The organism is Nocardia niigatensis NBRC 100131 (genome assembly GCF_000308655.1).
Lineage (GTDB): Bacteria > Actinomycetota > Actinomycetes > Mycobacteriales > Mycobacteriaceae > Nocardia > Nocardia niigatensis.
The window spans coordinates 225220-450886 of the sequence record NZ_BAGC01000040.1; the positions used below are offsets into that span (position 1 = coordinate 225220).

The following is a 225667-nucleotide window of genomic DNA, read 5'->3' on the forward strand; positions in this document are numbered from 1 at the left end:
ACGTGCAGGAATCGGATAATGGTCCAGATGTCGATCACTGGTGCTCCGTGACGGTGATGATGCCGTGTGCGCCGTTCTCGGCGTGACGCATGTCGTGGTCGACGAACGCGTAATGGCCGGCTTCGGGGAAGGTGAGCTCGACGAATCCTCCTTGGGCGGGAGCGAGGTCGAGTACTTGCGCGCCACCGGCAGCATCGCCAGGACGCAGCAGCCAGTTGCCTTCTCGGTAGACGGTGTCGAACTGGCCGCCGACGATGTGGAAGGCGGTGGCATCGCCGGGACCTGCGTTGACGACCCAGATGCGGACCCGTTCACCGGTACGTGCGGGCAGCGGGGCGTGGTCGTACTGGGCGGCCATGCCATTGAACATCCAGCCATCGGGTTGTCCGGCACGGATTTCGGCCGTCGGGGGGTCGCTGCCGGGGTCGCCGAGGTAGAGCTGGGAGCTGACCAGCAGGTACTCGCGGTCCACGGCGGGAAGACCGGGCGGGTCGATGATCACCGCGCCGTACATGCCGGCGGCGATGTGCTGAGACATCGGCATGGTGCTGCAGTGGTAGAGCCACGCTCCGGCGCGTTGTGCGGTGAACCGGTAGACCAGCCGTTCGCCGGGACCGATGCTGCGCATCGGCCCATCCGGAGCCACCGCGCCGGCGTGGAAGTCGATGCCGTGGCTCATTGCGGTGTCGTTGATCAGAGTGATCTCGAACTGGTCGCCGACCTTCCCGCGCAGCGCAGGGCCGGGTGTCGTGCCGCCGAAGGTCCAGCGATGTTCCCGCCGTCCCGGTGCGACCTCCACGTCTTGTTCGCTGACGCGCAGGTCGATCCGATGCACGAGGCCGGTGGCGGGTGCGAGCGTGGCGTCGCGGGGTGCCCATCCCGGTGAAGGGCCTGCGGCCAGGTCGAGTCCGGGACCGGCGGTCGTGCCGCTTCCGCTGCCCGACCCTGCCGGGGTGTGCGGGTGGTCGCTGTGGACGTGAATGCTCATGGTCATTCCGGCGGCGCGGTGCCCGGCCACGTCGCACCAGGCTCGCCGGTCACCGCGCACCTGCCCGACCTCGAGTAGCGCGGTCTGGCCGTGAGCGAGTCGAGGTGTGCGCTCACCGGTGTCCAGACGCAGGTCGTGCACCATCGGATCCTGGTTGGTGATACGCAGCACCAGGCGGGTGCCGGCCGGGACGTCCACGCTGGCTGGGCGAATGCGCATTCCGCTCAGCGTCACCTCGACGGTGTGCGCGTCGCCGGAGACCGTGGCTGTGCCGGTGTGGTGGCCTCCGCTGGTGGCCAGTGCCGCGGCGAGCACAACGGTGATCAGCCCGGCCAGGACACCGGTGGTGGTGCCAGGCTGCCGGCGGCTGGGTTCGGCGTCGAGGGTGCCTCGCCGTGCGACCGGGACCGCCACCCGCAATGCCAGCACCACGAAGGTGGCGGCGCTCAGCGCCGCGACCGCCCACCCGATCTGGGGAAGGGGGCTCGGCCAGGCGACGGCGACCAGGACAACGGCGAGATTCGTTGTGGCGACCCGCAGTTGCCAACCGCGCGCGAGGATCTCGGCGACGGCTTTGTGTTCGGCCGGGCCGCGACCGAGCACGACCGGCAACAACTGGGTCAGCGCGCCGATGAGCACCTGGGCGGCGAACCCGACTGCGAGCACCGGCATGACGGTGGCGATGATCGTGGGCAGCGCATCGACCGATCCGGCCAGCAGCAGCCGGGTGGCGTCGAGTGCCACCGCAATAGCGAGCCAGACAGCGGCGGCAACGAGCATCCACGCCGCAGGACTCCGCGGACGGCGCACGGGACGCAACGGGCTGGCCACGAGGGCGATTCCCGTGGCGTAGCAAGCCAATCCCGCCACTGTCACCCACACATTGGCCGCGAGCATGCCGCCGACGGCAACAACCAGTCCCGCGATCAGCGTGGGCAGGGCACGCCGCGCAGCGGTCAGGCTGACAGCGGTGATCCGGGTGCCGGTGGTGGTCGGCCACAGGGTGAACAGCGTGCCCAGCACCGACAACCCGACCCAGCCCAGCAGCGCGAGGTGGACGTGCGCCGCCCACAGCCGCGGATACCACTCTCCGACACCGATCGCCATCGCGGCGCCAGCGGCTGCAGCGGCGATCAGCGCGGTGCTCGCGGCGGTGTAGAAGCCGATCAGATAGGTGAAGCGTCCAGCCATCGCCGTCTTGTTCGTCCGCAGCAGATGCACGGTGTGCACGGTCGCGATCGCTGCGACACCGGTCCCGCCGACCCGGGCGAGCACCGCGAGATCGACCGTTACGCCGACGAGTGCGCCAACGATGCACAGGTTCAGAAGGCTCAGCCCGAGCGCCAATCGCCGCGGCGACGGGCCAGGCACCCGGCACAGCGTCTCGACGAAATGCTGCGACCAGATCACGATCGCGTTGGTCACCGCCCCGAGCAACAAGGCGTGCAGCGCTGCCCACGCAGGCACACTGCTGAAAACCTCATGGGTAGCCAGCAAAACGACCGCTACAGCGAGCCAGCCGAGCACCACGACATTGCCCCACACGAACACCGGGCCCCGCGGACCGTGCCGGCGACCACGCGCCGCCGGCGGGGTGAGATCAACGAACTGCATCACCGACACCCCGAAGTCCCGAGACCCGTGAGTGGTAGCGCGTGATCACAGTGTCGCCTGCCCGGGACCTGTATCGATTTTCCTCCACAGGCTCCAACACAACTCAATGATCATTTCGCCGGGTAGGGACATTCGTCCCTACCCGAAAAGGCCGTCGCCACCAAATACGCGCGAGAGCTGAGCGATGCTGTACGGCTCATGCGGACACCAACCGGCCGGTCGGATCCTCGGCCGGAGTCACCGAGTTCGAGATCGCAGGGCAGCCGCAGGTGCCGTGTGCGCAACCACCGGTCAGTGCGGGAGATTCGCGCTCTCCCATACCTGTTCATCCTGCCCTGTTCATCCTGCGAGCGGGGGCGACCAGGGCCTGACTTTCTCCACCACACGCCCCGGTCCGTTCCACAGATGCCGGTGGTCGGATGCCTGCACCGCTTTGGGCAGCGCCCGGCGGGCGTCCTCGGCATAGGCTGTGGAGCCATCCCGCACGACGATCTCGACACCGGGATGCTCGCACAGCCCGGCTCTCAACGAGTCGGACTTGTGATCGGGCAGTATGTCGATGCGTTCATGGGTAGCGGCGTCGATCAACACGCTGGCGTAGCTCTTCCCGCGGCGCAGCGTGAGGTCGTCCACACACAGTCCCAATCTCGGGTGATTCAGTTCTTCGGGGTCAGTGGCTGAGGTAGGCGCACGTCAGTAGCGCTCGTCACTTTCGTTATTTCGGGTGGCTGTTGCTGCTGTGGCGAGGGCGCGCTGTAGGAGGTCGTGGAGCATGGTGGGGGTGAGGGTTCCGGTGGATATGTTGCGTTGGCTGGGGTGGTAACAGCCGTATAGGTGCAGTGGGCGTGACGGGTGGTCGAGACGGACGTGGCGGCCGTGGCCGAAGGTCGGGTGGGGCGTGGGCAGGGTCCAGCCGGTATCGGTGAGGACCGGAAGTAGTGCGCGCCAGGCGAATCCGCCGAGGGCGACCACGACGGACAGGGTGGGTTGCAGAAGGTGGAGTTCGCGAGTCAGCCAGGGGCGGCAGGTGTTGCGTTCGATGGTGGTGGGCTGGTTGTCGGGTGGGGCGCAGTGCACGGGGACGGTGATACGCACGTCGTGCAAGGTCAGGCCATCGTCTCGGTGGGTGGAGCTGGGCTGGGAGGCGGCGCCGAGTGTGTGCAGGGTGGCATAGAGCAGGTCACCGGAGGGGTCGCCGGTGAAGATGCGGCCGGTGCGGTTCCCGCCGTGTGCCGCTGGAGCGAGGCCGATGAGGGCGACCGCGGCGTTGACCGGGCCGAATCCGGGGACGGGTTTGGCCCAGTAGTCCCAGTCGCTGTAGGTGCTGCGCTTGATAGTGCCTATGTGTTCGCGCCAGGCGACCAGCCGCGGGCAAGCCCGGCATCGGATCAGGGCGTTTTCCAACTCGCCGGGCGTCTCGGCAGCGGGCGCCTGTATCGCCGGATAATCGGCGGATGCTGGTTCGGGGCCGGGTGCCGGTCGAGCATCCAGACCATGGTGGTGTGGCATTCCCGCTCCCGATGGTGTCGCGTGGTCCCGCTTGGTCGCTGCTGTAGCGGCATGAAGTGATCCGAACCCTCATGGGTCGGGTCGCGTTCAGTGCGGCCGGTGCCGGTCCGGGGTTTCGGTGTCGGTGAGCCAGTGCGCGAGGACCGCTGCTTGGCTGTGGTCTACGTCGCGGGTCGCGGTCAGCAGTGTCACGTCGGTGTCGGTGGCGAGTTGGCGTAGGTGATCGGCCGCGGCGCGGTGTGGTGGTGTGGCCAGTTCGGCGAGGTAGCGGCGCCGGAATTCGGTGAATCGTTCGGGCTGGTGGTTGTACCACTGCCGCAACTCGGTGGAGGGTGCGATATCGCGGAGCCATTCGGTGAGGACGAGGCTGTCCTTGCGCAGCCCGCGGGGCCAGATCCGGTCGACCAGAATCCGTGCCCCGTCGGCGGCGGAGACCGGGTCGTAGACTCTGCGAAAGGTGACATGACCGGTCATAGTGTCTCCTTTTGTCTGTTATGGCAGCGGTCGGTCGTGTTGGGTGGCGAATTTTCGTTGTCGACGACTCCAGGGTGAGGCTCAATCGGTGAGCAGTTGACGCAGCACGTAGTGCAGGATCCCGCCGTGCCGGTAGTAGGCGGCCTCGGCCGGGGTGTCGATCCGCACGGTGGCGGCGAATTCCCTTGTGTTCCCGGCGTTGTCGACTGCGCGGACGGTCACCTGCCGCGGGAAGGTATCCGCGGTGTTGGCGTGGGTGAGCCCGGTGATCGAATACGTTTCCTCGCCCGTCAGTCCGAGTGTTTGCACCGATTGGCCGTCAGCGAACTGCAGCGGTAGCACTCCCATGCCTATCAGGTTCGATCGGTGAATCCGCTCGAAGGAGCAGGCCAGCACCGCCCGCACGCCGAGTAGCAGTGTGCCTTTGGCTGCCCAGTCTCGTGAGGACCCGGAGCCGTATTCGCTTCCGGCGAGGATCAGCAGCGGCACCTGTTCGGCGGCGTAGGCACAGGCGGCGTCGAAGATGCTCATCTGCGCTCCGTCGGGCAGGTGCCGGGTGAAGCCGCCTTCGGTGCCGGGTGCGAGCTGGTTGCGCAACCGGATGTTCGCGAAGGTGCCGCGGATCATCACCTCGTGGTTGCCGCGACGTGACCCGTAGGAGTTGAAGTCCTGCGGGGTGACGTCGTGCTGCTGCAGGTAGGTTCCGGCGGGGCCGTCGCGTTTGATCGCCCCGGCCGGGGAAATATGGTCGGTGGTCACCGAGTCGCCCAGCACCGCCAGTACCCGGGCACCGGTGATGTCTTCGACCGGTTGCGGGTCGGGGGTCATGTGCTCGAAATAGGGCGGGCGGCGGACGTAGGTCGATTCGTCGTTCCAGCCGAAGACCTGCCCTGCCGCGACGTCGAGACCGCGCCAGCGTTCGTCGCCGGTGTACACATCGGCGTAGCCGTGGGTGAACATCTGCGAGCGCAGGCTGGTGGCGATGACCTCTTCGATTTCGGCGGTGCTGGGCCAGATGTCGCGCAGGTATACCGGGGTTCCGTCGGGGGCGGTCGCCAGCGGGTCGCGCAGCAGGTTGATGCGCATGGTGCCGGCCAGCGCATAGGCGATGACCAGCGGTGGAGACGCGAGGAAGTTCATCTGGGTCTCCGGGTGGATGCGGCCCTCGAAATTGCGGTTGCCCGACAACACCGAGCACACCATGAGATCACCGGCGGCGATGGCGGCGCTGACTTGCGGGATCAGCGGCCCGGAGTTGCCGATGCAGGTAGTGCATCCGTAGCCGACCAGCGAGAACCCCAGTTCGTCGAGGTAGGGGGTGAGTCCCGCACGCGCGTAGTAATCGGTGACCACCCGCGAGCCCGGCGCGAGAGAGGTCTTGACCCACGGTTTGCGGGTCAGGCCCCTCTCGACGGCCTTCTTCGCCAGCAGTGCCGCGCCGATCATCACCGACGGATTCGAGGTGTTGGTGCACGAGGTGATCGCGGCGATCACCACGTGCCCATGATCGACCGTTGTGGCGGCCTGGTCGGCGAAGGCCACCTGCTGCGGCGCCGAGGGCCACCGGTGCGCCTGCTCGCAGTCGCACGGCGCATTCGGTCCGTCGGCGGCGCGGTCGTGGTCGATGGCGATCGGGTCGCTGGCCGGGAACGATTCGCCCGAGGCCTCGTCCAGTCCGGCCGATGCCGCCACGGATGGTTCGCCGACCAGCAGGGACGCGACCGCGTGCGGGGCCCGCGTCAGTGGGATGCGGTCCTGGGGGCGCTTGGGCCCGGCGATGGACGGTTCCACGGTCGACAGGTCCAGTTCGATGCGTTGGCTGTAGTCGGGTTCGTGGTCGGGGTCGTGCCACAGCCCCTGCTCCTTGGCGTAGGCCTCGACCAGGCGTGTCTGCCGTTCGGGGCGACCGGTGAGCCGCAGGTAGTCCAGGGTGACCGCGTCGATCGGGAAGATCGCGCAGGTGGAGCCGTATTCGGGGCTCATGTTGCCGATGGTGGCGCGGTTGGCCAGGGGCACGTTCGCCACGCCGGGGCCGTAGAACTCGACGAACTTGCCGACCACACCGGTGTGGCGCAGCAACTCGGCAACGGTGAGCACCAGGTCGGTGGCGGTGGTGCCCTCCGGCAGTTCGCCGGTCAGTTTGATCCCGAGAACCTGCGGAATCAGCATGCTCATCGGCTGGCCGAGCATCGCAGCCTCGGCCTCGATACCGCCGACGCCCCAACCGAGCACGCCGAGCCCGTTGACCATCGGCGTATGCGAGTCGGTGCCCACCAGGGTGTCCGGGTAGGCCAGCGGCGGCCCGCCGTCCGGGTCGTCGCGGGTGAACACCACTCGTGCCAGGTATTCGAGGTTGACCTGGTGGCAGATGCCGGTGTCCGGGGGGACGACGGCGAAGTTCTCGAAGGCCTGCTGCGCCCACCGCAGCAGCTGGTAGCGCTCGACGTTGCGGGTGAACTCCAGTTCCGCGTTGACCGCGAAGGCATCCGGGCGGGCGAAGACGTCGGCGATCACCGAATGGTCGATGACCAACTCGGTCGGGATCAGCGGGTTGATCCGGCCAGGATCCCCACCCAGGGCGGTCATCGCATCGCGCATCGCGACCAAGTCCACGACACACGGCACTCCGGTGAAGTCCTGCATCAACACTCGTGCCGGGGTGAACGCGATTTCCGTGGCGGCGACCTCGTCGGGGTTCCACGCGGCGAGTGCGCGTATCTGCTCGGCGTTGATCCGGTGCCCGTCCTCGCATCGGATCAGGTTCTCCAGCAGCACTTTGAGGCTGTAGGGCAGCCGGTGCGCGGTCGCAATGCGGTCCAGTCGGTAGATGGTGAACTCGCGGTCCTCGACCGTCCAGACATCGCGAGCCCCGAAACTGTTGCCGCTCATGATCGTCGCCCGTCCGCTACGGCGTGGGGTTGTGCGGTGTTGTTCGGGTACGGCGATTCGGGCATGTGACGCGCCTCCTGATCAGGGGCTGCCGGGCATCACCATCGCTGCGCCGGCAGCGTCTGGCCTACTGATTCACTGTATGCCCCACGGTGCTGGATGAGACCACTCCCCCGCGGCGACCGCACAGTTATCGCCGAGCATGAACGGCCGTGGGTGTCAGTATCGGCTGCCGATGCTTCGCCAGCGTCGTCCTGATGTGCCGGGTTCGTGTGGCGCGATGGCGAACACCCGGTCCGGGTCGTTGTCGTCGTATCCGGCGACGTGGACGACAGCGGCGACCGGGGACAGCGGCGGAATGTACCGAACCATGGGCTCGGCATGTACGGCGTAGCCGGTGATCGACTCGGGCGCGCCACCGCCACCGCATCGTCGCCGCTGAGCGGGCGACAAGCGTGGGCGGGCCGGAGACGCCAGGACGGCCGCCTGAGACCGCCCTGCGGGTAATGGTCTTCGACTACGACGAGCCGCCCTCTGGTGTCGTGGGCGGCTCGGCCGAGCGTGTCTACATCGACTGCGGGTAGCCCTTCGACAGCGGCGGCCGCTCGTGGGGCGATGCGGTTCGTTGCCGACCACGCTCACCGCACCATCGAAACCCTTGTCGCGCAAAGCTTGCGCAGTTGATCGTGCTACCCAGCGCCGGACTGATCTATCGTCGCGGGCCGCGATCATTGTCGAGCAGCAGGTGGAAGTTGATCGATGATGCGGCAGCGGGGATGGTGGGGTGATGGAGAAGTTCTCGTTGGATGCGCTGGCCCGTGAGCAGTTGGCGCGGGCGATCTCGGTCCCGGCGGGGCGCAGCGCGAGCACGGTATACGGCGGGCACGAGCATCGGCTGCGGCAGACCGTGGTCGCGCTGGCGGCGGGCACATCGATGGCCGAACACGATAATTCGGGCGAGGCCACGGTGTTCGTATTGCGTGGCCGGGTACGGTTGCACGGCCCGCAGGCCGTGTGGGAGGGCCGCGCCGGTGATCTGCTCGTGGTCCCGCAGGCGCGCCACGGTCTCGAAGCCCTCGAGGACAGCGCGGTGCTGCTGACGGTCGCGAAGTAGCCGCCCGCGTCGACTCGCCGGCCGGTCACCACGGCCCGTCCGGGTCGGGTACCGGCGACTGCTGGTGCGGTCGCACCCGCAGATGCCGCAGCCCGTCCGGACCTGCGGTGTAGGAGCGCGGCGCAGCCCGCGGCTACCGGACCGGGGCGCCGGGGTCCAGGTCGAGCTCACCCAACTCTGTGGTCAGAGTGCCGGTCCCGGCCAGGACATGCACAGGGGTGTCCACCGCCAGGCCCGGACCGGGGGTCGAACTCGCCATGGGCGCCAAGTGACGATGGTGGCATCGAGGTCGTGGCGACGCTGGATCGGCAACGACCACGCCGCCGGTGCCTGGTCGGCATCCGGGTCGAGATCGCCGGGGCGGGTGTGTCCGACCAGGCGCGGCAGCGGTGCAGTGGCGATTTTGCCGATGCGTACCCGCGACGATCGGGGCCGCGTTTTCCGAATACGCCAGGCTCGCAGCGCAACTAGGGCAGATCCGCCACGCCGGCCCGCCGATCGCGGCTGCAGGTGCTGGCCGCGTTCGGGCAGGCCAAGGGATGAGGGGTCACACGTCCAGTAGGTGCGGCAGGCCCGAGCGGTAGCGGTCGGCGTCGAGGGTTTTGAGGGGGTCGAAGAGCGGGGGCGCGAAGAGGGGGAAGATTTCGGCGCGGGAGCCGGGGGCGCCGGCGGCGTCGAGGATGGCGTTGGCGGCGGCGCGGCCGGATTCGTTGGCGCCCTCCATGGTCGCCAGGTCGATGTGGGTGCGGACGTGGTCGCCGGCGAAGAAGAGGTTGGGGATGGCGCAGGCGGCGTCGGGCCGGCGGTCCCAGGAGCCGACGGTGTTGACCAGCAGGGGCGTGTCGTTGGCGGCGGCGCCGTCGTCCCAGTGCACGCCGGTGTCGAGGAACCAGGAGTGGATGTCCTCGTCCCGCAGCCAGCCCGTCGAGTTGTTCAGCCAGGCCGACAGTTGCGCCCATACCTCCTGCGCCACTTCGTCTTTGGTGCACTCCTTGGCTGGCTTGCCGAAGACGATGCCCGGGGTGTCCCAGTCGGAGACGTCCACCGACAGGCATTCGACGACACTGCCGTCGCCGTACCGGGAGGCGAAGTCCCCCACCCACATCGGCGCCTGCCGCAGAGCGGTGAGCGCCCACGGGGTGCCCAGCGCCGCGATGTGCCCCTCGGGGAGTTCGGTCGGCCGGGTCAGGTAGTACTGAATGCCCACCATCCAGTCGACCTCCAGCTCACGCATGCCCGCCAGCCGCGGGTCGGCGTCGAGGATGTCGTCGCTGAGCAGCGGCACCGCGCGATCCACCGGCATGGCGCAGACGTACCAGTCGGCGTCCACGCGGCCGCCCGCGCCGCCACTCACCCTCGCGCCGGTGATGCGGCCGTTGCCGAGCTCCAGCCCGATCGCCTTGGTGCCCATCTCGAACCGCACGCCGCGCCCGCGCAGGTACGTGGCCCAGGGGTCGATCCAGGCCTCGTTGGTGGGCCGGTTGAGGATGCGGTCGACGCCGCCCCGGTACTGCGGCACCAGTCCGGTCCCGGCCAGCACGAGTGCCTCACCGATGGTGCCGATGGTGCGGGCCGAACTGCGATAGGGCTTGGCGGCCACGGTGATCCGGGTCAGCGCGTTCACCACGTACTCGCGGTAGGCGTCGGATTTGCCCTCCGCCTCCATCACCTGCGCCCACGACTGGTACTCCCATTCACCGAAGCGGCGCTCGGTGCTGCTGGTGAACCAGCGCAGCATCTTCCGGGTGAACAGGGCCAGTTCCTGGGGCGGCAGTTCCGGGATGAAGCCCACGGCGGCGGCCAGGGTGGTGCGCACGGTCTCGGGGGTGATCTCGGCGAGCCCGCCGATCTCGACCGGTGTCACGGCCGGCGGCAGGTTCCGGAATCCGACGGTGGCGGCCTGCACCCGCACCAGGTTGTCCGCCACGCCATTGGCATTGCCCGGGAAGGGAATTCGGCTCATGGTGTCCGGAATGTGCTGATAGCAGCCCGGAAAGAATCGGAAGCCGTGTTCACCGGGTAGATCCAGCCGACCGCCCGCGCCGGTCCCCGGCACGCTCATGCTGCGCGCTTTGCCGCCCAGCGCGACCGGTTCGTACACGGTGACCTCGAAGCCGCGCTCGATCAGTTCGTGCGCGGCGGTCAGTCCGGAGACGCCGCCGCCGAAAACGGCCACACTGCGCCCGCTGCCGGACGCGGCGGCCCGCACCGGCTGCGACAACGCGGGCAGACCGGCCGCCGCGGCGGCGATCAGACTGCCGCGCAGGATGGTTCGACGAGGGACGGAGTGGGATGACGGTTCGGGATACGGGCGGTTCACGGGATTCTCCTCGGGCAGACATCACACGGCGTCGGATTGGTTCGAGGGATGAGAAGTCGACGGTTGGCTCGCGAGACGGAAGTCGAGGGTGGCAGCGGAGAACATGGACCCGGTCGGCGACCGGCGGCGACGGTAAGCCCTATTCGGACGCGCCGGTGTTCGTGGGCGGCGCGGGAGCCAGGGGCGGCAGGCCATGGCGGCGCGCCGTCCAGCGCTCGTAGCGCTCGCTCGCGGTGTCGCGGACTTCCCGGATCAGGTTGTCCGCCACCGTCATCGGCGTCCCGCGCCCGTGCCAGACGGCTCGCGCGGCCAGCGACGCCGACAGGCCGGTCGGCAGCATCCGATCGGGGCGCCGCACCCGCGTCATCACCTCGAGGACCCGGGCGGCCAGGTCGGGGTCGTGCGCGGCCGCCTTGTACAGCTCGGCTTCCAGCGGTGTCATCGATTCGCCGCGCGCGAGCCGGTTGGTCCACTGGTACATGGGCAGGCAGTCGTGTTCGCGGCCGCGTTCCCATTGCCGCAGCGTGCGATCCAGCCGTTCGGGGTTGTCGAGGACCGGGGCGGCGGCCGCGGCGAGCAGACGGCCGTACCGCAGCGCGTCGCGAATCCCCTGGGCGGTGACGGGATCCTTGAAGTGGCCCGCGTCGCCGGGCAGCGCCCAGCCGGGTCCCGCGGATCGACGGAAGTAGGAGGTCAGACCGACGGCGCTGCGCACCCGCCCGACGGGCGTGCAATCGCGCAGGCGCGCAGCCAGTTCCGGCATCTCGGCGATGAACTCGCGATAGAGCCGCCCGGCCGCGCGGGGACTGCGATCGGCCCGTTCCACCGGGGGCTGGATCAGGCACAGCACCAGGCCGTCGTCGCAGGGGAAGGCGGTGCCGAGCAGTTCGCCGGTGCGCCACTGCGCGGCCGTCGTCCGCGAGGACGGGTCCGCGTCGGCCCAGTATCCGAAGTAGCAGGCCCGGCCGCTGTCGGTGCTGCGGTACGGGATGTCGGCGCCCACGAGCCGGGCGACCGTGCTGTGGCGGCCGTCGGCCCCGATCACCAACGGGGCCAGCACTTCCGCCGTCTCCCCCTTGCGATCGCGGTAGCGGACGCCGGCGACCCGGCCCGACTCGTACACCAACTCGGTCACCAGCATGCCCTCGCGGACGTCGGCGCCGCGGTCGCGCGCGGTGCCGACCAGCGCGGCGTCCAAGCCGATCCGGCGTACGCACAGCGCGTAGTCGATGTCGTACACGGCCGCGAACGGGGTGCGCACGGTGTGGCCGGATCCACCGGCCAGTGCCGTACGCAACGGCGGTGCGCCGATTTCCAGCACCCGCGGCAAGGCCCCCAGAGCGCGCAGTTCGGCGACGCCGGTCGGCCACAGCAGATGGGTGGACAGGGTGTCGGAGGGAAAGCGGGCGCTGTCGAGGGCGATCACGCGACGGCCGCGACGGGCGAACTCGATCGCGGCGGCCGTACCGGCGCACCGGCTTCCGACTATGACGACATCGGCGGATTCGCTGCGCATCGGTACTCCCACTTTGCGGGACACACTGTTCGGACACTGTGTCTCACGTAAGAGAGTGAGATGGAAAACGTTTCTTGTCAACGGATTCCGCGTGTCCCGTGCGATGCCGCCGATTGCGGCAGAATGGCCGCATGCACCGGGAGCCCTCGTGCCATCGCTGACCCGCACCGCGAAGAGCGGCCGGGGCCAGCGCGACGAACGCCGCGAGGCCGTGGAGCGCCGGGTCCTGGCCGCGGTCGATCAATTGCTCGCCGGTGGCTCGACCTTCACCGAACTCGCGGTCGCCCGCATCGCCACCGAGGCCGAGATCGCCCGCTCGACCTTCTACCGCTACTTCCCCGACAAGAGCCAGCTGCTGATCCGCATGGCCGAGCTGGCCACCGACGACCAGTTCCGCGCGGCCGAACACTGGTGGACGAGCAGTCACGCCGACGGCGAGGCGGGCGTGGTCCAGGCCATGCGCGAGATGATCACCGGATCCCGCGCCCACGCACAACTGCTGCGCGCGCTCTCGGAGGTCGCGGCCTACGACCCCGACGTGGGCTGCTACTGGCGCGGGCGCATCGAAGGCTTCGTGGCCCTGGTGTGCGCCCGCCTGCAGGCCGACCGGGCGGCCGCCCACATCCCGGCCCGCGTCGACATCCCTTCCACCGCAATCGTTCTCACCTGCATGGTGGAACGCTCCATCGACTTCCTGCTCGGCCCCGCGCCGGTCGACGACGAGCAGATGGCGCGATCACTGGGCCGTGCCATCTGGCTCACGGTGTACGGCGACGCCCCGCACCCCGGCTGATCGAGTCGCTGAAGTCAGCGTGGCGGCTGCCTCGCGCCGGGGATCCTGTCGTCGAAGTACCCGGCGGATTCGGGATCCATGACGATGCGTGCCCTGGTCCGCGGAAACCCTTGCGGTCGAACCGAACTGCAGTGAACCTCCCCAGCGGTTCCGGGCAACGATCACCACCCGGCCGCTGGAGGGCGATCCGTGACCGCGCCCACGATTGCGAGGATTTTGCGCATTGCGGGGATGTCCGCGGCGAAGTTCGGCCGCAGGGTGGTTACTCTGCGAGTGCCACGCCGCTTGGAGATTCTTCCGGGGTCCGATTCTCGGCCCGGTGTGCCACCCGCTCGACATCGATGGCTCGGATGCGAAGGGTGGCGGCATTGCCGATTGGCCGGATGTCATCGGACCGGGTGCGGACGAGCGGGTTTTGTTGATTTCCCATCGAATCGGCGGAGGAGTGCGGGTGACGGAGTCCGGGGTCGAGCGGTTCGATCCGATCGAGCATGCGCGCTCGATGGTGGGCCGGCGGTTCCAGGTCGACGGATATTACGAGGTCGGGCGCGAGAAGGTGCGGGAGTACGCGGCGGCGGTCCAGGATGACGGCCCCGCGCACTGGGACGAGGAGGGCGCGGCCGAGTTCGGGTACGCGGGGTTGGTGACTTCACCCACCTTCATCGCGTTGCTGGCCCCGGCGGTGCAGCACGCGCTGGCCGGGATGCTGACCGGGTACGACCTGCGGGCCTCGGTGCAGACGGACCAGGTGCTGACGCTGCATCGTCCGGTGGTGGTCGGGGACCGGCTGACCATCAATGTGGCTCTGCGATCGTTCCGGCAGGCGTGCGGCGGGGACATGTTCGTCCTCGACAATGTGGTCACCGATCAGGCCGGGGAGGCCGTGATCACGGGGACCACCAGTCTGATCGGCCACCCGGAGCTGTCGGCCGATCACCTGGCGGCGGCCCGCCTGATCGGGGAGCTCGTACACCGCGGGATGGATACCTTGGTGGCGCGGGGTCCGAAACGGACCGAGCTCCGCGACTGGCATCCCACCGTGGCCACGTACCGCAGTTCCACTTCGCGCCCGGCGTCAGGAGTCGCCACCGGCGACGCACTACCCTGTCGCACAGTGACTCTCACGATCGGCGATCTGGTCCGCTATGCCGGGGTGGCGAGCGACCCGAACCCGATTCACTGGCACGCCGGGGCCGCCCGCGCGGTGGGGCTGAAACGCGGCGTCGTCGCGCACGGCATGCTCACCATGGGCTACGCGGGCGCTTTCGTCACCTCCTGGCTGGGCGATCCGGGTGCACTGCGACAGCTGAGCGTGCGCATGAGCAATCCCGTCTATGTCGGCACCGAGGGCCCGACGGCGATCGAGTTCACCGGCAAGGTCAAGGAGCTGGACCCGCAGACCGGCACCGCCACCGTCGCGATCAGCGCAACGCACGAGGGCCGCAAGGTTTTCGGCCGCGCCACCGCCGTGGTTCAGCTCAGCTGATCTTCCCGGGCCGCGCTGCCCGCCGGCCGTACCGGCCGGCAGTCTCGCGAACCCACGCCCCCGACATCGGGCAGCGCTGCATCGACCAGTGTCGAGACACTCCCCGCCAATCTGGTAGCTGAAAATGCGCTATCCATGGTGGACTTCCCTGTACCTTTCACCCGGTACGGGTGAAGACCCTCAGTTCACCGCCCGGTGCTCCCCCACCCGCGCGGTGCTGTTCGCCTCGACACCCCCGGCGGCCGCAATGGCCGTGATAGCCACCGGTGCGCTGATGATCGGCCACCACGCGATCACCCGACGTCGGCTGATCACCTGATCCCGGGATGATCGCCGGGCCCGGCCGCCGGATCACGCGAGACACGAAGGGCACGAAGGCAATGCAGCAGACCGACCGCCGGCTCCGAGACATGGTGCGCGTCGAGGCCGGGGCTTTCGACATGGGCTCGGAGGATTTCTTTCCCGAGGAGGGCCCGGTGCATCGGGTGCAGGTGGACGCGTTCTGGATCGACCGCCACCCGGTGACCAATGCCCAGTTCCGGCGCTTCGTGAAGGACACCGGGTATGTGACTGTGGCCGAACGCGTTCCGGATGCCGCTGACTATCCGGATGCCGATCCCGACGCCCTTGTCGCCGGTGCGCTGGTGTTCCAGCAGACCCCGGGACCGGTCGATCTGAACGATTGGCGGCGCTGGTGGGCCTACGTGCCCGGCGCGGACTGGCGGCATCCGCGCGGTCCCGGCAGCACGCTCGACGGACGCGACAAGCACCCGGTCACCCAGGTCAGCTACGAGGATGCCCTGGCCTACGCGCATTGGGCCGGCAAGGATCTGCCGACCGAGGCCGAATGGGAATTCGCGGCGCGCGGCGGTCTCGAGGGTCGCGTCTACAGCTGGGGTGACGAATTCGCCCCGAAGGGCCGTCGCATGGCCAACACCTGGGAGGGCCAGTTCCCCTGGCAGTTCCATCGCGGCCGCGGCCAATCCGATACTCCCGGTACGACTCCCGTGGGCACCTATCCGCCCAATGGCTACGGCCTCGTCGACACCGCCGGAAATGTGTGGGAGTGGACGAAGTCCGAGTTCACCGACCGCCACGGCCCGGCCGCCGGCTGCTGCGCCCCGCGCAATGAATCCTCCGCGCCCACCGAGCGCTTCCCCCGGCGGGTCACCAAGGGCGGCTCCTACCTCTGCGCCCCCAACTACTGCCTGCGCTATCGCCCGGCCGCGCGGCAGAGCCAGACCGAGGACACCGCCACCTGCCATCTGGGCTTCCGCTGCGTCCTCCGGCCGTCCTGATCCGCGTCGATCGCGCTTTCACCCGAAACGGGCGAGGCGAGCACGCAGCCGGCCACCCTCCAGCGCCGAGCTAGAGCCGCAGCGGCCCCAGCGGAATCCGGCCGACGGCCCGGCCACGTTCGTCGAGCAGCCGGCTCACCCGCTTGGGGGTGCGCAGAACGACCGCGCGGTCCTTGATCTCGAGAGCCGGGAACCCGTCGGCGAGCATCTTCTCGAACGGGCCGATACCGCTGAGTCCGTGCAGCAGCACGTGGGTCATCAAGATCGAGCGGGGGTCAGTGTGAGCCGGTGCCCGTTCTCCGAGATCTCCGGGCCGATCGCGTACCCACGGCCGTCCACGTCGAGTTCCAGCGCCAGTCCGGCCAGTTGTCGGCCGGTGCTGTCCTGGACCGTCACCATCCGGTGATCGGCGGACAGCAGCGAATGTCACTGCTTTTCGAATCGTCCCGTCCGGCGCTCCAACCGGATCCGGTAAATCGCTGCCTGCCCGCTACCGGCGGGCGCCGCATCATGTGTCGGTCGGCTCGTACTGCTGGAGAGCAGGGGCAGGAGACGGTCGACGAGTAGCCGCATGCCCTCCTCCGCCTGCTGCCCGTGGAGTTCCTCGAACGTGCCCCACGCGATCACGCTCTGCCAGTTCGCGAGATTGTCCACATGCTCGATTTCGAAGCAGACCTGCGGATGGGCACGCATCGCGCGCAACTTGTCTCCGTCGCCCGAATGCCCATAGACGCACTCACCGTCGTAGACGTAGGTGATGGGGACGACGTACACGCGGCCGTCGCTGATGCATCCGATTCGGCCGACCACCTCACTGCGCAGTACGTGCTCGATCTGAGGATCGTTCAATTCGCCCAGCATCGCCGACACTCCTTGCTTCGCTGTGCCGACAATCGAGTCGGCGAGTCGATTTCGAACCGGTGACCGCTGTACAACTGCCTCAATTCGACCCCTCGTGAATCTCCGCGTTCAAGAGTGCCTGCTCGGAATCGGGCGGCGTCAGGGCCGAAGGGCCCTTCTCCGCCGGACCCATGCTTCAGCATCGCGTATCGGCTCGTGGTCGGAGGAGGTCGGGTCGTTCACATCGTTCGTCGACCACGCGGACGGGTGCGGGGCTGTCGGCTTCGGAGACGGCTGACCGGGCAGTGGCAGGTCGAAGCCAAAACCTTTGCCGCCCAAGATCTTCGCGCGTGGACTATGTCCACTGGCAGCGGTCTTTCGATCTCCGCGGCCCAGGCGAACTCCACTATCTCGGATAATTCGATGCAAAACCGATGCACTCGTGTCAGAATGGTGCAAGAGTCAGGTGGTGCTCGTCGAGATTGTCGCGCTGGGTCGCTGACGGAGCGCAATGAGGGAGGTGCAGCACCGGACCTTCGGAAATGGTTGACGGCTCTGGGCGTAGGCGATGCCGGCCCACACAACAACAGACGCCCTAAAGGATCCAATCGACGAAAGCGATGGAACAATGCGGAAAGCCCAACGTTCGGTAGTGACCGGTCTGGCCTTGGCGGTTGCCTTGCTCGGCGCCTCGGCCTGCTCAGACAACAACTCTGGTTCCTCGTCCACCACATCGAAAGCGATGCCCACCTCGGCCGCGTCCACGTCGCCGGCCTCGCGCGGTGCGGCGGCGGATTTGGTCGGGCCTGGTTGCGCTGACTATGCGAAACAGGTGCCGACCGGACCGGGATCGGTCGACAGCATGGCGCAAGAGCCGGTTGCTGTCGCGGCATCGAACAACCCTTTGCTGAAGACGCTGGCCGCGGCGGTATCCGGTCAGCTCAATCCGCAGGTCAACCTCGTGGACACGCTCAACGGCGGTCAGTTCACCGTCTTCGCGCCCGTGGATGACGCGTTCGCGAAAATCGACGCGGGGACGATCGATTCGCTCAAAACCGATTCGGCGAAGTTGACGAGCATCCTGACTTATCACGTGGTGCCGGGAAGGCTGGCGCCGAGCCAGATCGCGGGCGAGCACAAGACCGTCGAAGGTGCCACCGTGCGCGTGACTCGGTCGGGCGACGAGATCAAGGTCGCCGACGCCTCGGTGATCTGTGGCGGCGTGCAGACGGCGAACGCCACCGTCTACCTGATCGACTCGGTCTTGATGCCACCCGCGTGAACGCCGAATCTTCCAGCGCGGTGGGAATTCATGCATCGTTTGCGCATTGAAACAGGAAGTAAGCCCGAGCCGTAGGGTGGCGCGCAGTCGCCAACGGCAGCGTGTGGTGGTCGAACACGCAACCTTGAAGCGGTGAATACCGGGGCCGGCGCGAACCAGGCCACGGTATCCACCGATCCCCGACCCGGAAGAAAGATGATCTTGAATCCGCGCGGGGAATTATGCTGGAGCCCATGAGGATTCGGCGGTGGCGGCGGGTTTATCTGGCGGCCGAGTACGCTGCGTTGTTCTTCGGCGGGACGACTCTCTACAACGCGGTACTGCGGGGGAAGCCGCCGATTCCGGCGCTGCTCGTGCTGGGGACCGGGGTGACGGTGTACTTGCGGCGGTCGAAGGAATTCGATCGCGGGTCGCTGTGGCGGGCGGAGGCGTTCCCGGAGCAGGCGCGGTCCATGGCCGTGACCGCGGGGGCGAACGCGCTGGCGCTGACCGCGGTGACCGCGACACTGCGCCGGGAGGATCTGTTCGATCTACCGCGGCGCAATCCGCTCATCTGGCTGGCGGTGATGGTGTTGTATCCCGCGCTGAGCGTGTATCCGCAGGAGTTGATCTTCCGGTCCTTCCTGTTCCACCGCTACCAGCCCGTCTTCGGTGACGGGACGGCGATGGTGGCGGCCAGTGCCGCGGCATTCGGCTACGTGCACATCGTGTTCGGCAGCTGGTTCTCGGTGGCGGCGAGCAGTGTCGGCGGGTGGTTGTTCGCCGCGCGGTACATGCGGACGCAGTCACTGTTCACCGCCTCGGTCGAGCACGCGCTGTACGGGATGCTGGTGTTCTCGGTGGGGCTCGGGCGGTACTTCTATCACGGCGCCGCTCCGGCCGCGCGAATTCAGTTGGGCGCCGCCAGAACCGCCTGACCCGACGGCTCGACGGCCGGCCGGGCGAAGACCGCGACGGTGATGATGAGCGCGAAGGCCAGCAGCGCCGTGGCGGTGCGGGCGATGTGGAACAGCTCCCAGCGGTGCAGCAGCTGGGCGTAGTCGGCGGGGAGCGGGCCGACGGCCCACTGCTTGATCTTGCCGTTGATGGGCACATTGCCGAATCGCGTGATGAGGAAGGTCGCCACCTCGAGGCCGAAAGATGTTGCGGCCAAGCGGCGTACGAGTCCGCCGCCGCATACGGCCAGCAGCAGCGAGGTGAGCGCGGCCAGCGCCATGGCCGACTGCATGACGGGGCCGTTGACCTTCATGAGGGCGGTGTGGAAGGTGAAGCGGACGTCCAGGGGGACGGTCTTGAAGGCCTGGGCGACATTGATCAGGCCGTAACCGAATGCGCCGCACAGGTATCCGGTGGTGAGCAGGGCGGCCGCGGTCAGCAGGCGGATGCGCATGGGCGAACCTCCGAGATAGTTCATATTTCCGAATAGTTCAAATTCTTGAACCTGTATGCTGACACTGTCAAGACAGCGGTTCGACATCGAACGGAGAGTGCGTGCCTCGGCCACAGCGAGCAGCGGACACCACGGGCACACCGGTGAGCGCCGCGGACCAGCGCCGACTCGAGGCGCTGGCGCCGCTCATCGCCACGCATTTCCGCCGCGCCCACAGCGATATGCCCGCCACCCTGCGCGCGTCCTTCGAGGCGGACGGACTGGGCAATCGCCATGGCGCGGTCCTGGCCCAGGTGCTGGCCGCGGGCCGCCTCAGCGTGAGTGATCTGGCCCGCCGGCTCGGCATCAGCCTCACCAACGCGAGTCAGCTTGCGGGCGAACTGAATCGGGCCGGCTGGCTGCAGCGCGAGAACGATCCCGACGACAACCGCCGCACCCTGCTGTCACTGCCCGACGATCGCCGCAACGATGTAGCGACCTTCATCGACCGCCGCTCCGACGCCCTGCTGCGGGCCATGTCCCGGCTCAGCGCCGGGGAACGCCGGGGCTTCCTGGCCGGCCTGCAGGCCTGGGCCGACGAAATCGACGGCTGACGCCCCCTCGCCGTCGACCGCCTCGCATTCCGCTGGTAGCTGGCCCTGGCTACCGACCGGAACGGGCTGGTCGGGCAGACTGGCCGGGTGGGAAACCTACCTGTGGCAGCGGTGGTCTGCGCGTTCATCGGGGCGATCTTGTTCGCGGTGTCGGCGGTGGCGCAGCAGCGGGCCGCCGCGGATGTGCCCGAAGGGGACGCGCTGGTCGCCAAATTGATCCGGAACCCACGCTGGCTGGCGGGATTGATCGGGGACACGGGCGGATTCGCGTTCCAGGTGGCGGCGCTGGCGCTGGGCTCGGTGCTGGTCGTGCAGCCGATCCTGGTGACGGCGCTGGTGTTCGCGCTGCCACTGGCCGCGCACTACAGCGGCCGCCGGGTTACCGCCACGATGTGGATACAGGCGGCGGCGCTGTCGATCGCGCTGGCCTGCTTCCTGGTGGTCGGCGACCCGACCCAAGGGGTGACCGACGCGGCCTGGCACCGATGGATGCTGCCGCTCGGATTGATGCTGGGTGCGATCGTCGCGGGCATCGCCGTGGCCACCACCGTGCGCGTGCCAACCCTGCAGGCCCTGCTGCTGGGCACGGCCGCGGGTCTGCTGTTCGGCATCTCCGCCGCCCTCACCGAGAATGTCACCCAGCAGTTCCGGATCAGCATCGGCACCGCGCTGACCGATTGGGAGCTGTACGTGCTGGCCGCCTGCGGCATGCTCGGCCTGTACGTGCAACAGCGTGGCTATCAGGTCGGCCCGCTGTCGGCCTCGCTGCCGGCCTTCACCGTCGCCGAACCGCTCGGCGCGGCCTTCCTGGGCATGACGGTCCTCGACGAGCGTCTCCGCTCCGGCCCCGTCGGCACCGCCTTCGTGGCCGCCTCGGTCGTCGTCATGTGCGTTGCGGCGGTGCGCCTTTCCCGCGCCCAGGCCGTACCCGCCCCCGAACCCCGGCCTCTCGCCGAATAACCAACCCTGCCACGCCCGAAATCCCCCGTTTTCCTGGCGATTTGCATTACCCACCCACCCATAGGCTAATGTTCTGTCCCGCAAGCCGATCGGCCCACAAGGCCCGGTGAGCACGCGGATGTAGCGCAGCTGGTAGCGCATCACCTTGCCAAGGTGAGGGTCGCGGGTTCGAATCCCGTCATCCGCTCCACGGGGGATTTTCCGGCGCGATTAGCTCAGCGGGAGAGCGCTTCCCTGACACGGAAGAGGTCACTGGTTCAATCCCAGTATCGCGCACCAGAGAATGCACAGAACGGGCCCGGTCACTACCGGGCCCGTTCTGCTGTGCGGGCACATCGGAACTCACCCCTCACGACAACGTCGCCGTGCGGCGAGAATACTCCCTCGGGCCCGCGCCACGCGGTCGGCGATCGGCCCCGAAGTCCGCCCGATCACGAGCGATACGGCATACTCGGAGAACGGATTTCGCCTTCGGCACGCATTCGTAATGCCGGGTACCGCTTGCCCCCCGACACCGGAAACGAGGTTCTTCCCACAGTGTGTGGACTGCTCGGATTTCTAGCAGCTGACGAAGCGACAGAAAATGTCGTGGCCCGGGTCTACGACGCGCTCCAGTGCTCGCGTCACCGCGGCCCGGACGAGCGCGGCACCTGGCACGACGAACACATCGTCTACGGCTTCAATCGGTTGTCGGTCGTCGATATCGACCACTCGCACCAGCCGCTGTTCTGGGGGCCGGCGGAGAACCGCGAGCGGTATGTGCTGCTGTTCAACGGCGAGGTCTACAACTATTTGGAGCTGCGTGAGCAGCTGCAGGCCGACCACGGTGACGAATTCGGCGACCAGCCCATGTTCTTCACCGAAGGCGAGGGCGAGGCGATCCTGGCCTCGTATCACTATTCGGGGCTGTCGGCGATTTCGACCTTCCGCGGCATGTTCGCCATCGCGATCTGGGATACCGAGAAACGGGAACTCCTGCTGGCGCGAGATCCGTTCGGCATCAAGCCGATGTTCATCGCGAGCGGCCCGAACGGAACGGCCTTCGCGAACGAGAAGAAGAACATCATCGAGCTTCTTCCGACACTGGGGCTCTCCGATGAACTCGACCTGCGCGCGATGCAGCACTACGCCGTGCTGCAATACGTTCCCGAGCCGGAATCGTTGCACAAGAACATCACTCGCCTCGAATCCGGTTCGTACACCACGCTGCGGCCGGGTGCGCGCCCACAGCCCGTCCGGTACTTCGAGCCGAAGTTCCGGGTCCGCAAGTTCGCCGCGGGTTCGGAAGACGCACGCTACCGCGAGATCGCGGCGGTGCTGGAGGATTCGGTCGCCAAGCACATGCGCGCGGACGTCACCGTCGGCGCGTTCCTCTCCGGCGGCATCGACTCCACCGCCACCGCGGCGCTCGCCATCCGGCACAACCCGAACCTGCTCACCTTCACCTCGGCTTTCGAGCGCGAGGGCTACTCGGAGGCCGATGTGGCCGCCGAGACCGCCGCGGCCATCGGCGCCGAACACCACATCCGCGTGGTCTCCCCCGAGGAGTACGCGGCCGCGATTCCCGAGATCGTCTGGTACCTGGACGATCCGGTCGCCGACCCGGCTCTGGTGCCGCTCTATTTCGTCGCGCAGGAGGCGCGCAAGCACGTGAAGGTGGTGCTGTCGGGCGAAGGGGCCGACGAGTTGTTCGGCGGCTACGCCGTCTACCGTGAACCGCTGTCGCTGGCGCCGTTCGAATATCTGCCCGGTCCGGTGCGCCGGCTCGCGGGAGCTCTCGCTGATCGGATCCCGGACGGTCGGCGTGGCAAGAGTCTGCTGCACCGCGGTTCCCTGCCGCTCGAGCAGCGCTACTACGGCAACGCCCGCAGTTTCAGCGATGCTCAACTGCGTTCTGTGCTGAGGGAATTCCGCCCGGAATGGGGCGCAACGGATGTCACCGCCACGATCTACACTCGCTCACGCGGCTGGGATCCGGTGGCCCGGATGCAACACCTGGACCTGTTCACCTGGTTGCGCGGCGATATCCTCGTCAAGGCCGACAAGATGACCATGGCCAATTCTCTCGAATTGCGCGTGCCGTTCCTGGATCCCGAGGTGCTGGCGATCGCCGAGCAGATTCCGCTGGACCAGAAGATCACGAAGAACACGACCAAGTACGCGCTGCGCCGCGCCCTCGAGACCATCGTCCCCGCACATGTGCTGCACCGGCCCAAGCTCGGATTCCCGGTGCCGCTGCGGCATTGGCTGCGTGGCCCGGAGCTCTACGACTGGGCGGCCGCGCAGATCGCCGAATCACAGACCGATCACCTGCTCGACAAGCCTGCGATCAAGGCCATGCTGGAGAGTCACCGCCGTGGCGAGGCCGACCACAGCCGTCGACTGTGGACACTGCTGGTCTTCATGATCTGGCACGGAATCTTCGTCGAGGACCGCATCAAGCCCGATATCCAGCAGCCCACCTACCCGGTGCGTCTGTAGCCGCGCATACATAATCCCGGATCTGGCCTCAGATCCGGGATTCTCGTTTCGCGGTATCACCGCATCCGGCCGGATATCGCCGGGCTGCCCCCAAGGATAGATCTTGACCTTCTTGCGGGGCAGTTCGCCCTGTGCGTCGATGGTTTCGAGGATCTCGGTCGAGGAGGACACCGTCGCGCAGTAGCCGGCGAGCCACTCCAGCGAGCGGTCGCGCTCCGCCGGATCACCGGGGCGGTCGGTATCGCTCTGGTCGGCAGCGTGTTCTACTCCCGGCTGGACGGCGCCCAGAGCCCGCAGTCGTTCGCTCATGCGTTCTCGGCGAGCCTCTCGCTGCCCATCGGATTTTCGGTGGCGGCCATCGCGATCAGTCAGGCACTTCCGCGACACGGCAGATCCGAGGCGAAGGTTTCGGAGTAACCAGGCATCGCGAGCGAGACCGACTGCGGCACAGCGCATCCAGGATCGCCAACCCGTCCATTGCCACGGTCGGCCGATCCCGATACACTCAGAAATCGAGACAGATCGGTCTCGATTTGGGTGACGGAAGCGAGCACGATATGCGGGGACAGGCCGTGGAGACGGCGGAGGCCATCGAGATCGTCGGGCGATTGGCGGAGGCGAAGAGCCGGCAGGACGTCGCGACCGCGATGACGATCTATCACCCGGAGGGGGTGCTCGAGTCGCCCTCGCTGGGCACTCGGTATGCCGGAGCGGAGATCGAACGCGCGATCGCGGGATGGTTCGCATTCGCTCCCGATTACACCGTGCGGCTGGACGGTCACGGGCTCGATGGCGAGACGATGTGCTGCTGGGGCGAGATCGGGTTCACGCCGGCCTTCACCTTCGGCGGAGCGGTACCCAATGGCGATCGGGTGTCGGTGCCGGTCTTCATCCTGTTCGGTTTCCAGGATGGCCGGGTGAGCTGGGAGAGCTTCAATTTCGATGTCGCCGGTGTCGCGCGGCAATGCGGCGTGGACGCTTCGGACCTGATACGGGCGTCATGATCGTCGGAGCCAGGCAGCCGAGCACCGCCACGATGCGCGCCGCACTGCACGAAAGCTGGGGGTCCGCACTGGAGATCGGTGAGGTTCCGCGTCCGGAGCCCGCGGCCGGGGAGGTGCGCATCGCGGTGCGGGCGACCAGTGTGAATCCGATCGATATGCACCTCGGGCGCGGCGCGGGCTACGAGCAGTCGATGCGTCTCCCCTGCATCCCCGGATGGGATGTCGCGGGGGTCGTGGATGCCGTCGGCTATGGGGTAAGCCGGTATGCCTTCGGCGACAGGCTGTTCGGCTTGGCCTGGTTTCCCTATCCGGCCGGCACATACGCGGAGTACATGACAGTCCCCGCGTATCAACTGGTTCCGATGCCGGACTCGGCGTCCTTCGCCGAGGCGGCGTGCTTGCCGATGGCCACGCTGACGGCGTGGCAGATGCTGGACGCCGCCGGAGTCCGAGCCGGGCGGCATGTCCTCATCAGCGGCGCCACGGGCGGCGTAGGACATCTGGCCGTGCAGTTGGCGGTCGCGCGCGGCGCCACGGTGACAGCGCTGGCACGACCCGACAGCCACGCGATCCTGCACGAATTCGGCGCGCAGTCCTGCGTGGACTACACCGATCCCGTGGCGGTCACCGGAATCGGCAAGGTGGACGCGGCAATCGATCTCGTCGGAGGCGATTTCGGCAGGTCGCTGTTCGACCGGGTCGCACCGGGCGGCGCAATCGCGCTGGCGACCGCGTGGTCGATCACGGGCTATCGGACCGTGGCCGCGGAACGCGGTATCAAGGCGGTCTCGTGCCTGGTCGAGCCGGATCCCGAAGCGCTGCGGGCGATCGCGTCGCTGGTCGACGCGGGTAGGGTCCGGGTGTCGGTCGGCGCCGAGTTCGACCTCAGCCGTGCCGCGGATGCTCAGCAATGGGTCACCGGCCGACGCGGCTTCGGCAAGGCCGCCATCACCGTGAGTACGCAGGAGACCTGATGAGCGAGAGTCCCAAGCAGTTGCGCGGCGCCGCGGTGCGCGAGAAGCTCGTCGACATCGCGGTGGAACTCTTCTACGACAACGGAGTTCGCGCCGTCGGCGTCGACGAGGTCGTGCGCCGGGCGGGTATGGCGAAGGCGAGCCTGTATCGCTGGTTCCCCAGTAAGGACGACCTCGTTCTCGCGGTACTGCAGCGACGGGACGATAGCTTCTGGGCCAAGTGGGACACGACCGCGGCAGAGCATTCCGAGCCGGCGGACGAACTTCACGCCCAGCTCACGTGGATCCAGAATCTCGCGACGCGCGACGGCTATCGAGGCTGCGCCTTCGTCAATACCGCCGCCGAATTCGACAGCGCCACAACGGGAGCGATCAGGCAGCGCTGCCTCGAACACGAGGAGGAGCTGCGGCGACGGTTGCACGCGCTCACCGCGCGGCTCGGCCGCACCGACAGTGATCAGCTCGCCGACCAACTCCACATCGCCATCGTGGGGACGTTCGCGGTCGGCGGGCTCTACTCGACCGGCGGGCCCGCGAACCAGCTCCGCGCCCTCGCCGACCGCCTGCTCGCATCGAGCACTCCGAGCACGGCCGGCGAGCGGTAGCTCGACCACTCCCCCACGCGTAATGCCTGCTCAGCACTCGGATCAGTCCTATCGTCCACTATCGCGCGAAGTAGACATGGGGTGAGTCAGAACGCCGGCATCGGCCGGGCAGGGATCGTCGAGGGCGGGATCGCGGCGCCGGACGCGATCGTCGACCGGCTGTTGCGCGCGGCCGGCACTCGGCTGCTCGGCTCCTGGAGACCGGTTCACACCCCGGCTCGGCGCATGTAGCAGTCGGTCTCGATCACCGAACCCGACTCCAGGCGCTCGGTCCAGCCGCCGGGTCCCACCACACGCACGGTATCCGCCCACGGCGCATACGGCCTGCCCTGCGCGTCGACGCCCGGGTACGGCACATAACCCCAGTAACAGGCGAGCCCGGATGCCGGGGGCGAGAACACCCACAGGTCCGGCCCGATATCGACACCCACCAAAACCTGCCGAATCTGTTGCTGCGCAAGCAGATTCGGGTCGCCATTGCTCACGTCGCCGGGCGCCGCGCCCGCGACGCCCATGGCCATCGCGAATGCCGCCGCACCGGCGGACCCCACCCCGAGCACACGCTTCATCCCCGACCGATCCCTCTACTCGACAAGCCCGCCACCACAGAGGCGGCGGCGAACCGTAACAGGCACCGCCTTTTCCGCAGTAGGGCATTCGAATCGGTCACCGAATCCGTTGCGCGAGAGGGCGCGGCTATCGAGCCGTTCGTGATCCTCCGGTGCGGGCCGGTGTGGTGAGCAGGTCGATGATCGCCTGCGTCTCCGCCGCGGTGGGGGTCGGCAGACTGTCACGACCGTGAATCAGACCGATGCCGAGATAGACCATCGCGCCGGCGCGCAGACGCGCCTGGGCGTCATCGAAGCCGAGTTCGAGCATGGTGTGCTGCACGACCTCGAAAACCTTGCGTTCGAGGGCCTGGACCGCACCCGCTACCTTCTCGTCGTTGCGCGCCCATTCACGCACCGCGGCTTCGACGATCCAGGTGCTCTGGTCGATGAGCAGCGAGGCCATCTTCTCGATGCGCTGCTCGACGGGGATGGAATCGATGGTGCCCAGTGCGCGAATGGCATCGCTCTGCACCGCGCACCAGCGGTCGGCCATGGCTTCCATGAGTTGTTCGACATCATCGAAGTGCCAGTAGAAGCTGCCCTTGGTGACGCCCAGTTCGGCGCAGAGCCGCGGAATCTTGATCGCGGTCACGCCTTCTCGGGCCAGCAGTGCCAGCGCGCCGTCGATCCAGTCCTCATACGACAGACGCGCGGAACCGCTGCGGCCACGCTGCTGCGCCTCGGCCTTCTTGGACCGGCGGGGGCGAGCACCGGAGTCCGGCCGCGAACCCGGCGGATCCCCGGCGTTCGATTCCACCTGAGCGTCTGGAAGTGCCACGCATTCGATGCTAGGCGACGGTTCGCCCGGGATTTTCCTTGCCACACGGCCATTGCTCGGTACCATACTCAAAAGTACCGTGAGCTATACCGAAAGGTACGTTGAGTGCATGAGGGTGTGCGATGAGGCCTCCTGTCGACCGGCGAGGCGCATCGTTCGATCGCCGGCGTCTGCTGCGTGGCGTCGGTGTCGCGATGACCGCGGCCGCGATGTACGGCCGGTCCGGGAGGCGGGCGTCCGCGGCCCCGCCGACGCCCCGGGCGGACAGTCCGCTGCTGTTCCACTCGCCGTCCATGCGGCCGTTCGCCGACGACCTGCCGCTGCTGCCGGTCCTTCGCGGTGATGACCTGGACCTGGCCGCCGCGTCGACGACACATCGATTCCATCGGGATATGGGCGAGGTTCCGGCGCTGGGATACGGCGGCGCCGACTATCTGGGCCCGACCATCGAGCATCGCGTCGACGAGCCGCTGACCGTCCGGTTCGTCAACCGGATCGGCGTCCATCCGTTCGCGGCCGATCTCGACACCAGCCTGCACGGTGTCGCGGACGGATACCGGACCTCACCGCCGTGCTCGCTGCATCTGCACGGCGGGGTGACGCCGCCGGACAGCGACGGGCATCCCGAGCGCTTGGTGTTCCCCGGTCAGACTGCCGTGCACCGTTTTCCGCTGCGGCAGTCGGCGGCCGCGCTCTGGTACCACGACCACGCCATGGGCATGACGCGCGCCAATGTGTACACCGGGCTGGCGGGAATGGTGTTGCTGCGGGACGAATTCGACACCGGCGAGCCCGGCAACCCGCTCGGATTGCCGGCCGGCGAGTTCGAGGTGCCGTTGGTGCTGCAGGAGAAGCTGTTCACCCCCGAGGGGCAGCAGAACATGCGTTCCACGATCATCGTCCCGCAGGGCTCGTGGGAAGGCGGCGCGGTCGGCGATGTCGGACTCGTCAACGGCACGGTATGGCCCCAGCTCGAGGTCGCGCGCGGGCTCTACCGGTTCCGCGTTCTCAACGCGGCCTCGTTCAGTCTGTGGAATCTGTTCTTCGGCAACCACATGCGATTCTGGGTCATCGGCAACGACCACGGATTGCTCGACGGTCCGGTCGAGGTCCGGAACCTGCTGCTGGAACCGGGTGAACGTGTCGATCTGCTGGTCGACTTCTCCGGAATGGCACCCGGCGACACCGTCGAATTGCGCAACGACGAACCGCCGCCGTTCCAGGCAGCGGTACTGGGCGAGGTCGCCATGCCGCTGTTCTGCCGATTCCGGGTGGGAGACCGCCGCGGCTTCACCGGCCCTGTGCCGCAACAGCTTCGGGGCGGACCCGGTCTTCCCCCGGTGATGCCACCGCTGGAGACCCCCGAGGTCGTCCGGAATCTGACCATCAGTCAGCCGTACGAGCTGCGGGACCCGCCGTCGATCATGACGCTGAACAACATCACCTTCGACAATCCCGATATCGAGATGCCCCGCCAGGGCACGGTCGAGCAGTGGAACCTGATCAACATCACCCCGGACCCGCATCCGATTCACCTGCACCTGGTCAACTTCCGGATCCTGGGCCGTACGCCCTTGCGGACCGTCGACTTTCAGGTCGCCGATCCGCAGCCACCCGTCGGCGTGCGTTGGGCGCCGTCGGCCGAGAACTTTCTCGCCGGTCCGCAACAGCCACCGGCGGACTGGGAGTCGGGTTGGAAGGACATCGTCCGCGTCGACGGCGGCACGGTCACCCGGATCATCGTCCGCTTTCCCACCGCAGACGAGCTCGGTTTCGACCCGGACGCACCGTTCTCCCGTGCGCCGTCGGCCGCTGACGGCGACGGCGGCACCGATATGCCCGGACACGGCGGCCACGGGATGCCCGCGGACCAGGCAGGCGACGGACAGCTCCAGGGCTATGTCTGGCACTGCCATCTCCTCGACCACGAGGACCACGACATGATGCTGAGGTATCGGACGGTGCGTGAATGAGACTGCGCGCCAAGTTCTTTCCTCGTCATAGACACGAACCCGGAGTACACGAAGGAGACCCCGCCATGACGGTGGAAGCACAGCCGCAGCGCATCCCCGAACCCGAGCGCGGTCCGACCGCGTTCCGGTACTGGCAGGCGCGGCAGACCCCGGGGGTGCAGCGCCTCGAGCGAATCGTCCGGGCGCTCACCGGCAGTACCGTGTTCCCGACCGATGCCCAGGCGAGTGCGCTGTGCGAAGACCTGTTCACCGGCGATCCGGTCGCCGAGCGATTCGTCGCCGAGGTGATGCACGGCGACATCGGGCGGCAGCGCGGCCGGGCGATGCTCGAGCAGGCGCTGACCTCCGGGATCGACTCGGTACCCGACGCGCCACCGGCCATGCGGGCCTTGTTCGCCGAGTTCGAGGCGGTGCCCGACTGGGTGGATCCGGCGCTGGTCGAGCAGGGCGCGGCCATCTGGCGCCGCTGGGGCACCATGCTCTTCAGCTTCGCCGGAGCCGAGACCCTCGAGATGTACACCGAATCCGCTGTCGCGAAACCGTTGTCGCTGGCCGGTGGCTACGCCGGTGACAGCGCGCTGCGCAGATTCCTGGAAACCTGCCGGTTCTGGATGGACGTGTCCCAGCCCGGCGCGCTGCTCACCCCGGGCGCGGCCGGGCGGGCCACGGCCCTGAAGGTCCGCATCATGCACGTGTCGGTCCGCGCGCGGGTCGCCGAGCATCCGGAGTGGGATACCGACCGGTGGGGCCTGCCGATCAGCCAGACCTACCAGTTGCTGACCCTGCTCGCGGGCAGCCTCACCCCCGGGCTCGGGCTGTGGGCGCTGGGGTATCAGACCACGCCCTCGGAAATCCGTGCGCTGCTGCACTTTCAGAGGTATATGGGTCATCTGCTCGGGGTCCGGGTCCAGTGGTATCCGGAGACGATCATCGATGCGCTGCGCGTGCTGGCGATGACCATCGCCTCGCGCTCGTATGACGCGGGAACGGATGGCGCCGAACTGATCGAGTCCTATCCGGCCGCGTTCGCTCCGCGAGCCGGCCAGCGCGGTCTGACCCGGCTACGCGCGGCGTACAACTTCCGGATCAACTCCGTGTACTCGGCGATGTACATGGCGCCGTTCACTCGCCGCCGCTACCGGATGCCGCCCGCGTTTCCGTGGATCCTCATCCCGATCGCACGATTCCCGCTCATCACCGTCATGGAACTGGTCCGCCGGAGCTGCCCGCCGTTCGCGCGCGTGCACGAGAAGGTCATGCTCCGGCACCGGGAGAACTGGTACCGAGCCCAGATGCAAGGCCGCGAGGCGCAATTCGATGCCAGTGGCGCGCTGCGGCGCTGATCGATCCACGCGAGGAAACCCATGAATACCGACATTGTCGAGACGTGGAACGGCCCGGGCCGTCAGGATGCGACATTGACCGATGTCCAGCCCCACCACAACGCACTCCATCCCGCTACCGGCCGACTGGCGTTCGAGCACTGGTACTTCGACGCCCGCCTCGACTCCGGGCATGTCGTGGTCGGATTCCTGACCAAACGGCGGCCGGAGGATCTGCCGAATGCCCGGCCCTGGGTCGAATTGATCGTGTACTTCCCCGACGGCTCGCGCCGGCAGGCCGTCCGGAGGTACCGGCGCGAGGCCGCCTCCTTCGCCGGCGACAGGTTCGATGTCCGCATCGGAGACAACCACGCGCACACCGAATTCCGCGACGACGGCCTGCCGGTGCACCACGTCCATCTCGAGGCCGACGGGGTGGTGTTCGACCTGCGTTTCCACAATGAGATGCCCAGCTGGATGCCGGGAGGCGGCGAGACCCGGTTCGACGCGCGAAATTCCTTCGGATGGGTGGTCGGGGCGCCCCGGGCCCGGGTCACCGGCACCGTGCGGATCGACGGGACCGTGCTGCCCGCGAACGGACGTGGATACGCGGACCACAATTGGGGCGCCGGCGATATGAAGAAGATCATCGAACGCTGGCACTGGGGTCGTCTGTACGACGACGAGTACTCGCTGCTGTTCGCCGATGTGCGCACCCAGAAGCGTTGCGGCGGGCGCGAAATCGCGCCCCTGATGCTCGGTCGCGGCGACGACATCGTGCTGTCGTCGGGTGAAACGGTGCTCACCGAAGGTCCCCACCGTTTTCACCCGGTGGCCGGGCGGACGTACCCGGAATGGCTGGAGCTGAGCATCCCCGGGCGGCTGGAACTGCGCCTGACGGTCGAGTCGGTCATTCATGCCCACGACATGCTCGACGATGTCCCGGTCGTGCGGTCGCGGGCGGTGAAACCGCTCGTACAGCGCATGATCGGGCATCCCGCCTATTTCCGCTTCGAATCCGGGTTCGAGCTGACGGTTCACACCGGCCACGGGACCGAGAAGCGCACCGGTACCACCCTGCACGAACTCGTGGCCCTGAAATAGCCGTGGCTCCCGGGGGTTCGGACGTCCCCCACCCGCAACGAGACCAACATGGTGGTCTATGAGCTGAGGGAAGCGGTCGGTGAGTTCCTCGGGACCCGTCCACAGTCGTTCGCCGTGGCCCATTTCGACCGGGGCGACGGCGAAATGCAGGGTGTCGATGAGATCGGCGTCGAGGAAGGCCCGGACCGTGGCGACGCCGCCGCCGATGCGGACGTCCTTGCCACCGGCGGCCTCCAATGCCTGCGCCAGGGCTTCCTGATGGCTCAGCTCGGCGCCTGGGGGGCGCGGTGGCTCGATACGACTCCGGAGCTGACGGTACTCGCCGAGGGCGGGCCCGCGCTGTGGGAACGCTTCATGGACGAGCTCCGGGCTGTTCACCTACGGGGCGCACCCCGGCCAACCGATGGCGGCCTCTCGGAACCGACTGCCGCCTATGACGCAGCGGTCCTGCGAGAGCAGCAATCCACGGGGTGACTCGCCTGTGCGCGGTGGTGGGATCAGTTCGCGGGCATGGTCAATTGCACGAGCAGTGCGCCGATCAGCATGATCGCCGCTCCGGCGATCTGGAGCAGGCCGAGCGTCTGGCCTAGCATCAGCCAGGCCAGCACGGCGGCGATCAGGGGTTCCGCTACGGCCAGCACACTGGCCGATGCGGGCGGCAGGTCGCGGAGAGCTCGCAGACCGGCCAGGTACGGCACCACGGTTCCGAACACGGCCAGCGCCGGCAGCACCAGCCACGCCGGCACTTGCAGACCCCCCAGTGTCGCCGGGGCTGTGAGCAGTTGGGAGGGCAGAATCCACGGCGGGGTGAAAATCGCCATCACAAGCGCGCCGATAGTCAATCCGACCGCGGTGAGCCCGGCCGGATCGTGCCTGTTCGTGCCGTGCCGGCCGAGCAGGAAGTACCCGGCCGAGCAGATGGCCGAGGCCACACCGGCGGCAATACCGAGCAGATCCAGCCCGGTGCTCTGCCAGACCTGCGCGACAACGACCAATCCGGCCACCGCCAACCCGATGCCCAGCCAAACCGGGCCGGGCAGCCGAGTGCGCCGCACGATCTGCACCCACAGCGCGACCAGAGCGGGCGCGAGATTGACCAGCACCATCGCCACCGCGACCGGAACCCGTTCCACCGCAACGAAAAACAATAGCTGAACGCCGGCAACGCCGAGCGCTCCATATCCGAGCAGCAACCACAGATCCGCTCGACGGAACCTCAGCGCCCGCGGCCGCACGAGTGCGACGACCGGCACCAGCAGTGCCGCGGCCAACGTGATCCGCACCGAAGTCACCGCCGCTGGTGACCAACCCGCCGCCATCACCGCTGTGGCCAATGGCCCTGAACTCGCGAAGAATGCCCATGAGGCCAAACCCCACCCGATAGCTCGGCCCCGAATCGATATCCGCGCGGCCCTCTCCATCGTCGCCATAGCGGCAGTGTGGCCAGCGATCACGAACCCGACCACAGAATTTCCGACGAGCGCTCCCCCAGCGGCCACCGCAGTATGGACGAGAGTGCGACAATCCCGAACTGCCGCATACCGCGCTGATCGAACCGTAGCGAGGCGTCGGCTGCAGATCGTCGCTTCACTTCAGCTCGGGACCCCGAGACTCTCCGCTTCCGCTCGTCACGGCAGCGGCCCTGCGGCCGGCGACGGTCACTCCGCAAGCGAATCCCCTTGCACGGCAGCGCATGTGCTGTGCAAGCCCCACGCAAGGTCGGCCGACCACAGTGCTGGCATGACATCTTTCGCCTTCGAAGCCGAAGATCGAGCCCAGATGAGCGATCTGCTCAGCCGCTACTACAGCGCTGTCGACGAGAAGCGGGTCGACCGGTCTGGGACTGTGGACCTTCCAAGCCAACCTCCTGGCACGCCGATTCTATGAGCGTCACGGCCCTGTCGAGGTGGACCGGACCGACGGGATGCGAAACGCGGAGCGCGAGCCCGATATTCGCTATATCTGGAGTCCCATTATCGAGGGAAGGACTCCGCATTCATCGTGAAAGCCCACTATCACCGCTGGTCTCGCCGGGCGCACTGGCCGCGGACAATCGATGCATCAGATGGTGAGCACTCGACCGGACGTGTTGCGGGCGGCTTGGATCAGCATGGCCCCGATCAGCGTCGCAGTCATCGCGTTCGGCGCGAGCACGCTCCTGACTGATTGCCGTCAGCGGCGTCCACCAGCACCTGCCGGCCGCCCTCGGGGGCGGGGCCCACTGTGGCGATGTCACCATCCAGGCTCACCAGCACACCGCGGCCGAACCGCAGTCGGCTCGCTGGTCCACGGCCCCGGCGCATAGCCGACCGGCACGCTCACTCCGGCCGTGAAGCTCAGCCGTGACGCAGACTGGGGCCCCTGTCGAGTATTCGGTCTGTGGGGCAGCGTGTGCCGCGGCCCCGCCTGGGCGGGAGATGTTGTGCGCGAAGCACTCTGAGCAATACGTATTCATCCACCTGCCGCGAATGTGGCGCGCGGCAGTTCTCCCACCTGTCGCATTATTCCGATATCCGCTCCCTGCGTGCTCTAACTGCCGAATGGCCAGCGCTGCCTGTAGGTTCGCGCGGAGTTCGATCAGCTTCTGCGGGAGAGGCGAAGGATCGAGGCGACTCGGTGGTCCGCGACAGCGCCGAGGTCGACCCCATGCCCGGTCTTCATTGGCTGATGGACGCACCTGTGTACCGCGCGAAGTCGCTGAGGTTGGACGTCGGCTGAGCACGCAGCCAGGGCGGCGATAGCTGTTGCCGAACCCTCGCTGGGAGATTCGTTTGCGGTGATCGCCCAGGCTGCTGGGCGATTGCGGGCCGAGCTATTGCCACAGCCATCGTGCGGGAGCAGGCTGGGGGGCGTCGGTGGCGTCACCGAGGCGCTGCCCCCGCTCAGAGGAGGTGGATCGAACGTGTTCGCACGCTCTAGCACGATTCAGGCGCAGCTGTCCTCTATGGATGCCGGGATTGCTTACATGCGCGATGACGTGATGTCCGAGTTGTCTGATATACCCGGCTGGGTCGGGATGTCGTTGCTGGTGGACCGGAGCTCCGGGCGGTGCATCGTCACTACCGCGTGGGAGACGGAACAGGCGCTGCACGACAGTTCGAGCCGGGTTCGCTCGATTCGTGATCGGGCCGCTCAGATGTTCGGCAGCGACGGCAGCACGCTGGTCGAGGAATGGGAGATCGCCGCTCTGCATCGCAATCACCATGCCAGCGAGGGCTCGTGCGTGCGCGCGGCCTGGGTCAGGAACGCGCCGGAACGGCTCGACGCCGCGATCGAGTTGTACAAATCCGCCGCACTCCCGGGGATGGAGGAGCTCGACGGGTTCTGCAGCGCCAGCCTCATGGTCGACCGGTCATCCGGGCGCGGCGTCTCCTGTGTCACGTTCGACAACGCCGAGGCCATGGCGCGCAACGCCGACCGGTCCGCCGACATGCGAGCGTCCATCGCCGGCCGCACCGGCAGTGAGGTGACCGAGGTCCGCGAGTTCGAGTTGGCGCTCGCGCACCTGCGCGTTCCCGAATTGGTGTAGCTCGCACCGGGCGGCGCCGCCACGACTGCGCCGCCCGTCCGGGACTCACGAGAACCGGTGCAATCTCGCACTTTCCGCCCTCGAGGGGCAGATCAGGGCCCTTGACTCGGGCCCGCCCGGTGCCTTGGAGGCACAACGAGAATTCACCGGTGCGATCGCCCCTTGAAGGGCCGTCGCACCGGCGCAGGCGCGTTGCTCAGCAATCCGGCGCATATCCGTAGCCCAGCGAGAGGTGTGGCCATCGGCGGCACTGGGCTGACAGGGACGCGTCCGCACAGGTGTGCTCGCAGTTCGTTCAGCTGGTTTTCCTCGGGCGTCGACGGGCCGCCCGGCCGATCCGCGCCGCCGGCACCTGCATGAGGCGTACACGATGGGCGTGCTGATGTGCGTGTCCGAGAAGACCGTCAAGGTTCATCAGCGAATTGGCGGCCATGTCGAAGTACTCGAGCAGCTGCCGCCGGTGCGCGTCGTCGAGCACCTCGGGCTCGATCTCCGCCACCGCGATGTGCATGGCGCGCAGGCGCGCGTCCCGCTCGATCGGCCCGACCTTGAACGGCACGTGCCCCATCCGCAGGCGCGGATGCCCGCGCTCGTCGGAGTAGGTGGGCATTCGCGGACCTGCGCGCCCTCGGCCTGATCGAGCGCACGAAGCAGGGCAACCGGCACGCCGGCCGACGCCCGCACGCTGAGCGAATGCCGCGCGCCTCGCTGTCCTTCGCCCCTGGTCGCTGGTCTTCCCACCCTCGTGCCCGGCATGAATATGTCTGTTGCGTGGCAGATCCGCGTGTGCGGCGAGCACGATGGGAGCGGCCCTTGCGGGGGATCTGGTGCTCGGACGGTTCTGGTCAGTCGTTGAGGAGGACGTTGATGGTGCCGGTGGTCTATTCGATGACGGTATCGCTGGATGGGTTCATCGCGGGGCCCGGGGACGACATCGGGTGGACTGCGCCTGATCCGGAGCTGATGCGGTTTCACAACGAGCAGACTCGGGACCTTGGGGCGCATGTGTGCGGTCGGCGGTTGTATCAGACGATGCTGGTGTGGGAGACGGCCGAGCAGACCATGTCCGACGAGACGGACTTGGAGTTCGCGCGGATCTGGCGGCCGATTCCGAAGGTGGTGTTCTCGCGGACACTGAATTCGGTGGAGGGCAACGCGAGCCTGGCCACCGGGGATATCGCCACCGAGATAGGACGGTTGCGGGACCGGCCGGGTGGTGGCGCGGTGGCCATCGGCGGGGCGGGGATCGCTGCGGCGGCTATCGCTGAGGATCTGGTCGATGAATACCGGCAGTTCGTTCGCCCGATCGTTCTCGGCGACGGCACCCCGTACTTTCCGCGGCTCGATAGAGCCCTCGATCTGCGGCTGGTCGAGTCGCGGATATTCGGTTCTCAGGTCGTCTACCTTCGCTACCAGCGGGTGCGCTGAAGATCTCGGGGTGCGAGCCGGCAGCCCGAGGTCGCACGGCGAAATCGATTCGCCGATGCGGATTTCGAGGACCGGCAGCGTCTGCTGTCAGCGCAGGTTGCGGTCGAACAGGGACAGCAGTTCGCGGTAGTGGCGTTCGGCGGAGTCGGCATCGTAGGCGGCGGTATCGGCCTGGGTGTAGCCGTGCTGGGCGCCCGGGTAGACCTCGGTGCGGTAGCGGACGCCGGCGGCTTCGAGGGCCTTGTCGAACTGGGCGATGTGTTCCGGGGTCATGTGCTGGTCCTCGCCGGCGTGGGCGAAATACAGCTCCCCCGTGATGTTTCCGACGGTCAGGTGCGGGCTGTCCGGGGAGTCGGTGACGAGCGGACCGCCGTGGAAGCCGGCCACCGCGCCGACACGATCGGGGTACATGGCGGCGACCATCACCGCGAGCCGGGCGCCCATGCAGTAGCCGGTGAGACCTACCTTTCCCGCTGTCACCAGCGGCGACGCTGCCAGCCATTCGAGGTAGGCGCCCGCGTCGGCGCGAATTCGATCCGGTGTCAGGTCGCGGATCATCGGGAAGACCTGCTGGAAGATCTCCGGCCGCTCCGACGGGTCGATGTAATCCGGCAATTCGATCACCGGTGCACGCCCGTGCCGGTAGAAGGCATTCGGCAGCAGAACGGTGTAGCCATGGGCCGCAATACGATCGGCCAGCGCGCGCAGGCTCGGCCGCAGTCCGAAGCCGTCCTGGATCACCAGCACTCCCGGATGGGCGGCGCCATCGTCGGGGTGGACGACATACGCGTCGGCGACACCATCCGGCGTCCGGACATCGACCGACATACCTTGCACAGCAGTCATCGTTGAATCCTCCTGTCGCGTCCCCTCTTTCGAACCTACCCCATCCAAGATCGGCCGATTCGGCTGCGGGCGGGGTCACCGTCGCTCGGCGAGGGCCAGCACCCGCCAGTTTCGTGAGCCGATCCACGATGCCTTCACGCGAGTGGCTCCGTGACATCCGGTCCCGGGGGCACCGCGAAAACCCTTTGACGGCCACGGCGACCGCTGCTAGTTTTCCGGAGGCCGTGCCAGAGAACGAGGAGGTGGTACCCGTGAACGCAGTATCGACATGGGTGCTCCCCTCCGGGGTCACGGTCGGGCGATAGGTCGTCCGGGAGCGCCGTTCAAAGAGCACTCCCGAAAGGCACAACCGTGCAATTCATTTCCGAACAGCGCCTCGACGACGGCATCCTCGAGCGCGAATTCACCCTCGGCGAGATCCCCGGCATCCTGTGGACACCCGGATCCGCATCCGCACCGGCCCCGCTGATCCTGCTCGGCCACCCGGGCGGACTGAAGAAGATGTACCCCCGACTGGCGGCCCGGGCCAAGCACGCCGCGGCGTCGGGATACGCCGCGGCCACCATCGAGCTCCCGTGGAGCGGTGACCGGCCCCCTTCCGCCGCTGCCGAGCAGGCCCGCGCCGACCTGCGCCGGGCGATACAGGCGGGCGAGCCGGTCAGCGACGAGATCGTCGAACGGCTCACCCTCCCGCTGGTCGACAAGGCGGTCCCGGAATGGCGGGCCACCTTGGACGCCCTCCTGGCGCTGCCCGAGATCGGCGGGCCGGTCGGGTTCTCGGGAGGGGTGATCGCCATCGGCGTCCGGCTGGCGGTGGTCGAGCCGCGTATCTCGGCCGCCGTGCTTTTCGCCGGCAGTTTCGTGCCCCGCGTCATGTTCGAGGAGGCCCGGCAGGTCACCATTCCGCTGCTGGTCCTGCTGCAGTGGGACGACGAGGGAAACGACCGGCAGCTGGCTCTGGACCTGTTCGATGCCTTCGGCTCCAAGGAGAAGACGCTGCACGCCAATATGGGCGGGCACACCGGCGTCCCACAGCACGCGGGGGATGAGGGGAACCGGTTCTTCGCTCGGCATGTGAAGTGAGGCCAACCCGGGCCGACAGCAGACGATAGGAGCCGTCGGCCAGGATGCCGCTCATCAAGGACAGGTCCCGGACCTCCTCGATAGCGGTGGCCAGCAGATGCACAACCGCCCCGATCGCATCGATACCGGCCGGTCGGGGCGGCGCGTCTCCGGATTGACGTCGGCGCACGGCAACCAGCCGCGGACAGGACTCCGGTACTGCGGCTGGGGAACTGCTAGTTCGTGCGGCGCACGTACAGCTGCTGGGTCGCGCGAGCGACGAGAACGCCGCTATGGGAGACGATTTCAGTCGTATGCGTGGTGATCGACTTGCTGCCGTCGTCCGTTGTGGCGCGAATGGCCGCTACTTCCTCGAACGGGAGTGACATGGTGGCGGTCATCAGTTCACGGCCGGGCGCGATGAATTCGATACTCGCCGAACTGGTCCAGACGCGGTAGCCGGAACCGAGTTGACCACGGGCCATGATCCCGAAGAACGGATCGGTCATCGCGTACAGAGTGCCGCCGAAGGCCGATCGGTTCGGGTTGCGGTTCCATGGGCGAACCCGGTGCGTGGCTTCTACGCAGGTCCAGTCGTCTGCGATGCGGGTGACGCGGACACCGGCGCACAAGAGCGGCGGGTAGAGACTCATGGCCAGACGGACCAGACGTGGATCGGGCAGCGCTCGTGTGCCCGGCCGCCCAGCGGTGGGATCGGGTGTGTGGGTCGCTGCCGGGGTCGACGACATCAGTCCATCCTGTCTGCCACTTCGTCTTGAAGTCGTTGCGGGCCCATCATTTCCGACGCAACGTGACGCGGGCAATTTCTGCTCCCGGCTCGATCCGCTGTCGGATGTTCGCACCGGACTGCCAGCGCCATCGGTGATCGTTGCGCGAGGTTCGAAGCCGTTTGCCGAATGAAAGGATTGCCATGACCGAGTCACTGCCGCCGACCGCTGCCGTCCGCGTCGGACGCGCCAGTTTCGACCCGAGCAACTTCGCCGAGTTCGAGGCGCTCATCAGGAAGCGGGCGGAGTACCTGGTCCTGGGTCCTGGCTCGCCACCAGACCTGATCGGCCCAGCTCGGTAGCATGCGACGCATGGCCATCAAACTCGAGAACGTCGGCATCGCCGTTCGTGACCTCGAAGCAGCGATCGCGTTTTTCACCGATCTTGGTCTCACCGTCGTCGGCCGTGACACAGTCAGCGGCGAGTGGACCGATACTGCCGTCGGCCTTGATGGCAACCACGCACACATTGCGATGCTCCAGACGCCGGACGGTCATGGTCGCATCGAGCTCTTCGAGTACATCCATCCCGAAGCGATCGAGTCGAAGCCCACTCGTCCCAATGAGATTGGCATGCACCGCGTCGCGTTCTCAGTCGATGACATCGACAAGGCCCTCGAGATAGCCGCGAAGCACGGCTGCCATCCGCTTCGTGGGGTGGCGACCTATGAGGACATCTACAAGCTCACCTATGTCCGCGGTCCCAGCGACATCATCGTGATGCTCGCTGAGGAGCTGAAGAAGAGCTGACCGCCGCCAGACCCGAAATTTGGCCTCGTAGATGTCGGTTCGTCGTGCGGGGTATGACCGTAGTGCCCTCGGGGGTGGCACGTACAGCAGCATCCGACGGTACGGGTTCGCGCGCGGGTGGAAGCAACGTCCTGTCCTGACGCACACTCACGCCGAGTTCGGAACAAACGGTGTAGTCACGCACTACGGACTGCAAATCTCCCGAAATTCGCCAATTCCTCAGTGGTTGTGCGAGTTTGGATCGTATCGACTGTAGCCGTGCACTGATCCGCCGCTGATCGTGCCGACCGAACCGACCGGCTCGACCGCTCGCGTGATCAACAGGCAGACCGCCGACCATCAGCGGTATGTAGCCGATGGGCGCGCTCGGTAACACAGCACATTGCCGAGCGCGACGTCACGGAGTCGTCCGTCTATTTGAGGCGGATGTCTGTAGTGGCCAGGCCGAAGATCTTGCGGCCGCCGGATTTCGCGGTGAGGACGACTGTGGCGGTTCTGGTTTCCGGGTCGATCGATTTGATCCGGCCGGTGAACTCCACCTCCCCGGCCGAGGCTGCTTCGACGACCGTGTAGTTCGACAGCCGGGCTCCGTACCGGATGATGGCGCCGGGGTCGCCGAGCCAGTCGGTGACGAATCCGGCTCCGAGGCCCATGGTGAGCATGCCGTGCGCGATCACATCGGGAAGGCCGGCCAGTGAAGCGACTCCCTCGTTCCAGTGGATCGGATTCACATCACCGGCGACGCCCGCGTAGTTCACCAGGTCGCCCCGGGTCAGTCGGACGGTCCGGGCCGGTAGCTCGTCGCCGACGGCGATGTCGTCGAAGCCGATTGCCGTGTGCGGCAAACGTGTTCGCGACACGTCCGAATGTTGAGGGGCGGCCTGCGCGGGCTGATCGGTCGTTGTCTGCCCGGCGGCGTGCGGAGCCGAAGCCGCGGGCGTCGGCGCGACTTCCAATCCGCTCATGACCACGCCCGCGAGGGCATCGCTGATCTCGGCATCGATGTCAGCGCTGGTGATGCCCACGACCGTCGTGTGCATGATTTGCACGATCTGGCCGGACTGGTCGGTGAATGTGTTGGTGATCGTGATCAGGTCCTTGCCTGCGACACGGCGAACCGAGGCCAGTTCGACATCACTGGTCAATCGGTCACCGGCCAGGAGAGGTCTGTACATCTCGAAGACCTGATCGGTGTGCACGAACATGTCGTAGCCGGTCATGACGTTCTCGAGCAGAGCACGATTGGCCCGCATGGCGACGATCGAGGCGAACGTGCTCGGCGCGACCAGGCCGGCGTACCCGAGTTCGTTCGCGGCGGGCTCGCTCCAGTGTGCTGGATGGGAGTCCTGGACAGCTCGCGCGTATTCGCGGATCTTCTCCCGACCAACTTCGTAGTAGTCATCGACGCGATAGCGATAGCCGACCAGCCCGGCAACATCGAACGCTGTCTCCATCAAGCCTCCCCTTCATCGTTTTGATCGACCCAGATCCGGATCCGCAGGTCCGAGTTCGTGAGCAGGGACCACTCTTCCACAGGACAGCACGCTTGCTGAGGCGAACAATCGGGCCTGCCGTCGAGACTGCCAGGTCACGGCAACAGAACCAACTTACGAAGGAACACAGAACGATCTGAACGATGGCCTGGGCCCATCCTCAGCTCGAGGTCGAATATCCCGCATTGCCGCGACCCCCGTGTTTCGAGGCGACCAACGCATGTGCCTGCCGGAGGATCGACTGGTCGAATTAGCCGGTTTCGTGAACGGGGCGGGTTCGGAGCTGTGCTTCCGCTGCGGTGTGCAACGAGAACTGACCACCGAATGCCGGCCGTACGACGACCATCTCGGGCCGGGCGGGCTGGTGGCCGGCCGGCCACGGTTCGGCCGCCGTGACCGTCGAGGGCGACGGTGTTCGGCGGCCGGCCCTCGGCGGCCACCGCGGGGCAAGGAATTCGATAGAGATCTTTAAGCCCGCGCCCGTAGATTTCTAGGTGCTTCCCCACTCCGAGAGGGTGAAAGGCTATGGCGCTCCGTATATCCGGTCGCGCGATTACCAGCGACATGACTCCCGAGACCGCGCATCTGGTGTTCGGTCCCGGTGGTGGCACGTGGGTTCTGAGCTGGCTGCCGGGGTGGGATCTGACCCGGGAGCAGGCTATCGACGGGATGGCGCTGGACGAGATGTTGAGCGACCCCTCCCCTGCCGATGGGGAGTTCGCGTTGGAAATGGCTGAGCTGCGGGCCGAATCGCTCGGGTTGCGGCTCGAGGATGCCGTGGTCCGGTTGTTCGCGCGGATCGCCGAACGGGATCGGCAGCGGCAGTCGGGAACGGACGGGGCGGACCGTCCTCCGGGTGCGTCCGGGGGACGGTGCCGCCGCCAGTTGAATTCGATTGGCTCGCATTGAGGTTCCGCGTTACGTTGAGTCTTCGCCCAGCGGGGGAGGCTGAACGCTGGGGATCATGGATTCACGGCGGGGAGCCGGGTACGCCAGGGCCGCGGCAGCGATCCTGCTGGCCTGCTTGTGCGTGACGGCCGCGTGTACATCTCCCACCCGCGGTGAGCGGGCGCTGGACGCGGACCTGGTGCGCACCATCGACGAGATCCTGGCCACGCCTATGGCCGCGGGACTGATTCCCGGCGCCGAGGTCGCCATCGTCGATCCGGAGCAGGGCACCTACAACGTGGGCCGCCAGTGACGCGACCGAGCCAACCCGCTATCGGATCCACGACGTGCCTCTGCTGCGTCACGGCCTGCTGATGGCGACCGGCACCGTGCGTTTCGGGTCCCACACCCTGCCGATCGCGATCCCGTTCAACGCCGTAGACGGTGCATGGCAGATCCTTCCGAACTGGATCTGTCAGTGTTCGACCGGCCCGGACCGACCCACCGCCCGCGTTGCGCTCGCGTAGGCCGCGCGCGATCCACCGGCCCGGGTAGCCGGAAACCATTGGGGGATTTCTCCCTAATCAGTCCGCTCGGGGTACCGCTGGGCCGATGTCGGTGATCGTTTTCGGCTGAACATCAGGCAAACTCGGATGCGCAAACCGCACACGAGCTCTTGGGAGTGAATGAATGCGCAAGATCCTGCCCTCCACCCTGCTGGCCGCCAGCGCCGTGGGCGCCCTGCTGGTGCTGCCCGCCGGCGCCGCCAACGCCCTCACCCCGGCCTGCCAGGCCGCCAACGACATCCTTGCCAGCTACGGTTCGCTCGGCCCGAGCCCGCAGCAGAAGCAGGACGCTGCCGACCGCCTGCACGGCATCGATGCCAGCGGCCAGGAGAAGTGGGCGATCGACAACTACGCCGACGCGCTCGCCAAGGGCGACGTCGCGCTGGTCGGCAACAACGCCGCCATCCTGAACGGCGTCTGCAACACCGGCGGCCAGTAGTTCTTCTCGCTCCGCAGCACACTTCGGGCCGGGACACGACGGTGTCCCGGCCCGAAGTGTGCGGGCCGACGCCGCGGCTCACGACTGCGCTCGCGGCTACCAATCCCTGTACGGCCCAGCCGATTCGCCCCAATGCCCGCCTGTTCGTCATGCACCCTTCCGGTTCGATCACCTCGCATCCACGCGAAGGCGACGAACGCTAACTGCCAAACTGTGAATCGATTGAATTTCAGATAATCCGGTCGGCCATTGGCGGGCACAGATTGTGCGACCGGATGACCTTTCCGGACTGAACCGGAAGGTGTCGGCACGGGTGGCCCCGCTCCGGTTCCGATGGCAGACAAAGCATTCCGCTGAGTGTTTGCTACAGTCGCCGGGAAGCGCCGCGCCCCACCCTGGGACGAGACCCCGAAACCAGATGACACAGTCACGATTTCACAATTCACGCCGAGGGTTCAGGACCGTGTGCTGATGGCTTGCTGCTAGTCTTCGATGCGCGGCGCCCCGGCTATGTTCGCCAGCGCCGGAGCGTGCCCGTGTCGAGATGGTGGAGGTTGGGATGGCCGTCGTTTTCGACACGCGGCCGCTGCCGCGGCACGAACGGGCCGCGGCGATGGCGGCGACCATCGAGGAGGGGGTTGCGGCGGCGGATGTGCGATTCGCGGATCCGCGTGCGGTGCACGGCCGTATCGAGATGTGGTCCTTCGGCGCCGTTCAGGTGTTCCGGTCCGAGTCCGCCGGTGTGGAGGTGCTCAGGACCGCCCGGCATGTGCGGGCCGGCCCGGCCGGGATCGTGGGCGTCGCGCGTCAACTCGACGGCACCCGGGTACACGAGCACCACGGCGTTCAGGAGGTGCTGACGCCCGGAACGTTCGGTGTCGTGGACGTCGATGCTCCGTTCTCGTTGCGGGTACCGAGCCCGTCGATCAGTGTGAGCCTGCGGGTTTCGCTCGACGACCTGGATCTGCCGGGCGATACGCTGCGGGCCGCGGCGCTCGGGGTGCGCGCCAGTCCGCTGTATCCGATGGTGTCCGGGTTCATCGCCGATCTCGCCTGCCGGGCCGAGGACCTCGAATCCGATCCGGGCGCAGTCGAACTCGGGCGATCGTCCGTGGATCTGATTCGGGCGCTGGTGGTGTCGGCCGCCGGTGGCCGCGCGGCCGACGGGTCGGGCGCGGCGCTGCCCTCCGCACTACTGATGCAGCAGATCGAGACCTATCTGCGGGCGCATCTGCGACGCCATGACGTGACCGCGGCCGAAGTCGCGGCCGCGCACAATATTTCGGTGCGGCAGCTGTACCGGCTGTGGGCCGATGCCGGGCGGTCGATGCGGCAGTGGATGATCGAGGAGCGACTGGCGCTGGCGCGCCGGATGCTGATCGATCCACGGCATGCCGACCGGACCATCGGCTGGATCGCCCGTGCCACCGGGTTCCGGGATGCCAGTCACTTCACCCGCCGGTTTCGTGCCGCCTATGATGTGGGGCCGCGTGATTGGCGAGCCACGGGTGAAGCTTCGGCCGACGGTCAGGCGATGGCTCCGGCGTATCGCCAGTCCCGCGGTGTCATGCCGTAGGCGGCACGGAATCGCCGGGTGAAGTGGGTCGCGTCGCGGAATCCCACGGTGTGGGCAATGGCGCTGATGGTGCGGCCGCCGTGCGCGGGATCCACCAGCAGGGCGCGCGCGGCGGCGAGTCGCTCGGCAATGATCCACTGCTCCAGCCGGATTCCGGCGCCGGCGCACAGCCGGTACAGGTAGCGCGGTGACATGTTGTGGGCCGCGGCGATCTGCTCGACTCGCAGGTCCGGGTCGTTGAGGTGCGCCCGCACGTAGCTCTGGACCGTGCGGACCACGGTCGACTGTGCGGGCGCGGCCTTGTCGCCGGCCGCGGGCCCGGAGGCCGACAGCAGCAGGGCCCGGACCATCTCGACACAGCACTGGCCGACCATGACGGCGGCGGGATCGCGTTCGAGCGCCTCCGCGCCTTCGATGAGTTCGGTGATCTGACCGGCGATCATGTCGTGCAGCGGGCTGTCCCGCAGCCGGCCGGTGGCGGCCGCCACGGTTTCGGCCGACAGTCCGAGCCGGTCCCGGGGGATGGCGACGCACCATGATTCGCCGACGCCGTCCCATCCGGCCTCGAAGGGGGCCGCGAAGTCCCAGACGGCGCACTCCCCCGGTTCGGTGACGGTGTGCCGACCGTGCTGGTACTGATGCCGCACGGCTTGGCGCTGCAGCATGATGGCGACCGCGGAGGAGGGGGTCCGGTGAATGTGGGCGGGGGTGCGGCGCACCCGGACTCCGGAAAGGCGGATGCGGTGCAGGGTGGCCACGCCGAGCCGCCATTTCTCGTGCTGGGCGACGATGCGTTCCGGCGGGTCCAGCATCTCCGCATCCACTTGCAGAGCAACCGATTCGGCCAGTTCGGTGACCATTCCGAATCTCTTCTCGACCGGGTACGACTGCGCGTCCATCAGGACAGCCATTTCAACTCCCCTCGGAGCCCGCCCGACCACAGGCTCCACATCGGTGCCGAACATAACGACTGGCTTGATCTTAAAAAGCGGCGTGTGAAGTTCATGCATTGGCGGAAGGCGCATTACGAGGAACGCAGTGCTGAAAACTCGCGCGCCCGAATCGGTCCGGTGGGAGCGACCTGCGATTCCGCACCACACGACCGGCCCTGAGCGCCGGGGTCGGTGGCAGTCACAAGCGATAAACGTGCGCCCACAGCAAAATTGCGGATCCTCGTTCGCCGTGTCCTGACGCGGGAATGGTCCGCCCGAGAGGGCTCCGACGCCCGCGGCGCGAGATGTGTTCCGCGGCAGATTCGTTCCGCGGCCGGCCGTCGCACTCCCCTGCAGGTGGTTCGCCGACGGCCGGCCGCAGCTGTGGAGCTGGGCGGCGAGGCGGCTCACTGCGTCGCCGGCCCGCAACGACTCTAGGAATCCGGCCCGGGCCTGGCTATGACCCTGTGTGCACAGCTGTCGGCCCAGAGTGACCGTGGCCCACAGGGTTATCCACCGGCCGCGGCGGCGAAACATGGGGACGCTGTCAGTCGAACAGCTGGCACGCACAGCACCGATCGCGAGGTTGTGCGGGCTTAGCGTGGAAAGTGGGCGGCATCACAGCGTCGCCATCGTGAAGAGACAGGGGTCCGGGTGTATCCGAAGGTGGATATCGATTATATGGCGGACCTCGAGCCGCCGAGTTTCGGAGAATCGCTGCGGCGGCTCCGCGACGAACGCCGGGTCTCGCGTGAGCGTCTGGCGATGACGGCGGGTGTCAGCGCCAGCTACATCACCCATCTGGAACTCGGGCGGCGGGGACGGCCGACCCAGTCCGTGGTCGAAGCGCTGCTCCGATACCTCGATCGGGTGCACCCGGTCTCGCATCGATCGCGTCGATACCTGTTCGACCTGGCCGGGCTACGAGACCCCGCCGCCCCCGATCCCGCGGAGTTGCGCGCGGCCATCACGCCCGGAATGCGCGCCCGCCTCGACCGGCTGGGACCGGATCCCGCCGGATACTTCGATTCCCGCTGGAATGTGCTGGCCTTGAATCAGGCGGCGCGCCAGGCGTTTCCCGGGCTGACCGAGGAAAGCTGCTGGCTGACCTGGCTGTTCGAGGATCCGCGGGCGCGCGAGGCGATCGCCGACGTGGACGCCGTCGCCGCGGCGTCCGTGGAGGTGCTGCGGGCGCGCATCGCCACCCTGGACTCCCCGGAATGGTCGCGGCCGTATCTGAAGGAACTCGGATGGCATCCGGAGTTCCGGCGCCTGTGGGGGCAACAGCGCGGCCATGAGGGCGGGAATCGGTCGGTGCAGGTCCGCGATATTCGCGCCCGGACGCAATTCGACCTGGATGTGCAGTTGTACGACGTGGAAAGCGCCCGCTATCCGGGATGGATTCGCATGCTGTGGTGCACCGTGCAGGACACCGACGAATCTCGCTGATCCTCGCGTCTTGCCTTGACGTCCAGGTCAACGTTTACGGTCGGTCCATGCGGATCGGTGAGCTGGCCAAACAGGCGGGAACGACAACCCGGGCACTGCGGTTCTACGAGTCGCAAGGCTTGCTCGAGGCACGCCGGGAGACCAACGGCTATCGCGAGTACAGCGAAGCCGACGCGCGGCTGGTCGAGGAAATTCTGACGCTGCAAGCCGTGGGGTTGAGCCTGGAGGACACGCGACCGTTCGTGGAATGCCTTCGGGCAGGCCATGATGCCGGAGACGCGTGCTCGGATTCGATCGACGTCTACCGCCGCCGACTCGGCGAAGTCGACGCCCTGATGGATCAGCTCGGCGCCCTGCGCACCGCCCTCGCCGGCAAACTCGCAGCGGCGCAGGCCCGGCAGGCCGATTCATGCTGCGGCAGTGCGCTGCCGACATCCGGCTCGTCCGAAGCGAAGGAATTCTGATGTCGTCGAACCATGTCGCTGACCTGAAAGCCGTGACCGACGAGACCTTCGAGCGCGAGGTCCTCCAGCACCCCGCCCCGTGCTGGTCGAGTTCGGGGCGACGTGGTGTCCCCCGTGCCGCATGATCGCGCCCGTCCTGGCAGCGATCGCCGAGGAACACGCTGACACGCTCAGCATCCGCAACGTCGATATCGACGAAAACCCCTCCCTCGCAGCCGCTTACCGAATCATGTCGGCGCCGACCCTCATTCTCTTCCGGGCCGGCCGGCCGATCCTGACTGTGGTCGGCACCCGCTCGAAGGCCAAGCTTCTCGCTGAACTCGACTCCGCACTCAGTGCGTGACCGGCTCGTTGAACACGGCTGCGGGGACGACGAGTTGCTTCGAGAACCTTCCGGAATCCGATGGTGAAGGCAGCAGGACGCCCGAGTTCTACCTCTTCGCCGAGGACGGGCGGCCGGTACAGCCGGTGCGCCGGCCGAGTGTGATCACCACGATCCAGTTCAGGGCAACACCGCGTTGACCAGAGATTCCGTTCTCTCTGTTGACGCCAACGGATGGATCGTGCCGCAGCCGTAGCGATATCGTGCTTCGCCACGGGCGAGGTGGGTCAGGCGAAGCGGCGGGACTTGGTGGCGAGGGCGGCTCGGCCGCGGGGGGTGAGGCGGTAGCGGCCGCGAGGGTGGGTGGGGGTGATGAGGCCGCGGGATTTCAGGTGGGAGAGAGCGTTTCGAGTGCGCCAGGTGGTCAGGGCCGCGGAGTACTGGATTTGAGGGGCGGTGAGGGTGTGGTTGGGGTGGAGGGCGGCGAGGACCGCAATTTCGGCGGGGGTCATGGGGTTACCTCGGGGTGTGGGGGCGGTGGCGGCCGGTGGGATGGTTTGACCGGCAGGGGATGTCGAGGTGGCCGCCGGTGGACAGGGGGAGGCGGAGGGTGGTGGGGCGGGACTCGCGGGCGAGACGGTACGAATCCCAGGCGGTGCGGGCGGTGATGGCGGTGCAGACCACGATGATGGACAGCAGCGCCCATGCGTCCCAGGGCATTTCGACCTCCTCGTAGCGAATTCTCGGTTGACTTCACTGTGATTGCACAGCGAACCTTATGGAAGAGCTTCAACGAATTACGTTGGCGTTCCACGACGGACCACCCCACGAAAGGCACTCCCCAGATAGCGAGGCTAACGAAATGGTCGGATCCACCATTCCAAAAAGGGCATTCGGTCGATTTCTTCGCGGGCTCCGCGAGCATGTCGGAGCGTCGCTGCTGACAGCCAGCTTGCAAATAGACACTTCCAAGCAAACGATGGTTCGTTTGGAGGACGGACTACCGACGAAAGTCACTACACCACAGCTGAAGTCACTGCTGGATCTCTACGAGGTCAGCCCAGCCATCCGGCGAGAGGCGTTGGAGATGTGGCATGAGGTCCGGCAACAAGACAAGGCCGCAAAGCTCCAGGGCACGTACAAGGGATGGTGGCAGGCCTACGCTGATCAGTACGCTCCGCATTTCGATCATTACCTGCGACTCGAGGCGACGAGTAACCATTGGGTCAGTCATCAACTCGTCCATGTGCCGGGCCTGTTGCAGACTTCCGACTATCGCCGAGCGATTATTCGAGCGACCCACCCGGACCTCTCCGAAATCGATGTCGATCGCCGGTTGGAGCTCGCCGCACGGCGGCAGGAACGTATAGCGGAACCGGCCTACCGCATGCATGCGCTGCTGTCGGAGGCCGTCTTGCGCCATCGTCCCGGGGGCCCTGCAGTCATGGCCGCCCAACTGCGCTATCTCTGCGAAGCCGGCACCAGGGACAACGTTTCGATCCGAGTCGTGCCGTTCAGCGTGAACATGCACGAAGGCCTCGTCATCATGTCATTCACGATGCTTGAATTCCCGCCCCTCTCATACCATTTGGTGGAGCCACCATGCGTCTACATCGATGGCGCAGAGGGGGCGCTCTACCTCGAGAGCGACCGGGTGATCGAGCGGTTCAGAAGAGCGATCTTAAGCATTCGGCGAGTAGCGTTGAGCGAGAATGACACCAGAGATCTGATGTCGGACATCGCGAAGGAGTACACGGCGTGATTACCGATAATTCGAACGCCAGGTGGTTCAAGTCGTCGAGATCAGCAGACGCCAACGAGTGTGTCGAGATCGCGTTCATCGGGCGGGGCGCGAGCATCGTCGGGGTGCGTGACTCGAAGGATCCGGCGGGGCCGGCGCTCGTCTTCACCGGGCAGCAGTGGGATCGGTTTCTCGGGAGCGGGATCTGGCGGTGAGAGGGGCCCGTGGTCTCGGCGGATGGAGGCCGAGATCGCCGGCGGGGAATTTGCCCTGGTCGCTGGGCATTTGCCATCGTGTAGGCAGTCCCCGGTTGGGGGCCCGGACGAGGGAGCCGTACCCGGTGTGCGACAAGACGGCCTTCGGAGGTTGTCATGTCGTGGATTGTGTTGGTCGTGTCCGGGGTTTTCGAGGCCGTGTGGGCCACCGCGCTCGGGAAGTCGGAGGGGTTCAGCCGGTTCGGGCCGACGGTGTTGTTCGGCGTGGCGCTCGTGGCGAGTATGGCGGGGCTGGCGTACGCCATGCGCGGGCTGCCCGTCGGAACGGCGTACGCGGTGTGGGTGGGGATCGGGGCGGTATTGACCGTCGTCTACTCCATGGCCACCGGCGGGGCCTCCGTCAATGCGGTCAAGCTGGTGCTACTGGGTGGGATCGTGGCGTGCGTGATCGGGTTGAAGCTGGTCGGGTAGGCGCTATTTCGGGGGCTCCAGCTTGACCGCGTCCGCGGGGACGCTGGGAACCGATTGCACGGTCGCGGTTTTGGCGGCGGGGTCCGCGAGGAGCAGCCGCCAATCCTCGGACACCCACAGCACGGTCTCGGCGGTCGCGGTGATACTGGCGTCGGAGTAGGTGGCGTAGACGGTGAGATCCGCGCGGTCGGGGGCGTACGCCGTGAGCTTGTAGGCGGTGATGCGCGGGGCCACCGTCGGATTCGCGGGAGCGGTGATCGAGACCTGCGCGCGAGCCAGCACCCAGGAATCCTTGGCCGGACCGGGAATCAGCGAAATGGCCGCCACCTGCGGCCATGCGCCATCGGGGGCCAGTGACAGCCGAGTGCTGTGATTGATGGCGGCCAAGGCCGCACCCTGCGGAGTGTGCGAGAAGCCGGCGGCGGTGGCGCCGAGTTTGCTGGGACCGTCGTGGCTGCCGATGGGGAGCTGCACGCCCTGGTAGTTCTCCCAGTGCACGTCGGCGGGACCGCGGGCCGGATCGACCGCTGTGGTGGTGGTTTTCGCGGCGCTCTGATCACTGATCCCGCAGGCAGACAGGGCGAGGACGGCCGCGGAGACGAGCAGCGTCACGGCCGTGGCAGTGAAAGTTTGCGCGTGGTGTGCCGATTTGGCGCGCATGAGGATTCCTCCGGGTGGACCTGGTGGCGGTCGAGAAGTGTTGCGGTGACGCCGGTTCGGGTGACGCGGGGGCGGGCGACGCCGCTGATCCTACGAGGGCCCGCCGACTGTCTACGAGTGTTGCCCGGCACGGTTTAACAATTGGTCACTCCTGTCACGGAACCGGTTGCGGGGGCCCGCGATCCGGGTAACATCAGGGCCGCAACATGATCATCGCAGGTGGTGGGGTTGATGATGGATCATCGGGACCTGGTTCCGGTGGGCCACCTGTGCAATCGGCCAGTGGTAGGGAATGCCCGAGCGGTATGGAATGCCCTGGCATCCGGGGGATTCGGGCCGCACACCCGACATTTGTCCGTTCGGGGAAGGGGAATTGGGGACATGAAGACCAAACGAACTTCGATCCTGTTGTCGATGCTGCCCATCGCACTGGTGGCCGGCCAAGGCGTGGCCGCCGCGGCCCCGGGCCAGCCGGGCCTCGCCGTACCCGGCGACGGGCAACCCGGCCTGAGCACCCAGCCGCAACAGCCGCCCGCCAACTCCTCCCCCAGCCCGGCGGACTACATCCCGGATCCGCCGATCGCTCCCCCGAACCGTCCCCGGCCGAAGCAGCAGACAACGCCGCAGCAGGACACCATCATTCAGCCGCAGACCCAGCCACAGGTCCAGCCGACTGAACCGCAGGATTCGCAGCCTGAACAGCCAGCGGCGAATGCGCCGGAAGTAATGCCCTCTGATCCGCATCAGCTTCGGCTGGGAAACAACACAGTTCAGCTGCCGGACTGGGTCGACACAAAGACTCGCAACAAGGCCCAGGCCTACGCTGACATGGCCGAATGGCAGATTGCCGCCGCATTCGACCGTCTCGGTTACTCCGAGGATGAATCCGATCGACTGGCCGCCTCCAGCGTTGTCGGTGCTGGCCTCGGGTTAGCCGCCGGTGGCGCGGCAACCGTCGCGCTGGTTCCGGCAGGTTGTGCGGTCGGCGCTGTAGTCGGCGCAGTCGCGGGCGGTGTTATCGGCGGCGTCCCAACTGCGGGCGTTGGCGCTCCGGCTGGCGCGTTGGTCGGTGGCGTGACTGGTTGCCTTACTGGAGCTGCCGTAGTCGGTATTCCAGCAGTGGGCGTCATCGGGACGTTGGGCGCAATCGTCGCTGGTGCGCTCGGCGGAGGGAACGCAAAGCAGCCCGAACCCGCCGCCCCGCCACCCCTGATCGATACCGCTGCGCAGGTGCCGGTTTCGGATCCGGTGACGGGTTTGCCCGGGGTGCAGCCGGTTTCGGCGATCGCGGGATTGCCCGCGCCGATCGCGCAGGTGGCCGCGCCCGTGATGCAGCAGGTCGCCACCACCGTCGAGCAGCAGATCGTGCCCGCGGCGCAACAGGTTGCTCAGCAGGTCGCGCCGATCGCTCAACAGATCGAACAGCAGGTCGCGCCGGTCGCTCAGCAGGTTCAGCAGCAGGTCGCGCCGGTGGTGGAGGCCGCGGCTCCGGTGGTGGAGCAGGCGGCTACCGGCTTCGGGCAGCAGGTGGCCGCGGTGGCGCCGCAGGCCGCGCCCGTCGTCGAGCAGGTGGTGGATGGCGTGAACGCGCAGGTGGATTCGTTCCGCTCCGCCGTGGCGCAGATGCCCCCGCTCACCCCCGAAGCCTTCATGGCCGCACTGCAACCCGCCGCGCCGGGTGCGTGACCGGAACGGCACGGGCAACGCCGTGACTCCAGACAACACCTCCGACGCCACCCCAGGCCATCCACCCCCGGACAACACCGCCGAACCCCTTCCCGCCGAGAGCATCCCCAAGACTCGGAACTCCGACAGCACCTCCACGCCCCGACACTCCGAGGGCAGGCACCCTGAAGGCATGTCCATGCCTCGGCACCCTGAAGGCACCACCACGTCCCAGCAGCCCGAAGGCACCCTCGAGTCTCGACAACCTGACTACGCGGCAACGCCTCAGTACTACGACAGCTGTTCCACGGCTGAGCATTCCGGTGCCACCTCCGAGCCTCGGCACGCTGACAGCACTTCGAGGCCTCAGCTCCCTGATGACACGTTGACGCCTCAGCTCCCTGACGACGCCTCGACGGCTGGGGACTCTTGTGGCACCGGCATACCGCAGCGCTCCGATCACGTCTCCAAACCGCGGCATCGGGCTGTGGGTGGGCCGGGCGGATTTGCGGTGGAGCGGGGCCGGTTCGAGTGGAATGAGGGCGGGGCCGTAGAGAGTTCGGGGGCTGGGGCGAGGCGGGGTGGCGGGCGGCCTGTGATGCCGGTGCTGGCTCCGGACGCTGCGGAGGCGGTGGGGGCCGCCGTGGAAGAGGAGGCTCCGGGGTGGGCCTCGTGGTTGACCGAGGGGGCGGTGCCGGCGGGCGGTGAGGCCGGGCGCGCGTCGGTGCGGGCGGACGACCTGATGGCCGAGGATCCGATGGCGGCGCTGGTGTCCGAGGCGCGGCGGCGGGCGGCGCAGACACAGCGGCGGATGCGAATCCGCAATCGAGCGCTGGCGATTGCCGGAATTTCGCTGGCGCTGGTGCTGGTGGCCGTGGTGGGCTGGCTGGTACTCGCACCGAGCGACTCGACGGCGCCGCAGGCGGTTCCGGAGACAAGCGCGGCGGCCACGCCCACGGCGGCGGGGAATCAGCCGGGGCTGGTGGCCTGGTGTCAGGAACTCAGTACGCCGCAGCGGGTGAGCGGCGATACCGCGGGCGACCTCACCAGCGGGCCCGGCGTCATCATGCACCTCGAATACGCCTGGTACGTGCTGCGGGACGCGGGCGCGGTGCGCGCGCTGCTCACCCCGGACGCGCGCGTCGCTCCGGAACAGGCCACCCGCGACGCGATTTCGGCCACCCCGGCCGGGACCAAGCATTGCGTCAGCATCACCGGCGCGGACGCCGACCGCTGGAACGTCACCGTCGACGAGAAACACCCCGACGGCAGCCAGACCTCCTGGCAGCAGGTCATCACCACGACCGCCGCCCGCGACGGCCAGATCCGCATCACCTCCATCGTCGCCGGAAGCCGGTGAGCCATGGTCGACATCGACGACCGGCTCCGCCCTACGCCCCCTGAGGACCCGGAAGCCTCTGAGCCCCAACACAAGTGGACAAACCTGACCTCCCTTGCGCGCCCAGCAGATCCCCCGGAACCGACCACCCCAGCACGCCAGGCCAATCCGCCGCACCCGGCCGAGTCGCTACGCGCGGCCATTTCGGCGATACCAGCCGACTCAGCACACCCAGCCAATTCGAGAACACCAGCCCAGTCGGCACGCTCCGCCTATCCCTCCACCCCGACCGAGTCAGCACACCCAGCGAATACGGCGACGCTGGTCGAGTCAGCACGACCGACCGATCCCGGCACCCCAGCTGAGTCAGCGCGCCCGGCCAATTCGGCCACCCCGGCCGAATCAGCACGACCGGCCAATCCCGCCACCCCAACCGAGCCAGCACGACCGGCCAATCCCGCCACCCCAACCGAGCCAGCACGACCGGCCAATCCCGCCACCCCAACCGAATCAGCACGCCCAGCCAATTCGGCCACCCCGACCGAATCAGCACGCCCAGCCAATTCGGTGACGCTGGCCGAGCCAGCACGCCCAGCCAATCCGGCGATACCGCCAGAGTCGGTGCACGCGGTTGGTTCTGCGGGGCGCGCCGGGGCGGTGGGACGGGCGGAGGTGGCGGCGCGGTTGGTGGAGGCGGTGCGGGCGAGTGAGTTCGGGGGCGAGGGGGATTCGGAGTTCAGTGAGCTGATGCAGCCGGGGCCTGCCGGGTCGCCCACCGATGGGGTGCCGTTGCGGGGTGGGCAGGGGCGGCTGGTGCGGGCTGTGGTGCCACCGGTGCTGGTACTCGGCGGGTCGGGGGCTTCGGGGGCCAGTACTACGGCGCTGGGGATGGCCGCGGCGGCTGCGGTGGACAGTGACGGCGAGGTGTGGCCGGTGGTGGTCGATGCCACACTCGGGGGTGGGGACGTGGCGCTGCGCGGGTGTGACGCGGCGGCACCGGTGGGGAGCTTGCAGAAGTGGCTCGGGACAACGTATCCGGGGCTGGCGTCGAGTGTGGGGGCGTGCTCGGGACAGACCTCGACCGGGGTGCGGGTGCTGGGGCGGACGCCGGATCCGTTGCCGCGCAGGGAATCTCTGGTGTCGGTCGCGCGGCATCTCGACAATGCGGGGCTGCTGGGGGTTTTCGACGCGGGCGCGCCGGTCACCAGCCGGCTGGCGGCACCGCTGCTGGCCGATCCCAGGGTCGGGCTGGTGATCACCGTGGCCGCGCGGCCGGACGCCATCAACCGCCTGCAGCCCGCACTCACCTGGCTGGACGAGAACTTCAGCGAGTTCGTCGTCGGCGACGCCGTCATCGTCGTCACCGAACAGGTACCCGGTTCTGCCACAACGGTTCTCGATCACGTGCGCACCCACCTCGGCTCCTGGGTCCGCGCTGTCGTCCCGATCCCCTTCGACCTCCACCTCGCCACCGGCGGACCCATCACCTGGCACCACCTCGCCGCCCCCACCCGCGACGCCTACCTCACCCTGCTCGGAGCGTTGCGATGACCACGCTGCACGACCCCCGCCGCGCCACACCGCCGACCGCGGACCACGCCAAAGATGGCAGCGAGACAACAGCCGGGCCGACATCGAGGCCGAGCGCCGCCTGGCGACCACTGGGTGGCGGTGAATGGCGCAGCGGCGCGGAACATTCCGGCCCGCCCGCAGCGGACCAACCCGGCGCGCCCGCGCCGGGATACTTCGAGGCGGATCCGCCGAATCAGCCCGCGCCCGCGGCGCCGCCGGTGCCGATGTGGCATCGGTCGGTGCCGAATCGCCCGCCGCGGCCGCCGCTGGTGTGGCTGGTGGGTGTGCACGGGGGCGCCGGAGTCAGCAGTCTCGCGGCCAGTCTCAGCTGGGCCGGGGACGCGGGGCAGCGGTGGCCCGCGCGGATCGGGCTCGCGGGGGATCTGGATTCGCCGCTGGTGGTGCTGGTCGGGCGGAGTCATCTGCGCGGGGTGAATGCCCTGCATCGGGCGCTGCTGGCGCATCAGGCCCGCGCCACGCCCGCCGGCAGTCAGGTGGTCGGTGTGGTGACGGTGTCGGATTCGGCTCGGCCACTGCCGATCCCGGTCGCGCAGCGGCGCGAGGAAATGGAGGGCCTGGCCGTCGCGCTCGGGGCGCGCACCTGGCGGCTGGGCTGGCTCGAACAGTGGCGCGCCCTCGAACCCTACGAGATGGCGGAATGGGATCCGGCCGCCGGTGTGTCACCGGTGGACGAGGGCGATCCCACTCGCACTCCCCCACAACCGGTTCGGCTTCTGGCCGAGCAGATCCTCACCGCGGCGCGCATTGCCGGGGCGCGGATCACCGAACGCGGCCAGCACGGCGCGGAACCAGCCAGTCCATGACCTGAACGAGGTGCGACGTGCATCGGAAACTGCTGCCCACCCTGGGGTTTCGGAGTTCTGTCCTCTTGACCGCGGCCGTGTGCGTGGTCGCCACGGCGGCCGTCGGTCTGGCCCGCGGCGGGCCGCCGGACACCACGGTCCCCATCGACAAATGCCCGGCGCTGTTCGCACTCGGCGTCCAGGGCACCGGCGAATCCTCCCCCGACGCCGCCGTCACCACCGACACCGGCATGCTGTCGGAAGTCTTCCGGCCCATGATGGCCGCAGCCAGCGACGCCGGACTCGTGGACCGCGCCTACGTGCCCTACGAGGCCTCCTTCGGCGGCGCGGTGTCGATCTCCACCACCACCTACACCCAATCCGTCAGCGGCGGCCTGGACCGGCTGCGGTCCATGGCCAAACAGGTCACCGACCGCTGCCCCAACACCAAACTCGCCATCGCCGGCTACTCGCAGGGCGCGCACGTGGCCTCACAGTTCGCGCAGGAGGTCGGTGCGGGCAAGGGCACCGTCCCGGCCGAGCGGATCGCGGCCGTCGCGCTCTTCGGCGACCCCAACCGCAATGCCAACGCACCGCTGTTCCCGGGCAAGCCCGATCAGAAGCTGCCCACCGCCGCACCCGGCACGGACGGCAAATCGGTGGCGGCACTGGGTGATCCGCCCGCCACCAAAACCGCCTCCGGGGCGGGCATCGCTCCCGACAGCGCCACCCTGGAGAACTTCGGAAGCCTTGTCGGGCGGGTCGCCGAGTTCTGCACCGAGGGTGACCTCGCCTGCGACACCCCGGTGGGTGCGCCGCTCGTGCGGACCGTCGCCAATATCGCTGGGCAGACCGAGATTTCGGCCGGAGACCCGATCGGGTCGCTGAAGTCCATCGCGGAAGCGCTGGCCTTCACCTCGATCAAGACCGCCACCACGGTGGTGAACAACGACGTATCCGGCAACTCGCTGACCGACCTGTCCTACCAGCCGCAGAAGTCGATCTCGCAGCGCATCGCCGACGCCTCCAACCCCAGCACCCAGGTCGACATCCCGGGCGCGTTCCAGGCGCTGCTCAAGGTCGGCACCATCGCCATCAATTCCATTGTGGCCGTAGCGAAGAACATCCTGACCGCGGCCAATATCACCGAGATCGCCACCGCCGGACTGGCCAACCCCCTCGCCGGGCTGGCGGTGTTCGGGGCCAAGCTGGTCGGCGCGGTCACCACCCTGGTGCCGCCCACCACCATCAGCCGGCTCACCACGCAGGCGTTCACCGCCGTCACCCAGAACGTCACCGACAACAAGGACCTGCTCGACATCACCACCTGGGTGCGGTACTGGGACACCGCGCAGAAGCACGACTACACCCACGCGCAGGGCGCGGGCTTCGGGGAGAGCCCCACCGACTGGGTCGGACAGTGGTTCGCGGCCGTCGCCCACGACCTGTCCGGGTCCGCCACGCCCGGGGCCATTCCGAGTGGCGGCAGCGACAAGCCCACGCTGGGAATGGATTTCGCGGGCACCTCGACGACGCCCACCAGCGTCGCGCCCAACGGGCAGTTCCCGCTCGGCGGCGGCACCGGCACGCCCGGTAGCGGCGTCCCGGTGCTCACCTTCTCCTCCGGCCCGAGCACCACGCCTACCACCAGCGGGGCACCGCTCATCCCCGACCTCAGTCCGCGAGCGACGCCATGAGCACCACCGAATCGGGGCCGCGGACAACGGAATCGGAGCCGCCCACCCCGCCGCACGAGGGGGCGGAGACGTACACGGGCAGCTGGTCGGACTGGATCACCGGCGCGGCCGGGCCGCGACATGCCGGATACGGCGAGCAGTCCGACGACCGCCGGGGAAGCTCCGGCGGCCGCGAGAGCTACGCGAACAACGCGACCGGGCCCGAGGGGTCCGGCGACCAGGAATACGCCTCCGGCCGGAAGGCGGAATACCGTGGGCGTGCGGGCTACCGCGAGGAGTACGACGAGTACGAGGCCGACGAATTCGACGATGAGTACGACGAATTCGATGACGAGGACGAGTATTACGAGCCGCAGGTAGCGAACGGCTCCTCGCAAGCGCGGCATGCCGCCGGTTGGGGCGACGGCACTTCGGGGTACACGAGCGCCGGCTCGTCTCACGCCGGGTCCGTGGACAATTCATCGGCCGTCCGGCAAACCGACGCATCCCACGCCCGGCTGGGCCGCACCCGGAAGGCGGGCGATCCACCGAGGGCTCTCGCGGCCTACGACCTCGCCCGGCAGGCCGCGGGCATCGACGACCCTCCGCCGGGATACCCGACCGCTCGCAGACCCCTGAAACGGGCCGCGCGGCCGTCCCGGCAGGGGCCGCGATTCACGCTTCCCACGTTGAACGGCGGCCAGTGGGCCGTCCCTCTGCTGGGACTGCTCGCTGTCCTCGCGGTGACCGCCGCCATCGCCGTCCAGATCGCCAAGGCCACCGGCGGCGACGCACCCGCGAAACCGCATGTCGCCACCCCGCAGGCCGCGCCCGTCGCATCCGCGCCCGCCGCGCCCTCGCCGACCGACCAGCCGGCATCGGGGCTGCCCGCCGGCCTCTGCCCCAATGAGGTGAAGGGCGGCAATGTCCGCGGCAACGGGCCCGGCAGCACCAAGTCCGGGCCGGACGCGATTCTCGCGCTGCAGAACCGCTACTACGTCGACCGCTCCGGCAAGGCGGTCCGCGAGATGTTCGCCCCCGACGCGTCCACGCCGACCATCGAGCAGATCCAGGCCGGTATCGACAGCATCCCGGCGGGCACCACCTACTGCGTGCAGATCATGCCCGGCCCCTTCGACGGCCAGCACATCATGGTCGTCACCGAACAGCATCCCGACGCCACCAAGCGCACCTGGTCCCCCCAGCTGGTCATCACGACCAGGATCGGAGACTCGACTCTCATCTCGGCCATCGTCCCGATGACCGAGGACACTCCCAAATAGCCGCCGCGCCAAGATCGGAACGCCGCTCACCAGCCCCTCGCCGCATCCCGGGAACTCGGGGTTTGCCAGGCGTTTTGGAAATGCCGCGCGGGTGGACTAGTGTTCTCTCTCGCAGCCGGACGGGCCGAAACGGTCCAGAGGGCGGCGATGCGGATGTAGCGCAGCTGGTAGCGCATCACCTTGCCAAGGTGAGGGTCGCGGGTTCGAATCCCGTCATCCGCTCAACACAAGCCACAACACGCAGCGCACACGCCGCGAAAGTTGTTCTCACGCAGTAGATCCCGAGCACATTCGCAGCCATATCGGCCCGATTTCGCGGTAACCTTGTCAGAGTGACCATGTTGCTCAGCGCCTTCCACGACACTGTGCTTTCCCAACACGCCGTGCTCGCCCAGCTCGGCAATCCGACACCGGAGACACCGCCGGTCGCGGACAAGCTGATGAAGCTCGTCCGATACTTCACCTGGTTCGTGTTGCTGTCGGGTGTCCTGGGCATCACCTACGCCGGCGGCCGCTTCGCCTGGGAGAAGTGGTCGGGCGGCGGGCTCGCCTCCCCGAAGATGGTGGCCGGAGCGATGATCGGCGGGATCGTCGCCACCAGCGCGGGCACCATCATGAATGCCGTCATCGGATCCTGACCGTTCCGCGCGTGGTGCGCCGTGTGTCGGTGGGCACCGTTAGGCTCGTCGAACAGACTGGCGAAGACGGGTAGGGGCCTTGACGACGAGCGATGCACGCACCGCGCGCACCACACCGCGCGATGATCCGGCCGAGGGAGTCGACTTCGGGCTGGAGCACGTCAATGAGGTGCTGGCCGCCATGGCCGGCGACGTCGTGGCCGATCGGCCGCGAGACGCGGAACTGATCACCTGCAGACTGGGGCTCGACGGGGAAGGCCCGGAGACGCTGACGCTGCTGGGGGCGCGATTCGGGGTGTCGCGCGATCGAGCGCGGCAGCTGTACACGCGGGCCGTGGGCGCCATGCTGCGGCAGACTCTGGCCACCGGGGAGCACGATCTGGATGTGTTCGCGACACGCTACCCGGTGGGATGGGGCGATGAGCGACTGGTGCGGACCCTGCTCGCGGAAACCTATGCCACCGACGGCGATATCGCCGCACAGGACTGGGCGTATCTGAAGCTGCGCCTCGCCGGGCACGATCTGCAGGACTCGAAACGACTGGCGGGCTTCGTCTTTCAACGCATCGCCGGCTGGCAACAGAAAGGGCGCTGGCACCTGCTGCCCGCCACCCGAGCCGACGACGCGCCCGACGACATGTGGAACGCGTGGCTGCCGCGCGTCGAATGGGGCGACGGCGGCCCCGAGGACCTCCCCGTCCTCCCGGCCGGGCGCCTCGACTACGACGATGACGGCCGCGGGCGCATGTACTCCGAAAAGCTCGGCCGCGAAGTCACTTTCGACACCGCGCTGCAAGCCCGCCTGCTCCGCCTGCTCGACGCCAGCCCCCGCGTGGAATCCTTCCGCGAACTCCCCGCCGCCGTCACCTACGAACTCGACGGCGCCGAGCGCGTCCACTACCCCACCGCCGCAGCCCGATTCACCGACGGCCGCACCGTCCTCATCGACGTCCTCCCGCTGGCGCACACCGCCCTCCACCCCCAGCGCGCCCGCGCCGCCGCCACCCGCGCCCACGCCTTCACCCGCGGCTGGGGCTGGCTCACCTGGACCGGCAGCCACCACGGCATCCCAGACCTGCTGTCCCGCACCGTGAACGCACACCACGAGTCCACCCTGATGAGCCGCCTCACCGCCGCCCCGATGTCCTGGCCCGCCCTCGACGCCTACCGCCGCGAAACCGGCATCGACCTCCTGGACCTGGCCGCCTTGGTCCTCCGCCACGACTGGCAGTGGCACCGCGCCCCGTTCCGCCTCACCCGCTGACCGGTTCGAGATCGGAGAGCCGTCACCGAGAATCTCACCCACGCCGAGTGCTCCCTGACTCGAAGACCTTTGCGAGACCAGGTGCCGCCCGGGATGCGACCGTCGGCCGACAGGCGGGATCAGCGCCGCGCGGGCCGAATCAGCCTGTGGCGGTGCCGAACCAGCGGGGCAGGACGGTGAGGAGGTCGTGCTGGTCGGAACCGGCCCAGGCGATGTGGCCGTCGGGACGCAGCAGGAGGGCGGGGGCGGGGAGTTCCTCGCTGAGGTCGACGACATGGTCGACACGGTCGGACCAGCCCGCTGCCGAGAGCTGGCCGGTCTGATCCAGGAGCAGGCCGCGGCCTTCGTGCATGAGCTCGTAGAGGCGGCCGTGTTTCAGGGTGACGTCGCGCTGGCGGTGGCCCAGGAGGTCGTCGCCGGGGCCGAAGTCGTAGTGGACGCCGAGGGCGGTGACGCGCTCGATCAGGAAGCGGTGGACCTCTTCGAAATCCATCAGCTGGGTGATCAGGCGGCGGAGGGCCTGGGGGCCGGGTTCGAGGGAGGTGAGTTCGCTCATTGCGCGGGCGGTATCGAGGACGCCGGCCGCGACAGGGCGGCGTTCGGATTCGTAAGTGTCGAGGAGATCGGCTGGGGCCCAGCCGTTTACGGCCGCGGCCAGCTTCCAGCCCAGGTTGAAGGCGTCCTGGACGCCGAGGTTGAGGCCCTGGCCGCCGTTGGGCGGGTGGATGTGCGCGGCGTCGCCGGCCAGGAAGACACGGCCGGACCGGTAGGAGTCGGCCAGGCGGGTGGCGTCGCCGAAGCGGGACAGCCAGCGGGGTGAGTGGGCGCCGAAATCGGTGCCCGCGATGGCCTGGACCTGCCGCTTGAGTTCGTCGAGGGTGGGCGGGGCGTCACGGTCCTCGGCGACGCCGTCGGCGGGGGCGCCCAGGCGGAACACACCATTGCCCAGCGGCATCGCGCCGAAGCGGCGATGCGTCTTGTGCAGTTCCATCACCAGCGGCATCACCTCCTCCTGCGGTGTGGTCAGTTCCACTTCGCCCATCAGCGTCTCGTGCTTGGCGGGCTCGCCCGGGAAGCCGATACCGAGCAGTCTGCGGACCGTGGACCGGCCGCCGTCACAGCCCGCCAGATAGCGCGAGCGCAGCCGGGAACCGTCGGCCAGCTCGACCGTCACCCCGTCCGCGTCCTGGCTCAGCCCGGTCACCGCACAGCCGCGCCGGATCTCCGCGCCCAGCTCGACCGCCCACTCGGCCAGCAGGCGATCCGTGACCGGCTGCATCAGACCCAGCACGAACGGAAACGTGGTGTCCAAGCGCAGCGGCCGCGCGGGCGCGATCCCGGCGAAGAAGGCACTCGGATCGTGCTGCTTGCCCAGCGCCAGGAAACGATCCGCCACACCGCGCTGATCCAGCACCTCGACACTGCGCGCGTGCATCCCCATCGCCCGCACCACCTTGGTCGGCTCGGGGTCCCGATCCAGCACGAGCACCTCGACCCCGTGCAACCGCAACTCCGCGGCGAGCATCAGTCCCGTGGGCCCGGCACCGGCAATGATCACATCGGCCATGAATCGCCATCCTCTGATTTCCGCAGGTAATCGCCTTCCGGCCGACGATTGTGCGGCACATCCGGGGCCTTGCCGCAAGCCCCCCACTGCGATATACGTTGAAAGGGGAGGGAAATTCAGGCGGCGATTCGCGCCGACCCCGGCGCTACTTCAGCACCAGCCCCGCCGCGATGAACGTGATGATCACCATCACCGCGAACCAGGTGATCAGCTGCCAGTGCAGGATCGCGGACTTCTGACCGGCCACCGTCAGCCGCAGCGTGGCATCCACCCGATTGTGGTCGGCGATCTTGCGGCGGGTCTGGGCCAGATCATCGGCCTGCTGCTGAGCGGCGATCTCCGCCCGCTCCAGCCGGTGCGTCATGCGCAGCAGCTGTTTGGTCTTGTCGCGGGTCGCCTTGCGGGCCAGAGCCAGTGCGGTGCGCTGATTCTGAAGCTCCTGACGCTGCCGTGCGATGACGGCCGCCTGCGTCCGAGTGTGTCGTTCCCAGTCGGTCACTGTCGCCCATCCTCCCGTGTGCTCGTCGCGGCACCCGAACGCTATCTCCCCGGCGACCCAGCCTGTTACGAATTCCCGCAGTTCACAGGCGGATTGGCGAGCCGAGACCACACCGCCGGGGCCGGACACCAGCAAACCACCGAGCACCCGGTACTCGCAGCCTTCGGCGGCGAAGTCGTCGAGGCCGAGCGCGGGCAACTGCGCGGTCCAGAAACCCGGCGGGCAGATCCACAGCACCTCGCTGCAGCCTTCGTTGCGGAGTTCGGCGGTGATCGCGTGGGCGCGCGCCAACTCGGGTGGCGCGCTGGACACCTCGATGGCGACGCTGCGATCATCCTTGCGCCACAGCACGTCCGAGATCCGGGCGCCGACGGCGACATCGATCTGAACATCCTCGGCGCCGGCCGCCAGCAGCCGGCCGCGCAGCCAGAACTTGAGCCGCTGCACATCCCAGCGGCAGTCCGCGCAGTCGGTTTCCCGGCACCGCTCCCCCGCCGCGTGGCCGCGCCCGTCGGCGCCGCGCACGGCCGAATCTCCCACGGCCGTCGCAGGATTCGAGCGCGGATGCGGATCGGCAAGGGCCACCGACCGCTCGCGCGGAACTTCCACTCGCCTCGTGCTCACAAGATCACCCCAGCCACCACACTCACCGCACGGACCGCTTCCGTCGTATCGGAAACCACCAGCCCGAACCGTCACTTCCAGAGTGCCGCAGGGCATGCGCCCGCAAACAGAAAAGCGACCAGATTCGTTACCCAACCGCGAGCCGCGTGTGATCAAGCGCGACGCGGATCGTAACCCGTGCCCGGGATGCCGGAGCGGCCGACCGCCGCTACTCTTTCGAAATGCTCCCGCGTCAGTCCCCGAAGCAGCAGCTCAGCGCTCTCACCCCGACACTGCGGGCAGCGCGCTCTGCGAACTCGGTGGCCTTCGCGCTGCAGGGGTTCTTCCTGGCCGTGATCCTCACCGAACTCCCGCAGATGAAGGACAAGTTCGCGCTGTCCGACGGGCTGATCGTGGCGATCGTCGCGCTCATCTCACTGCTCGCGGGCGCGGGCAGCATCACCGCCGAGCGGATCGCGCTGCACTGGTCCAGCCGCACGGCACTGCGCGCCGGGCTGGCGCTCATCGCCGTCTCCGGCGTCGGGATCGCGCTGGCGCCGAACATCGTCGTGGCCTTCGTGGCGCTGGGGCTCTACGGCGTGGCGGTCGGCATGGTGGACGCCGGAACCAATATGCAGGCCGTCTTCATTCAACACGGCTATGGCAGATTCATCCTGGTGTCGTTCTACGCGGCCTGGAGCGCGGGATCGATCACGGGCGCGCTGTTCGTCGCCGCGTTCGAAGCTCTGAAAGTGCCGCTGTCGGCATCGATCCTGGTCGCCGCGGCCGTGGTGGCCATCGGCTGTCTGGCGGCGGGACCGCGGCTGCTGGGCACCGACGAGGCCGAAGCCGGTCCGGCCGAACACGAACCGACCAGCCCGGTGCCGATGCGGATCTTCTGGATCTTCGGCGCGGTGATCGCCCTCGCCTTCGCCATCGACCTCGCGGTCGGCAACTGGTCGGCGCTGTACCTGAAGGACGAGCTGCTGTCCTCGTCCGCGACCGCCGCGCTGGCGCTGGCCGCCTATCAGGGCGCGTCGCTGCTCGGCCGTCTCACCGGCGACCTGTGGGTGCGCCGGTTGGGGCCGCGCATGGTGGTACGGGTGGCCGCGGCGGTGGGGTCGGTCGGACTGGTGGTCGTGGTCGCCGCTCCGGGACCGGTGGCGGCGATCCTCGGATTCCTGGTCGCCGGATTCGGATTGCCGGTGATCGCGCCACTGTGCTTCAGCGAGGCCGGGCAACTCACCAGCGGCCGCGACCTGGACGCGCTCATCGCGCGGCTCAACCTGTTCAACTACGCGGGCACGCTGGTCGGCGGCGCGGTGGTCGGGGCGGTCGCCGACGCCGCCAATCTGCGTGCCGGATTCGCGATTCCGCTCGCCTTCGCGGTGGTGCTGATCGGGTTCGCGCGGGTCTTCCACACCCGCACCGAAGCCGCCCCCGCGGCCACCCAGCCCGCCGCGGAGCCTGCTTGACTGGGGCGGTGAGCGACACCGTAGCCATCCAGCCCGCGACCCCGGACGACGCCGACACCCTCGCCGCCGTCGCCGCGGCGACGTTTCCCCTGGCCTGCCCGCCCGGAACCACATCCGAGGACGTGGCCGCCTTCATCGCGGACGTGCTGTCCGCGGGCCGGTTCCGCGAGTACGTCGCCGATCCGGACCGGGTGGTGCTGAAGGCGGTGCTGGACACCGAGGTCGTCGGCTACGCGCTGCTCAACGCCATGGCGCCCGCCGATCCGAACGTCGCCGAGGTCATCACGCTGCACCCGGTGACCGAGCTCAGCAAGATGTACGTGCTGCCCGGCCAGCACGGCAACGGCGTCTCCGCGGCTCTCATGGGCACCGCCCTCGAGCAGGCCCGGGCCGACGCCAGCCGGGCCGTATGGCTGGGCGTGAACCAGCAGAACGTTCGCGCTCAGCGCTTCTACGGCAAGCACGGCTTCCGCGTCGCCGGCACCAAGACCTTCACCGTCGGCACTCAGCTGCACCACGACTACGTCATGCTGCACGAATTCTGAAGTGCCAGAAGGCGACCGGTGAAACGCCGGCGCATCCGGAGATCGGGGTCACCAGCACCACCGCGCCCGGGTTGGGTCGGTTGGGAGACGGTCGCGCGTTGGAGAATGAGCACAGGGATCTCCCGTTCTCGGCTCGGCGCGAGCCGGATGGGTGGAGCCCAAGCGAAAATCGAACGCCGACAGGCGGACAGGCGTGGGTGGGGACTCGACGCGGAGCAAAGCTCAACGCGGCGAAGCGATCCCAAGAACAGGAAACCGAAACCCATGAGGCCCGGTACGTTATCGGTGCGACGCGAGACCATCAACCACTTTGCCGTGGCTCACATCGGCCGGGCGTTGCCCGGCCGATCACGTTCGCCGTGACATCGTGAACGACCTTGTCAGGCCAACAGTTTCACCTTCAGCGCGGCCACGTCCGCGTCCGAGAGCCGCAGGCCCTCGCGCACATAGTCGTCGAAGCTGCCGTAGCTCTTGTTCACCTGATCGAAGGCCGAATCCAGGGCGGAGGCGGTGACGCCGTTCATCATGTCGCCGTCCTTGGCGCCCCGGTAGTAGTTCGACAGCAGGTAGTCGTAGTAGACGGTGTCCTTGTCCACGCCCAGGATGGTCAGCAGCAGGGCCGAGGTCCAGCCGGTCCGGTCCTTGCCCGCGGTGCAGTGGAACAGCACGCCGCCCGGGTGGTAGGCGATGTCGCGCAGCACGTTCGCGAAGCCCTCGTTCGCGCCGGGCGCGGTGATGAAGGCGCGGTACAGGTCGGTGCCCGCGGACAGGGTCGAGGCCATCACCTGCGGCGGAGCCTGGCCGATGATGTCGTCGTGATGCTCGGCGGCACCGGCCGGGACCTTGTCCACGCCCATGAACCGCTGCTCGTAGCCAGTGCGCAGATCGTGGATCGAGGCCACGTTCAGCGATGCCAGCTGGGCCAGGTCGGCGTCGGTGGCCTTGCTGAGGTCGCCGGTGCGGAAGACCAGGCCGCTACGCACGGCATGGCCGTCGGCGGTCCGGTAGCCACCTGCGTCCCGGGCGTTGAGCACGCCGGTCAGGCCGAGGGCACGGCTGTCGGTGTTCGCGAGCACGCTGCTGGTGGCGACGGGCGGGTCGGCGGCGAAGGCGGTCGCCACCGATCCGAGGGTCGCGGACAGGGCGAGGGTGACCACCGCGGCGGCTTGGGCAGCACGGGTACGCAAGGCGTTTCTCCTTCCGGGGCCGAAAACCGAATTCGGCACGGCTTTCGCTGACCCCCGGAATTTATTACCTAAGGAAACTATGAGAGCGGCCGGGGTGCCCTCACCGCCGGGAGATCAGGCGTGGGCCGGAACCTCGAACCGCGACAGCGCCAGCAGACGCGAGATCGCGCGAAGGTACTTCTTGCGGTAGCCGCCGTCGAGCATCTCCTGGGTGAAGATCTGGTCCAGCTTCGCGCCGGAGACGGTCACCGGGATGCCCGCATCGTACAGGCGGTCGGCGAGCACCACGACGCGCAGCGCGACAGCCTGATCGGTCACCGAGTGCACATCCGAGATGTACACGGCCGAGACCTCGTGGATCAGCGCACCGTAACGGGACGGGTGCAGCGTGCTCAGGTGCTTGATCAGCGCGTCGAAATCGTCGAGCGTGGAACCCGGGGTGTCGGCGGCCTTCTCGGCCAGCAGCTCGAAGGCCGTGGGCTCCGGGGCGGGCGGCAGATCGCGGTGCCGGTAGTCGGGGCCGTCCACCCGGACCGCCTCGAACAGCGCGCCCAGCTTCTTGATCTCGCGCAGGAAGTCCTGGGCGGCGAACCGGCCCTCACCCAGCTGACCCGGCAGGGTGTTGGAGGTGGCCACAATCGAGACACCACGGTCGGTCAGCTCGGTGAGCAGACGCGAGACCAGCATGGTGTCGCCCGGATCGTCGAGCTCGAACTCGTCGATGCACAGCACACTGTTGCCCGAGAGCCGCTCGACCGCATTGTTGAAGCCCAGCGCGCCGACCAGATTGGTGACCTCGCCGAAGGTGCCGAAGGACTTGGGGCCCGGCACGCTGTGGAAGATCGAGGCCAGCAGGTGGGTCTTACCCACACCGAAGCCGCCGTCCAGGTACAGGCCGATGCCGTGCACCGGCTTCTTCTTGCCGAACAGGCTCTTCTTGTCCGCGGCCTTGCGGAGCTTGGCCACCTGATCCGCGAAAAGCTCGGCCTTCAGCACGGCCGCGGCCTGAGACGGTTCCTTCGGATCCGGGATGTAGGAACCGAAGCTCACCTCGTCGAAGGTGGGCGGGGGAACCATCTGGGCCACGAGCTGGTCTGCCGGAACCTCCGGGTGGCGATCGACGAGGCGTTGTTGCACTGCGTCAGCGTAGATGCGTGGTGTGATGGGGCCTTATGCAGCGTATGCCGAATGCGATTCAGCTCACAGATCTCACCCGCGACGACCTGGTCGAGTTGTACGCGTATCCGATCGAGCCATCCGCGCCGTACGTGCGTGTCAACTTCGTCACCAGCATCGACGGGGCTGTCAGTGTGGACGGGCGATCCGGTGCGCTGGGCACGCCCGCCGACAAGCGGATCTTCGGGCTGCTGCGGGATCTGGCCGACGTGGTGCTGGTCGGCGCGGGGACCGTGCGCGCGGAGAATTACGGTGCGGCGCACACCGATTCGGAGCTGCGCAAGCGGCTGCACCGCGAGGGCCTCGGCGGCGACCCGGACGGGACACCGCCGCGCATCGCGGTCGTCACCAGCACCGCGGCCCTCGATCCGGCGAGCAAGCTGTTCACCGACACCGGGGCGCGGCCGATCATCCTCACCACCACCGCCGCGCCCGACGACCGCAAGAAGCTGCTCATCGACGCGGGCGCCGAAGTGATCGAAGCCGAGCCCGGCGAAGCCACCGTCACCGCCGTCCGCGCCGCGCTCGAAGGACGCGGACTGCGGCGGGTGCTGTGCGAAGGCGGCCCCTCGCTGTTCGGCCAATTCCTCACCGCCGGGGCCGTCGACGAGCTGTGCCTGACCGTATCCCCGCAGCTGGTAGGCGGGACCGCGAGCCGAATCGCGGTGTCCCCCAAGGCCCTGCCCACCCCGATGAACCCCTGCCACCTGCTGATCGACACCGACGGCACGATCCTCACCCGATGGGAACGCGCGCACACCCGAGGCTGAAACCGCGTGCCGGACCTGGCAGGCTGTACCGCATGCGCTGGACTCGGGCCGCTCTGCTGGCGTCGACACTGTCGATATTGGTGACCACCGCGTGCGGGGCCGGGCCGTCCAACCGGCCCGCCGTCGCCGTGGAACAGCCGCACCAGGCCGGAGCCGCCGCCACCTCCACCGCGCCCGCCGACGCCACCCCGCCCGCCCCCGAGGTGCCCAAGGCCGAGCTGGCCTGGAAGGACTGCACCGCACCGACATTGAGCCTGCTGTCGCTCGGCGCGCCGCCGCAGGGACTGATGCTCGAATGCGCCGAATACACCTCGCAGGTGGACGTCGCCGGAAACGTGGCCGGCAACTTCCGCAATGCGGCGATCCGGGCCCGCTACGACCGCACCCCCAAGGACGCCGCACCGCTCATCCTGACCTCAGGATCGGATCGGTCCTCGACAGCCACCCTGGCCGGGCTCGCGGCCGGGCCCGCCAGCGCGCTGCTGGCCGCGCGGCCGATCATCGCGGTCGACCGGCGCGGCATCGGCAGCTCCCAGCCCGTGGCCTGCATGACCGACCCGCAGCGCAAGGCCATCGCCGATCAGAGCCAATTCACCCGCGGCGCAACCGATGCCGTCGACGCCATGAGCACCGCCGGGCGCGACGCCACCGTGGCCTGCCTGGACTTCCTGGCCCCCGCCCAGGCCACCTTCGACGCCCCGCACGCCGCCGACGACCTCGAGCAGCTGCGCAAGCAGTTGCAGGTGGACCACATCGCGCTGCTGGGCACCGGAACCGGCGCGAACGTGGCATTGAACTACGCGCGCAAGTACGGAGAGCACCTCGGCCGGCTGGTCCTCGACTCGCCGCAGGCGGTCGGCACGGACGCGAACGGGCGCGCCGAACAGCGGGTCAAGGGGCAGGAGGCCGCGCTCACCGCGTTCGGGCAGCGGTGCGCGTCGCTGAACTGCTCGCTCGGCGGCGACCCGCGGACCGCCGTCATCGATCTGGTGAACAGGGCCGCGGCCGGACAGCTCGGGGACCTGTCCGCCTCCGTCCTGGTCACCACCCTGAGCGGATTCCTCGGCGACTCCCGGGCCACCGGCAATCCGCAGATCACCGAATTCGCCGACGCGCTCAGCGCCCTCGGCAAGGGCGACCACGGGCCGATCACCCCGTTCGTGCTGCGCGCCGCCGCGGGCGTCGCCAGCGACGGTCAATTCGTCAACCGCTGCAGCGACAATCACGAGCCCTCCACCCCAGACAAGGCCAAGTCACTCGAAACCACCTGGGGCACACAGTATCCCGTGTTCGGCAAGGTCGCGGCCATCGACCTGATGGCCTGCTCGGCCTGGCCCGCAGCCACCCCCATGACGCTGCCCGACAAGCTCCACCTGCCCGTCCTCGTACTCGGCGGCAGCGCCGACCCCGTCACCGGCCAGGACGGCCGCCCCACCGTCACCGGCGCGCTCGGCGCGGCCGGGGCGCGCACCTCCACCGTCGTCTGGCAGGGCTGGGGACACCCGACCTTCACCCACTCCGGCTGTGCCCAGCAGTCCCTCGCCGACTACCTGAAAGACGCCACCCTCCCCGCCGACGGCACCGCCTGCCCGGCCTGACCGGACCCGCCGAGTGACGCCGGTCACCCCGCCCCGGCCGGAGGAGTGTGCTTGACTGGCTGGACCATTCGGGGTCGGCCGGGGATTCCTCCGACCGGTGGGTGCGGTGTGTGCCACGCAACCCTAAGGCGGGTCGGCGCATGTGTGACGGCGGGTTTCGGTGTACCGTGCCCGAGTGTTCCTTCGCCAGCTCGAGCCCCGCACTGCTCGCACCACCGCCGAAGTATTCAGCTTCGCCCTGTGGCCCATCGCGATACTCACCGTGCTCAACCGGGTGTTCATCAAGGCTGTCAACGGGTACATCACCGACGACTTCCGTCCGGTGTACAACGCCTCGCTGGCGTTCCTGAACCATCACGCCATCTACGGCGAGAACTACGACACCACCGACCCGCACTACCTGTACCCGCCCGGCGGGACGCTGCTGATCTCGCCGCTGGCGATCATCGACCCCGAGAAGTCGCGCTGGTGCTTCATCCTGGTCAACGCGCTCGCCATCCTGCTGGCCTGGTACCTGCTGCTGAAGCTGTTCGACTTCACGCTGAACTCGGTGGCCGCGCCGGCCCTGCTGCTGGCCATGTTCAGCTCGGAGACGGTGACCAACACGCTGGTGTTCACCAACATCAACGGGTGCCTGTTCCTGGCCATGGTCGGGTTCCTGCACCTGGTGCTGAAGCGCAAGGACCTGTGGGCGGGTGTGGCGCTGGGATTGACCATCACGGTGAAGGGACCGCTGCTAGCGCCGCTGCTACTGATTCCGCTCGTACGCGGACAGTGGAAGGTGTTCATCACCGCGCTCGGCATCCCGGTGGCGCTCAACCTGCTCGCCTGGCCGTTGATCGTGGATTACAAGCAGTTCTGGACCGAGACGCTGCCCTACCTGTCCGCCTCGCGTGACTACTTCAACAGCGCGATCGTCGGCAACGGCGCCTACTACGGTGTCGCCGACTGGCTGGTCTGGACCATCCGGATCGCCATGGCCACGATCGTCGCCCTCACCCTGTGGCTGCTCTACCGGTATTACCGCGACGACGAGGTTTTCTTCGTCTGCACCTCCGCCGGCATCATGATCACCACGGTGCTGCTGCTCGGGCCGCTGGGCCAGATGTACTACTCGATGTTCCTGTTCCCGCTGCTGATGACCGTGGTGTTGCGCAACTCGGTGATGCGCAACTGGCCCGCCTGGGTCGCGGTGTTCGGGTTCATGTCCTACGACAAGTGGCTCTCCGACCGCTGGCAGCACGTCGGGCGGGTGCTCGAGTACCTGCGCACCACCTTCGGCTGGACGCTGCTGCTCATCGTCGCGTTCTGCGTCCTCGGCGACCGCTACCTGGCCGCCAAGCGCGAGGGCCGGCTGCAGGTCGGCAAGTCCCTCGACCCCGCCTGGATGCACCCGGAATGGGCCACCGAGGACACCGAGGACACCGAGGTCGCCGCTCCGGCGCGGACGAAGGCCGGCGCCGCGTACTAGCGTGGAACCATGAGTTCCGAAGGCGACACCTCGACGACCGAGACTGCGGGACTGCCCGCCCCGCGCATCCAGCTGACCCCGCAGGAATGGCGGACCAAGCTGACCCCGGACGAATACCGGGTACTGCGCGAAGCGGGCACCGAGCGGGCGTTCACAGGCGAGTACACCGACACCGAGACCGACGGCGTCTACTCCTGCCGGGCCTGCGGAGCCGAACTGTTCCGCAGCGCCGAGAAATTCCACTCGCACTGCGGCTGGCCGTCGTTTTTCGACCCGGCGCAGTCGGACGCGGTCGTGCTGGTGGAGGACAACTCGCTGGGCATGCGACGTGTCGAAGTGCTGTGCGCCAACTGCCACAGCCACCTGGGGCACGTGTTCGAGGGCGAGGGTTACCCCACGCCCACGGACAAGCGCTACTGCATCAACTCGATCTCGCTGCGGCTGCACCCCGCGGCGGACTCCACCAGCTGAGCTCACCGGACGGTCGCGAGACCCTTCTCGGCCTTGGCCGCTTCGCGCGCCAGGATGCGGGCCCGTTGTTCCTCGAATCGGATGACGTCCTTCTCGAGCTTCTCGAGGTACATGGCGAGTCCTTCGCGGACCTTCTCGCCGCGAGCGGTGAAGTCGTTGCGCTCGAACACCTTCCAGGTCCGCAGCACCGGCCAGAGGACCTCGTCGAGATGCTGGCGTAAGTCGTAGATGCCGTGCTTGACCATCAACACGCCATTGCGACGCCAGTTCGGCATGCCGTGGCCCGGCATCGTGAAGCTCAGCGCCACCGAGGTGATGGCTTCGATGGCCTGATCCGGTGCGACGTCCAGCGCGGCGCCGGTCACATTGCGGTAGAAGATCATGTGCAGGTTCTCGTCCGCGGCGATGCGAGCCAGCAGGCGATCGGCGACCGGATCGTTGCACACCCGGCCGGTACTGCGGTGGCTGACGCGAGTGGCGAGTTCCTGGAACGTGACATAGGCGACCTGATCGAGTACCCCGCCGAACCCCTGGGGTGCGTGCACGCCCCTGGTCATGTGGACCATCCGGTCGTGCTCGAGCGCAACAGGATCGACGCTGCGGGTGACGACCAGATAGTCGCGCATGGCGATGGCGTGGCGGTTCTCCTCCGCGGTCCATCGCCCCACCCAGGTGCCCCACGCGCCGTCCATCGAGAAGTTCTCCGCGATGATGCGGTGGTAGGAGGGCAGATTGTCCTCGGTGAGCAGGTTCGTGATCATCGCGACCTTCGCCACTTCCGACAGCCTGGATTGCTCGGGGGCCCAGTCGGTTCCGCCCATCGCGGCGAAGTTGTAGCCGTCGTCCCATGGCACGTAGTCGTGCGGATTCCAATCCTTCGCCATGGACAGGTGCCGGTCGATATTGCTGCCGACGACCGGTTCCAGCTCGGTCAGCAGCTCGAGTTGCGTCAAATCTTTCGCCATGCAAAGCCCTCCGATGTCGGTGGAACAAACATGCAGACCAATAGACCACTCAACAGATGAGACCTCGCCGCACCACAACAGCAACCGGCCAGGCCATCGTGCACACGATAGTCTGCCGCTCTCACCGGCGGCGAAATATGCGCGTGTTCGAGGGCGCGGGATATCCCGCGCCCACGGACAGCGCTCCTGCACAACTCGATTTCGCCCCGGCTGCACCCCTCGGACAGCGCAGCTGATCGATGCGCAGAAAGACTATGGGGGAGACAGGAATACACGCATGCCCCGAATTCTCCGGGCAGGCAATCGGACAACTTCGAGCGAACACGGATCGGGCCCGGCCGCACGATGCGGCCGGGCCCGAAGAGTTCCGAGATCCGATGCCCTACGGCAGGGCGGCGATGAGCTGTTCGACCTCGACGCGCGGACCGGTGAAGAACGGAACCTCCTCGCGCACATGGCGGCGCGCCTCGGTGGCACGCAGATCGCGCATCAGGTCCACGATGCGGTGCAGCTCGGGGGCCTCGAATGCGAGGATCCACTCGTAGTCGCCCAGGGCGAACGAGGCCACGGTGTTGGCGCGCACGTCCGGGTAGTCGCGGGCCTCCTTGCCGTGGTCGGCCAGCATTTTGCGGCGCTCCTCGTCGGGCAGCAGGTACCAGTCGTAGGAGCGCACGAACGGGTACACGCAGATGTAGTTGCCCGGCTCCTCACCCGCGAGGAAGGCGGGGATGTGGGACTTGTTGAACTCGGCCGGGCGGTGCAGGGCGGCATTGCTCCAGACCGGGTTCGAGATCTGGCCCAGCTCGGTGGTGCGACGGAAGTCGGCGTAGGCGGCCTGCAGATCCTCGATCCTCTCGGCGTGCCACCAGATCATGAAGTCGGCGTCGGCGCGCAGGCCGGCCACGTCGTAGATACCGCGCACCACCACGCCGCGCTCCTCGAGCGAGTCGAAGAAGGCGCGCGCCTCCTTGATCACCGCCTGGCGGTCGTCGCCGAGCACGCCGGGCTCCACCTGGAACACCGAGAACATGAGGTAGCGGATGGTGTCGTTGAGGGCCTTGTAGTCGAGTCGCGCCATGGCCTCCATCGTGCCACTGCGCCCGCACCGGCCAGAAGTGGGGCAGGGCGTGATTCAGCTCGCCACGGCGGCCCAGGAGCCGATGAGCCGGCCCGAGCCGTCATGGCGGGCGTCGCGGATCTCGATGATCGCCGGCCCCGACCGGGCGATGGCCCCGGGGGTCGCCGCTTCGAGTTCCTGGGCATATGTCCAGCGCAAGTTACAGTGGAGCAAGGGGGTCCATCGGCTCGAGCGCGTTTCCTGAGCCGTGCCGTGCACCCACTCGGTGGGACGAGAATCCGCGACGCAAACGAAAGAGCACCAGTGCATCCGACTTATGCCGACGTGATAACCGCCGCCGACCGCATCTCCGGCCACACCCGGCCGGTCGTCCTCGCCCGCGCGGACGCCGACACCGTGCCGGTCGCCGGCGAGGTCTGGCTCGCACTCGAGCACATGCAGCACACCGGCAGCTTCAAGGCGCGCGGGGCCGCGAATTTCGTACTGGCACAGCGGGAGCAGGGGCTGCTGCCCAAGGTGGGAATCACCATCGCGTCCGGCGGGAACGCCGGGGTGGCGTGCGCGTGGGCGGCCCGGCTGGTCGACTCCGCCGCCACCGTCTTCCTGCCCGGCTCCGCACCCGCGGTGAAGGTGGCGCGCCTACACGCGCTGGGGGCACAGGTGCTGTGCGGCGGCGACGCCTACGCCGACGCGGCCGCCGAATGCGAGCGATACGCCACCGTCAGCGGGGCATTACGCTCACACGCCTATGACGACCCCTACATCGCGGCGGGCGCGGGCACACTGCTCGACGAAATCGTCACGCAGGTACCAGAACTCGACACCGTGGTCGTGGCCGTCGGCGGCGGCGGGCTGCTGACGGGGATCACGGTGTCGGCCAACCATCACGGCGTGCGCGTCGTCGCCGTCGAGCCCGAACGCTGTCGCGCCTTCAACGCCGCTCTCGAGACCGGTGAGCCCGTGGACGTCGAGATCGACTCCATCGCAGCCGATTCCCTCGGCGCGCGCCGCGTCACTGCGATGGCCTTGTCCGCCGCCGCCGAAGGCGACGTCCGCTCGGTCCTCGTCACCGACAAGCAGATCGCCGCCGCCCGCCAAACCCTGTGGGACTGCCGCCGAGTCGCCGCCGAACACGGCGCCTGCACCGCTCTCGCCGCTCTCCTCTCGGGCGCCTACGTCCCCGCCCCCGGTGAACGGGTGGCGGTCATCGTTTGCGGTGCGAACACCGACCCGACGGACCTGGTGCCGCGCTGAGTCTCCGCGCCAGGACCTCGATGCTGGAGACGGCCCTCCTCGGCAGGCGAGTGGATTCCAGGGGTCAGGCCAGGTGGTCGATGATGCGGGCGGCGGCCTTGGTGCCGGTCGCGGCGCAGGCGGGGACGCCGACGCCGTCGAGGTAGGCGCCGGCCAGCGCCAGGCCGGGGAGATCGGCTGTGGCGGAACGCAGGTCGGCGATGCGGGTGGTGTGACCCGGGGCGTATTGGGGGAGGCCCCCAGGCCAGCGCTGGACCACCGCGCGGAGGGGTCGGATGTCGGCCGACGTGACGGTGGTCAGGTCTTCGACCGCGGCGGTGATGAGGTCGTCATCGGACCAGGACAGTGGGGTCGGGTCGCCGAAGCGGCCGAAGGAGGCTCGGACCAAGGCCACGTCACGGGCCGCGAGGTGGGGCCATTTGCGGCTGGAGAGGGTGAATGCCTTGGCTCGCAAGGGTTCACCGGTGGCCACCAGGATGCCGGAATTGTCGGGGAGGGCGGTCTCGGGCGGGAGAGCCAGGGCCACCACGGCCGAGGAGGCCAGTTCGATGCCGGCGGCCAGTTCGGCGGCTTGCGGTGCCACTTCGCGCAGGAGTTCCGCGGTGACCGCGGCGGGGGTGGCGAGAATCACGGCGTCCACGTCGCCGACCGGGTCGAGCCGCCAGCCCTGCGCGGTGCGGGTGAGAGTCGTTACCGCGGTGCCGATTTCGGCCTTCACGTCGGCGGCGGTGCGCAGCGCGTCCAGCAGGACGCGGTAGCCGTCACGGATACCGCCGAAGACCGGCGCGGTGCTGGGCGGCGGCAGGGCGTCCGACACGGCCCGGGTCAGGCTGGTCGCGCCGCGATCCAGGGCGGCGGCCAGCGTCGGTAGCGCGGCACGCACGCCGATCGAATCCGCAAGGCCCGCATACACACCCCCGAGCAGCGGGTCCACGCTGCGCCGGACCACCTGCTCCCCGAAGCGATCCCGCACCAGCTCCCCCACCGAGACGTCGCTTCCCCGCTCCCACCGCAGCGGCCGCGACGGCTCCTGCTCGATCGCGGCCAGGGTCTGCGCATCCACCAGGCCCGCAACCGATTCCGGCCCGGCGGGGATACCCATCAGCGTCCGCTCCGGCAGCCGATGCCCGGCTCCGTTCGACCACACCAGCGGCCGCTTCCCGGCCGGATGCACGAGCTGGTCCTCGATCCCCAACTCCCCCATCAGCTCCGGAATCTCGGGCCGCCGCCCCACGAAGGCCTCGGCTCCGAGATCGACCGGATCCCCCTCGATCTCCACGGTGCGCAGAATCCCCCCGACCCGATCCCGCCGCTCCACCAGAATCAGTTCCGCCGCGTCCCCGAGCGCCTTCCGCATCCGATACGCAGCCACCAGTCCACTGATGCCGCCCCCGACAACCGCGACCCGCATCGACCACTCCTCGCCACTCGTTCAACGCCGCGCCCGCGCGACCCGCGGCCCGCACCTCGACAACGAGCCGCTCCCGGACCAACCTACTCCGACAGCCTGTCGTAGTTCGCCCGGGTGCCGAGCACCACAATCCCGGCCCGATCGGGAAGGATTGTGACGGGCCGCGCTCACCAGCACATTCGCCCAATCCGGCCCACACCGGGACGTGATCGATGCCGCACCACGAGTACCGCATCGGTCGACGTCGGGCAATGATGGGATTTCGACCCGGACGGTCTGCCCGCCACTGATCCCCGGTTCATGCGGCGCCCGGACGTCGGCGGCCAGCGACGCCGATCCGGCCTGGGCCGAGCAGCCGTTCGCGACGTTCGCCAATGATCAGCCGTTCGTCACGGCGCGGAACGACGGTGAGATCGCATACAACCATGAGCCCGCACCGATGCGTCCGCGCGACGCCTGGACGGACAGCGCGAAACCGGCCAGACTCGCGGATCGCAGTTCCGCCGCATCGCGGCGGCGCGGACGCCTGGGTCAGAGCGGTGCCGGGAGACTGTGGATGAGGGCGACCGTCTCGGTGATGACGCCCGGGTCGGTATTGGGGAGAACGCCGTGCCCGAGGTTGAAGATGTGCCCCTTGGCTCCCAAGGTTATTGCCTCATCGGCCTCACGGGCGATGCGGCGGACCTCGGCGTCGATGGCGGCGGGGCCGGCGAAGAGGACGGCGGGATCGAGGTTGCCCTGCAAGGCTTTTCCAGGGCCGACGCGGCGAACGGCCTCGTTCAACGGGATCCGCCAGTCGACGCCGACCACGTCCGCGCCCGCTTCGCCCATGGCGCCCAGCAGTTCTCCGGTGCCGACACCGAAGTGGATGCGCGGGACACCGGACGACGCGATCTCGGTGAAGACCCGTTCCGAGTGCGGCAGAACGTATTCCCGGTACTGGGCCAGGCTCAGCGCGCCCGCCCAGGAGTCGAACAGCTGCACGGCGTCGACGCCCGCGTCGATCTGGGCGCGCAGGAATTCGATGGTGATGTCGGTGAGCACGCCCAGCAGCTGGTGCCAGGTCTCGGGATCGGCGAGCATCATCGCCTTGGTGCGCTCGTGGTTCTTGCTGGGCCCGCCCTCGACCAGGTAGGACGCCAAAGTGAAGGGGGCACCGGCGAATCCGATGAGCGGAGTGTCACCGAGTGCGTCGAGCAGCAGCTTCACACCGGCGGTGACCGCGCCCACCTCCTCGGCGCGCAGGCGCGGCAGCGCGCGCACGTCGGCGACGGTGCGGACCGGGTTCGCCACCACGGGGCCGACTCCGGCCACGATGTCGAGGTCGATGCCGGCGGCCTTGAGCGGAACCACGATGTCGGAGAACAGGATTGCCGCGTCCATCTGGTGGCGGCGGATCGGCTGCATGGTGATCTCGCACACCAGCTCCGGGTCGAAACACGATTCCAGCATGCCGATTCCGGCACGCACCTCCCGATACTCCGGAAGGGACCGGCCGGCTTGTCTCATGAACCACACCGGACGCCGATGCGGCACGCCACCGGTGGCGGCGGCGAGGAACGGGGCATCGGTCAGCTGGCGGCGGGTCTGAGTACTCATCACTGCCCATCGTAAAGGGGCCCGGCGGCGCGCCTCGCACTACTCCGCACCGGAGAGGTCTACGGTGCCATTCGTGACACCGCTCGACTTCCGCGACGGCGCTGCCCCGACCCCGGAGCCCGAAGAACCAGCCCGGTTCCGCGCCGCGGTCGAGGCCATGGGAACCGCATCTGTGCATCCTCGAATCGAGCTGGCACCGATCCGCCCGCCGCAGCGCCTCGCCCCGTACTCGTACGCCCTCGGCGCGGAAGTCACGCGACCCGACACGAACGTGGTGCCCGTCGACTCCGAAGGCGACGCGTTCGGCCGGCTGATCCTGCTGCACGACCCGGCCGGGCAGGAAGCCTGGCACGGCGTCTTCCGTCTGGTCGCCTACATCCAGGCCGACATCGACTCCGCGCTCGCCGCCGACCCGCTGCTGCCGGAGGTGGCGTGGAGCTGGCTGGTCGACGCGCTCGACTCGCGCACCTCGTTCACCGCCCTCGGCGGCACGGTCACCTCCACCAGCTCGGTGCGCTACGGCGACATCGCCGGGCCGCCGCGCGCGCACCAGCTCGAGCTGCGCGCCTCCTGGACCGTGTCCGACACCGTCATGCGGCCGCACGTGGAAGCCTTCTGCGAGGTGCTCGCCTACGCGGCCGGGCTGCCGCCCGCGGGGGTAACCCGGCTGGACGTGCGCCGGGGCGAGGGCACCGAGTAATTGGGGGCGAGAACAGGCCGGCCGCACCGCGAATCTCCGTGCCGGTCGCCGGAAAATGCCCTCTCGCCTGCGAGAACATCTGTACTGCAACGAAATCGACGGGCGCCACGTACGATTCCCCATGGCCCGACGCAGTGTCACGGCCGGTCGTTTCACCGACGTGACGCGGCCCGCCAATGCCCAACCCGTAGAGTTCAAGACCATGTCCGTACCAGATGAACACGAAGCCACTGCCGCGGTACCGTTGCTCGCGCCAGTGGATGGTGTACCGCCGGTACTGGACTCTGCCGCCGGAGTGGCCGCGGCCGCCCGCCGGCTCGCGGCCGGCAGCGGCCCGCTCGCGGTCGACGCCGAGCGCGCCTCCGGCTTCCGCTACTCCAATCGCGCCTACCTGATCCAGCTGCGGCGCGAGGGCGCGGGCAGCTTCCTGATCGACCCGATCCCCGTGGACGGGGACCTCACGCCCCTCGCCGAGGTGATCAACCCGCTGGAGTGGGTGCTGCACTCCGCGGATCAGGATCTGCCCGGGCTGGCCGAACTCGGTCTGCACCCGGCCCGGCTCTTCGACACCGAACTCGGCGGCCGCCTCGCGGGTTACGAGCGCGTGGGCCTGGCCGCCATGGTGGAGAAGCTGCTCGGCCGCGAATTGCGCAAGGGCCACGGCGCGGCCGACTGGTCCACCCGGCCGCTGCCCGACGACTGGCTGAACTACGCGGCCCTCGATGTCGAGCTCCTCATCGAACTGCGTAACGCCGTCGCCACCGACCTGGCCGATCAGGGCAAATCCGAATGGGCCGCAGAGGAATTCGAGCACGTCCGCACCGCGGAGCCCGCCGGCCCCAAGGCCGACCGCTGGCGGCGCACCTCCGGCATCCACACCCTGCGCCGTACCCGCCAGCTCGCCATCGTCCGCGAACTGTGGACGACCCGCGACCGCCTGGCCCGGCTGCGCGATGTGGCCCCCGCCCGCATCCTCCCGGACTCGGCGATCGTGGCCGCCGCCACCAACGAACCCAAGTCCATCGCCCAGCTGCGCACCCTGCCGATCTTCGGCGGACCCCGTCAGCGCCGCTACTCGCGCGAATGGCTCGGCGCGGTGGAACGCGCCCGCGCCCTCCCCGACAGCGAGCTCCCGCCGCTCACCCAGCACTTCGACGGCCCACCCCCGGTCAACCGCTGGGAGCGCCGCGACCCGGCCGCCGCCGCCCGCCTGCAGTGCGCCCGCGCGGCCATGACCGACCTCTCCACCGAGGTGTCGGTCCCGGTCGAGAACCTGCTCACCCCGGACCTGCTGCGCCGCATGTGCTGGGACGGCCTGCCCAAATCGGTCGCCAACGGCGAAGCCCCGAGCCTCATCGAGGGCTACCTCACCGCGGGTGGCGCCCGTCCCTGGCAGCGCACTTTGACCGTCCCGCGTCTGAGCGAAGCCCTCTACCCGAAAAGCTGATCCGGAAGTATCGCCCAAGAAAGCTGGGGCACAAGGGATTTCCGAAGTGGACCCCCCGGAACGCACAAGATCACCTTCACCCAGGCATCCAAGTCCGCTTCCGTCACCTTGAGCGTCGTCGCCGCGCCACCGGGGTCCACCGCGCAGCAACCGCCGCAGCAGGCCGGCTGTGGTGGCGGCAGCATCGGATCCGGCAGCTCGAACCTGCTCGGATCCGGCGGCCCGCACTGAGGTTCCGGCGGTCGTCGCTCAGTCCTGGAATTCGGGTGGGCGGCGGTCGCGGCGGGCTCGGATGGCCTCATCGAAGTTGTCGGTGGTGAGGCGGACGTAGAGCTGGGCCAGGCCCTCGTTCTGCATGTGGGATTCGAAACTGCCGGCCTCCAGTCCGCTCCAGAGCAGGCGCTTGGTGAGTTCGCCGCCGACGCGGCTCCAGCGGATGATCTGGTCGGCGGTGTCGTAGGCGGTCTCGAGGAGTTTGTCGCCGGGGACGACTCGGGAGACGATGCCGATGCGCTCGGCTTCCGTCGCGTCGACGTCGCGACCGGTGAGCATGATCTCGAAGGCGCGGGTGGAGCCGATGGCCCGCGGCAGCGTGTAACTGATGCCGAGTTCGGCGGAGGTGAGACCGTTGTTGATGCCGGCCGCGCGGAAATAGGCGTCCTCCGCGGCGATTCGGATGTCGGTGCCCATGGCCAGGCAGAACCCGCCGCCGATGGCCGCGCCGTTGATGGCGCTGATCACCGGCTGATGCATCCGCTTGATCGTGAGCATCACATTGTTCAGCAGCTCCATGGAGCGGCGCGCGATGCTGGTGCGCGTCAAGCCCTCTACCCCGGGCACCTTCCCGGCGTGCTGAAGGTCCGCGCCCGAGCAGAATCCGTGCCCGGCCCCGGTGAGCACCACCACCCGCACCTCATTGTCGGCCGCCACGCCCTCGAGGGTCTCCCGCAGCGGCACCATCACGTCGAACGCCATGGCGTTCATCCGGTCCGGCCGGTTCAACGTGACCAGCGCGATCCCCGGCCGCGGCTTCTCGACAAGCACAAACGACATCCGAACTCCCGTCCCGAAACTGTAACCTGTTTCAGAATCTACGCGAGAACCGCAGCTCCGCATAGAAAACGGGCCCACGATCGAAGGATCGCGGGCCTGTTCCGGACTTGACGGGCGCTACTCTGCCGCGGGGAGCAGGGCCTGCTCGATCTCGCTGCCGGAGGCTTCGGCGGCACCGAGCCAGACGTGCACGCGCTGCGCCACCTCACCCGGGGTGAGGCCGAGCTCCTGATGGATCCTGGAACGCGAGGCGTGATCGAGGAATTGCTGCGGGACGCCGAGGTCACGGGTGGGGACGTCGACACCCGAGCTGCGGAGCCGGGCGGAAACGGTCGAACCGACACCGCCGTGCACGCCGTTGTCCTCGAGGGTGACCACCAGGCGGTGGTTCTCGGCCAGCTTCACCACGGTGTCGGACACCGGGAGCACCCAGCGCGGGTCGACCACGGTCACCGAGACGCCCTCGGCCTCCAGCAGATCCGCGACCTTGAGCGCGAGTTCGGCGAAGGCGCCGACCGCGACCAGCAGCACATCGGCGTGCACCGAATACGCCGCTGCGTCTTCCACATCCGGCAGACGCAGCACGTCCACGCCCTCGAAACGTTCCACCGCCGGAATCTCCTCGATGGCAGCGCCCTTCGGGAAGCGGATGGCGGTGGGCCCGTCACTGACGTGCAGGGCCTCCCCCAATTCCTCGCGCAGCCGGACGGCATCGCGCGGGGCGGCGACCCGGATACCGGGGACGATGCCCAGCACCGACAGGTCCCACATGCCGTTGTGCGAGGCGCCGTCGTCGCCGGTGATGCCCGCGCGATCGAGCACCAGCGTCACCGGCAACTTGAGCAGCGCCACATCCATGAGCAGCTGATCGAAGGCGCGGTTCAGGAAGGTGGAGTAGATCGCCACCACCGGATGCAGACCGCCCAGGGCCATGCCGGCCGCGGAGGTCACGGCATGCTGTTCGGCGATGCCGACGTCGAACATGCGGTCCGGGAAGCGATTTCCGAACGGGGTCAGGCCGGTCGGTCCCGGCATGGCGGCGGTGATCGCCACGATGTCGTCGCGCTGCTCGGCCTGCGCGATGAGCTCCTTGGAGAACACCGAGGTCCAGCTCGGCGCGGACGGGCCGCCCAGCGGCTCACCGGTCTCCGGGTCGATCTGGTTGATGGCGTGCATCTGATCGGCCTCATGGTCCTCGGCCGGCTTGTAGCCGCGGCCCTTCTGCGTCACCGCGTGCACGATGACCGGACCACCGAAGTCCTTGGCCCGCCGCAGCGCCGCCTCCAGCTGCACCGGATCGTGCCCGTCGACCGGGCCCACATACTTCAGCCCGATATCGCTGAACAGCTCCTGCGGCGCGACCGCGTCCTTGATGCCGGTCTTGATGGCGTGCAGCATCGAGTAGGCCGAATCCCCCACCCGCGGAATGCTCTGGACGATCCGCTTGGTGGCGTCGAGCGCGTGCTCGTAGGCGGGCTGGGTGCGCAGGCCCGCGAGCCGCTCGGCGAGCCCGCCGATGGTCGGCGCGTAGGAGCGGCCATTGTCGTTGACCACCACGATGACCGAGCGATCCTGCCCCGCGGCGATATTGTTCAGCGCCTCCCAGCACATGCCGCCGGTGAGCGCGCCGTCACCGACGACCGCGATCACGTGGCGCTTCTGCCGGGTCAGCGCGAACGCCTTGGCGATGCCGTCCGCGTAGGACAGCGAGGCCGAGGCGTGCGAGGACTCCACCCAGTCGTGGGCGCTCTCGGCCCGGCACGGGTACCCCGACAGGCCGCCCTCTTTGCGCAGCGTGTCGAACCCGTCCTTGCGGCCGGTGAGGATCTTGTGCACGTACGCCTGGTGCCCGGTATCGAAGATGATCGGGTCGGCCGGGGAATCGAAAACCCGGTGCAACGCGATGGTCAGCTCCACGACGCCGAGGTTCGGACCCAGGTGCCCGCCGGTGACAGCGACCTTCCGCACCAGGAACTCGCGAATCTCCTCGGCCAGCTCGTGCAGCTCCGGTACCGACAGCCGGCGCAGGTCCTCGGGCATGTCGACCCGGGAAAGCACTCCCACGGCTATTGCTCCCTCCGGATGTCTCCTGTGTTTGCAACAGTCTACGGAGCCGTTTCCGGCCCCCGATGCCAGGAACGAAACGCCACCTGCGACATCCGTGACAGATGTGAGGCTCCACACAGATTACGCCGGTCAACGTGGCCCAGTGGCCCCCTCCGGAGGCGGCGTGGCCCGCATCATCGACGAAGTGTACGAGCTGCGCCGGGCCGACACGTCGGGAACGCCGGCGGACTACATTCCGGAACCGGCGGCGGTGCAACCCGATTCGTTCGGCATCTGCCCGGCTACCGCGGACGGGCGCGTCCGCGGTAGCGGAGATCTGGGCGCCGTCTTCACGATTCGGTCGATCGCCAAGTCGTTCACCTACGCGCTCGCCCTGGCCGATCGGCGACCCTGGCAAAGGAATTCGAGACCCGCCCATCGTCCACGACGAATCGACTGTCGCGCGCGACAGTCTCGGCTGCGGACTGTTCCCGGTCCTGGACGGCCGGGTGCGGTTCATGTTCCCGATCGCGACAATCGCCGCACCAGTTGATCACCCGCACCCCGGGCATGTCCGTCGGTGCGACGTCCATGCCGGCGGGCGTCCCGTACGCCAATGATGTCCACGCCGAGACCACCGTCCGGGTCGCCGTGCTGCCGCCCGCCAGTATCGATCAGCTCACCAGTCAGGCCGCGGAGGCAGGCCGATGCCGCCGTGCGCGCGGTCGCGGCACACGGCGGCATCTGATCCGCCTCGGGCGAAGCCTCGTCCGACACCCCTCGTCCGGTCGCACGATCCCGCCCGCGGTCTGTTTCCGCTGTCAGCGGTAGCCGTACTCCTGCCAGCGGTCCAGGACGCGCTGCTGGATCTCGGCGGGCCAGCCGTTCTCGAAGCTCCCCTTGACCGGGCGGCGCCCCTGCGGGAAGTGATCGGCCAGCAAGCAGTTGTAGATCACCTTGCCCGCCATGAAGGAATGCGCCTCCTCCGGCGACAGGTACACCGCGAGCTGGTCGGAAACCGCTGCCGGGTAATGGAATTCGCCGCGTTCGACATCCGGATGCGAGCGGGTGGCGAAGGCCCACACCACCTCGTCGAGATTCGTGATGTCCACATCGTCCTCGACCACGAGGATCTTGGGCGCGTTGACCGACGGCTTGCCGGTGAAGATGATCTCGGCGATCTGGTCCACCAGCTCATGCGAGCCCAGCCCGGTGGTCTCGTGCCAGTCCTGCTTCACCGCGAGGGTCAGCCAGTGCACCGCGGCCTCGAAGTTGTACCAGGCCGACGAGATCGGCAGGCCGGCCTGCCGCAGCAGATAGAGGATCTCCGCGGCGCTGGTGGTGCCGATGATGGTGTGGTCCTCCTCCACCGGCGGGCCCGCGGCCACGGTCGGCTGGATCGCGCCGTCGCGGTAGGTGATCGCGGAGACGTGAAATACGGCCTTCGGACCGGCCTCGGTGGCGTTGTAGCCCGGGAACTCGTTGAACGGGCCCTCCATGACCGTTTCGTCGAGCGCGATGTGGCCCTCGATCACGATCTCGGCGGTGGCGGGCACCAGCAGGTCGACGGTCTCGGCCGGGACCAGTTCCAGGCCCTCACCGAACAGTGCGCCCAGGTAGTGGGTTTCGTCCTCGCCCTCGGGAATCGGCATGCCGCCCACCCACGGCAGGCCCGGCTCCACGCCGATGGCCAGCGCGATCGGCATGGGCTCGCCGATCTCGGTCCACTTCGAGCGGATGATGCCCAGGTGCTGGGGTCCCGGGATCAGGCAGGCCAGGGTGTTCCGGTCGTGGATCATCATGCGGTTGATCGACCAGTTGGTCCATGAGCCGTCGGGGGTCTTGACGATGTTCATGCCGTAGGTCTGGATGTAGCGGCCACCGTCGTTGCCGTGCAGCTTCGGAGTCGGGAAGACGAACAGGTCGATGTCCTCGCCGAGCATGACGTTCTCTTTGCAGGGCGCGGCCGCACGATCCACCACCACGGGCGGGATGCCCGGCTTGGTGCGGGCATCGGCGAGCGCCTCCACGATCTGCTGACCGGTGGCGTCGGCGGGCAGGCCCAGCGCGAGTGCGATGCGCGCCAAACGGTGTCGCGGGCCCGACAGCGCGCCGGGCGCACCGAGCACGCGGAATCCGCTGTCCCGGTACCCGGTGATGGTGTTGAACAGCGGCGCGGGGGCGCGCAGATCGTAGGAGCGGCGAATGATCGCGCCGATCTCCAGATTCCAGTCGACCTCGCTGTCGATGTGCTGGATTTCGCCGATGGCGTCGAGCGCCTCGATGAACTCGCGCAGGCTCTTCAAGTGCGGCACAGGGGTTTTCCTCGGTTTCGATTGCACGCGGTGGTCGGTCACTCGCCCCAGCGGGGCAGGTCGGGCACGTCGATGCCGAGCAGATCCAGGGCGCGCCCGGCGGTGTGGTCGACGATGTCGGCCACCGATTCCGGATTCAGATAGAAGGCGGGCACCGGCGGCATGACGATGCCGCCCATCTCGGTGACCGCGGTCATGGCGCGCAGATGCGCCATGGTGAGCGGGGTTTCCCGCACCATGAGCACCAGGCGGCGGCGCTCCTTGAGCGTGACGTCGGCGGCGCGGGTGAGCAGATAGTCGTTGTTGGCGTAGGCGACCGCGGACAGGGTGCGAATCGAGCAGGGGGCCACGATCATTCCCGCGGTCCGGAACGAACCCGACGCGATGGCCGCGCCGATGTCGGCGGGCCGGTACACCACATCGGCCATGGCCGACAGATCGGCCGCCGTCAGATCCGTCTCGTAGGCGCGGGTCTGCTGCCCGGCCGGCGTCACCACCAGATGCGTCTCCACGCCGGCCTTGCGGGCCAGCTCCAGCACCCGCACGCCGTAGGCGATGCCGGTGGCCCCGCTGATGCCCACCACAAGTCGGCGCGATTCACTCACCGCCCCAGCATCCGTCACGTGTCGGATAGCCATCAACGCCGAAATCCGCGAAGATCGATAAGAAATGCTGATCGAAGACTCGCCTCGAGAAACCCGTGTAGACCCGGCCGAACTGGAAGCGTTCGTGGTCCTCGCCGAAGAATTGCACTTCGGCCGCACCGCCGACCGCCTCGGACTGTCCCAGCCCCGGGTGAGCCAGCTGATCCGCAGCCTGGAACGCCGCGTCGGCCGGCGCCTGGTGGAACGCACCAGCCGCCGGGTCACCCTCAATCCACTCGGCGAGCATCTGCTGTCCCGCGCGCGACCCGCGTTCCAGGAGTTGCAGCGGGCCATCGCCGAAACCCGCACCGCGGCACGGGGTCTGCGCATCGGATTCCTCGGGCCCTACGCGTCCACGCTGGACAGAGGGCTGGCCGGATTCCGGGCCCGGCATCCGGAATGCCAGATCGCGCTGACGCAGCTGTCGTGGACCGACATCTTCGGGCCGCTGCGGCGCGGCGAGGTGGACATCCAGATCTGCCTGGCCCCGGTCGAACAGCTCGGCTTGACCGTCGGACCGGAAGTGGGCATGTTCCCGCGGGTGCTGGCCATCGCCCGCAGCCATCCGTGGGCCACCCGAAACAGCCTCGACGTCGAGGACCTGGCCGAGTTGCGGGTGATCGGGCCGCACCCCGATGTCGCGCCGGAATTCGCGCGCGCCTTCTGGCCGCCCGCGATCACGCCGCGCGGCCGGCCCATTGCGCGGGTCGCGCCCGCGCGCACCGAACCCGAGATGCTCACCGCCGTCGCCCACAACAACGCGGTCTTCGCCACCACCACCGCCATGCCCACCTACTTCACCCATCCGGAGGTGGCGTTCGTCCCGCTCACCGGCCTGGCCGAGGCGCGGGTGCGGCTGGTGTGGCGCACCGACACCGACCATCCCAAGATCGCCGAATTCGCCGGACTGGCCGCCGGAACGGACGCGGCGGGCATACGTCGGCAGGCGTAGCCGGGATTACGCGTACGCGTGCAGGCGCGCCGCCGCGAACACGCCTACGCTGGCGGACAACGAGATTGCTTCCCTCCCCCGAGGTGGATTGTCATGACCGATTTCGATCCCGCGGTCTACGGACCGTCCACCGTCCGTGTCGGCACCGCCGAACGTGAACAGGCCGCCGCGGCGCTGGGCGAGCATTTCGCGGCCGGCCGGCTCGACGTCGCCGAATACGACGAGCGGGTCGGCCGGGCGTACGCGGCAAAGACCGTGGGCGAACTGGCGGTGCTGTTCGCAGACCTGCCCCGGCCGCAAACGCCCGCACCGCAGATCCTCACCCCGCCGGGCGCCCCCCGCCGGGCGCTGCCCTTGGCCCCGATCGGCGCGGGCGTGCTCGTGATGTTCCTGATCGGATTCGCGGTGGTCACCCACTTCTTCCCCTTCTTTCTGTTCCCGGTGCTGTTCTTCATCTTCGCGCGCGGGCGGCGCGGCTACGGGTATCGCGGTCCGCGCTACGGCCGGATGTGAGAGTTAGGGTGGATTCGTGGGCGTCATAGGCGAGCTTTTCCCCGGCAAGAAGCTGGAAGACGACGGCAGTGAGGACGGCAGCGGCGAGAGCCACCGGCCGCGCGTCAGCCTCGATCTGGACGCCGGTGTGATCCGAGTGTCTCCGGCCCGGCCGAAATCCGGCCCGGACGCGCCGGAATCGCAGGGCTAGTACCCACCCGATAGGGTGAGGCCCCCGCCCGAGCCGAGGCGGCTCGGTGCGGCCGGAGGGTGAAATCGCGTGACGGACAACAATGATCACTGGGCGAACCCACCCGGCTGGAGCTATCCCGATGCGGGACAACAGGACTGGGGACACGCCGCCGAAGAAGCACAGCGGTCGGCCGAGTATCCGGGCTTCGCCACCGAGCTGCCCCCGGGATACCAGCCGCAGTACGACACCGGCCGGCTTCCTCGGTACAGCACCGGCCAGGTTCCCCAGTACGCGACTGGACAGCACCCCCATTACGTAACCGGGCAGCAGCCGCAGTACACCACCGGACAGCACTCCCCGTACGTAACCGGGCAGCAGCCGCAGTACACCACCGGGCAGCGCTCCCCCTATTCCACCGGGCAGCACTCCGCGTACGCCACTGGACAACATCCTGTGCCGAATTATGCTGGGCAGCAACCGATTCCGGGCAACGAGCAGCTGCCCGCAGCTGCCGGCCGTCGCACGCCGTACATCCTCGGCGCACTGGCAGCCGTGATCGTGCTGGCCGGCTGTTTCGCGGCCTACACGCTGAGCCAGGACTCCTCCGGCAGCAGCACCGCCTCCGCGACCGACTCTCCGGGCGGCCCGTCCGCGACCGGGCCCGCGAAGCCGGGCGCGCCGAAGCCCGGCAGCACCACCGTGGTCGCCCCCACGCTGGGCATCAGCTATGACGTGCCTGCCGGATGGACGATCGCCGACCCGGCCGAGATCACCGCGCAGACCGGTACCGACGGTTCCGTCATCGGGCACGGCAAGGCCACCGAGGGCAACGACTATTGCGCGGGCTCGGCGTATCGGACCCTCGTCTTCCTGACCCGCACCGATGGCAGCGATCTGGCCGCCGCGGCCACCCGGGTGGCGAAAATCTCGGCGGAGGGCGGCTATTCGGACGCGACCGGCGGCAATCCGGGCGCACCGGCCGCGGTCACCACCGCCAGCGGTCTCACAGGCCAGCGGGTCGAGGCGACCGGCAGCTGGCAGCCGCCCGCGCCCGGCTGCACGACGACCAGCTACTCGGTCTACACGTTCGCCTTCACCGGGCCGCGCAACGCGCTGCTGGTGCTGGCCATCCTGGCCGACCGCGGCACCGAGGGCGAGCTGCGCGCCGATCGGGCCGGGCAGATCATCGCGAGCGTCCGCGCCTCCTGATCCCGCCCACCAGACCGGCCCGGTGGCCACCATGGACGACGACGAGATCTCAGCCGCGTTCATCGGCGAACGAGTCCTGGCCTGCCGCGATCGGCTCCGCGGCCACCCCGACGAACGCGCCCGCTACGAGCTGACCAAACACGAACTGGCGCAACGACAGTGGAAGTACGTCCAGCACTGCGCCAACGCCAGGAGCACGGTCATCGAGGAGACCATCGCCCGCGCACTCACCACCGGCCGACGCGCGCCCACCAGCCGGTTCTTGCCGTGGCCAATACACTGGCCGGATGCCGCTCGTCGAGGTGACCCATAAAGCGGACCTGCCCGAGACCGTGTTGCGGGAACTGGGCGAATGGCTGCCGCATCTGGTGTCCAACGCCGTGGACTGCCCCGAGGAGCCGTACGACGGTGACCTCCGGCCGGGGGATGTGGAGATCCGATTCCGGCCGCTGGGAAAGTTCGACCGGTCGGGCTTGGATGTGGTCATCGAGGTCCGGTCGAAGTACTTCGCGAGCCGGGCCGAGAACCGGCAGCAGCGTTGCGACCAGCTGCTCGCCGATCTCGAGAAATTCGTCGACGGGAATATCGGCGTCTACCTGACCCTGCCGGTCGCCGCGTGGTCCCAGAGCGAGTAACCGGTCGGCCTCGCCCGGCGCGACCGTGCCGCCCGGAACCGGCGATACCCGAAATCCCCGCTTCCCGCACCGGGCAATCCCAGTTTTCAATCAATGATTGAAATAGTGTTTGAAGCGTGTTTGACTTCTTCCCATGGTCGAGAAGGTATCCGCGTCAACCCGGGAACGGCTGCTCGCGGCGGCCGAGCAACTGCTGCTGACCGAGCCCTATGACGAGGTGTCCGTGCGGGCGGTGTGCGCGGCGGCGGGCGCCAACCCCGCGGCGGTGCACTACCACTTCGGATCCAAGGAGGCGCTGGTCGGCGCGCTCATCGAGGCCCGGCTCGGGCCGCTGTGGGCGGAGGGGCTGGCGCGGGCCACGGGCGGGCGGGATTCGGTGCCCGCGGTGGTGGACACCATCCTCGCGCCGTTCCAGGAGCTGGCCTCGGATCCGCTGGGGCGCCTGCATCTTCGGCTGCTGGCCCGGTTCGTGCTGGGCCGCCACCTCACCTCGTGGCAGGGACCGTGGTTCCGGATGGATTCCTGGACCGCGCTGCTGCCCGAGCTGCGGGCCAGCGAGGCGCAGCGGCGCTGGATGCTGGCCTTCGACCTGATCATCATGCGGTTCGGCACCCCCGAGATCGAGGATCGCGGGATGTCCGAACCAGCGTTGACGGCCCTGCGGAACTTCGTGGTGGCCGGACTCACCGCACCGGGAGAACAACCATGAACGAGATCTTCGCACCGGCGAAACTCGGCCCGATCACCTTGCGCAACCGGGTGATCAAGGCCGCCACCTTCGAGGGACGAACCCCCGACGCGCTGGTCACGCCCGAGCTCATCGACTTCCACCGCGAGGTCGCCGCGGGCGGGGTGGGCATGACCACCGTCGCCTACTGCGCGGTCGCGCCGGGCGGCCGCACCGACCGCCACCAGATCTGGATGCGGCCGGAAGCCGTTGCGGGACTGCGTGACCTGACCGACGCCGTGCACGCCGAGGGCGCGGCCGTCAGCGCTCAGATCGGGCATGCCGGGCCCGTCGCCAACGCCGCCTCCAACCGGGCGCCCGCACTGTGCCCGAGCCGTATGTTCAGCCCGCTGAGCATGCAGGCCATGCACGTGCCCGGCGAATCCGAGATCCGGGAACTCATCGCGGCGCACGCGAATGCGGCGCTGCTGGCCGAGCAGGCCGGATTCGACGCGGTCGAAATCCATTTCGGCCACAACTACCTGGTGAGCTCGTTCCTCAGCCCGCTGCTCAACCGCCGCCACGACAAGTGGGGCGGCACCCTCGCCAACCGGGCCCGGCTCGCACGCGAAATCGCCCGCGCCGTGAGGGATGCCGTGGGCGACCGGATGGCGGTGACCGCCAAGCTGAACATGGAGGACGGCCGCCGCGGCGGGCTCACGGTCCCCGAGAGCATCCAGGTGGCCGCCTGGCTGGAGGCCGACGGCGTCCTCGACGCGCTCGAATTGACCGCGGGCAGTTCACTTCTCAACCCCATGCTGCTCTTTCACGGCGACGCGCCGCGCAAGGAGTTCGCCGAGGTGCTGCCCGGTCCGGCGCGCATGGGCTTCAAACTGGTCGGACGCGCCTTCCTCAAGGAGTACCCGTACCACGAGGCGTACCTGCTCGAGCGGGCCCGCCAGTTCCGCCGCGAGCTGTCCATGCCGCTGATCCTGCTGGGCGGCATCACCAATCTCGACACCATGCACCTGGCCATGACCGAGGGCTTCGAGTTCGTCGCCATGGGTCGCGCGCTGCTGCGTGAGCCGAATCTGCTGCAGCGCATCCAGGCCGACGCGGCCACCCAGTCGGCCTGCGTGCACTGCAACAAGTGCATGCCCACCATCTACACCACCACCCGCTGCGTGTTCCGGCCGGAGCGGACCATCATCGATCTCGACGGAAGGCAACGGGCATGAGCGGACGACTCGACGGACGCGTGGCGCTGATCAGCGGCGCGGCATCGGGGATGGGCGCCGCGCACGCGCGGGCGTTCGTGGCCGAGGGCGCCTCGGTGCTCATCGGCGACATCTCCGACGAGGCGGGCGCGAAACTGTCCGCCGAACTCGGCGACGCCGCGGCGTACGTCCACCTCGATGTCACCGAGGCCGAGGACTGGCGTATGGCCGTGGACACGGCGGTCGAGCGCTTCGGCAAGCTCGACGTGCTGGTCAACAATGCCGGCATCCTCGACTTCGGGCCGCTCGGCGCCTACACCGAGGAGCAGTGGCAGCGGGCCCTGGCCATCAACCTCACCGGCCCCTTCCTGGGCCTGACCGCCGCCCGCGACGCCCTGGTGGCGGCCCGGCCGGCGGCCGTGGTGAACATCTCCTCCGCCGCAGGTATCCAGGGCGTGCCGGGCGCGCACGCCTACACCGCCTCGAAGTTCGGGGTGCGCGGGCTCACCAAGTCCGCGGCGCTCGAGCTCGCCCCGCACGGCGTGCGCGTGAATTCCGTGCACCCGGGCGGGATCATGACCCCGATGATCGGGGTGCCCGAGGGCACCACCACCGATCGCGACGCGAACCCCCTGGCCCGCCTCGGCGTGCCCGAGGAGGTCACGGCGCTGGTCGTGTTCCTCGCCAGCCAGGAATCCAGCTACTGCAACGGCGCCGAGTTCGTGGTCGACGGCGGGATGACGGCCGGCCGCCCGGTCTGAGGCCTACTGCTTGTAGGTCGCCAGGAAACGTCCGATGCGCTCGATGATCGCCTCGAGCTCATCGGCGTGCGGCAGCGTCACGATCCGGAAGTGGTCGGGGCGCGGCCAATTGAAGCCGGTGCCCTGCACGATGTGGATCTTCTCGCGCAGCAGCAGATCCAGCACGAACTGCTCGTCATCGTGGATCCGGTACATGTCGAGGTCGATGCGCGGGAAGGCGTACAGCGCGCCCCGGGGCTTCACACACGAGATGCCCGGAATCGCGTTGAGCGCCTCCCACGCCCGGTCGCGCTGCTCGCGCAGGCGGCCGCCGGGCAGGGTGAGGTCGTAGATGCTCTGATGTCCGCCGAGGGCGGCCTGAATCGCCTGCTGCGCGGGCACATTCGCGCACAGGCGCAGACCCGACAGCATGGTCAGGCCTTCCAGGTAGCTGTCCGCGTGCTCGATCGGACCGGTCACGGCCAGCCAGCCGCCGCGGAATCCGGCGGCGCGGTAGGACTTCGAGAGCCCGGAGAAGGTCAGGCACAGCAGATCCGGGGCCAGCGCGGCGGTCGCGGTATGGGTCAGGCCGTCGTAGAGGATCTTGTCGTAGATCTCGTCGGAGAACACCACCAGGTTGTGGCGGCGCGCGATCTCCAGCATCTGGCGGACCACCTCGGGCGAATACACCGCGCCCGTGGGGTTGTTCGGGTTGATGATGACCAGCGCGCGGGTGCGGTCGGTGATCTTGGACTCGATATCCGCCAGGTCCGGCATCCAGTCCGAGCCCTCGTCGCAGATGTAGTGCACCGGACGGCCGCCGTTGAGCGCGGTGGCGGCGGTCCAGAGCGGGAAATCCGGTGCGGGAACCAGGACTTCGTCGCCGTTCTCCAGCAGCGCGGTCATGGCCATCATGATGAGCTCGGAGACGCCGTTGCCGAGGAAGACCTGTTCGACGTCGAGGTCGGACAGCCCGAGGGTCTGGTAGTACTGCACCACCGCGCGCCGCGCCGAGAGCAGGCCCTTGGAGGTCGAGTAGCCGCTGGACTGCGGCAGATTGCGGACCATGTCCTGAAGCAGTTCGGCGGGCGCCTCGAAGCCGAAGGTCAGCGGGTTGCCGGTATTGAGCTTCACGACGTGATGCCCCTCCGCCTCCAGCCGTGCGGCGTGCTCGGCGATCGGTCCGCGGATCTCGTAGGACACGCCCGCCAGCTTGCTCGACTGCTTCACCTGCATGAAACGACCCCTTCTCGGTGTGGTTGCCGCACACTCTACTTGGAATTTCCAAGTTTGCACTTGGTATTTCCAAGTTGTTGGCTACAGTGGAATCGTGCCACGCCGAAGCTACGACCACTACTGCACCGTCAGCCGCGCCCTCGACATCGTCGGCGACCGGTGGAACCTGCTGGTGGTCCGCGAATTGTGTTCGGGCCCGCGCCGATACAGCGACCTGTTCGCCGACCTGCCCGGCATCAGCACCGACGTGCTCGCCGCCCGGCTCAAGGACCTCGAGCGTGACGGGATTCTCACCAAACGCCGCGTCGGGCCGCGCACCGGGACCGCGGTCTACGAACTCACCGACGCGGGTGCGGCACTGCGCCCGGTGCTGGACTCGCTCTCGGCGTGGGGCGCGGCGCACCTCGGCGAGCAGCGCGCGACCGACGCGGTCCGAGCGCACTGGTTCGCGCTCCCGCTGGGACAGGCCGTCGCCGAACTCGTGCCCGCCGGCACAGTAACGGTCCGGATCGGCGAAACCGCGTTCCACTACGTGATCACCGAATCCGGACTCACCCATCACGACGGCCCGGCCGCCGCGGCCGATCTCGACATCCGGCTGGACCTCGCCGCGGCGAGCGAGATCGCCACCGGCGCACGCTCACTCGCCGAAACCCTCGAACAGGCAACCGGAACACCGGTCGCCTGAACCTCTTCACCCTCCGTCCGCGCGGTGGCGTCCGCGGCCATGTGCGGCAGCGGCGGGCGGGCGGCAGGCGTCGGTAGCATCGGCTGGGTTGTGCCCGCATCGATCGAGGAGGAATCCGTGAGCAGCGAGAACGCCATCGGCACCATCACGATCATCGGCTCCGGGAGTGCCGTCGCGACACCGGACATCATGCGGGTGCCGATCTCGGTGGAGACGCGGGCCGACACGGTGGCCGCCGCCTACGCGCGAGCCGGGGAACGCGCCGACGCCGTGATCGCGGCGCTGCGCGCGGACGGTGTCGAGGTGCGCGACATCAATACCAGCGGGCTGACGGTGCGCGCGGAAACCGTGTGGACCGAGGGGAATCGGGAGAAGCTGGTCGGGTACATCGCCGGGACCTCGCTGACCGTCACGCTGCGCGAGATCGCCGGACCCGGCGGGGAGGCGCGACCCACTGAAAGCGGCGGGCCCGCCGCGATCATCGCGCACGCGGTCGACGCCGGCGGTGATGATGTGCGGCTCGGCGGGCTGACGCTGACCGTCGCCGACGAGGAGAGCCTCCTGGTTCGCGCCCGCGACGCCGCCTGGGACCATGCGCTGGGCAAGGCCGAACAGTACGTGTTCCGGGCGGGCCGCACCCTGGGACCGGTGCTCGAGATCACCGAGGATGTCTCCGGTCCGGCGCCCGCGCCGCGGATCGCGTTCGCCGCCAACAAGTTGGCGGCCCCGGGTGCGGCGGTGCCGGTGGAGCTCGGCGAGAGCGAACTGTCCGCCAGCGTCCGCGTCACCTGGCAGCTGGCCTGAGTCAGCCACCTCCCACCGCGCCTGGTACGCGACAAGATCAAGGAGCTCTCACCGGGATTCGGACAGAACTCCTCGGTGAGCGCTCCCTGATCGTCAAGAAGCGGTCAGCGCTCCAGCACCGCGATGCACTCGACGTGGTGAGTGCCCGGGAAGGCATCGAAGACGCGCAGAGCCGCGGGCTCATAGCCGACGGCGCGGTAGAGGCCGACATCGCGGGCGAAAGCGGCAGGGTCGCAACCGATGTGGATGATGCGGCGCGGGGAACGCTCGCTCAGGGCGTTGATCACGTCCTTGCCGGCGCCGGCGCGGGGCGGATCGAGGACGACGACATCCGGTGCGGCGCTCGGCTGTTCGTGGATCCAGCGCTCGACGCGGTCGGCGGTGAGGTCCACCCACGGCAGATCCCGAAGTGCGGCACGGCCTTCCGCGACGGCGGTGCGCGCCGACTCGACGCCGTGCACCACCCCGGTGTCCCCGACCCGCTCGGCCAGCCGGGCCGCGAAGACGCCGACGCCGCAGTACAGGTCCCACACCAGGGCGCCCGGCGCGGCGTCGGCCCACTCCCCCACCACATCCGAATAGCACTGCGCCGCACCGTAATGCGGCTGCCAGAACCCGGTCGCCGACAGCTCCCACCGGCGCTCGCCGACATATTGAACGGTTCGCCCGGTGCCGTCCACCACGCGCTCGGTCCGCGCACTGTGCGCCGCCGCACGCCGGGCGGCGGCACTGCGCCGATCACCGCCGCCGCGCCGACCGGAACCTCCTGGCCCGCTGCCCCTTTCACGAGGCGCACGCCGGCCGCTCTCCGCAGCGCCGGCGGGCGCCAGCTCGACGAGATGCCGCATGCCGTCGCCATCCACGGCCACCACGAGATCCGCCCCGGGCGTCCACACCTGCTCGGCGATCCCCGCCACGGCCCCGGCCATCGGCTGCGGGCATCGCAGATCCGCGATCACCTCGGTACTCCGGTACCGGTGCACCCCGGCCCGCCCCTCGGCATCCACGACCAGCCGTACCCGGCTGCGCCAGCCACTGGAGTACGTCGCGGCCGAACTCGCCGGTCCCCGCTCACCACCCGGACCCCGGTCGGCACGGGCATCCGAATCCGCGCGGGGCACAGTCGCGTCGGGCAGGCCGGAGCCGCTCCCGCCGATGAGAGCACTCGCCAAGTGCGTTGCCACGCCGCCGATGCGGCCGGGCGCCGGCCCGACACCCGGAACCGTGCCGTCATCCCGCGACCCTGCACGCGCCTCGGCTTCCGCGTCGCGGACCGGCTTCGGGCGTTGTGCAGCTGCGGAAGTCCCGGCGGCACCACCCAGCAGAGTCGAACTGATTCCGGTCGTCACGCCGCCGAGCCGACCGGGTCCTTCCGGTCGCGCGATCGGGCCGGACGCTGGAAGCTGTTGTGCCACTACACCGCTCGGCAGGCCGGACGGCGCGGGGATCGCCTCGACAATGAAGTCGGGTTCCCAGTCCGCGAGGCGGCGGAGCTGCTCGGCGACGACCTGGCGTTTGAGTTCGCGCTGGGCCTCGGGGGTGGCGAAGGTGAAGTCGCAGCAGCCCGCGCCGCCGGGACCGGAGACCGGGCAGGTGGCGGGGATGCGGTCGGGTGAGGCGTCGAGGATCTCGATGGCGTCCGCGCGGCAGAAGGAGCCGCCGCGGTCCTCGGTGACGAGGGCGCGGACCAGTTCACCGGGCAGGCCGTGACGCACGAACAGGACGCGACCCTCGTGCCGGGCCACGCAGAAGCCGCCGTGGCCGGGCGGGCCCAGCCGGACCTCGAAGACCTCTCCGTACCAGTCGGATCCAGCGCTCACGGCTGGTCCCCGAATCCGCGGCGCACCGAACCGGGAGCATTGACCAACCGGCCGGGGCGGGCTCGCCCGGCCGAGGAGGACAGCTGCCAGGGCACGCTGGTCACCATGACGCCGGGCTCGAACAGCAGCCGGCCCTTCAACCGCAGCGCACTCTGGTTGTGCAGCAGCTGTTCCCACCAGTGGCCGACCACGTATTCGGGGATGAACACGGTCACCACGTCGCGCGGGGAGTCCTTGCGCACGCGCTTCACGTAATCCACCACGGGCTTGGTGATCTCGCGGTACGGGGACTCGATCACCTTGAGCGGCACCGCGATATCGCTGCGCTCCCACTCCCGCACCAACGCCCGGGTGTCGGGCTCGTCGACGTTCACGGTGATGGCCTCGAGCGTGTCGGGCCGGGTGGCGCGCGCGTAGGACAACGCGCGCTTGGTGGGCAGGTGCAGCTTGGACACCAAGACGATGGAGTGGGTACGGCTGGGCAGCACGCTGTCCCATTCGCTCTCGTCCAGCTCCCGCGACACCGTGTCGTAGTGGCGGCGAATGAGTTTCATGAGCCCGAAGATGGCCGCCATCGTCACGATCGCGATCCACGCGCCCGCCACGAACTTGGTGACCAGCACGATGAGCAGCACTGTCGCGGTCATGGTGAGACCGATGGCGTTGATCACCCGCGACCGCTTCATGCGCGCCCGCATCGCCGGATCGGTCTCGGTGCGCAGCAGTCGCGTCCAGTGCCGCAGCATGCCGGTCTGGCTCAGCACGAACGACACGAACACGCCCACGATGTACAGCTGGATCAGGCGCGTCACCTCGGCGCCGAACAGCACCACGAACGCGATGGCCGCGCCCGCCAGGAACAGGATGCCGTTGCTGAACGCCAGCCGGTCACCGCGCGTGTGCAGCTGGCGCGGCAGAAAACGGTCCTGCGCCAGAATCGAACCCAGCACCGGGAAGCCGTTGAAGGCGGTGTTGGCCGCCAGCACCAGGATCAGCGCGGTGACGATGGTGATGAAGTAGAAGCCGGCCGGGAAGCCGGAGAACACCGCGCCCGCCAGCTGCGCGACGAGGGTCTTCTGCTCGTAGCCCGCGGGCGCGCCGATCAGGTCGTCGGTGTTGTGGGCGTAGACGATTCCCACCTTTTGAGTGAGCACGATCATGCCCATGAACAGCGTCACCGCGATGCAGCCGAGCAGCAGCAGGGTGGTCGCCGCATTGCGGGACTTGGGTTTGCGGAAGGCGGGCACGCCGTTGCTGATCGCCTCGACACCGGTCAGCGCCGCACAACCGGAGGAGAACGCGCGCGCGATGAGGAACACGAACGCCAGCCCGAACAGATGCTCGTCCTCGGCCTTCAACCCGAAGCCGTACGACTCGGCGTGCACGGTCTGTCCCAGGCCGATGCGGGCGAAACCCCAGATGAGCATGATGAACATGCCGATCATGAAGGCGTAGGTGGGAATCGCGAAGGCGGTGCCGGATTCCCGCACCCCGCGCAGGTTGATCGCGGTGAGGATGACGATCGCCGAAACCGCGAACAACACCTTGTGTGTGGCGACGAACGGCACCGCCGACCCGATATTGGAGGCCGCCGACGAGATCGACACCGCGACCGTGAGCACGTAGTCGACCAGCAGCGCACTGCCGACGGTCAATCCCGCGGTGGGCCCGAGGTTCTTGGTCGCGACCTCGTAATCGCCGCCGCCGGACGGGTAGGCGTGCACGTTCTGGCGGTAGCTGGCAACCACCACGGCCATCACCAGCGCGACCGCCAGACCGATCCACGGCGCGTAGGCGTAGGCCGACAGTCCGGCCACCGACAACACCAGGAAGATCTCCTCCGGCGCGTATGCCACCGAGGACAACGCGTCCGAGGCGAACACCGGGAGCGCGATCCGCTTGGGCAGCAGCGTATGCCCGAGAGAATCGCTGCGGAATGGGCGGCCGACCAGCATGCGCTTGGCGGCCGTCGTCAACTTCGACACTCCAGGCAGCATAAGGCAGTGCGCGACCGCCCGTGTTCGCGGCGCGACGGCGGCACCTGGCAGTCGTAGGGTGGCGGGTGCGGGCTGTGAGGTTTTCCCGGTTCCGGTTTGAACACCTTCCGGAGGGGGAAAGTGCCCGCAGTGAAACTCGAACGGTACGGTTGCGACCCGAGCAAGCAACCAGACCGCACACCACGGTTTTCGGGAATGGGGTTCGTACGGTGTACGTCGTGATCATGGGGTGTGGGCGGGTCGGCTCCTCGCTCGCCCGCGCCCTCGTCCGCATCGGCCATGAGGTCGCGGTGATCGATCAGAACTCGAGCGCCTTCCTGCGTCTGGGCCGCGACTTCCCGGGTCTCTGCATCACCGGCGTCGGCTTCGATCGAGATGTCTTGATGCGCGCCGGAATCGAACGCGCCGGCGCCTTCGCCGCCGTCTCCTCCGGCGACAACTCCAACATCATCTCCGCCCGCGTGGCCCGCGAGACCTTCGGCGTGGAGCGCGTCGTCGCCCGCATCTACGACGCCAAGCGCGCCGCGGTGTACGAGCGGCTGGGCATCCCCACCATCGCCACCGTGCCCTGGACCACCGACCGCTTTCTGCGCACCCTGATCGCCGACCAGGCCGCCACCACGTGGCGCGACCCCACCGGCACCGTCGCCGTGACCGAACTCGAGCTGCACGAGAACTGGTACGGGCGATCGGTGCACTCGCTCGAGGACGCCATCGGCGCCCGGGTGGCCTTCATCATCCGGTTCGGGCAGGGCGTGCTGCCCAACGGCAAGTCCATGCTGCAGGCCGACGACCTGGTCTACGTCGCAGCCACCTCCGGCACCGTCGGCGAGGCCGTCGCACTGGCCGCCAATCCCCCTGCTAGCGAGGACTGATCATGAAGGTTGCCATCGCCGGCGCGGGAGCCGTCGGGCGCTCCATCGCCCAGGAGCTCCTACGCGGCGGCCACGCGGTCATGCTGCTGGAACGCCGCCTCGACCACATCGACCCGACCGTCGCGCCCGCCGCCGTCTGGACCCACGCCGACGCCTGCGAGCTCGAAACCCTCGAAGAGGCCGGGCTGGAAACCTACGACGTGGTCATCGCCGCCACCGGCGACGACAAGGTGAACCTGGTGTTCAGCCTGCTGGCCAAGACCGAATTCGGCGCCGGGCGCGTGGTGGCCCGCGTCAACGACCCCCGCAACGAGTGGCTGTTCGACTCGTCATGGGGGGTTGACGTGGCCGTCTCCACCCCGCGGCTGCTGGCCTCCCTGGTCGAGGAGGCCGTCTCGGTCGGCGACCTGGTACGCCTGATGACGCTGCGGCAGGGTCAGGCCAACCTGGTCGAGATCACCCTGCCCACCGATACCCCCTTGGCAGGCAAGGCCGTTCGTACCCTCCAGCTGCCCCGCGACGCTGCCCTGGTCACCATCCTGCGCGGCGGCCGCGTCATCGTCCCGCAGGCCGACGATCCGCTCGAGGGCGAGGACGAGCTGCTGTTCGTCGCCTCCGTCGAGGCCGAGGACGACCTGCGGAAGGCGCTCGGCGTCAACGGCTTCGGAACGGCCGACGCCCCGGCCTGATCGCGGGCCGGCCACGGCTCCCGACCCGACCACACGGCTCCGGACACGACAATGGGCCGGGCGCACCCCCTGCGCCCGGCCCATTCGCCGTTTTCGTCATCACTGTGACGCTCGCTCACCGAACCGTCAGGACGCCGCCCGCAGTTCGGCCCGCAGCCGGTTCAGCGCGCGGTGCTGCATGACCCGCACCACGCCCGGGCTGGTGCCGATGGCCTCGGCGGTCTGCGCCGCGGTCCACCCCAGCACGATCCGCATGACCAGCACCTCACGGTGGGTCGAGGACAGCACCTGCATGAGATCGCGTGCCGCCCGACGGGTCTCCATCGCCAGCGCCCGCTCCTCGGGTCCCGCCTCGTTCATCGGCGCGTCCGGGAACTCCGCGACCGGGTAGGCCGGGTGCAGCTGCGCCCGCCGGAACGCGTCGGCCACCTTGTTCGCCGAGATGCCGTAGACGAACGCCAGGAACGACTTGCCCTGATCCCGGTAGCGCGGGATGGCCTGCACCGTCGCCAGGCAGATCTCCTGCGCCACATCGTCCGCGGTCACGTGCAGGTGACCCGCCCCGCCCATCCGGGCCGCGCAGTAGCGCCGCACCAGGGGGTAGACGATCTTGAGAATCTCGGAGACCGCGTCCCGGTCACCGGCGGCGGCCGGGCCGATCAGCTTCTCCAATTCCGCTGCGGCGCGCCGGGACTCCGACGTCGCCACACTGCCAGTCTTGCTGCCTCCCCGCCCCGCCGGGTGCCGGCGCGAGGCTGCTGTCTGCACCGCGATTCCGAGCCCCTCGCCCCGTTCCTGCGCTGCCACTGCCTTGTCGTCGGTAACCAACTCCGCGATCCTTTCTCCGAATGCCGCTGAGAGCTTCTGAGAACGATCGTGCTCGCCGGGGGGCCGCCGAAATAGGTACCCCAGGGGTGGGGTGGCCACCCCCTTTCGTCCCCCAACCACCCCGAAGGTGTTGCGCCCTGGTCATTTAGCGCGATAAGGGGCCGATCGGGCGCTTGTCCAGCCCGAGGATTCGGGGGCTCAGCCCTCGGATTCGGCGGATTTCGCGGCCGAGGAGGGCAGATGGCCCGCCTTGCGCACCGCCCAGAACGTCACCAGCGCCGCCACCGCGGTCAGCGGCCAGCCCATGCCGATACGCGCCACGGCCAGCAGACCGGTGCTGTTGGAGACATAGAGGTGGTTCTGCACCAGGTAGCGGGCCACGAACACCACCGCCCACACCGCGGTCGCGATGTCGTAGAGCCGCATCGCCCGCTTGTCCGAACGCCAGTCGGTGCCGTGTCCGTTGAGCGCACCCCAGATCACGCCCGCCAACGGCCAGCGCACCACCAGCGACATCAGGAACGCACCGCCGTACACCAGGCTCGCGTAGATGCCGAACAGGAAGAACCCCTTGGCCTCACCCATCCGGTAGGCGATGAACGCGCACACGCCCACCCCCAGGAACCCCGAGATGGCCGGCTGGATCGGACCGCGACGCACCAGACGCCACACCAGGATCGCCGCGGCCACCCCCAGCGACGCCCAGATGGCGGCGGTCAGCCCGCGCAGCGAATTCACCGGCACGAACACCAGCACCGGCAGCGAGGAGTAGATCAGGCCGCTGAGGCCGCCCATCTGCTCGAGCAGCGTCCGCTCGGGCTCCTCGTCCGCGTCGGCTTCACCGGCCGCGCGCTCCGCGTCGACCAGCGCCTGCATGTCCTCGTCCAGCAGCGCGTGGTCCATACGCAGTGGCGGTTCGTCACCCGAAACGGCATTGAGCTGGACCGTGGGCGGATCGAACGGGGCAGGCGCGCCGAAGGACTCGGTACGATTCGCTCCGAAGGACTCGGGGCGATCACGGCCCTGGCCGTTGCTGGTGGGGTTCGGCATAAGTGTCAGGAGTTCCCGCGGAGTTCGTAGTAGGGGTTGTAGATGACCTTGCCGCCGTCACGTTCGCCGATCCGGCCGCGGACCAGGATACGACGGCCCGGTTCGATTCCCGGAATACGACGCCGCCCGATGAACACCAGCGCGACGCTGTCGGTGCCGTCGAAGAACTCGGCCTCGACCTCGGCGCCCGCCGACTTGGGACAGGCCTCGACACTGCGGAGCCGGCCCAGCATGGTGACCTCTTCACCGCGCCGGCACTCCGATGCCCGGCACGCGCCCGACGCCTCCGACGTCTCGGCGAGCTCCTCGGCATCCAAACGATCCAGGTCCTCGGTCAGGCGCCGGCCGAGCCGCCGGAAATATCCCGACGGGGTGTCCTTCCCACCCGCGGATGGCATCTCGCACGCTCTCCTGTAGAGCTCGACGGCGTGGGTCTCACGTCGTTTTTTCCTTCCACGGTGCCCCGGTGGTTTGACACCCGGCCGCCCGTGGCCGTACAAGGGCCACTGTAGATGGACCGGCCTGCACCCGCCATGCACGCCCGTCCCCAGTAGGCTCGGCCGGTGCCCGATCTACCATGTCCGGCCGTCGCCGTCGCCCTACCCGGGACCGGCTCCGACGCCCATTTCGCCCGCCGCGCATTCGGATCCGCTTGCGCCGCACTGGATCTGCCGTTCCTGGCGGTCGACCCGGACCCGCGCGGCGTGATCGACAGCTACCGCAGCGCCCTCGACGCCGCCGCCCGTTCGGGCCCGGTCCTGATCGCGGGCATCTCGCTGGGCGCGGCCGTCGCCGTCGACTGGGCCGCCCACCACCCCGACTCGGTCTACGGCGTGGTCGCCGCGCTGCCCGCCTGGACCGGCGCCGACATCACCGGCTGCCCCGCCGCGCTGAGCGCCGCCGCCACCGCCGCCCAGCTGCGCGCCGACGGCCTCGATGCCGTGCTGACCCGCATGCGCGAATCCAGCCCCGCCTGGCTCGCCGAGGCCCTGACCCGCTCCTGGACGTCCCAGTGGCCCGATCTGCCCGCCGCACTGGAAGAGGCCGCCGCCTACCGCTGGCCCGAACCCGAGGTCCTGGCAGCCGTCACCGCCCCGGTCGAGATAGTCGGCGCGATCGACGACCCGGTCCATCCCTTCACCGTCGCCGAACGCTGGGCCACCACGCTTCCGCACGCGACCCTGCACGCCATCACCCTCGACGAGCTGGGCGCCGACCCGGCCATCCTCGGCGCCCGCGGCATCAACGCCCTGCTTCCTCGCCGGATCGCCGCCTCCTGATCCACCGCGACGCGACTGCGCGGCACCCCGCGGCGCCGCCGAGGACGCGGGTACGCGCAATCATTGCGCCGAATGCGAAACGGGGCACCGCCACTGTGTCGGTGCCCCGTTTGTCTTGTCCTACAGCCGAATCCAGACCGTCCGGTCAGTTCAGGCCGAGCTGCTGCATGGCGGAACCCTCCGCGCCACGACGTGGTTCGGAGGGCGCCTGCTCGGGCTGGTAGGCCGGGCCGCCCTGCATGGCGGCCATCTGGGCCTGCATGGCCTGCTGCTGTGCGGCGAGCTGCTGCTGGTGGGCGGCGGCTAGCTGATCGGCCAGCTCCTGGGGTAGGACCACCGGCAGCGGCTCGCGCACCGGCAGCGGCTCGTCACCGCGGCGAACCACGGTCTCGCGCATGACCGCGCGGGCCGCGGCCACCAGCGGGGTGTTCTCGTCGGCCGCGCCGGTCGGACCGGCCGCGACCAGGCGCACCATCCAGCGGTAGCCGTCGACGCCGATGAACCGCAGATCCGCGCCCTGGGTGACGGCATGCAGCTCACGACCCCACGGGCCCTGCACCACCGACACCTGCGCGCCGTCCTTGCGCAGCGTCTCGGCCAGATCCGCTGCCACCGAACGCCATTGGCCCGAGGTCTTGGGAGCTGCGTAGGCCGCCACCGTGATCCGGCCGTGCTGGGTGGCCAGGTGGACCGCCTGCGGCGCGCCCTCGGGGGTCATCTCGACCTGCAGCTGCCCGCCCGGCGGCACCGGCACGATGACCGAACCCAGATCCAGGCGCTGCTCGGCGATGGACTCGAGGCGGTCGGCGACGTCCTCGTAGTCGTAGGGGCCGGTCTCCGGGCCGCGCGCGGCGGGCTCCTCGAACTCGAATTCGTCTGCCGCGTAGCCGGTCTCGTCGTACTCGTCCGCGTCGTCGTACTCGTCGTACTCGGTGTACTCGTCGTCGTACCGCGACGCGTCGCCGCTGTCGCCCTTGTTCTTCTTGCGTCCGAACACCATCGTCATGCCTCCTTGCCGGTCGCCTGACCCGCCCCACCGGACTGCGCGGACAGGCTGGCGTGCCCACCGCTGGATCCGTATCCTCCTGCGCCGCGCGCGGTGTCGTCGAGCGCCTCGACCTCCACGAAGTCCACCAATTCGACCTTCTGCACCAGCAACTGGGCGATGCGGTCACCCCGCCGGAGCTCGATGGCCGTCCGCAGATCGTGATTGATCAGGCACACCTTGATCTCACCGCGGTAACCGGCGTCGACCGTGCCGGGGGTATTGACAACGGAGAGTCCCGCCTTTGCCGCCAGACCCGACCGCGGATGGATCAGCCCGACCGTGCCGATCGGGAGCGCCACCGCGATGCCGGTGCCGACGAGCACCCGCTCCCCCGGTTCGATGATGACGTCCTCGGTGGTGCACAGGTCCACGCCGGCGTCGCCCTCGTGGGCACGCGTCGGTACGGGGATGCCGGGATCGAGCCGCAGCAGGGGAATAGGTGGAATACCGGTCACGTAGGCCGAGCCTACGCGTTCCCCCCTTCGGTCATTGACCTAGTCTGAAGTCGTGTCCGACCAGCCCCCTCAGGTAACCATGGATCCCAAGCGGCAGACCGAGCCCCTCTACACCGAGCGCCTCTGGGTGCCGCTGTGGTGGTGGCCCGTCGCGCTCGTCGTGACGGGGCTGCTGGCAGCCGAAATCCACATGGGCGCACCGGGAGTGCGGGCGTGGCTGCCATATGTGCTGCTGCTCCCGGTACCGTTGTGGGTGCTGCTGTGGTTCTCCCGCCACCGCGTGGAAGTGACCCCCGACGACGCCGGAGTCCCGGAGCTGCGCACCGATCGCGCTCATCTGCCCGCGACCTTCGTCAAGCGCGCCGCACCGGTGCCCACCAGCGCGAAAAGCGCGGCGCTGGGCCGACAGCTCGACCCCGCCGCGTTCGTCCAGCATCGGGCCTGGATCGGGCCCATGGTGTTGCTCGTGCTCGACGACCCGGATGATCCGACGCCGTACTGGCTGGTCAGCACGCGTCATCCGGAACGCATCATCACCGCGCTCGGCCTGAAGAACGCGGCCGAGCAGTCCTGACCTTCCCGAGGATTTTCGCGTAGCCCCGTCCGGTCCGCGTTCGGCGGACCGAACGCGGGCTGACGGGAATTGCGCTCCGGGAGCGTGCCTTACGCGGCGCAGTCCATGCAGATCAGCTGACCGCCGGCCTCGCTGGCCAGTCGGCTGCGGTGGTGCACCAGGAAGCAGCTCGAGCATGTGAACTCGTCGGCCTGCTTCGGGATGACCCGGACCGAGAGCACCTCCTCGGAAAGGTCCGCGCCGGGAAGCTCGAACGATTCCGCGGTATCGGATTCGTCGATATCCACGACGGCGGACGCGGCTTCGTTGCGGCGAGCCTTCAGCTCCTCCAGCGAGTCCTCCGACACGTCGTCGGATTCATTGCGCCGCGGTGCGTCATAGTCGGTTGCCATGTCGTCTTCCCCTCGTCCTTACTCCGTATATCCCGGACCGGCACCGTCCTGACCGGCTCCTCGCGGAGCCGGACCGGGTGGGATGCCGCCCGCCCGTGGTGTACATCACGCGTACACCGGTCACAGATCCGAGCCGGATAGTCCTTCATCCGCAGCGGATCGCGCTCGGTCAACGCAGGACATGCCCTTGTTGTTCCCGAAATCGAACCCCAGTTTCACCTGGGTTGTACGATCTGGGCCGCCAGACAATAGCGGACCCCGGGACAAAAGTCGCAATCAAAACCCTCGCGAGTTCAAACTGAGGGGTAATCGTCACCGACAAGGGAACTCGCCGAGACCTTCCGCACCACTCCGAGACCTGTCCGCCACACCCGGAGCGCCGACTTGCCGTGGCCGTTCACGCGGCAATCGCGACGTTTTCGTAGAGTGTGTCCGTGGTTTCACTGATCACCCAAGGTAACTCGACCGATCCGAATGGACGGTCCTTCATCCGGCGGCGCTGGGAGCCCTGGGCGGCCATGGTGGGCGTCATCGCGCTGATCTGCGCCGTCGTGTGGTTCAAGGCGCTGACCACGAGCGAGGGTGACCAGGGTGCGATGGCCTGCAACTCGCCCAGCCCCGCCTCGACCACGTCCGCGGCCCAGCCCGCCCCACTCGGCGAGCGGGTGGGAGCGTCGCGACTGCGGGATGTGGAGCCGGCGGCCCTGGCCCAGTCGAAGGTGCGCGTGCTCAATGCCAACGGCCAGCGCGGCCAGGCCGCGCACGTCGCCTCGGAGCTCGGCGACCTCGGTTTCGCCAGCGCACCCGACGTGCAGATCGGTAACGATTCGGTCTACGTGAACGGCGACCTGGAATGCACCGGGCAGATCCGCTTCGGCGCGAAGGGCCGGCCCGCGGCCGCGGCGGTGCAGCTGGTGGCGCCGTGCGCCGAGTTGATCGAGGATCAGCGCCAGGACGACACCGTGGACATGGTGCTGGGCTCGCTGTTCCGCGATATACGGCCCGACACCGACGCGGAGGAGGTGCTCAAGTCGCTGAAGAATCCGACGCCCGGCACCGCGCCCGCCATCGACCCGAAGTTGCTGGAGGCGGCTCGGCACGCGAAGTGCTGAGAATCTCATTTGCGGGGGCTCTGCTCTGACTCGCGGAGCCCGCGCGAAACTCCTACCGGCGCAACGCTGTATATAAATCCGGATAACACGAATCGCCGCGATCCTTCGATCGCGGCGATTCGTTGCGCATGACCCCCAAAAGGCGGTCAGTGGGATCCGATGGTCGTCCAGCCCCCTGTCACGGAACCGGGATAGGGGCGGTGACATCCAGCCGCCCGAACAGACCGAACAGTTCGTCAGCAATGCCGGGGGCGGCGGCGGACACCAAATCGCCTGCGGCGCCCGGCGAGTCGGGTCCGGGCGGCAGAATCAGGCGCGCGCCCGCCTCGGTGGCGATGAGCGCGCCCGCCGCCCAGTCCCACAGGTTCAGACCGTGCTCGTAGTAGGCGTCGGTGCGACCCTCGGCGACGGCGCACAGGTCCAGTGCCGCCGAACCGAAGCGGCGGATGTCGCGAATGTGCGGCAACACCTGAGCCACCAGCTCGCCCTGACGGGTGCGGCGCTCGGTGGCGTAGGCGAAGCCGGTGGCCACCAGCGCCATCGACACCGCGCCGACCCCGTTGGCGCGCAAGGTAATCGGCTCGCCGCCCGGGGCGGTGCCGTCGATGCTGGAATCGGCGCGGTGCGCGCCCAGACCGAGCCCGGCGCTGTAGGTGACGACGTGCGCCACATCGGCGACCGCGCCCGCGACGGGACGGCCGCCGCGCACCGCCGCCACCGACACCGAGTAGGACGGGATGCCGTAGACGAAGTTGACGGTGCCGTCGATGGGGTCGACGACCCAATGCACGAGCTCCGGATCGTCGGCGAGGCTGCCGCCATCCTCCTCGCCGACCACGTAGTCACCGGGGCGCACTTCGGCGACCAGTTTGCGGACCAGTTGCTCGGTCTCGGTGTCGACGATGGTGACGGGGTCGGTAGGGGTGCTCTTGGACTGCACGGCGTCCTGCTCGTGCGCGCCGGGCCCGAAGACCTGCGGGCGGCGCACGCGGACGTGCGCGGCGGCGGTCTCGGCCAGATATACCGCGACGCGGCGGAGTTCGGCGATGTCGGCGGTGTCGGTGTTCGTGGCGGCGGCGGGGACAGTGGAAGTGAAATTCGATTCCGGCACGAGCTCCATCGCAGCACAGATCCGGCATCCCGCGCATTAGGCTTGTCGTGCACGACACACGGGCGGTGGTCCGCTCGAGCCGTCATCGGCCGGTGGCTGCGACTCGCCGGCATCACTGGAGAACGAGGAGTGGTCCATGTCCGATCCGGGGCGCGCGTTCGGTATCGATATCGGTGGCAGCGGTGTGAAGGGCGCCGAGGTCGATCTCGCGACGGGCGAACTGGTCTACGAGCGCATCAAGATCGCGACGCCGCATCCGGCCACTCCGAACGCGGTCGCCGAGGCGGTCGCCAAACTCGTCGCCCAGTCCGGTTGGCAGGGCCCGGTCGGCATCACCATGCCGAGTGTGGTGCTGCACGGACAGATCCGCACGGCCGCCAATATCGACAAGACCTGGATCGGCATCGACGGCCGGCACCTGTTCTCGGTGGCGCTGGGCGGCCGCGAGGTGACCGTCCTCAACGACGCCGACGCGGCGGGGATGGCCGAGGACCGGTACGGGGCGGCAAAGGATCTCGACGGCTTGGTAATGCTGCTCACCTTCGGCACCGGGATCGGGTCGGCGGTCATGTACAACGGTGTGCTCATGCCCAACAGCGAGCTCGGGCACATCGAGGTCGACGGCCGCGAGGCCGAGCACCGGGCGGCCGCCTCGGTCAAGGATCGGGTCGGCATGACCTACCCGGAGTGGGCGCGGGAGGTCAGCAAGGTGCTGGTTACCTTGGAAAACCTGTTCTGGCCGAACGTGTTCGTGGCGGGTGGCGGCATCAGCCGCGACTACGAGGAGTGGATTCCGTTGCTCTCCAACAGAACCCCCGTGGTGCCCGCCGCGCTGCGCAACACCGCCGGCATCGTCGGAGCAGCCATGGCGGTGTCAGCCGGTATCGCACCGTAAGTAAGCTGGTTCGATCGTTACAATGGAACACATGCCCGGCGGTGAGCCGGAAACCGACACCGGCACGAGAGCCGGTTTACCCCCCGACAGAACCGCTCCGCCGGATCACCACTCTGGCGTGACGCCGCACGAGACCGTCACGAAAGGGCGTACGTGGTAGCCACGAATACCCGAGAGACCGCCGAATCGGCCGAGGCCGCCGACTCAGCAGACACCACTGAAGCACGGCCGGTCAAGAAGGCTGCCGCCAAGAAGGCCCCGGCCAAGAAGGCCGCGGCGAAGAAGGTCGCGGCCAAGAAGACCGCCGCGAAGAAGACCACCAAGGCCGTCGCCAAGAAGGCGGGCACGAAGAAGGCCTCGCCGAAGAAGGCCGCCGAGCCCGGCGCCGAAGGCGCTGAGGCCGACGAGGTCATCGACGACGAGTCGCTGGAGCTCGACGACCTGGGTGACATCGAAATCGACGAGGACGACCTCGACGAGGACGAGGAACTCGTCGACGAGGTCGAAGAGGACGAGGAGGAGGGCGGCGAGGCCGCCGCCGCTCCCGCCGCCGGCGAGGAGTCCGAGGAGTCCGACGAGCCTTCTGAGAAGGACAAGGCGTCCGGCGACTTCGTCTGGGACGAAGAGGAATCCGAGGCGCTGCGCCAGGCCCGCAAGGACGCCGAACTCACCGCTTCCGCCGACTCGGTCCGCGCCTACCTGAAGCAGATCGGTAAGGTCGCGCTGCTCAACGCCGAGGAGGAGGTCGAGCTCGCCAAGCGCATCGAGGCCGGCCTCTACGCGACGGAGAAGCTGCGCGAGTTCGCCGAGAAGGGCGAGAAGCTGCCGGTGCAGTCGCGCCGCGACTTCCAGTGGATCATGCGCGACGGCAACCGCGCCAAGAACCACCTGCTGGAAGCCAACCTGCGACTGGTCGTGTCGCTCGCCAAGCGCTACACCGGCCGCGGCATGGCGTTCCTGGACCTCATCCAGGAGGGCAACCTCGGTCTGATCCGCGCGGTCGAGAAGTTCGACTACACCAAGGGTTACAAGTTCTCGACCTACGCGACGTGGTGGATCCGCCAGGCCATCACCCGCGCTATGGCCGACCAGGCCCGGACCATCCGCATCCCCGTGCACATGGTCGAGGTCATCAACAAGCTGGGCCGCATCCAGCGCGAACTCCTCCAGGATCTGGGCCGCGAGCCCACCCCGGAAGAGCTCGCCAAGGAAATGGACATCACGCCCGAAAAGGTGCTGGAAATCCAGCAGTACGCGCGTGAGCCCATCTCCCTGGACCAGACCATCGGCGACGAGGGCGACTCCCAGCTCGGCGACTTCATCGAAGACTCCGAGGCTGTTGTCGCCGTCGACGCGGTCTCCTTCACCCTGCTGCAAGACCAGCTGCAGTCGGTCCTCGAGACCTTGTCCGAGCGCGAGGCCGGCGTAGTCCGCCTCCGCTTCGGCCTCACCGACGGCCAGCCCCGAACCCTGGACGAAATCGGCCAGGTCTACGGCGTCACCCGCGAACGCATCCGCCAGATCGAGTCCAAGACCATGTCGAAGCTGCGCCACCCCAGCCGCTCGCAGGTCCTGCGCGACTATCTGGACTAGTGATCACCCGAGATCGGGCCGCTGAGCTGCAGCTCAGCGGCCCGATCTCGTATCAAGTCTCGAGCACGACGTCCGAAAGGTGTGTAAGGGCAGCACCGTTCGTCGCGCTCTTCGCGACGCGGCGACGGTGGGTGGGCCGGGGCTCATCGGGCCGTGACGAACCCCTGGGAGACCAGCCAGTCGCGGGCGACGGTTGCGGGTTCGGCGCCTTCGAGGTCGACCTTGCGGTTGAGTTCGGTGATCGTCTCGTTGGTCAGCAACCGTGAGATCGGCTCCATCAGCGTGGCCACCTGGGGGTGGGCGTCGGCGAAGGATTTCCGCATCACCAGTGCCGCATTGTATTTCGGGAAGAATCCGAGATCGTCGTCCAGTATGCGCAAGTCGAGGGCTTTGATGCGGCCGTCGGTGGTGGCGACGGACCCGAACTGGCAGCCGCCGTTGGCGGTGGAGGTGTAGACCAGCGCGTCCTGCATGATCTGCTTGTGCACCTTGCCGGTGTCGATGCCGTACTTGCGGGCCATGCCCGGGAATCCGTCCTGGCGGACACTGAATTCGGTGCCCAGGCAGGTGGGTCCGGTGCCGGGTTCGGTGTTCACGGCGCGCGCGTAGTCGGAGAGCGTCTTCGTTCCGGTCCGCTGTGCGCTCGCCGCATTGGTGACCAGCGCGTAGGTGTTGTTCATCGGGGCGACGTCCGCCCACAGCATGCCGTGCGCGGCCAGGTCGGCGGCGCGGACTGCCTCGAACTGCTTCTGCGCGTCCGGAATCGGCGTCTCGTTGCCCAGATAGTTGATCCAGCCGGTGCCGGTGTAGTCGTAGGCGATGTCGACCTGTCCGTGCAGTTGAGCATCGCGCAGACTGTTGGACCCGGTGATGTTGGTGAGGTCGCGCACTCGAGCGCCCGCCGCGGTGAGCGCGAATTCGATGACATAGCCGAGAATGTTCTGCTCGGTGAAATCCTTGGACCCCACCGTGATCGCCACCCCCTGCAAACCCGGATCCGGCCGGATGCTGCCCGGTCCGACCTGCAACGGCACCGCCCCGCCGGATTCGAGCCCGCATCCCGCCACCAGCATCAGCGCGAGCGCGGCCAGCACCGCTGTCCATCGCCTCCTCATCGCAGACCCCGTGGGCCGAGGAACTGTTCGGCGAGCGCTCCCAGCCAATCCACCAGCAGCGCGAGCGCCACCGCCAGCATCGCACCCACCCACAGCGTCACGTTGTCCCGCAACTTGTATCCGGTATCGATGAGAATTCCCAGCCCACCCGCGCTGACCAGAAACGACAGCGTCGCGGTCCCCACCGCCAGCACCAGCGAAGTCCGCAGACCCGCGAGGATGTACGGCACGGCGAGCGGAAACTCGATGCGCCGCAAGACCATAGCCGCGGACATCCCCTGTCCCCGCCCGGCATCCACCAGCGTCGGATCAACCTGCTGATACCCGAGAATGGTGTTCCGCAACACCGGCAACAACCCGTAGAACGCGATCGGCGCCACCCCGACCCAGAACCCCGTGCGCTGGGTCACCAGGTAGTACAGCACGATGAGCCCGATGGCCGGCGCGGCCGCACCGGTATTGGCGATCCCCACGAAAAGCGGTGCCAGCCTGCGAAATCCGGGCCGGGTGAGCAAGGTCCCCAAGGGAACCGCGAGAGCGACGACGATGACCGCCACCGTCGCCGTGATCACGACGTGCTGTCGGGTGACGGTCACGATATTCGCCGCATTCATACTCGCCTGCTGTGTGGCTGTCAGATCCCGATCGAATGCCCACACCAGCACCGCCACCCCCAGCCCCACCGCCAACACCGGCTGCGCCACCAGCCGAATGAGCTCCGACCGCCGCTCGGTACTCCGCCCCCTCATGGCCGCTCGCCCGATTCCACCGCGCCGGAATCCTCGACCGCATCGGCGGGTTTCGTAGCGCCTCGGCTGCTTTCGGCGCGAGTGGTGGCGAGGTGGGTGACGAGGGTGTCGATCGCGATCAACCCCGCGTATTCGCCGTGATCGCCGGTGACCACCGCGTGGGCGGTGCTCTCGGTGAGCAGCATTTCCAGCGCCTCCTGCAGGGACGAGCGCAGAGCGACCGTGCCGGTGACCGGGTGTCCGGCCTCGCGCAGTGAGGAGGCGTGGGCCAGCTCCGGGGCCGAAACCCAGCGCAGCGGGCGGTGTTCCGCGTCCAGCACGAGGCCCCATTGCCATTCCCGCTCGGCGAGAGCGGTGCGCAGGGGTTGCGTCTCATCGCCTTCGGCGGCCGTCGGGCACTGCCCGAGTTCGACGTCCTCGACGCGGGTGAGCGTGAGCTGTTTGAGCCCGGCGTCCGCTCCGACGAATCCGGCGACAGTGTCGTCGGCGGGTGCGGCCAGGACTGCGGCCGGGGTGTCGTATTGCAGCAGTCGGGAGCCGTTGCCCAGCACCGCGATTCGATCGCCGAGTTTGACGGCTTCGTTGAAATCGTGGGTGACGAAGACGATCGTCTTGTGCAGTTCGGCCTGCAGGCGCAGCAGTTCGTCCTGGAGCAGCCCGCGGGTGATCGGGTCGACCGCGCCGAACGGCTCGTCCATCAGCAGGACCGGCGGGTCCGCGGCGAGTGCGCGTGCGACGCCGACGCGCTGCTGCTGACCGCCCGACAGCTGGCGGGGGTAGCGGCGGCGGAAGGTGCCCGGATCCAGGCCGACCAGGTCGAGCATCTCGTCGACGCGGGCGTCGATCTTCGCGCGATTCCAGCCGAGCAGCGCGGGCACCGTGGCCACGTTGCGCGCCACCGTCTGATGCGGGAACAGCCCGGCCTGCTGGATCGAGTACCCGATCTGTCTGCGCAGCTGGTCCGGATCCTGACGACCGATATCACGTCCGTCGATGGTGATGGTGCCCGAACTCGGCTCGATGAGCCGGTTGATCATGCGCATGATGGTGGTCTTGCCACACCCCGACGGGCCGACGAAAACCACGATCTCCCCGGCCGGAATGGTGATCGAGAATTCGTCGACCGCCGGATCCTGTTGCCCCGGATAGCGTTTGGTGACCGCGTCGAGCACGATCCGCGCGCCACGTGGCGTGTACGCGAAATCGTGTGCCGCAGTGACGGTTTCAGTCACGAATCCCCCTCGGGGTGGTGAGCCGGCCGACACCGGCCAGGAGGGCGTCGAGCAGCAAGGCCAGCACGATGATCAGCACCGTGCCGGTGAGGGCCTGCGGTACCGCGGTCGGGCTGCCCAGCCGGGCCAGCCCGGAGAAGATCAGGTTCCCCAGGCCGGGCCCCTTCGCGTAGGCGGCCATGGCCAGGATTCCCATGATCATCTGGGTGCTGACCCGCATCCCCGTCAGGATCGACGGCCATGCCAGCGGCAGTTCGATGCCGACCAGTACCCGCAGCCGGTTCATCCCGACCCCGCGCGCCGCGTCCGACACCGCCGGATCCACCCCGCCCAGCCCGATGATCGTATTGCGCAGGATCGGCAGCAGCGCGTACAGCACCAGCGCGACCACGGTCGGCCGCACGCCCAGCCCCAGCACCGGAATCAGCAAGCCCAGCAACGCGAACGACGGCACGGTGAGAATGATGCTGGCCAGCGCGGTCGCCAGCGCCGACCCCCACGGGCTGCGGTGCACCGCGATCCCGATCAGCACCGCCAACGCCGTCGCGATCAGCATCGACTGCACCACCGCGGATACATGCAGGTACGAGTCGGTGAGCAGTTGCCTGCGATGATCGACGACGAAATTCCAGAGCGTGCTCAGAAGCCCCCTCCTGCCTAGGAGTTCACCGTCCAGTGTATTGACACGAACCCCGCCTCGAGCCTTTTCCACTGTCGGCGCGCAACTTCCGACTGCACGGCTGCTCACCGGAGGGCGGTATCGTCCTCATCCGAAGCAGCATCTGCTGACGAGCACAGCGTCCAGCCTGCGTCGATCGGCGTTCCCGCTTGCCACGCCAACCGCTCGAACAGCGCGATCAGCGACGTCAGCAGACGCCCGGTGGACGGCTGCCGGGGCGGGGCAATCTGACATCATGACTCGTGTGAAGGAGCATGTCGCTATCAGACTGCCATCCGACAGTGGTCCTGCGGATGGCGTAACGCGGATTGTCGAGGGCCGGCTCTTCGACTGTCCGCATGGTCTTGTGGTGGCGGCTGATTGCCTCGGCCGGTCCTACCCGACCGTGATCGGTGGTCAACCACTGACGATCACGGTGCCGTCGCTACCCGACGACCCAGCTATCGCTCTTCCGACGCTTGTGGGCCCTGAGTACCACTATGAATACCCGCCGTCCGACGTCGCAGTGGAACGGGCTCGCTGGGGGCATGTTGTCCCGGCACGCAAAGGTAGACCACTGAGCGCTCTGATCGAATCGTTGTACTACAGGTTCACAACCGCCGGATCCGACAATGATGTGTCGGGTGTATGCGTGAGGATCGAAGACGATCTTGCTGATTGGTGGGGACGGGTGTCGATGTGGCTCGACACCTACACCGAACTGAACCTCCTCGGGCATGGGCGTCGGGAAGGCATCATTCTCGGACATCATTACGTCGCCTATGCGCGTCACGACGATGGCACTGTCCGACCAGTGAACTGGACCAGCAAAGGGTCCACCGCGCTGCCGAAGCCGGTCAGGGTGCCGTCCTCGGACATCTTGGCTCGATCCTTCCACCTCGCCGGGGCCGGAGCGGTGCTGCCGCCGGAATGGCAGTACCTTCGCGACGCGCGTTCCTGGTTGAAGTCTCGCCAAACCCGACGTGCTGTCATCGATGGCTGCACTGCCGCGGAGATCGCGCTCACCAATCAGGTACACACGCTTCTCGCTGACACCGACGAATTGGTGAGGGAAGAACTCCTGCTGCACTGCAATGGAATAGCCGACGTAGCAAAATTGGTCCGCAGGTTCGGGGGCTCGACGGCTTCCCGAAAGAAGATCGAGGAGAAGCTCGGGAAGGTCCGTGACCGCGCCGCGCACGCGGGTGAGGAACCTCCGCTCGACCAGGCGAACGAGGCTCTCGAGATAGCCCACGAGGTAGTCGACTGTGCTCGGCCCCTGGCCACTCTGCACGAACAGACCCGAGAGTAGGGGCGCGGTGACCCACGCGTTTGGGCTTGGGCGACGTGGCAGCGGGCGATGCGAATGTGCCTTTGTCGCGTGCGGAGGGGTCATTGCCACCCCCCGGCGGTGGCCGCCGAGCCGCGCGAAGCGCTGTCGCACGCCGTGAGTGAACCGATCACAGCCGGCGCGAGCGCATTGGGCGGCCCCGCCAGGAGCCATGTCGACCTCGATCGATGGCATTCCATGCCCCCGTTCGGTTTCCGCACAATCTGCGGATCGCTGCGCGTCCGGGGTACTCGCTGGATCGGGGCGGTAGGGTTCGCACCGTGGAAGCGACGGCATCGATGAGAAGCCTGGCGGTTGCGGCGGCAACGGCGGTGATGTTGGCCGTGGGGCAGTTCGGAGTGGCTGCGGCACAAGCCGATTCGGGATCCGTCGATCGGCTGGTGGAGTTACTGGCCGAGCGAATCGCTACTGCGGATACCGTCGCCGCGGTCAAGTGGGAGGGGGCGGCGCGGGGCGGGGGTGAGCCGGTGATCGACGATCCGGTTCGGGAGCAGGCGATCTACGATGCGATGGGTCAGTTGGGGGCGGAGCGGAATTTGCCCGCACAGCTGGTTCGGCAGGTGTTCCAAGGTCAGATCGAGGCCAGCAAGATCGTTCAACGCGGGTTGGTGACCGAGTGGCGCTACGGGCTGGCGTCAGCCCCGGTACCCGCGACGGATCTGTCCGGCATACGGCCGGCGATCGACGGCCTCAACGTGGCGATCATCGACGAATTGAGTAGCGAGCGAATCGAATTGACGCGCTCCGACTGCCCAGCGCTGGTCGCCGCCGCAGTGCTCGGTGTCGCCGGAAGCAACCATCTCGACGCGCTCCACTCGGCAGCCCTCGTCCGCGCGTCGACACCCTTGTGCACGAGCTGACGTTCGCCGATGTCGGACTGGATCGTGGAACGTCGTACGTGGCTGCGGCCGGTGCCGGCGGTGGGGCGGTCGAGGGCATCCGGCGGGAAGCACCGTTCCAGCACCTCCAGCATGATCACCGAGGCGGGTCGGACGAAACTCCTCGAGTGGCGGTCGCACGAGGACGGCTCCGAGCGTGTCCTGGCCGAGCATCACGCGGTGCCGCGGCTGGTCCGCATGCCAGGGCTACCACACCCTGTTCCGACATCCTTCTCCTACAGCGTCACTCGCGGCTTTCGCGTACGGCGAGGAATCGGTCGAGTAGATCGAACAGCGCCTCGGGCGTGCGGACCTGCTGCTCGTCTGTGAGGGAGTCGATGCCCTCCCGGTCTGACAGCGCTGACCCGGGCGGGAGGGTGGGCCCGCAAGATCTGTGGCATACGCTGGGGCCGGATGGGGAGGGGATGGATTATGTCCGGGGCGACTGGTGGGGATGACACGGCTGGGCGGCTGCGAGAGGTGTGGCGGCAGGTCGAGGGGGTGGAGAAGAGTAGTGCTGATATTGCTGAGCGGGCTCGGGCTCTTCGGACGGCGAAAAGTGCACGGCGCTCGTTGAGTTCGCAGCCGGAGTCGAGTGAGGTCCGGGGGGTGCTCGGGGGTGAGTCGGCATCGATTACGGGTGCGGTGCTCGCGCGCGATGACGATCCGGTGAGTGCGCTGGGTGAGTTTGGTGTGCGGGTGCCGGGGATGTCGGTACGGCTGCGGACTGTGCTCGGCACGTCGGTGTGGGCTGGGTCTGTCGACGGGGCGCAGTCGGGGGCGGAGTTGTGGGCGGCGGTTCGCGATTGCTATCCGCGGACCGGGTGGTGGCCGGTGCTGATGGAAGCGGGAGTATGGGATCGGGTCGAATCTGTTGCGGCCATGCCGAATACGGAGCTCGACCGTGCTGACTGGTTGAGTGCGGAGTGGGATCGGCGGACACGGGATCGGGTTGCGCGCGACGACGAGCCAACGTTGGGGGTCACTACCTCGACGCCCGAAGGATTCCAGCCGCTCGATGACCGGTGGCAGGAGCAATGGGCCATCGCCGCGCGGGGTGGGCGCCGCTCCCACGGTGAGATCGCCCTGATCGCGGCTCCCAATCCGTGGCTGGTCCCTGCCTTGCTGGGGTGGACGGGTGCCATCAACTTTCAGATCGGTGGCCGTGAACACGCCGCGGTTCTGCGGCTCTGGGCCACGCAATGGGGCGCGGAGCCCTTGGCATTCGGGTCGGATCGGATGCGTCTGCGGGTGCTGCGGCCGCCACGGAGTCTGGCCGATGCTTCGACACTCGCATTGCAGGGATGGCTCTACTGCCCCGATACGTTCGAAGGCGGGCAATACGGCGAGATCCCCATCGCCCGCAGCGCGACTTCCTCACTGCTGTCGTGCTGGTGGGACTGACCCGTCTCCCGTCGGCAGGGAAACGGTTCGGCGAGGCCGTGTTCTGAATCCCATTGCTCTGCACCGTGATACGCGATGGCCGCAGCTTTGTTCGGAGCTTCAACGCTGTCATGCCGGCCGGACGCTAGCCGAGGCGGCGGCGGAGTTCGGGTTGGTAGTCGTCGAAGGCGGCGGCGACCTCGTCCAGATAGACCAGTTGGGGGAAGTCGATGATCGGCTGGTGGTCGGCCAGGAAGGCGGCGGTCAATTCTACGATGCGCCCCTCGTCCGCGGCGGCGAAGCCGAGTTCGGCGAGGACGTCCGGGGCGACTATGAATTCGGATTCGGCGGAGTCGGCGCCGTCGTCGACCTGGACTCGGTATTCGTGGTCGACGACGGGTTCGACGGTAATGCGGGGGTTGGTCATCGAGACAGGGGACTGTAGAAGACCAGGCCATTGCCCTTGTTGTCGTAGACGACGGCGCGGCGTTCGTGGGCGTCGTCGTAGGGGCCCTTCACGATGCCGCCGCCGCTGGCCTCGATGGCCTTCGCGGCGGCGTCGACGTCGGCGGTTTTGATGCCTACGACCACCTGGCCGTGGATGGGGTGGTCGACAGCGGTGGCGAGGGCGAGGGTGATGGGGCCGCCGTCGAGGGCGGCGAAGTGGGCGCCGTCGCGGAACTTCAGGGGCATGCCCAGGGTCTCGGTGTAGAAGGCGATGGATTCATCGAGGTTGTCGGTGGACAGGATGATCATCTTGACTTCGTGGTCGCTCATTGCTGCCTCCTGTGGCCGGGTGGTTCCGCACCCGGAATGCACGGTTTCGTTCGCCCACCATGATGGCCGCTCCCCGCGGCCGGGGAGCGCGAACGACACACCCGGCGTCCACTTACCGGGCATGCAACGAGGAGGAGACCCGAGTCGGGCCCACGCTCCGGGCCAGACCCGTCCGCGTCAGGCAGAGGCCGCGCGAGCCATGATGACCGCGGCCAGTTCCGCGGGCCGTTCCTCGGGGATCCAGTGGGTGGCGTCGAGCGCTTCGCGGGCGAAGGGCCCTTGGACGTAGCGCGCCGTCAGGGTGGCGTTCTGATCGACGATGTAGAGGTCCCGGGTGCTGGATACATGCGTCGTCGGAGCGGTCACCTTGCGCCACGCGCGGCTCGGATCGATGATCATCATCGCGCGATACCAGTTGATCGCGTACGGAAGCGCCCCGGTCTCGATCACCTCCCGGGTCACGCGATCGAACTGCTCCTCGTCCATGCCCGACATGGCGAGGACACGGCCGCGCAGCTCGGAGCGGGCCGGGGAATTCAGGGCACGGAAGACCTTGGAGAGCACCAACTCCGGCAACCACGGAATCTGGAACAGCACCATGTAGGGAGTCCGGAGCAGCTGCGTGGTGGCGACCATGGTGCGGGCGAACGCCATCGGGTGGGGCACCGACACCGAAGTCAGCGTGCGCACCAGATCGGGCCGCGCCGCGGCGGTCGACCAGGCGACGGCGGAGCCCCAGTCGTGCCCGACCAGATGAACCGGCTCTCCCCCGAGCGCCTCGATCAACGCCACCGTGTCGCCGATCAGCAGGCTCATGCGGTACGCGAGCCGCCCGCGCCGCCGCGCCCCGGGCGAATAGCCGCGCTGGGTGGGAGCGATTGTGCGGTAACCGTGTTCGTGAAGATAGGGCGTCAGCCTGGACCATTCCGAGGCCGTCTGCGGGAATCCGTGCAGTAGCACCACCGGGATCCCGTCGAGCGGCCCGTCGTCGATCACGTCGAACGTCAGGCCGTCATTGCTGAAACTCGTGAGCCGCGTATCCATATGTCCCCCTTGGCTTCCAGTGCCACTCCGCTCGACCGCACGCTACGGGCCTTCGCCGCCTCACCGCTAGAGGCGGGCCTATGTCCGTTTCCCGCCACACTCTTTTGTTTCACGGAATCAACTTTTATATTTGATTCATGGAAGCAAATAAAGAACAGGTGTCGCGACTGGCCCGCAGCACCGCACGGTTCGCGGAAGCCATGCGGCAGGGCACTTCTCGCGCCTACGACCCCGTCCGGGTCGGCGTACTGCAGTGCGCGGTCGAGTCCGGGCCGTTGCGGGCCGGCGAGATCGCCGAATGCCTCGACGCTCTGCCGTCTTCCATCACCCGGCATATTCAGGCACTGATCGACTCCGGGCTGATCAGCACCTCCCCCGATCCCGCGGATCGGCGCGCGGTGCTGGTCGAGGCGACCGAGGCGGGGCGGGCCGAGCTCGCGCAGTTCCTGGAGATCGGCGACCAGGTGTTCGGCGAGGTGATCGCCGACTGGTCCGCCGAGGATGTCGACACTCTCACCCGGCTGCTCGATCGCATGATCGAGGCGTGGGCCGCAGCGGGAGCGCACCACCAGCAGCGGGCGAACCGCAAACGCCCGAGCCGATTCGGCTGGAGCCGGATCTGACCTCAGGAGAGGACGACGCCATGGCCACCAACACACCCCTGCACGTGATCATCGCCGGCGGCGGCATCGGCGGGCTCGCGCTCGCCAACGGCCTGCGCCGAGCCGGCGTGAGCGTCAGCGTGCACGAACGCGAAACCCAGCGCACCGACCGGCTGCAGGGTTTCCGCATCCACATCAACCCGCACGGCAGCAACGCCCTGGCCGAACTGCTCTCGCCGGAGCTGTATTCGACGTTCCTCGCGTGCGCGGGCAAGGGCGCCAACGGGTTCGGTTTCGTCACGGAACAATTGCGCGAGCTGCTGCAGATCGACCCGGAGGAGGGTGCGCACACCACCGGCGGGCACTACGGCATCAGCCGGATCACCCTGCGACAGCTGCTACTCGCCGACCTGGGCGACGTCGTCCGCTACGGCAGCATGTTCGACCGCTATGACCGCCTGCCCGACGGCCGGGTCCTGGCTTGTTTCACCAACGGCGACTCCGAGATCGGCGATGTCCTGGTCGGCGCGGACGGCGGCACCTCCCGGGTGCGGGCACAATACCTGCCGCAGGCCGAGCGGGTGGACACCGGAATCGTCACCATCGCAGGCAAATACGGCCTGACCGAGAAATCACGGGCCCGTCTGGACGCCCGGCTGCTGCGCAATCCGCTCAGCGTCATCCCGCCCAGCGGCTGCGGAATGTTCCTCGCCCCACACGAATTCGACATCCCCGCCGGCGCCGAGGCCCTGACCGGCAACCAGCCCGGCCTGGAGCCCGGACTGCTGCTCGACAACACCCGGCCGTACGTTTTCTGGGCCTTCGGCGCCAAACGCGAACGCTACGGCACCGACCTGGAGGCGCTTCCGGCCGCCGGCCTGCACGCGCTGGCGGTGCGCATGACCACGGGCTGGGCACCCGAATTACGCGCGCTGGTCATCGATTCCGATCCGGAGACCGCGACCCTGCTGCCGATCAAGACCTCGGTCCCGATCCCGGCCTGGCCGACCACGAACGTCACACTGCTCGGCGATGCCGTGCACAGCATGACCCCTTTCGCCGGTATCGGCGCGAACACCGCACTGCGCGACGCCCGGGGCCTGTGCCGCGCATTGGTGGCCGCCGAACGCCGTGAGCACGGACTGCTCGAGGGCATCCGCCGATACGAGACGGACATGATCGACTACGGCTTCGCGGCGGTGCGGGCCTCGCTCACCGCCGCCAACCAATCGGTGTCCGACAGCCGGTTCGCGCGCAGTGCGGGCAAACTCTTCTTCCGGACCGCCAACTCGGTGCCTGCCATGAAGCGAAAGATGTTCGCCGACTTGGGTGCCGAGTGATAGCTGCCTCACATGTGTTACCTGCGTAACGAGCGGCTGACACATGCGGAATGCAATCTCTGAATGTCGAAACTCCAACGCGGGCATGACATTCAGAAGGCTCGCAGATTGCTGACGCGGTGGAAACATCCCATCCGGAAGTAAATCGAATGAAACCATTCCCTTTCAATTTCCCAATTCGAACCTTGCCCGGTAGATTGCCGTCGTCGCGTCTGCGATGCGAAACCCCTGTTCTGGCAATGGAGTTCGAGTGCTGGAAATTCACCACTTCAGCTACGGTTGGATCACACCCGTGCTGGCCTACATCATGTCCGTCACCGGATCCCTACTCGGTCTGCGGTGCACGGCACGCGCCCGGTCAGGGGACGGACGCAGCGGATGGCTCATCTCGGCGGCCGTCGCCATCGGCGGCACCGGCATCTGGGTCATGCACTTCGTCGCCATGCTGGGCTTCACCATCCGCGGCGCGGTGATCAAGTACAACGTGCCGCTCACCCTGCTCAGCGCCATCATCTCGGTCACCGTGGTGTGGCTCGGGCTGTTCGTGGTGGCCCGCGAGCCCTTCGGACGCTTGTCGCTGTTCGCGGGCGGCGCGGTTACCGGGCTCGGCGTCGGCGCCATGCACTACTCGGGCATGTACGCGATGCGGTCCGACGCGATGATCAACTACAACCCGGGCATCGTCACGCTGTCCATGGTGATCGCGGTGGTCGCGGCCACCGCGGCACTGTGGTTCACGCTGGTCATCAAGGGTATCTGGGCCACCATCGGCGCGGCCCTGATCATGGGCGTCGCGGTCTGCGGCATGCACTACACCGGCATGGCGTCGATGAGCGCCCACCACATGAACAATCCGGCCACCCCGCACGGCGCGGGCGCGATGGAACTGCTGGCCCCGCTGATGATCAGCGTCAGCATGGTGACCCTGATCCTGCTCATCCACGTCGGCCTCACCGAGGTGGACGAGCGCGCCATGATGCCCGAACCCGTCGTGCCGGAACCCGCACCGGGCGTGAGCTGGTCGCTGCGGGCAGCCTCCGCGGTGGCCGACACGCGCAGCTCGGGCCAGGACGAACCCGGCCCCAAGGACTACCGGACCGCGGGCCTGTACGCACCGGCCCCCGACTACCAGGCCCCCGGCCGCCACGAGATGTCCACGTCCGGCGACTGGCGCTCGGACCAGTACTACCCGGCCGCCGCCGGCCCGGTGGCGCGCCCCGACCGGAATCCGGTTCCGCCACAGCGCAGTTCCCGCTATTCATAGCGGCACCCGCCCGAATGTGGGCCGGCTCCACTCCGGACCGGGCGGGCTGAGAATTACCGGCCCGGTTCACTGAGAATCCGCGCCCGATGATCGACTTTCGGGCACTTCGGCAGCAAACTGACTGCCGTGGAGCACCACCAGCTGGAGTTGATCTTCGCGGTCCTGTTCGCGACCATCCTGGCCCAGCCGCTCGGACGGCGACTGGGCCAGGCTCCGGCGGTACTCATGACCGCCTTCGGCGTGGTACTGGCCCTGATTCCGCAGGTGCCCAATATCGAGATCGACCCCGAACTGATCCTCCCGCTGGTGCTGCCGCCGCTGCTGTACGCCGCCGCGCGGCGCACCTCGTGGCGGCAGTTCGCCGAGAACTGGATGGCCATCAGCCTGCGGGCGGTGGTGCTGGTCATCGTGACCACGGTGGCCGTGGCCTGGGCTTTTCACCTCTGGTATCCGGCCGTGCCGATCGGCGCGGCGGTCGCGCTGGGAGCCCTGGTCGCGCCGCCGGATCCGGTGGCGGTCTCGGCGCTCGCGGGCAGGCTGGGCCTGCCCCGGCGCCTGGTCGCGCTGCTCGAGGGTGAGGGCCTGTTCAACGACGTGACCGCGATCGTCCTCTACACAGCCGCGATCCAGGCGGTCGTGACCGGTTCCTTCTCGGCCTGGGGCGCCTTCGGCGATTTCCTGGTGTCGGCGCTGGTCGGGGCGGTGGTCGGGCTGCTGCTCGGCTGGGCCGGAAGCAAACTCATGCAGCGGCTCGACGAGGCACCCTGGCGAGTGGCACTGGGCCTGCTGCTGCCGTTCGCGGCCTACGGGCTCTCGGAATCGCGGGGCGGGTCGGCGGTGCTGGCGGTGCTGGTGTGCTCGATGTATCTCACCGACGCCGCCACCGATTTCAGCGACAGCGACTACCGGCTGGTGGGCGACTCCTTCTGGGAGATAACCGAAATGCTGGTCACCGGTTTCGCTTTCGGTCTGATCGGACTGGAGCTGAGCACGGTGCTGCGCGATGCCGGACCCGATTGGCCGCGCTTCATCGGCGGGGCGGTGGTCGTCATCGCGGTGGTCGTGGGACTGCGGCTGATCTGGCTGCTCACCACGACCGCGATCTTCAAATCCTGGTGGCGCACCCGCGACAAGGACGAGCCCTACACCTGGCGCGAGACCGTGGTCACCTGGTGGGCCGGAATGCGCGGCGTCGCGACGGTCGCGCTGGCACTGGCCGTGCCGTTCAGCACCGACAGCGGAAAACCCTTCCCGGGCCGCACCGAAATCCTGTTCACCGCCATCACGGTGGTCCTGTTCACGCTGCTGCTGCAGGGCCCGACCCTGCCCGCCGTGGTGTCGGCGACGGGCGTGCACGCCGACACCGGCGCCGAACGCGCCTTCGAACGCCAGCTCTGGACCCGGGTACTGGACGCCGAACTGGCCCGGCTCGAGGAGATCTCGGACACCGAACACCTGCCCGAGGAGGTCTACGACCGGCTGCGCCTGGGCTTCGAACGCCGTCTGGCCCAAGCGGATCCGGAAGCCGCCGCAGGCAATGCGCGGATGCACACCGATCGGACCCTGGCCTACACCGCGAAGATGCGGACCATCACCAATGACGTACTGGAGGCCGGCCGGGCCGAGGCCCTCGCCGCCCGCCGCGAGCCCGGCGTCCCGCCCGACGTGGTGGACCGGGTCATGCGCCGTCTGGATCTGCGGCTCTGATCGGCGGCGCTATCCGGCCCGGCCGAGCCGCACCAGCACGGCGACGAATTCCCGCGCGAAGGACTTGCGGGTGAGCAGGCGGGAGGTGCGCGCGCCGGTGACCTGGGCGCGCAACCCGAGCCGCCGGGCCAGGCCGGCCGTACGCAGTACGTGAAAGTCGCTGGTGACCAAGGTGATTCGCACCGCGTCCGGATCGAGACCACGCTCGCGCAACTCGACGAGGGTGAAGCGCAGATTCTCCTCGGTATTGCGCGACCGGTGCTCCCGGATGATGCGGTCGGCCGGAATGCCTTGCGCCAGCAGATAATCCGCCATCGCCTCGGCTTCGGCCACGGATTCGCGCCCGCTCTGCCCGCCGGAGACCACCACCAGTGGTGCGCGGCCCCGGTCCTGCTCGGCCCGCACCACGTCGAGGGCCCGGTCGAGCCGCCGGGCCAGCATCGGGGCGACCCGATCGTGGCGCAGCCGGCAGCCGAGGACCACCACGACCTGCGTGCCCGGGTGCGGGGACAGCCGGGCGCGGCCGACCGTATAGCCGGTGAAGCCGACGAACGGCACCAGGATCGCGGTCCCGGCCAGCACCGGAATCACTCGCCGCAGTCTCATTCCGTCTGCACCTCCTGCCCCGCGCCGATTCCGGCGCCGTCCGAGCGGCCTGCCACACCGGGTGAACAGTACTTCGCCGCTGTCCGCGACGCGGGCGGGCGGCCCGCACCGCCGCGTGTTTCGCCGGAAATCCGCTAGGTGGTTCGCGCGGTGCCGGTGGCATGGTCGCCATGGCGTTCGCCGCGCGATGCACCGGGTGGCCCGTGCCCCTCGGGCTACCATGGCGCCATGGCAGGCACCTATCAGCCGCCCTGGCTGCGCACCGTCGATCTGCGCGAGGAGGTCCGCAGTATCGACGACTGGTGGCGGCAGCCGCAGCGGCTGCGGCGCGCGATCCAGGCCTATCGGGATCTCCTGTCCGTCACCCCGGCGTGCATCGCCTACGCGTTCACCCTGTTCATCACCTGGTGGACGTTGCGCGGGGCCAGCGACATCGTGGGCCGGCGGCTGATCTTCTCCGCCTCCACGAATCTGCGCAATATGCAGAAGGATCCGATCCAGGTGCTGGTGGCCTCCGCGTTCTGGACCGACGGCGGCTTCCCGTGGGCCGACATTCTCATCCTGGTCACCTTGATGGCGCTGGCCGAGCGGTGGCTGGGGTCGCTGCGCTGGATCCTGGTGGTGGCCATCGGTCATGTCGGCGCCACCGTGATCACGGTGATCGGCATCGCCCACAAGCTGGACAAGCAGCTGATCCCGACCCGGGTGGCGTTCGCCTCGGATGTCGGCCCGAGCTACGGCATCTCGGCGATGATGGCCACGCTGGCCTTCCGGCTGCGCGGCCCGGCCCGCTGGGTATGGGCGCTGTCCATGCTGGTCTATTACGCGTACGGCGTCTGGCACGGCCGCACCTTCACCGACTACGGCCATTTCTTCGCGCTGCTCATCGGTTTCACGGTGGGCGCGGTCGCGGTGGCGCTCTCGCACCGCCTGGTCGCGGTGCGAAAGCGCAAGGCTACGGCGAAGGTGGTCCGGGTGGCCGCGAATCCGGCCGGGGCCAACGGGAATTCAGCCGGGGACGGGGTCGATGCGGCCGCGGTCACGCTGGACGAGCCGGATGGCCGGCTCGACGAGGCGCGCCGCGATCGGGCCGAGCACGGCCATCATTAGCACGTAGGCCGAGGCCAGCGCGGCCAGCCGACCGCTCACGCCGCCCAGCGAAACCGCCAGTCCGGCAATGACGATGGAGAATTCGCCGTGCGCCACCAGCGCCGCGCCCGCGCGTGCCCGGCCCATGCGACGGATGCCCTGCCGCGACGCCGCCCACCAGCCGGTGGCGAGCTTGGTCAGGGTGGTCACCACCGCCAGCAGTACCGCCCAGCCCAGCACCGGCGGGATGGCTCGCGGGTCGGTGCTGAGCCCGAAGGCCACGAAGAAGATGGCCGCGAACAGATCCCGGATCGGTTCGAGGAGTTTCGCCGCCTCCTGCGCGGTGGATCCGGAGATGGCGATGCCGAGCAGGAACGCGCCGACCGCCGCCGACACCTTCAGCGCCGAGGCGGCGCCCGCCACCAGCAGGGCCGCGCCCAGCAGCTCGAGCAGGAACACTTCCCGGTCGTTGCTGTCCACGATGGCCGACACGTACCGGCCGTAGCGCAGCGCCACGATGAGCACCACGGTGATCGCCACCAGCGCGGTGGCCAGCGAGCGCAGTCCGTTGGCGAAACTCAGCCCGGCCAGCATCATGGTGAGGATCGGCAGGTACACCGCCATGGCCAGATCCTCGAACACCAGGATGGACAGCACCACCGGCGTCTCGCGGTTGCCGAGGCGGCCCAGGTCGTTGAGCACCTTGGCGACGATGCCGGAGGACGAGATGTAGGTGACGCCGCCCATGGTGACCGCGCCGGTCGGGCCCCAGCCCAGGATCAGCGCCACCACCACGCCCGGCGTGGCATTGGCGACGATGTCGAGCAGGCCCGCCAGCCAGGACCGCCGCAGTCCGGTCACCAGTTCGGCGGCGGTGTACTCCAATCCGAGCAGCAGGAGCAGCAGCACCACGCCGATCTCGCCGGCCAGGTGCCCGAATTCGGTGGCGGCGCGCATCTTGATGATGCCGCCCTCACCGAAGGCCAGGCCGCCCAGCAGATAGAAGGGAATCGGCGACATGCCGAAGCGGGCGGCCAGCCGCCCCAGCATGCCGAGCGCGAACAAGATCGCGCCGAGTTCGAACAGGGCTAGACCGGTCGAATCCACTGCTTCAGCCGTCGGCCAGAATGCGAGCGGCCGCGTCGAGCCCGTGCGGCGTGCCGACGACGACGAGCACGTCACCGGAGTCGAGCACTTGATCGGGTCCGGGTGAGGGGTGCAGTTGCCCTGCCCGCATGATGGCCACGATGGAGGCCTTGGTCCGGGTCCGCATGGCGGTCTCGCCGAGCATGCGTCCCCGGTATGGCGAATTGCCGCCGATTGTCAGCTGTCTGGTGGTGATCCCGGGTAGGTCCGAGTGTTCTTCCTTCAGCTGCTGCACCAGCTGCGGCGCGCCCAGCAGATTCGCCAGGACCGCTGCCTCGTCGGTCGTCAGCGGCACCTGGGCCTGGCACGCGTCCGGGTCGTCCCGCTGCGACACGATGAGATCGATGCCGCCGTCCCGGTGCGCCACCACTCCGATCCGCCGCCCCGATCTGACCTCGAAATCCTTCCGCACACCGATACCGGGCAGCGCAGTCACATCGACGTTCACGCCGTCCAGACTAGGACAACCCGCCCGAATCCCGGGGAGCTACATTCCGGCACACCCGTCCGCACGCGTCTCGGACGGGCGAGCGTCGGGTCACTCCGCGGTGAGCGGGGCGAACGATCCGTCGGGGCCGGGCAGGAATGCGGTGACCTCGACGACCGCGGCGAGAGGCAGCGGGCCGTACAGGTGCGGGAACCGCATGGACTCCGGATCGGTGGGCACGCCCGGCTCCCACTGCACCGGGGAGTTCAGCCGAGCCGGATCCAGGTGCAGCAGTACGAGATCGGTGCGTCCGGCGAAGAGGCGATTGGCGGGCAGGTGGGCCTGATAGGGCGCGGAGAGGTGGATGAATCCGGCCTCGGCCAGCGAGGGGGCGCGGTATTCGCCTGCGGCGCGTGCGTTTTCCCAGTCGGCTCGGGAGCAGATGTGCAGCAGGGTCGGCGGCGTCGTGTCCTGTTCGGTTCCCACCTGTCCAATCTAGGTGAGTGCCCTCCGCGAGCTCAGCCAGAAGACGGTCGGCATGCTCGCCGAGGAGCTGCTGATCGCCGGGCTCACCGTGGAACAGGCCGCCGATCGACTCGGCTACGCCAGCGTCTCCGTTCGCCTCGGCGTTGCGGACCTGGAAGGGGCAGTCGCCCGGCCACTTCGGGCGGGCGCACCGCGGCCGCGCTCCGGTGCGCTCCTGGCCACCGACCGTGATCTCGCCCCGCCCTCTCGGACGGCCGCGCGCCTTCTGGTAGACCGGCAGGTACGACTCCCGTACCCGACCGTCCGAGGAACCATGAATCCGTCCAGCATCATGTCCGCCCGCGACCTCGAGTTCCTGCTCTACGACTGGCTGCACGTGGAGTCGCTGACGTCCCGCGACCGCTTCGCCGACCACTCCCGCGACACCTTCGACCAGGTGCTGCGGCTGTGCCAGGACCTGGCCACCACCTACTTCGCGCCGCACAATCGCGAGAACGATCTGCACGAGCCCACCTTCGACGGCGAGCGCGTGCACATCATCCCCGCGGTCGGCAAGGCGCTGCGGGCCTTCGCGGACGCCGGAATGATCGGCGCGGCAATGGATTACGAGATCGGCGGCATGCAGCTGCCGCACTCGGTCTACACCGCGTGCATGTCGTGGTTCCACGCCGCCAATGTCGGCACCGCCGCCTATGTGCTGCTCACCACCGGCAATGCGAATCTGCTTGCCGCGCACGGCAGCCCGGAGCAGATCGACGCCTACGTGCGCCCGATGCTGGACGGCCGCAGCTTCGGCACCATGGCGCTGTCGGAGCCGCAGGCCGGCTCCAGCCTGGCCGACATCACCACCCGCGCCGTCCCCGCCGCCGACGGCTCCTACCGTCTGTTCGGGCACAAGATGTGGATCTCCGGCGGCGACCACGAACTCTCTGAGAACATCGTCCATCTGGTGCTGGCCCGCATTCCGGGCGCACCGGAGGGCACCCGCGGCATCTCGCTGTTCGTCGTCCCCAAGTTCCTGCCCGACGCGGACGGCGACGCGACTGTCCACAACGATGTCGCGCTCTCGGGCATCAACCACAAGATGGGCTGGCGCGGCACCGTCAACACCGCTCCGGTCTTCGGCGACGGCAACTTCACCCCCGGCGGCGAGCCCGGCGCCATCGGCTATCTGGTCGGAGAGCCGAATCACGGGCTGGCCCAGATGTTCACGATGATGAACGAGGCCCGCATCGGCGTCGGCCTGGCCTCCACGGCGCTGGGCTACACCGGCTACCTCAAATCCCTCGACTACGCCCGCAGCCGCCCGCAGGGCCGCCCGGTCAGCGCCCACGGCGGCGCACAGGTGCCGATCATCGAGCACCCGGACGTGCGGCGCATGCTGCTGGCCCAGAAGTCCTATGCCGAGGGCGCGCTGGCGCTGCAGCTCTACTGCGGCAAGCTGGTCGACGAACACCGCACCGCGGCAGACGAATCCGGCCGGGCGCGCGCCGCCACCCTGCTGCGCATCCTCACTCCCATCGCCAAGTCCTGGCCGAGTCAGTGGTGCCTGGCCGCCAACGACCTGGCAATCCAGATCCACGGCGGCGCGGGCTACACCCGCGACTACGACGTCGAGCAGCACTACCGCGACAACCGCCTCAACCCGATTCACGAAGGCACCCACGGCATTCAGAGCATGGATCTGCTCGGCCGCCAGGTCACCCTGGACAACGGCGCGGCCCTGGCCGCCCTCCTGGAGACCATGGCCGCCACCATCGCCGCGGCCCGCGCGAGCGGCGACGCCGAGCTGTCCGAGCACGCCGCCGCGCTGGAGGCCGCCGCCGGTCGCCTGGCCGCCACCACGGCCGGTCTGTGGAGCACCGGCAATCCCGAGGCGGCCCTGACCAATTCGGCGGTCTATCTGGAGGCGTTCGGCCACGTGGTGCTGGCCTGGATCTGGCTCGAGCAGGCCGTCACCGCCAATGCCCTGCCCGCACAGGACCGTCCGCACGCGGCCGAGTGGGAGGCCTTCCGCCAGGGAAAGCGGCTGGCCGCCCGGTACTTCTTCCGCTGGGAACTTCCGCGCACCGCACCACAATTCGACCTGCTCGACTCCGGCGATCGCACCACCCTGGAGCTCGACGAGTCCTGGTTCTGAGCGCCCGCGCGAATCCGCCGTTCGCGCTGCGCGAACAGCGCCGGCAGGCACGTACCCCTTCCGGTATCGACGCGGGCCATGGATCGAGGTCACGCGGTCGCGGACAGGTCTCCAATCCACCCGCCTTGATTACGGTTTGCTGGCGTCCCAGCCACAGAGACCAATCGGAGTGTGAGTGTCGGTGCGCCCGGGTAGTCTCCGGATAGACAACTCGATCAGCGTGTTCGAACGGGAGGTTTCGACATCTCCGGGGGCAGTCACCAGGACCTGTTCGCTTTCAGCGAAATCGCAGGTCGTGTTAGAGAAAACACATGGGAAACTGCACGGGAACAAAGCCCTCGCGCCGAACGTCTGACAAAGTAGTCAACAGCCACTGCTGGGAAGTAGCGGTAGCGAGGTTCGCGGAATGGACCGCGAGCCCCCACACCAGGCAAACGGCGCGCGAGCGCCCGGAGCCAGGACGGAGGAGTCATGCCAGGAACCCTGACAAGCACCCCACTGACCGCGGTCGATCGTTGCGACCGCTGCGGGGCGGCTGCGCGCGTGCGCGCAACCCTTCCTGCCGGTGGAGAGTTGCTCTTCTGCCAGCATCACGCCAACGAGCACATGGACCGTCTTCGTGCGCTCGAGGCCGTGATCGACACGGAGTCGGCACCGGCGCTGTAACAAGCTCCTCCACCTCGGAGAGGCTCGATCGGGAGCCATCATTCTCCGAGAGCCCGCTCGACAATTGAATCTTCCCAACAGAAAACCCGGCAGCGGGCGACCAGCAGGTCGCCCGCTGCCGCTGTTTCCGGACCTTCAGTCGCGGCTGTGGCCTACGCCACACCAATTGCGCTGTGGCATGGGACACGTCGACCACGCTGCGCGCAACGCGAGATTGATCATGTGCGCACGGCGAGATCGGCCGGGTACAACGGATGAGTGCCGGAGACCTCGCAAGCCACCTACCTGCAGGATCGACATATGGTCGCGCTCTGGACGTGGAACGGCCACGCCACCGGACGCGCACCGCGAGACCTGGGCGAGGTGGAGACCCTCGCCCTCGCCGTTCCCGGCCGGGACGGCATCGGCGTCACCGACGTGGAATGCGCTCTGGTGGAACCGGAACGGTTATGCACTATCGCTATTGAAAATTCGGGGGAATCGATATATCTGCTGCGCGAGGCGATCGAGACGGAGGTCGAGGCGCGGCGTCTACCCCTGGCCGCGCACGCCGTCCCGAACGCCACCGGCACCGCCGTCGTGTCGGCGGGCCGGACGCTGCGAGCACTGCGCGACACCGTGGCGCTGGGCGCCGAGCTGCGGACCGGGCTGAAGGCGGAGCTGCGGCCCTATCAGGCGCGCGGCATCACCTGGCTGCGCGAGACCGTCGCCGCGCACGGCGGCGCGGTGCTGGCCGACGAAATGGGCCTGGGCAAGACGGTGCAGGCCATCGGGTATCTGCTCGGGAAGGCCGGGGACGGGCCACAACTCGTGGTGTGTCCCACATCACTGGTCGGCAACTGGGCGCACGAGATCGAACGATTCGCGCCCGGACTGCGCGCCGTGGGCTGGCGAGGCGGGGAGGCGCCGGACGCGGAGGCGGGGACCATCGTGGTGACCGGGTATCCGACGCTGCGCGGACACAGCGCGGCGCTGGCCGGGCAGCCGTGGGCCACCGTGATTTTCGACGAGGCGCAGGTGCTGAAGAATCCGCACACGCAGGTGGCGAAGGCGGCGCGAGCGATTCCGGCCGCCGCGCGGATCGCGCTCACCGGCACGCCGGTGGAGAACCACCTCGACGAATTGTGGGCGCTGCTGAATCTCATCGTGCCGCAGGAGTTCACGCACCGAGCGCAGTTCCGGCGGCGGTTCGTGCGGCCGATCAGCGAGGGATCGGCGAGTGCGGTGCTGCGGCTGCGCGACGCGGTCGAGCCGATCGTGCTGGGCCGCCGCAAATCCCAGGTGGCCGCGGCGCTGCCCGCCAAGATCCACTGTGATCTGGTGTGCGACCTGAGCGCGGAGCAGCAACGGCTCTACGACCAGCTGCTCGACCGGGCCGAGGCCGCCGGCTTCGGAACCGGAGCGCAGCGGCACACGCGGGTGCTGGCGGTGCTGACCGAGCTCAAGCAGGTGTGCAACCACCCCGGGCTGATCACCGGGGAGCTGGACGAATTGCTCGGGCGCTCCGGGAAATTCGACATCTGCTCCGACATCCTGGCCAACAATCTCGACGTGGACGCGCCCACCCTGGTGTTCACCCAGTACCGCAAGACCGGTGAGCTGCTGGTCCGGCACTGTGCCGAGGAGTTCGGGGTGCGGGCGCCATTCTTCCACGGCGGGCTGAACCAGCAGCAGCGCGCGGAAATCGTCGCGGACTTCCAGTCACCGGACGGCCCACCCATTTTGGTGCTCAGCCTGCGGGCCGCGGGCACCGGGCTGACGCTCACGCGGGCCGCCGACGTCATCCATTTCGACCGCTGGTGGAATCCGGCGGTGGAGGCGCAGGCGTCGGACCGCGCGCACCGCATCGGGCAGACCCGCACCGTCACCGTCACCACGCTGACCTCCGGCACCACCCTCGAGGAGCACATCGCGGGCATGCACGACCGCAAGTCGGCGCTCACCGACCTCAGCGATGCGGCGGGGGTCGCGGAGCTGGCGCGACTCGACGACGAGCGACTGCTGGAGCTGCTGCGCCGGAAGCGGGAGAACTGAGATGGCGGACAACGAATTCGGGTACACGGCCTGGGGCAAGGACTGGGTGCGGCTCGCGGAACCGCTCAGCCTCACCAAACCCGAGCCACTGCTCCCCCGGGCCCGCAACATCGCCCGCAACAACGGGGTCCGGACCGAGATCGAGGGCACCGTGGTGCAGGCGCACATCCACCGCGGGTCCGAGGCGTCGGTGACACACCTGGAGCTGACGTCGCTTCCGCGCGCCACCATCGACGCCATCGCCGCGGTGGTGCCCGCCGACGCCCTCACCCTCAGCGACGAACTGCACGCCGCGGTGGCCGGCGCGGGGATCTCGGTGACCCCGATCCTCGCCGCCACCGACTGCTCCTGCCGCGCCCGCAACGCCCGCTGCCTCCACATGCTCGCCACCTGTTACGCGGTGGTCCGCCTGATCGACGAAAACCCCTGGCTCGCACTGGATCTCCAGGGCTACCGCAGCGCCCCGCCCGGAACGCCGACCGATGCCCCGGTCGCGATCCCACGATGGACCCCCATCGACGCGCTCGATCCGGCGGTGTACTTCGGCTGACGCCCCACTCTCCCGGCCCGATTCTGTCGGACCGGACCGCTACCGTCGGCACATGGCGATCTCCACGTACTCGTTCACCGCCGAACTCTGGGAGTGGGAAGCCCAGGCCTCCTGGCATTTCGTGAGCCTGCCCGAGTCGGTCGCCGACGAGATCGAGGAGCGCTTCGGCCATACCGCTTCCGGATTCGGCTCGGTGAAGGTGAAGGTCGCAGTCGGCAGCAGCCGGTGGTCGACCTCGATCTTTCCCGATGGCAAGCGCGGAACATATGTGCTGCCGATGAAGAAGGCCGTCCGCGTCGCCGAGGGGTTGAGCGCGGGCGACCCGGTCGAGGTCGAACTCCAGGTGACCTAGCCCGGCCGGGTCAGATGCGGCGCAGGGCCGCGATGCGCTGGGACAGCTGGTCGGCGGTGGCGAGTGCGGTTGGGGGGCCGCCGCATTCGCGGCGCAGATCGCCGTGGATGACACCGTGCGGTTTGCCGGTGCGGTGGTGATGCATGGCGACCAGGCTGTTCAGTTCCCGGCGCAGTTCGGACAGGCGGTCCGAGGTGGCCGCGCGTTCGGCGGCGGCCTCCACACCGGCGCCGCTCGGACGGGACTCGGCGGCCGCGCTGCGATCCCGAAGCTGACGGGTCTGGCGTTCGCGCAGCAGAGCGCGCATCTGGTCGGCGTCGAGCAGGCCGGGGATGCCGAGGTAGTCGGCCTCCTCGTCGCTGCCGGAGAAGGTGGCGGTGCCGAAGGAGTCGCCGTCGTAGATGACCTGGTCGAGCTCGGCGTCGGCGGCCAGGGCGACGAACTTCTTCTCCTCCTCGCCGGGCTCGTCCTTCTGCCGGTTGGCGTCGATGAGGAGTTCGTCCTCCAGCGAGTTCGCCTCGCGGTGCGGCTTGCCGATGACGTGGTCGCGCTGCAGCTCCAGCTGGGCGGCCAGGTCCAGCAGCACCGGCACCGAGGGCAGGAAGACGCTGGCGGTCTCACCCGTCTTGCGGGCACGCACGAAACGGCCGATGGCCTGGGCGAAGTACAACGGAGTGGAAGCGCTGGTGGCGTAGACGCCGACGGCCAGACGCGGCACGTCGACGCCCTCGGACACCATGCGCACCGCGACCATCCACGGATCGGTGGTCTCGCTGAACTGGCCGATGCGGTCGGAGGAGTCCGGGTCGTCGGAGAGGACGACGGTCGGCTTGGTGCCCGAGATGTGTTCCAGCAGTTCGGCGTAGTCGCGCGCCTTCTCCTGGTCGGTGGCGATCACGAGGCCGCCCGCATCGGGCATGCCGGTGGCGCGCAGCTGGCGCAGGCGGGTGTCGGCGGCGGTGAGGACCTTGGACATCCAGTCGCCGGCCGGGTCGAGGGCGGTGCGCCAGGCGCGGGCGGTCTGTTCGGCATTGAGGGGTTCGCCGAGGCGGGCCGAGTACTCTTCGCCCGCGCTGTCACGCCAGTGCGCCTCGCCGGAGTAGGCGAGGAACACCACGGGTCTGACGACGCCGTCGGCGAGCGCCTCGGAGTAGCCGTAGGTGTGGTCGGCGCGCGACTTCTCGAAGCCGGACTCGTCGGCCTCGTAGGTGATGAACGGGATCTTGGAGTCGTCGCTGCGGAAGGGGGTACCGGTGAGCGCCAGCCGGCGGGTGGCGTCGGCGAACGCCTCCTCGACCGCCTCACCCCAGCTCTTGGCGTCGCCGGCGTGATGGATCTCGTCCATGATCACCAGCGTGCGGCGGTTCTCGGTGCGGACGCGGTGCTTGAACGGATGCGACGCGATCTGCGCGTAGGTGACGACCACGCCGTGGTAGTCCGACGAGGTGGAGCCGGTCGAGTTGGAGAAGTTCGAGTCCAGCTGGATCCCGTTGCGCGCGGCCGACGCCGCCCACTGATGCTTGAGGTGCTCGGTGGGCGCGACCACCGTCACCTGGTCGACCGTGCGGTCGTTGAGCAGCTCAGCGGCCACGCGCAGCGCGAAGGTGGTCTTTCCGGCGCCGGGTGTGGCGACGGCAAGGAAGTCGCGTGGCTTGGTCGTCAGATATTTGGTGAGCGCTCTGCGCTGCCATGCACGTAACGAACCGCCACCACCCGAAGTCACTCGGTAGAGATTAGCGAGTGAGCCCGACAGCTTTCCAATCCGACACAGTCCCGCCGAGTGCCGCACGACACATTGCGGGTCCCGTCCCATTCGAAGCGCTGGTAGGCGATGCTTAGGCCACGATGAACGCGCACGACGAATCTCCGCAACACGCCGACGCGTCGGCACCTACGGCGTCCGTTGTGCTCGCCGACACCCGCTGGGACCGCATCCGGCAGCTGGTCGTCCACGTCGCGGTGAAGGCGTGGAACGACTCGATCTTCACCAAGTCCGCCGCGGCCGCCTTCTGGCAGACGCTCTCGCTGGCGCCGCTGCTGCTCGGACTGCTCGGCAGTCTCGGTTATGTCGGGCACTGGTTCGGGCCGAACACGCTGAACATCGTGCAGTCCAAGATCGTCGCGTTCGCGCGGAAGGCGTTCAGCCCCAGCGTGGTCGACAGTCTGGTGCAGCCGACCGTCAACGACGTGCTGCAACGCGGACACGGCGGCGTGGTGTCGGTCGGGTTCGTGCTGTCGCTGTGGGCGGGATCGTCGGCCATGGCGACCTTCGTCGACGCCATCACCGCCGCGCACGGCCAGGCCACCGCCCGGCACCCGGTCTGGCAGCGGATCTTCGCGCTGCTGCTCTATGCGGGGTTCCTGGTGATCGCGGTGCTCGTCCTGCCACTGATTGCCTTGGGCCCCACCCTCATCGGACGGGTGCTGCCACACGGCTGGCGGGAGCCGGGCCTGCGTCTCATCGACACCTTCTACTACCCGGCCACGGGTCTGCTGCTGATCGTCGGCCTCACGTTCCTCTACAAGACCGCTCTCCACCGCACCCTGCCCTGGCATCGGCTCTTCGGTGGCGCACTGGTCGCGGGCGTGTTCTTCATGGCCGCCAGCGAGGGCCTGCGCCGCTACCTGGCGTGGGTGACCCGGACCGGCATCTCCTATGGCGCGCTGGCGACGCCCATCGCCTTCCTGCTGTTCACGTTCTTCCTGGGTTTCGCCATCATCCTCGGCGCCGAATTCAATGCCAGCGTCGAGGAATTCTGGCCCGCCCGCGCCACCCGGCTGACCCAGCTGCGCCACTGGTGGAACGCCCGCCAACGTGACGCGTCCCCCGAGGCCGCGCCCGGCCCGCCCCCGACGTCGGCCGATCCGGCGGATCAGCGCGACGCGGGCCGCACGGGCACCACCCCCGGCAACGAGTAATCCGACCGGAACCACGGACGAGCGCGGCCCGGTCACCGAGGAGCCGGCACCCCCGTCATGCGCCGCGCCGAGACGTACGCGACGGCGGTGATCGCGACGGCGACCAAGACGGGTGCGAAGGCGATCGCCGGGTTGTCGGGCCGGTCGGCCATCAAGAAGGCCGCGGCCAATGTCTGTGCGGGAACACCCCATTGGACAGCGGCCAGCACTCCCGCACCACGGCCGGTCCGGTTCGAACCGGGGTCGGCCAGTCGCCGACGCGTCCACCCCGAGCTCGCGCCGATCACGGCGGTCGATACCACTCCGGCCCCGAGCCAGGGTCCACCCTTCGCGCCGTCGGCCAGTACGGCGAAGCCCGTGACCGCGGTCAACAGGGTGAACGCCGGCACGGCAAGCAGGGTGAGCCGGACCGCCCGGACAGCTCCCTCGACCCGGATTCCACTGGGCTCCAGCCGGATTCGCGCCAACTCGGTGCACTGCACGCCGACGAGGATCGTCAGCGTCAACGCGATGGTGATGTGTGTAGCCAGCAGCAGCGGATTCGCCATCGGCCCAACCTTTCCTGAGTTCCGACTCAGGATAACCATTTACTGAGTCATGACTCAAGAAATCTCACGCGATCGGCGGCCGAAGCGGCATGGTGTTGCCACCGGAACGGGAGGAGGTGACGATCGAGTGATGAAGAGGGACCGGCTGGACGAGATTCTGGGACTGCTCGACAACAACACGTGCATGCTCGAAGCCGTCCAGGACGAGCTGCTCGGCGAAGAGCCCGACCGGGACGACGAGGCCGGCGCGGAGGCGACACAGCAGTAGGGATGCCGCCTCTTCCGAGGCGGGAATGTCTTGTCAGCCGGCGAAGGCGGTGTCCAGGCACCGCATGGTGCGGTCGAGTACCTCGGCCAGATCCAGCCCGGGCCGGGACAGCCAGTGCTCGTATCCCGCCACGGCGGCGCCGAGCGCACAGTGCGCGACCGTCCGCGGAATCAGGTCGGCGGCCGCCCCACCGAGGCGGGCGGCCACGAACTCCGCGACCACGGCCCGCCAGTCCTGGTAGCGCAGCGTGGAATGCGCCTGCAGCGCGGGAACTTTCAAGGGGCCGAGCGGATTCGGCGAGGCCCGAAACACCTACCGGCGCTCACGGCGCTCGCGGACCAGCGGCACACGGCGACGGCGGCGACGGCCCTGGGCCGGCTGCCGCGAGCGCCGGGAGCGGCCGTAACGCAGCAACTCCATCAACAGATCCTCCGCCGCGCGATACTGCGGGATGTCGACCGACAGCCGCCAGACGACGGCCGGATCACCGGCCGCCAGCGGCGTCGCGCGCACCGGAAGGACATAGCCGGCGATTCCCACATCGGAGAGCGCGAAAAGCACTCTGTAGACCTGCGATTCGTCCAAGTCCGCGAGGACTGCCCAGGCACGGGCATCCAGGCCGTTGCTCAGTCCACGCGATGGAATCCAATGCGGAGTGCCGCGCCGGCTCGCCCAGGGATCGGGGACTTCTCGTGCCGTGGTCATGACGCCCAGTCGTGTGTGGGATGCCGGTCGGCCGGACCGACTGCAGGCGGATGAATTGGCGCACGACACCGAGGCATACCGCAGTTTATGCCTCGTTAGAGCTACATCATGTAACAGATACCATGTGTTTCGTGGCTAAGCTCAAGGTCTCCGTAGACGTCCCGATCGCGCCCGAGAAGGCGTGGTCGCACGCCTCTGACCTGCCCGAACTCGACAAGTGGCTCACCCTTCACGAGGGCTGGCGCGGCCCCGTCCCCGACGCGCTCACCCCCGGGACCCGCCTCATCGGCGTCGCCACCGTCAAAGGCTTCCGCAATCGCGTCACCTGGATCGTCGACACCGCCGAACCCCCGACCCGCCTGGTACTCACCGGTTCCGGCATCGGCGGCACCAGATTCGGCATCGAACTCCGTGTCTCCGCCAGCCCCACCGGCTCGAAGGTCACCGCCGACTTCAACCTCGGCGGCGCACCCCTCTTCGGCCCCATCGGCTCGGCCGTGGCGCGCGCCCTCCGCGGCGACGTCGAACGCTCCCTGGACCGCTTCGTCCAGCTCTACGGCTGACCCGCCGGATCGGGCCGCCGGTCAGCGCGGCCGGCCATCACACACCTACCTGCCGTCACGGCGAACCGCCGTGACGGCCTTGCGGGCGGCGACCTGGACAGGGTCCCAGACCGGGGAGAAGGGTGGGGCGTAGCCGAGGTCGAGGGCAACGATCTGATCGACGGTCAGGCGCGTGGTGAGAGCGACGGCGGCGATATCGATCCGCTTGCCCGCCCCTTCGCGCCCGACGATCTGGACACCGAGCAGGCGGCCGGTGCGGCGTTCGGCGAGCATCTTCACCGTCATGGGCGCGGTACCGGGGAAATAGCCGGAGCGGCTGGTGGATTCGATGGTGACGGTGACGAATTGCAGTCCCGCCGCCCGGGCGTCACGCTCCCGCAGACCGGTGCGGGCGACCTCCAGATCGCACACCTTGCTGACCGCGGTCCCCACGACACCGGGGAAGGTGGCGTAGTCGCCGCCGACGCCGGAACCGATGATCTGACCGTGCTTGTTGGCGTGCGTGCCCAGCGGAATGTGGCGTTCCGAGCCCGACACCAGGTCGAGCACCTCCACACAATCGCCGCCCGCCCAGATGTTCTCGTGCCCGCGCACCCGCATGGCCAGGTCGGTGAGCAGACCACCCGACTCCCCCAGCGGGAGACCGGCCGCGCGAGCCAGGTCGGTGGCGGGACGCACGCCGATACCGAGCACCACCACATCGGCGGGGTATTCGGCATCGGCCGTGGCGACGCCGGTCACCCGGCCCTGCTCATCGGTGTGGACGGCCGTCAGCTCCGCATTGCCTACGACCTGAATCCCCATGCCCTGCATGGCCTTCCGGATCAGCACGCCCATATCCGGGTCGAGGGTCGACATGGGCTCGGCGCCGCGGTTGAGCATGGTCACCTGGAATCCCCGGTTGATCAACGCCTCGGCCATCTCCACCCCGATGTACCCCGCGCCCACCACCACCGCGCGACGTCCCGTGATCGACTCGAGGGTGCCGATGAGGGCTTCCCCGTCATCGAGCGTCTGCACCCCGTGCACGCCGGCCGCGTCGATGCCGGGCAGCGCGGGCCGGATCGGCGTCGCGCCGGTGGCGATCACGAGTTTGTCGTAGCCGGTCCAGTTCTCCCGCCCGGTGTCGACCTCACGAGACCGCACCCGCCGCCCGGCGACATCGATCTCCACCACCTCGGTCCGCAGCCGCAGATCGATGTCCCGCGCCCGATGCTCGGCGGGCGTCCGCGCGATGAGGTCGTCCGGACCGCCCACATCCCCGCCCACCCAGTACGGGATCCCGCACGCCGAGTACGAGGTGAAGTGCCCCCGCTCGAAAACGACGATCTCGAGCTCTGCCGCGCCCTTCAACCTGCGCGCCTGCGACGCCGCCGCCATCCCCGCAGCATCCCCGCCGATGATCACCACCCGTTCGCCCATGCCCCACACGTTACGGGCGTTGGCGCGGTCGGAGGGTGCGCCGAGGCGGCGTATACCGTGGCCGGCGAGGACTGGTGAGGCCGAGTGGAACTCGGTGCGGCACCCCGCAGGATTCGTGCCGAGGCACGTCGCTCAGACGCTACACAGCGGGGCAATCCGGTCCAGGCCACCTGTCGTCGGCGAGGTCAGATACAGGCAGGCGTCCTCCCCCGCCGCGGCGATGGCGGTGCGCACCCGGTCCCACTGCGCCTGGTCGAGTTGCGCGGGACGAGACAAGACGAACCCCGACAGGCGATAGGGGTCGGTGACCAGCGCCCAGGAATAGTCGTCGGCCAGCGCGGTGACGATGTAGTTCGTCGGCCCGGTGCGGCTGTCCTGGGTGGGTACGCCGGGGAAGCTGACATGAAGTTGCGCGCGGGTGACGGGATCGTTGATCGTGGCAGTGCCGCGAATCTCGTTGGTCGTCGAGGCCCAGGTCGTACAGGTGTTGCGCACGGCGATGTCGCCATCGGGGTCGAGGGTGTACTCGGCCTGGGTGTCGCGAGCACAGTTCAGGTTGAAGTACTGCGGAATCGCGGCGAGCTGATTCCAGGTCCCCAGATAACGGGCGGTGTCCAGTTGCGGGACCGGTTGGGGTGGCGACTCCGCCGAGGCGGAGGCGGGCACGACCGATGCGGTCGCGACGGCGGCGACAAACACCGCCACCGCACAGGCGATGGGCCGAAGGCGATTGCGATTCATTGTTCCTCCTTGGTTGACCTCACCATCCTACGCAATCGATGCGTAAACGATGCAGCAATCGGTTCGGTCGACCTGCCTGCATGCTCCGCCCCCGCTATCGATGGGTCGGCGCGGCGGCGCTCGGCGCGAATTCGTCGGGCCTGTTCGCCAGGTGGTTGGGCCACCAGATGCGTGGTCCGATCACGGCATACAGGGCCGGGATGATGACGGTGCGGGTAAGGAACGTATCGAGAAGGATGCCGATACCGACCACGATTCCCAATTGGGTCAGGGTGATCAGCGGCAGCACCCCCAGGACGCAGAACACCGCCGCCAGCACGATGCCCGCGCTGGTGATCACCGAACCGGTGGATGCGACCGCGCGGATCATGCCGTCGGTGGATCCGTGGTCGGCAGCCTCCTCTTTCGCCCTGGCGACCAGGAAGATGGTGTAGTCCACACCGAGGGCCACGAGAAACAGCAGCGCGAACAACGGCACGTTCGTATCCAACGCGGGATAACCGAAGACGTGTGCGCTGAGCCAGCTTCCGAGACCGAGCGACGCCAGGGCGCTGAGCGTTGTCACCCCGACGAGCAGCAGGGCGGCAGGGAGGGCGCGCAGCAGCACCAGCAATACGGTCAGCACCACTCCGAGGATCAGTGGCAGCACCAGCGCTTGATCGCGGCGGGAGGCATTACGGGTGTCCAATGCCTTGGCGTCCGAGCCTCCGACCAATGCGTCGGCACCAGGAATCGGCGCCAAGGCGGTGCGCAGTTGTTCGATGGTGTGGAAGGCCCGTGCCGATCCCGGCGCGGAATCGAGAACCACGGTCCATCGGGTCAGACCACCGGCCGTGCCGCTGGAAGACGCGTTCACCACGCCGTCGGTGGCCTGGAGAGCGGCCTGCACGGCCACATCGGCCTTGCTGTCGGCCACCACGAGCGCGGGGTCGGAGGAACCGGAGGGGAAGTGCGCGGCCAGGGTGTTCAGTCCGTCGACCGATTCAGCCTGGACCCGGAATTGCTCGGCCTGGTTGAGTCCGATGTGGGTGCCGGTCAACAGCGCGGCGCAGGCCGCCAGCAGGATCAGTGCGGTCGCGGCGACGAATCGCGGACGGCGCACAACCCTGAGTGCCACCGCGCTCCATACGCCGGTTCGGGCGACGTCACGGTTGTCGGGCCGGGGAATGAAGGGCCAGAACACTTTTCGCCCACACAGTGCCAGGGCGGGCGGCAGCACGGTGAGAGCGAACGCCACGGCGATCAGTAGACCGAGGGCAGCGAACGCCCCGAGGCTGCGAGTGTTGGGGAGAACGGCAAGCAGCAACGTCAGCAGGGCGAGCACGACGGTGATGTTGCTCGCCAAGATCGTCGGGCCCGCCTTGCGCACCGCGATCCGCAGCGCAGTCCGGTGGTCGGGTGTGGCGTGCAACTCGTCGCGGTAGCGGGAAATCAACAGCAGTGCGTAATTGGTCCCGGCACCGAAGACCAGCACGCTGGTGATACCGGCGGTGGATCCGTCGAAGGACAGCCCGATCGTTCCGGCCGATCCCGCACCGACGGCGGCGGCCACCCGGTCGGCGAGCGCGACCACCGACAGCGGCAGCAACCACAGCACCGGGGAGCGGTAGGTCACGACCAGCAAGACCATCACCACGAGCGCCGTCACCGACAAGAGCAGCACGTTTGCTCCCGAGAACGATTCCGCGATATCAGCACCGAAGGCCGGTCCGCCGGTGACCTGCAGTCGCAGGTCGGCGGGCGCCTGGGCTGTCGCCGCGGCGCGGAGTTCGCGCACCCGGTCCGACAGCGCGAAACCGTTGAGGCCCGCGGGCACCGCTACCTGCCCCAGGGCAGCCTTGCCATCCGGAGCGGTGACGAGCCCGGGCCCGAGCGCCGTACCCATGCGCGACAGTGCCGCACGGGCGGAGTCCAGATCGGCGGTGGACAGCGAGGTGTCATCGACACGGGAGACCACCAGCACCGCCGACGCCGTATCACCGTCCGCGAAGTGCGACAGGGCCCGTTCAGCGCGTGCGGAATCAGAGGATGCAGGCAGCGAGTCGGGCGCTTGCCCACCTGATCCGCCGGTGCCGACGAAGGCCATCGTCGCCACGGCGGCGGCGATGACGACCACCAGCAGTACCCATGATTTGCGGCCGGTGACCAGCACCGCGAACCGCTCCCACGCCTCCACGCCGGTCACTATTTCAGATTCTTAAATATTCGGCAACGACGGTCGCGTTAGGCTCGCGAACAAAGAAACGGAGGCGATGATGACCAACGGCGCTGCCCGACCTGCGGAACCAACGAACGAACGCGCGCGGCTGGAGACCCAGCTGGCTCGAGATCTGCGTGCGCTGTCGTCGGTTACCGAACTGATCGGGCACGCGTTCGCACGCACGAACACACTGCGCCCCAACGACTTCCGCGCGCTCTTGCATGTGGCCACCGCCGATGCGGACAGCACGCCCCTGACCGCCGGCGCGCTGGGCACGCTGATGGGCATCTCCCCCGCTGCGGTCACCTACCTGGTGGAACGCATGATCTCGACCGGGCATCTGATGCGCACGGTCGACACCGTGGATCGTCGCCGGGTGCTGTTGCACTACAGCGAGCACGGAATGGCGGTGGCAGGCGAATTCTTCGGGCCGATCGGCAGTCGAACTCGCGCGGCGATGGCCGATCTGCCGGATACGGACCTGGCCGCAGCGCATCGAGTGCTGTCCGCCGCGATCGCGGCCCTGCGCGAACTGAGCTCGGAACTGGTCGCCACCTGACCGATCGGGCATATCGGTCATGCCATCCGTCCCGGCACCGTTGGATCACCGCCATCGATGAGATCGGCCCGCCGGGCACCCTGCCACGCCTCGTACACCCCGCTCGCGGCGCACAGCAGACCCCAGCCCGAGGTGACCGCTAGGGTTTTCACGCGTTCGGCGCGACCCTCGAGCGCGAGGGCGAAGACCGACGTGTCCGCCACGTCGCAGGCCACCCTGATGATGACGGCGGTCCGGCGAGCACGAGGGTCGTCGGCGAACGCCAAGGCCAGCCCGGAGACCAGGTCGCGCAGCGCGACCAGCCGCGCCGCAGCCCGCAATTCGGGTTCACCACCGGTGCCGAGTCCGGTCGGGCGCAGCAGAATCTCGGGCCGGATGGACACTGCCACACCGTAAGCCGCGGTCGCGAGCCCGATCAGCCGCGCGGGAGCAGTCGCATTCATCGCGGCACCGCCACAGCTCGGGCCGACGCCACAACCGGCCTGTGCCCGAGGACCGACTGCGCGACGCCGATGTGCGCATGTCCACCCAGCCTCGAATCAGCGTCGTAGGGAAGGACTTCGCAGTCGCAAGCCGGCGCCCAGGCTGGGGTCCCGGGACCCGCGACCGCGATGCGGGACGCGACGTGGGCGTGACCGGCCACCGAGGCGGCCACGGAAAGACTTCGCGGCGCGGTGGCACACATCGAGCGCACAGGTCCGCGAGGTGGAGTCGTGTTCATCGTTCCTCCAGCAATCGTGCGAGCCGGGCGGATAGTGGCCTAGCTGACTGCTTCGACAGTAGCATTCAATCGATGCAAAAACGATGCGCCCTATGTCGCGGATCGTGGGCGGTCGACACTGCAGGCGTCGGAACACGGGCGCGCGGCCTCGACGCGCTAGAGTCCCGTGCGTGGGTATCGAGTGGTCGAGTGTGGTCGCCACACCGCAGGACGAGGTATTCGCCTGGTTCGAGCGTCCCGGTGCGTTCACACGCCTGAGCCCTCCGTGGTCGCCGGTCCGGCTCGTGACAGAGGCATCCTCTCTGTCCGACGGCCGCGCGGTATTGGCGCTGCCCGGCGGGATGCGCTGGGTCGCACAGCACATCGCGAGTGACTACGACCCGCCACGACGGTTCAGCGACGAGGCCGTCGGCGGCAATGCGTCGGAGATGGTCTCGAACCTGTTGCCGTGGAAACACACTCACAGCTTCGAGGCAGTCGACGAACGACACACCCGCGTGCTCGACCGGGTCGACACACCCGTGCCCGCCGCCGCGCTGCAATCGATGTTCGCCTATCGATCCCGGCAGCTGGCGGGCGATCTCGACGCGCATCGGCGGGCTGCCGGGCGTTGCCCGGCGAGAATCGCGGTGACCGGCGCCTCCGGCCTGGTCGGATCCGCGCTCACCGCATTCCTGACCACCGGCGGCCATGCGGTGATCCGATTGGTTCGGCGGCCGCCCACCGTTCCCGATGAGCGGCAGTGGAATCCGGCCGAGCCGGCCAGCGACCTCTTGGCCGATATCGATGCCGTCATCCACCTCGCGGGCGCGTCGATCGCGGGGCGCTTCACCTCGGCACACAAGCACGACATCCGCGACAGCCGAATCGAACCGACACGCCGCCTCGCCGACCTGGCGGCGCGATCAGGTGTCCGAGTTTTCCTCAGCGCCTCCGCGATCGGCTACTACGGAGCCGATCGCGGCGATGATCCGCTCACCGAAAACAGCTCCCGCGGAAGCGGTTTCCTGGCCGATGTCGTTGCGGATTGGGAGGACGCCGCGCTGGCGGCCGCGGACCGCGTCCGGGTGGCCACCATCCGCACCGGCATCGTCCAGTCGCCGCGCGGCGGCACGCTGCGCCTGCTCCGTCCGCTGTTCTCGGCCGGCCTGGGCGGGCGAATGGGAGACGGACGGCAATGGCTGTCGTGGATAGGGATCGACGATCTGGTCGACGTCTATCACCGGGCGCTGTGGGACGAAACGCTCTCCGGTCCCATCAACGCCGTAGCACCGGACCCCGTCCGGAACAGCGACTACACGGCGGCACTGGCGCGGGTATTGCACCGCCCCGCGCTCGTCCCGATCCCGGGATTCGGGCCGCGACTACTGCTCGGCGCCGAGGGCGCCCGCGAGCTGGCGTCCGCCAGCCAACGGGTCATCCCCGACCGGCTGACCGCCGCCGGACACCGATTCCGCACACCTGAGCTGGAATTCGCGCTTCGCCATGTCCTCGGCCGAACCCTCGCCCGCGACCTCCCGAACTGACCGAGCACGGTCTTGGCTCTCGGCACCGGGCGCATCGACAGCCCAGAACCACCACATCCACCAGGCGTTCGCCGCACGGTGGCGGCGGACGGTTCAGCGGTCACAGGCTTGACAGACCCGGGCGGAGTTACACCGAAATGACACTTTCGACCTGGTCTACAACGCGCTGACCAGTGGAAACGGCTAGTCCTTCTTCATCATCTCGTAGATCCGCTTACAGTCCGAGCAAACCGGGGAGCCGGGCTTCGGGGAGCGGGTCACCGGGAAGACCTCGCCGCACAGGGCCACCACGTGGGTGCCCATGACGGCGGACTCGGTGATCTTTTCCTTCTTGACGTAGTGGAAGACCTTGGGAGTGTCGTTGTCGGTCGACTCGTCGGTGGTCTCGTCCGGACGGACCAGGGTGTCTGCGCTCACGGGTTCAATCATGCCAGGTCGGCCTGCCGCGGGGCGGGGTGGCGTGTGCATCCGACGCGCGGTAGTGGAAGACTCGGGGTATGCAGCGTGACGGCGAATCCCAGGCCGACGGCATGAGCGGTGAGGATCGCCCGGACGTCGAGTTCCACCCCGCCGGTGCCATCCCGAAACCACCGAGCCAATCCCAGGGCTACTTCCCGGGCGAGGAGAAGCAGCACCCGGCGCTGATCACCGAGGCCGCGCCCTCGCTGGAGCAGCAGCATCGCGACCGGGTGCGGCGCTACCTCACCATCATGTCGCTGCGCATCCCCTGCCTGATCGGCGCGGCCGTCGCGTACAGCGTGTGGCACAGCTGGTGGCTGGCGCTGCTCATCATCGGCGTCTCCATCCCGCTCCCCTGGATCGCGGTGCTCATCGCCAACGACCGCCCGCCCCGCACCAAGGACGAGCCCAGTCGCTGGGACGGACGAAGCGATCAGATCGCGCTGGAGTCGAACCCGCACAAGGCAATCGACGGCTGAACCGCCGTTCCACCGCCGGCTCGTGGAATCAGGCAGCCGAGGGGCGAATTCTCGCGGAGAGCAGGGCTGCCAGACCGCACAGTCCGCCCGCGATGAACCAGGCCATGGTGTAGTTGCCCTCCACATCGCGGATGACGCCCGCACCGAAGGCTGCCAGGGCCGCGCCGATCTGGTGCGAAGCGAACACCCAGCCGAAGGCGACAGGTCCGTCCGCGCCGAAGTGGGTGCGGCACAGGGCGACCGTGGGCGGCACGGTGGCGATCCAGTCGAGACCGTAGAAGATGATGAACGCCCACATGCTCGGGTGCACGTCCGGTCCGAAGAGGATGGGCAGGCACAGCAGCGAGAGGCCGCGCAGCGAGTAGTAGGCGACCAGCAGGTAGCGGGAGTCCAGGCGGTCGGTGAGCCAGCCCGAGGCGATGGTGCCGGCCACATCGAAGACGCCGACCAGGGCCAGCAGTCCGGCCGCGGTGGTGGCGGGCATCCCGTGATCGTGGGCGGCGCTGACGAAATGCGTGCCGATCAAGCCGTTGGTGGAGGCCCCGCAGATGGCGAAACCGCCGGCCAGCAGCCAGAAGACGGGCTTGCGGACAATGCTCGCCAGCACCGTCACCGCGCGGGCCGCGCCGCCGGGCGCCGCGGTGCGCAGCCCGACCTCACTGCCGGGTTCGGCGCCGTAGGCCCGCTCCCCGACATCGCTGGGGAAGTCGCGGATGAACAGCAGCACCAGCGGCACCACCGCCAGCGCTGTCGCCGACACCACGAGAGTCGGTGTGCGCCAGCCGTAATCGCGGGCCAGGCTCGCGATCACGGGCAGGAACACCAGCTGACCGGTGGCGCCCGCGGCGGTGAGCACCCCGGTGACGAGCCCGCGCTGCTTCACGAACCACCGACCGGTGATGGTGGCCACGAACGGCATGGACATCGAGCCCACGCCGACGCCGACCAGCAGCCCCCAGGTCGCCATGAGCTGCCACGGCTGCGTCATGAAGACGGTCAGCCCGCTGCCCGCCGCGATCAGGACCAGCGCGCACGCCACCACCCGGCGAATGCCGAAACGATCCATCAGCGCCGCCGCGAACGGCGAGATCAGGCCGTAGAGCAGCACATTGACCGACACCGCCGCGCCGATGGTGCCGTGTGACCAGCCGAACTCCTCGTGCAGCGGATCCATCAGCACGCCGGGCACCGAGCGGAAGCCGGCCGCGCCGAGCAGGGCGATGAAACCCACCACCGCCACGATCCAGGCCGGATGCAGTCCGGAACGCACACGCGGAGGCTGCGTCGAACCGCTCGCCGCGGAGGGTTCCGGATCGGTGGTGCGGGCCGCACCCAATGGGGTTGCGCCACCCGGTGATTCCCGGTCGAGATCGTCGGTCAGTTCGCTCACCGATCGAGCGTGACCGAAAAGCTCTTTCGCGACGAGTGGCCAGAATGCCACAATGCGTCAAGATCCAGCCATCGCGAGAGGAGCATCGTGCCGACACCCCACCTGGTGGCCGTCCTCGTCCTGGAACCGACCGTCGGCTTCGACATGTCGATCCCGCCCGTCGTGCTCGGCGCCGCCGTCGACGAGAACGGAAACCAGCTCTACGAGGTGCACACCTGCGGCATCGGCACCGGCGGGGTCGCCGCGACCGGCGGCTACACCGTGATCCCGGAGTTCGGCCCCGAACTGCTGGCCCGCGCCGACACCGTGATCGTGCCCGGCACCCGCATCACCGAGCCGCGTCAGGAGGGCACGCTGCCGCCCCGGGTGGCCGCGGCGCTGGCCACCATCCGCCCGGATGCGCGCATCGTCTCCATCTGCACCGGCGCCTTCGTCCTGGGCGCGGCGGGCATCCTCGACGGCCGCCGCGCCACCACCCACTGGCAGTTCGCCGACCGGTTCCGCGCCCTCTACCCGGAGGTCCTGCTCGACGAGAACCTGCTGTTCGTGCAGGACGGAAACGTCTGGTCCTCAGCGGGATTGGCGGCCGGCATCGACCTGTGCCTGGATCTGATCCGCACCGATCACGGCAGCGCCGCCGCCAATGGCGCGGCCCGCTACTGCGTGGTGCCGCCGTGGCGTGACGGCGGCCAGTCGCAGTTCATCGAGCGGCAGGTCCCGGAGTCGGGCAGTGAGGGGACCGCGCCGACCCGCCGCTGGGCGCTGGACCATCTGGAACGGGAGCTGGACCTCAACTCCCTTGCCGCGCATGCTCATATGAGCGTGCGCACCTTCACCCGCCGGTTCAAGGCCGAGACCGGGATGGCGCCCGGCGCGTGGATCCTGCGGCAGCGCATCCGCCATTCCCGGCACCTGCTCGAGACCACCGACCTGACCGTCGACGAGGTCGCGCGCAGCGCGGGCATGGGCACCGCGGCCTCGCTGCGCCACCACATGCGCCTGGAGCTGGGCGTGCCACCGCTGGCCTACCGCAAGACCTTCCGCAAGCGCGAAACCCTGGAGACAGCATGACGATTCGCTGGGTGTGGGCCTTCCTGGACCGCCCCGCCGCACACTTCGACGACTGCGCCCGCTTCTGGACCACGGTCACCGGCACCGAGCTCTCCGCCCCGCGCGGCGAACACGACGATTCGTCACGCTGCTCCCGGATTCCGGCGCCGCGACGGTCAAGATGCAGTCGATCGACGGGCCGGCGCGCGTGCACCTGGACCTCGACGTCGACGATGTCGACGCGGCCACCGAGCGCGCCCAGCGGCTGGGCGCCACCCTCGCCGCGGACTACATCCTCACCTCGCGCATCGGCTACGCCGTCCTGCGCTCCCCCGCCGGAATGCCGTTCTGCTTCACGCCTTTCCGCGATTCCGCGGGCCCGCTCACCCCGACCGTGACCGGCCCGGCCGGCGACCGCACCCGCCTCGATCAGATCTGCCTCGACATCGGCGCGAGCGACTTCGACATCGAGGCCCGCTTCTGGACCGACCTGACCGCATGGTCGTGGCGGCCCAGCACGCTGCCGGAATTCGCCCGCCTCTCGGCGCGGCCGGGCATCCCCCTCGACTTCCTGCTGCAACGCCTCGGCGACGACCGGCCCACGTCGGCGCACCCGGACATCGCCTGCACCGATATCGAAGCCACGGCCGCCTGGCACGAGCAGTTGGGCGCACGCCGCGTCGAAATCGGCAAGCACTGGATCGTCATGGCCGACCCCGCGGGCCAGTCCTACTGCCTCACCGGCCGCCTGCCCGCCTGAACCGATTCCCCTCGGCCCGAACCGATTCCGGCCCGCACACGCGGCAACGCCCCTGAAACCCGGAGGTTTCAGGGGCGTGCCTTGCCCGGGCTTATTTCCGCTCGGTTTGCGGCTGGCGGCGGGCCGCCTCGCCGGAGTTGGCCAGCGCCTCGAGGTCCTCGAGGAACTTCTCGATACTCTCGGCGCGCGCCTGCGGCGAGCCGATCTGCTCGCGCACCTTCTCCTCGGTGAGTGCGAGCATGGCGGCGGCCAGATCCTGTTCCAGGTCGCGGATCATCTGCCTGCGGTACTGCAGGATCTGATCACGGCCTTGCTTGCGCACTCGTTCCACCTCGGCCGCGGCGGCCTCGCGCATCTGGAGAATGATGCGGTCGGCGTCGGCCCGGGCCTCTTCGCGCATGCGATCGAGTTCGGCCTGCGCCTCGGCGACGGCATTGTCGTAGGCGGCCTTGGCGGTGGCCAAGCGCTCCGCCGCCGCCTCGCTCTCCTCGAGTTGCCGCCGAATCTGGTCCTGCGCGTTGTTCATGATTCTCCTCACCGGTGGCACCACGTATTTCATGACGAACCACACGATGACAGCGAAGCCGAACAGCTGGCTGAAGAAGACGGGCCAATCGAAGGTGATGTTGTAAATACCCTCGGCGAGATGGGTATCGGTGAGGATCATGCAGACCCCCGTCCTCTCTGCTGGCCCGCGCTGGTCCGGGCACGATCGTTCCCACCCAGGACCCGGCCGGCCAGGTCCTGAGCGAGTGGTTCGACGGCTTCGCGTAGTTCGGCGGCGACCTGGTCGGCCTCGGCGCGGAGGTGCGCCGTGGACTCGGCCACGATCTGGTCGGCCTCTTTCTGTGCCTCGCCGCGCATTTCATCGAGAATCGCGCGCCCTTGGGCCCGGGCCTGGTTGCGGATGTCGGCCGCTTCCGTACGGGCTTTCTCGAGCGCGGACTCGTAGCGCGCCTCGGCTTCGGCGAAGGTTTCGCTGGCTTCCTTGGCGGTCGCCGTCGTGACCTCGACACGTGCCTCCCGCTCCGCCAACACTTTTCGTATCGGCGGAACCACGAAGAACCAGATGACTCCGAGCACGATCAGGAAGATCAATAACTCAGCGAAGAAGGTGCCGTTGGGAACCAGGAAGTTCCCCGCGGCCTCCACATCCGTTCTGGGAGACATGATGACGTCTACTTACCGGGAGTAGCGAATACGAACAAGGCCATGAACGCTAGATTGATGAAGTATGCCGCTTCGACCAGACCCACGGTCAGGAAGAAGTTCACGCGCAGGCGGCCCTCCGCCTCCGGCTGCCGGGTGACACCGTTGATCAGTGCGGCGCCGGCCAGACCGTCACCGATACCCGCGCCGATGGCACCGCCCGCCAGAATGATGCCGCCGCCGATGAGAGCGCCCTGGACGATACTCGCGGTTGCTGGGTCTGCCATTTTTCACTTCCTTTGACAAAGGGTTACTGCGCTGAACGACTGAAGCCGCTCAGTGGTTTTCACTCTCCAGCGACATCGACTGGCTGAAGTAGAGGATGGTCAGCAGGGCGAAGATGAATGCCTGAATGGCTCCGACGAAGAGGTCGAAGAGTTTCCAGACGGCATTCGGACCCCAGCTGATCCAGAACGGGAACAAGGTGATCACCGAAACCATCACGCCGCCCGCAAACATGTTGCCGAAAAGTCGCAAGGAGAGCGACAGCGGTTTGGCGATTTCCTCGACCACATTGATGAAAACCATGGGGCCCCAGCCGGTGTGACCCTTCAGCAACTGCTTCACGTGCCCGCCCGGGCCGCGCCGCCACGCGCCTGCCGCGTGATAGAGCAGGAACACGAACAGCGCCAGCGAGAGCGTGAAATTGAAATCGGACGCCGGCGGCGCGATCAATTCCCCCGAACCGTACTGAACAGGCAAGACGGACAACCAGTTCGACAACAGGATGAAGGTGAACAGCGTGACCGCCAGCGGCAGCACGAACGGCGCGACCTTCATGCCGATGGCCGTCTCGACCTGACTGCGCATCTGGACCGTGATGGTCTCGAAGAACAGCTGCACGCCGTTGGGCACCCCGGAGGTGATCTTCACGCGCAGATAGAAGGCCAGGCCCAGCACGATCAGCGCGGCCACCCCGGTGGACACGATGGTGTCCACGTTGAAGGTCATGCCCAGCAGGTGCGCCTGGGCGTGGTCGCCGACATGGATCTTGGACTCCCCCGAGGAGTCTTCGGCGGCCAGCAGCGCCGGCGCCGACGAATGGGCGAGGAAAGCGACGGGAATGCTCATGACTGCTGTCGAAGCCCTTTCACCTCGGGCAGAGCGGTATGGAGAACCAGAATCAGCTGAAAGGCCGCCAGCCCGAAGAAGATTCCGACGCCGTAGGGGCGAGTCAGGAATGCCACCACAATGGACAGCGCGGTCAGAATGAGCAACCGCGATGCCGAGGACAGCGCCAATTTCTGTTTGCTGGGTGTTTCCGCGTCGGTGATACGAACGATGGACATCCAGGTAAGCCGGGCGTTCACCCAGCCGAGCGTCAGACCGGTGGCCATGAAAACACCCAGCAACAATCGATCGAACACCCCTGTGACCATCAATGCCAGTATGCCGAAAGCGATTGCAATAGCACTCGCTCTACGCATCCGGAGCCTGTTGAGGTCCAATACGACACCGCCTCGCCGTCATCCCACCTCGCAGTGGGGCCGTGCATGATCAATAGCATACACAGCCCAACCTCGTTGCGTGGCAGTATTTTTGATCTTCAAAATGTTGATCTTGAAATTCTGAAACGCTTTTCAGCGAACTTTCCGCCACTTTATTCGGACATCAGTGTTGCACAGCCTTTTCCGCTCCGGTGCCGGTCAGCGACCGCACTTGCATCTCGGCGTACTTGGCGTCGTCGTGTTCTCTCGACAGCACGGTTCCCAGCCAGCCCAGAGCGAACGAAACCGGTATGGACACCAGCCCCGGGTTGGCGAGCGGGAACCAGTGGAAGTCATGGGATTTGATCATGGCGGTGGGCGCCCCGGAGACCGCCGGCGAGAACACGATCAGCACGATGGTGACCGCTAATCCGCCGTAGATGCTCCACAGTGCTCCGGCGGTGTTGAAGCGCCGCCAGAACAGTGAATACAAAATGGTCGGTAGGTTTGCCGAAGCGGCCACCGCGAACGCCAATGCCACCAGAAACGCCACATTCTGGTTCTTTGCCAGAATGCCGCCCACGATGGCCAGCGCCCCGATCACCACCGCGGTGATCCGCGCGACCCGCACCTCGCCGTCCTTACTGTCACCGTTCCCGCGCTTGATGACATTGGCGTACACATCGTGGGCGAAGGACGCCGACGCCGTGATGGTCAGCCCCGCGACCACCGCCAGAATCGTCGCGAACGCCACCGCCGCAACGAATCCCAGCAGCACCGGCCCACCCAGTTCCAAGGCCAGCAGCGGCGCGGCCGCGTTCTCCTTGCCCGGCGCCTTGGCGATCTTCTCCGGCCCCACCAGCGCGCCCGCGCCGTAGCCGAGCACCAGGGTGAACAGATAGAAGACGCCGATCAGGCCGATCGCCCACACCACCGAACGGCGGGCGTCCTTGGCCGTGGGCACCGTGTAGAACCGCATCAGCACGTGCGGCAGCCCGGCCGTGCCGAGCACCAGAGCCAGTGCGAGAGAGAGGAAGTCGAGCTTGCTGGTCCCGTTCTTGCCGTAACGCGCGCCCGGTTCGAGCAGCTTCGCGCCGGTCTTGCCACCGTGGTTCACCGCGTCCTGCAGCACGCTGGAGAAATTGAAGTCGTAGCGCCCCAGCACCCACACCGTCATGGCCGCGGCCGCGCCGATCAACAGCACCGCCTTGACGATCTGCACCCAGGTGGTGCCCTTCATACCGCCCACGAGCACGTAGACGATCATGATCGCCCCGACCACCGCGATCACCAGATTCTGTCCCGCCGAACCGGATACGCCCAGCAGCAGCGAGATCAGCACGCCTGCGCCCGCCATCTGCGCGAGTAGATAGAACAGGCTCACCGCCAGCGTCGAGGTGGCCGCGGCGGCCCGCACCGGCCGCTGCCGCATCCGGAAGGCCAGCACATCACCGAGGGTGAATTTGCCGGTATTGCGAAGTAATTCGGCCACCAGCAGCAGCGCCAGCAGCCAGGCCACCAGGAACCCGATGGAATAGAGGAAACCGTCGTAGCCGTACACCGCGATGGCCCCGGCGATCCCCAGGAAACTGGCCGCCGACAGGTAGTCACCGGAGATGGCGATGCCGTTCTGCGGCCCGGAGAAGGCGCGCCCGGCGGCGTAATAGTCTGCGGCCGTGCGGTTGGCACGACTGGCCCAAACCACGATGCCCAGCGTGATGACCACGAAGATCGCGAAGATGGTGATGTTGAGCCCCGGGTGGCTGCCCTCCACGCCCGCCGCCAGATATCCGGTCATCGGTTCGGCCCTTCCAGTTCGGCGCGGATCTGCTCGGCCATCGGGTCGAGGGTGCGGTCGGCGTAGCGGACATAGAGGCCGGTGATGGCGAAGGTCGAAAGGAACTGGAGCAGGCCGAAGATCAACCCGACGGTGATGTTCCCGCCCACCCTGTGCGACATGAAGCCGTGCGCGTAGTCGGCGAGCAGCACGTACAGCGCGTACCAGACGAGGAACAGAGCGGTCATGGGGAAGACGAAACGCCGGAAGCGATGCCGCAGGCGCTGGAATTCGGGACTGTCGTAGACCTCGGGCCAGTCGGGATCCGGGTGGCCGGTCTGGGATTCAGTTGTCAACTGCGATACCTCCTGGTGATCCAGGTCACAGTAGCAACGAAGATCCCTGCGAGCGGGGCGAATAACCGCAGGTGAGATCGCAAATACATCGATAAGTGAGCTCGAATTCATGGCTCGGGGCGACTGGCAACCAACTGGTTTCCACCCCCTCCGGGCAAGGGAACCGGGCCCGGCGGCGGATGCCCATCGGTTGCGGTGGCAGAGTTCCTCCTCATGCCGACGAATCGCTCCGTCATCCCGCGCTTGACGACTACTTCGTCCCTGCTCGCCGACCTCGCGCCCGACCTACGCGCGGCGCTGACCCGCGTCCGCTACGACGCGGACACCCTGCTCGAGGCGCTGGGCGACGCCGCCCACGCCGCCCTCGGCCGCGGCGAACCCGTGCCGGTCCGCCGCGCCGCCGCCGAGCTCGGCGAGCTCGGCACCCTGGTGCGCCTGCTGCTGCTCGGCGACACCGTCCCCGAACGTGAAGCGGCAGCGGCCCTTTCGCCCGTGAGCATCGACCGAGCCATCAACGCGGGACTGCTGGAGCGCGACGGCGACGAGATCCGCGCCGCCTTGGACCTGCGCCCCCTCGATCTGGGCGAGGGCACCCGCTGGGTGCTGTCCGACCTCGACGACTCGATGCGCCGCCGCAGCCTCGACACCGATCACGTGCTCGGCGTCGGCCAGGCCTCGCTGTCCTTGCTGCGCGCCACCCCGACCCGCAAAACCGGCACCGTCCTCGACCTCGGCACCGGCTGCGGCGTCCAGGCCGTGCACGCCGCCTCCTACGGCGACCGCGTCACCGGCACCGACGTGAACAAGCGCGCCCTCTGGCTGGCCGAGGCCACCGCCGCCCTCAACGACCTCGATATCGAACTGCTGGAAGGCTCCTGGTTCGAGCCGGTGGCCGGCCGCCGCTTCGATCAGGTGGTGGCCAATCCCCCGTTCGTGGTGGGCCCGGCCCGCGTCGAGCACACCTACCGCGATTCCGGCCTGCACCTGGACGGCGCCAGCGAACTCGTCATCTCCGGCATCCCGGACCTGCTGAACCCGGGCGGCACCGCGGCCCTGCTGGCCTCCTGGGTGCACGTCGACGGCCAGGACTGGCGCGGCCGGGTCGCGAGCTGGCTGCCCGACCATGGCGTGGACGCGTGGATCGTGCAGCGCGACATCGCCGATCCGGCCCTCTATGTCGGAACCTGGCTGCGCGACGCCGGATTGGACCCGCGCGAGGCCGCCGCCCAGGACCGCGCCGAACGCTGGCTCGACGCCTTCCGCGAGGCCGGGGTCGCGGGCATCGGCTTCGGTTTCGTCTATCTGCGCGCCATCGACGGCCCGACCGAACTCCTCGCCGAGGATCTCACCCACGGCTTCGACGATCCGCTGGGGCCGGAGGCCCTCGCCTACTTCGAGCGCTCGGCCTGGCTGCGCGCCGCGGCCGTCGACAACGACCTCATCCTCGACTCGCGCTACGAGGTCGATCCGGCCGCCGCGCTCGAGCGCGTCTACCTCCCCGGCGACGAGGGTTGGGCGCAGGCGGTGGCCCGGCTGCACCGCGGCGACGGCCCGCGCTGGCAGCACGAGGTCGACGACACCACCGCCGCGCTGCTGGCCGGCATGCGTCCCGACGGCCTGCCCCTGCGCGAACTCCTCGAACTGCTGGCTTTCAGCGAAACCGGCGAGGCCGCGACCCCCGAGTTCGCGACCGCGGCGATGACCATCGTGGCCGGACTGGTCCGCCACGGTCTCGTGCATCCGCGCTGAGCGCTCTCTCCCTCGACGGCCGCCGGGTTCTCCCCGGCGGCCGTCGGCGTTCCGGCTCGAAACCGCCGATGACGGGCGGTGAGGTCGATCACGATCCCATGTCGCGCGCATACCGATCCGGTCCGGCGCGGGAATGTGGCGGAGCCGCCTTTCGTTTCACTACCTGCTCGAACGAAGACGCCCGCACAAGGTCGGTTCACGCGTATTCGCTTGTCGCGTCAGAAAGTTCGGGTCCGGCGGCGGGCAACCACCCGGACACCTAGGGCCGTCCGCCGGCGGCGCGTGTTCCCAGCGATGCGCGCTTCTCAGGAACTTCTCAGCCGTGCACCCTAAAAACCGCAGCTCAGGTGCGGTTTACCGATGATCCGGCGGGGAACTTTCCTGAAGTCGGGTCCGTTGAACGGAGCGAGACACCACCGACAGGAGGCAAGTCATGACAAGCCCCGCCACCACTGACGTGCGCACCAGCGAACAAGATCTCGATGCCGCAAGCCCCGCCGCCGACCTGGTACGTGTGTACTTGAATGGAATCGGTAAGACGGCGCTGCTGACGGCAGCCGACGAGGTCGAGCTGGCCAAGCGCATCGAGGCGGGCCTCTACGCTCAGCACCTGCTGGAGACCGGCAAGCGTCTGTCCGCCGCGAAGAAGAAGGATCTGGCGATCCTGGTTCGCGAGGGTCAGTCCGCCCGCCAGCATCTGCTCGAAGCGAACCTCCGCCTCGTGGTCTCTCTGGCCAAGCGCTACACCGGCCGTGGCATGCCGCTGCTGGACCTGATCCAGGAGGGCAACCTGGGCCTGATCCGCGCCATGGAGAAGTTCGATTACACCAAGGGCTTCAAGTTCTCGACCTACGCCACCTGGTGGATCCGGCAGGCCATCACCCGCGGTATGGCCGACCAGTCCCGTACCATCCGCCTCCCCGTCCACCTGGTCGAGCAGGTGAACAAGCTGGCCCGCATCAAGCGCGAACTGCATCAGCAGCTCGGCCGCGAGGCCACCGACGCGGAACTGGCCAACGAGTCGGGCATCCCGGTCGAGAAGATCGCCGACCTGCTCGACCACAGCCGCGACCCGGTATCGCTGGACATGCCGGTCGGCAATGACGAAGAGGCCCCGCTGGGCGACTTCATCGAGGACTCCGAGGCCACCTCGGCCGAGAGCGCCGTCATCGCCGGTCTGCTGCACCGCGACGTGCGCACCGTTCTGGCCACCCTGGACGAGCGCGAACAGCAGGTTATCCGGCTGCGCTACGGCCTCGACGACGGCCAGCCGCGCACCCTCGACCAGATCGGCAAGCTCTTCGGCCTGTCCCGTGAGCGCGTCCGCCAGATCGAGCGCGAGGTCATGTCCAAGCTCCGCAAGGGCGAGCGCGCCGACCGCCTGCGCGCCTACGCCAGCTAGTTCCCTCCGTGGAGCCGGTCCGCCCGGCTCCACACCCCCTGATCATCGGGCCGTGTTTCGAGGCGCTGGCCCGATCCCGCCGGCCGATTCCACTGCCCGAACGTCCCCTCCGGGCACGCAGAGTCGGCCGGCGTACTCATGCGATCCGACCGACCAACCGGCTTGTCAGAAGTTGCGTTCGAGCCCGTCTGCCTCGACGCGGCGCGGGCCCGCCCGAGCTAGAGACCGAAACTGCCGCTCGGGAGCTGGAAGCTGCCGCCACCGCCACAGGTGGCCTTGGGGGGTGTCGGCACCGGGGTACCGGCCGGGGCGGGTTGCACGGTGACGGTCAGGGTCTGGGTGTCCGAGCCCTGCTTGGCCTGCAGGGTGTGGGTGCCCGCGGTGGTGGGGGTCCAGTCCTGGAGCGCCGCGACGCTGTCCATGCCCAGCTGCTCGCCGCCGATGCACTGGCCGTTGTCGTAGAAGTACACCCAGGCACCCCAGCCCGCGGTCGCGTCCGACAGGACATAGGTGCTTCCGACCTGGAGCTGACCCGGATTGCCCGCAATGCTCAGGGTCGGATACGCCCCGGCCGGCGCCGCCGTCAATGCGAGCACCGCTCCGGCGGCCACCAATCCCTGTCCGCCCCAAGCGATTCGACGACTCATGTTCATGTTTTCTCCCTGTCCGTGGCCGCACTCGCGACCTACGAACAGTAGCGTTCGCAAACTGTGAAATGTTTGGATTTCAAAAATCGAGCCCGCCCCGGTCGGATGCGATCGCCTCCCGAATCGCCGCCGCTCGCGCGGAGGTGGTCAGCCGGTGAAGCGGGTCAGGGATTGGCAGGGCGTCGGGGCGGGGATGTCGCCGCGGAAGTAGGCGGTGGGCGGGACGCCCATCAGGGAGCGGAAGTCGGCGGTCATGTGCGATTGGTCGTAATAGCCGCTGGCGGTGGCCAAATGGGACCAGGGGGTGTGGCCCGCGGCCGAGAGGATCTGGCGGACCCGGGCGATGCGGGCATAGTGCTTGGGCGAGACGCCGATTCCGGTGGTGAACAGATTGCGGAGTTGGCGTTCGCTGATAGCGAGGCTGGTGGCCAGATCGGCGATGGGCGCCGCGGTGTCCATGGCGGCGACCGCCGAGCCGAGCAGACGGCGGTGGTCGCGGCGGGTGCGATCCTCCGAGAGGCGTTGCGGCAGCTCGGATTCCAGGAAGGGCAGGATGTCCTCCGGGGCCAGCTCGGCGAGGGCGCCGGCGAGATCGGCGGCGGCGCCGGGCAGGTCGGCGAGCAGAGCGACCCGGTTGGTGAGATCCGCGGCGGGCAGGCCCAGCAGCGGCTGGGACGCACCGGGGGCCAGGCGAATGCGCGTGCACCCGGCGGGCTTGCTGGGGTTGGCGTAGCTGGCGCGGGTGCGCGGGCCCACGACGAGGGCGTCACGGCGGCCGGATTCCTCGGTGCGCAGCACGATCGTGGTGACCGCCTGCGGGACGTGGGTGAAGGCCATGGCCTCCGGCCGCACGGTCGGGATGTGCGCGATCTCGGTGATCCAGGGCCGCAGCGACTCCGGCGGCCTCAGCCGGTGTTCGAGCTCGTCGGCGGAGACGACAGGGGCCGGGAGTTGCGCGATGGTCACCGAATCAACTCTAGGTAGTCTCGCGGGCCGGGGCTGTGCCGGTTTTTCCTATAGCGCGAGGGTGCCGGCTCGTCAGGCTGGTGCACATGATCGTTATCACCGGTGCCACGGGCACCATCGGGAGTGAAGTCGTCCGGTTGCTGGCCGAGCGTGGCGTGAAAGTCCGTGCGGTGACCCGGGACCCGGAGAGCGCGCGGGTACCCGCCGGGGTCGAGGTGGTGCGCGGCGACTACGCCGACACCGCGTCCATGGCCGCCGCGTTCGACGGCGCGGAGGCGGCGTTCCTCATCGGGCAGCTCGGCCCCGACTACGTCGAACTGGATCGCGCACTGGCCGGGACGGCCCGCGCGGCCGGGGTGCGGCGGCTGGTGAAGCTGTCCGCCATTGGGACCGGCGAGCCGGGTGTGGGCCGGGTCGGCACCTGGCACCTGCCCGGTGAGCACGCGGTACGCGACAGCGGGGTGGCGTGGACCATCCTGCGGCCCAGCAGTTTCGCCTCCAACACTCTGAGCTGGGCGGCCATGCTGGGCGCGGGGCAACCGGTGCCGAACATGACCGGGACGGCCGGGCAGGGCGTCGTCGATCCACGGGACGTCGCCGAGGTCGCGGTGGCGGCGCTGCTGTCGGACGAGCACTCCGGGCAGGTGTACACCCTCACCGGCCCCGAGGTGCTCAGCACCCGTGATCAGGCGGCGACCTTGGCCGCGGCGCTCGGCCGGGCGGTCGACGTCGCCGATGTGCCGGAGGAGCGGGCGCGCGAATTCATGCTCGGCGCGGGCATGTCCGAGGAGTTCGCCGACGGCGCTCTCGCCGGGCAGGCGTACGTCCGTGCCGGCGGCAACGAGATCGTCACCGACGAGGTCGAGCGGGTGCTCGGCCGGGCCCCGCGCACCTACGCCGACTGGGTGCGCGATCACGTGGCGGCCTTCATGGCCTGACGTCCGGGGGGCGGTGCCGGACCGGTTAGGCGTCCACGAGGACGGATTCGAGCCGGTCCAGCATGCCCTTCCAGCCGCCGCCCATGATGGTGCGCGCCCGCTGCATGACGGGGTCCTCCGGATCGAAACCGCGGTGGCTGAACAGGATTCGGGTGCCGTGCCCCTCCGGCCGCAGAGTCCAGCTGATCACCCAGCCGTTGTCCCGATCGGAGTTCGCGTCGTTCCAGCTGACGCTGAGCAGCTGCGGCGCGATGACCTCCAGCACGGTGCCGTGGATCTCGCCGGAGAAGTTCTGGCCGGGCATGGGCTGGGTCTTCATCTCGAAGACGTTGCCCACCACGGGTTCGAAGCCGATGGGCTGCATCATCCACTGCCCCATGAGTTCCGGTGTGGTGAGCGCGCGCCACACCTTCTCCGGCGGATGCGGGTAGTAGTGATCGAGTTCGATCGCGGTGACGTCGTCGGTCATCATCGGTCCTTCCGGTCGGGTTGGTCGGGCATGGCGTCGAGCACCGCGCCCAGGTCACGCAGCCGGGCCCGCCAGAACCGTTCGAACGGATCGAGCCAGGACTGCAGGTCGTGCAACGGTTCCGGCTCCACCCGGTAGAACCGCTGCCTGCCGCGCTTGTCCTCGGCCACCAGCCCGGCGTCCCGCAGCACTTTCAGATGCTCCGAGACGCTGGGCCGCGCCATATCGAACCGCTCGGCAATCACCTGCACCGACTGCTCCCCCTCGAGCAGCAGCTCGAGGATGTCGCGCCGGGTCGGATTGGCCAGCGCCCCGAACACCCGATCGGCGCTTCCGGATTTCACGCGGTACGGCATGACCCCACGATAGGTAGGAAAATGCCTACACGTCAACCGTAGGCAATTTCCTACGAGAAGGCCGGAGTCAGGCGCCGAAACTCCAGGTTCCGGCGCCATAGCAGTCGGCGGTGGCCGCAGTCGGCACGGGTGTGCCGGCGGTCGCGGCAGCGACCATGACGGTCTGCGACGCCAGCAGCTTCCCCTGGGTCAGGGTGATCGTGTGCGCACCCGCGGTGGCCGGGGTCCACGTGACATGGACAGCGACCATGAACCCTTATCTCCCTCGACCCCAGGTTTCTGGGACAGGCGACTTCGATCGGCTCGGTCAGCCGGAGTTGCGCAGGGCCGTCGCCAGGCCGTTCATGGTGAGCAGGATGCCGCGTTCGGCCAGTTCGGAGGTGTCGCCGGCGCGGCGGCGGCGCAGCAGCTCGACCTGGAGCTGATTGAGAGGCTCGAGGTACGGGAAGCGGTTGTGGATGGACTCGGCCAGGGCCGGGTTGTCGGCAAGGAGTTCGTCGGTGCCGGTGATGGCGGCATGCATGCGGGCGGTGCGGCCGAACTCGTCGCAGATCATGCCGAAGACGGTGTCGCGCAAGGCCGCATCGGGGACCAGATCGGCGTAGGCCGCGGCGATGTCCATGTCCGCCTTGGCCATGACCTGGGCCAGGTTGGAGAGCACCGTCTGGAAGAAGGGCCAGCGCCGGTAGAGGTCGGAGAGGGCGGCCAGGCGGGCCGGGTCGTCGCCGATCCACTGTTCGAAGGCGGTGCCGGTGCCGTACCAACCCGGGAGCATGACGCGGGACTGGCTCCAGGCCATGACCCACGGGATGGCGCGCAGGTCGTAGACGGAGTTGGTGGGTTTGCGAGAGGCGGGCCGGCTGCCCAGATTCAGGTCGGCGACCTCGGCGACGGGGGTGGAGGCACGGAAGTAGTCGACGAAACCGGGGGTCTCGTGGACCAGCTTCGAGTACGCCGCGCGCGCCAATTCGGCCAGCTCGTCCAGCATTTCGTAGGCGGGCTCGGCATCCGCGCCCAGGCCCTCGACGTCGAGCAGCGTGGATTCCAGGGTGCCCGCGACCAGTGCCTCCAGATTGCGGTAGGCGGTGCCCGGGTCGGCGTACTTGGTGGAGATGACCTCGCCCTGCTCGGTCAGGCGCAGCGCGCCGCGCACAGCGCCGGCGGGCTGGGCCAGGATGGCGTCATAGCTGCGCCCGCCACCACGGCCCACGGTGCCGCCGCGACCGTGGAAGAGCCGCAGGCGGATTCCGGTCTTGCGGGCCACCTCCACCAGGTTCAGCTCGGCGCGGTACAGCGCCCAGTTGGCGGCCAGATACCCGCCGTCCTTGTTGGAGTCGGAGTAGCCGAGCATGACCTCCTGCTGCATGCCGCGCGCGGCCACCAGCCGCTGATACGCGGGCACTTCCAGTGCGGCGCCGAGGATATCGGCGCCGTGGCGCAGGTCGTCGATGGTCTCGAACAGCGGCACCACCCCGACCGGGCTGGACGGCGGCGTGTCCGCGTCGCCCGGATCGAGGATCCCCGCCTCCTTCAGCAGCAGGGCCGCTTCGAGCATGTCACTGACCGAGGTGCACATGCTGATGATGTAGTTGGGCACGGTGTCCGGGCCGAGGTCGTCGAGCGCCGCCTTGGCGGCGCGCACCACGCCGAGCTCCTTGGCAGCGAGCTCGCTGAGCACCGCGTTCGGTCCGACCAGCGGCCGGCGCGTGGTCAATTCGGCCGACAGCAGCTCGACCCGCCGGTCCTCGTCGAGCGAGGCGTAGTCGGAATGCACTCCGGCCCAGGCGAACAGCTCGGCAACGACCTGCTCATGGGTTTCGGAATTCTGGCGCATGTCCAGGCCCTGGAGGTGAAAACCGAAGGTCTGCACCGCGGCCCGCACCCGGGCCAGCTGGTCATCGGCCAGCAGCCCGTCGCCGGAGGCACGCATGGACGCGTCGACCACGCCCAGATCGGCCAGCAGTTCCCCCGGCCCGGCATAGGGCTCGGCGCCGACATCGATTCCGCCGGCGGGGATCTCACCCAGCGCCCGGCAGGCGGTGGCGCTCAGCCGCGCGCGGATGCCGCGTACGGCGCGGCGGTACGGCTCGTCGGCGCGCTGCGGCGAATCGTCGAATCCGGCGTCGGCGAGAGCCTCGAGTTCCGGGGTCACCGGTACCAGTCGCGCCGACTGCGACAGCGTCTTCTCCAGCTCCAGTAGCGATTTCAGATACCGGTCGAAAGCGACCGCGCCCGCGCGGTGGGTAGCCCGGTGCACCACCTCGGCGGTGACGAAGGGATTGCCGTCCCGGTCGCCGCCGATCCACGAGCCGGGCCGCAGGATCGGGCGCGCCAGCAGTTCGTGCCCGGGCCACCGCGAGCGCAGCGCGGCCCGCACCTGCTCGTTGATGCGCGGGATGACATCGAACAGCGTCAGGTCGTAGTAGCGCAGCCCCACCTCGATCTCGTCCTGAATCCGCAAGCGCGCCAACCGGATCAGCGCCGCCCGCCACAGCTGCAGCACCTGCCGGCGGATGTCGACCTCGAGTTCGGCGAACTCCGGCTCGAACTTGTTGTAGCGCTGCCGCTGCCGCATGAGCTCGGTGATGTGGCCCTGCACATCGAAGATGGTGCGGCGGCGGGTCTCGGTGGGATGCGCGGTGATGACCGGCGACACCAGCGCGTCGGCGAGCAGATCGGCCACCGCGTCCCCGTCCGGGACCGCGGCGTCGAGCTTGCGGTAGGTGGCGGCCAGGCTGGAATCCTGCGGCGGCTCCCCCGCCGCCACGTGCACCGCGCGCCGCCGATCCCGCTGCAGATCCTCGGCCAGGTTGGCCAGCAGCAGGAAGTGACTGAAGGCGCGGATCACCGGGATGGCCGTGCGGATGTCGACATCGCGCAGCATGTCGGCCACCGCCCTGCGCTCCACCTCGGAGCGGCGAATCCGGAAGGCCTCCACCCGGACCCGCTCGATCAGGTCGAAGATCTCCGCGCCCTCGTGATCGCGAATGGTGTCACCGAGGATCCCGCCGAGGAACCGGATGTCGTCGCGCAGCGGTGCGGTCGCTGTCTCGATCTGGTTTGCCTGCACTACGTTCACCTCTCCGGAAGCCGTGCTCCCTGTGTCCCGAGCCGCTCGTGGCGACTGCTCAGCCCATCCGGCGCGGACCGATGTCGAACCTGTTGGGTTCCGGTCCGATCCGCACCCGCCCGTACAGCACGGCCGCGCCCTCCGGCGAGGCCAGTACCGGTTCGCACTGCAATTCCCGCACCTCCGGGAGGTCGTCGCAGAGCGCCGAGATCCGTTGCGCCAGTTCGGCCAGCGCGCCCTTGTCCACCGGCTTGCCGATATCGCGCCCGGCGACGGTGCCCGACAGCAGCGGGGCCGCACGGGGCGCGTCTATCAGTTCGGCCGACTCCGACTCGGTCAGCGGCAGCGCCCGGTAGACACGGTCGCCGAGCAGATCGATGATCGTTCCCGACAGACCGAAGCTGATGACCGAACCGAACGACGGGTCGTCCTGCACCCGGAAGGTGCAGCCCACGCCCTTGGTGGCCATGCGCTGAATGTGTACCGGATTGCCCGAGATCTCGCTCAGGTCGGTGAAGGCGCGCCGCACCGCGTCCGGACGCCACAGGTCCAGCCGCACCCCGGTGAGATCCGGCCGATTGCGCCACATTTCGCCGGTGGCCTTGGCCGCCACCGGGAATCCCAGTTCCTCGGCCGCCGCGACCGCGGCATCGGCGTCGAGCACCTCACGGAACTCCACCACGCGAATCCCGTAGCAGCCCAGCAGTTCCGCCGCCTGCAGGTCGGTGCACCAGTGCGCGGAGTCCTCGTCGATCCACTCCGCCACCAGTTCCCGCGCCCGCGCGGTGTCGACGCCCGACGGGCGGACCACCGGCGACAGCGGGCGGGTCCGCCAGTCGGCGTAGCGCCGCGCCCGGGCCAGGGCCCGCGCCGCCCGTTCCGGATCCCCGTACGAGGGAATGGAACCACGCTCGAGGATGCCGCCCAGCCCGCGGGTGGCGAGCAGGTTCGGCATGCCCTGATCGGCGACGAAAGTGGTGAGAACCGGTGTGGCCGGGTCGGATTGGGCGCCGGAGCGAATGGCCTCGGCGTAGGAGGCGACGGCCGCCGGCACCGGTGGCGAGTAGATGACGATGACCGCGTCCACGGCCGGGTCGGAGACCGCAGCGGCGACAGCGGTCAGATAGTCCGCCGGACCCGCCTGCGGCCCCAGGTCGATGGGCTCGCCGGCCTCGAGTCCCTCACCGCGCGCCGCGTCGACCGCCAGCCAGCTCAGCGCCGCGCTGTTGCCGATCACGGCCAGCCGCGGCCCGGCGGGCAGCGGCTGATAGGCCAGCAGCATGGCGCAGTCGAAAAGCTCTGTGATGGAATCGACCTGGATGATCCCGGCCTGCGAAAACAGATTGCGCACCAGCGACCGATCCAGATCGCGGTCGGTGTCCACCCGCGACACGTTGCGGCCACTGTTCACGGCCACGATGGGTTTGGTGTGCGCGACCCGGCGCGCGATGCGGGAGAACTTGCGCGGATTGCCGAAGGTCTCCAGATACAGCAGCACCACATCGGTGTCCGGGTCGCTGTCCCAGTACTGGAGCAGGTCATTGCCGGAGACGTCGGCGCGGTTACCGGCGGAGACGAAGGTGGACAGTCCCAGCTGCCGCGCCGCCGCCTCGCCGAGGATCGCCGCGCCCAATGGTCCGGACTGGCAGAAGAATCCGATACGCCCGCGTCCGGGCAGCACCGGCGCGAGGGTGGCGTTGAGGGCGATCTCCGGATCGGTATTGGCGATTCCGAGCGCGCTCGGCCCCACCACCCGCATGCCGTGCGCCCGCGCGGCGTCGACCAGCTCCCGCTCGGCCTGATAGCCGCGCGGGCCGGATTCGGAGAACCCGGCGGTCAGTACCACCAGACCCTTGACGCCCTTGGCCATACAGTCGTCGAGCACGGACCCGATCTCGGTGGCGGGCACCGCGATCACCGCCAGATCGACCTCGTCGGGAATGTCGCGCACCGTCGGGTACGCCCGCACCCCGCGCACCGCGGTGCGATTGCGGTTCACCGGGAACACCGGTCCCTGGTAGGCGCCCGAGAGCAGGTTGGCCAGCACCGCGCCGCCCACCCGGCTGGTCGAGGGCGTCGCCCCGATCACCGCGATGGACTTGGGCGACAACAGGTTCCCGACACTGCGCGCCTCCGACGCCCGCTCCCGGGAATCCCGTACCGACAACAGCGCCTCGGTGGGGTCGATGGCGAACTCCAGGTGCAGCACCGATCCGTCGCGACTGCGCTGCACCTGATATCCGGCGTCGCGGAACACCTGCACCATGGCGTTGTTCTCGGCGAGCACCTCGGCGACGAAGGTCTCGATATCGTTCTCGGCCGCCGCGCCCGCCAGATGCTCGAGCAGAATCGAACCCAGCCCGCGCCCCTGATGCCCGTCGGCGACCACGAACGCCACCTCGGCGGCCCGGGGACCCGACCGATCGGCCAGATACTCGTAGCGGCCGACCGCGATGATCTCGTCGCCGAGCTCGGTCACCAGCCCGACCCGATCCCGGTAGTCCACGTGCGTGGTCCGGTACAGATCCTTCGGCGTCATGCGCGGGTACGGACCGAAGTAGCGCAGATACCGGGTGCGGTCGGACAACCCCTCGTGGAAACGCTCCAGCGCCTCCGCGTCGTCGGGGGTGATCGGCCGCAGTCCCACCACGCCGCCGTCGGAGGCCAGCACGTCCGCGAACCAATGCTCCGGCGGCGGAGGCGGATTCACGGGCGTGCCGGGGGTGTCCGGCGGCAGCAGCGGAACGGGAGCGGGGTCAGTCACGGGGATCCTCCGGATCCAGGCCGAGCAGGCCGAAACTCGCCCGGCGCGTAGCCAATACGGATGTGTCGAGGGCGCGGCGGGCGCGGTCGGCGCGCTCGTCACCGGTGTCACGGCCGCCTCCGGGGCCGTCCCAGTGCGCGAAGCCGATATCCGCGCCGTCGCCCATGCTCTCGGGCACGGCGACCATGGGCGCGTAGGCGCCCACCTGCTCACGCCACTGCGGCGGCGTGGGCGTGGCGGGGTCGATGGTGCGGTCCAAAGCCGTTGCCAGCAGGTGGGTCCAGGCCCGCGGCACCACCCGGATCAGCCCGTACCCGCCGCCGCCCACGGCCAGCCAGCGACCCTCGGCATACCGATCCGCGAGATCGCGCATGGCGATGAAGGCCGCGCGCTGACCGTCCACGGTGAGTTCCAGATCCGCCAGCGGATCCTCGCGATGGGTGTCGACCCCGCACTGGCTGATCACGATCTGCGGCCGGAAGGCCGCCAGTGCGCCCGGCACCACGGCATGGAAACCGCGCAGCCACAACGAGTCCCGGGTACCGGGCATGATCGGCAGATTGATGGCGGTGCCCTCGGCGGGGCCGATGCCCGTCTCCTCCGGCCATCCGGTGTTGGGCCACAACGTCGCCGGGTGCTGGTGCACCGAAATGGTCAGCACGCGCGGGTCACCGTAGAACACCCGCTGCACACCGTCACCGTGGTGCACATCCACATCGACATAGGCGATGCGGTCGAAGCCGTTGTCCAGCAACCACGAAATCGCCACCGCTACATCGTTGTACACACAGAACCCCGCTGCCGAGGCCGGCATGGCGTGATGCATACCACCACCGATGCTCACCGCCCGCCGGGTGCGCCCCGCCGCGATCGCCTGTGCCGCGGCGAGAGTACCGCCCACGATCACCGAGGCCGCCTCGTGCATGTGCGGAAAGACGGGGTTGTCGGCCGAGCCGAGTCCGTAGGGCGGGGCGGTCGGGGCGGGGCCGGGAGGTTGCCGAGCGTGCTTGACGGCCTCGATGTAGTCGTGGGTGTGCACCCGCAGCAGTTCCGATTCAGCGGCCGCCCCGGGTGTGAGTTGCTCCACTCCGTCGAGCAGTCCGAGCCCCTCGGCGAGCGCCATGGTGAACTGCAGCCGCACCGGCCGCATGGGATGCTCCGGGGTCCAGGTGTACTCGAGGAAGCGATCGGACCAGACGACGGTTCCCCCGGCGGAAGCTGTTCCGTCACCGGAAGCTGTTCCATCGCCAATGGGGGTTCCGTCACCACGATCTCGGCCAGGCATACCTGCCACGCTAATGCGTCGCGCGGGTTCGTAGGCTTTGGACACCGCAATGCTGTCGTACCGGGATGGCAGGGTGTCGCCGACGCTGTCTGTGATCGGGAAACCCGCAAGGAACACGCTGCCCGTCCTGGGTGTTGACAGTGCGTTCCCGAAATAAGCTGTCGCCCGGTGCAGCCGCCGTGCATGGGTAGAATTCGTGCCGACGAAGGGGTTTAACAGGTGAAGGATCTGGTCGACACCACGGAGATGTACCTCCGTACCATCTACGACCTCGAGGAGGAGGGTGTCACGCCGCTGCGCGCGCGCATCGCCGAGCGTCTCGAGCAGAGTGGCCCGACGGTGAGCCAGACGGTCGCACGGATGGAGCGAGACGGTCTGCTGACCGTCGCCGGTGATCGCCACCTCGAACTGACCGAGAAGGGCCGCGCCATGGCGGTCGCCGTGATGCGCAAGCACCGGCTCGCTGAGCGGTTGCTGGTCGACATCATCGGCCTGGAGTGGGAGAACGTCCACGCCGAGGCGTGCCGCTGGGAGCACGTGATGAGCGAGGAGGTCGAGCGCCGCCTCGTCGAGGTGCTCAACCACCCCACCACCTCCCCCTACGGCAATCCCATTCCCGGCCTGGACGAACTGGGCCTGCAGGGCAATGCCTCGGCCGACGAGAAGCTGGTCCGGCTCAGCGACCTGCCGATCGGCCCGGCGCAGGCCGTGGTGGTGCGCCGGCTCTCCGAGCACATCCAGACCGATCCGGAGACCATCAATCAGCTCCGGGAGGCGGGCGTGGTGCCCGATGCCCGCGTGACCGTGGAGACCAAGCCGGGTGCGGTGATCATCTCGGTGCCCGGTCATCAGGGATTCGAACTGTCCGATGAGATGGCGCACGCCGTCCAAGTGAAGTTGGTCTGATACGTGAAGCTTCTGGTTACCGGAGGCGCCGGCTACGTCGGTGGCGTCTGCGCGCAGGTTCTGCTCGAGGACGGTCACGAGGTCGTGGTCGTCGATGATCTGTCCACCGGCAATGCCGATGGCGTCCCGGCCGGGGCGAAGTTCGTCGAGGGTGATGTCGCCGCCGTGGGCGCCGAGCTCATCGCGGCCGAATCCTTCGACGGCGTGCTGCATTTCGCAGCCCAGTCGCTGGTCGGCGAATCGGTGGTGGCGCCGGAGAAGTACTGGCACGGCAACGTGGTGAAGACCCTCGCGCTGCTGGAGGCCATGCGCGACGCGGGCACCCCGCGGCTGGTGTTCTCCTCCACCGCGGCCGTGTACGGCGAGCCGGAGCAGGTGCCGATCGTCGAGGACGCTCCCAAGCAGCCGACCAACCCGTACGGCGCCTCGAAACTGTCCATCGACTACGCCATCACCTCCTACGCGGCGGCGCACGGCCTGGCCGCGACCAGCCTGCGGTACTTCAACGTGGCCGGCGCGTACGCCGGGCTCGGCGAGAACCGTGTGGTGGAAACCCATCTCATCCCCCTGGTGTTGCAGACCGCGCTGGGTCATCGCGAGTCGATCTCGGTGTTCGGCACCGACTACCCGACGGCGGACGGCACCGCGGTGCGCGACTACATCCACATTCGTGATCTGGCGCAGGCACATCTGCGGGCACTGGCGCAGTCGCAGCCAGGTGTGCACCGCATCTTCAATCTGGGCAGCGGCACCGGTTTCTCGGTGCGCGAGGTCATTTCGGCGTGCGCGCGGGTGACCGGCCTGCCGATCAACGCGGTGGACGCGCCGCGGCGGGCCGGTGACCCGGCCGTGCTGATCGCCTCCAGCGCCAAGGCCATCGCCGAGCTCGGCTGGACGCCCGAGCACACCGACCTCGACGAGATCGTCTCCGACGCCTGGGATTTCCTGCGCTCCCTGGGCGACCGCGCGCACAGCGCGCGCTGACTCCGCTCTCCCCTGCGCTGAGTCCCAATCGTCATCGCGGCTCCGGCCCGAGGTGGATGCCGAGTTCGGCGGCCGCCTCCCGGCCGGAGTCCGCGAGACGGCCCAACCGGTCCGGTCGCAGACCCGTCTGTAAGCCCAGGTCCAGCAGCATCGCCATGCGGTGCTTCGGATCTGCGGCCAGGGCGGCGTCCAGCGCCACACCCGCGAGCGGTCCGTCCCCGCGCGCGTATGCGCAATAACCCAGCAACGCGGCCGCTTCGGCACGATCCGGATCCGGCAGCGACCGAGCCAGTTGCAGCCACAGCGCCTCCGCGCCGTCGGCGTGCGGGCCCGGGGCGAGCCCGAACATGATGTCGCGCAGCGCCGAATCCCGCAGGGCCACCGCCACCGCCGCCACTTCGGCCGGCGTGAGCCGCACGCCCGTCTCGACCCGTTCCAGATAGCGCAGTACCCGGCACACCTCGAGCCGCAGCCCGACGCGCGGATCACCGTGCCGCACAACCCGGGCCAGTCGCTGGGCCGCGGCGGCGACCGCCACCTCCATGGCGGCAGCGGTGGCGTCGCGCGCCACCGGGTCGACGGCGAGGATGTCGGTCAGCTCCCGCCTGGACCCGCGCAGCGGCCGGCCCTCCAGGACATGGCGCAGCGTCACCATCGAGACCGCCGGATCGGGTTGCCGTCCGCGCGACCACGGCCCGGACAGCGTCCACCACGGCAGTTCCGCGCCGATGGCCTGGACCGCCCAGGCCCCGGCCAGCGGCACCGCGTCGGCGTCCAGCCGATGTTCCAGCGCCGCAACGAGATCGTGGTGCTTGCGCGCCCGCACGCCGGGGTGGTTGCGGGTCGGCACCGTGGCCCGGTCGTCGACGACGAGGGCCAGCGCCGCGACGGCCCGGTGCCGGACGCAGATGCCCGCCACCCGCTCGACCAGCATGCCCATCGCGCTGCGCCCCGGATTGTCGAGATCCACCCGCGTCACCACCTCGACCGCCGCCAGGTCGGGCGACGCCGGATCCGCGCGCAGCACGGTCACCACCAGCGACCGCGCCGGCATGAACCCGAGCATCGCGGGAACCGCGGCGATCAGATCGCCGGGCGCCCGCAGCCGTGGCCCAGGCTCCCCCGGAACCTCGAACGGTGGATCGGCGGCGGGGCCGGAACGCCCGGGCGGGACGGGTTTGGGCGGGGCGGGTTCGACAGCCGGGGCGGGCTCGACGGGTGGCGTGGGTTCGCTGGATGCGTTCATGCCGTCGAGGGTGCGCCGCGGCCCGGACTGTCCCCGGCGGCCGACCTCGGGTTTCGCTGTGGCTGTGGATGTTTCGGCGCGCCGTGGACTGTTCGGCGCGTCCCGGACGTCGCCGGCCTCCGGCTGTCGGTGCCCGGTGCTACTGTGCACCGGGCCCAGACTTGAAATGGATTCGTTTCATTTTTGCCGGACGAGCATGGTCACGCTGTTACAGTCCGCCTCGGCACACGTCGCGCACCGTGCCGGAAGGAGTATCGCGCCATGCAGACCGGGATTCACCGCGGCCGGGACTCACCCAGGACCTCCAGGTAGTGCGGATTGGACATGATGCCGAGGATATTGCCGAACGGGTCCACCACCGAGGCCGTCACGAACCCGGTCCCCTCACCGCGTTCGATGATCGGCTCGTAGACGGTGGCACCCATGCCGAGCAGCCGCTCGAAGGTGGCCGCCACATCGTCGACATGCCAGTTCACGATCTGACCGCCCGGGACATCCGGGTGAGAGGGCGCGAACTTCCGGTTGATGATCCCGAGCTCGGCCTGGTAGTCGCCGATACGGAACTCGTAGTACCCGCCCGGCACGGTGAAATACGGTGCGACACCGAGCAGTTCGCTGTACCAGTCCTTGGCCGCCTCCAGATCGTCGGCGAAGTAGTTGACGGTGGCCATTCCACGCAGCATGGTCGTTCTCCTCGGTCGGGGGTGTTTCTCGGTCTGACACCATCATCGCGCGCAAAGTGCTCACCGAATGAGCACATTTCCGGGCAGAATTCCGGATATGCGCGCGGATCGATTGGTGGCAACCCTGCTCCTCATGCAGACCCGGGGCCGGGTGACCGCGGCGGAGGTCGCCGCCGAGCTCGAAGTGTCGGTGGCCACCGCGCGGCGCGACCTGGAGGCGCTGTCCACGGCCGGGATTCCGGTCTATCCGCAGCCCGGGCGCGGCGGCGGCTGGGCGCTGGTGGGCGGCGCCCGCACGGATCTCAGCGGCCTCACCGCCCCCGAGGCCCAGGCGCTGTTCCTGCTGCTGGGCCCGGTCGCGACGGCCACCCCCGCCACCAAGTCGGCCCTGCGGAAACTGTTGCGCGCCTTGCCACAACCCTTCCGCACCGAGGCCGAGGCGGCGGCGGGGGCGATCGTGGTGGACCCGGCCCGCTGGGGCGAATCCGACGAGCGCCCGCCCGCCCTGGTGGACGAGCTGCAGCGAGCCGTGGTGCGCCGCCGCCGGATCCGGTTCGCCTACGACCGGGCCGGGCGGCGGACCGAACGGGTGGTCGATCCGTGGGGCCTGGTGGACAAGGACGGCGGCTGGTACCTGGTGGCCGGGACCGAGCACGGGCAGCGGACCTTCCGCGTGGACCGCATCGCGACCCTCGCGATCACCGACGAGATCGCCCACCGGCCCGAGGATTTCGATCTGTCGACGGCCTGGTCGGAGGTGGTCGAGGAGGTCGAACGGCAGCGTTCGGCGCTCTCGGCGACCGTGCTGGTCCCGGCGCCGCTCGCGCCGGTGCTGCACAAACAGCAAGGACGGCACTGCGTCCTGGACGGTCCGGTCGGCGACGGCCGGATCCGCGCCCGGGTCACCGCGCCGACGCCGCTGATGATCGCCCAGCAGCTGGCGGGCTGGGGCGCGGCCCTCGAGGTGGTCGAGCCGGAATCGGTGCGCGCCGAACTTGCCCGGCTGGGCGCCGAGCTGGTGCAGCGCTACCACACCGGCGGGTAACGCTGCCCGGTCATGCGAAAACCGAATCATGTTGCAGCAGTGGGGATTTCGCTCATTTTAGCGGTCCACCACTGTTACAGTCCGCCCGGCGCGACCCCTTCAACGCGCCGAAAGGATTCACCCATGAGTAATCAGCTCTCCCCCGACCCGAAACGGTCCGCCGTGCGAGATCTGCGGCGCCCCGCCGCGGGTGCGTGCGCGGTCGCGGCGCTGGCCGTCGTGGCCGGGTCCGTGCTGGCCGCCCCGGCCGGTGCGCAGATCGCCAACATCAGCGTCGCCGGGCTGACCAGCGACAAGCCGTGCGATGTCGCGGACGGCTGCAGCATCCAGGCCTCGCTGAGCGGTGCCGACCAGCTCAGCCCGGTCGACTTCCTGGTGAACGGCACGGTCATCGGCACCCTCACCCCGACCTCGTACGGCGCCGGCGCGGCCGCGAACATGCCCTGGCACCCGGCCAATGACGGCACCTACACCATCGGCGTCCGGCAGGGTCTGGCCAACTCGACCATCGTCTACGTGGTGGGCAGGGGCGGCACCTGCCCACCGATCTCGTCGCTGGTCCCGGGTTCGTCGAGCAGCGGCTCCGCGGGCAGCGGCTCGGCCAGCGGCTCCGGCGACAGCGGTTCCGCGGGCAGCGGCTCGGCCACCGGTTCGGGCGGAAGCGGTTCGGCGGGTAGCGGTTCCGCGTCGGGGTCGGCCACCCCGCTACCGATCTGCTGATCGGGCCGGGGAGCCGAGAACGGGCAGGGGTCGGCTCCCTCCCCCGGGTCGCAGCGCCGCCGCTCCCCGGGGCTCAGCCTTTGCGGACCTTGCGCAACGCGGTGGTGAACAGCGCGTCGAGGGCCTCGCTGTCGGAGGTGGACCCGGAGGTCATGTACGTCACCGCGATTCGCACATCGCCGATCTGACCCACCAGCGTCTGCATGGTCCGGGTGAGGCCGGTCGCCCTGTTGTCGGAGCCGACCGTGCGCCGCAATGCGAGTGAGTCGTCGGCATTGACCGGCGGCGGCGGGTCCAGCTGGGTGGTCACCACCGAGGTGAGTCCGGAGTGCCCGACGTGCACGGTCCCGCAGCGCTGCAACTGATCTCGCAGTGCCGACAGCGGCTGATCGGAGCGGGTCAGCGCGACGGTGAGGGTCGCGCGGGTGGCGTCGTCGGTGCCGACCGCCACGGCCGGGCCCGCGGTCGGCGTGACCGGTGCGCAGGTGGCCGGATCCACTTGTGCCCCCGGCAGGTAACCCTCGAGGTCGTTGGCGGCCTGGCTCGCGGCGTCTGCGGGCAGCACGAGCGCGGTGTATCTCGACGGGAATTGCGAGGGATCCGGCAGCAGTCCGGTGAGACCGTTGTCGGGGGCGGTCGCCGTGACCGGCGTGCGGGCGGCGATGGGATGACCGGAAACCGAGGTCGCGCACGCGGCGAGCAACCCGCTCAGCGCCACTATTCCCGCGGCGCCCGCGGTCCTGAGGCGGCTGCGTGCGGGTGTTCGGAAAGGCGCGGTCACTCGATTCACTATGCCGAAAATCGGCTGTTCACACCGAATGCCACGCCGCGCGGCACACTCCCGGGAATGCGCGTCCGGGCCCGGCGTGTTGCATAGCGAGTGCGGGTGGTGCACGCCTGTCATGCGCATGAGGGACAATGTGGGTTGGTCGCGCAAGTGGGCCACGCAGGAAGGAGTACGCGATGGACTACGAGTCGCGAATGTACGAGCTGGAGTTCCCGGCTCCGCAGATGTCGTCCGCCGACGGCTCGGGTCCGGTGCTGGTGCACGGTCTCGAGGGTTTCACCGATGCCGGGCACGCGGTACGCCTCGCCACCACGCATCTGAAGGAAAGCCTCGAGCACGAACTGGTCGCCTCGTTCGACATGGACGAACTGCTCGACTACCGCTCACGGCGGCCGCTCATGACCTTCAAGACCGACCACTTCTCCGACTACACCGAGCCGGAACTGAGCCTGTGGGCGCTCAAGGACACGGCGGGCACGCCGTTCCTGCTTCTCGCCGGGCTGGAACCGGATCTGCGGTGGGAGCGGTTCGTCACCGCGGTACGCCTGCTCGCCGAGCAGCTGGGCGTGCGCCGGACCATCGGTCTGAGCGCGATTCCCATGGCGATTCCGCACACCCGTCCGCTCGGCGTCACCGCGCACGCCTCCGATTCCGATCTGATCGGCGATCACCAGCGCTGGCCGGGTGAGCTGCAGGTGCCGGGCAGCGCGTCCTCGCTGCTGGAGTTCCGGATGGCCCAGCACGGGCACGAGTCGGTCGGGTTCTCGGTGCACGTCCCGCACTACCTGACCCAGACCGCCTACCCGGAGGCCGCGCAGACGCTGCTGGAGAACGTGGCCGAGAACGCGGGCCTCGAACTACCGCTGGCCGCGCTCACCGATGCCGCCGCGCGGGTCCGCGAACAGGTCAACGAGCAGATCGCCGGCAACTCCGAGGTCGAGACCGTGGTGTCGGCGCTGGAACGCCAGTACGACAGCTTCGTGACCGCCCAGGAACGCCAGTCCAGCCTGCTGGCCAGCGAGAACGACCTGCCGACGGGTGACGAGCTGGGAGCGGAGTTCGAACGCTTCCTGGCCGAGCAGGCCGGGTACGCCGACGGCGACGGACCGGAGAACCCGCCGCTGCGGTAGTGGTCGCTACCGGTGTTCGCGGCGGCGACCGGTAACGTTGGGCGGCGTGCAGCTGTCCGAACTGGTTCCCGACCGTGCCGTATCCGACGTGGACCCGGACTGGTTGTACGAAACCTTCGCCGACTGGGCGAGTTCGGCCGGCCTGAATCTGTATCCAGCGCAGGAAGAAGCGCTGCTGGAACTGGTCACCGGGTCGAACGTCATCCTGAACACCCCGACCGGGTCCGGTAAGTCGCTCGTCGCGCTGGGCGCGCACTTCGCCGCGCTCAACAAGGGTCAGCGCAGCTACTACACCGCACCGATCAAGGCCCTGGTGAGCGAGAAGTTCTTCGCGCTGTGCGAGATCTTCGGGGCCGACCGCGTGGGCATGGTGACCGGCGACGCGGCGGTGAACCCGGAGGCTCCCATCATCTGCGCCACCGCGGAGATCGTGGCGAATCTGGCGCTGCGCGAGGGCGCGGCCGCCGACATCGGCCAGGTCATCATGGACGAGTTCCACTACTACGCCGACCCCGATCGCGGCTGGGCCTGGCAGGTACCGCTGATCGAGCTGCCCGGGGCGCAGTTCCTGCTCATGTCGGCCACGCTCGGCGAGGTCGACTTCTTCGCCCAGGACCTGACCCGGCGCACCGGCCGCGAGACCGCAGTGGTCTCCGGCTCGGAACGGCCGGTGCCGCTGAGCTTCTCGTACGTCCGCACGCCCATCACCGAGACGCTCGAGGACCTGGTGACCACCAGCCTCGCGCCGGTCTACGTCGTGCACTTCACCCAGGCCGCGGCCATGGAGCGAGCGCAGGCGCTGATGAGCGTCAATATGTCCTCCAAGGCCGAGAAGGAGGCCATCGCCGCGGCCATCGGCGAGTTCCGCTTCGCCACCGGATTCGGCAAGACCCTGTCGCGGTTCATCCGCCACGGCATCGGCGTGCACCACGCGGGCATGCTGCCCAAGTACCGGCGGCTGGTCGAGAAGCTCGCTCAGGACGGACTGCTGAAAGTGGTGTGCGGCACGGACACCCTGGGTGTCGGCATCAATGTGCCGATCCGCACGGTTTTGCTGACCGGGCTCACCAAGTTCGACGGCGTGCGCACCCGCCGGCTCAATGCCCGCGAGTTCCATCAGATCTCGGGCCGGGCCGGGCGCGCGGGCTACGACACCATGGGCACCGTCGTGGTGCAGGCGCCCGAGCACGAGGTGGAGAACGCGCGGCTGATCGCCAAGGCCGGCGACGATCCCAAGAAGCTGAAGAAGGTCCAGAAGCGCAAGCCGCCCGAGGGTTTCGTGTCCTGGTCGGAGGAGACCTTCGACCGGCTGGTCGCGGCCTCGCCCGAACCGATGGTGTCGCGCTTCCATGTCACCAACGCCATGCTGCTGAATGTCATTGCGCGCAAGGGCAATTGCTTCTACGCCATGCGGCACCTGCTCGAAGAGAACCATGAGCCGCGGGCCGCGCAGCGCAAGCACATCCTCAAGGCGATCCGGCTGTACCGGGCGCTGCGGGACGCGGGCGTCGTGCAGCAGCTCGACGAACCCGACAAGTACGGGCGTCATGCCCGGCTCATGGTCGACCTGCAGCGCGATTTCGCGCTCGACCAGCCGCTGTCGCCATTCGCGCTGGCGGCGCTGGAACTCCTGGACAAGGAGTCGCCGACCTACACCCTCGACGTCATCTCACTCATCGAGTCCACGCTCGAGGATCCGCGTCAGCTGCTGATGGCCCAGCAGCACAGGGCGCGCGGCGCGGCCGTCGCGGAGATGAAGGCCGACGGCATCGAATACGAGGAGCGCATGGAACTCCTCGAAGAGGTCACCTGGCCCAAGCCGCTGGCGGCCGAGCTCATCGAGCCCGCGTTCGAGACCTACAAGGCCGGGCACCCATGGGTGTCGGAGTTCGAGCCCTCGCCCAAGTCCGTGGTGCGCGAGATGGTCGAGCGGTCCATGACCTTCGCCGAGCTCGTGTCCGGCTACGAGCTGGCCCGCTCCGAGGGCGTGGTGCTGCGCTACCTGGCCGACGCCTACCGCGCCCTGCGGCGGACCGTGCCCGAGCAGGCGCGCACCGAGGAACTGGACGACATCACCGAGTGGCTCGGCGAGCTCATTCGCCAGGTCGACTCCAGCCTGCTCGACGAATGGGAGCAGCTGACCAATCCGGGCGCGGAGTCCGACGAGCAGCAGCTGGCGTTCGGCGCCGAGACCGTGCGGCCCATCTCCGCCAACGAGCGCGCCTTCCGGGTGCTGGTGCGCAATGCCATGTTCCGCCGGGTCGACCTGGCCGCGCTGCGCCGCTGGGAGGCGCTCGCCGAGATGGGCGACGAGCTGGACTGGGAGGCCGAGCTGGGCCCCTATTTCGACGAGTACGAGACCCTGGGCACCGGCCCGAACGCCCGTGGACCCCAGCTGTTCCGGGTCGAACAGCGGCCGGGATTCTGGGACGTCCGCCAGGTGCTGGACGACCCCAACGGCGACCACGGCTGGTCCATCGACGCCATCGTGGATCTGGCCGAGTCCGATGCCGCGGGCGAAGTGGTGTTCGACGAGGTTTCGGTCACCGCGGGCTGAGTCGGCCGGGCCCACGGCGGTGCGGGGTCCCACGCTCGTCGGGCCGCACGCGGGCAGGTGAACGAATCCCGGCGCCGGAGTGACGTAATCGATCGTCTACCGGTTCGTTTTCCGAGGCCCAACGCGTGTATCGTCTCGCAGGTTGCCTGAGTCCCTGCCGTAGCGGCCGACAGAAAAGAGTTCCCTTAGATTGCCCGGTCGAAACCTGCCCGAGTCACCCTGTCTGGTCATCGACCTCGACAAGGTCCGCGCGAATTACCGCGCACTGCACGCCGCCCTTCCCGCGGCACGAATTCGCTTCGCCGTCAAGGCGAGTCCCGTGCCGGAGATCATCCGGCTGCTGAACGGCGAGGGCGCGGAGTTCGATGTCGCCAGCGTCGGAGAGATAGACCTCTGCCTCGCACAGGGCGTCGACCCGGCCGTCATGTGCTACGGCAACCCGATCAAGAAGGCGTCCCAGATCGCCACCGCCTACGCGGCGGGTGTGCGGCGCTACGCCTTCGACACCGAGGACGACCTGGAACGCATCGCCGAGCATGCGCCGGGTTCCGAGGTCGAATGCCGGTTCCTGTCGTCGGCGCCGCAGTCGCAGACGCCCTTCGGGACCAAGTTCGGCTGCGCACCCGGTGAGGCCAAGCGGCTGCTGGTGCGCGCGCACGACCTCGGCCTGACCGTGGTCGGCCCCTACTTCCACGTCGGCTCGCAGCAGCTGGACCCGAAGGCGTGGGGCATCGGCATCGAGCAGGCGGGTGCCATCGCGGAAGCGTTGGCGATCAAGGACATTCCAGTCACGGCGGTGAATATCGGTGGGGGACTTCCGATTTCGTACGCCGATCCGGCTCCCGGACTCGCGGAGCTGGGCGCGGCCATCGCCGAGGCGGCGGACCGCTATCTCCCGGAGCACACCGAACTCGTCGTGGAACCCGGTCGCGCCCTGGTGGGCAACACCGGTGTGATTCACGCCGAAGTGGTGAATGTTCGCACGGCGCCGGACGGGCGGCGCTGGGTATACCTCGACATCGGCCGCTACAACGGCATGGCCGAGACCGAGAACGAGTACATCGCCTACCGATTCCAAACCGATCGGGACACGGATCCGAAGGACGAGGCCGTGGTTGCCGGTCCTACGTGTGACGGCGACGATGTACTCTATCAACGCACGCGTGTCCTCCTTCCGACCACGTTGCGAGCCGGTGATCCCGTTCGGATCCTCGAGACCGGCGCCTATACGGCGAGCTATTCGTCGGTGTCCTTCAACGGTTTTCCGCCTTTGACAGTCCATGTCACTGGCGCTGAGCGAGAGTGAGTTTTAGCCATGATCACGGCAGAATTCACCGGCTGGCACGTGCTGGCCGAGTTCGGTGGTGTCGACGCTGGCCTCTGCGACGACCTCGAACGACTCGAAACCGCGCTTCGAAAATCGTTGGTCGCCGCGGGGGTGACCATCTGCGATGTCGTGCGCAAGAAGTTCGAGCCGCAGGGTGTCACCATCCTGGCCCTCCTGGCCGAGTCGCACGCCTCGATCCACACCTACCCTGAGTCCGGCGACATCTTCGTCGACGTATTCACTTGCGGCAGCATCGGTTCCGGTGCCACCAAGGCCGTCGAACTGCTGCAGCACGAACTGGCTCCGGGTTCGGTCAACATCGAGGTCATCCAGCGCGGCCACACCGCCCGCCGCATCCACGAGCCGGTCGGCGCAGGCCTGACCCGGGTGTGGAACACGACGGAAACCATCGTCGACACCAACACCCCCTTCCAGCACATGGTGATCGCGCGGACCGAGCAGGGCATCTCCCTGTTCTCCGACGACGACCGCCAGTCCACCGAGTTCTCGCAGCTCACCTACCACGAGGCCATGCTGGTCCCGGGGTACGCGCTGGCCGAGAAGCTGGACAAGGTGCTGATCATCGGTTCCGGTGAGGGCGTCGCCTCCCAGATGTCGGTGGCCGCGGGTGCCTCGCTCGTCGATCACGTCGACATCGACCAGCTCGAGGTGGAGCTGTGCGCCGAGCACCTCCCCTACGGCTACACCCAGGCCGACCTGGCCGAGGCGGTCGCACAGACCGGCCCGATCAAGATGCACTACGCCGACGGCTGGGACTTCCTGGCCAAGGCCGAGGCCGCGGGCGTGCGCTACGACATGATCTGCATCGACCTGCCGGACGAGCGGGTCGAGGACGCGCAGCACAACCGCCTCTACGAGGACGACTTCCTCAACCGCTGCAAGGCGCTGCTCGCCGAGGGCGGCGTGCTCGCCGCACAGGCCGGCTGTCAGACCATGTGGCGCAACGAGACGCTGAAGCGCTCGTGGACCCGCTTCCACAACCTGTTCGAGACCGTCGTGCCCTACGTGAGCGACGAGCACGAGTGGACCTTCATCTTCGGCACCCCGAAGGCGATCGCGGATCCGGTCGCCAAGATGACCGGCACCCTGTCGACCCTGCCCTACAAGGCCGAGACCATCGACGCGCAGGCCCTGGTCCGCGGCGCGATCGAGCCGCACGCGCTGCGTGCGAGCGTCACCGTCTAGTCGACCAGCTCTACCGGGAAGCGCCCCCGCACGGACGTCCATGCGGGGGCGCTTCTCATTGCTACGGTTTCCGTCGTTTCACACAACGGATTTCGTTGTCCGCGGGCCGCGCCTCAGGCGATCGCGGGGAGTTTGACGACCTGACCGGCGTAGGCCAGGCCCGCGCCGAAGCCGAGCAGCAGCGCGGTGTCACCCGGCTTCGAGGCGCCGGACCGGATCAGCTGCTCCATGGCCATCGGGATCGAGGCGGCGCTGGTATTGCCGGTCTCAGCGATATCCCTTGCGACAGCGACGCTTTCGGGCATGTGCAGGGTGCGCACCAGCGCATCGGTGATGCGGCTGTTGGCCTGATGCGGCACGAAGGCGTCCAGGTCCTCGACCGTCACGCCCGCCTGATCCAGGGCGTCGCGGCAGGCCTTCTCCAGGAACGTGACGGCCCAGCGGAACACGGCCGTGCCGTTCATCCGGATGTAGGGCCGCACCGTGGTGCCGCCGGTGGCCTCGGCTTCGGCCACCTCGGCGAAGTACTGCTGAAAGTCCTTGTCCTGCTTGATCGCCGCGGTCTGACTGCCGTCCGAGCCCCAGGCCACCGGCCCGATGCCCTCGGCGTCCGACGGTCCCACCACGACGGCGCCCGCGCCGTCGGCGAAGATGAACGCGCAGGTGCGGTCGTCCTGGTCGAGCAGGTCCGACAGCCGTTCCACGCCGATCACCAGCACGTGCCGGGCCTGTCCGGCGCGCACCAGGTTGGCGGCGTTGGCCAGCGCGTAGCAGAAGCCCGCGCATCCGGCCGACACGTCGAAGGCGGCGGTGTCGTGCATCCCGAGTTCGGTGGCGACGACCGCGCCGGCCGACGGGCCCAGCACCATCTGGGAGGACGTGGCCAGGATGACCGCGTCGATCTGCTGCGGGGTGACGCCCGCGGCGGCGAGCGCGTCGGTGGCCGCGGCGGTGCTCATGCCGACGATGGTCTCGTCCGGCTCGGCCCAGTGGCGGGCCTCGATGCCGGAGCGGGTCCGGATCCATTCGTCCGAGGAGTTGATGCGGTCGACGATCTCGGCATTGGGGACCACCCGGCGGGGTCGGTACACACCCAGGCCCAGCAAGGCGGCGTGGGCGACCGGGGTGGCGGTAGCGATGAGGGCTGACATGCGCGGAATTCCTCTTTCCCATATGAACCGATCGGTTCACGTGGGTAAGGTTTAACATGGACCGATCGGTTCACACAAGTGCTGGAGGAAATTGCAATGACGGCGGGACCGCGCGCCCGATTGATCGCGAGCACCATCACCACCGTCCAGGAGCACGGCGTGCACGCGGCCGGGCTGAACGAACTGCTCAAGCGCAGCAATGCCTCCAGGAACTCGCTCTACCAGCACTTCCCTTCGGGCAAGGGCGAATTGGTGGCGACCGCCGCGCGCATCGTGTCGCGCATGGTCTACTCGCACGTGAGCCGCATGTCCGACGCGCTCCCGGCCGCCCCCTCCCTGGAGGCGTGGGTGGACGAGCTGCTGGGCTTCTGGCGCGGGCAGCTCGAGACCAGCGAGTTCCGGGCCGGATCGTTCATGATGGCCGCCGCACTCGACGAACTCGACCCGACCCTGCAGTCGGCGGCCGGGCAGGCGTTCTCCGAATGGACCGCGCGCCTGGCCGACGGGTTGGTGGAGGCCGGGATCGAGCGGGCGACCGCGTGCTCGCTGTCGGGGTTCGCGCTGTCGGTGATCGAGGGCGCGATCGTGCAGAGCCGGGCGCTGAAGTCCGCGCTGCCGTTCACCGACGCGGGCACCCAGCTCACGGTCCTGCTCCGTCACCACATGCCGAACCGCCGCTGATTCCCGGCCGGCGTTCGCGGTTGACTTGGAGCACACTCCAGGTCGTAGCGTCGTGTCCGTGCGCGGCTCCCGCCGCGAATTCCAGCCCTACCGAGGAGGATTCACCGCATGATCGCGACCAGGAAGCTCGGCGCACTGACCGTCGGCGCGCAGGGCCTCGGCTGCATGGGCATGAGCAGCGCCTACGGCGTGCACGACAACGACGCCGAATCCATCGCCACCATTCACCGCGCCCTGGACCTCGGCGTCACCCTGCTCGACACCGCCGACGTGTACGGCCCCGAAACCAATGAGCGCCTGGTGGGCCGCGCCATCGCCGACCGGCGCGACCAGGTCGTCCTCGCCACCAAGTTCGGCATCGTCTGGGGCGAGAAGGGCGCGATGGGCGCGCGCGGTGACGCCGCCTACGTCAAGCAGTCCTGCGACGAATCGCTGGCCCGGCTGGGCGTCGACCACATCGACCTCTACTACCAGCACCGCGTCGACCCGGACGTCCCCGTCGAGGAGACCTGGGGCGCCCTGTCGGAACTGGTCCAGGCGGGCAAGGTCCGCTACCTCGGTATCTCGGAGGCGTCCGCGGCCACCATCCGCCGCGCCCACACCGTCCATCCGGTGACCGCCCTGCAGAGCGAGTGGTCGCTGTGGACCCGTGACATCGAGGCCGAGATCCTGCCCGCCTGCCGCGAACTCGGCATCGGCGTCGTGCCATTCTCCCCGCTGGGCCGCGGCTTCCTCACCGGCGCCATCACCTCCGCGGCCGACCTCCCCACCGACGACATGCGCCGTCGCCTTCCCCGCTTCGCCGACGGCAATCTCGACGCCAACCTCGCCATCGTCGAGGCCCTGCGCGCCCTGGCCGACGAAAAGGGCGTCACACCCGGCCAATTGGCGCTGGCCTGGGTGCAGTCCCGCGGCGACGACGTGGTCCCGATCCCGGGCACCAAGCGCCGCGCCTACCTCGAGCAGAATGTCGCGGCGACCGAGATCACGCTGTCGGCCGACGACCTGGCCCGCATCGAAGCCGCCGCGCCCTCCCACGCCGTCGCGGGGGCCCGGTACCCCGAGGAACTGGCCCGCGCGGCCGGCCGCTGACCGGCCCCTCGCCTTCTCTCCCCCGGGTCCCGGTCCGAGCGGCGATACTGACATCCATGAGGATTTCGGTTGCCGCCGACGAGGACACCGGCGTGGCCACGGCCGTGGTCGAGGAACTGCGGGCACGCGGGCACGCGGTGATCGTGCACGGCGCCCTCGATCCGGCCGAACGCGGCGATTGGGCCTGGGCAAGCGAGGCCGCGGCCCGGGATGTGGCCGAGGGCCGGGCCGAGCAGGCGGTGGTGTGCTGCTGGACCGGCACCGGGGCGTCGATCGCGGCGAACAAGGTGCCGGGCGTGCGGGCGGCGCTGTGTGGGGACGCGTATACCGCTGAGGGAGCACGGAAGTGGAATGACGCCAACGTGCTGGCGTTGAGCCTGCGGCTCACGTCGCGGGCGCAGCTGACCGAGATGCTGGACGCCTGGTTCGCCGGGGCCGCGAGTGCGGACCCCGGCGATCGCGCGAATATCGCGCACGTGGACGGGATCTCGTGATCAGGCCCCGGCGGCGAGATGGGCGTGGGCGGTTCGCAGCTCGCGTTTGAGGATCTTGCCGCTGGGATTCTTCGGGAGGGCCTCGACGAAGGTCACGTACTTGGGAACCTTGTAGCCGGCCAGCCGCTGCCTGCAGTGGGCGATGACGGCGCCGGCGTCCGGGTCGGTTCCGTTGCGCGCCACCACGATCGCGGTGACGGCCTCGATCCAGTGCGGGTGCGGGATGCCCACCACGGCGGCCTCGGAGATCTCGGGGTGCTCGTAGAGGACCTCTTCGACCTCGCGGCTGGCGACGTTCTCGCCGCCGGTCTTGATCATGTCCTTCTTGCGGTCGACAACGCTGAGGTAGCCGTCGGAGTCCAGGACGCCGAGATCGCCGCTGTGGAACCAGCCGTTGCGGAAGGCTTCCGCGGTCTTCGCGGGATCGTTCCAGTAGCCGAGCATGGCCTGCGGGGAGCGGTGCACGATCTCGCCGACCACGCCGACGCCGACCGGGATGTCGTCGTCGTCGACCACGCGGGTCTCCACATTGAGGGCCGGGCGGCCCGCCGAGCCCGGCCTGGTCAGCTGGTCCTCGGGTGCGAGAACCGTTGCCAGCGGGGCGAGTTCGGTCTGGCCGTAGAAGTTGGTGAGCCCCACGCCGGGTAGTCGCTCGGAGAGCTCCACCAGCACCTCGACCGGCATGATGCTCGCGCCGTAGTAGCCCTTGCGCAGCGAGGACAGGTCGTAGCTGTCGAAGTCCGGGTGCCGCAGCAGCGACACCCACACCGTGGGCGGGCAGAACAGTTTGGTGGCCCGCTCGGTTTCGATGGTGCGCAGCACGGTCGCCGGATCGGGGCCCGGCAGCAGGATGCTGGTCGCGCCGAGCCACAGGTCGGGCGTGAGGAAGCAGTGCAGCTGGGCGCAGTGGTACAGCGGCAAAGCGTGCACCTCGATGTCGTCGGCGCTCATCCGCCCGTCCACCACCACGCTGGTGTACTGCGCGATGAGCCCGCGGCTGGACAGCACCGCGCCCTTGGGCCGGGACTCGGTGCCGGAGGTGTACATGATCTGGATGGGATCGTCGTCGCCGACGAACACCTCGGGCGCGGAGGCGTCGGCGTGCTGCTCCCAGGCGCTCACGTCCTCCCATCCGGGCGTCGCGGGCAGCCCGCCCAGCCCGATCCAGCCGAACAGCCGGATCTCGCTGTCGCTCAGCTGTTTCACCGCGGCCTCGGCCTCGGCGGCCAGCCCATCCTCGGTGATCAGCGCGACGGCCCCGGAGTGTTCGAGAATGAACGCCACCTCGTCGGCGGTGAGCATGAAGTTGATCGGTACCGAGATCGCGCCCAGCCGCGCCAGCGCGAAGTACACCAGCACGAACTCGCGACAGTTGTGGGAGTAGATCGCGACCCGGTCGCCCTGCGTCACACCGCGATCGGCGAGGCTGTGCGCGACCCGATTGACCGCCGCGTCGAGATCAGCGTAGCTCTCCCGCCGGTCCCGCCAGACCAGCGCGGTCTTGTCGGGGACCCGGGCGGCGCTGCGCCGCAGCAGATCTCCGAGCGCCTGCGACCGCGCCACCCTCAGTTCAGTGCCCTCTGCATCCATGCGACCAACTTCTACCGGACGAATGTGTCCGGCGTCATACAGTCTCGCTGAGCAGGACCAAATCGCGCCGCCACGCAGCGCATTTCCCCACGTAGCGCGGCAGGTGGCCGGCCTCGAACACCGACGCCGACCAGTCGCGATCCTCGACCTCGGCGGTCCAGGCATAGGTCCACGCGTACCCGACCCGATTTCCCACGTGCACGGACACCGGCAGCAGATCGTATTCGTCGTCCTCGAAAGCATCGAGCACCCGCCACTCGTCGGCAGCGAGCCCGGAGAGCAGGAACCCTTCGGTCACGGCGTCCGTCGCGGTCACCAAGCCCGGGTAGGCGCGGCCGGGCAGCGCGGCCGCCCGCCGCCCGATCAGTCGCGTGGGCTCTCGGTCCGGTACGCGCCCGATCAATTCGGTAAGCACCGCGCCGAATTGGAGCGTCCCGTAGACAAACAGAGGCCCGCCCACCGCCGGCAGCCGCGCGCGGCTCCACCGCCCGCCGAGAGGTTGCGGGGCCGCCGCCCCCGAGAGTTCCGGCGAGGTGGGCATATTCATCTGCCGGCTGTTCGTGCGAAGATGCCCGCGTCGTGCGAGTTGATGATGGTCACCTGGTGCCCGTGCAGCTTCCGGAGCTCGCGCAGTCGCCGCTGATTGGCCCGATATGCCTCGCCCACAATGGCTCCGGTCTCGTAGACCTTCCACCAGAACGGGGTGAACGGCTCCTCCGGATGCAGCGTGGATTCGGTGACGAAGGAGTCTCCCGCGTGCAGCAGCCACCCGTTGCCGTGGTCGATCGCCACGCCGGCGTGCCCGCGGGTGTGCCCGGCCAGCGGCACCACCAGGATCTCCGGCGGCAGCCCGGGCAGGTCGCGGACCGCGGTGAACCCGAACCAGTCCTCGGCGCCCTCGACCTCGTTCACCATCCACTTGGGCCCGTGTGCCCACTGCGCGGCCCGGTACCGCAGCCGCTCGGAGAGGGTGGGAGTGGCGGTGGCGGCCCGGAATTCGGGTCCGTGGACGTGCACCGTGGCCTCGGGGAAGTCCGACAGCCCGCCGGAGTGGTCGAGGTCGAGATGGGTGAGGATGACGTGGCGGACATCGCGCGGGTCGTAGCCCAGCCGCTGGATCTGGCGCACCGCCGTCTCGGCCTCGGTCGGTTTCGCCCCCAGCAGGAAACGGCCGGCACCCACCATCCTGCCCGGCTGCCGCACGGCCTCCAGCCCGAACCCGGTGTCGACGAGCACGAGCGCGTCGCGGGTCTCGATGAGCAGGCAGTGATCGATCAGGCCGAATCCCATGGTGCCGCAGTTCAGGTGGTGAATCCGCATGAACCCGAGCGTTTCAGACACCCTGGGGCGACGCAACCGCGCAGGTTGTCGTGAGTCACCACCGGGCGGGGTGCCGTCAGCGCGGCCGGCATTCCCGGATGATCTCGGCGAGCAGGTCGTAGTCGTCGCCGCGGGCGGTGGAGGACCGGAAGGCCAGTCCGACCGTACGGCCCGGCGCGGGCGCGGCGAAGGACGCGATGTCCAGAGTGCCGCGCGCGGTTTCGGCGGCCACCGCCATGGCCGGGATCAGCGTGACGCCGAGATCGCCCGCGACGAACTGCACCACCGTGGTCAGCGAGGCCGCGCGGGTGTCGCCGACCGCCCCCGGCTGGGCGTCATGGGTGCGGCACAGGTCCAGGGTCTGGTCGCGCAGGCAGTGGCCCTCGTCGAGGAGCAGCAGCGGTTGCGCGTCCAGATCGGCGGGGGTCAGGTCGGTGCGCCCGGCCAATTCGTGTTCGCGCGGCAGCACCAGCACGAACTCCTCGGTGTAGAGCGGTATCTCGACGAGTCCGGCGGCGTCGGTGGGCAGCGCCAGCAGCGCCACGTCCAGCACGCCCGAACGCAGTCCGTCGAGCAACCGCGCGGTCCGGTCCTCGATGACGTGCGGCACCAGAGCGGGCACCCGCCTGCGCAATTCGGGCAGCAGGGTGGGCAGCACGTAGGGCGCGATAGTCGGAATGATGCCGAGCCGCAGGGTGCCGCGCAGCCCCTCACCAGCGGCGGAGGCGATAAATCGGTCAGCGGCCTCGAGGGTGGCAATGGCTTGCGGCAGTAGCCGTTTGCCGTCGGCGGTGACCAGGACCCGGCGCGTGCTGCGCTCGATCAACTGGAGCCCCAGTCCGTTTTCCAGTGATGCCAGGGCCTGCGATAACGTGGGCTGGCTCACGCCGAGCCGCGTCGCCGCGGTGCCGAAGTGCCGGTATTCCGCGATGGCGGCGAACGCACGCAGCTGTGACAGGGTGGGCTGATAAGTTTGATCAGTCACACCTATCAGTGTAGTGCGACTGATCACGTTTACCTCTCACCGCAGTTCGGGAAAGATCGAATATGCCTCGACACAATCGGCACGACTACATATGAGGAGAGTAAGCATGGCCCTGCTGACCATCGGCGATCAGTTCCCCGCCTACAACCTGAAGGCTGTCATCGGCGGTGACCTCTCGAAGGTGAACGCTCAGCAGCCCGACGACTACTTCACCCAGATCTCGAGCGACGACCACGCCGGCAAGTGGCGCATCGTCTTCTTCTGGCCCAAGGACTTCACCTTCGTGTGCCCGACCGAGATCGCCGCCTTCGGCAAGCTGAACGACGAGTTCGCCGATCGCGACGCGCAGGTGCTGGGCGCCTCGGTCGACAACGAGTTCGTCCACTTCCAGTGGCGCGCCCAGCACGAGGACCTCAAGACCCTCCCGTTCCCGATGCTGAGTGACCTCAAGCGTGAACTGGCCACCGCCACCGGCGTTCTCAACGCCGACGGCGTCGCCGACCGCGCCACCTTCATCGTCGACCCGAACAACGAGATCCAGTTCGTGTCCGTCACCGCCGGTTCGGTGGGCCGCAATGTCGATGAGGTGCTGCGGGTGCTGGACGCGCTGCAGTCCGACGAGCTGTGCGCCTGCAACTGGAAGAAGGGCGACCCGACCATCCAGGCCGGCGAGCTCATGACCGCGTCGGTGTAGCAAAGGCTCGCAAGGGAATTCGTCGTGACCATCGAGAATCTGAAGAACTCGCTACCCGAGTACGCCAAGGATCTGAAGCTCAACCTGTCCTCGCTGTCGCGGACCACCGTGCTCAACGAACAGCAGCTGTGGGGCACCCTGCTGGCGTCGGCCGCGGCCACCCGCTCGGCGACCACGCTGCGAGAGATCGCCGAGGAGGCGGCCGACGTGCTGTCCGCCGAGGCGTACAACGCCGCACTGGGCGCCGCGTCGATCATGGGTATGAACAATGTGTTCTACCGCGGCAAGGCGTTCCTGGAGGGCCGCTACGACGATCTGCGCGCGGGCCTGCGCATGCAGATCATCGGCTCGCCGGGCGTGGACAAGGCCGACTTCGAGCTGTGGTCGTTCGCCGTGTCCTCGATCAACGGCTGCCAGCACTGCCTGGAGGCACACGAGCACACGCTGCGTGAGGCGGGCGTCTCGCGCGAGGTGATCTTCGAGGCGCTGCGCGCCGCCGCGATCGTGGCGGGCGTGGGTCAGGCCGTGGCGTCGACCGAGGCGCTGGCCACGGCCACCGTTTAGTCGCATCCCGTCGGTAACGGGGCTGTACACACCAAGGTGTACAGCCCCGTTACTATTAGCTAGTCAATTGCCGCTATCGGGTTGCCGATCGGCGACAATGCCGTCAGCACTTCGCTTGTGGCGTAGGAACAGACCTGCTCGCCACCGCAGCCCTCCCGCGAATCGATAACTGTCGGTAAGCTCGCATCCCATGACCGTTCCGGAAAGCGACAGCGCTCAAATCGAGGTCGTGCGCGTGTTCACCGACGCGGCCGGGCGTTTCGGCAATCTGCTCGGCATCGTCCGCCGCTCCGCTGTCGAGAATGCCGACCATCAGGCGCTGGCGACCCGCGCCGGCTACAGCAAGACGGCGGTGGTCGACGACCCGGTCGACGGGCGAGTGAAGATGCGCATCTACACCCCCGCCACCGAATTGACCTTCGCCGGATACCCGTTGGTCGGCGCCGCGTGGTGGCTCAGCGACCAGCAGCGTCCCGTGAAGATAATCGATGTGCCCGCCGGACCGGTCGAGGTGACCCTCTCCGACGGCCTGACCTGGGCCCACGCCCGGGCCGAATGGACCCCGACCTTCGAATTCCACCAGTTCGAGGATCCAGCGGAGATCGCCACCCTGGATCCGGCCGACTTCCCGGAGGGCCAGCACTACTGCTGGGCCTGGACCAACGAGCAGCGCGGCGCGGTCCGGACCCGAATGTTCGCCCCCGCCTTGGGCGTTCCCGAGGACCAGGCCACCGGCTCCGCCGCCCTCGCGCTGACCGCCCTGCTCACCCGAGGTCTGAACGTCATCCAGGGCGAGGGCTCGCAGATCTTCACCGAATGGGATTCCGACGGCTGGGCCCGCGTCGGCGGCCGCGTGGTCGCAGACCACCCGGTGGTCATCTAACGCGCCGGAGCAGACCAGCGCGACCTCAGCCGGCGTGGGGTCGTCACGGCCCGTTGGACCAGTCCTCCAGGTCGCTGTGGGTGCCGGCAGGGCAGCCGTTTCCCTCGTTCCGACCGAGCATATGGTCCACCACCCCATGAGGCTTGTTTCATTCCATCGCCGCCATTGGCGATGATGATGCGCATCAATGGTTCCGTGGGCTCCTGCCGGTTGTCGAATGTGCGCTGCTGCGCCAGCAGACCGGCCAATTCTTCCAGCACACCACCCGGGTAATTCGAGTTGCCGGTGTAGCTGATGCCTGCGAAATAGACAAGCGAGATCAACGGCCGACCCGGGCTGTGCTCGTGATTCGACTGTGCGCGGGCGTTCTGAGCGAACACCTCTCGTTGCATTGCGTCCAGCGCCGCATCGTCGCTGAACACCCGTTTCGCATTATCGCTGTATCCGACGCAGTCCTCGTCGTGCTTCTCGACCGCGATCGCCCGCTGCGGCCATGTGGCCCATCCGATTCCCGCGTTACAGCACTGCCGATTGGATCACCCGACAGCATTGGCGGGATGCCCAGGCAGATATCGCCGCCGACACGCGGCACGGTTCGCCCATGCCCAACACCCAGCCGGGCATTAACGTCGGGCAGCGGCGACGGATTGGCGAAATCCGCAGTCACCAAGCAGGTGATGGGGCCCGGGAGTGGTCGCCTGCGGCGTAGCAGGGTTCGGCCAAACTCTGGGACGTTCTTCGGGGGACCGCGAGCGTTCGCAGTAATTCGTACAGCTTGCCGATATTGAATGCATTCGGCACCGTCAGGGCCCTCCCCCGGTTCTACACAGTGGCGATTAACTCGCCAAAACGTGAACAGGACTGTACCGCTGGGGATCTCAACGGGCAGTGCTGTTCACTGAAATGGAGAAGGGGATTCTGCTGTCTGTAGTTTTCAGCCCAGGGCGCGGGCGAAGCGGTCGGCCATCTCCGCGACCTGGGCCTCGGTGATGACGAAGGACGGGGAGATCTGGAGAGCGCCCTGGCCGGCGGCGCGGGTCGAGACGCCGTGAGCGCGCAGGGTTTTCACCATAGTGAGGGCCTCGGCCGGGTCGGCCAGCTGGACCGCGGCGACCGCGCCCAGGCCGCTGCGGACCTCGGCCACCCGCGGGTGCTCGGCCAGCGGCGAGAAGTACTGGTGCAGCAGGGATTCCAGGTTCTTGCTGGCGTCCAGGAGGTGCTCACGCTCGACGATGTCGAGGTTGGCCATGGCTGCGGCGGCCGCGCCGGCGTGACCGCCGTAGGTGTAGCCGTGCCGCCACCACACGCCGCCCGCGAAGAACGGCTCGGCGATGCGGGGCGCGATGAAGACGGCGCCCATGGGGACGTAGCCGGAGGTGAGGCCCTTGGCGGTGGTCATCAGGTCGGGCTCCAGGCCGAAACGCGAAGAGGCGAACCAGGATCCGCCGATGCGGCCGAAGCCGGTGACGACCTCGTCGGCGACGAACAGGATGTCGTTGTCGCGGCAGATCCGGCGGACCTCGGTGAGGTAGCCCTCCGGCGGCAGGTACACGCCGCCGGCGCCGATGATGGGCTCGGCGAAGAAGGCCGCGATGCGGTCCGCGCCGACCTCCTCGATGAGGGCGGTCAGCGCCTTGGCCTGATCCCATTCGATGGTGCGGGTGTCGGGCATGAAGACGCCGGTGTAGCCCTCGCCGTTGACCGGGATGCCGGCGAGCGCGGTGCCGCCGACGTGCATGCCGTGGTATGCCTTCTGGCGGCCGACCAGGAGGGTCTTGTCGGGGCGGCCCATCTCCTGCCAGTAGCGGCGGGCCAGTTTCGCGGCGGTGTCGACGCCGTCGGAGCCGCCCGAGGTGAAGAAGATCTTGCTGCCGGGCACCGGCGCCAGCGCCGAAAGCCGTTCGGCCAGATCGCGGGTCACCGGCGAGGCCAGATCGCCGAAGTTGGAGTAGTGCGCGATCTGGGTCAGCTGCGCGGCGACCGCGTCGGCGATCTCGCGGCGGCCGTGCCCGACATTGGCGAACCAGAGGCCACCGGTCGCGTCGAGGTACTGCGTGCCACCCTCGTCCCAGATGTACGCGCCCTCACCGCGCGCTACCAGGAACGCCCCGTCACGTTCGACCGCACCCATATCGGCGAAGCCATGCCACAGCGAACCCATCCAGAGCACCTCCATCACCCGATACCGGCCACGCCCATCCGGGCGAACCGACCTTTCCTCACCATCTCACCACTAGGACGGTGAACAGGTCGAACGGCCCCCGAGTCACCCGGCCGCGGCGGCGACGAGCATGTAGGCGGTACCGAGATCCATCACCAGATGCGGTACCACGGCCCAGGATCCGGCCGCCCCCACAGGATGCGGGTACACCCTCGGCAAGCGGCGGCGCACGGCGGGAACCGCCATGGCCGCCGCGTCCACCGCGAACAGCGCCGCCAGCGCCAGCACCGGACCGGGCGCGGGCACCGCGGGCCCGTGCCCGGCGTGCTCGTGCGGCCCGTGCCCGCTCATCGCGTACAGCATCGCCGCGGCCGCCACCAGGTGATAAGCGAACGGGGCGACCGTGCCTCCCCCGAGGTCGGCGTCCCGGATCCCGTTGCGCCACCGCAGCATCCGATCCCCCAGCAACAGCGTGTACACGACCACCATGGCCGTCAGCACCGCGCGCACCGCGTGCGGATCGGCGGCTGTAGGGAACACCAACATCCCCAGCATGACCAGGCACATCACCAGGTGCGCGGCATCGGACTCCCGATCCGCGCGCGACCCGGCACACATGCCCGGACGCACCGTGCCCAGCCGGCCGGTCACCAGGGCGGCGGCCAGGCAGAAGGCGATCACCGCGCCCCACCGCACCACCCCGTACTGCTCCACGAAAACCCCCACACCCCACCACCTCTCACCGCGGCGACCGGCTCCCACCTTCCATGCTGACACCATCCGGGCCCGGCTCCCCCGCCCTTCCCCTGCCGAATCCCCCGCCCGCGCACCGCCACTGGATGACCGATCACCCGGCCGATTCACTCGGCCCCGGCCCCTGAACGTTCATAGCGAGAGATTGCACAGAGGAGTCATTCAATGCGTCCGAGCCGAACGGACGGGCCCCGTCGACCCGATCGCCGATCTACGCGCGGTTGGGCGAGCCGGCAGCGGTGGCGGCGACGACTTGACGGTCGGCTTCGCTGATGGCGTCGCGGGCGACGGCCCGCTGCACGGTGACGGAGTCCGGGTGTTCCTTGTCGAGATTGATCGGGATGGCCAGGCCCAGCCCGATGCCGGCGACCGCGGTATTGATCCCCACCACCCGGCCCGTCGAATCTGCCAGCGCCCCACCGGAATTGCCGGGATTGAGGGCGGCCTCGGTCTGGATCACGTCCTCGATCACCCGGGCGGCGCTGAAGCTGCTGCGACATTCGGTCGAGGAGATGACCGAGGCGATGAAGGGAATCCTGTAGGAAATACGGAATTTCGATGCCCGGCTGAGCGCCTTGGAAAATCGGCAGCAATTCCCCGGCTGACACGCCTTACGCCGGGTGCACTACCCGGACCGATGTCTCCGATAGGCTTGGTCAACAGACATAGTGGCTGTTCCTGCGATATCGGACTCTGGAAGAAAGCTAGCGCTCATCTTCGAGAAAGGATCCAGGTTTTGCGGCGTCTACTCATCGTCGCCGCGGCGGGCACGGCCGTGGCAACCCTGGCTGTCCTGGGCGTGTGGGCCTCGGGAACCGAAACGAGCCGAGCCCAGCCGCCCGGCGCGGATGTGTTCGGTTCGGGAGTTCATCTGACGGCGTCGGTCGACAGTGTCGCAACGGCCGCGCCCGGCAACCGGACTCCGAACTTTCTCATGACGTTCTCCCATGCGGTGCAGGCGTCCGGTGATTACTCGGTCAATGTGGAGGGTGACCCGATCACATCCGGTCAGGCCGTCGCAGGGTTCATCCTCGGCTGCGGGATCAGCGTGGCCGGCGGCGTCACTGTCGGCATCGAACCCAATCAAGGCCTCGCCGCGAGTATTTCCCCGTCGGTGACCCCGGGGAGCACCTCCGTCAGCACGCCGAGTGATACGGCCACCGCCACCACCGTCGCCGCCACCCCCATCGCCGCGGCCACCACCACCGTCGTGCCCACCACCGCCGCGGCCACCACCACCGTCGTGCCCACCACCGCCGCGGCCACCACCACCGCCGCGCCCACCACCACCGTCGGGCCCACTACCACCGTCGTCCCCACCACCGTCGTCCCCACCACCGCGGCGGCCACCACCACCGTCGTGCCCACCACCACTACCACCACCGCGCCCCCCACCACCACGGCCACCACTACCACCACCACGGCCACCACTACCACCACCACGCTCCCCACCACCACCGCCGCCGCCACACCGACGCCGCCGCCGGCGCCCAGCACCTCCGTCAGCCCACCCGACATCAGCTTCGGGCCCAGCGTCGGCGGGGTGCTGGGCCTGACCGAAGTCCTGACCGCCACCCTGGGGCCCGGCCAGGTCACCACCGCGACAACGGCCACAGCGGCCCTGGACGACAACACCCAGTTCCCGTTCCGCATCACCTTCAACAACGCCGCGTTGAACGTCGCCCAGTGCGCCTCGCCGGTGTCGGCCGTCCCCTTCGTCACCACCACGGTGAGTGGCGCGCGTGGGGTCGTGCAGACCACCGCCTACGGCGACCAGTTCACCTTCTGAAGCCCGGAGCCGATTCGGGCAGTGTGTCAGCGAATCCGGAACACCGGTCCACGCGGGCGGAACGGCAGCGCGGCGCCCGCGGGTATCAGGAAGGCGTGTTCGTGACGGATGCGCAGCACATCGATCATGCCGTCGGTGATGACGAGAATCGGCCCGTCGGCCGGGAAGTCGTCGGCGCGTTCGAGCAGCCGGATCCCGGGCTGCAGTACCGTGCCGCCGCGACCCCGGACACGGACGCGGGAGGCGATCTCGTCGACCGGCAGATAGCCGGCGTCGTGGGCGGCCGCGTCGCAGAACACGACCCGCGCGCGCGGTACGTCGCGGGCGAGGGCGTAGGAGGCGATGGCGCCCAGTCCTTTACCCATGAGCTCGACCGACATCGAGCCGGAGGTATCGAGCACCACGCCGAAGGTGGGCAGCCGCACCGATTCGTCCGGGCGCACCCACGCCGGGCGCGGAATGTCGGGGGTGGCGGATTGGCGACGTGAGGCGCGGGCGTAACTGCGGCGCTTCTCGACGGCGGGCACGTGCTCGTCGAACCAGTGCGCCAACTGCGCATCCCACGGCAGCGGCGGCTGGTCGAGCGCGCGGATCTCCTGTTCCAGTCCGGCCGGGAGCAGGCCGCGACCGCTGGACTGGTGGTAGGCCAGCCCGGTGCACAGGGCGTTGCGGTAGTACTCGTCCAGATCCAGGTAGTGCCCTGGAGTGTGGCTGTGCGGCAGCGGTTCTCCGAGGATGTCGCTCTTGCCGCGACCGCGCAGGGTGGCGATCTTGCGCAGGCGGCGCAGGTCGGTGGCGAGGCGGTCGTAGACCTGTTCCGCCGACATACCTTTCAGCTGCGGGTCGTAGAGTAGTCCGTCGGGCAGCTCCCCGACGCCCATTTCGACGAGCCAGCCGTTGACCACGTAGTCGCACGCGACATTGAACAGGTAATGGTCGCGCCGGCCGGCGCGGTCGCCGTGACGCAGGGCCGCGTGCAGCATCTCGTGGGCGAGCACGAATCGCCACTCCTCGTCGGAGAGCACCGCGAACGGGTTGATGTAGATCTCGGCCGCCTCGGCATTGACCGCGGCGATCGAGATATCCCAGCCGCGAGCGACATCCGCGTCAGCGATGATCTTCATGCCCGCGGCCAGCGCGCCCAGCAGCGGATACGAGGAGACGAACCAGTTCAGGGCGCGGTCCCAGACGCGCAGGGTCGGGCTCCGCCCGCGCGTGACGTCACGCCCGGCATCGGCGAGCGCGTCACGCGCCGCCTCACCGATACCGGTGGCGAAACGGCCGCGATGGTCGGCCTTCTTCGCGGTCTCGGCGGTGTCGACGAAGAAGTCGGGAAACTCGGTGCGGCGGTATGGTTCCGGGACGCTCGACCGCCACCAGCGCTCGGCCAGCCGCAGCTCGTCGGAACCGCCGGGGGCGGGCGGCAATTCCTGCGGCGGACAGCCGATCTTCAACGTCAACAGGTATTGGTCGACGACCGCGCAGCAGGCCGCGCGGTATACCGGATGGGGTTGGTGCGCCGCGTTCAGCCACGTGCGCGCGTACGCGTTCGCTTCCAGCGCGCGCTCGGGCACGCCGCGCGGGTCGAGGTGCCCGAATCCGACATGCAGCAGCAGATGGGCGAAGACCCAGCTCCATTCCGCCGCCGTGGCGCGCACTTTCATATTGCAGTACACCCCGCCCCACGGCGATGCGACCGCCCACACATCGTCGGGCAGGCGCTGGGATTCGCCGAGACCGTTCTGCAGCCGCCGGAAGATCGGGTGCGCGAGGACCTGCTGCCAGCCGGCGTCGATGTGCGCGCGCCACGGATCGATCACCGTGCCGCGCTTGCGGTTCGAGCGTCCCGCCACCGCTACCTCCGTGCGGCCAGCCGCGGCAGGTCGCGGGTCACCTCGACCAGGAACCAGGACGGCAGCACCGGCGCACCGTCCTCGTCGGCGGCGATGACCAGTTGCGCGCACTCGACCGAGATCTCGGCCAGTTCGGTGAGCATGGTCTTGGCGCGCAGCGAGAACCTCTTCACCCCGGGCGAGGCGTGCTCGCGGGAGGCGGGCAATTCCTTCACGAGCCGGGCGCGGAAGGCCTCGGACAGGAAGTACAGCAGGTCGCGGTCGGCGGGATCGCGGGGCCAGCTCGCATCGCCCTTGATGACCGCCTCCAGGTCGAAGGCGTGGCGCACAGTCTTCACGAACGCACGGAAGCCGGAACCGTGTGCGGCGGTGAGGATTCCGGAGCACAGCACCCACAGGGTGGCGTCGTCGATGTCGTCGCCGTAGGAGTGCAGAGCGTCGGAGAGCATGTGCCAGCCGCGCGGGGTGGAGAACGGCTGCTCGGTCTTGGGCGGCTGCGCCCACAGGTGATCGGGCCGCTGCATGAGGTATTCGATCACCCACGGGTGAATGTCATTGCCGGCGGCCCACTTCAGCCAGTCGTCGATATCGGCGCGCAGGTGCACGTGCACCATGCGGTTGACCAGCGCCGAGGCCATGGGACGGGCGAGAGCGTTGTCGGTGGCGCGATTACCGGCGCCGACGACGACCGAACCCGCGGGCAGTTCGTAATTGCCGACGCGGCGATCGAGAATCAGTGAGTAGAACGACTTCTGGACCTCGGCGGGCGCGGCATTGAGTTCGTCGAGGAACAGGCAGTACGGCTGCTCGCGGGCGATCATCTCCGGCGGCGCGAACCGGCTGCGGTTCTCGACGATCTGCGGCACGCCGATGAGGTCTTCGGGGGCCAGCTGCGTACCCAGCAGGGTGACGCACTCCAGGCCGAGGCCCTCGGCGAAACCGCGCACCAGCGAACTCTTCCCGATACCCGGCGCACCCCACAGAAACACCGGACGCACCACCGCGACGTGCAGCAGCAACTCCGGCAACTGATCCGGAGTCACCGTGACAGTCGCTTCCACATCGTCCTTTCGGGGTTGGATGTGGTGCCAGGTTAGGAGCGCGCACGCGACCGCGGCCAATGATTTTCGGAGCCACCGGAGGATTGGCGACGGCCCGGAGCCTCATGGCTTCCGGGCCGTCTTCGAGCTTCGAGTCGGCGTGCACGTATCCGACGCCCCGCGGTGGCACGCTCGGAACCATGCCGTTGCGGTTCGCCCCACGACGACCCGAACAGCCGAGCCGGATAACCCGAAATGATCACGAAACCCGTCCGGCAACACCGAGTATCACCGGTCCCAGGAGTGCACACACGCCACACCGCAACAGGCGGCACGGTAGGTCGGCGGCTTGGCGCGGGCGGTCAGTCGCCGGAAGTGGCGGGCGCACCGCCGAATCCGGTACCAGCCCATGCGGTCCTGCCGGCGAAAGCGCTGGATAGCCTGGCGGCATGCGCATTGTGATCGACGATCTGAGCGGGGACGCGGTGATCGGGCTGCTCGAAGACCATGTCACCGAGATGCTGGCGAACTCGCCCGAGGACAGCATGCACGCGCTCGACGTGGCGGCACTGCGCAAGCCGCAGATCACCTGCTGGACAGCGTGGGAGGGCGAGGAACTGGCCGGATGCGGGGCGCTCAAGGAGCTGGATCCGGTGCACGGCGAGATCAAGTCCATGCGGACCACCGCGGCGTATCGGGGTCGCGGGGTGGCGTCACAGCTGTTGCGGCACATCCTCGCCGAGGCCACCGCGCGCGGATACGCGCGGCTGAGCCTGGAGACCGGGGCGTCGGAGTTCTATCTGCCCGCGGTGCGGTTGTACGAGCGGTACGGGTTCGAACACTGCGGGCCGTTCGCGGACTACACCGCGGATCCGCACAGTGTGTTCATGACCCGGACACTGTCCGCATGACCCGTGCCTTCCGAATCGCCCGACCCACGACGCTCCTGACCCGCGAGCCCTGAGCCGGTCTCAGCGGGCGGCGACCGCTCTGGGCACCAAACCGTTCAGCGCCGCCACGATCACACCCAGAATGGCGAAGACGGAGGCCATGGTCACCAGCCCGACCGACAGCTGGACGTACCCCTGGGAACGCGGATCGATGAACGGGTAGGGGTACCAGCCCTCGAACGGCCCACGCATCGGCGTGTACGCGCCGTAGGCCAGCGGGTACGCGAGCCAGCCCAGGATGAGCCGGACGGTCGGCACGAGACCGGCGGCGACCAGCAACCAGTCGGCGACCATCACGATGGGGATCACCCGATGCAGGGTGTCGTTGATCCACTGGTCGGTCAGCTGCACGTCGATATCGGCCAGCAGCACCGCGTAGATGATGCCGGTCATGGTCAGGTAGAGGGTGCTCGCGCCGCGCCACACCTGCCAGCCCCCCCGCCGGACGGGTCGCGCAGGCCGCCGACCAGCAGCACGATGATGCCGAGGATGTTGGACTGAATCGTGAAGTAGCTGAAGAAGCTGAGATGGGAGCAGTTCGGATTGCCCACGTTGCGCAGCGGAATCCAGACCAGCGCCACCAGGCCCAGGACTCCGAAAGCGATGCGCAGCACCCGGATCCACGCGCGTACCACCTGTGACGGCCATGGCCCAGATGGTCGCACGCCGAATCGCCCGAACGCGGACGATACGCCGATGCGGCACACTCCCGGCAAGCGCGAGAACAGGCCGCCGGACACCGCGCCGACCGGCCCGGACCGTCTCTTCGCTATCGTTGACGATGCAATGACCAGGACCGCCGCCACCTCTCGCGAGCTTCGTTCCCGCCTGGCCGATCTCTCGATCCGCGACGAGCACCGGTTACGTCGCAGGCTCGACAAGGCCCGCGGCGGCGATCTCACCGCCCTCGCAGCAGACATCGACGCCGCGCAGCGCCGGGTGGACACCCGCCGCGCCGCCGTCCCGACCATCGCCTACCCGGAACAGCTGCCGGTGTCGGCGCGCCGCGACGATATCGCCGAGGCCATCGCGGAGAACCAGGTAGTGATCGTCGCCGGTGAGACCGGCTCCGGCAAGACGACGCAGATCCCCAAGATCTGCCTCGAACTCGGGCGCGGCATCCGCGGCACCATCGGCCACACCCAGCCGCGACGACTGGCCGCGCGCACCGTGGCCGAGCGCATCGCCGAGGAACTCGGCACCGAACTGGGCGACGTGGTCGGCTACACGGTCCGCTTCACCGATCAGGCGTCGGATCGCACCCTGATCAAGCTGATGACCGACGGCATCCTGCTCGCCGAGATCCAGCGCGACCGGCTGCTGCGCCGCTACGACACGATCATCATCGACGAGGCGCACGAGCGCAGCCTCAATATCGACTTCCTGCTCGGGTATCTCAAGCAACTGCTGCCCAAGCGGCCCGATCTGAAGATCGTCATCACCTCGGCGACCATCGATCCGGAATTGTTCGCGCGGCACTTCGCCGACGAAAACGGCACGCCCGCACCGATTGTCGAGGTGTCGGGCCGGTCCTATCCGGTGGAGCTCCGGTACCGGCCGCTGTCGCTGGAACTGCCGGTCACCTCCGACGATCCCGACGACGAGGACACCGAGGTCGTCGACCGCGACCCCACCGACGCCATCGGCGACGCGGTACGGGAACTGCAGGCCGAGGGCGACGGCGACATCCTGGTCTTCCTCTCCGGCGAACGCGAGATCCGCGACACCGCCGACTCGCTGCGCGATATGCGGCTGCCGCGCACCGAGATCCTGCCGCTGTACGCGCGGCTCTCGGCGGCCGAGCAGCACCGGGTGTTCGAATCCCACACCGGGCGGCGCGTGGTGCTGGCCACCAATGTGGCCGAGACCTCGCTGACGGTGCCGGGCATCCGCTACGTGATCGACCCTGGCACAGCACGCATTTCGCGCTACTCGATGCGCACCAAGGTGCAGCGGCTGCCCATCGAGTCCATCTCGCAGGCGTCGGCGCGGCAGCGCTCCGGCCGCTGTGGACGTGTCGCGGACGGTATCGCCATCCGGCTGTACTCCGAGGACGACTTCGAATCTCGGCCGCAGTTCACCGAACCGGAGATCCTGCGCACCAATCTGGCCGCCGTCATCCTCCAGATGACCGCGCTCGGGCTCGGCGATATCGAGAGCTTTCCGTTCGTCGAGGCGCCCGACGCCCGCGCCATCCGCGACGGCATCGCGCTGCTCGAGGAGCTCGGCGCGCTGGGCCGCGCGGAGGCCGAGGCCGGCGCGCACACCGACCTTCCCGACGCCGGCCTGATCCTGACCCCGATCGGCCGCGAAATGGCGCAGATCCCGGTCGATCCGCGCATGGCCCGCATGCTGGTCGAGGCCAACCGCGGCGGCTGTCTCGCCGAGGTCCTCATCATCGTCGCGGCCCTGTCCATCCAGGACGTCCGCGAACGCCCCGTCGAACACCAGCAGGCCGCCGATACCAAACACGCGCGCTTCACTATCGAGGGCTCCGACTTCCTGGCCTATCTGCGCCTCTGGGACTACCTCCGCGAACAGCGGAACGCCCTCTCCTCCAACCAGTTCCGCCGCCTGTGCCGCGACGAGTTCCTGCACTACCTCCGCATCCGCGAATGGCAGGACCTGCACGGCCAGCTCCGCACCATCACCCGCGGCCTCGGCTGGAACACCCAGGGCTCCGACGCCCAATTCGACCGCACCGCAACGACTTCCGGTGACAGCGAAGGCGGAAGCCACACCCGCCGCGGCCGCAACGCCGGCCGCGCGGGCGCCCCGCGGAACGCTGAACGCGGCGAGCACGGCACGCACGCCGACGACTCGGGCCGGAGTCGTAACTCCAACCATGGCAACACTTCCGAGCGCGGCGGCCGAAGCGGTGAATCCGACCGCACCAGGGCCGCTGTCACCGGCGACGACCGGGGTCGCGCGGGCGGAGCTCAGGGCGCGCGCGGCGGTTCACGTGGCGCGGCGTCCGGTGGCAGGACCGAGCCGGCCGAGACCCTCGCGGCGAAGGCGGGGCTGGACAATGACTCGCTGCCGTGGGATGTGACGTCGATTCATCAGGCACTGCTGGCCGGCATGCTGTCGCATATCGGCGTGCGGGAGGCGGAGACCCGGGAGTTCCTGGGAGCCCGCAATGCCAAGTTCATGATCTTCCCCGGATCCTCGCTGGCCAAGAAGCCGCCGCGGTGGGTGATGGCGGCGGAATTGGTCGAGACCTCGCGGTTGTGGGGGCGGACGGCGGCCAGGATCGAACCCGAGTGGGCCGAGCGGCTGGCCGGGGATCTGGTGAAACGCACCTACTCCGAACCGCATTGGTCGGCCAAGCAGGGCGCGGCCGCGGCCTACGAGCGGGTGACGCTGTACGGCATTCCGCTGGTGACCCAGCGACGGGTGGACTTCGGGCGGATCGATCCGGAGCTGTCGCGGGAACTGTTCATCCGGCACGCGCTGGTACAGGGCGAATGGCAGACCAAGCACGAGTTCTTCGCGCGGAACCGCGAATTGCTCGACGACGTCGCCGATCTCGAACATCGGGCACGGCGGCGCGACATCCTGGTCGACGATCAGGTGCTGTTCGACTTCTACGACCAGCGCGTCCCCGCCGACATCGTGTCGGTCCGGCACTTCGACAGCTGGTGGCGCAAGACCCAGCGCAAAGACCCGAACCTGCTGGACTTCACCGCCTCCACGGTGGTGAACGAGGATGCGGCACTGCTGGATCCGACCGCCTATCCCGACAGCTGGCGGCAGGGCGAGCTGACCTTCCCGCTCACCTACCAGTTCGAGCCCGGTCAGGCCGACGACGGTGTCACCGTGCACATTCCGATCGCCCAGCTCGCGCACGTGCGCTCGGTCGGCTTCGACTGGCTGGTGCCCGGCATGCGCGAGGAGCTGGCCGCCGCCTACATCAAGACACTGCCGAAGCAGCTGCGCCGCACCGTGGTTCCCGCACCGGACTTCGCCAAGGCCGCCCTGGACCGCCTCACCCCGCGCGCCGAACCGCTGCGCACCGGTTTGGCGCGAGAGCTGTCCCAGCTCGGCTCGGTGACCATCGCCGCCGCCATGCTGGACCCGGCGGGCCTGCCCGGCCACCTGCGCATGACCTTCGCGGCCACCGACCCGTCGGGCGCCATCGTGTCCCGCAGCAAGAGCCTGGCCGAACTGAAATCCGCCCTGGCCGACCAGGTCTCGAAGTCGGTGGCGCGCGCCAACAACGCCGCCGAGCGGGCCCCGTCCACGGTGTGGACCTCCGAATCCCTGGGCACTCTGCCGTCCGCGGTGAAGCGTCAGGTCAGCGGCCAGACCATTACCGGCTACCCGGCGCTGGTCGCCGAACCGGAGGGCGTGGCGGTGCGTGTGCTCAGTTCCCCCGCCGCCCAGGCCAGCGCCATGCGCACCGGCACCCGCGCCCTGCTGCTCGGCGCGATCACCACCAGCACCCGCGCCGTCACCGCGGGCCTGCCGCCCGCCGATCGCCTTGCGCTGAGCCAGAATCCGTACGGCACCCTCGACGCGCTGGTGGAGGACTGCCGCGCTTGCGCCGCCGACGAACTCATCGCGGCCAATGGCGGACCGGTGCGCAGCCCGGAGCAGTTCCAGGCGCTGGTGGAGAAGGTCCGCCCGCAGTTCGCCACGGCGGTCGCGACCATCGTGCGCTCGGTCGTCCCGGTCCTCGCCGAGGCGCACCGGCTGCGGGCAGCCCTGGCCGAATCCCGTGACCGCGACGCCACCGACGATGTCACTCACCAGCTCGACGACCTGATCTTCCCGGGCTTCATCGCCGAGTGGGGCAGTGCGCGGCTGCGGGAGTTCCCCCGCTATCTGGAGGCCGCCCGCCTGCGCCTGGAAGCGCTCCCGGCCTCCGCCAATCGCGACCGCGCCGGCATGGCCGAACTCGACCGCGTCCACGCCGCCTACGACCGCCTCGTCGGCAATCTCCCCGAATCACGCCGGGGCGGCCGCGACATCCTCGAAATCTGGTGGATGATCGAGGAACTCCGCGTCAGCCTCTTCGCCCAGCAGCTCGGCACGCCGTACCCGGTCTCGGCGAAGCGCATCGAGAAGGCGATCGACGCCGCCCGTCGCCCACCCCAGCAGAAGCGCTGACAGGAGGCGGAAACGCAGCGGTCCGGCCCCGAATCGCTCGGGGCCGGACCGGGAATCGCTGAGTAACCGGAAGTGGTCGCCCGGTTACTTGGTCGCCGCGCCTACCGTGTGATCGGCGCGGTGCTGACGCATTTCGGCGATCTCGCGTTCGAAATCCTCGGCGGAACTGAAGGATCGGTAGACCGACGCGAAACGGAGATAGGCGACCTCGTCGAGATCGCGCAGCGGACCGAGGATGGCGAGACCCACCTCGTGACTGGGCACCTCGGGGGAACCCTTGGCGCGCACCGCATCCTCCACCTGCTGAGCCAATAGGTTCAACGCGTCGGAGTCGACCTCGCGGCCCTGGCAGGCGCGGCTGACGCCGCGGATGACCTTCTCACGGCTGAACGGCTCGGTGACGCCGCTGCGCTTGACGACCGACAGGATCGCGGTTTCGACCGTGGTGAACCTGCGCCCACACTCCGGGCAGGCACGTCGCCTCCTGATGGCGGTGCCTTCCTCGGCCTCACGCGAGTCGACCACCCTCGAATCGGGATGACGACAGTACGGGCAATGCATCCGGGATCCTTCGTCGATGCCTGAGCTTCCACAGCAACCTCGAGCAATCTCGAGGATACCGTGACGGACCCCGTCGGCGGCGTCCGCCCGTGTCCGCGGGCCCGAATCAGGCGGTCACCTGCCACTGCGAGGTCAGGTCGCCGAGCAGATCCGGCAGCCGGTGCACCAGCCGCCCATTGGCCAGCATGACCGGGAACGGTACGGCGAGAACCGGTCTCGCCACGGCCGGGTTCGCGCACAGTTCCAGATAGCGCGGCAACAGATCGTGGATGATGTAGTTCCACCGCGTGTCGCGGTCGGCCCAGTTGAAGTCGGGCAGCGGCGCGCGCAGCGACATGGTGCCCGTGGCGAGGGTGACGGGTGCGAAGACCCCGGGCGCGCGCACGCCGGGGACGGCGGCCTTGCCGGCGATGGTGCTCACATACGTCATGACCCGGCCCATGTCGCCGTGACCGTGCGACGTGACATCCCACTGGTCGGCGATGATCTGGTTCTGCTCGCGGTCGGTCATCCGGAGCGCGGCGTCGGCCAGGCCCTCCTGGGTGCCGGTGTCGATCTCACGCCAGGCGGTGATGGCATTCTCGTCGAGGACTCCGGCCTGGTACATCTCCTCGACCCCGGCCAGGCCCGCGGCCGCGTAGGCCTCGTGCATGGGCACCTGGTCGATGAAGATGTGCTTCTGCATGATCATCAGCCGGGTCTGGTACCAGGCCAGATCGTCAGCGGTGAGCCGCTCGCCCGCGGTGCCGAGGGTCCGGATGTCGCCGGGCAGGATGTCCAGCAGTTGCTGCGGAGTGCCACGCAGCAGGTCGGCGACGCCGTCGCCGAGCTGATGGATGCCCGGCACGGTGAGGATGGACGACACGTCGCCCATGTCGAAGAAGCCCGAGGCGAACGACCCGCCGGCCAGACCGGCCAGACCGGTCCACCAGTAGTCCGGGTGAGCGTTGTTGAGCCGCAGGTAGTTCACGTAGACCTGGGTGAAGGTGCGGGTATTGGCCGCGACGCCGCGTCCGGGATCCCAGGCGGCGAGGTCGATATCGGCATTGCGGGTCGCGGTGACCAGCCAGTACTGATGCAACAGGGTCGCGTAGTGCCGCGGTTCGACACCCGCGGCGCGCGCGTCGTCGAGCGCGGCCCGGAGCCCGTCCGGATCCAGGGGCAGGGCGGGATTGAGACCGCCGCCGCCCGTGCCGTCGCCATTGACCGACGGCAGATCCAGATAACCGGCGTAGGTGGATTCCGCCTGGACAGCCGGTGCGGTCACCAGCCCGATCATCAGGCAGGTGAGGATTCCGGCCACCCGGACCAGCCCTCGAACTCTCGGCATCGACGCCCCCTGTCGCAGTGCGCGCTGGCCGGACGACGGGCCGCGCGGATGTAGCCTCCGTCACATCCAGGAGGACGCTAGCAACAGGTTTCAGTTTTCAATCTGCATTTTCGGCCACGCCGGTGGCCGCCGATCCCTATCCGAAATTCGGTTATGACCCGGCAACTACCGCAGCAGCGGGCCCGCTATCGCACCGGCGGCCGGACCAGCTGCACCGAGGACGGCGTGGTCTGCGAATCGAAGTCGCCGGAACGCAAGTGGGCCAGGCCGATCAGACCGGCCACGGCCAGCGCGCTCATCAGCGCGGTGACAGCGAGGGCCGCGAGACCCACCTGGGCGCGCCGCACCCGGTCCAGCGGATGCGCGCCCCGGGCGCGCCGGGCCGCGTGTCGCACGAGGACATGGTCGCGTCGAACACCTGGACGAGCGGCGGGCCGCACCCGCGCACGGCAGGGACGACGGTCCACGGCGAGACCACCCGCGGCCACGGGCGCCAAGGTTCGGGACCGATCGGAACGGAGCTCCCAGGGGATGCTGTCGAATCCCAGATCGCTTCCCAGAGTGTCGATTTCGCTGACCACGGCGCGCATCGAAGAAACCTCCAAAGTAGGGCGGACCGAATGATGCTGGACAACTGGCTCGATCATGTGTTCGAAGAACTGATGTTCGAATTTCTACCACGACCCACCGACAATGTCACTGATTTCCCCGACATGCGTCGAACAGATGTTTGATCACACGCGTCACACGGACTACAGTCGAGACACGAGTTCCCCGGAGGCACGATGGACCGCATCCGGGAACGAATTCCGGTGAGCGACAGCAGTGAACGGAGGACGGCGGCGGTGAGCGAACACGGCGGCGCGGATGGTGAGAACGGACCCCTTGGTCCCGACGGTAACGGCCCCCTGTCCGAATCGTCCGGTGTCGGCGCGGATTTGACCGTGCGCCAGCGCAAGGTGCTGGAGGTCATCCGCACCTCGGTGCACGACCGCGGCTATCCGCCCAGCATCCGCGAGATCGGTGATGCCGTCGGCCTCACCTCGACTTCCTCGGTGGCACACCAGCTCCGGGCGCTCGAGCGCAAGGGCTACCTACGCCGCGACCCCAATCGCCCACGCGCCGTGGACGTCCGGGGCCTGGACGAGACGGCGGTGCGCGCCACCGCCGGCGTGTCGCAGCTACGCACGGTCAGCACCGAGGCGGAATCCTCCGACGAGCACCCCATTCCGACCTACGTTCCCGTGCTGGGCCGGATCGCCGCCGGTGGCCCGATCCTGGCCGAGCAGGCGGTGGAGGATGTCTTCCCGCTGCCGCGCGAACTGGTCGGCGAGGGTTCGCTGTTCCTGCTGAAGGTCGTCGGTCAGTCCATGATCGACGCCGCCATCTGCGACGGCGACTGGGTGGTCGTGCGTCAGCAGAACGTGGCCGATAACGGAGACATCGTGGCCGCCATGATCGACGGCGAGGCCACCGTGAAAACCTTCAAACACACCGGTTCCCAGGTGTGGCTGATGCCGCACAACCCCCTGTTCGAGCCGATTCCGGGCAATGACGCCCAGATTCTCGGCAAAGTCGTCACGGTCATCCGCAAGATCTGACCGTGCCCGCACTGCCGTGGCCCGGTGACCGCCCCGCAGACCGGCCGCCGGGTCACGACAGTCTCCATGTCAGTGGTTGAGCACGCCGTTCCATACCGCGTGTGCCCCGGAATCGCCGACCCGGTAGGTCTGCCATCCGGCCGCCGCGCCGCTCGCGATCACCAGCAGGGCGATCACCGCCAGCACCGCCCGGCCCACCGGCTTCCCGCGTCCCCGCCGCACGTGCGCGAACGCGAGGATCGCGGCCGAAATGAGCAGCGGCGGAACGAAATACAGCATCTGATGCCCGAGCCGGGCGTGTTCGTCCACCCCCGGCGGCATCCCCAGCTGACGCTGGAACCACTCCCCCGCCTCGACGGTCACCGGCGTCAGGACCGTGACCAGCACCGCCAGCAGGACCGCGGGCCAGATCAATCGGCTACGGGCCGCGGGCCACAGTGCGCACAGGATCAGCAGCACCGCCGTCAGCGGGACCAGCACGACAATCACGTGCACCAGCAGGACATGGGCGGGCAGCCCATTGAATGTCGACATATCTCGGCTCTTTCGAACTCGGCGAACGAAGCCCGGCGTTGAGAACAACGTAAGCCGGGTCCGGCCGGTTCGGTCGGGACCCACGATCGTCCGGCGAGTCTCGGATCGAGACCGTGGGCGCCGCGAGCCGTCAATCGGTTTCGGTGGGCACCACGATGCGGGAGAGAAGCTGAGTGGGCGCCTCGTCGTGCCGGTCCACCGGCTCGGCGGCCTCCGGGGCGGTTTCCTTCGGGGCGGCGGCCTCGGCGGTCGCGGTCTCGCCCGCGGCGGCCGGCTCGAACGCCGCGAGTTCGGGAGTTGCGGCCGTCTCCGGCGCGGAAACCGGGAGCGCGTCCACGAGGTCGAGGGCCGGCGTGTCCTGGGCGGGCGTCGCGGGCAGATCGGGCATGGAAGCCAGTGCGGCGGCCGGGTTCTGGTCCTGAGCGGCGGACGCGTCCGCGTTCAGCGCGGCCAGGCGGCGGGCGCGCAGGTCTCCGCTCAGCGCGGTGGTCACCGGATCGGGCGAGCCACCGGGAGCATGGACGATGCGGCGGGTCGGCGCCTCTTCGACCGGTGCGGCCTCGGCCACGCTCGGCAGGCCCGACCCGGCGACGAAGCCGAGCACCTCGTACTGGGTGCCGATGGTCATGACGGCCGAGTTCTTGTCGTGCGCAATATATCCCTGGTTGGTGCCCATGACGCGGCGCAGCGACTCCAGCCAGCGGTGGTCGAGGACGCGACAGTCGGCCCAGGGGAAGTACTCCAGCCCGGTGCGCAGGTAGAAGCGGTCACCGATGCGCGCGCCGCGCAACAACTCCAGCAGCCAGGCGTCGATGAGGTTGGGCTGGGCGTTGCGGTAGATGCGAGACCGCGGGGGCACCGAACCGTTCGCAAACTCCGCGAAGGAGTTCAGCAACTCACCCGGAAACTCTTCTAACTTCCCAAAACCTACGACATCCAAACCAAGAAGTTGTTCAGGAAGTTGGGCCGCGATCCTGCGCTCGTCATGCAGTTTGAACTTCCTATTGATGTTCTCAGTGCGCATTTGTCTCCGACTTCCCATTCCAACTTCACGGAACCCTAGCATGAACCAGACCGTTTCAAACCAGTTTGGTCGGCCGCCCAGAGACGTGGTACGCGCCCGTCCGCAACGATCCCGCAACCAGTAGTTACGGCTATCGCGACGCAACGAACCGCCCGTTCGGGATCATTGGCCATAGCATCCGGCGATGATTTGACCCTGATACCTTAGGCCCGGATTCCCAGGCTCCCAGTAGTTTCCGTGTGACATGACATCGAACGGCATGGCGCGCAACACAGGGAGGTCGATAGTCGCTCCGGAAGAAGTGAAAACCGTTGCGCGGAATTCGCGATCAACCGGATCGACCCCGTGCAGAAACTGCCCGAACTTGGGCACCGGATCGGCGGGATCGGCAGTGGCATAGACATGCGCACCGTTGTGGCCCGCAGGAATACCCGTCAATCGCAATTCTGAAACATTGTGAACATCTACCCCAGGACTTCCCACGAACACCACATCATCGGCCGCCAAAGAGTTCGCTCCGCTGGCGGCCGCTCCGATCAGAGTGCTCCCGTAGCTGTGCCCGACCACGGTCTGATGGGCGGGGAGTCCCGGATGGCCGGCCCGCAGACCACTCTCGAACCGATCCAGCGCGGGCGCGCCCGCCCGCGCCCGGCGATCCCGTGCGGCCTCGGCCAGATTCGGCGGCGCGTCGTACCCGTACCAGGCGATGACCGAGGTCCGTGCCGCCGGATCGGCCCGCTGCGCCGCGTCGAGCAGCGCCTGCGCGCGGTCCACCCCGGCTCCGATGTCGGGCAGCGTCGATCCGGTTCCGGGAACAAAGGTCGCGACGTTCACGGCGGCGTCCGGATCGTTCAGGGCGATCGCGCCGTGCCCGTTCGCGTCCACCGCCAGCACCAGCCGCCCCGAGGCGGCGTCCCCGGCTTGATCCACGAGCGCCGCGTACCCGGCCTCGCGGGTCCGCGTCTCGGCCCTCTCCGCTTCCCACTCCCGCAACCGTATCCACTCCGCGCTGGTGGTCGGCAGATTCTCGCCACGCGCCCAGTCCCGGTGCCGCTCGGCCAGCCGTCGATCCTCCGCCGCGGTTTCGGCCCGTAGCCGCTTCAGGGCGATCCGGTTGTAGTGATCGCGAGCCAAAGCCGGCAACCCGTCGCGATCCCCGAGCAACGGGTCCACCGCGAACAGCGCGTCCTGATCCGCGGGCGACAGCGACTTCCACAGCGCACCGAGCGCTTTCGGGTCCTCCGGCAGCGTCGCCGTCCCGTCGAGATACCCGGCAACCCGGGTACCGGGCCCACCGCCCGTCGGATCCACGACCAACCCGCTCAGCGCCGCCACCACGGCATCGAGGCGCGCCCCGACCCGCTCGTCGGTCTCCCCCGCGAGGTCCAGCAACGGCACCAGCCGTGCCTGCAACTCTTCCGCCTTCTCGTCGAACCCCGCCTGGAAGATCAAGTCCAGCGCCGAGTTCCCGGTCTCGGACCGCGGCCCGCGGACCGTTCCGTCCTCCGAGATCCGGCACCCGGTAGCCCTCGCCTCGTTCGCAAGCCGGCCGACCAGGGAGCACACATGCTCGAGCGCCCCCGCCTCGGACAGGGCCTCCGCGAGGTCGAGCAGTGCCGCACCGACATGGTTCGCAGCGATCCGCGATTGCCATGCTCGCAGCGCGGCCGCCGTCCCCGCCGACCCCTGCCACCCGGCAACCGTGACGTCAGCCAGTACTCCCACCCGCGTCATGGCCCCGGAGAACGCCGAATCAGCCACCGCCACAACCGAACTGGCCACGACCGCGGCCCCCGGCTCCCACCCGCGCACTTGCGAAAACCCCGCCCGCACCATCCCACCTCCCGCGCAGTCCCTGACAATTCACGAAATCCGCTTCGTCAGGCCCCGATCCGAGTACGAACTCCGAATCTGTCGGCCACCTGCGGAGCTGACGCCGTCCTGCCGGCAGCGCCCCGACCGACGGCAGGGCACCGAGCCCGGCGCACATGGCCGATCACCCCTCCGGCACCATTTCCCATCGCGGTGCGACGACACCGCGACCACGCTGGGCCTGGAGCGGGCGAGCGAAGGCACCCGCCTGCCTGCTGTCGGAAGCCGGCGCCCGGGCCCGAAGGCGAATGCCGTTCGGCAGGCAGCCAGTTCGTTGTCGGTGCCGGCGCGAAATCAGCGGGCACTGGTCAGGAGGCGCCGTGCAGGTAGCCGTTCAGCTGGGCTTGCAGGGCTAGTTCGGTGGCTTCATAGGTGGCCGCCGTGTGGGTGGTGGCGTCGGCGAAGGCGTGGAGGTGGGTGGCCAGGCGGCGGATCAGGGCGAGGAGCGGGTCGCCGACCGTGGCGGCGGCGGTGCCGATCGCGGAATTCGGCATCGCCAGGCCGACTTTCGCGATCAGTTCGACCGGATCAATGGCGGATATGGCGGCGGCCTCGGAGTGGATGCCCGCGGCCATGAGCCGAAGCGCCGTGAGGTCGGCGCGCAGCAGGTCGGTCATGTTTCCCCCTTCGTGTGGACCACACCCTAGTGGCGGCGGGACACGAGAACGTGGCGGGAACATGGGGGTTGTGGACAGCGCGGTGGCTGTTCACATGTGGCGCGGATCAGGTGGTGGCGGCGCGACGGGCGGCGTCGCGGGCGAGCGCCCGGTCGCGCTGCTCTTCGAACCGGGTCACATCCTTGCCGAGTTTGTCCAGGTACGTGGCCAGGTGGTCGCGGATCTGCTCGCCGCGCGCGGTGAAGTCGGCACGCTCGAAGATGTTCCATTTCCGCAGCACCGGAAGGATCACCTCGTCGAGGTGCTGGCGCAGATCGTAGATGCCGTGCTTGGCGATGAGGACGCTGTTGCGGCGGAAGTCGGGCATGCCGGCGCCGGGCATCCGGAAGTTCTCGATGACCGCGGTGATCGCCGCGAGGGCGTCGTCGGGGACCAGGTCCAGGGCCGCGCCGGCGATATTGCGGTAGAAGACCATGTGCAGGTTCTCGTCGATGGCGATGCGGGCGAGCATGCGGTCGGCGACGGGGTCGTGGCAGACCTTGCCCGTATTGCGGTGCGAGACACGGGTGGCCAGTTCCTGGAAGGTCACGTACGCGACGCCGTGCAGCACGCTGCAGTCACCGGTGCCGGTCGGATCGTCGATGCCCTGCCCGACGCAGATCATGCGCGCGTTTTCGAGCGCGACGGGGTCGACGCCGCGGGTCACCACCAGATAGTCGCGGATGGCGATGCCGTGCCGGTTCTCCTCGGCGGTCCAGCGGTCCACCCAGGTGCCCCAGGCGCGGTCCCGGGAGAACGATTCGGAGATGAGCCGGTGGTAGGAGGGCAGATTGTCCTCGGTGAGCAGGTTGGTGACCATGGCGGCCCGGGCCACGTCGCTGAGCCGGGATTGCCCGGGTTCCCAGTCGTCCCCGCCCATGGCGGCGAAGTTGCGGCCCTCGTCCCAGGGCACGTAGTCGTGCGGATGCCACTCCTTGGCCAGGGAGAGATGCCTGTTCAGGTTCGCTTCCGCCACCGGCTCGAGCTCGGTCAGCACTGCGCTCGCTGTCATGGATTTCGCCACGTCGTGTCCTACCCCTACGACTGCTCTCGGCACCCCTTATCTCCCAGTGAGCCTACTCGGGTATCGAGCGAATCGCCGGGGCGTTCTCACAGGCTATTGCATGCGCGAATACGATTTGCAGTTTGCGAGATATTCTCTCCACACGGAGTGCCCCACTCGATTTTGATCTTCAAATCGTGTTCAATGAACGCGGCAATCCAATTGCCGCCGGGTTCGAATCCCCGAGTGGTCCGCGATAGTGGTCGGGACCAGGTAGTCCTCACCCGCCAGGTGCGGGCCTGCCCACGACGTCAGCAAAACATCCAGTCCGGATGCCGTTGGGCGACGGGACTATTCGGCAACGCGGATCCCCGCGCCCGTTAATGTCGATCTGCGCGTACACGATTCACCGGCGATAAAGAGATCTGCGATACCCGAGGAGGGCAGATGGCGGCCGTTCCCGCATCTGCGAGAAAGGCACTACCAACCGTCGTCTGCACCGTTCTGGTGGTGGCCGCGGGGTTCTGGCAGCGGAACGCGGTACTGGCCGGAGTCCACGCACTCGCCGGAGCCGACCCCCGTTGGCTGCTCCTGGCCGCACTCGCCACGCTGGCCCTCTGGCCCACCTCGGTTTTCATGTTGCGCGGTTCGATACCGGCCGAGACCTCGGCCCGGCAGTTGTTCGCACTCCAGCTCGCGGTCCCGGCCATCGGATTGGTGCCCGCGGCCTCACTGCTGCTGCGGATGCGGTTCCTGCGCCGAACGGGGCTCAGCCACACCGGCGCGGCGGCGTCCATCGCCCTGATGGGATTCGCCGCGTTGATGGTGCGGGTTCCGCTGGTGGTGATCGCCGCGCTGGCCGCGCCGGGCCTGATGAGCCGCAATGGCGCCCAACCCCCGTGGCACGACCTGGGCGCTCGATTCTCGGCGTGGTGGCATCACCTGATCGGCGGAAATCCCTGGCACACAGCCGCGATCATGATCATCGCCGGGCTCGTGGGCGGCGTCGTCCTGGCGGTGGTCGCCCGGGCCATGAACCGCCGGGTGCAGGCGTACGGCGGATGGCGGCACCTGCCCGCCCGCCTGCGGCATGCGCGCTCGGATGCCGAACTGGCCTGGAAATCGGTGGCCGCGACCGCTGTCCGGCCGCGCCGCGCGGCCGCGCTCTGGATCTGCGCGCTGATCCAGCCGCTGCTCATGGTGGTGGCGCTGTGGGCGGTGTTGCACGCGGTCGGTGCGAACCTCAGCCTGCCGGACACCTTCGTGGTCGAGCTGGTGACCGTGGCGCTGGCCCCGCTGCTGCCCTCCCCGAACGGTGTCGCCACGAAGGAGATCACCATCGCGGCCGGGCTCGCCGCCGTCGCGGGTCTGACCGGCGGGGTGGCGGTCGGCGCGGCCCTGGGATTCCGGCTCATCACCTTCTGGTGCCAGATCCCGCTGGGCCTCGCCTCATTCGCCTATCTGAACCATCGCCGCGCCATCTGAGCGCGGCCGGGTCTCAGTTGTCGATCTTGCAGTCGATGGTCGCGAACTTGGCGACCCCGCCCCACGTGGTCTGGGCGACGCCCTGCGCCTGATACTTCCCGTGCTTGGCCTGGACGGTCACCGCGGGCAATTGCTCTCCGGCCCATGTCTGCGCGGTGCAGGTGTAGGTCGGGACGGCGGCCTGGGCGGGCGTGGCGGCGACGCACGCCAGGGCCGGTGACAATGCGGCGACGGCCAGGGGCAGGCCGGCCAGAATCTTCTTGCTCACTTCGACTCCTCGTGCGATCCCGGGGTGAGCGGGGCGAACAGCAGCCCAAATTCTCGCACGGTTGCGGCGGGCCCGCCGTTGAACATGGCCATCATGGTCGACGATGAGGGCACTTTCGACGACGATGCGGCGTTGACCAGCTGAGGCGGCCACTACGAAGGAGTTCGCCATGTCATTCCTCGGTTCCCTGCTCGGGATCGCTCTGACGCTGTTCATGTTGCTGCTGATAGCCCGCCTGATCATCGACTGGATCGGCGTGCTGGGCGACACCCCGCCGGCCCTGCGGAAGGCCCGGGACGTGGTCCATCGCCTCACCGAGCCGGTGATCGCGCCGGTACGCCGAGTCCTGAAACCGGTCCGGCTGGGCGGCGTCTCGATCGACCTCGCCTTCACCGCGGTGTTCATCGCGGTCCTGGTACTCCGCGCGATCGCGTTCAGCCTGTAGCGGATCCTGAGGAAGGCTATTGGAGTCGAATTCGAACCAGGGTGGTGTAGCGGGCGGCCGCGAGAATGTCGTCGGGGTCCGGGGCGCCGTCGTCCCGCCTGCGGACCCCGTAGTACTTGGAGTCACCCGGTACCGCGGTGAGGAAGGCGCCCAGGCTCGCGGCGACCGCGGTGGGGTCGGTGACAGCGGTCGCGATCGCCGGACGGGTGCGGCCGGCCAGCAGGAGATCGACGGGCGCGCCGCCGCGCAGGTTCCGCCACCACTTGCTGTCGGTGTAGCAGTTCAGCACGTCGCCTTCGGGGAAGTAGCGCACGACGACGGTGTAGCGCTTGCCGGTTTTGCGGCCGGTGAAGCTCATCAGCAAGGTGTTCCTGCTCATGAGGCGATGGAACGGTGAGCGCAGCAGGGTTCTGACGATGGCGTTGACATAGCCCGGGACGGTGACCGGGGAGTTCGCGGTGCTCATGGCATCCACCGAACCACCGGCACGGTGACGGCACATCGGGGCTGTCCCCGATATCAGCCCGGATTCGCCGTGGCCATGGGTTCCGGGGCGCGCAGGCGGGGAAAGCTGTTGGGGCGCAACAGTGGAACGGTGCCGAGCATGAGCAGGCCGGCGACGGCGATGGCGGTATGTGGGCCGGCGACGGCGGCGAGGAGGCCCCAGAGGGCGGTCAGGGCCGCGATGGTCATGTTGCTGGTGATCGACCAGGACGAGAGCATGCGGGTGGTGCGGTCGGGTGCGGCATGCTGGAGTCGGAAGGTCGCGTAGACCGGGTTGAAGACCCCGCAGCAGGTGATGAGGCCGAATTCCACCACGATCACCACCAGCAGCCCGGCCGCGCCTGGGCCGATGAAGACCAGAGCGGGCACCCAGCAGGTCCGCAGCATTCCGGCCGCGACGAGCACGCGGCGCTGACCGAACCGGCCGACCAGCGGCGTCGCCAGCCGCGAGCCGAGCAGGCCGCCGAGGCAGGGAATGCCGAACGCCAGCCCGTACTGCCAGGGCGCGAAGCCGAGTTCGCGCAGCATGATGACGGCCAGCAGCGGCGCGGTCGCCATGATGAGGCCGTTGACCAGGATGGTGTTGAAGAACAGGGGCCGCAGCGCGTGGTGGGTCAGGATGTAGCGCCAGCCCTCGACCAGGTCCGCCATCCGAAAACCGTCGTTCCCGCTGGGAGCGGGCTGCGGTTCCCCACCGCCGATGGCGCGAATTCCCAACGCGGACAACAGGAAGCTGACCGCGTTGGCCGCCACTGTGATGACCGGTCCGAAGATCCCGATCGCCGCGCCCCCGAGCGGCGGCCCCAGCACGCTCGCGGTCCACATGGTCGATTCGAACCGCCCGTTCGCGAGCAGCAGATCCTCCTTGGGCAGCAGGGTTTTCAGGTACGCCCCCGAGGCCGCCTTGAACGCGATGTCCGAGGCCGCGACGATCACCGAAACCAGAACCAGCTGCGCGAAAGTCAGCACCCCGGCCGCGAAGGCGAGCGGCACACTCAGCACCACAGCGAAGCGCACCATATCGGTGGCGATCATGACCGGCCGCTTGCGCCGGAATTCCATCCACGGCGCGAGGGGTATCGCCACCAGCGCACCGACCGCGAGTCCGGCGGCGGCGAGCAGCGACACCTGTCCGGGCCCGGCGTGCAGGACCAGCACCGCGATCAGGGGAAAGGCGTCGAAGGCCAGCCACGTTCCCGCCGTGCTCACCGCGAAGGCCGCCCACAGCCGGCCGAATCCGCGTCCCAGTGACCGCCTGCCCGCCATACCCGCCCGCCTCGCGCCGTCTCGCCGTCGTTGTCCGGCAAGATCGAAGCAGAAGCGCGACCTCGGGATCAAACAACCGCGGCGCCCGCGAGTCACAACCGGATGTTGTATGCCTAGGCTCGTCGCATGGATCTCGAGGCCGTGCGCACCTTCGTCGTCGTAGCGGATGCGCGGCGTTTCCAGGACGCCGCCACGGATCTGTCGATCAGCCAGCAGGCGGTCTCCAAACGCATTGCCGCCCTGGAGAAGTCGCTCGGGGTCCGGTTGTTCACCCGTACCGCGCGCGGCGCCCGGCTCACCCTGGACGGGCAGGCGTTCCTCCCGCACGCCCGCACTCTGCTGCAGACCGCCGAACGGGCGCTTGCCTCGGTGTCGCCGGGCCGACGAGCGTTGCGCGTGGATGTGGTGGGCCGGCAGCTCGCCCCGGCCGGGCTGTTGCGCGACTTCCACTGCGCGCATCCCGATATCGAACTCGACGTGGTGCGGCTGCCGCATGCGGGCGCGGCCATGGAGGCGCTGCTGGAGGGCTCGGTCGACGCCGCGTTCCGGTGTGTGCCCGCGCCGGGGCATGCGCTGCCCGAGGGTCTGCGAGCCACGCCGGTCTTCGACGAGCCGCTGGAGTTGCTGATCGGCCCGGACCACCGGCTGGCCAAGGCGCGGACGCTGTCGCCGGAAGACCTGGTCGGCCATCGCATCTGGATGCCGAGCCTGGTCGCCGGTACCGAATGGTCCGCCTATTACGCGTCGCTCGCCGCGGCGTTCGGTCTCACCATCGATTCGGTCGGCCCGAACTTCGGGCTGGAACCGCTCCTGGACGCGGTCGCCGATTCCCCGGAGGTCGCGACGCTGGTGGGCGAGGACACGCGGTTCCTCTGGCCCGAAACCTATGGTCTGCGGCGGGTGCCGCTGCGCGACCCTACGCCCGTCTACCCGCACTCGCTGCTGCACCGTGCGGCGGACCCGCATCCCACGCTGACGACGCTGCACGGCCATCTGGCCTCCGCGGTCGTGGACCGTCCCGGCACCTGGGTGCCGGATTGGGCGCGCGCCTCGGAATAACCCGCGGCCCGCAGTGATTGGATGAGGGCATGACAAGCGCTGACTTGCTGGTGGACGCATTCGGGCGGATCAAGGAGAACGTGCACGGCGCGGTGGCCGGGCTGACCCAGGAGGAGCTGACCACACGGCCGGACGGGGACGCCAATTCCATCGCCTGGCTGATCTGGCATCTGACCCGCGTGCAGGACGATCACATCGCGGACGTGGCGGGCCTCGAGCAGGTGTGGACGGCGCAGGGCTGGGTGAAGCGCTTCGACCTGCCCTTCGATGATTCCGCCACCGGCTACGCGCACAGTTCCGCCGAAGTGGCTCGGCTGGAAGGTGTTTCCGCCGACCTGCTGCTCGGCTACTTCGACGCGGTCCACAACCAGACCATCGGATACGTGTCCGGGCTCACCGATGCCGATCTTCCCCGCATCGTCGACACCCGCTGGGATCCGCCGGTCACCCTGGGCGTGCGCCTGATCAGCGTCGTCGACGACGATATCCAGCACTCCGGCCAGGCGGCCTATATCCGCGGAATGCTGTTGCGCCGCCGTTGATCTTGACACCGGACCCACGGAGAATGCCGGCATGGCATTCACCGTGGACCGGTTCGATCATGTGGTCATCAACTGTCTCGACCCGGTGGCGACCGCCGACTGGTATGCCCGGGTGCTGGGCATGACCGTGGAGCGGTTCGGTCCCGCCGGGCGCCTGGCGCTCACCTTCGGCAATCAGAAGATCAACCTGCGGCCGGTGGGCGCGCTGGACACCGACCCGGCCTGGACCACCGGGGCCACCGAAGCCGCTGGGGCACAGGATCTCTGCTTCGTGACCACGGCCGCGCCCGAGGCGGTCGCGGCGCATCTGACCGCGTGCGGGGTCGAGATCGTCAACGGCCCGGTGGTCAAGATCGGCGCGCTGGGCGAGATGGTGTCGCACTACTGCCGCGATCCCGACGGGAATCTCATCGAGATCGCGGTCTACCCGTCGTAGCCGCGGTCAGACCCAGTCGTAGTCGACGCCGGTCAGCTCCGCACTGAGCTCCCAGAGTCGACGGGCCTGGAATCGGCTGTAGGCGAGGGGATTTCGCAGGGTGCGGCGGGGATATCCGAAGGCTTCGAAGGCCGGGCCGCAGTAGGAGTTTCCGGCCAGGCCCGGCATGGTCGCGGCATAGAGTTGCGGCAGCGCGCCCTTGGCGTCGGATTGCGCCAGCGAGAACAGCATTCGCTGCTGGGCGATCGCCAATGCCGCCCCCACTCCTTTCTCGGGGACGGAATCGTAGAGATTCGTCGCCGACAGACCCGGATGCGCGGCCACGGCGGTCAGCGCCGTGCCGGCGGCGCGGGCCCGGCGATGCAATTCGGCGGTGAACAGGAGATTGGCGAGTTTGGATTGGCTGTAGGCCAGCCAACGGCTGTACACCACACGCCAATTCGGATCCAGCCAATTGATGATGCCGCCCCAGGCGGCAATGGAGGACACGGTCACCACGCGCGGTTCGGGCGCGCGCAGCAATTGCGGCAGCAGCAAACCGGTCAGGGCGTAATGACCCAGATGATTGGTGCCGAATTGCGCGTCGAAGCCGTCGGCGGTGCGCTGATGCCGGGGCAGGGCCATCACGCCCGCATTGTTGACCAGGATGTCGATCGGGGTAGCGCGCACATCGAGGTGGTCGGCGGCGCGGCGGACGGAGGTCAGGTCGGCCAGATCCAGCGGCAGCACTTCGGGTTTGGGGCCGGTGGCGGCAGTGCTCACCTGTTCCAGCGCAGCCGTGGCCTTGAGTTCGTTGCGGCAGGCCAGTATCACGTGGGCGCCCTTGGCGGCCAGGGCTTCCGCGGTACGCAGGCCCAGTCCGCTGTTGGCGCCGGTGACCACGGCGGTGCGTCCGGTCTGATCGGGGATGTCGTCGATGGTCCAGCGGCGGGCGAGCAGGGGCGGGCTCGTCACGGTCGGCCGGTCGGGCAGCGCCTCGGTCATGCTGTCGTTCTCCTCGCTCGATTGCCGTCTGAGACAATGTACCCGCTCCGGCCGTGCCGCGTCGACGGGTGTGAGCCCGGCCGAGGTCGGCCATGTCAACGCGCACGCCACCGCCACCAGCATCGGAGATCTGGCCGAGGCCAAGGGCATCGCGGCCGCTGTCGGCACCCACCCGTCGGTGTACGCGCCCAAGTCCGCGCTGGGCCATTCGGCGGGCGCGGTCGGCGCGCTCGAGGCCATTCTGTCCGTGCTCACCCTGCGCGACCAGGTGATCCCGCCGACGCTGAACCTGGAGAACCAGGATCCGGACGTCGAGCTGGACGTGGTGCACACCAAGCCGCGGCACACCGATGTCGACTTCGCACAGAACAATTCGTTCGGATTCGGCGGCCACAATGCCGCGGTGCTGTTCGGCCGCTACCGAGTGGGCTCGACAGCTGACGTTTTCTGTCACAGACAGCGCACCCTTCGGTGTCTTCACCTGCTCATCCGTACCTTCCCCGAACGAGCCGAGCGCTCGTTCGGGTGATGAGCGGCACCGAGGTGGAGTGGGTGGTGGATTCGGTCATCCGGCTCCCCGGTTCCCCCGGCGTGGCCCGGGAAGGGGCCGGGATCAGGCCCCAACGTCGGGGACCCCAAACATATTGGGAGCCGCCGGAATACGATGACCTCCATCACCACACCGATGGAGGAGACAGATCCATGGCCGTCCACCCGCCCGCCGAGCCCCCCACCAAAGGCAACCGGGTGATCCTGGCGGTGCTAGCGCTGGCGATCATCGGCGCACTCGTGGCGGCGGCCATGGCGGCCGCCGGCTGATCAGGCGGACGCGCTGTGCCGGTGCACCGCGGAATCCGGCCCCGCGCCCAGCAATTCGTCGAATCGGGCCAGCACCTTCTCGTGGTACATGGCGAACAGGTCCTCGAAGAGAGCCAGCTGGGCCGGTGACGGACCCGACGCGGATTCCCACACCGCCAGCAGCGCCCGCCACACCAGCACGTGCAGATCGGCGGAGACGGCGAAGTACGCCTCCACCGCCTCCGGCACCTCGAACAGCATCTCCCCCACCGAGTTCAGCACCGCGCGCTGCATGGTGTGCCCCAGCTCGGTGAGCACCAGGCGCACCAGGCCGACCTCGAGTTCGAGCATGCGCACGTGATCGGGTGCGGCGCTGCGGGCCTGCGTTTCGAGTTGGTCGACCGCGGCGGTCAGCACCGCGGGCTCGATGCCCCGCTCGGCGGCGGTGTAGTCGAGCAGCGCCTCCAGCACGATGGCGCGCTCGGCCGCGACGATATTGCCGAACATCTCCGCGGCCACCTCGGGCGCGGGCAGGGACAACCGGAACAGCCGCCGGTACACGTCCATGCCGCCCGCGCGGCGTACGTCCCGGACGGTGAAACCGCGGCCGCGATGAGCGTCCACGAAGCCGTAGGACTCCAGGCGGCCCAGCACCAATTGCGCGGTGGCCCGGTTCATATCGAATTCGTCGGCGACCTGGCGGACCGACGGCATCAGATCCCCGGGCGCGTACTCCCCGGTCGCGACGCGGCGAGCGAGCTCGTCGGCGACATCGGCCACGACCGTCTGGGCACCCATCCTGTCACCTTTCGACAACTTTCGGATACGTCCCAGACAGTTTAGACTTTCGTGTGCCAAACTGCACGTGCATGCGCCGTGGCGGGCCACTCATCGGACCTGATGATGGCCACACCGGCCGCCCGCGCAGTGCCGTGCACACGACGAGGTGAGCAATGTCGATTCGGCGTATCGGGGAACGGTCGGGGGACGACGGGGGCAGGCCGCCGGTCCGCGGCGCGGTCCGCAATGCGCGAATCGCCAGTCTCCCGGTCGCATTCGCGGGGCGGCAGGCCGCCGGAATCGGCAAGCGCGCGCTCGGGCGATCCGCGGCCGAGGTGGATTTCGAGATCCGGATGCGCACCGCCCAGCACATTTTCGAGGTGCTCGGCGAATTGAAGGGCTGCGCCACCAAACTCGGGCAACTGCTCTCGCTCTACGAACTCGCGCTGCCCTCCGAGATCGCCTCCCCGTACCGGACCGCACTCACCCAACTGCAGGATTCGGCGCCCACCATGCTGCCCGGCACCGTGCAGGAGGCCATGACGGCGGGCATGGGCGAGAACTGGCGTTGGCATTTCGGCGAATTCGACGATCGGCGGGCCGCGGCGGCCTCCATCGGGCAGGTGCATCGCGCGGTCTGGCGCGACGGGCGGCCGGTGGCGGTGAAGGTCATGTATCCGGGCGCGCACCAGGCGGTGCTCGCCGATCTGGAGCAGCTGCGCCGAATCTCGGTGCTGGCCACGGTGTTCGCGCCCGGCGCGGACGTGCCCGCGGTGACCGAGGCCATCTGCACCTGTGTGGCCGACGAACTCGACTACACGGCCGAGGCCGAGCATCAGCGGCGTTTCGCCGAGGCCTACGCCGATGACCCGGATTTCGTGGTGCCCGCGGTCATCACGCAGTGCGGCGATGTGATCGTGACCGAATGGCTCACCGGCACACCGGTTTCGCGCATCATCGAATCCGGTGCGCCCGAAGAGCGCAGCCGGGTCGGGATGCTCATCATCCGATTCCTGCTGTCGGCCTGGTCGCGCACCGGGCTGCTGTACTGCGACCCGCATCCGGGCAACTTCCGGGTGCTGCCCGACGGGCGGCTGGGCGTGGTGGATTTCGGGGCCTGCACGCCCTGGCCGCCGCCGGGCTTCGAGGAACTGGTCGGTGAGGTGATGGAGGCCGCGTTCAACGGTGGCATACCGGAACTGGACGCGGCGGTGCGGCGGCACGGGTTCGTCAAGCCCGGACGCAGCTATGACGTGGCGGCCCTGGCCGAGGGTCTCGACGCCGTCGGCGAGCCGCTGACCGTCCCCACCTTCCGGCTCACCACCGACTGGCTGCGCGGCCACGTCCGCTCGGTGCTCGCTCCCCGCCTGTCGAATGTCCACCGCCAGCTCGACATGCCCGCCTACTTCACCCCCTTCGCCCGCTGTTTCCTCACCGCGCTGGGCGTGGTCTGCCAGCTGGAGACCGAGGGTCCCATCCGCGCCGAATTCGCCCGCTGGTCACCGGAATTGGCCGCGGTCTTCGACCGCTACGACAGTCACCGCGCCCAGCCCACCGATCTGGGCATCGTCCGCCACCTCCGGGCAGTGCCGACCGGTCGGCGGGCCTTCGGCGTGGGCTGACCCGAAAACCTCCGCACCGGCCGAGCCTGGCCCGACCATGCAGTCCTCCGCAAATCCGCCCCACCCACCGCCCGACCGCTCCGGGAGCGCAGAACCTCGCCTACGGTCATAGGGCGGGTCTGGGGTGGGGCATAGAACTGGTCTATGCATCCATCGGATCGTGGGTGCTAGCGGGGGAAATGCTGGTCGGCGAGGGTTGAGGCATGACCACAGTGACCTTCCGCAGAACCGGCGATGCTGCTCTTACGACCCGAGTCAGCGCGTCCACCGCACCGGCGGGCGAGCGGGAGAACTGGGAGCCGTTGCGGCATCTGGCGCCGAACTGGTTCGCGGTGGTGATGGGGACCGGGATCATCGGGAATGCCGCGGCGACGCTGCCGTTGCAGTTTCCCGGGCTCCGGGCGGCCGCCACGGTGGTGTGGGCGCTTGCCGCGGTGATTCTGATCGTGCTGGCGGGAGCCTGGATGCTGCACTGGCGGCGGTATCCCGAGGAAGCGCGCGGGCACGGATTGCACCCGATCATGATGCAGTTCTACGGGGCGATGCCGATGGCGCTGCTCACCGTGGGTGCGGGCACGCTGCTGCTCGGCAAGGACGTCATCGGGCCGAGCGCCGCGCTGACCGTCGACTGGGTGTTGTGGTCGGCCGGAACCGTTTTCGGGCTGATGAC

Annotated in this window: 222 protein-coding genes, 3 tRNA genes, 9 pseudogenes and 1 riboswitch (1 of these 235 cut by a window edge); of the genes and pseudogenes, 119 read left to right on the forward strand and 115 right to left on the reverse strand. The window is 68.5% G+C overall.

Translation table 11 applies throughout. The features are described from left to right. The 7 genes and pseudogenes from ON33_RS13815 to ON33_RS39590 form a co-directional block, all read right to left on the reverse strand. A protein-coding gene (locus ON33_RS13815; protein ID WP_040858902.1) for a hypothetical protein crosses the window boundary here: on the reverse strand, nucleotides 1-38 show its 5' portion. The gene continues 412 nt to the left of window position 1, outside the view; only the first 38 of its 450 coding nucleotides appear in the window; it begins with the start codon at nucleotides 36-38; the stop codon falls past the left edge of the window. Continuing rightward, entirely contained in the window at nucleotides 35-2602 is a 2568-nt protein-coding gene (locus ON33_RS13820) for a multicopper oxidase domain-containing protein (RefSeq protein WP_051152174.1), read from the reverse strand. The genes ON33_RS13815 and ON33_RS13820 overlap by 4 nt, the downstream gene beginning before the upstream one ends. Before the next feature lie 339 nt (nucleotides 2603-2941). Continuing rightward, nucleotides 2942-3235 (reverse strand): annotated as a pseudogene (locus ON33_RS13825) (transposase); the annotation flags it as partial. Between the two features lie 60 nt (nucleotides 3236-3295). Continuing rightward, nucleotides 3296-4111: a uracil-DNA glycosylase gene (locus ON33_RS13830; RefSeq protein WP_083868933.1), complete on the reverse strand. Its 816-nt coding sequence runs from the start codon at nucleotides 4109-4111 to the stop codon at nucleotides 3296-3298. An 87-nt stretch (nucleotides 4112-4198) separates the two neighbouring features. Next, a complete protein-coding gene (locus tag ON33_RS13835) occupies nucleotides 4199-4585 on the reverse strand; it encodes a DUF488 domain-containing protein (protein WP_040858904.1) in 387 nt (128 codons plus the stop codon). Nucleotides 4586-4666: 81 nt separating this feature from the next. Then, on the reverse strand, nucleotides 4667-7474 hold the full coding sequence (locus ON33_RS13840; protein ID WP_040858905.1) for an aconitate hydratase: 2808 nt from the start codon (nucleotides 7472-7474) through the stop codon (nucleotides 4667-4669). Nucleotides 7475-7693: 219 nt separating this feature from the next. Next, nucleotides 7694-7846 (reverse strand): hypothetical protein, encoded by a 153-nt coding sequence (locus tag ON33_RS39590; protein ID WP_169336805.1) that lies wholly within the window; start codon nucleotides 7844-7846, stop codon nucleotides 7694-7696. Nucleotides 7847-8261: 415 nt separating this feature from the next. Here ON33_RS39590 and ON33_RS13845 point away from each other — a divergent pair, with 415 nt between their 5' ends. Continuing rightward, nucleotides 8262-8588: a cupin domain-containing protein gene (locus ON33_RS13845; RefSeq protein WP_040858906.1), complete on the forward strand. Its 327-nt coding sequence runs from the start codon at nucleotides 8262-8264 to the stop codon at nucleotides 8586-8588. Between the two features lie 133 nt (nucleotides 8589-8721). Here ON33_RS13845 and ON33_RS43995 read toward each other — a convergent pair whose 3' ends face one another. The 3 genes from ON33_RS43995 to ON33_RS13855 all read right to left on the reverse strand — a co-directional run bounded on the left by ON33_RS43995 (nucleotide 8722) and on the right by ON33_RS13855 (nucleotide 12424). Then, a complete protein-coding gene (locus ON33_RS43995; protein ID WP_281033213.1) occupies nucleotides 8722-8847 on the reverse strand; it encodes a hypothetical protein in 126 nt (41 codons plus the stop codon). A 288-nt stretch (nucleotides 8848-9135) separates the two neighbouring features. After that, nucleotides 9136-10908, reverse strand: coding sequence for a hydroxysqualene dehydroxylase (locus tag ON33_RS13850; RefSeq protein WP_085996736.1), 1773 nt, complete (start codon nucleotides 10906-10908; stop codon nucleotides 9136-9138). Between the two features lie 139 nt (nucleotides 10909-11047). Continuing rightward, complete coding sequence (locus ON33_RS13855; RefSeq protein ID WP_040858907.1) at nucleotides 11048-12424, reverse strand: NAD(P)/FAD-dependent oxidoreductase; 1377 nt, start codon at nucleotides 12422-12424, stop codon at nucleotides 11048-11050. 148 nt (nucleotides 12425-12572) lie between these two features. Here ON33_RS13855 and ON33_RS13860 point away from each other — a divergent pair, with 148 nt between their 5' ends. The 3 genes from ON33_RS13860 to ON33_RS13870 all read left to right on the forward strand — a co-directional run bounded on the left by ON33_RS13860 (nucleotide 12573) and on the right by ON33_RS13870 (nucleotide 16001). After that, nucleotides 12573-13217 (forward strand): TetR/AcrR family transcriptional regulator, encoded by a 645-nt coding sequence (locus ON33_RS13860; protein ID WP_040858908.1) that lies wholly within the window; start codon nucleotides 12573-12575, stop codon nucleotides 13215-13217. A gap of 451 nt (nucleotides 13218-13668) precedes the next feature. After that, nucleotides 13669-14703, forward strand: coding sequence for a fused (3R)-hydroxyacyl-ACP dehydratase subunits HadA/HadB (locus ON33_RS13865; RefSeq protein WP_245550517.1), 1035 nt, complete (start codon nucleotides 13669-13671; stop codon nucleotides 14701-14703). A gap of 380 nt (nucleotides 14704-15083) precedes the next feature. Continuing rightward, the gene (locus ON33_RS13870; protein ID WP_040859225.1) at nucleotides 15084-16001 is read left to right on the forward strand and encodes a formylglycine-generating enzyme family protein; all 918 of its coding nucleotides are present in this window, start codon (nucleotides 15084-15086) and stop codon (nucleotides 15999-16001) included. A gap of 70 nt (nucleotides 16002-16071) precedes the next feature. Here ON33_RS13870 and ON33_RS13875 read toward each other — a convergent pair whose 3' ends face one another. From ON33_RS13875 to ON33_RS13880, 3 genes are read right to left on the reverse strand one after another with little or no spacing between them, the layout of a single operon-like run. Further along, nucleotides 16072-16260, reverse strand: a complete 189-nt coding sequence (locus ON33_RS13875) for a hypothetical protein (RefSeq protein WP_040858910.1) — start codon at nucleotides 16258-16260, stop codon at nucleotides 16072-16074. Next, nucleotides 16260-16400 (reverse strand): DUF8020 domain-containing protein, encoded by a 141-nt coding sequence (locus tag ON33_RS41195; protein ID WP_157184525.1) that lies wholly within the window; start codon nucleotides 16398-16400, stop codon nucleotides 16260-16262. Before ON33_RS41195 ends, ON33_RS13875 begins: the two co-directional genes overlap by 1 nt. 27 nt (nucleotides 16401-16427) lie before the next feature. Then, nucleotides 16428-16862 (reverse strand): pyridoxamine 5'-phosphate oxidase family protein, encoded by a 435-nt coding sequence (locus ON33_RS13880; RefSeq protein ID WP_040859226.1) that lies wholly within the window; start codon nucleotides 16860-16862, stop codon nucleotides 16428-16430. Nucleotides 16863-17469: 607 nt separating this feature from the next. Here ON33_RS13880 and ON33_RS13885 point away from each other — a divergent pair. Both ON33_RS13885 and ON33_RS13890 read left to right on the forward strand, forming a co-directional pair. Further along, a complete protein-coding gene (locus ON33_RS13885) occupies nucleotides 17470-18123 on the forward strand; it encodes a fasciclin domain-containing protein (RefSeq protein WP_040858911.1) in 654 nt (217 codons plus the stop codon). Between the two features lie 233 nt (nucleotides 18124-18356). Then, entirely contained in the window at nucleotides 18357-19040 is a 684-nt protein-coding gene (locus tag ON33_RS13890; protein ID WP_040859228.1) for a CPBP family intramembrane glutamic endopeptidase, read from the forward strand. Here the strand turns inward: ON33_RS13890 and ON33_RS13895 are convergent. Further along, complete coding sequence (locus tag ON33_RS13895; protein WP_245550518.1) at nucleotides 19013-19537, reverse strand: anthrone oxygenase family protein; 525 nt, start codon at nucleotides 19535-19537, stop codon at nucleotides 19013-19015. The genes ON33_RS13890 and ON33_RS13895 overlap by 28 nt on opposite strands. 77 nt (nucleotides 19538-19614) lie before the next feature. Here ON33_RS13895 and ON33_RS13900 point away from each other — a divergent pair, with 77 nt between their 5' ends. The 8 genes from ON33_RS13900 to ON33_RS13935 all read left to right on the forward strand — a co-directional run bounded on the left by ON33_RS13900 (nucleotide 19615) and on the right by ON33_RS13935 (nucleotide 26130). Beyond that, nucleotides 19615-20106: a MarR family winged helix-turn-helix transcriptional regulator gene (locus tag ON33_RS13900; RefSeq protein ID WP_040858912.1), complete on the forward strand. Its 492-nt coding sequence runs from the start codon at nucleotides 19615-19617 to the stop codon at nucleotides 20104-20106. 87 nt (nucleotides 20107-20193) lie between these two features. After that, nucleotides 20194-21066 carry a DMT family transporter gene (locus tag ON33_RS13905; protein WP_040858913.1) on the forward strand — a complete coding sequence of 291 codons (873 nt, stop codon included), beginning with the start codon at nucleotides 20194-20196 and terminating at the stop codon, nucleotides 21064-21066. 114 nt (nucleotides 21067-21180) lie between these two features. Next, nucleotides 21181-21256 (forward strand) — tRNA-Gly (locus tag ON33_RS13910). Between the two features lie 14 nt (nucleotides 21257-21270). Then, nucleotides 21271-21345: transfer RNA gene (locus ON33_RS13915), tRNA-Val, on the forward strand. A 258-nt stretch (nucleotides 21346-21603) separates the two neighbouring features. Continuing rightward, a complete protein-coding gene (gene asnB / locus ON33_RS13920; protein ID WP_040858915.1) occupies nucleotides 21604-23547 on the forward strand; it encodes an asparagine synthase (glutamine-hydrolyzing) in 1944 nt (647 codons plus the stop codon). A 557-nt stretch (nucleotides 23548-24104) separates the two neighbouring features. Further along, nucleotides 24105-24551 (forward strand): nuclear transport factor 2 family protein, encoded by a 447-nt coding sequence (locus ON33_RS13925; protein ID WP_051152070.1) that lies wholly within the window; start codon nucleotides 24105-24107, stop codon nucleotides 24549-24551. Then, nucleotides 24548-25525: an NADP-dependent oxidoreductase gene (locus ON33_RS13930; RefSeq protein ID WP_051152074.1), complete on the forward strand. Its 978-nt coding sequence runs from the start codon at nucleotides 24548-24550 to the stop codon at nucleotides 25523-25525. Before ON33_RS13925 ends, ON33_RS13930 begins: the two co-directional genes overlap by 4 nt. Continuing rightward, a complete protein-coding gene (locus ON33_RS13935) occupies nucleotides 25525-26130 on the forward strand; it encodes a TetR/AcrR family transcriptional regulator (RefSeq protein WP_040858916.1) in 606 nt (201 codons plus the stop codon). Before ON33_RS13930 ends, ON33_RS13935 begins: the two co-directional genes overlap by 1 nt. A gap of 206 nt (nucleotides 26131-26336) precedes the next feature. Here ON33_RS13935 and ON33_RS13940 read toward each other — a convergent pair whose 3' ends face one another. Both ON33_RS13940 and ON33_RS13945 read right to left on the reverse strand, forming a co-directional pair. Further along, entirely contained in the window at nucleotides 26337-26699 is a 363-nt protein-coding gene (locus tag ON33_RS13940) for a hypothetical protein (protein ID WP_040858918.1), read from the reverse strand. Between the two features lie 127 nt (nucleotides 26700-26826). Continuing rightward, entirely contained in the window at nucleotides 26827-27519 is a 693-nt protein-coding gene (locus ON33_RS13945) for a TetR/AcrR family transcriptional regulator (protein WP_245550520.1), read from the reverse strand. A gap of 194 nt (nucleotides 27520-27713) precedes the next feature. Between ON33_RS13945 and ON33_RS13950 the strand changes: the two genes are divergently transcribed. The 3 genes from ON33_RS13950 (at nucleotide 27714) to ON33_RS13960 (ending at nucleotide 31918) form a co-directional block, all read left to right on the forward strand. Further along, on the forward strand, nucleotides 27714-29492 hold the full coding sequence (locus ON33_RS13950) for a multicopper oxidase family protein (RefSeq protein ID WP_085996737.1): 1779 nt from the start codon (nucleotides 27714-27716) through the stop codon (nucleotides 29490-29492). Between the two features lie 65 nt (nucleotides 29493-29557). After that, a complete protein-coding gene (locus ON33_RS13955) occupies nucleotides 29558-30835 on the forward strand; it encodes an oxygenase MpaB family protein (RefSeq protein WP_040858920.1) in 1278 nt (425 codons plus the stop codon). Nucleotides 30836-30856: 21 nt separating this feature from the next. Then, on the forward strand, nucleotides 30857-31918 hold the full coding sequence (locus ON33_RS13960) for a lipocalin-like domain-containing protein (RefSeq protein WP_051152080.1): 1062 nt from the start codon (nucleotides 30857-30859) through the stop codon (nucleotides 31916-31918). Nucleotides 31919-31963: 45 nt separating this feature from the next. Here the strand turns inward: ON33_RS13960 and ON33_RS40525 are convergent. Together ON33_RS40525 and ON33_RS13970 are read right to left on the reverse strand one after the other, a co-directional pair. Then, nucleotides 31964-32170, reverse strand: a pseudogene (locus ON33_RS40525) (dihydrofolate reductase family protein); the annotation flags it as partial. 245 nt (nucleotides 32171-32415) lie between these two features. Further along, nucleotides 32416-33348 (reverse strand): EamA family transporter, encoded by a 933-nt coding sequence (locus tag ON33_RS13970; protein ID WP_040858923.1) that lies wholly within the window; start codon nucleotides 33346-33348, stop codon nucleotides 32416-32418. A 1472-nt stretch (nucleotides 33349-34820) separates the two neighbouring features. Between ON33_RS13970 and ON33_RS13975 the strand changes: the two genes are divergently transcribed. Continuing rightward, nucleotides 34821-35447, forward strand: coding sequence for a hypothetical protein (locus tag ON33_RS13975; protein ID WP_083868936.1), 627 nt, complete (start codon nucleotides 34821-34823; stop codon nucleotides 35445-35447). A 409-nt stretch (nucleotides 35448-35856) separates the two neighbouring features. Here the strand turns inward: ON33_RS13975 and ON33_RS43295 are convergent. Next, nucleotides 35857-36066: pseudogene (locus tag ON33_RS43295) on the reverse strand (globin domain-containing protein); the annotation flags it as partial. 269 nt (nucleotides 36067-36335) lie between these two features. On the opposite strand from ON33_RS43295, the gene ON33_RS13985 reads away from it, so the two are divergent. Beyond that, the gene (locus ON33_RS13985; protein ID WP_245550534.1) at nucleotides 36336-36875 is read left to right on the forward strand and encodes a dihydrofolate reductase family protein; all 540 of its coding nucleotides are present in this window, start codon (nucleotides 36336-36338) and stop codon (nucleotides 36873-36875) included. 87 nt (nucleotides 36876-36962) lie between these two features. On the opposite strand, the gene ON33_RS13990 is transcribed toward ON33_RS13985, so the two are convergent. Then, a complete protein-coding gene (locus tag ON33_RS13990) occupies nucleotides 36963-37721 on the reverse strand; it encodes a dienelactone hydrolase family protein (RefSeq protein ID WP_040858932.1) in 759 nt (252 codons plus the stop codon). Between the two features lie 351 nt (nucleotides 37722-38072). Here ON33_RS13990 and ON33_RS13995 point away from each other — a divergent pair, with 351 nt between their 5' ends. Then, nucleotides 38073-38804, forward strand: a complete 732-nt coding sequence (locus ON33_RS13995) for a dienelactone hydrolase family protein (RefSeq protein ID WP_040858934.1) — start codon at nucleotides 38073-38075, stop codon at nucleotides 38802-38804. 215 nt (nucleotides 38805-39019) lie between these two features. On the opposite strand, the gene ON33_RS14000 is transcribed toward ON33_RS13995, so the two are convergent. Then, entirely contained in the window at nucleotides 39020-39532 is a 513-nt protein-coding gene (locus ON33_RS14000) for a PaaI family thioesterase (protein ID WP_083868938.1), read from the reverse strand. 182 nt (nucleotides 39533-39714) lie between these two features. On the opposite strand from ON33_RS14000, the gene ON33_RS41200 reads away from it, so the two are divergent. Then, complete coding sequence (locus ON33_RS41200; protein ID WP_157184526.1) at nucleotides 39715-39873, forward strand: hypothetical protein; 159 nt, start codon at nucleotides 39715-39717, stop codon at nucleotides 39871-39873. Between the two features lie 10 nt (nucleotides 39874-39883). After that, nucleotides 39884-40321 (forward strand): VOC family protein, encoded by a 438-nt coding sequence (locus ON33_RS14005; RefSeq protein WP_040859241.1) that lies wholly within the window; start codon nucleotides 39884-39886, stop codon nucleotides 40319-40321. A 413-nt stretch (nucleotides 40322-40734) separates the two neighbouring features. Here ON33_RS14005 and ON33_RS14010 read toward each other — a convergent pair whose 3' ends face one another. Then, nucleotides 40735-41775 (reverse strand): fused (3R)-hydroxyacyl-ACP dehydratase subunits HadA/HadB, encoded by a 1041-nt coding sequence (locus ON33_RS14010; protein WP_040858937.1) that lies wholly within the window; start codon nucleotides 41773-41775, stop codon nucleotides 40735-40737. 564 nt (nucleotides 41776-42339) lie between these two features. Between ON33_RS14010 and ON33_RS14015 the strand changes: the two genes are divergently transcribed. From ON33_RS14015 to ON33_RS14030, 4 genes are all read left to right on the forward strand, one after another. Beyond that, the gene (locus ON33_RS14015) at nucleotides 42340-42723 is read left to right on the forward strand and encodes a hypothetical protein (RefSeq protein ID WP_051152083.1); all 384 of its coding nucleotides are present in this window, start codon (nucleotides 42340-42342) and stop codon (nucleotides 42721-42723) included. Between the two features lie 55 nt (nucleotides 42724-42778). Further along, nucleotides 42779-43015 (forward strand): hypothetical protein, encoded by a 237-nt coding sequence (locus tag ON33_RS41205; protein ID WP_157184527.1) that lies wholly within the window; start codon nucleotides 42779-42781, stop codon nucleotides 43013-43015. A 377-nt stretch (nucleotides 43016-43392) separates the two neighbouring features. Further along, nucleotides 43393-43707, forward strand: coding sequence for a hypothetical protein (locus tag ON33_RS14025; protein WP_040858940.1), 315 nt, complete (start codon nucleotides 43393-43395; stop codon nucleotides 43705-43707). A gap of 559 nt (nucleotides 43708-44266) precedes the next feature. Continuing rightward, entirely contained in the window at nucleotides 44267-45283 is a 1017-nt protein-coding gene (locus ON33_RS14030; protein ID WP_051152085.1) for an AraC family transcriptional regulator, read from the forward strand. Here the strand turns inward: ON33_RS14030 and ON33_RS42250 are convergent. Beyond that, entirely contained in the window at nucleotides 45235-46194 is a 960-nt protein-coding gene (locus tag ON33_RS42250; RefSeq protein ID WP_051152088.1) for a helix-turn-helix domain-containing protein, read from the reverse strand. The two genes, ON33_RS14030 and ON33_RS42250, sit on opposite strands and share 49 nt — an antisense overlap. A 702-nt stretch (nucleotides 46195-46896) precedes the next feature. On the opposite strand from ON33_RS42250, the gene ON33_RS14040 reads away from it, so the two are divergent. From ON33_RS14040 to ON33_RS14050, 3 genes and pseudogenes are all read left to right on the forward strand, one after another. Beyond that, nucleotides 46897-47664 (forward strand): MmyB family transcriptional regulator, encoded by a 768-nt coding sequence (locus ON33_RS14040; protein WP_063710996.1) that lies wholly within the window; start codon nucleotides 46897-46899, stop codon nucleotides 47662-47664. A 47-nt stretch (nucleotides 47665-47711) separates the two neighbouring features. Further along, on the forward strand, nucleotides 47712-48128 hold the full coding sequence (locus ON33_RS14045) for a MerR family transcriptional regulator (RefSeq protein ID WP_040858941.1): 417 nt from the start codon (nucleotides 47712-47714) through the stop codon (nucleotides 48126-48128). Next, nucleotides 48128-48471, forward strand: a pseudogene (locus ON33_RS14050) (thioredoxin family protein). The gene ON33_RS14045 and the pseudogene ON33_RS14050 overlap by 1 nt, the downstream one beginning before the upstream one ends. A gap of 266 nt (nucleotides 48472-48737) precedes the next feature. On the opposite strand, the gene ON33_RS14060 reads toward ON33_RS14050, so the two are convergent. Continuing rightward, nucleotides 48738-48962: a hypothetical protein gene (locus ON33_RS14060; protein WP_040858944.1), complete on the reverse strand. Its 225-nt coding sequence runs from the start codon at nucleotides 48960-48962 to the stop codon at nucleotides 48738-48740. 4 nt (nucleotides 48963-48966) lie between these two features. Continuing rightward, complete coding sequence (locus tag ON33_RS14065; RefSeq protein ID WP_040858945.1) at nucleotides 48967-49170, reverse strand: hypothetical protein; 204 nt, start codon at nucleotides 49168-49170, stop codon at nucleotides 48967-48969. A gap of 142 nt (nucleotides 49171-49312) precedes the next feature. On the opposite strand from ON33_RS14065, the gene ON33_RS14070 reads away from it, so the two are divergent. From ON33_RS14070 to ON33_RS14080, 3 genes are all read left to right on the forward strand, one after another. Then, nucleotides 49313-50212 carry a helix-turn-helix domain-containing protein gene (locus ON33_RS14070; RefSeq protein ID WP_157184528.1) on the forward strand — a complete coding sequence of 300 codons (900 nt, stop codon included), beginning with the start codon at nucleotides 49313-49315 and terminating at the stop codon, nucleotides 50210-50212. Further along, nucleotides 50209-50406 carry a DUF397 domain-containing protein gene (locus tag ON33_RS14075; RefSeq protein ID WP_040858946.1) on the forward strand — a complete coding sequence of 66 codons (198 nt, stop codon included), beginning with the start codon at nucleotides 50209-50211 and terminating at the stop codon, nucleotides 50404-50406. Before ON33_RS14070 ends, ON33_RS14075 begins: the two co-directional genes overlap by 4 nt. Before the next feature lie 84 nt (nucleotides 50407-50490). Beyond that, nucleotides 50491-50553: riboswitch (guanidine-III (ykkC-III) riboswitch) on the forward strand. A gap of 9 nt (nucleotides 50554-50562) precedes the next feature. Next, nucleotides 50563-50877: a DMT family transporter gene (locus ON33_RS14080; protein WP_040858948.1), complete on the forward strand. Its 315-nt coding sequence runs from the start codon at nucleotides 50563-50565 to the stop codon at nucleotides 50875-50877. Nucleotides 50878-50880: 3 nt separating this feature from the next. Here ON33_RS14080 and ON33_RS14085 read toward each other — a convergent pair whose 3' ends face one another. Then, nucleotides 50881-51537 (reverse strand): DUF8175 domain-containg protein, encoded by a 657-nt coding sequence (locus tag ON33_RS14085; protein WP_051152093.1) that lies wholly within the window; start codon nucleotides 51535-51537, stop codon nucleotides 50881-50883. Nucleotides 51538-51918: 381 nt separating this feature from the next. Between ON33_RS14085 and ON33_RS41210 the strand changes: the two genes are divergently transcribed. The 9 genes from ON33_RS41210 (at nucleotide 51919) to ON33_RS44000 (ending at nucleotide 61777) form a co-directional block, all read left to right on the forward strand. Beyond that, on the forward strand, nucleotides 51919-53223 hold the full coding sequence (locus ON33_RS41210) for a hypothetical protein (protein WP_157184529.1): 1305 nt from the start codon (nucleotides 51919-51921) through the stop codon (nucleotides 53221-53223). Nucleotides 53224-53800: 577 nt separating this feature from the next. Beyond that, nucleotides 53801-54562, forward strand: coding sequence for a DUF8176 domain-containing protein (locus tag ON33_RS40540; RefSeq protein WP_051152095.1), 762 nt, complete (start codon nucleotides 53801-53803; stop codon nucleotides 54560-54562). A 636-nt stretch (nucleotides 54563-55198) separates the two neighbouring features. Beyond that, a complete protein-coding gene (locus tag ON33_RS14100) occupies nucleotides 55199-56092 on the forward strand; it encodes a MinD/ParA family ATP-binding protein (protein ID WP_157184530.1) in 894 nt (297 codons plus the stop codon). Continuing rightward, nucleotides 56089-56937 carry a hypothetical protein gene (locus tag ON33_RS40545; protein WP_051152098.1) on the forward strand — a complete coding sequence of 283 codons (849 nt, stop codon included), beginning with the start codon at nucleotides 56089-56091 and terminating at the stop codon, nucleotides 56935-56937. The genes ON33_RS14100 and ON33_RS40545 overlap by 4 nt, the downstream gene beginning before the upstream one ends. A 17-nt stretch (nucleotides 56938-56954) precedes the next feature. After that, nucleotides 56955-58613 carry a cutinase family protein gene (locus ON33_RS14110; RefSeq protein WP_245550521.1) on the forward strand — a complete coding sequence of 553 codons (1659 nt, stop codon included), beginning with the start codon at nucleotides 56955-56957 and terminating at the stop codon, nucleotides 58611-58613. Further along, nucleotides 58610-59875, forward strand: a complete 1266-nt coding sequence (locus ON33_RS38220) for a DUF8176 domain-containing protein (protein WP_051152100.1) — start codon at nucleotides 58610-58612, stop codon at nucleotides 59873-59875. Before ON33_RS14110 ends, ON33_RS38220 begins: the two co-directional genes overlap by 4 nt. Nucleotides 59876-60024: 149 nt before the next feature. Next, a tRNA-Gly gene (locus ON33_RS14120) sits at nucleotides 60025-60097 on the forward strand. Between the two features lie 116 nt (nucleotides 60098-60213). Beyond that, the gene (locus ON33_RS14125; RefSeq protein WP_085996752.1) at nucleotides 60214-60513 is read left to right on the forward strand and encodes a hypothetical protein; all 300 of its coding nucleotides are present in this window, start codon (nucleotides 60214-60216) and stop codon (nucleotides 60511-60513) included. A gap of 79 nt (nucleotides 60514-60592) precedes the next feature. After that, nucleotides 60593-61777, forward strand: coding sequence for a sigma-70 family RNA polymerase sigma factor (locus ON33_RS44000; protein WP_051152102.1), 1185 nt, complete (start codon nucleotides 60593-60595; stop codon nucleotides 61775-61777). 139 nt (nucleotides 61778-61916) lie between these two features. Here ON33_RS44000 and rox read toward each other — a convergent pair whose 3' ends face one another. Continuing rightward, entirely contained in the window at nucleotides 61917-63344 is a 1428-nt protein-coding gene (gene rox / locus ON33_RS14135; protein WP_040858954.1) for a rifampin monooxygenase, read from the reverse strand. Nucleotides 63345-63489: 145 nt separating this feature from the next. After that, on the reverse strand, nucleotides 63490-64467 hold the full coding sequence (locus ON33_RS14140; protein ID WP_245550522.1) for a hypothetical protein: 978 nt from the start codon (nucleotides 64465-64467) through the stop codon (nucleotides 63490-63492). Between the two features lie 221 nt (nucleotides 64468-64688). Here ON33_RS14140 and ON33_RS40550 point away from each other — a divergent pair, with 221 nt between their 5' ends. Continuing rightward, nucleotides 64689-65921 (forward strand): MFS transporter, encoded by a 1233-nt coding sequence (locus ON33_RS40550; protein WP_051152105.1) that lies wholly within the window; start codon nucleotides 64689-64691, stop codon nucleotides 65919-65921. A gap of 8 nt (nucleotides 65922-65929) precedes the next feature. Then, the gene (locus ON33_RS40555; RefSeq protein ID WP_085996738.1) at nucleotides 65930-66466 is read left to right on the forward strand and encodes a GNAT family N-acetyltransferase; all 537 of its coding nucleotides are present in this window, start codon (nucleotides 65930-65932) and stop codon (nucleotides 66464-66466) included. 380 nt (nucleotides 66467-66846) lie between these two features. On the opposite strand, the gene ON33_RS14155 is transcribed toward ON33_RS40555, so the two are convergent. Together ON33_RS14155 and zapE are read right to left on the reverse strand one after the other, a co-directional pair. Beyond that, on the reverse strand, nucleotides 66847-67653 hold the full coding sequence (locus ON33_RS14155) for a tyrosine-protein phosphatase (RefSeq protein WP_040858956.1): 807 nt from the start codon (nucleotides 67651-67653) through the stop codon (nucleotides 66847-66849). A 114-nt stretch (nucleotides 67654-67767) separates the two neighbouring features. Further along, nucleotides 67768-68790, reverse strand: a complete 1023-nt coding sequence (gene zapE, locus ON33_RS14160; RefSeq protein ID WP_051152107.1) for a cell division protein ZapE — start codon at nucleotides 68788-68790, stop codon at nucleotides 67768-67770. Nucleotides 68791-68825: 35 nt separating this feature from the next. Between zapE and ON33_RS14165 the strand changes: the two genes are divergently transcribed. From ON33_RS14165 to msrB, 4 genes are all read left to right on the forward strand, one after another. Then, the gene (locus ON33_RS14165) at nucleotides 68826-69599 is read left to right on the forward strand and encodes a pyrimidine reductase family protein (protein ID WP_040858959.1); all 774 of its coding nucleotides are present in this window, start codon (nucleotides 68826-68828) and stop codon (nucleotides 69597-69599) included. A gap of 32 nt (nucleotides 69600-69631) precedes the next feature. Beyond that, entirely contained in the window at nucleotides 69632-71197 is a 1566-nt protein-coding gene (locus ON33_RS14170) for an alpha/beta fold hydrolase (RefSeq protein ID WP_040858960.1), read from the forward strand. Between the two features lie 175 nt (nucleotides 71198-71372). Beyond that, on the forward strand, nucleotides 71373-72668 hold the full coding sequence (locus ON33_RS14175) for a glycosyltransferase family 87 protein (protein WP_083868944.1): 1296 nt from the start codon (nucleotides 71373-71375) through the stop codon (nucleotides 72666-72668). Nucleotides 72669-72677: 9 nt separating this feature from the next. Beyond that, entirely contained in the window at nucleotides 72678-73139 is a 462-nt protein-coding gene (gene msrB, locus ON33_RS14180; RefSeq protein ID WP_083868945.1) for a peptide-methionine (R)-S-oxide reductase MsrB, read from the forward strand. Nucleotides 73140-73141: 2 nt separating this feature from the next. Here the strand turns inward: msrB and ON33_RS14185 are convergent, their stop codons facing one another. From ON33_RS14185 to ON33_RS43305, 3 genes are all read right to left on the reverse strand, one after another. Continuing rightward, nucleotides 73142-74104: an acyl-ACP desaturase gene (locus ON33_RS14185; protein ID WP_040858962.1), complete on the reverse strand. Its 963-nt coding sequence runs from the start codon at nucleotides 74102-74104 to the stop codon at nucleotides 73142-73144. Between the two features lie 382 nt (nucleotides 74105-74486). Next, on the reverse strand, nucleotides 74487-75182 hold the full coding sequence (gene hemQ / locus ON33_RS14190; RefSeq protein WP_040859270.1) for a hydrogen peroxide-dependent heme synthase: 696 nt from the start codon (nucleotides 75180-75182) through the stop codon (nucleotides 74487-74489). Between the two features lie 54 nt (nucleotides 75183-75236). Then, the gene (locus ON33_RS43305; RefSeq protein ID WP_245550523.1) at nucleotides 75237-75380 is read right to left on the reverse strand and encodes a hypothetical protein; all 144 of its coding nucleotides are present in this window, start codon (nucleotides 75378-75380) and stop codon (nucleotides 75237-75239) included. Between the two features lie 105 nt (nucleotides 75381-75485). On the opposite strand from ON33_RS43305, the gene ON33_RS14195 reads away from it, so the two are divergent. Further along, a complete protein-coding gene (locus tag ON33_RS14195) occupies nucleotides 75486-76436 on the forward strand; it encodes a serine/threonine dehydratase (protein ID WP_040858964.1) in 951 nt (316 codons plus the stop codon). A 64-nt stretch (nucleotides 76437-76500) separates the two neighbouring features. Here the strand turns inward: ON33_RS14195 and ON33_RS14200 are convergent, their stop codons facing one another. Both ON33_RS14200 and hemE read right to left on the reverse strand, forming a co-directional pair. After that, a complete protein-coding gene (locus ON33_RS14200; protein WP_040858965.1) occupies nucleotides 76501-77847 on the reverse strand; it encodes a protoporphyrinogen oxidase in 1347 nt (448 codons plus the stop codon). A 531-nt stretch (nucleotides 77848-78378) separates the two neighbouring features. Then, nucleotides 78379-79446, reverse strand: a complete 1068-nt coding sequence (gene hemE, locus ON33_RS14205; RefSeq protein ID WP_040858967.1) for a uroporphyrinogen decarboxylase — start codon at nucleotides 79444-79446, stop codon at nucleotides 78379-78381. A 73-nt stretch (nucleotides 79447-79519) separates the two neighbouring features. Between hemE and ON33_RS14210 the strand changes: the two genes are divergently transcribed. Together ON33_RS14210 and ON33_RS14215 are read left to right on the forward strand one after the other, a co-directional pair. Then, entirely contained in the window at nucleotides 79520-80146 is a 627-nt protein-coding gene (locus tag ON33_RS14210; RefSeq protein WP_083868946.1) for a DUF3000 domain-containing protein, read from the forward strand. Between the two features lie 202 nt (nucleotides 80147-80348). Continuing rightward, a complete protein-coding gene (locus tag ON33_RS14215) occupies nucleotides 80349-81593 on the forward strand; it encodes an HRDC domain-containing protein (RefSeq protein WP_040859274.1) in 1245 nt (414 codons plus the stop codon). A 249-nt stretch (nucleotides 81594-81842) separates the two neighbouring features. Here ON33_RS14215 and ON33_RS14220 read toward each other — a convergent pair whose 3' ends face one another. Beyond that, nucleotides 81843-82646 carry an enoyl-CoA hydratase gene (locus tag ON33_RS14220; RefSeq protein WP_040858970.1) on the reverse strand — a complete coding sequence of 268 codons (804 nt, stop codon included), beginning with the start codon at nucleotides 82644-82646 and terminating at the stop codon, nucleotides 81843-81845. Nucleotides 82647-82763: 117 nt separating this feature from the next. Continuing rightward, nucleotides 82764-84710 (reverse strand): 1-deoxy-D-xylulose-5-phosphate synthase, encoded by a 1947-nt coding sequence (gene dxs / locus ON33_RS14225; protein ID WP_040858971.1) that lies wholly within the window; start codon nucleotides 84708-84710, stop codon nucleotides 82764-82766. Nucleotides 84711-84876: 166 nt separating this feature from the next. On the opposite strand from dxs, the pseudogene ON33_RS43310 reads away from it, so the two are divergent. Beyond that, nucleotides 84877-85098: pseudogene (locus tag ON33_RS43310) on the forward strand (glutaminase); the annotation flags it as partial. A 415-nt stretch (nucleotides 85099-85513) separates the two neighbouring features. On the opposite strand, the gene ON33_RS14240 reads toward ON33_RS43310, so the two are convergent. Both ON33_RS14240 and ON33_RS14245 read right to left on the reverse strand, forming a co-directional pair. Then, a complete protein-coding gene (locus ON33_RS14240) occupies nucleotides 85514-87007 on the reverse strand; it encodes a UbiD family decarboxylase (protein ID WP_040858976.1) in 1494 nt (497 codons plus the stop codon). A 38-nt stretch (nucleotides 87008-87045) separates the two neighbouring features. After that, a complete protein-coding gene (locus ON33_RS14245) occupies nucleotides 87046-87612 on the reverse strand; it encodes a UbiX family flavin prenyltransferase (RefSeq protein ID WP_040858978.1) in 567 nt (188 codons plus the stop codon). Between the two features lie 64 nt (nucleotides 87613-87676). On the opposite strand from ON33_RS14245, the gene ON33_RS14250 reads away from it, so the two are divergent. The 9 genes from ON33_RS14250 (at nucleotide 87677) to ON33_RS14280 (ending at nucleotide 93777) form a co-directional block, all read left to right on the forward strand. Then, nucleotides 87677-88603: a LysR family transcriptional regulator gene (locus tag ON33_RS14250; RefSeq protein ID WP_040858979.1), complete on the forward strand. Its 927-nt coding sequence runs from the start codon at nucleotides 87677-87679 to the stop codon at nucleotides 88601-88603. A 93-nt stretch (nucleotides 88604-88696) separates the two neighbouring features. Continuing rightward, nucleotides 88697-89116 carry a DUF1707 SHOCT-like domain-containing protein gene (locus tag ON33_RS14255; RefSeq protein ID WP_040858982.1) on the forward strand — a complete coding sequence of 140 codons (420 nt, stop codon included), beginning with the start codon at nucleotides 88697-88699 and terminating at the stop codon, nucleotides 89114-89116. A gap of 16 nt (nucleotides 89117-89132) precedes the next feature. Next, nucleotides 89133-89306 carry a hypothetical protein gene (locus tag ON33_RS42255; protein WP_169336810.1) on the forward strand — a complete coding sequence of 58 codons (174 nt, stop codon included), beginning with the start codon at nucleotides 89133-89135 and terminating at the stop codon, nucleotides 89304-89306. Nucleotides 89307-89375: 69 nt separating this feature from the next. After that, the gene (locus ON33_RS41215) at nucleotides 89376-90497 is read left to right on the forward strand and encodes a DUF8017 domain-containing protein (RefSeq protein ID WP_040858984.1); all 1122 of its coding nucleotides are present in this window, start codon (nucleotides 89376-89378) and stop codon (nucleotides 90495-90497) included. Between the two features lie 31 nt (nucleotides 90498-90528). After that, a complete protein-coding gene (locus ON33_RS41220) occupies nucleotides 90529-90810 on the forward strand; it encodes a GrpB family protein (protein ID WP_245550535.1) in 282 nt (93 codons plus the stop codon). Continuing rightward, nucleotides 90785-91132: a hypothetical protein gene (locus ON33_RS14265; protein ID WP_040858986.1), complete on the forward strand. Its 348-nt coding sequence runs from the start codon at nucleotides 90785-90787 to the stop codon at nucleotides 91130-91132. Before ON33_RS41220 ends, ON33_RS14265 begins: the two co-directional genes overlap by 26 nt. Before the next feature lie 133 nt (nucleotides 91133-91265). After that, nucleotides 91266-91841 (forward strand): TetR family transcriptional regulator, encoded by a 576-nt coding sequence (locus tag ON33_RS14270; RefSeq protein ID WP_040858988.1) that lies wholly within the window; start codon nucleotides 91266-91268, stop codon nucleotides 91839-91841. Then, the gene (locus ON33_RS14275; protein ID WP_051152109.1) at nucleotides 91838-93037 is read left to right on the forward strand and encodes an NADH:flavin oxidoreductase; all 1200 of its coding nucleotides are present in this window, start codon (nucleotides 91838-91840) and stop codon (nucleotides 93035-93037) included. Before ON33_RS14270 ends, ON33_RS14275 begins: the two co-directional genes overlap by 4 nt. Next, nucleotides 93034-93777, forward strand: coding sequence for a glucose 1-dehydrogenase (locus ON33_RS14280; RefSeq protein ID WP_040858989.1), 744 nt, complete (start codon nucleotides 93034-93036; stop codon nucleotides 93775-93777). The genes ON33_RS14275 and ON33_RS14280 overlap by 4 nt, the downstream gene beginning before the upstream one ends. A gap of 3 nt (nucleotides 93778-93780) precedes the next feature. Here ON33_RS14280 and ON33_RS14285 read toward each other — a convergent pair whose 3' ends face one another. Continuing rightward, nucleotides 93781-94992, reverse strand: a complete 1212-nt coding sequence (locus tag ON33_RS14285) for a pyridoxal phosphate-dependent aminotransferase (RefSeq protein ID WP_040858992.1) — start codon at nucleotides 94990-94992, stop codon at nucleotides 93781-93783. Nucleotides 94993-95086: 94 nt separating this feature from the next. Between ON33_RS14285 and ON33_RS14290 the strand changes: the two genes are divergently transcribed. Together ON33_RS14290 and ON33_RS14295 are read left to right on the forward strand one after the other, a co-directional pair. Then, nucleotides 95087-95680, forward strand: coding sequence for a winged helix-turn-helix transcriptional regulator (locus ON33_RS14290; RefSeq protein ID WP_051152110.1), 594 nt, complete (start codon nucleotides 95087-95089; stop codon nucleotides 95678-95680). Between the two features lie 117 nt (nucleotides 95681-95797). Beyond that, nucleotides 95798-96484, forward strand: a complete 687-nt coding sequence (locus ON33_RS14295) for an SIMPL domain-containing protein (protein ID WP_051152187.1) — start codon at nucleotides 95798-95800, stop codon at nucleotides 96482-96484. Between the two features lie 104 nt (nucleotides 96485-96588). On the opposite strand, the gene ON33_RS44405 is transcribed toward ON33_RS14295, so the two are convergent. From ON33_RS44405 to ON33_RS14305, 3 genes and pseudogenes are all read right to left on the reverse strand, one after another. Continuing rightward, nucleotides 96589-97413 carry a class I SAM-dependent RNA methyltransferase gene (locus tag ON33_RS44405; protein ID WP_373281029.1) on the reverse strand — a complete coding sequence of 275 codons (825 nt, stop codon included), beginning with the start codon at nucleotides 97411-97413 and terminating at the stop codon, nucleotides 96589-96591. A 513-nt stretch (nucleotides 97414-97926) separates the two neighbouring features. Continuing rightward, nucleotides 97927-98304: pseudogene (locus tag ON33_RS42750) on the reverse strand (TRAM domain-containing protein); the annotation flags it as partial. Further along, nucleotides 98301-100289 (reverse strand): APC family permease, encoded by a 1989-nt coding sequence (locus tag ON33_RS14305; RefSeq protein ID WP_040858994.1) that lies wholly within the window; start codon nucleotides 100287-100289, stop codon nucleotides 98301-98303. The gene ON33_RS14305 and the pseudogene ON33_RS42750, both read right to left, overlap by 4 nt. 221 nt (nucleotides 100290-100510) lie before the next feature. Between ON33_RS14305 and ON33_RS14310 the strand changes: the two genes are divergently transcribed. Both ON33_RS14310 and ON33_RS14315 read left to right on the forward strand, forming a co-directional pair. After that, nucleotides 100511-101176, forward strand: a complete 666-nt coding sequence (locus ON33_RS14310; protein ID WP_040858995.1) for a potassium channel family protein — start codon at nucleotides 100511-100513, stop codon at nucleotides 101174-101176. A 2-nt stretch (nucleotides 101177-101178) separates the two neighbouring features. Continuing rightward, complete coding sequence (locus ON33_RS14315; RefSeq protein WP_040858997.1) at nucleotides 101179-101865, forward strand: potassium channel family protein; 687 nt, start codon at nucleotides 101179-101181, stop codon at nucleotides 101863-101865. A gap of 126 nt (nucleotides 101866-101991) precedes the next feature. Here ON33_RS14315 and ON33_RS14320 read toward each other — a convergent pair whose 3' ends face one another. The 3 genes from ON33_RS14320 to ON33_RS14330 all read right to left on the reverse strand — a co-directional run bounded on the left by ON33_RS14320 (nucleotide 101992) and on the right by ON33_RS14330 (nucleotide 104141). Then, nucleotides 101992-102573, reverse strand: a complete 582-nt coding sequence (locus ON33_RS14320) for a sigma-70 family RNA polymerase sigma factor (RefSeq protein ID WP_083868974.1) — start codon at nucleotides 102571-102573, stop codon at nucleotides 101992-101994. Between the two features lie 318 nt (nucleotides 102574-102891). Further along, entirely contained in the window at nucleotides 102892-103569 is a 678-nt protein-coding gene (locus tag ON33_RS14325; RefSeq protein ID WP_051152190.1) for a DUF3159 domain-containing protein, read from the reverse strand. A 179-nt stretch (nucleotides 103570-103748) separates the two neighbouring features. After that, entirely contained in the window at nucleotides 103749-104141 is a 393-nt protein-coding gene (locus ON33_RS14330) for an OB-fold nucleic acid binding domain-containing protein (RefSeq protein WP_040859000.1), read from the reverse strand. 165 nt (nucleotides 104142-104306) lie between these two features. Between ON33_RS14330 and ON33_RS14335 the strand changes: the two genes are divergently transcribed. After that, entirely contained in the window at nucleotides 104307-105023 is a 717-nt protein-coding gene (locus ON33_RS14335; protein ID WP_040859002.1) for an alpha/beta fold hydrolase, read from the forward strand. A gap of 145 nt (nucleotides 105024-105168) precedes the next feature. Here ON33_RS14335 and ON33_RS14340 read toward each other — a convergent pair whose 3' ends face one another. Both ON33_RS14340 and dut read right to left on the reverse strand, forming a co-directional pair. Beyond that, nucleotides 105169-106020: a DUF3710 domain-containing protein gene (locus ON33_RS14340; RefSeq protein ID WP_373281030.1), complete on the reverse strand. Its 852-nt coding sequence runs from the start codon at nucleotides 106018-106020 to the stop codon at nucleotides 105169-105171. A 5-nt stretch (nucleotides 106021-106025) separates the two neighbouring features. Beyond that, nucleotides 106026-106526: a dUTP diphosphatase gene (gene dut / locus ON33_RS14345; protein WP_040859004.1), complete on the reverse strand. Its 501-nt coding sequence runs from the start codon at nucleotides 106524-106526 to the stop codon at nucleotides 106026-106028. A 79-nt stretch (nucleotides 106527-106605) separates the two neighbouring features. On the opposite strand from dut, the gene ON33_RS14350 reads away from it, so the two are divergent. Then, nucleotides 106606-107100 (forward strand): DUF3093 domain-containing protein, encoded by a 495-nt coding sequence (locus ON33_RS14350; protein ID WP_040859005.1) that lies wholly within the window; start codon nucleotides 106606-106608, stop codon nucleotides 107098-107100. Nucleotides 107101-107189: 89 nt separating this feature from the next. Here the strand turns inward: ON33_RS14350 and ON33_RS14355 are convergent, their stop codons facing one another. Further along, nucleotides 107190-107492, reverse strand: a complete 303-nt coding sequence (locus ON33_RS14355) for a DUF4193 domain-containing protein (RefSeq protein WP_040859007.1) — start codon at nucleotides 107490-107492, stop codon at nucleotides 107190-107192. A gap of 434 nt (nucleotides 107493-107926) precedes the next feature. Between ON33_RS14355 and cei the strand changes: the two genes are divergently transcribed. Further along, nucleotides 107927-108604, forward strand: a complete 678-nt coding sequence (cei, locus tag ON33_RS14360) for an envelope integrity protein Cei (protein ID WP_040859283.1) — start codon at nucleotides 107927-107929, stop codon at nucleotides 108602-108604. Nucleotides 108605-108782: 178 nt separating this feature from the next. Here cei and ON33_RS14365 read toward each other — a convergent pair whose 3' ends face one another. Further along, nucleotides 108783-109724, reverse strand: a complete 942-nt coding sequence (locus tag ON33_RS14365) for an inositol monophosphatase family protein (RefSeq protein WP_040859008.1) — start codon at nucleotides 109722-109724, stop codon at nucleotides 108783-108785. Nucleotides 109725-109851: 127 nt separating this feature from the next. On the opposite strand from ON33_RS14365, the gene ppgK reads away from it, so the two are divergent. Further along, complete coding sequence (ppgK, locus tag ON33_RS14370) at nucleotides 109852-110610, forward strand: polyphosphate--glucose phosphotransferase (protein WP_040859010.1); 759 nt, start codon at nucleotides 109852-109854, stop codon at nucleotides 110608-110610. A 123-nt stretch (nucleotides 110611-110733) separates the two neighbouring features. Beyond that, nucleotides 110734-112203: pseudogene (locus ON33_RS14375) on the forward strand (RNA polymerase sigma factor); the annotation flags it as partial. Between the two features lie 143 nt (nucleotides 112204-112346). On the opposite strand, the gene ON33_RS14380 reads toward ON33_RS14375, so the two are convergent. Genes ON33_RS14380 through ON33_RS14395 form a run of 4 tightly spaced genes read right to left on the reverse strand, consistent with a single transcriptional unit; the run spans nucleotide 112347 to nucleotide 115942 of the window. Continuing rightward, complete coding sequence (locus ON33_RS14380) at nucleotides 112347-113318, reverse strand: glycine betaine ABC transporter substrate-binding protein (protein ID WP_040859013.1); 972 nt, start codon at nucleotides 113316-113318, stop codon at nucleotides 112347-112349. Continuing rightward, nucleotides 113315-114067 (reverse strand): ABC transporter permease, encoded by a 753-nt coding sequence (locus ON33_RS14385; RefSeq protein WP_040859015.1) that lies wholly within the window; start codon nucleotides 114065-114067, stop codon nucleotides 113315-113317. Before ON33_RS14385 ends, ON33_RS14380 begins: the two co-directional genes overlap by 4 nt. Next, nucleotides 114064-115299, reverse strand: coding sequence for an ABC transporter ATP-binding protein (locus tag ON33_RS14390; RefSeq protein WP_040859017.1), 1236 nt, complete (start codon nucleotides 115297-115299; stop codon nucleotides 114064-114066). Before ON33_RS14390 ends, ON33_RS14385 begins: the two co-directional genes overlap by 4 nt. After that, complete coding sequence (locus ON33_RS14395) at nucleotides 115292-115942, reverse strand: ABC transporter permease (protein ID WP_040859285.1); 651 nt, start codon at nucleotides 115940-115942, stop codon at nucleotides 115292-115294. Before ON33_RS14395 ends, ON33_RS14390 begins: the two co-directional genes overlap by 8 nt. Nucleotides 115943-116609: 667 nt before the next feature. On the opposite strand from ON33_RS14395, the gene ON33_RS42755 reads away from it, so the two are divergent. From ON33_RS42755 to ON33_RS38225, 3 genes are all read left to right on the forward strand, one after another. After that, nucleotides 116610-117269: a hypothetical protein gene (locus ON33_RS42755; RefSeq protein WP_218001425.1), complete on the forward strand. Its 660-nt coding sequence runs from the start codon at nucleotides 116610-116612 to the stop codon at nucleotides 117267-117269. A 299-nt stretch (nucleotides 117270-117568) separates the two neighbouring features. After that, on the forward strand, nucleotides 117569-118168 hold the full coding sequence (locus ON33_RS14405) for a chorismate mutase (RefSeq protein ID WP_157184533.1): 600 nt from the start codon (nucleotides 117569-117571) through the stop codon (nucleotides 118166-118168). Between the two features lie 627 nt (nucleotides 118169-118795). Then, the gene (locus ON33_RS38225) at nucleotides 118796-119590 is read left to right on the forward strand and encodes a DUF4253 domain-containing protein (RefSeq protein WP_157184534.1); all 795 of its coding nucleotides are present in this window, start codon (nucleotides 118796-118798) and stop codon (nucleotides 119588-119590) included. A 124-nt stretch (nucleotides 119591-119714) separates the two neighbouring features. Here the strand turns inward: ON33_RS38225 and ON33_RS14415 are convergent, their stop codons facing one another. The 3 genes from ON33_RS14415 to ON33_RS14425 form a co-directional block, all read right to left on the reverse strand. Beyond that, complete coding sequence (locus ON33_RS14415; RefSeq protein WP_040859023.1) at nucleotides 119715-119996, reverse strand: hypothetical protein; 282 nt, start codon at nucleotides 119994-119996, stop codon at nucleotides 119715-119717. Beyond that, nucleotides 119993-120346, reverse strand: a complete 354-nt coding sequence (locus ON33_RS14420; protein WP_040859024.1) for a VOC family protein — start codon at nucleotides 120344-120346, stop codon at nucleotides 119993-119995. The genes ON33_RS14415 and ON33_RS14420 overlap by 4 nt, the downstream gene beginning before the upstream one ends. 177 nt (nucleotides 120347-120523) lie before the next feature. Further along, complete coding sequence (locus ON33_RS14425) at nucleotides 120524-121390, reverse strand: alpha/beta fold hydrolase (protein WP_040859026.1); 867 nt, start codon at nucleotides 121388-121390, stop codon at nucleotides 120524-120526. A gap of 137 nt (nucleotides 121391-121527) precedes the next feature. On the opposite strand from ON33_RS14425, the gene ON33_RS38230 reads away from it, so the two are divergent. The 4 genes from ON33_RS38230 (at nucleotide 121528) to ON33_RS14445 (ending at nucleotide 126303) form a co-directional block, all read left to right on the forward strand. After that, complete coding sequence (locus tag ON33_RS38230) at nucleotides 121528-122013, forward strand: MarR family winged helix-turn-helix transcriptional regulator (protein ID WP_083868949.1); 486 nt, start codon at nucleotides 121528-121530, stop codon at nucleotides 122011-122013. A gap of 20 nt (nucleotides 122014-122033) precedes the next feature. Further along, nucleotides 122034-123332, forward strand: coding sequence for an FAD-dependent oxidoreductase (locus ON33_RS14435; protein WP_040859028.1), 1299 nt, complete (start codon nucleotides 122034-122036; stop codon nucleotides 123330-123332). A 250-nt stretch (nucleotides 123333-123582) separates the two neighbouring features. Further along, nucleotides 123583-124596, forward strand: coding sequence for an MHYT domain-containing protein (locus ON33_RS14440; RefSeq protein ID WP_063710994.1), 1014 nt, complete (start codon nucleotides 123583-123585; stop codon nucleotides 124594-124596). A 126-nt stretch (nucleotides 124597-124722) separates the two neighbouring features. Continuing rightward, the gene (locus ON33_RS14445; protein WP_040859030.1) at nucleotides 124723-126303 is read left to right on the forward strand and encodes a Na+/H+ antiporter; all 1581 of its coding nucleotides are present in this window, start codon (nucleotides 124723-124725) and stop codon (nucleotides 126301-126303) included. A gap of 9 nt (nucleotides 126304-126312) precedes the next feature. Here ON33_RS14445 and ON33_RS14450 read toward each other — a convergent pair whose 3' ends face one another. Beyond that, on the reverse strand, nucleotides 126313-126909 hold the full coding sequence (locus tag ON33_RS14450) for a YdcF family protein (protein ID WP_051152121.1): 597 nt from the start codon (nucleotides 126907-126909) through the stop codon (nucleotides 126313-126315). A gap of 228 nt (nucleotides 126910-127137) precedes the next feature. Between ON33_RS14450 and ON33_RS14455 the strand changes: the two genes are divergently transcribed. After that, nucleotides 127138-128019 carry a rhomboid-like protein gene (locus tag ON33_RS14455; RefSeq protein ID WP_040859032.1) on the forward strand — a complete coding sequence of 294 codons (882 nt, stop codon included), beginning with the start codon at nucleotides 127138-127140 and terminating at the stop codon, nucleotides 128017-128019. Here the strand turns inward: ON33_RS14455 and ON33_RS14460 are convergent. The 3 genes from ON33_RS14460 to ON33_RS14470 all read right to left on the reverse strand — a co-directional run bounded on the left by ON33_RS14460 (nucleotide 127918) and on the right by ON33_RS14470 (nucleotide 130057). Next, complete coding sequence (locus ON33_RS14460; RefSeq protein WP_040859033.1) at nucleotides 127918-129105, reverse strand: cation:proton antiporter; 1188 nt, start codon at nucleotides 129103-129105, stop codon at nucleotides 127918-127920. The genes ON33_RS14455 and ON33_RS14460 overlap by 102 nt on opposite strands. A gap of 4 nt (nucleotides 129106-129109) precedes the next feature. After that, nucleotides 129110-129592: a cation:proton antiporter regulatory subunit gene (locus ON33_RS14465; RefSeq protein WP_040859034.1), complete on the reverse strand. Its 483-nt coding sequence runs from the start codon at nucleotides 129590-129592 to the stop codon at nucleotides 129110-129112. Between the two features lie 90 nt (nucleotides 129593-129682). Continuing rightward, nucleotides 129683-130057 (reverse strand): DUF952 domain-containing protein, encoded by a 375-nt coding sequence (locus tag ON33_RS14470; RefSeq protein ID WP_040859035.1) that lies wholly within the window; start codon nucleotides 130055-130057, stop codon nucleotides 129683-129685. A 313-nt stretch (nucleotides 130058-130370) separates the two neighbouring features. Between ON33_RS14470 and ON33_RS14475 the strand changes: the two genes are divergently transcribed. The 5 genes from ON33_RS14475 (at nucleotide 130371) to ON33_RS14495 (ending at nucleotide 135799) form a co-directional block, all read left to right on the forward strand. Then, entirely contained in the window at nucleotides 130371-132197 is a 1827-nt protein-coding gene (locus ON33_RS14475) for an acyl-CoA dehydrogenase (RefSeq protein ID WP_040859294.1), read from the forward strand. Between the two features lie 471 nt (nucleotides 132198-132668). Further along, a complete protein-coding gene (locus tag ON33_RS43315; protein WP_040809921.1) occupies nucleotides 132669-132863 on the forward strand; it encodes a DUF7455 domain-containing protein in 195 nt (64 codons plus the stop codon). Between the two features lie 300 nt (nucleotides 132864-133163). After that, the gene (locus tag ON33_RS14485; protein WP_040859296.1) at nucleotides 133164-134897 is read left to right on the forward strand and encodes a DEAD/DEAH box helicase; all 1734 of its coding nucleotides are present in this window, start codon (nucleotides 133164-133166) and stop codon (nucleotides 134895-134897) included. A 1-nt stretch (nucleotide 134898) separates the two neighbouring features. Then, nucleotides 134899-135447 (forward strand): SWIM zinc finger-containing protein, encoded by a 549-nt coding sequence (locus ON33_RS14490; protein ID WP_040859037.1) that lies wholly within the window; start codon nucleotides 134899-134901, stop codon nucleotides 135445-135447. 52 nt (nucleotides 135448-135499) lie between these two features. Then, a complete protein-coding gene (locus ON33_RS14495; RefSeq protein ID WP_040859038.1) occupies nucleotides 135500-135799 on the forward strand; it encodes a DUF1905 domain-containing protein in 300 nt (99 codons plus the stop codon). 10 nt (nucleotides 135800-135809) lie between these two features. Here the strand turns inward: ON33_RS14495 and ON33_RS14500 are convergent, their stop codons facing one another. Then, nucleotides 135810-137522 carry a DEAD/DEAH box helicase gene (locus ON33_RS14500; protein WP_040859040.1) on the reverse strand — a complete coding sequence of 571 codons (1713 nt, stop codon included), beginning with the start codon at nucleotides 137520-137522 and terminating at the stop codon, nucleotides 135810-135812. A gap of 182 nt (nucleotides 137523-137704) precedes the next feature. On the opposite strand from ON33_RS14500, the gene ON33_RS14505 reads away from it, so the two are divergent. Then, nucleotides 137705-138718: a YihY/virulence factor BrkB family protein gene (locus tag ON33_RS14505; RefSeq protein WP_051152197.1), complete on the forward strand. Its 1014-nt coding sequence runs from the start codon at nucleotides 137705-137707 to the stop codon at nucleotides 138716-138718. A 32-nt stretch (nucleotides 138719-138750) separates the two neighbouring features. On the opposite strand, the gene ON33_RS14510 is transcribed toward ON33_RS14505, so the two are convergent. After that, entirely contained in the window at nucleotides 138751-139266 is a 516-nt protein-coding gene (locus ON33_RS14510) for a hypothetical protein (protein ID WP_040859042.1), read from the reverse strand. Nucleotides 139267-139396: 130 nt separating this feature from the next. Here ON33_RS14510 and ON33_RS41235 point away from each other — a divergent pair, with 130 nt between their 5' ends. Continuing rightward, a complete protein-coding gene (locus ON33_RS41235; RefSeq protein ID WP_157184535.1) occupies nucleotides 139397-139534 on the forward strand; it encodes a hypothetical protein in 138 nt (45 codons plus the stop codon). 33 nt (nucleotides 139535-139567) lie between these two features. Here ON33_RS41235 and ON33_RS14515 read toward each other — a convergent pair whose 3' ends face one another. Both ON33_RS14515 and ON33_RS14520 read right to left on the reverse strand, forming a co-directional pair. Beyond that, nucleotides 139568-139813 carry an acyl-CoA-like ligand-binding transcription factor gene (locus ON33_RS14515; protein ID WP_157184536.1) on the reverse strand — a complete coding sequence of 82 codons (246 nt, stop codon included), beginning with the start codon at nucleotides 139811-139813 and terminating at the stop codon, nucleotides 139568-139570. 33 nt (nucleotides 139814-139846) lie between these two features. After that, nucleotides 139847-140239, reverse strand: coding sequence for a hypothetical protein (locus tag ON33_RS14520; RefSeq protein ID WP_157184537.1), 393 nt, complete (start codon nucleotides 140237-140239; stop codon nucleotides 139847-139849). A 131-nt stretch (nucleotides 140240-140370) separates the two neighbouring features. Here ON33_RS14520 and ON33_RS14525 point away from each other — a divergent pair, with 131 nt between their 5' ends. Then, complete coding sequence (locus ON33_RS14525) at nucleotides 140371-140802, forward strand: type II toxin-antitoxin system Rv0910 family toxin (RefSeq protein ID WP_040859303.1); 432 nt, start codon at nucleotides 140371-140373, stop codon at nucleotides 140800-140802. 45 nt (nucleotides 140803-140847) lie between these two features. Here the strand turns inward: ON33_RS14525 and ON33_RS14530 are convergent, their stop codons facing one another. The 3 genes from ON33_RS14530 to ON33_RS14540 form a co-directional block, all read right to left on the reverse strand. Beyond that, the gene (locus ON33_RS14530; RefSeq protein ID WP_040859045.1) at nucleotides 140848-142224 is read right to left on the reverse strand and encodes an FAD-dependent oxidoreductase; all 1377 of its coding nucleotides are present in this window, start codon (nucleotides 142222-142224) and stop codon (nucleotides 140848-140850) included. A 132-nt stretch (nucleotides 142225-142356) separates the two neighbouring features. Further along, nucleotides 142357-142965, reverse strand: a complete 609-nt coding sequence (locus ON33_RS14535) for a lipocalin family protein (RefSeq protein WP_040859047.1) — start codon at nucleotides 142963-142965, stop codon at nucleotides 142357-142359. A 94-nt stretch (nucleotides 142966-143059) separates the two neighbouring features. Further along, a complete protein-coding gene (locus ON33_RS14540) occupies nucleotides 143060-145141 on the reverse strand; it encodes an MMPL family transporter (RefSeq protein WP_245550537.1) in 2082 nt (693 codons plus the stop codon). Nucleotides 145142-145220: 79 nt separating this feature from the next. Here ON33_RS14540 and ON33_RS14545 point away from each other — a divergent pair, with 79 nt between their 5' ends. Next, entirely contained in the window at nucleotides 145221-145724 is a 504-nt protein-coding gene (locus tag ON33_RS14545) for a MarR family winged helix-turn-helix transcriptional regulator (protein WP_051152200.1), read from the forward strand. Between the two features lie 17 nt (nucleotides 145725-145741). Here the strand turns inward: ON33_RS14545 and ON33_RS14550 are convergent, their stop codons facing one another. Further along, nucleotides 145742-146167 (reverse strand): hypothetical protein, encoded by a 426-nt coding sequence (locus ON33_RS14550; RefSeq protein WP_051152125.1) that lies wholly within the window; start codon nucleotides 146165-146167, stop codon nucleotides 145742-145744. Between the two features lie 448 nt (nucleotides 146168-146615). Between ON33_RS14550 and ON33_RS14555 the strand changes: the two genes are divergently transcribed. Further along, a complete protein-coding gene (locus ON33_RS14555; protein ID WP_040859048.1) occupies nucleotides 146616-147971 on the forward strand; it encodes a TIGR01777 family oxidoreductase in 1356 nt (451 codons plus the stop codon). Between the two features lie 183 nt (nucleotides 147972-148154). Here the strand turns inward: ON33_RS14555 and ON33_RS14560 are convergent, their stop codons facing one another. Beyond that, entirely contained in the window at nucleotides 148155-148400 is a 246-nt protein-coding gene (locus ON33_RS14560; RefSeq protein ID WP_040859050.1) for a DUF3039 domain-containing protein, read from the reverse strand. 68 nt (nucleotides 148401-148468) lie between these two features. Here ON33_RS14560 and ON33_RS14565 point away from each other — a divergent pair, with 68 nt between their 5' ends. Then, nucleotides 148469-148909 (forward strand): DUF3099 domain-containing protein, encoded by a 441-nt coding sequence (locus tag ON33_RS14565; protein WP_083868953.1) that lies wholly within the window; start codon nucleotides 148469-148471, stop codon nucleotides 148907-148909. Nucleotides 148910-148937: 28 nt separating this feature from the next. Here ON33_RS14565 and ON33_RS14570 read toward each other — a convergent pair whose 3' ends face one another. Next, nucleotides 148938-150179 carry an MFS transporter gene (locus tag ON33_RS14570; protein ID WP_245550538.1) on the reverse strand — a complete coding sequence of 414 codons (1242 nt, stop codon included), beginning with the start codon at nucleotides 150177-150179 and terminating at the stop codon, nucleotides 148938-148940. A 207-nt stretch (nucleotides 150180-150386) separates the two neighbouring features. Here ON33_RS14570 and ON33_RS14575 point away from each other — a divergent pair, with 207 nt between their 5' ends. Together ON33_RS14575 and ON33_RS14580 are read left to right on the forward strand one after the other, a co-directional pair. Beyond that, on the forward strand, nucleotides 150387-151370 hold the full coding sequence (locus ON33_RS14575; protein ID WP_040859052.1) for a GlxA family transcriptional regulator: 984 nt from the start codon (nucleotides 150387-150389) through the stop codon (nucleotides 151368-151370). Between the two features lie 160 nt (nucleotides 151371-151530). Then, a complete protein-coding gene (locus tag ON33_RS14580) occupies nucleotides 151531-152109 on the forward strand; it encodes a VOC family protein (protein ID WP_245550525.1) in 579 nt (192 codons plus the stop codon). Nucleotides 152110-152200: 91 nt separating this feature from the next. On the opposite strand, the gene ON33_RS14585 is transcribed toward ON33_RS14580, so the two are convergent. The 7 genes from ON33_RS14585 to ON33_RS14615 all read right to left on the reverse strand — a co-directional run bounded on the left by ON33_RS14585 (nucleotide 152201) and on the right by ON33_RS14615 (nucleotide 156878). Next, complete coding sequence (locus ON33_RS14585; protein WP_051152127.1) at nucleotides 152201-152776, reverse strand: F0F1 ATP synthase subunit B family protein; 576 nt, start codon at nucleotides 152774-152776, stop codon at nucleotides 152201-152203. Next, the gene (locus ON33_RS14590; protein WP_306307514.1) at nucleotides 152773-153261 is read right to left on the reverse strand and encodes a F0F1 ATP synthase subunit B; all 489 of its coding nucleotides are present in this window, start codon (nucleotides 153259-153261) and stop codon (nucleotides 152773-152775) included. The genes ON33_RS14585 and ON33_RS14590 overlap by 4 nt, the downstream gene beginning before the upstream one ends. Before the next feature lie 26 nt (nucleotides 153262-153287). Further along, the gene (locus tag ON33_RS14595) at nucleotides 153288-153545 is read right to left on the reverse strand and encodes a F0F1 ATP synthase subunit C (RefSeq protein WP_040810042.1); all 258 of its coding nucleotides are present in this window, start codon (nucleotides 153543-153545) and stop codon (nucleotides 153288-153290) included. Between the two features lie 49 nt (nucleotides 153546-153594). Beyond that, nucleotides 153595-154389, reverse strand: a complete 795-nt coding sequence (gene atpB, locus ON33_RS14600; protein WP_051152129.1) for a F0F1 ATP synthase subunit A — start codon at nucleotides 154387-154389, stop codon at nucleotides 153595-153597. Beyond that, nucleotides 154386-154697, reverse strand: a complete 312-nt coding sequence (locus ON33_RS14605; protein ID WP_245550526.1) for a hypothetical protein — start codon at nucleotides 154695-154697, stop codon at nucleotides 154386-154388. The genes atpB and ON33_RS14605 overlap by 4 nt, the downstream gene beginning before the upstream one ends. A gap of 232 nt (nucleotides 154698-154929) precedes the next feature. Further along, complete coding sequence (locus ON33_RS14610) at nucleotides 154930-156543, reverse strand: monocarboxylic acid transporter (RefSeq protein WP_040859056.1); 1614 nt, start codon at nucleotides 156541-156543, stop codon at nucleotides 154930-154932. Beyond that, complete coding sequence (locus ON33_RS14615) at nucleotides 156540-156878, reverse strand: DUF485 domain-containing protein (protein ID WP_040859057.1); 339 nt, start codon at nucleotides 156876-156878, stop codon at nucleotides 156540-156542. The genes ON33_RS14610 and ON33_RS14615 overlap by 4 nt, the downstream gene beginning before the upstream one ends. Nucleotides 156879-157091: 213 nt before the next feature. On the opposite strand from ON33_RS14615, the gene ON33_RS14620 reads away from it, so the two are divergent. Further along, complete coding sequence (locus ON33_RS14620) at nucleotides 157092-158627, forward strand: DUF7782 domain-containing protein (RefSeq protein ID WP_051152134.1); 1536 nt, start codon at nucleotides 157092-157094, stop codon at nucleotides 158625-158627. A gap of 433 nt (nucleotides 158628-159060) precedes the next feature. Beyond that, nucleotides 159061-160029, forward strand: coding sequence for a sigma-70 family RNA polymerase sigma factor (locus tag ON33_RS14625; RefSeq protein ID WP_040859059.1), 969 nt, complete (start codon nucleotides 159061-159063; stop codon nucleotides 160027-160029). Nucleotides 160030-160247: 218 nt separating this feature from the next. Here ON33_RS14625 and ON33_RS14630 read toward each other — a convergent pair whose 3' ends face one another. Then, a complete protein-coding gene (locus ON33_RS14630) occupies nucleotides 160248-160676 on the reverse strand; it encodes a hypothetical protein (RefSeq protein WP_157184538.1) in 429 nt (142 codons plus the stop codon). A 147-nt stretch (nucleotides 160677-160823) separates the two neighbouring features. After that, complete coding sequence (locus ON33_RS14635; RefSeq protein WP_051152135.1) at nucleotides 160824-161642, reverse strand: helix-turn-helix domain-containing protein; 819 nt, start codon at nucleotides 161640-161642, stop codon at nucleotides 160824-160826. 86 nt (nucleotides 161643-161728) lie between these two features. Between ON33_RS14635 and ON33_RS14640 the strand changes: the two genes are divergently transcribed. Beyond that, the gene (locus ON33_RS14640) at nucleotides 161729-162580 is read left to right on the forward strand and encodes an NAD(P)H-binding protein (RefSeq protein WP_040859062.1); all 852 of its coding nucleotides are present in this window, start codon (nucleotides 161729-161731) and stop codon (nucleotides 162578-162580) included. Between the two features lie 25 nt (nucleotides 162581-162605). Here the strand turns inward: ON33_RS14640 and ON33_RS14645 are convergent, their stop codons facing one another. The 6 genes from ON33_RS14645 to ON33_RS14670 form a co-directional block, all read right to left on the reverse strand. Continuing rightward, entirely contained in the window at nucleotides 162606-163049 is a 444-nt protein-coding gene (locus tag ON33_RS14645; RefSeq protein WP_040859063.1) for an SRPBCC family protein, read from the reverse strand. Next, entirely contained in the window at nucleotides 163049-163405 is a 357-nt protein-coding gene (locus tag ON33_RS14650) for an ArsR/SmtB family transcription factor (RefSeq protein ID WP_040859064.1), read from the reverse strand. Before ON33_RS14650 ends, ON33_RS14645 begins: the two co-directional genes overlap by 1 nt. A 67-nt stretch (nucleotides 163406-163472) precedes the next feature. Then, the gene (locus ON33_RS14655) at nucleotides 163473-163655 is read right to left on the reverse strand and encodes a hypothetical protein (protein WP_040859066.1); all 183 of its coding nucleotides are present in this window, start codon (nucleotides 163653-163655) and stop codon (nucleotides 163473-163475) included. A 57-nt stretch (nucleotides 163656-163712) separates the two neighbouring features. Continuing rightward, on the reverse strand, nucleotides 163713-166484 hold the full coding sequence (ppc, locus tag ON33_RS14660) for a phosphoenolpyruvate carboxylase (RefSeq protein WP_040859068.1): 2772 nt from the start codon (nucleotides 166482-166484) through the stop codon (nucleotides 163713-163715). A 49-nt stretch (nucleotides 166485-166533) separates the two neighbouring features. Next, nucleotides 166534-169185, reverse strand: coding sequence for a bifunctional acetate--CoA ligase family protein/GNAT family N-acetyltransferase (locus tag ON33_RS14665; RefSeq protein ID WP_373281031.1), 2652 nt, complete (start codon nucleotides 169183-169185; stop codon nucleotides 166534-166536). A gap of 46 nt (nucleotides 169186-169231) precedes the next feature. After that, the gene (locus ON33_RS14670) at nucleotides 169232-170524 is read right to left on the reverse strand and encodes an acetoin utilization protein AcuC (protein WP_051152137.1); all 1293 of its coding nucleotides are present in this window, start codon (nucleotides 170522-170524) and stop codon (nucleotides 169232-169234) included. A 219-nt stretch (nucleotides 170525-170743) separates the two neighbouring features. On the opposite strand from ON33_RS14670, the gene ON33_RS14675 reads away from it, so the two are divergent. Both ON33_RS14675 and galE read left to right on the forward strand, forming a co-directional pair. Continuing rightward, entirely contained in the window at nucleotides 170744-171430 is a 687-nt protein-coding gene (locus ON33_RS14675; RefSeq protein WP_040859072.1) for an iron-dependent transcriptional repressor DtxR, read from the forward strand. A 3-nt stretch (nucleotides 171431-171433) separates the two neighbouring features. Next, entirely contained in the window at nucleotides 171434-172414 is a 981-nt protein-coding gene (gene galE / locus ON33_RS14680) for a UDP-glucose 4-epimerase GalE (RefSeq protein ID WP_040859073.1), read from the forward strand. A gap of 31 nt (nucleotides 172415-172445) precedes the next feature. Here galE and ON33_RS14685 read toward each other — a convergent pair whose 3' ends face one another. Both ON33_RS14685 and ON33_RS14690 read right to left on the reverse strand, forming a co-directional pair. Further along, nucleotides 172446-173660: a DUF4192 domain-containing protein gene (locus ON33_RS14685; RefSeq protein WP_051152139.1), complete on the reverse strand. Its 1215-nt coding sequence runs from the start codon at nucleotides 173658-173660 to the stop codon at nucleotides 172446-172448. 275 nt (nucleotides 173661-173935) lie between these two features. Continuing rightward, on the reverse strand, nucleotides 173936-174343 hold the full coding sequence (locus ON33_RS14690; RefSeq protein ID WP_040859075.1) for a VOC family protein: 408 nt from the start codon (nucleotides 174341-174343) through the stop codon (nucleotides 173936-173938). 97 nt (nucleotides 174344-174440) lie between these two features. Between ON33_RS14690 and ON33_RS14695 the strand changes: the two genes are divergently transcribed. Both ON33_RS14695 and ON33_RS38235 read left to right on the forward strand, forming a co-directional pair. Next, nucleotides 174441-175388 (forward strand): helix-turn-helix transcriptional regulator, encoded by a 948-nt coding sequence (locus tag ON33_RS14695; RefSeq protein ID WP_040859076.1) that lies wholly within the window; start codon nucleotides 174441-174443, stop codon nucleotides 175386-175388. Between the two features lie 123 nt (nucleotides 175389-175511). Next, the gene (locus ON33_RS38235) at nucleotides 175512-176108 is read left to right on the forward strand and encodes a hypothetical protein (RefSeq protein ID WP_051152142.1); all 597 of its coding nucleotides are present in this window, start codon (nucleotides 175512-175514) and stop codon (nucleotides 176106-176108) included. A gap of 73 nt (nucleotides 176109-176181) precedes the next feature. On the opposite strand, the gene ON33_RS14710 is transcribed toward ON33_RS38235, so the two are convergent. Beyond that, on the reverse strand, nucleotides 176182-176889 hold the full coding sequence (locus ON33_RS14710) for a sensor domain-containing protein (protein WP_245550527.1): 708 nt from the start codon (nucleotides 176887-176889) through the stop codon (nucleotides 176182-176184). 182 nt (nucleotides 176890-177071) lie between these two features. Between ON33_RS14710 and ON33_RS14715 the strand changes: the two genes are divergently transcribed. The 4 genes from ON33_RS14715 to speD all read left to right on the forward strand — a co-directional run bounded on the left by ON33_RS14715 (nucleotide 177072) and on the right by speD (nucleotide 183115). Further along, nucleotides 177072-178025, forward strand: a complete 954-nt coding sequence (locus ON33_RS14715; protein WP_040859078.1) for a proteasome assembly chaperone family protein — start codon at nucleotides 177072-177074, stop codon at nucleotides 178023-178025. 88 nt (nucleotides 178026-178113) lie between these two features. Next, a complete protein-coding gene (locus tag ON33_RS14720) occupies nucleotides 178114-180582 on the forward strand; it encodes a DEAD/DEAH box helicase (protein ID WP_373281032.1) in 2469 nt (822 codons plus the stop codon). Between the two features lie 205 nt (nucleotides 180583-180787). Then, on the forward strand, nucleotides 180788-181888 hold the full coding sequence (locus tag ON33_RS14725; protein WP_040859331.1) for a type III PLP-dependent enzyme: 1101 nt from the start codon (nucleotides 180788-180790) through the stop codon (nucleotides 181886-181888). A 12-nt stretch (nucleotides 181889-181900) separates the two neighbouring features. Further along, nucleotides 181901-183115 carry an adenosylmethionine decarboxylase gene (gene speD / locus ON33_RS14730; protein ID WP_051152204.1) on the forward strand — a complete coding sequence of 405 codons (1215 nt, stop codon included), beginning with the start codon at nucleotides 181901-181903 and terminating at the stop codon, nucleotides 183113-183115. Nucleotides 183116-183228: 113 nt separating this feature from the next. Here speD and ON33_RS14735 read toward each other — a convergent pair whose 3' ends face one another. Then, nucleotides 183229-184266 (reverse strand): beta-ketoacyl-ACP synthase III, encoded by a 1038-nt coding sequence (locus ON33_RS14735; protein ID WP_040859084.1) that lies wholly within the window; start codon nucleotides 184264-184266, stop codon nucleotides 183229-183231. A 96-nt stretch (nucleotides 184267-184362) separates the two neighbouring features. Between ON33_RS14735 and ON33_RS14740 the strand changes: the two genes are divergently transcribed. The 3 genes from ON33_RS14740 to ON33_RS14750 all read left to right on the forward strand — a co-directional run bounded on the left by ON33_RS14740 (nucleotide 184363) and on the right by ON33_RS14750 (nucleotide 186533). Continuing rightward, the gene (locus ON33_RS14740; protein ID WP_040859085.1) at nucleotides 184363-184947 is read left to right on the forward strand and encodes a TetR/AcrR family transcriptional regulator; all 585 of its coding nucleotides are present in this window, start codon (nucleotides 184363-184365) and stop codon (nucleotides 184945-184947) included. A 108-nt stretch (nucleotides 184948-185055) separates the two neighbouring features. Next, nucleotides 185056-186039 carry an aldo/keto reductase gene (locus tag ON33_RS14745; RefSeq protein WP_040859087.1) on the forward strand — a complete coding sequence of 328 codons (984 nt, stop codon included), beginning with the start codon at nucleotides 185056-185058 and terminating at the stop codon, nucleotides 186037-186039. Nucleotides 186040-186095: 56 nt separating this feature from the next. Beyond that, nucleotides 186096-186533, forward strand: a complete 438-nt coding sequence (locus ON33_RS14750; RefSeq protein WP_040859088.1) for an RpiB/LacA/LacB family sugar-phosphate isomerase — start codon at nucleotides 186096-186098, stop codon at nucleotides 186531-186533. Here ON33_RS14750 and ON33_RS14755 read toward each other — a convergent pair whose 3' ends face one another. From ON33_RS14755 to ON33_RS14770, 4 genes are all read right to left on the reverse strand, one after another. Further along, nucleotides 186534-188123: an acyl-CoA synthetase gene (locus ON33_RS14755; protein WP_040859090.1), complete on the reverse strand. Its 1590-nt coding sequence runs from the start codon at nucleotides 188121-188123 to the stop codon at nucleotides 186534-186536. It abuts the gene before it with no gap. A gap of 34 nt (nucleotides 188124-188157) precedes the next feature. Further along, complete coding sequence (locus tag ON33_RS14760) at nucleotides 188158-188670, reverse strand: gamma-glutamylcyclotransferase family protein (RefSeq protein ID WP_083868956.1); 513 nt, start codon at nucleotides 188668-188670, stop codon at nucleotides 188158-188160. After that, nucleotides 188667-189443, reverse strand: coding sequence for an MBL fold metallo-hydrolase (locus ON33_RS14765; protein WP_040859092.1), 777 nt, complete (start codon nucleotides 189441-189443; stop codon nucleotides 188667-188669). Before ON33_RS14765 ends, ON33_RS14760 begins: the two co-directional genes overlap by 4 nt. A gap of 76 nt (nucleotides 189444-189519) precedes the next feature. Beyond that, entirely contained in the window at nucleotides 189520-190428 is a 909-nt protein-coding gene (locus ON33_RS14770) for a hydrogen peroxide-inducible genes activator (protein WP_040859093.1), read from the reverse strand. Between the two features lie 106 nt (nucleotides 190429-190534). Here ON33_RS14770 and ON33_RS14775 point away from each other — a divergent pair, with 106 nt between their 5' ends. The 3 genes from ON33_RS14775 (at nucleotide 190535) to ON33_RS14785 (ending at nucleotide 192569) form a co-directional block, all read left to right on the forward strand. Next, entirely contained in the window at nucleotides 190535-191122 is a 588-nt protein-coding gene (locus tag ON33_RS14775; RefSeq protein ID WP_040859095.1) for a peroxiredoxin, read from the forward strand. 24 nt (nucleotides 191123-191146) lie between these two features. Then, nucleotides 191147-191686, forward strand: coding sequence for an alkylhydroperoxidase, AhpD family (gene ahpD, locus ON33_RS14780; RefSeq protein WP_040859096.1), 540 nt, complete (start codon nucleotides 191147-191149; stop codon nucleotides 191684-191686). A 190-nt stretch (nucleotides 191687-191876) separates the two neighbouring features. Next, nucleotides 191877-192569 carry a PhzF family phenazine biosynthesis protein gene (locus ON33_RS14785; RefSeq protein WP_040859097.1) on the forward strand — a complete coding sequence of 231 codons (693 nt, stop codon included), beginning with the start codon at nucleotides 191877-191879 and terminating at the stop codon, nucleotides 192567-192569. Here ON33_RS14785 and ON33_RS41240 read toward each other — a convergent pair. The 4 genes and pseudogenes from ON33_RS41240 to ON33_RS44005 form a co-directional block, all read right to left on the reverse strand. Then, nucleotides 192566-192991 (reverse strand): hypothetical protein, encoded by a 426-nt coding sequence (locus ON33_RS41240; protein ID WP_157184539.1) that lies wholly within the window; start codon nucleotides 192989-192991, stop codon nucleotides 192566-192568. The genes ON33_RS14785 and ON33_RS41240 overlap by 4 nt on opposite strands. Nucleotides 192992-193503: 512 nt before the next feature. Beyond that, nucleotides 193504-194730 (reverse strand): aminotransferase family protein, encoded by a 1227-nt coding sequence (locus ON33_RS14790; protein ID WP_051152206.1) that lies wholly within the window; start codon nucleotides 194728-194730, stop codon nucleotides 193504-193506. 105 nt (nucleotides 194731-194835) lie between these two features. After that, complete coding sequence (locus ON33_RS14795; RefSeq protein WP_040859101.1) at nucleotides 194836-195456, reverse strand: DUF5134 domain-containing protein; 621 nt, start codon at nucleotides 195454-195456, stop codon at nucleotides 194836-194838. Between the two features lie 358 nt (nucleotides 195457-195814). Then, nucleotides 195815-196018, reverse strand: a pseudogene (locus ON33_RS44005) (trypsin-like serine protease); the annotation flags it as partial. A 201-nt stretch (nucleotides 196019-196219) separates the two neighbouring features. On the opposite strand from ON33_RS44005, the gene ON33_RS38240 reads away from it, so the two are divergent. Continuing rightward, the gene (locus ON33_RS38240; protein ID WP_051152147.1) at nucleotides 196220-197272 is read left to right on the forward strand and encodes an MspA family porin; all 1053 of its coding nucleotides are present in this window, start codon (nucleotides 196220-196222) and stop codon (nucleotides 197270-197272) included. A gap of 26 nt (nucleotides 197273-197298) precedes the next feature. On the opposite strand, the gene ON33_RS14810 is transcribed toward ON33_RS38240, so the two are convergent. Both ON33_RS14810 and ON33_RS14815 read right to left on the reverse strand, forming a co-directional pair. Further along, nucleotides 197299-199125 carry a vWA domain-containing protein gene (locus ON33_RS14810; RefSeq protein WP_218001426.1) on the reverse strand — a complete coding sequence of 609 codons (1827 nt, stop codon included), beginning with the start codon at nucleotides 199123-199125 and terminating at the stop codon, nucleotides 197299-197301. Between the two features lie 2 nt (nucleotides 199126-199127). Beyond that, the gene (locus ON33_RS14815) at nucleotides 199128-200186 is read right to left on the reverse strand and encodes an ATP-binding protein (protein WP_040859337.1); all 1059 of its coding nucleotides are present in this window, start codon (nucleotides 200184-200186) and stop codon (nucleotides 199128-199130) included. 428 nt (nucleotides 200187-200614) lie between these two features. On the opposite strand from ON33_RS14815, the gene ON33_RS14820 reads away from it, so the two are divergent. Next, the gene (locus ON33_RS14820; protein WP_040859105.1) at nucleotides 200615-201076 is read left to right on the forward strand and encodes a GNAT family N-acetyltransferase; all 462 of its coding nucleotides are present in this window, start codon (nucleotides 200615-200617) and stop codon (nucleotides 201074-201076) included. Nucleotides 201077-201136: 60 nt separating this feature from the next. On the opposite strand, the gene ON33_RS14825 is transcribed toward ON33_RS14820, so the two are convergent. Together ON33_RS14825 and ON33_RS43320 are read right to left on the reverse strand one after the other, a co-directional pair. Beyond that, nucleotides 201137-201508, reverse strand: coding sequence for a Pr6Pr family membrane protein (locus tag ON33_RS14825; RefSeq protein ID WP_245550528.1), 372 nt, complete (start codon nucleotides 201506-201508; stop codon nucleotides 201137-201139). 2 nt (nucleotides 201509-201510) lie between these two features. Continuing rightward, nucleotides 201511-201750, reverse strand: coding sequence for a hypothetical protein (locus ON33_RS43320; RefSeq protein WP_245550529.1), 240 nt, complete (start codon nucleotides 201748-201750; stop codon nucleotides 201511-201513). Nucleotides 201751-201901: 151 nt separating this feature from the next. Between ON33_RS43320 and hrpA the strand changes: the two genes are divergently transcribed. After that, nucleotides 201902-206227, forward strand: coding sequence for an ATP-dependent RNA helicase HrpA (hrpA, locus tag ON33_RS14830; RefSeq protein WP_040859339.1), 4326 nt, complete (start codon nucleotides 201902-201904; stop codon nucleotides 206225-206227). Nucleotides 206228-206311: 84 nt separating this feature from the next. Here hrpA and nrdR read toward each other — a convergent pair whose 3' ends face one another. The 3 genes from nrdR to ON33_RS41245 form a co-directional block, all read right to left on the reverse strand. Next, on the reverse strand, nucleotides 206312-206788 hold the full coding sequence (gene nrdR, locus ON33_RS14835; protein WP_040859107.1) for a transcriptional regulator NrdR: 477 nt from the start codon (nucleotides 206786-206788) through the stop codon (nucleotides 206312-206314). Nucleotides 206789-206894: 106 nt separating this feature from the next. Further along, the gene (locus tag ON33_RS14840; protein ID WP_051152149.1) at nucleotides 206895-208118 is read right to left on the reverse strand and encodes a hypothetical protein; all 1224 of its coding nucleotides are present in this window, start codon (nucleotides 208116-208118) and stop codon (nucleotides 206895-206897) included. Between the two features lie 185 nt (nucleotides 208119-208303). Further along, nucleotides 208304-208513 (reverse strand): hypothetical protein, encoded by a 210-nt coding sequence (locus tag ON33_RS41245; protein WP_157184540.1) that lies wholly within the window; start codon nucleotides 208511-208513, stop codon nucleotides 208304-208306. 417 nt (nucleotides 208514-208930) lie between these two features. Between ON33_RS41245 and lexA the strand changes: the two genes are divergently transcribed. Next, nucleotides 208931-209719: a transcriptional repressor LexA gene (gene lexA, locus ON33_RS14850; protein ID WP_040859343.1), complete on the forward strand. Its 789-nt coding sequence runs from the start codon at nucleotides 208931-208933 to the stop codon at nucleotides 209717-209719. Nucleotides 209720-209788: 69 nt separating this feature from the next. On the opposite strand, the gene ON33_RS14855 is transcribed toward lexA, so the two are convergent. The 5 genes from ON33_RS14855 to ON33_RS14875 form a co-directional block, all read right to left on the reverse strand. Beyond that, complete coding sequence (locus ON33_RS14855) at nucleotides 209789-210253, reverse strand: DUF2231 domain-containing protein (RefSeq protein WP_040859109.1); 465 nt, start codon at nucleotides 210251-210253, stop codon at nucleotides 209789-209791. A gap of 130 nt (nucleotides 210254-210383) precedes the next feature. After that, entirely contained in the window at nucleotides 210384-211112 is a 729-nt protein-coding gene (locus tag ON33_RS14860) for a hypothetical protein (protein ID WP_157184541.1), read from the reverse strand. Nucleotides 211113-211439: 327 nt separating this feature from the next. Beyond that, entirely contained in the window at nucleotides 211440-213038 is a 1599-nt protein-coding gene (locus ON33_RS38245; RefSeq protein WP_157184542.1) for an alpha/beta hydrolase, read from the reverse strand. Nucleotides 213039-213457: 419 nt separating this feature from the next. Further along, on the reverse strand, nucleotides 213458-213766 hold the full coding sequence (locus ON33_RS14870; RefSeq protein WP_040859113.1) for a hypothetical protein: 309 nt from the start codon (nucleotides 213764-213766) through the stop codon (nucleotides 213458-213460). A 106-nt stretch (nucleotides 213767-213872) separates the two neighbouring features. Next, complete coding sequence (locus tag ON33_RS14875) at nucleotides 213873-214817, reverse strand: acyl-ACP desaturase (RefSeq protein WP_373281027.1); 945 nt, start codon at nucleotides 214815-214817, stop codon at nucleotides 213873-213875. 438 nt (nucleotides 214818-215255) lie between these two features. Between ON33_RS14875 and ON33_RS14880 the strand changes: the two genes are divergently transcribed. Beyond that, complete coding sequence (locus ON33_RS14880; protein WP_083868960.1) at nucleotides 215256-216293, forward strand: lysylphosphatidylglycerol synthase domain-containing protein; 1038 nt, start codon at nucleotides 215256-215258, stop codon at nucleotides 216291-216293. Nucleotides 216294-216306: 13 nt separating this feature from the next. Here ON33_RS14880 and ON33_RS14885 read toward each other — a convergent pair whose 3' ends face one another. Further along, on the reverse strand, nucleotides 216307-216561 hold the full coding sequence (locus tag ON33_RS14885) for a hypothetical protein (RefSeq protein WP_040859117.1): 255 nt from the start codon (nucleotides 216559-216561) through the stop codon (nucleotides 216307-216309). A 169-nt stretch (nucleotides 216562-216730) separates the two neighbouring features. Here ON33_RS14885 and ON33_RS14890 point away from each other — a divergent pair, with 169 nt between their 5' ends. Beyond that, nucleotides 216731-217006 (forward strand): YggT family protein, encoded by a 276-nt coding sequence (locus ON33_RS14890; protein ID WP_040859119.1) that lies wholly within the window; start codon nucleotides 216731-216733, stop codon nucleotides 217004-217006. Between the two features lie 16 nt (nucleotides 217007-217022). Here ON33_RS14890 and ON33_RS14895 read toward each other — a convergent pair whose 3' ends face one another. Both ON33_RS14895 and ON33_RS14900 read right to left on the reverse strand, forming a co-directional pair. Then, nucleotides 217023-217472: a hypothetical protein gene (locus tag ON33_RS14895; RefSeq protein ID WP_040859121.1), complete on the reverse strand. Its 450-nt coding sequence runs from the start codon at nucleotides 217470-217472 to the stop codon at nucleotides 217023-217025. A gap of 53 nt (nucleotides 217473-217525) precedes the next feature. Further along, nucleotides 217526-218776, reverse strand: coding sequence for an MFS transporter (locus tag ON33_RS14900; RefSeq protein WP_040859122.1), 1251 nt, complete (start codon nucleotides 218774-218776; stop codon nucleotides 217526-217528). A 126-nt stretch (nucleotides 218777-218902) separates the two neighbouring features. Here ON33_RS14900 and ON33_RS14905 point away from each other — a divergent pair, with 126 nt between their 5' ends. From ON33_RS14905 to ON33_RS14915, 3 genes are read left to right on the forward strand one after another with little or no spacing between them, the layout of a single operon-like run. Next, nucleotides 218903-219835, forward strand: coding sequence for a LysR family transcriptional regulator (locus tag ON33_RS14905; RefSeq protein ID WP_040859124.1), 933 nt, complete (start codon nucleotides 218903-218905; stop codon nucleotides 219833-219835). A gap of 29 nt (nucleotides 219836-219864) precedes the next feature. Then, on the forward strand, nucleotides 219865-220377 hold the full coding sequence (locus tag ON33_RS14910) for a mycothiol transferase (RefSeq protein WP_040859125.1): 513 nt from the start codon (nucleotides 219865-219867) through the stop codon (nucleotides 220375-220377). A gap of 31 nt (nucleotides 220378-220408) precedes the next feature. Continuing rightward, entirely contained in the window at nucleotides 220409-220813 is a 405-nt protein-coding gene (locus tag ON33_RS14915) for a VOC family protein (protein ID WP_040859127.1), read from the forward strand. Nucleotides 220814-220819: 6 nt separating this feature from the next. Here the strand turns inward: ON33_RS14915 and ON33_RS14920 are convergent, their stop codons facing one another. Continuing rightward, complete coding sequence (locus ON33_RS14920; protein WP_051152153.1) at nucleotides 220820-221797, reverse strand: oxidoreductase; 978 nt, start codon at nucleotides 221795-221797, stop codon at nucleotides 220820-220822. A gap of 61 nt (nucleotides 221798-221858) precedes the next feature. On the opposite strand from ON33_RS14920, the pseudogene ON33_RS43325 reads away from it, so the two are divergent. After that, nucleotides 221859-222215, forward strand: a pseudogene (locus tag ON33_RS43325) (beta-ketoacyl-ACP synthase); the annotation flags it as partial. A gap of 401 nt (nucleotides 222216-222616) precedes the next feature. Here ON33_RS43325 and ON33_RS14930 read toward each other — a convergent pair. Next, a complete protein-coding gene (locus tag ON33_RS14930; RefSeq protein ID WP_040859130.1) occupies nucleotides 222617-223393 on the reverse strand; it encodes a GntR family transcriptional regulator in 777 nt (258 codons plus the stop codon). Nucleotides 223394-223548: 155 nt separating this feature from the next. Here ON33_RS14930 and ON33_RS14935 point away from each other — a divergent pair, with 155 nt between their 5' ends. Continuing rightward, complete coding sequence (locus tag ON33_RS14935) at nucleotides 223549-224997, forward strand: ABC1 kinase family protein (protein ID WP_083868962.1); 1449 nt, start codon at nucleotides 223549-223551, stop codon at nucleotides 224995-224997. Between the two features lie 203 nt (nucleotides 224998-225200). Next, the coding region (locus tag ON33_RS14940; RefSeq protein ID WP_505791464.1) for an SLAC1 family transporter at nucleotides 225201-225667 on the forward strand (467 nt) is incomplete at its 3' end.

Coding starts and splice junctions, on each gene's coding strand:
- ON33_RS14265 (WP_040858986.1), top strand. CDS start 90,785: ATGCCGCTCGTCGAGGTGACCCATAAAGCGGACCTGCCCGAGACCGTG.
- ON33_RS14000 (WP_083868938.1), bottom strand. CDS start 39,532: ATGTCGTCGACCCCGGCAGCGACCCACACACCCGATCCCACCGCTGGG.
- ON33_RS14895 (WP_040859121.1), bottom strand. CDS start 217,472: ATGAGCACCGCGAACTCCCCGGTCACCGTCCCGGGCTATGTCAACGCC.
- ON33_RS13950 (WP_085996737.1), top strand. CDS start 27,714: ATGACCGCGGCCGCGATGTACGGCCGGTCCGGGAGGCGGGCGTCCGCG.
- ON33_RS14820 (WP_040859105.1), top strand. CDS start 200,615: ATGCGCATTGTGATCGACGATCTGAGCGGGGACGCGGTGATCGGGCTG.
- ON33_RS14915 (WP_040859127.1), top strand. CDS start 220,409: ATGGCATTCACCGTGGACCGGTTCGATCATGTGGTCATCAACTGTCTC.
- ON33_RS14475 (WP_040859294.1), top strand. CDS start 130,371: ATGAATCCGTCCAGCATCATGTCCGCCCGCGACCTCGAGTTCCTGCTC.
- ON33_RS13830 (WP_083868933.1), bottom strand. CDS start 4,111: ATGCCACACCACCATGGTCTGGATGCTCGACCGGCACCCGGCCCCGAA.
- ON33_RS14455 (WP_040859032.1), top strand. CDS start 127,138: ATGGCAGGCACCTATCAGCCGCCCTGGCTGCGCACCGTCGATCTGCGC.
- ON33_RS14825 (WP_245550528.1), bottom strand. CDS start 201,508: ATGACCGGCATCATCTACGCGGTGCTGCTGGCCGATATCGACGTGCAG.
- ON33_RS14425 (WP_040859026.1), bottom strand. CDS start 121,390: ATGGATACGCGGCTCACGAGTTTCAGCAATGACGGCCTGACGTTCGAC.
- ON33_RS14655 (WP_040859066.1), bottom strand. CDS start 163,655: ATGGTCGCTGTCCATGTCACGTGGACCCCGGCCACCGCGGGTGCGCAC.
- ON33_RS14735 (WP_040859084.1), bottom strand. CDS start 184,266: ATGTCAGCCCTCATCGCTACCGCCACCCCGGTCGCCCACGCCGCCTTG.
- ON33_RS14855 (WP_040859109.1), bottom strand. CDS start 210,253: ATGTCGACATTCAATGGGCTGCCCGCCCATGTCCTGCTGGTGCACGTG.
- ON33_RS14605 (WP_245550526.1), bottom strand. CDS start 154,697: ATGGTCACAGGGGTGTTCGATCGATTGTTGCTGGGTGTTTTCATGGCC.
- ON33_RS14640 (WP_040859062.1), top strand. CDS start 161,729: ATGATCGTTATCACCGGTGCCACGGGCACCATCGGGAGTGAAGTCGTC.
- ON33_RS14765 (WP_040859092.1), bottom strand. CDS start 189,443: ATGCGGATTCACCACCTGAACTGCGGCACCATGGGATTCGGCCTGATC.
- ON33_RS40550 (WP_051152105.1), top strand. CDS start 64,689: ATGCTCCCGCGTCAGTCCCCGAAGCAGCAGCTCAGCGCTCTCACCCCG.
- ON33_RS14880 (WP_083868960.1), top strand. CDS start 215,256: ATGGCGGCCGTTCCCGCATCTGCGAGAAAGGCACTACCAACCGTCGTC.
- ON33_RS14625 (WP_040859059.1), top strand. CDS start 159,061: ATGACAAGCCCCGCCACCACTGACGTGCGCACCAGCGAACAAGATCTC.
- ON33_RS14030 (WP_051152085.1), top strand. CDS start 44,267: ATGGCCGTCGTTTTCGACACGCGGCCGCTGCCGCGGCACGAACGGGCC.
- ON33_RS14435 (WP_040859028.1), top strand. CDS start 122,034: ATGGCCACCAACACACCCCTGCACGTGATCATCGCCGGCGGCGGCATC.
- ON33_RS14905 (WP_040859124.1), top strand. CDS start 218,903: ATGGATCTCGAGGCCGTGCGCACCTTCGTCGTCGTAGCGGATGCGCGG.
- ON33_RS14560 (WP_040859050.1), bottom strand. CDS start 148,400: ATGATTGAACCCGTGAGCGCAGACACCCTGGTCCGTCCGGACGAGACC.
- ON33_RS14330 (WP_040859000.1), bottom strand. CDS start 104,141: ATGCCATCCGCGGGTGGGAAGGACACCCCGTCGGGATATTTCCGGCGG.
- ON33_RS40545 (WP_051152098.1), top strand. CDS start 56,089: ATGACCACGCTGCACGACCCCCGCCGCGCCACACCGCCGACCGCGGAC.
- ON33_RS14775 (WP_040859095.1), top strand. CDS start 190,535: ATGGCCCTGCTGACCATCGGCGATCAGTTCCCCGCCTACAACCTGAAG.
- ON33_RS14670 (WP_051152137.1), bottom strand. CDS start 170,524: ATGCCTGGCCGAGATCGTGGTGACGGAACCCCCATTGGCGATGGAACA.
- ON33_RS14270 (WP_040858988.1), top strand. CDS start 91,266: ATGGTCGAGAAGGTATCCGCGTCAACCCGGGAACGGCTGCTCGCGGCG.
- ON33_RS14630 (WP_157184538.1), bottom strand. CDS start 160,676: ATGAGTCGTCGAATCGCTTGGGGCGGACAGGGATTGGTGGCCGCCGGA.
- ON33_RS13960 (WP_051152080.1), top strand. CDS start 30,857: ATGAATACCGACATTGTCGAGACGTGGAACGGCCCGGGCCGTCAGGAT.
- ON33_RS14740 (WP_040859085.1), top strand. CDS start 184,363: ATGACGGCGGGACCGCGCGCCCGATTGATCGCGAGCACCATCACCACC.
- ON33_RS14840 (WP_051152149.1), bottom strand. CDS start 208,118: ATGCCGAGAGTTCGAGGGCTGGTCCGGGTGGCCGGAATCCTCACCTGC.
- ON33_RS43315 (WP_040809921.1), top strand. CDS start 132,669: ATGCCAGGAACCCTGACAAGCACCCCACTGACCGCGGTCGATCGTTGC.
- ON33_RS14620 (WP_051152134.1), top strand. CDS start 157,092: ATGCCGACGAATCGCTCCGTCATCCCGCGCTTGACGACTACTTCGTCC.
- ON33_RS14325 (WP_051152190.1), bottom strand. CDS start 103,569: ATGCAGGCGCTGGTCGACGCGGAGCGCGCGGCCGGTGAAGCCGACGCG.
- ON33_RS14750 (WP_040859088.1), top strand. CDS start 186,096: ATGAGGATTTCGGTTGCCGCCGACGAGGACACCGGCGTGGCCACGGCC.
- ON33_RS14495 (WP_040859038.1), top strand. CDS start 135,500: ATGGCGATCTCCACGTACTCGTTCACCGCCGAACTCTGGGAGTGGGAA.
- ON33_RS14690 (WP_040859075.1), bottom strand. CDS start 174,343: ATGCTGCGTGGAATGGCCACCGTCAACTACTTCGCCGACGATCTGGAG.
- ON33_RS14510 (WP_040859042.1), bottom strand. CDS start 139,266: ATGGCGAATCCGCTGCTGCTGGCTACACACATCACCATCGCGTTGACG.
- ON33_RS13970 (WP_040858923.1), bottom strand. CDS start 33,348: ATGGCGACGATGGAGAGGGCCGCGCGGATATCGATTCGGGGCCGAGCT.
- ON33_RS13845 (WP_040858906.1), top strand. CDS start 8,262: ATGGAGAAGTTCTCGTTGGATGCGCTGGCCCGTGAGCAGTTGGCGCGG.
- ON33_RS14935 (WP_083868962.1), top strand. CDS start 223,549: ATGTCGATTCGGCGTATCGGGGAACGGTCGGGGGACGACGGGGGCAGG.
- ON33_RS14535 (WP_040859047.1), bottom strand. CDS start 142,965: ATGAATCGCAATCGCCTTCGGCCCATCGCCTGTGCGGTGGCGGTGTTT.
- hrpA (WP_040859339.1), top strand. CDS start 201,902: ATGACCAGGACCGCCGCCACCTCTCGCGAGCTTCGTTCCCGCCTGGCC.
- ON33_RS14530 (WP_040859045.1), bottom strand. CDS start 142,224: ATGGGCGAACGGGTGGTGATCATCGGCGGGGATGCTGCGGGGATGGCG.
- ON33_RS14185 (WP_040858962.1), bottom strand. CDS start 74,104: ATGGCGAAAGATTTGACGCAACTCGAGCTGCTGACCGAGCTGGAACCG.
- ON33_RS13930 (WP_051152074.1), top strand. CDS start 24,548: ATGATCGTCGGAGCCAGGCAGCCGAGCACCGCCACGATGCGCGCCGCA.
- ON33_RS14585 (WP_051152127.1), bottom strand. CDS start 152,776: ATGATCCTCACCGATACCCATCTCGCCGAGGGTATTTACAACATCACC.
- ON33_RS38220 (WP_051152100.1), top strand. CDS start 58,610: ATGAGCACCACCGAATCGGGGCCGCGGACAACGGAATCGGAGCCGCCC.
- ON33_RS14910 (WP_040859125.1), top strand. CDS start 219,865: ATGACAAGCGCTGACTTGCTGGTGGACGCATTCGGGCGGATCAAGGAG.
- ON33_RS13835 (WP_040858904.1), bottom strand. CDS start 4,585: ATGACCGGTCATGTCACCTTTCGCAGAGTCTACGACCCGGTCTCCGCC.
- ON33_RS14280 (WP_040858989.1), top strand. CDS start 93,034: ATGAGCGGACGACTCGACGGACGCGTGGCGCTGATCAGCGGCGCGGCA.
- ON33_RS14010 (WP_040858937.1), bottom strand. CDS start 41,775: ATGGAGACAGCGTTCGATGTTGCCGGGCTGGTCGGCTATCGCTATCGC.
- ON33_RS13935 (WP_040858916.1), top strand. CDS start 25,525: ATGAGCGAGAGTCCCAAGCAGTTGCGCGGCGCCGCGGTGCGCGAGAAG.
- ON33_RS13875 (WP_040858910.1), bottom strand. CDS start 16,260: ATGACCCACGTGCTGCTGCACGGACTCAGCGGTATCGGCCCGTTCGAG.
- ON33_RS14015 (WP_051152083.1), top strand. CDS start 42,340: ATGGCGCTCCGTATATCCGGTCGCGCGATTACCAGCGACATGACTCCC.
- ON33_RS14650 (WP_040859064.1), bottom strand. CDS start 163,405: ATGCCGTACCGCGTGAAATCCGGAAGCGCCGATCGGGTGTTCGGGGCG.
- ON33_RS41200 (WP_157184526.1), top strand. CDS start 39,715: ATGACCGAGTCACTGCCGCCGACCGCTGCCGTCCGCGTCGGACGCGCC.
- ON33_RS14755 (WP_040859090.1), bottom strand. CDS start 188,123: ATGGATGCAGAGGGCACTGAACTGAGGGTGGCGCGGTCGCAGGCGCTC.
- ON33_RS42250 (WP_051152088.1), bottom strand. CDS start 46,194: ATGGCTGTCCTGATGGACGCGCAGTCGTACCCGGTCGAGAAGAGATTC.
- ON33_RS14220 (WP_040858970.1), bottom strand. CDS start 82,646: ATGTCGTTTGTGCTTGTCGAGAAGCCGCGGCCGGGGATCGCGCTGGTC.
- ON33_RS13985 (WP_245550534.1), top strand. CDS start 36,336: ATGACGGTATCGCTGGATGGGTTCATCGCGGGGCCCGGGGACGACATC.
- msrB (WP_083868945.1), top strand. CDS start 72,678: ATGAGTTCCGAAGGCGACACCTCGACGACCGAGACTGCGGGACTGCCC.
- ON33_RS14545 (WP_051152200.1), top strand. CDS start 145,221: ATGACCAACGGCGCTGCCCGACCTGCGGAACCAACGAACGAACGCGCG.
- ON33_RS14060 (WP_040858944.1), bottom strand. CDS start 48,962: ATGACCCCCGCCGAAATTGCGGTCCTCGCCGCCCTCCACCCCAACCAC.
- atpB (WP_051152129.1), bottom strand. CDS start 154,389: ATGAGCATTCCCGTCGCTTTCCTCGCCCATTCGTCGGCGCCGGCGCTG.
- ON33_RS14485 (WP_040859296.1), top strand. CDS start 133,164: ATGGTCGCGCTCTGGACGTGGAACGGCCACGCCACCGGACGCGCACCG.
- hemQ (WP_040859270.1), bottom strand. CDS start 75,182: ATGGCGCGACTCGACTACAAGGCCCTCAACGACACCATCCGCTACCTC.
- ON33_RS14890 (WP_040859119.1), top strand. CDS start 216,731: ATGTCATTCCTCGGTTCCCTGCTCGGGATCGCTCTGACGCTGTTCATG.
- ON33_RS14715 (WP_040859078.1), top strand. CDS start 177,072: ATGGACTACGAGTCGCGAATGTACGAGCTGGAGTTCCCGGCTCCGCAG.
- ON33_RS14420 (WP_040859024.1), bottom strand. CDS start 120,346: ATGAGCGACCACGAAGTCAAGATGATCATCCTGTCCACCGACAACCTC.
- ON33_RS14350 (WP_040859005.1), top strand. CDS start 106,606: ATGGATCCCAAGCGGCAGACCGAGCCCCTCTACACCGAGCGCCTCTGG.
- ON33_RS41235 (WP_157184535.1), top strand. CDS start 139,397: ATGAAGAGGGACCGGCTGGACGAGATTCTGGGACTGCTCGACAACAAC.
- ON33_RS14080 (WP_040858948.1), top strand. CDS start 50,563: ATGTCGTGGATTGTGTTGGTCGTGTCCGGGGTTTTCGAGGCCGTGTGG.
- ON33_RS14170 (WP_040858960.1), top strand. CDS start 69,632: ATGCGCTGGACTCGGGCCGCTCTGCTGGCGTCGACACTGTCGATATTG.
- ON33_RS13990 (WP_040858932.1), bottom strand. CDS start 37,721: ATGACTGCTGTGCAAGGTATGTCGGTCGATGTCCGGACGCCGGATGGT.
- ON33_RS14790 (WP_051152206.1), bottom strand. CDS start 194,730: ATGGGTTCGCTGTGGCATGGCTTCGCCGATATGGGTGCGGTCGAACGT.
- ON33_RS38230 (WP_083868949.1), top strand. CDS start 121,528: ATGGAAGCAAATAAAGAACAGGTGTCGCGACTGGCCCGCAGCACCGCA.
- ON33_RS41220 (WP_245550535.1), top strand. CDS start 90,529: ATGGACGACGACGAGATCTCAGCCGCGTTCATCGGCGAACGAGTCCTG.
- ON33_RS41205 (WP_157184527.1), top strand. CDS start 42,779: ATGGATTCACGGCGGGGAGCCGGGTACGCCAGGGCCGCGGCAGCGATC.
- ON33_RS13885 (WP_040858911.1), top strand. CDS start 17,470: ATGCGGAAAGCCCAACGTTCGGTAGTGACCGGTCTGGCCTTGGCGGTT.
- ON33_RS41195 (WP_157184525.1), bottom strand. CDS start 16,400: ATGGTGACGGTCCAGGACAGCACCGGCCGACAACTGGCCGGACTGGCG.
- ON33_RS14085 (WP_051152093.1), bottom strand. CDS start 51,537: ATGCGCGCCAAATCGGCACACCACGCGCAAACTTTCACTGCCACGGCC.
- ON33_RS14005 (WP_040859241.1), top strand. CDS start 39,884: ATGGCCATCAAACTCGAGAACGTCGGCATCGCCGTTCGTGACCTCGAA.
- ON33_RS14930 (WP_040859130.1), bottom strand. CDS start 223,393: ATGGGTGCCCAGACGGTCGTGGCCGATGTCGCCGACGAGCTCGCTCGC.
- ON33_RS13855 (WP_040858907.1), bottom strand. CDS start 12,424: ATGCGCAGCGAATCCGCCGATGTCGTCATAGTCGGAAGCCGGTGCGCC.
- ON33_RS14025 (WP_040858940.1), top strand. CDS start 43,393: ATGCGCAAGATCCTGCCCTCCACCCTGCTGGCCGCCAGCGCCGTGGGC.
- ON33_RS13870 (WP_040859225.1), top strand. CDS start 15,084: ATGCAGCAGACCGACCGCCGGCTCCGAGACATGGTGCGCGTCGAGGCC.
- ON33_RS14685 (WP_051152139.1), bottom strand. CDS start 173,660: ATGAACGCATCCAGCGAACCCACGCCACCCGTCGAGCCCGCCCCGGCT.
- ON33_RS38235 (WP_051152142.1), top strand. CDS start 175,512: ATGAGTAATCAGCTCTCCCCCGACCCGAAACGGTCCGCCGTGCGAGAT.
- ON33_RS14355 (WP_040859007.1), bottom strand. CDS start 107,492: ATGGCAACCGACTATGACGCACCGCGGCGCAATGAATCCGACGACGTG.
- ON33_RS13820 (WP_051152174.1), bottom strand. CDS start 2,602: ATGCAGTTCGTTGATCTCACCCCGCCGGCGGCGCGTGGTCGCCGGCAC.
- ON33_RS14070 (WP_157184528.1), top strand. CDS start 49,313: ATGGTCGGATCCACCATTCCAAAAAGGGCATTCGGTCGATTTCTTCGC.
- ON33_RS14380 (WP_040859013.1), bottom strand. CDS start 113,318: ATGAGGAGGCGATGGACAGCGGTGCTGGCCGCGCTCGCGCTGATGCTG.
- ON33_RS14520 (WP_157184537.1), bottom strand. CDS start 140,239: ATGACCACGGCACGAGAAGTCCCCGATCCCTGGGCGAGCCGGCGCGGC.
- ON33_RS39590 (WP_169336805.1), bottom strand. CDS start 7,846: ATGGTTCGGTACATTCCGCCGCTGTCCCCGGTCGCCGCTGTCGTCCAC.
- ON33_RS40540 (WP_051152095.1), top strand. CDS start 53,801: ATGCCGGTGCTGGCTCCGGACGCTGCGGAGGCGGTGGGGGCCGCCGTG.
- ON33_RS14760 (WP_083868956.1), bottom strand. CDS start 188,670: ATGAATATGCCCACCTCGCCGGAACTCTCGGGGGCGGCGGCCCCGCAA.
- ON33_RS14900 (WP_040859122.1), bottom strand. CDS start 218,776: ATGGCGGGCAGGCGGTCACTGGGACGCGGATTCGGCCGGCTGTGGGCG.
- ON33_RS14250 (WP_040858979.1), top strand. CDS start 87,677: ATGCTGATCGAAGACTCGCCTCGAGAAACCCGTGTAGACCCGGCCGAA.
- ON33_RS43995 (WP_281033213.1), bottom strand. CDS start 8,847: ATGGCGAGTTCGACCCCCGGTCCGGGCCTGGCGGTGGACACCCCTGTG.
- ON33_RS14870 (WP_040859113.1), bottom strand. CDS start 213,766: ATGACCGACCTGCTGCGCGCCGACCTCACGGCGCTTCGGCTCATGGCC.
- ON33_RS14315 (WP_040858997.1), top strand. CDS start 101,179: ATGAAGGTTGCCATCGCCGGCGCGGGAGCCGTCGGGCGCTCCATCGCC.
- ON33_RS14565 (WP_083868953.1), top strand. CDS start 148,469: ATGCAGCGTGACGGCGAATCCCAGGCCGACGGCATGAGCGGTGAGGAT.
- ON33_RS14040 (WP_063710996.1), top strand. CDS start 46,897: ATGGCGGACCTCGAGCCGCCGAGTTTCGGAGAATCGCTGCGGCGGCTC.
- ON33_RS44405 (WP_373281029.1), bottom strand. CDS start 97,413: ATGGCCGGGGCCGTGGCGGGGATCGCCGAGCAGGTGTGGACGCCCGGG.
- ON33_RS14610 (WP_040859056.1), bottom strand. CDS start 156,543: ATGACCGGATATCTGGCGGCGGGCGTGGAGGGCAGCCACCCGGGGCTC.
- ON33_RS14550 (WP_051152125.1), bottom strand. CDS start 146,167: ATGAATGCGACTGCTCCCGCGCGGCTGATCGGGCTCGCGACCGCGGCT.
- ON33_RS14595 (WP_040810042.1), bottom strand. CDS start 153,545: ATGGCAGACCCAGCAACCGCGAGTATCGTCCAGGGCGCTCTCATCGGC.
- ON33_RS13940 (WP_040858918.1), bottom strand. CDS start 26,699: ATGAAGCGTGTGCTCGGGGTGGGGTCCGCCGGTGCGGCGGCATTCGCG.
- ON33_RS14450 (WP_051152121.1), bottom strand. CDS start 126,909: ATGAGACTGCGGCGAGTGATTCCGGTGCTGGCCGGGACCGCGATCCTG.
- ON33_RS14580 (WP_245550525.1), top strand. CDS start 151,531: ATGCAGTCGATCGACGGGCCGGCGCGCGTGCACCTGGACCTCGACGTC.
- ON33_RS14875 (WP_373281027.1), bottom strand. CDS start 214,817: ATGACAGCGAGCGCAGTGCTGACCGAGCTCGAGCCGGTGGCGGAAGCG.
- ON33_RS14385 (WP_040859015.1), bottom strand. CDS start 114,067: ATGAGGGGGCGGAGTACCGAGCGGCGGTCGGAGCTCATTCGGCTGGTG.
- ON33_RS14125 (WP_085996752.1), top strand. CDS start 60,214: ATGTTGCTCAGCGCCTTCCACGACACTGTGCTTTCCCAACACGCCGTG.
- ON33_RS14165 (WP_040858959.1), top strand. CDS start 68,826: ATGCAGCGTATGCCGAATGCGATTCAGCTCACAGATCTCACCCGCGAC.
- ON33_RS14745 (WP_040859087.1), top strand. CDS start 185,056: ATGATCGCGACCAGGAAGCTCGGCGCACTGACCGTCGGCGCGCAGGGC.
- nrdR (WP_040859107.1), bottom strand. CDS start 206,788: ATGCATTGCCCGTACTGTCGTCATCCCGATTCGAGGGTGGTCGACTCG.
- ON33_RS41210 (WP_157184529.1), top strand. CDS start 51,919: ATGAAGACCAAACGAACTTCGATCCTGTTGTCGATGCTGCCCATCGCA.
- ON33_RS13880 (WP_040859226.1), bottom strand. CDS start 16,862: ATGCTGGGCGAATTGAACGATCCTCAGATCGAGCACGTACTGCGCAGT.
- ON33_RS14490 (WP_040859037.1), top strand. CDS start 134,899: ATGGCGGACAACGAATTCGGGTACACGGCCTGGGGCAAGGACTGGGTG.
- ppgK (WP_040859010.1), top strand. CDS start 109,852: ATGTCCGATCCGGGGCGCGCGTTCGGTATCGATATCGGTGGCAGCGGT.
- ON33_RS14065 (WP_040858945.1), bottom strand. CDS start 49,170: ATGCCCTGGGACGCATGGGCGCTGCTGTCCATCATCGTGGTCTGCACC.
- ON33_RS13895 (WP_245550518.1), bottom strand. CDS start 19,537: ATGAACTATCTCGGAGGTTCGCCCATGCGCATCCGCCTGCTGACCGCG.
- ON33_RS14645 (WP_040859063.1), bottom strand. CDS start 163,049: ATGACCGACGACGTCACCGCGATCGAACTCGATCACTACTACCCGCAT.
- ON33_RS13890 (WP_040859228.1), top strand. CDS start 18,357: ATGAGGATTCGGCGGTGGCGGCGGGTTTATCTGGCGGCCGAGTACGCT.
- ON33_RS14255 (WP_040858982.1), top strand. CDS start 88,697: ATGACCGATTTCGATCCCGCGGTCTACGGACCGTCCACCGTCCGTGTC.
- rox (WP_040858954.1), bottom strand. CDS start 63,344: ATGGCCGATGTGATCATTGCCGGTGCCGGGCCCACGGGACTGATGCTC.
- ON33_RS14215 (WP_040859274.1), top strand. CDS start 80,349: ATGTCCGTACCAGATGAACACGAAGCCACTGCCGCGGTACCGTTGCTC.
- ON33_RS13925 (WP_051152070.1), top strand. CDS start 24,105: ATGCGGGGACAGGCCGTGGAGACGGCGGAGGCCATCGAGATCGTCGGG.
- ON33_RS13955 (WP_040858920.1), top strand. CDS start 29,558: ATGACGGTGGAAGCACAGCCGCAGCGCATCCCCGAACCCGAGCGCGGT.
- ON33_RS14415 (WP_040859023.1), bottom strand. CDS start 119,996: ATGACCAACCCCCGCATTACCGTCGAACCCGTCGTCGACCACGAATAC.
- ON33_RS14045 (WP_040858941.1), top strand. CDS start 47,712: ATGCGGATCGGTGAGCTGGCCAAACAGGCGGGAACGACAACCCGGGCA.
- ON33_RS14920 (WP_051152153.1), bottom strand. CDS start 221,797: ATGACCGAGGCGCTGCCCGACCGGCCGACCGTGACGAGCCCGCCCCTG.
- ON33_RS14785 (WP_040859097.1), top strand. CDS start 191,877: ATGACCGTTCCGGAAAGCGACAGCGCTCAAATCGAGGTCGTGCGCGTG.
- ON33_RS14200 (WP_040858965.1), bottom strand. CDS start 77,847: ATGCGGGTCGCGGTTGTCGGGGGCGGCATCAGTGGACTGGTGGCTGCG.
- ON33_RS14695 (WP_040859076.1), top strand. CDS start 174,441: ATGCGCGCGGATCGATTGGTGGCAACCCTGCTCCTCATGCAGACCCGG.
- ON33_RS13840 (WP_040858905.1), bottom strand. CDS start 7,474: ATGAGCGGCAACAGTTTCGGGGCTCGCGATGTCTGGACGGTCGAGGAC.
- ON33_RS14365 (WP_040859008.1), bottom strand. CDS start 109,724: ATGGAGCTCGTGCCGGAATCGAATTTCACTTCCACTGTCCCCGCCGCC.
- ON33_RS14285 (WP_040858992.1), bottom strand. CDS start 94,992: ATGCAGGTGAAGCAGTCGAGCAAGCTGGCGGGCGTGTCCTACGAGATC.
- ON33_RS14275 (WP_051152109.1), top strand. CDS start 91,838: ATGAACGAGATCTTCGCACCGGCGAAACTCGGCCCGATCACCTTGCGC.
- hemE (WP_040858967.1), bottom strand. CDS start 79,446: ATGAGTACTCAGACCCGCCGCCAGCTGACCGATGCCCCGTTCCTCGCC.